At 66.6% G+C, this 227,552-nt stretch carries 201 protein-coding genes, 4 tRNA genes, 13 pseudogenes and 1 riboswitch (2 of these 219 only partly in view); of the genes and pseudogenes, 130 read left to right on the top strand and 88 right to left on the bottom strand.

Going from position 1 to position 227,552, the window contains the following annotated elements:
• From ACFZ8E_RS18995 to ACFZ8E_RS19030, 8 genes are all read left to right on the top strand, one after another.
• Window positions 1–398, top strand: the 3' portion of a protein-coding gene (locus ACFZ8E_RS18995) for a response regulator transcription factor (RefSeq protein WP_147726003.1). 277 nt of this gene lie to the left of the window's left edge; 398 of the gene's 675 nt are visible here — the last part of the coding sequence; the start codon falls outside the window, past its left edge; its stop codon occupies window positions 396–398.
• Between the two features lie 47 nt (window positions 399–445).
• The gene (locus ACFZ8E_RS19000; protein WP_405043493.1) at window positions 446–1,126 is read left to right on the top strand and encodes a TenA family protein; all 681 of its coding nucleotides are present in this window, start codon (window positions 446–448) and stop codon (window positions 1,124–1,126) included.
• 307 nt (window positions 1,127–1,433) lie between these two features.
• The gene (locus ACFZ8E_RS19005; protein ID WP_405043494.1) at window positions 1,434–2,753 is read left to right on the top strand and encodes a tyrosine-type recombinase/integrase; all 1,320 of its coding nucleotides are present in this window, start codon (window positions 1,434–1,436) and stop codon (window positions 2,751–2,753) included.
• A complete protein-coding gene (locus ACFZ8E_RS19010) occupies window positions 2,750–3,130 on the top strand; it encodes a hypothetical protein (protein WP_405043495.1) in 381 nt (126 codons plus the stop codon). The genes ACFZ8E_RS19005 and ACFZ8E_RS19010 overlap by 4 nt, the downstream gene beginning before the upstream one ends.
• 281 nt (window positions 3,131–3,411) lie before the next feature.
• Window positions 3,412–3,615 (top strand): hypothetical protein, encoded by a 204-nt coding sequence (locus ACFZ8E_RS19015; RefSeq protein WP_405043496.1) that lies wholly within the window; start codon window positions 3,412–3,414, stop codon window positions 3,613–3,615.
• A 10-nt stretch (window positions 3,616–3,625) separates the two neighbouring features.
• Window positions 3,626–4,024, top strand: coding sequence for a hypothetical protein (locus tag ACFZ8E_RS19020; protein ID WP_405043497.1), 399 nt, complete (start codon window positions 3,626–3,628; stop codon window positions 4,022–4,024).
• The gene (locus ACFZ8E_RS19025) at window positions 4,012–8,028 is read left to right on the top strand and encodes a hypothetical protein (protein ID WP_405043498.1); all 4,017 of its coding nucleotides are present in this window, start codon (window positions 4,012–4,014) and stop codon (window positions 8,026–8,028) included. The genes ACFZ8E_RS19020 and ACFZ8E_RS19025 overlap by 13 nt, the downstream gene beginning before the upstream one ends.
• Before the next feature lie 65 nt (window positions 8,029–8,093).
• Window positions 8,094–8,546 (top strand): hypothetical protein, encoded by a 453-nt coding sequence (locus ACFZ8E_RS19030; RefSeq protein ID WP_405043499.1) that lies wholly within the window; start codon window positions 8,094–8,096, stop codon window positions 8,544–8,546.
• On the opposite strand, the gene ACFZ8E_RS19035 is transcribed toward ACFZ8E_RS19030, so the two are convergent.
• Both ACFZ8E_RS19035 and ACFZ8E_RS19040 read right to left on the bottom strand, forming a co-directional pair.
• On the bottom strand, window positions 8,543–9,220 hold the full coding sequence (locus ACFZ8E_RS19035) for a recombinase family protein (RefSeq protein ID WP_405043500.1): 678 nt from the start codon (window positions 9,218–9,220) through the stop codon (window positions 8,543–8,545). The genes ACFZ8E_RS19030 and ACFZ8E_RS19035 overlap by 4 nt on opposite strands.
• A 119-nt stretch (window positions 9,221–9,339) precedes the next feature.
• Window positions 9,340–9,591: a hypothetical protein gene (locus ACFZ8E_RS19040; RefSeq protein ID WP_405043501.1), complete on the bottom strand. Its 252-nt coding sequence runs from the start codon at window positions 9,589–9,591 to the stop codon at window positions 9,340–9,342.
• Between the two features lie 414 nt (window positions 9,592–10,005).
• Between ACFZ8E_RS19040 and ACFZ8E_RS19045 the strand changes: the two genes are divergently transcribed.
• The 10 genes from ACFZ8E_RS19045 (at window position 10,006) to ACFZ8E_RS19090 (ending at window position 19,303) form a co-directional block, all read left to right on the top strand.
• A complete protein-coding gene (locus tag ACFZ8E_RS19045; protein ID WP_405043502.1) occupies window positions 10,006–10,521 on the top strand; it encodes a hypothetical protein in 516 nt (171 codons plus the stop codon).
• The gene (locus tag ACFZ8E_RS19050; RefSeq protein ID WP_405043503.1) at window positions 10,518–10,976 is read left to right on the top strand and encodes a hypothetical protein; all 459 of its coding nucleotides are present in this window, start codon (window positions 10,518–10,520) and stop codon (window positions 10,974–10,976) included. The genes ACFZ8E_RS19045 and ACFZ8E_RS19050 overlap by 4 nt, the downstream gene beginning before the upstream one ends.
• Window positions 10,977–10,987: 11 nt before the next feature.
• Window positions 10,988–11,599, top strand: coding sequence for a hypothetical protein (locus ACFZ8E_RS19055; protein WP_405043504.1), 612 nt, complete (start codon window positions 10,988–10,990; stop codon window positions 11,597–11,599).
• A 10-nt stretch (window positions 11,600–11,609) separates the two neighbouring features.
• Window positions 11,610–12,113, top strand: coding sequence for a hypothetical protein (locus ACFZ8E_RS19060; protein WP_405043505.1), 504 nt, complete (start codon window positions 11,610–11,612; stop codon window positions 12,111–12,113).
• Window positions 12,079–13,653 carry a hypothetical protein gene (locus ACFZ8E_RS19065; RefSeq protein WP_405043507.1) on the top strand — a complete coding sequence of 525 codons (1,575 nt, stop codon included), beginning with the start codon at window positions 12,079–12,081 and terminating at the stop codon, window positions 13,651–13,653. The genes ACFZ8E_RS19060 and ACFZ8E_RS19065 overlap by 35 nt, the downstream gene beginning before the upstream one ends.
• Window positions 13,654–14,460, top strand: a complete 807-nt coding sequence (locus ACFZ8E_RS19070; RefSeq protein ID WP_405043508.1) for a hypothetical protein — start codon at window positions 13,654–13,656, stop codon at window positions 14,458–14,460.
• The gene (locus ACFZ8E_RS19075) at window positions 14,461–16,785 is read left to right on the top strand and encodes a hypothetical protein (RefSeq protein WP_405043510.1); all 2,325 of its coding nucleotides are present in this window, start codon (window positions 14,461–14,463) and stop codon (window positions 16,783–16,785) included.
• A complete protein-coding gene (locus tag ACFZ8E_RS19080; RefSeq protein WP_405043511.1) occupies window positions 16,782–17,999 on the top strand; it encodes a hypothetical protein in 1,218 nt (405 codons plus the stop codon). Before ACFZ8E_RS19075 ends, ACFZ8E_RS19080 begins: the two co-directional genes overlap by 4 nt.
• A complete protein-coding gene (locus ACFZ8E_RS19085; protein ID WP_405043512.1) occupies window positions 17,996–18,250 on the top strand; it encodes a hypothetical protein in 255 nt (84 codons plus the stop codon). Before ACFZ8E_RS19080 ends, ACFZ8E_RS19085 begins: the two co-directional genes overlap by 4 nt.
• Before the next feature lie 153 nt (window positions 18,251–18,403).
• Entirely contained in the window at window positions 18,404–19,303 is a 900-nt protein-coding gene (locus tag ACFZ8E_RS19090) for a hypothetical protein (RefSeq protein ID WP_405043513.1), read from the top strand.
• A gap of 127 nt (window positions 19,304–19,430) precedes the next feature.
• On the opposite strand, the gene ACFZ8E_RS19095 is transcribed toward ACFZ8E_RS19090, so the two are convergent.
• The 3 genes from ACFZ8E_RS19095 to ACFZ8E_RS19105 form a co-directional block, all read right to left on the bottom strand.
• Window positions 19,431–21,149 (bottom strand): porin, encoded by a 1,719-nt coding sequence (locus tag ACFZ8E_RS19095; protein ID WP_405043514.1) that lies wholly within the window; start codon window positions 21,147–21,149, stop codon window positions 19,431–19,433.
• Window positions 21,150–21,904: 755 nt separating this feature from the next.
• Window positions 21,905–22,348, bottom strand: coding sequence for a DMT family transporter (locus ACFZ8E_RS19100; RefSeq protein WP_405043515.1), 444 nt, complete (start codon window positions 22,346–22,348; stop codon window positions 21,905–21,907).
• A 311-nt stretch (window positions 22,349–22,659) separates the two neighbouring features.
• Window positions 22,660–22,733 (bottom strand) — tRNA-Gly (locus tag ACFZ8E_RS19105).
• Window positions 22,734–23,022: 289 nt separating this feature from the next.
• On the opposite strand from ACFZ8E_RS19105, the gene ACFZ8E_RS19110 reads away from it, so the two are divergent.
• The 5 genes from ACFZ8E_RS19110 to ACFZ8E_RS19130 all read left to right on the top strand — a co-directional run bounded on the left by ACFZ8E_RS19110 (window position 23,023) and on the right by ACFZ8E_RS19130 (window position 26,596).
• Window positions 23,023–23,676, top strand: a complete 654-nt coding sequence (locus ACFZ8E_RS19110; protein WP_147726001.1) for a Maf-like protein — start codon at window positions 23,023–23,025, stop codon at window positions 23,674–23,676.
• Complete coding sequence (gene yacG / locus ACFZ8E_RS19115) at window positions 23,673–23,867, top strand: DNA gyrase inhibitor YacG (protein ID WP_147726000.1); 195 nt, start codon at window positions 23,673–23,675, stop codon at window positions 23,865–23,867. Before ACFZ8E_RS19110 ends, yacG begins: the two co-directional genes overlap by 4 nt.
• A 99-nt stretch (window positions 23,868–23,966) precedes the next feature.
• Window positions 23,967–24,042, top strand: a tRNA-Phe gene (locus tag ACFZ8E_RS19120).
• A 154-nt stretch (window positions 24,043–24,196) separates the two neighbouring features.
• A complete protein-coding gene (locus ACFZ8E_RS19125; protein WP_405043516.1) occupies window positions 24,197–25,837 on the top strand; it encodes a tyrosine-type recombinase/integrase in 1,641 nt (546 codons plus the stop codon).
• 282 nt (window positions 25,838–26,119) lie between these two features.
• Window positions 26,120–26,596 carry a hypothetical protein gene (locus tag ACFZ8E_RS19130; protein WP_405043517.1) on the top strand — a complete coding sequence of 159 codons (477 nt, stop codon included), beginning with the start codon at window positions 26,120–26,122 and terminating at the stop codon, window positions 26,594–26,596.
• Here ACFZ8E_RS19130 and ACFZ8E_RS19135 read toward each other — a convergent pair.
• The 3 genes from ACFZ8E_RS19135 to ACFZ8E_RS19145 form a co-directional block, all read right to left on the bottom strand.
• Entirely contained in the window at window positions 26,593–27,087 is a 495-nt protein-coding gene (locus ACFZ8E_RS19135; RefSeq protein ID WP_405043518.1) for a hypothetical protein, read from the bottom strand. The genes ACFZ8E_RS19130 and ACFZ8E_RS19135 overlap by 4 nt on opposite strands.
• Complete coding sequence (locus ACFZ8E_RS19140; RefSeq protein WP_405043519.1) at window positions 27,080–27,316, bottom strand: hypothetical protein; 237 nt, start codon at window positions 27,314–27,316, stop codon at window positions 27,080–27,082. Before ACFZ8E_RS19140 ends, ACFZ8E_RS19135 begins: the two co-directional genes overlap by 8 nt.
• A gap of 210 nt (window positions 27,317–27,526) precedes the next feature.
• On the bottom strand, window positions 27,527–31,501 hold the full coding sequence (locus ACFZ8E_RS19145; RefSeq protein WP_405043521.1) for a hypothetical protein: 3,975 nt from the start codon (window positions 31,499–31,501) through the stop codon (window positions 27,527–27,529).
• Between the two features lie 370 nt (window positions 31,502–31,871).
• Here ACFZ8E_RS19145 and ACFZ8E_RS19150 point away from each other — a divergent pair, with 370 nt between their 5' ends.
• Both ACFZ8E_RS19150 and ACFZ8E_RS19155 read left to right on the top strand, forming a co-directional pair.
• Entirely contained in the window at window positions 31,872–32,060 is a 189-nt protein-coding gene (locus ACFZ8E_RS19150) for a hypothetical protein (RefSeq protein ID WP_405043523.1), read from the top strand.
• A 355-nt stretch (window positions 32,061–32,415) separates the two neighbouring features.
• Window positions 32,416–33,090 (top strand): recombinase family protein, encoded by a 675-nt coding sequence (locus tag ACFZ8E_RS19155; RefSeq protein ID WP_405043524.1) that lies wholly within the window; start codon window positions 32,416–32,418, stop codon window positions 33,088–33,090.
• A 4-nt stretch (window positions 33,091–33,094) separates the two neighbouring features.
• On the opposite strand, the gene ACFZ8E_RS19160 is transcribed toward ACFZ8E_RS19155, so the two are convergent.
• From ACFZ8E_RS19160 to ACFZ8E_RS19195, 8 genes are all read right to left on the bottom strand, one after another.
• Window positions 33,095–33,661, bottom strand: a complete 567-nt coding sequence (locus ACFZ8E_RS19160; protein WP_405043525.1) for a hypothetical protein — start codon at window positions 33,659–33,661, stop codon at window positions 33,095–33,097.
• Between the two features lie 107 nt (window positions 33,662–33,768).
• Window positions 33,769–34,263, bottom strand: a complete 495-nt coding sequence (locus ACFZ8E_RS19165; RefSeq protein ID WP_405043526.1) for a hypothetical protein — start codon at window positions 34,261–34,263, stop codon at window positions 33,769–33,771.
• A 1,375-nt stretch (window positions 34,264–35,638) separates the two neighbouring features.
• A complete protein-coding gene (locus ACFZ8E_RS19170; protein ID WP_405043527.1) occupies window positions 35,639–36,337 on the bottom strand; it encodes a hypothetical protein in 699 nt (232 codons plus the stop codon).
• Window positions 36,338–36,912: 575 nt separating this feature from the next.
• On the bottom strand, window positions 36,913–37,242 hold the full coding sequence (locus ACFZ8E_RS19175; protein WP_405043528.1) for a hypothetical protein: 330 nt from the start codon (window positions 37,240–37,242) through the stop codon (window positions 36,913–36,915).
• Between the two features lie 244 nt (window positions 37,243–37,486).
• Entirely contained in the window at window positions 37,487–37,735 is a 249-nt protein-coding gene (locus ACFZ8E_RS19180) for a hypothetical protein (protein WP_405043529.1), read from the bottom strand.
• Window positions 37,735–37,944: a helix-turn-helix transcriptional regulator gene (locus ACFZ8E_RS19185; RefSeq protein ID WP_405043530.1), complete on the bottom strand. Its 210-nt coding sequence runs from the start codon at window positions 37,942–37,944 to the stop codon at window positions 37,735–37,737. Before ACFZ8E_RS19185 ends, ACFZ8E_RS19180 begins: the two co-directional genes overlap by 1 nt.
• 254 nt (window positions 37,945–38,198) lie before the next feature.
• Window positions 38,199–38,825 carry a molybdenum cofactor guanylyltransferase MobA gene (mobA, locus tag ACFZ8E_RS19190; RefSeq protein ID WP_405043531.1) on the bottom strand — a complete coding sequence of 209 codons (627 nt, stop codon included), beginning with the start codon at window positions 38,823–38,825 and terminating at the stop codon, window positions 38,199–38,201.
• Between the two features lie 8 nt (window positions 38,826–38,833).
• Entirely contained in the window at window positions 38,834–39,973 is a 1,140-nt protein-coding gene (locus tag ACFZ8E_RS19195; RefSeq protein WP_405043532.1) for a P-loop NTPase, read from the bottom strand.
• A 224-nt stretch (window positions 39,974–40,197) separates the two neighbouring features.
• Here ACFZ8E_RS19195 and ACFZ8E_RS19200 point away from each other — a divergent pair, with 224 nt between their 5' ends.
• From ACFZ8E_RS19200 to ACFZ8E_RS19235, 8 genes are all read left to right on the top strand, one after another.
• The gene (locus tag ACFZ8E_RS19200; protein ID WP_147841060.1) at window positions 40,198–40,701 is read left to right on the top strand and encodes a pyridoxamine 5'-phosphate oxidase family protein; all 504 of its coding nucleotides are present in this window, start codon (window positions 40,198–40,200) and stop codon (window positions 40,699–40,701) included.
• A gap of 153 nt (window positions 40,702–40,854) precedes the next feature.
• The gene (locus ACFZ8E_RS19205) at window positions 40,855–42,150 is read left to right on the top strand and encodes a nicotinate phosphoribosyltransferase (RefSeq protein ID WP_147841061.1); all 1,296 of its coding nucleotides are present in this window, start codon (window positions 40,855–40,857) and stop codon (window positions 42,148–42,150) included.
• A 178-nt stretch (window positions 42,151–42,328) separates the two neighbouring features.
• On the top strand, window positions 42,329–43,786 hold the full coding sequence (locus ACFZ8E_RS19210) for an MmgE/PrpD family protein (protein ID WP_405043533.1): 1,458 nt from the start codon (window positions 42,329–42,331) through the stop codon (window positions 43,784–43,786).
• Between the two features lie 123 nt (window positions 43,787–43,909).
• Window positions 43,910–45,880, top strand: a complete 1,971-nt coding sequence (locus ACFZ8E_RS19215) for an AI-2E family transporter (protein ID WP_405043534.1) — start codon at window positions 43,910–43,912, stop codon at window positions 45,878–45,880.
• A gap of 58 nt (window positions 45,881–45,938) precedes the next feature.
• Window positions 45,939–46,727 carry a histidinol-phosphatase gene (hisN, locus tag ACFZ8E_RS19220; protein WP_147841064.1) on the top strand — a complete coding sequence of 263 codons (789 nt, stop codon included), beginning with the start codon at window positions 45,939–45,941 and terminating at the stop codon, window positions 46,725–46,727.
• 103 nt (window positions 46,728–46,830) lie between these two features.
• Complete coding sequence (locus ACFZ8E_RS19225; RefSeq protein WP_405043535.1) at window positions 46,831–47,952, top strand: hypothetical protein; 1,122 nt, start codon at window positions 46,831–46,833, stop codon at window positions 47,950–47,952.
• 104 nt (window positions 47,953–48,056) lie between these two features.
• Entirely contained in the window at window positions 48,057–49,496 is a 1,440-nt protein-coding gene (locus ACFZ8E_RS19230; RefSeq protein WP_405044417.1) for a YcjX family protein, read from the top strand.
• A gap of 34 nt (window positions 49,497–49,530) precedes the next feature.
• The gene (locus ACFZ8E_RS19235) at window positions 49,531–50,562 is read left to right on the top strand and encodes a YcjF family protein (protein ID WP_405043536.1); all 1,032 of its coding nucleotides are present in this window, start codon (window positions 49,531–49,533) and stop codon (window positions 50,560–50,562) included.
• A 3-nt stretch (window positions 50,563–50,565) separates the two neighbouring features.
• On the opposite strand, the gene ACFZ8E_RS19240 is transcribed toward ACFZ8E_RS19235, so the two are convergent.
• The 6 genes from ACFZ8E_RS19240 to ACFZ8E_RS19265 all read right to left on the bottom strand — a co-directional run bounded on the left by ACFZ8E_RS19240 (window position 50,566) and on the right by ACFZ8E_RS19265 (window position 53,681).
• A complete protein-coding gene (locus ACFZ8E_RS19240; RefSeq protein WP_244033559.1) occupies window positions 50,566–50,787 on the bottom strand; it encodes a hypothetical protein in 222 nt (73 codons plus the stop codon).
• Between the two features lie 121 nt (window positions 50,788–50,908).
• The gene (locus ACFZ8E_RS19245; RefSeq protein ID WP_405043537.1) at window positions 50,909–51,460 is read right to left on the bottom strand and encodes an RBBP9/YdeN family alpha/beta hydrolase; all 552 of its coding nucleotides are present in this window, start codon (window positions 51,458–51,460) and stop codon (window positions 50,909–50,911) included.
• 95 nt (window positions 51,461–51,555) lie between these two features.
• Window positions 51,556–52,326: a hypothetical protein gene (locus ACFZ8E_RS19250; protein WP_405043538.1), complete on the bottom strand. Its 771-nt coding sequence runs from the start codon at window positions 52,324–52,326 to the stop codon at window positions 51,556–51,558.
• A 55-nt stretch (window positions 52,327–52,381) separates the two neighbouring features.
• Window positions 52,382–52,762: a DUF3618 domain-containing protein gene (locus ACFZ8E_RS19255; RefSeq protein ID WP_405043539.1), complete on the bottom strand. Its 381-nt coding sequence runs from the start codon at window positions 52,760–52,762 to the stop codon at window positions 52,382–52,384.
• Complete coding sequence (locus ACFZ8E_RS19260) at window positions 52,759–53,190, bottom strand: phage holin family protein (RefSeq protein WP_147727465.1); 432 nt, start codon at window positions 53,188–53,190, stop codon at window positions 52,759–52,761. The genes ACFZ8E_RS19255 and ACFZ8E_RS19260 overlap by 4 nt, the downstream gene beginning before the upstream one ends.
• Window positions 53,191–53,201: 11 nt before the next feature.
• Window positions 53,202–53,681: a hypothetical protein gene (locus ACFZ8E_RS19265; RefSeq protein WP_147841071.1), complete on the bottom strand. Its 480-nt coding sequence runs from the start codon at window positions 53,679–53,681 to the stop codon at window positions 53,202–53,204.
• Between the two features lie 348 nt (window positions 53,682–54,029).
• On the opposite strand from ACFZ8E_RS19265, the gene ACFZ8E_RS19270 reads away from it, so the two are divergent.
• The 3 genes from ACFZ8E_RS19270 to ACFZ8E_RS19280 all read left to right on the top strand — a co-directional run bounded on the left by ACFZ8E_RS19270 (window position 54,030) and on the right by ACFZ8E_RS19280 (window position 58,108).
• The gene (locus ACFZ8E_RS19270) at window positions 54,030–55,451 is read left to right on the top strand and encodes a trehalose-6-phosphate synthase (RefSeq protein ID WP_147858801.1); all 1,422 of its coding nucleotides are present in this window, start codon (window positions 54,030–54,032) and stop codon (window positions 55,449–55,451) included.
• A 118-nt stretch (window positions 55,452–55,569) separates the two neighbouring features.
• The gene (gene glgX / locus ACFZ8E_RS19275; protein WP_405044418.1) at window positions 55,570–57,690 is read left to right on the top strand and encodes a glycogen debranching protein GlgX; all 2,121 of its coding nucleotides are present in this window, start codon (window positions 55,570–55,572) and stop codon (window positions 57,688–57,690) included.
• Window positions 57,691–57,763: 73 nt separating this feature from the next.
• Window positions 57,764–58,108, top strand: coding sequence for a glycosyltransferase (locus ACFZ8E_RS19280; RefSeq protein WP_405043540.1), 345 nt, complete (start codon window positions 57,764–57,766; stop codon window positions 58,106–58,108).
• Here the strand turns inward: ACFZ8E_RS19280 and ACFZ8E_RS19285 are convergent.
• From ACFZ8E_RS19285 to ACFZ8E_RS19295, 3 genes are all read right to left on the bottom strand, one after another.
• Window positions 58,075–58,701 (bottom strand): hypothetical protein, encoded by a 627-nt coding sequence (locus ACFZ8E_RS19285; RefSeq protein ID WP_405043541.1) that lies wholly within the window; start codon window positions 58,699–58,701, stop codon window positions 58,075–58,077. The two genes, ACFZ8E_RS19280 and ACFZ8E_RS19285, sit on opposite strands and share 34 nt — an antisense overlap.
• Window positions 58,702–58,773: 72 nt before the next feature.
• Complete coding sequence (locus tag ACFZ8E_RS19290; RefSeq protein ID WP_405043542.1) at window positions 58,774–59,241, bottom strand: hypothetical protein; 468 nt, start codon at window positions 59,239–59,241, stop codon at window positions 58,774–58,776.
• A 657-nt stretch (window positions 59,242–59,898) separates the two neighbouring features.
• Window positions 59,899–60,510, bottom strand: a complete 612-nt coding sequence (locus tag ACFZ8E_RS19295; RefSeq protein WP_405043543.1) for an urease accessory protein UreE — start codon at window positions 60,508–60,510, stop codon at window positions 59,899–59,901.
• A 315-nt stretch (window positions 60,511–60,825) separates the two neighbouring features.
• Between ACFZ8E_RS19295 and ACFZ8E_RS19300 the strand changes: the two genes are divergently transcribed.
• From ACFZ8E_RS19300 to ACFZ8E_RS19315, 4 genes are all read left to right on the top strand, one after another.
• Window positions 60,826–61,095: a hypothetical protein gene (locus ACFZ8E_RS19300; protein ID WP_147858798.1), complete on the top strand. Its 270-nt coding sequence runs from the start codon at window positions 60,826–60,828 to the stop codon at window positions 61,093–61,095.
• A 226-nt stretch (window positions 61,096–61,321) separates the two neighbouring features.
• On the top strand, window positions 61,322–62,065 hold the full coding sequence (locus ACFZ8E_RS19305) for a DnaJ family molecular chaperone (RefSeq protein ID WP_147858797.1): 744 nt from the start codon (window positions 61,322–61,324) through the stop codon (window positions 62,063–62,065).
• Window positions 62,062–62,808 carry an N-acetylmuramoyl-L-alanine amidase gene (locus ACFZ8E_RS19310; protein WP_405043544.1) on the top strand — a complete coding sequence of 249 codons (747 nt, stop codon included), beginning with the start codon at window positions 62,062–62,064 and terminating at the stop codon, window positions 62,806–62,808. Before ACFZ8E_RS19305 ends, ACFZ8E_RS19310 begins: the two co-directional genes overlap by 4 nt.
• Window positions 62,809–62,848: 40 nt before the next feature.
• Window positions 62,849–63,136, top strand: coding sequence for a hypothetical protein (locus ACFZ8E_RS19315; protein WP_405043545.1), 288 nt, complete (start codon window positions 62,849–62,851; stop codon window positions 63,134–63,136).
• A 9-nt stretch (window positions 63,137–63,145) separates the two neighbouring features.
• Here the strand turns inward: ACFZ8E_RS19315 and ACFZ8E_RS19320 are convergent, their stop codons facing one another.
• Window positions 63,146–64,162 carry a TerC family protein gene (locus ACFZ8E_RS19320; RefSeq protein WP_147843901.1) on the bottom strand — a complete coding sequence of 339 codons (1,017 nt, stop codon included), beginning with the start codon at window positions 64,160–64,162 and terminating at the stop codon, window positions 63,146–63,148.
• Between the two features lie 212 nt (window positions 64,163–64,374).
• On the opposite strand from ACFZ8E_RS19320, the gene ACFZ8E_RS19325 reads away from it, so the two are divergent.
• Together ACFZ8E_RS19325 and ACFZ8E_RS19330 are read left to right on the top strand one after the other, a co-directional pair.
• On the top strand, window positions 64,375–65,661 hold the full coding sequence (locus tag ACFZ8E_RS19325) for a TIGR03862 family flavoprotein (protein WP_405043546.1): 1,287 nt from the start codon (window positions 64,375–64,377) through the stop codon (window positions 65,659–65,661).
• Complete coding sequence (locus ACFZ8E_RS19330) at window positions 65,658–66,341, top strand: spermidine synthase (protein WP_243934583.1); 684 nt, start codon at window positions 65,658–65,660, stop codon at window positions 66,339–66,341. Before ACFZ8E_RS19325 ends, ACFZ8E_RS19330 begins: the two co-directional genes overlap by 4 nt.
• 189 nt (window positions 66,342–66,530) lie before the next feature.
• Here ACFZ8E_RS19330 and ACFZ8E_RS19335 read toward each other — a convergent pair whose 3' ends face one another.
• Window positions 66,531–67,385, bottom strand: a complete 855-nt coding sequence (locus ACFZ8E_RS19335) for a collagen-like protein (RefSeq protein ID WP_405043547.1) — start codon at window positions 67,383–67,385, stop codon at window positions 66,531–66,533.
• Here ACFZ8E_RS19335 and ACFZ8E_RS19340 point away from each other — a divergent pair.
• The 6 genes from ACFZ8E_RS19340 (at window position 67,384) to ACFZ8E_RS19365 (ending at window position 74,388) form a co-directional block, all read left to right on the top strand.
• Window positions 67,384–68,391: an ImuA family protein gene (locus ACFZ8E_RS19340; protein WP_243934580.1), complete on the top strand. Its 1,008-nt coding sequence runs from the start codon at window positions 67,384–67,386 to the stop codon at window positions 68,389–68,391. The two genes, ACFZ8E_RS19335 and ACFZ8E_RS19340, sit on opposite strands and share 2 nt — an antisense overlap.
• Window positions 68,315–69,886, top strand: coding sequence for a Y-family DNA polymerase (locus ACFZ8E_RS19345; RefSeq protein WP_405043548.1), 1,572 nt, complete (start codon window positions 68,315–68,317; stop codon window positions 69,884–69,886). Before ACFZ8E_RS19340 ends, ACFZ8E_RS19345 begins: the two co-directional genes overlap by 77 nt.
• Complete coding sequence (locus tag ACFZ8E_RS19350) at window positions 69,883–73,206, top strand: error-prone DNA polymerase (protein WP_243934578.1); 3,324 nt, start codon at window positions 69,883–69,885, stop codon at window positions 73,204–73,206. Before ACFZ8E_RS19345 ends, ACFZ8E_RS19350 begins: the two co-directional genes overlap by 4 nt.
• A 53-nt stretch (window positions 73,207–73,259) precedes the next feature.
• On the top strand, window positions 73,260–73,697 hold the full coding sequence (locus ACFZ8E_RS19355) for a hypothetical protein (protein WP_243934577.1): 438 nt from the start codon (window positions 73,260–73,262) through the stop codon (window positions 73,695–73,697).
• Between the two features lie 86 nt (window positions 73,698–73,783).
• Window positions 73,784–73,981: a hypothetical protein gene (locus ACFZ8E_RS19360; protein ID WP_405043550.1), complete on the top strand. Its 198-nt coding sequence runs from the start codon at window positions 73,784–73,786 to the stop codon at window positions 73,979–73,981.
• Window positions 73,982–74,193: 212 nt separating this feature from the next.
• The gene (locus ACFZ8E_RS19365; RefSeq protein WP_243934575.1) at window positions 74,194–74,388 is read left to right on the top strand and encodes a hypothetical protein; all 195 of its coding nucleotides are present in this window, start codon (window positions 74,194–74,196) and stop codon (window positions 74,386–74,388) included.
• 9 nt (window positions 74,389–74,397) lie between these two features.
• Here the strand turns inward: ACFZ8E_RS19365 and fae are convergent, their stop codons facing one another.
• Entirely contained in the window at window positions 74,398–74,937 is a 540-nt protein-coding gene (gene fae, locus ACFZ8E_RS19370; protein ID WP_147728265.1) for a formaldehyde-activating enzyme, read from the bottom strand.
• A 179-nt stretch (window positions 74,938–75,116) separates the two neighbouring features.
• On the opposite strand from fae, the gene ACFZ8E_RS19375 reads away from it, so the two are divergent.
• Window positions 75,117–75,350: a hypothetical protein gene (locus ACFZ8E_RS19375; protein WP_243934574.1), complete on the top strand. Its 234-nt coding sequence runs from the start codon at window positions 75,117–75,119 to the stop codon at window positions 75,348–75,350.
• 4 nt (window positions 75,351–75,354) lie between these two features.
• On the opposite strand, the gene ACFZ8E_RS19380 is transcribed toward ACFZ8E_RS19375, so the two are convergent.
• The 8 genes from ACFZ8E_RS19380 to ACFZ8E_RS19415 form a co-directional block, all read right to left on the bottom strand.
• Entirely contained in the window at window positions 75,355–75,801 is a 447-nt protein-coding gene (locus ACFZ8E_RS19380; RefSeq protein ID WP_147728159.1) for a hypothetical protein, read from the bottom strand.
• A 95-nt stretch (window positions 75,802–75,896) separates the two neighbouring features.
• Entirely contained in the window at window positions 75,897–76,295 is a 399-nt protein-coding gene (locus tag ACFZ8E_RS19385; RefSeq protein ID WP_405043551.1) for a type II toxin-antitoxin system VapC family toxin, read from the bottom strand.
• Complete coding sequence (locus ACFZ8E_RS19390) at window positions 76,295–76,549, bottom strand: antitoxin (protein WP_243948961.1); 255 nt, start codon at window positions 76,547–76,549, stop codon at window positions 76,295–76,297. Before ACFZ8E_RS19390 ends, ACFZ8E_RS19385 begins: the two co-directional genes overlap by 1 nt.
• A 64-nt stretch (window positions 76,550–76,613) precedes the next feature.
• Window positions 76,614–80,366, bottom strand: coding sequence for a methionine synthase (metH, locus tag ACFZ8E_RS19395; RefSeq protein ID WP_243948963.1), 3,753 nt, complete (start codon window positions 80,364–80,366; stop codon window positions 76,614–76,616).
• A 167-nt stretch (window positions 80,367–80,533) separates the two neighbouring features.
• Complete coding sequence (metF, locus tag ACFZ8E_RS19400) at window positions 80,534–81,454, bottom strand: methylenetetrahydrofolate reductase [NAD(P)H] (RefSeq protein WP_147728155.1); 921 nt, start codon at window positions 81,452–81,454, stop codon at window positions 80,534–80,536.
• A gap of 56 nt (window positions 81,455–81,510) precedes the next feature.
• Window positions 81,511–82,521 (bottom strand): metalloregulator ArsR/SmtB family transcription factor, encoded by a 1,011-nt coding sequence (locus tag ACFZ8E_RS19405; RefSeq protein WP_243934569.1) that lies wholly within the window; start codon window positions 82,519–82,521, stop codon window positions 81,511–81,513.
• A gap of 69 nt (window positions 82,522–82,590) precedes the next feature.
• Window positions 82,591–83,517 (bottom strand): ROK family protein, encoded by a 927-nt coding sequence (locus ACFZ8E_RS19410; protein ID WP_243934568.1) that lies wholly within the window; start codon window positions 83,515–83,517, stop codon window positions 82,591–82,593.
• Window positions 83,514–84,905, bottom strand: a complete 1,392-nt coding sequence (locus ACFZ8E_RS19415; RefSeq protein ID WP_147728924.1) for a dicarboxylate/amino acid:cation symporter — start codon at window positions 84,903–84,905, stop codon at window positions 83,514–83,516. Before ACFZ8E_RS19415 ends, ACFZ8E_RS19410 begins: the two co-directional genes overlap by 4 nt.
• A 258-nt stretch (window positions 84,906–85,163) precedes the next feature.
• On the opposite strand from ACFZ8E_RS19415, the gene ACFZ8E_RS19420 reads away from it, so the two are divergent.
• On the top strand, window positions 85,164–85,589 hold the full coding sequence (locus ACFZ8E_RS19420; RefSeq protein ID WP_405043552.1) for a L,D-transpeptidase: 426 nt from the start codon (window positions 85,164–85,166) through the stop codon (window positions 85,587–85,589).
• 89 nt (window positions 85,590–85,678) lie between these two features.
• Here ACFZ8E_RS19420 and ACFZ8E_RS19425 read toward each other — a convergent pair whose 3' ends face one another.
• From ACFZ8E_RS19425 to ACFZ8E_RS19445, 5 genes are all read right to left on the bottom strand, one after another.
• The gene (locus ACFZ8E_RS19425) at window positions 85,679–86,599 is read right to left on the bottom strand and encodes a hypothetical protein (RefSeq protein ID WP_243934566.1); all 921 of its coding nucleotides are present in this window, start codon (window positions 86,597–86,599) and stop codon (window positions 85,679–85,681) included.
• 265 nt (window positions 86,600–86,864) lie between these two features.
• A complete protein-coding gene (gene msrB, locus ACFZ8E_RS19430; protein WP_147729550.1) occupies window positions 86,865–87,296 on the bottom strand; it encodes a peptide-methionine (R)-S-oxide reductase MsrB in 432 nt (143 codons plus the stop codon).
• A 61-nt stretch (window positions 87,297–87,357) separates the two neighbouring features.
• Window positions 87,358–88,542 (bottom strand): YihY/virulence factor BrkB family protein, encoded by a 1,185-nt coding sequence (locus ACFZ8E_RS19435; protein WP_243934565.1) that lies wholly within the window; start codon window positions 88,540–88,542, stop codon window positions 87,358–87,360.
• 277 nt (window positions 88,543–88,819) lie between these two features.
• Window positions 88,820–89,095 (bottom strand): hypothetical protein, encoded by a 276-nt coding sequence (locus tag ACFZ8E_RS19440; protein ID WP_147724692.1) that lies wholly within the window; start codon window positions 89,093–89,095, stop codon window positions 88,820–88,822.
• A gap of 162 nt (window positions 89,096–89,257) precedes the next feature.
• Entirely contained in the window at window positions 89,258–89,764 is a 507-nt protein-coding gene (locus tag ACFZ8E_RS19445; protein WP_405043553.1) for a GAF domain-containing protein, read from the bottom strand.
• A gap of 173 nt (window positions 89,765–89,937) precedes the next feature.
• On the opposite strand from ACFZ8E_RS19445, the gene ACFZ8E_RS19450 reads away from it, so the two are divergent.
• A complete protein-coding gene (locus ACFZ8E_RS19450) occupies window positions 89,938–90,180 on the top strand; it encodes a DUF6894 family protein (RefSeq protein ID WP_147724688.1) in 243 nt (80 codons plus the stop codon).
• A gap of 10 nt (window positions 90,181–90,190) precedes the next feature.
• Here ACFZ8E_RS19450 and ACFZ8E_RS19455 read toward each other — a convergent pair whose 3' ends face one another.
• Entirely contained in the window at window positions 90,191–90,430 is a 240-nt protein-coding gene (locus ACFZ8E_RS19455) for a hypothetical protein (protein WP_147724686.1), read from the bottom strand.
• Window positions 90,431–90,623: 193 nt separating this feature from the next.
• Here ACFZ8E_RS19455 and ACFZ8E_RS19460 point away from each other — a divergent pair, with 193 nt between their 5' ends.
• Together ACFZ8E_RS19460 and ACFZ8E_RS19465 are read left to right on the top strand one after the other, a co-directional pair.
• Window positions 90,624–90,947: a hypothetical protein gene (locus ACFZ8E_RS19460; RefSeq protein ID WP_243934561.1), complete on the top strand. Its 324-nt coding sequence runs from the start codon at window positions 90,624–90,626 to the stop codon at window positions 90,945–90,947.
• Between the two features lie 96 nt (window positions 90,948–91,043).
• Window positions 91,044–91,478 (top strand): hypothetical protein, encoded by a 435-nt coding sequence (locus tag ACFZ8E_RS19465; RefSeq protein WP_405043554.1) that lies wholly within the window; start codon window positions 91,044–91,046, stop codon window positions 91,476–91,478.
• Window positions 91,479–91,503: 25 nt separating this feature from the next.
• On the opposite strand, the gene ACFZ8E_RS19470 is transcribed toward ACFZ8E_RS19465, so the two are convergent.
• From ACFZ8E_RS19470 to ACFZ8E_RS19480, 3 genes are all read right to left on the bottom strand, one after another.
• Entirely contained in the window at window positions 91,504–91,806 is a 303-nt protein-coding gene (locus tag ACFZ8E_RS19470) for a hypothetical protein (RefSeq protein WP_147859572.1), read from the bottom strand.
• Window positions 91,807–92,102: 296 nt separating this feature from the next.
• Window positions 92,103–92,179 (bottom strand) — tRNA-Arg (locus tag ACFZ8E_RS19475).
• A 148-nt stretch (window positions 92,180–92,327) separates the two neighbouring features.
• A complete protein-coding gene (locus ACFZ8E_RS19480) occupies window positions 92,328–92,753 on the bottom strand; it encodes a flagellar assembly protein FliX (RefSeq protein ID WP_405043555.1) in 426 nt (141 codons plus the stop codon).
• Window positions 92,754–92,991: 238 nt separating this feature from the next.
• Here ACFZ8E_RS19480 and ACFZ8E_RS19485 point away from each other — a divergent pair, with 238 nt between their 5' ends.
• Genes ACFZ8E_RS19485 through ACFZ8E_RS19495 form a run of 3 tightly spaced genes read left to right on the top strand, consistent with a single transcriptional unit; the run spans window position 92,992 to window position 95,001 of the window.
• The gene (locus tag ACFZ8E_RS19485) at window positions 92,992–94,122 is read left to right on the top strand and encodes a flagellar basal body P-ring protein FlgI (RefSeq protein WP_147725074.1); all 1,131 of its coding nucleotides are present in this window, start codon (window positions 92,992–92,994) and stop codon (window positions 94,120–94,122) included.
• Window positions 94,123–94,157: 35 nt separating this feature from the next.
• Window positions 94,158–94,538, top strand: a complete 381-nt coding sequence (locus ACFZ8E_RS19490; RefSeq protein ID WP_243984410.1) for a rod-binding protein — start codon at window positions 94,158–94,160, stop codon at window positions 94,536–94,538.
• Complete coding sequence (locus tag ACFZ8E_RS19495) at window positions 94,528–95,001, top strand: hypothetical protein (RefSeq protein ID WP_405043557.1); 474 nt, start codon at window positions 94,528–94,530, stop codon at window positions 94,999–95,001. Before ACFZ8E_RS19490 ends, ACFZ8E_RS19495 begins: the two co-directional genes overlap by 11 nt.
• A 5-nt stretch (window positions 95,002–95,006) precedes the next feature.
• On the opposite strand, the gene ACFZ8E_RS19500 is transcribed toward ACFZ8E_RS19495, so the two are convergent.
• The 4 genes from ACFZ8E_RS19500 to ACFZ8E_RS19515 all read right to left on the bottom strand — a co-directional run bounded on the left by ACFZ8E_RS19500 (window position 95,007) and on the right by ACFZ8E_RS19515 (window position 100,689).
• The gene (locus ACFZ8E_RS19500; RefSeq protein WP_405043558.1) at window positions 95,007–95,369 is read right to left on the bottom strand and encodes a porin; all 363 of its coding nucleotides are present in this window, start codon (window positions 95,367–95,369) and stop codon (window positions 95,007–95,009) included.
• Window positions 95,370–95,534: 165 nt separating this feature from the next.
• A complete protein-coding gene (locus ACFZ8E_RS19505; RefSeq protein WP_405043559.1) occupies window positions 95,535–97,352 on the bottom strand; it encodes a hypothetical protein in 1,818 nt (605 codons plus the stop codon).
• Window positions 97,353–97,362: 10 nt separating this feature from the next.
• On the bottom strand, window positions 97,363–99,210 hold the full coding sequence (flgK, locus tag ACFZ8E_RS19510) for a flagellar hook-associated protein FlgK (protein ID WP_147725064.1): 1,848 nt from the start codon (window positions 99,208–99,210) through the stop codon (window positions 97,363–97,365).
• Between the two features lie 45 nt (window positions 99,211–99,255).
• Window positions 99,256–100,689: a flagellar hook protein FlgE gene (locus tag ACFZ8E_RS19515; RefSeq protein WP_147725062.1), complete on the bottom strand. Its 1,434-nt coding sequence runs from the start codon at window positions 100,687–100,689 to the stop codon at window positions 99,256–99,258.
• A 240-nt stretch (window positions 100,690–100,929) separates the two neighbouring features.
• On the opposite strand from ACFZ8E_RS19515, the gene ACFZ8E_RS19520 reads away from it, so the two are divergent.
• Both ACFZ8E_RS19520 and ACFZ8E_RS19525 read left to right on the top strand, forming a co-directional pair.
• Window positions 100,930–101,397: a BLUF domain-containing protein gene (locus ACFZ8E_RS19520; RefSeq protein ID WP_147725060.1), complete on the top strand. Its 468-nt coding sequence runs from the start codon at window positions 100,930–100,932 to the stop codon at window positions 101,395–101,397.
• Window positions 101,398–101,518: 121 nt separating this feature from the next.
• Complete coding sequence (locus ACFZ8E_RS19525; protein WP_147725058.1) at window positions 101,519–101,971, top strand: response regulator; 453 nt, start codon at window positions 101,519–101,521, stop codon at window positions 101,969–101,971.
• A 31-nt stretch (window positions 101,972–102,002) separates the two neighbouring features.
• On the opposite strand, the gene ACFZ8E_RS19530 is transcribed toward ACFZ8E_RS19525, so the two are convergent.
• Entirely contained in the window at window positions 102,003–103,619 is a 1,617-nt protein-coding gene (locus tag ACFZ8E_RS19530; RefSeq protein WP_405044419.1) for a peptide chain release factor 3, read from the bottom strand.
• A 157-nt stretch (window positions 103,620–103,776) separates the two neighbouring features.
• Window positions 103,777–104,517: an SDR family oxidoreductase gene (locus tag ACFZ8E_RS19535; RefSeq protein ID WP_405043560.1), complete on the bottom strand. Its 741-nt coding sequence runs from the start codon at window positions 104,515–104,517 to the stop codon at window positions 103,777–103,779.
• Between the two features lie 75 nt (window positions 104,518–104,592).
• Here ACFZ8E_RS19535 and ACFZ8E_RS19540 point away from each other — a divergent pair.
• The 3 genes and pseudogenes from ACFZ8E_RS19540 (at window position 104,593) to tnpC (ACFZ8E_RS19550) (ending at window position 108,633) form a co-directional block, all read left to right on the top strand.
• Window positions 104,593–104,667 (top strand) — tRNA-Gln (locus ACFZ8E_RS19540).
• Between the two features lie 99 nt (window positions 104,668–104,766).
• On the top strand, window positions 104,767–106,821 hold the full coding sequence (locus ACFZ8E_RS19545; protein WP_405043561.1) for a DUF6538 domain-containing protein: 2,055 nt from the start codon (window positions 104,767–104,769) through the stop codon (window positions 106,819–106,821).
• Between the two features lie 535 nt (window positions 106,822–107,356).
• Window positions 107,357–108,633 (top strand): annotated as a pseudogene (gene tnpC, locus ACFZ8E_RS19550) (IS66 family transposase).
• A gap of 153 nt (window positions 108,634–108,786) precedes the next feature.
• On the opposite strand, the gene ACFZ8E_RS19555 reads toward tnpC (ACFZ8E_RS19550), so the two are convergent.
• A complete protein-coding gene (locus ACFZ8E_RS19555; RefSeq protein WP_405043562.1) occupies window positions 108,787–110,043 on the bottom strand; it encodes a hypothetical protein in 1,257 nt (418 codons plus the stop codon).
• 532 nt (window positions 110,044–110,575) lie between these two features.
• On the opposite strand from ACFZ8E_RS19555, the gene ACFZ8E_RS19560 reads away from it, so the two are divergent.
• Window positions 110,576–110,800 carry a transposase gene (locus tag ACFZ8E_RS19560; RefSeq protein ID WP_405044420.1) on the top strand — a complete coding sequence of 75 codons (225 nt, stop codon included), beginning with the start codon at window positions 110,576–110,578 and terminating at the stop codon, window positions 110,798–110,800.
• A 30-nt stretch (window positions 110,801–110,830) separates the two neighbouring features.
• On the opposite strand, the gene ACFZ8E_RS19565 is transcribed toward ACFZ8E_RS19560, so the two are convergent.
• Both ACFZ8E_RS19565 and ACFZ8E_RS19570 read right to left on the bottom strand, forming a co-directional pair.
• A protein-coding gene (locus ACFZ8E_RS19565; RefSeq protein ID WP_405042273.1) for an IS3 family transposase occupies window positions 110,831–111,972 on the bottom strand; the annotation gives its coding sequence in 2 pieces (ribosomal slippage) (window positions 110,831–111,705 and window positions 111,705–111,972; 1,143 coding nt in all).
• A gap of 901 nt (window positions 111,973–112,873) precedes the next feature.
• Window positions 112,874–113,692: a transposase gene (locus ACFZ8E_RS19570; protein WP_405043563.1), complete on the bottom strand. Its 819-nt coding sequence runs from the start codon at window positions 113,690–113,692 to the stop codon at window positions 112,874–112,876.
• 120 nt (window positions 113,693–113,812) lie between these two features.
• Between ACFZ8E_RS19570 and ACFZ8E_RS19575 the strand changes: the two are divergent.
• Window positions 113,813–114,106, top strand: a pseudogene (locus ACFZ8E_RS19575) (transposase domain-containing protein); the annotation flags it as partial.
• Between the two features lie 261 nt (window positions 114,107–114,367).
• Here ACFZ8E_RS19575 and ACFZ8E_RS19580 read toward each other — a convergent pair.
• Complete coding sequence (locus tag ACFZ8E_RS19580; protein ID WP_405043564.1) at window positions 114,368–115,663, bottom strand: glycosyl hydrolase family 28-related protein; 1,296 nt, start codon at window positions 115,661–115,663, stop codon at window positions 114,368–114,370.
• A gap of 431 nt (window positions 115,664–116,094) precedes the next feature.
• Here ACFZ8E_RS19580 and gmd (ACFZ8E_RS19585) point away from each other — a divergent pair, with 431 nt between their 5' ends.
• From gmd (ACFZ8E_RS19585) to tnpB, 9 genes and pseudogenes are all read left to right on the top strand, one after another.
• Entirely contained in the window at window positions 116,095–117,078 is a 984-nt protein-coding gene (gene gmd, locus ACFZ8E_RS19585; RefSeq protein WP_405043565.1) for a GDP-mannose 4,6-dehydratase, read from the top strand.
• Window positions 117,079–117,133: 55 nt separating this feature from the next.
• A complete protein-coding gene (locus ACFZ8E_RS19590; RefSeq protein WP_405043566.1) occupies window positions 117,134–118,120 on the top strand; it encodes a GDP-mannose 4,6-dehydratase in 987 nt (328 codons plus the stop codon).
• The gene (locus ACFZ8E_RS19595) at window positions 118,117–119,577 is read left to right on the top strand and encodes a mannose-1-phosphate guanylyltransferase/mannose-6-phosphate isomerase (RefSeq protein WP_405043567.1); all 1,461 of its coding nucleotides are present in this window, start codon (window positions 118,117–118,119) and stop codon (window positions 119,575–119,577) included. Before ACFZ8E_RS19590 ends, ACFZ8E_RS19595 begins: the two co-directional genes overlap by 4 nt.
• Window positions 119,578–119,830: 253 nt before the next feature.
• Window positions 119,831–121,051 carry a hypothetical protein gene (locus ACFZ8E_RS19600; protein ID WP_405043568.1) on the top strand — a complete coding sequence of 407 codons (1,221 nt, stop codon included), beginning with the start codon at window positions 119,831–119,833 and terminating at the stop codon, window positions 121,049–121,051.
• Window positions 121,052–121,443: 392 nt separating this feature from the next.
• Entirely contained in the window at window positions 121,444–123,165 is a 1,722-nt protein-coding gene (locus ACFZ8E_RS19605) for a tetratricopeptide repeat protein (protein ID WP_405043569.1), read from the top strand.
• Complete coding sequence (locus tag ACFZ8E_RS19610; RefSeq protein ID WP_405043570.1) at window positions 123,162–123,830, top strand: ABC transporter ATP-binding protein; 669 nt, start codon at window positions 123,162–123,164, stop codon at window positions 123,828–123,830. Before ACFZ8E_RS19605 ends, ACFZ8E_RS19610 begins: the two co-directional genes overlap by 4 nt.
• Window positions 123,823–125,052 (top strand): hypothetical protein, encoded by a 1,230-nt coding sequence (locus ACFZ8E_RS19615; protein WP_405043571.1) that lies wholly within the window; start codon window positions 123,823–123,825, stop codon window positions 125,050–125,052. Before ACFZ8E_RS19610 ends, ACFZ8E_RS19615 begins: the two co-directional genes overlap by 8 nt.
• A 201-nt stretch (window positions 125,053–125,253) precedes the next feature.
• A pseudogene (locus ACFZ8E_RS19620) lies at window positions 125,254–125,668 on the top strand (IS66 family transposase zinc-finger binding domain-containing protein); the annotation flags it as partial.
• 84 nt (window positions 125,669–125,752) lie between these two features.
• Window positions 125,753–126,079: pseudogene (gene tnpB, locus ACFZ8E_RS19625) on the top strand (IS66 family insertion sequence element accessory protein TnpB).
• A gap of 84 nt (window positions 126,080–126,163) precedes the next feature.
• Here the strand turns inward: tnpB and ACFZ8E_RS19630 are convergent.
• Window positions 126,164–126,409 carry a hypothetical protein gene (locus ACFZ8E_RS19630; protein ID WP_405044463.1) on the bottom strand — a complete coding sequence of 82 codons (246 nt, stop codon included), beginning with the start codon at window positions 126,407–126,409 and terminating at the stop codon, window positions 126,164–126,166.
• Between the two features lie 154 nt (window positions 126,410–126,563).
• On the opposite strand from ACFZ8E_RS19630, the pseudogene ACFZ8E_RS19635 reads away from it, so the two are divergent.
• A pseudogene (locus ACFZ8E_RS19635) lies at window positions 126,564–126,888 on the top strand (IS5 family transposase); the annotation flags it as partial.
• A gap of 68 nt (window positions 126,889–126,956) precedes the next feature.
• Window positions 126,957–128,098, top strand: a protein-coding gene (locus tag ACFZ8E_RS19640; protein WP_405042273.1) for an IS3 family transposase whose coding sequence is annotated in 2 segments (ribosomal slippage) — window positions 126,957–127,224 and window positions 127,224–128,098 — 1,143 coding nt in all. Because the reading frame shifts where the segments join, the coding sequence is not laid out codon by codon here.
• 66 nt (window positions 128,099–128,164) lie between these two features.
• Here the strand turns inward: ACFZ8E_RS19640 and ACFZ8E_RS19645 are convergent.
• On the bottom strand, window positions 128,165–128,848 hold the full coding sequence (locus ACFZ8E_RS19645) for a zinc metallopeptidase (protein WP_405043572.1): 684 nt from the start codon (window positions 128,846–128,848) through the stop codon (window positions 128,165–128,167).
• A 161-nt stretch (window positions 128,849–129,009) separates the two neighbouring features.
• Between ACFZ8E_RS19645 and ACFZ8E_RS19650 the strand changes: the two genes are divergently transcribed.
• Window positions 129,010–129,630: a tyrosine-type recombinase/integrase gene (locus ACFZ8E_RS19650; RefSeq protein ID WP_405043573.1), complete on the top strand. Its 621-nt coding sequence runs from the start codon at window positions 129,010–129,012 to the stop codon at window positions 129,628–129,630.
• A 238-nt stretch (window positions 129,631–129,868) separates the two neighbouring features.
• Here the strand turns inward: ACFZ8E_RS19650 and ACFZ8E_RS19655 are convergent, their stop codons facing one another.
• On the bottom strand, window positions 129,869–130,609 hold the full coding sequence (locus ACFZ8E_RS19655; protein WP_405043575.1) for an SDR family NAD(P)-dependent oxidoreductase: 741 nt from the start codon (window positions 130,607–130,609) through the stop codon (window positions 129,869–129,871).
• A gap of 81 nt (window positions 130,610–130,690) precedes the next feature.
• Between ACFZ8E_RS19655 and ACFZ8E_RS19660 the strand changes: the two genes are divergently transcribed.
• On the top strand, window positions 130,691–131,362 hold the full coding sequence (locus ACFZ8E_RS19660; RefSeq protein WP_405043576.1) for a TetR/AcrR family transcriptional regulator: 672 nt from the start codon (window positions 130,691–130,693) through the stop codon (window positions 131,360–131,362).
• A 135-nt stretch (window positions 131,363–131,497) separates the two neighbouring features.
• On the opposite strand, the gene ACFZ8E_RS19665 is transcribed toward ACFZ8E_RS19660, so the two are convergent.
• Window positions 131,498–131,974 carry a MarR family winged helix-turn-helix transcriptional regulator gene (locus ACFZ8E_RS19665; RefSeq protein ID WP_405043577.1) on the bottom strand — a complete coding sequence of 159 codons (477 nt, stop codon included), beginning with the start codon at window positions 131,972–131,974 and terminating at the stop codon, window positions 131,498–131,500.
• An 87-nt stretch (window positions 131,975–132,061) separates the two neighbouring features.
• On the opposite strand from ACFZ8E_RS19665, the gene ACFZ8E_RS19670 reads away from it, so the two are divergent.
• Both ACFZ8E_RS19670 and ACFZ8E_RS19675 read left to right on the top strand, forming a co-directional pair.
• Window positions 132,062–132,433 (top strand): antibiotic biosynthesis monooxygenase family protein, encoded by a 372-nt coding sequence (locus ACFZ8E_RS19670; RefSeq protein WP_405043578.1) that lies wholly within the window; start codon window positions 132,062–132,064, stop codon window positions 132,431–132,433.
• 43 nt (window positions 132,434–132,476) lie between these two features.
• A complete protein-coding gene (locus ACFZ8E_RS19675) occupies window positions 132,477–132,857 on the top strand; it encodes a DUF4267 domain-containing protein (RefSeq protein WP_405044421.1) in 381 nt (126 codons plus the stop codon).
• A gap of 359 nt (window positions 132,858–133,216) precedes the next feature.
• On the opposite strand, the gene ACFZ8E_RS19680 is transcribed toward ACFZ8E_RS19675, so the two are convergent.
• From ACFZ8E_RS19680 to ACFZ8E_RS19690, 3 genes are all read right to left on the bottom strand, one after another.
• Complete coding sequence (locus ACFZ8E_RS19680) at window positions 133,217–133,726, bottom strand: hypothetical protein (RefSeq protein ID WP_405043579.1); 510 nt, start codon at window positions 133,724–133,726, stop codon at window positions 133,217–133,219.
• Window positions 133,727–134,067: 341 nt separating this feature from the next.
• Complete coding sequence (locus ACFZ8E_RS19685; RefSeq protein ID WP_405043580.1) at window positions 134,068–134,754, bottom strand: SDR family oxidoreductase; 687 nt, start codon at window positions 134,752–134,754, stop codon at window positions 134,068–134,070.
• 394 nt (window positions 134,755–135,148) lie between these two features.
• Window positions 135,149–136,290, bottom strand: a protein-coding gene (locus ACFZ8E_RS19690) for an IS3 family transposase (protein ID WP_405042273.1) whose coding sequence is annotated in 2 segments (ribosomal slippage) — window positions 135,149–136,023 and window positions 136,023–136,290 — 1,143 coding nt in all. Because the reading frame shifts where the segments join, the coding sequence is not laid out codon by codon here.
• A 77-nt stretch (window positions 136,291–136,367) separates the two neighbouring features.
• Between ACFZ8E_RS19690 and ACFZ8E_RS19695 the strand changes: the two genes are divergently transcribed.
• Window positions 136,368–137,447, top strand: coding sequence for a serine hydrolase domain-containing protein (locus tag ACFZ8E_RS19695; protein ID WP_405043581.1), 1,080 nt, complete (start codon window positions 136,368–136,370; stop codon window positions 137,445–137,447).
• Window positions 137,448–138,007: 560 nt separating this feature from the next.
• On the top strand, window positions 138,008–139,237 hold the full coding sequence (locus ACFZ8E_RS19700; protein WP_405043582.1) for a PGN_0703 family putative restriction endonuclease: 1,230 nt from the start codon (window positions 138,008–138,010) through the stop codon (window positions 139,235–139,237).
• A gap of 558 nt (window positions 139,238–139,795) precedes the next feature.
• On the opposite strand, the gene ACFZ8E_RS19705 is transcribed toward ACFZ8E_RS19700, so the two are convergent.
• Window positions 139,796–143,131 (bottom strand): PAS domain S-box protein, encoded by a 3,336-nt coding sequence (locus ACFZ8E_RS19705; protein WP_405043583.1) that lies wholly within the window; start codon window positions 143,129–143,131, stop codon window positions 139,796–139,798.
• A 1,080-nt stretch (window positions 143,132–144,211) separates the two neighbouring features.
• Between ACFZ8E_RS19705 and katG the strand changes: the two genes are divergently transcribed.
• The 3 genes and pseudogenes from katG to selB all read left to right on the top strand — a co-directional run bounded on the left by katG (window position 144,212) and on the right by selB (window position 150,431).
• A complete protein-coding gene (gene katG, locus ACFZ8E_RS19710) occupies window positions 144,212–146,533 on the top strand; it encodes a catalase/peroxidase HPI (RefSeq protein ID WP_405043584.1) in 2,322 nt (773 codons plus the stop codon).
• 543 nt (window positions 146,534–147,076) lie between these two features.
• A pseudogene (locus tag ACFZ8E_RS19715) lies at window positions 147,077–148,453 on the top strand (ABC transporter substrate-binding protein).
• A 70-nt stretch (window positions 148,454–148,523) separates the two neighbouring features.
• Window positions 148,524–150,431 (top strand): selenocysteine-specific translation elongation factor, encoded by a 1,908-nt coding sequence (gene selB, locus ACFZ8E_RS19720; protein WP_405043585.1) that lies wholly within the window; start codon window positions 148,524–148,526, stop codon window positions 150,429–150,431.
• A gap of 150 nt (window positions 150,432–150,581) precedes the next feature.
• Here the strand turns inward: selB and ACFZ8E_RS19725 are convergent.
• A pseudogene (locus tag ACFZ8E_RS19725) lies at window positions 150,582–151,740 on the bottom strand (IS3 family transposase).
• An 84-nt stretch (window positions 151,741–151,824) separates the two neighbouring features.
• Here ACFZ8E_RS19725 and ACFZ8E_RS19730 point away from each other — a divergent pair.
• From ACFZ8E_RS19730 to ACFZ8E_RS19745, 4 genes are all read left to right on the top strand, one after another.
• Window positions 151,825–152,076 carry a hypothetical protein gene (locus ACFZ8E_RS19730; protein ID WP_405043586.1) on the top strand — a complete coding sequence of 84 codons (252 nt, stop codon included), beginning with the start codon at window positions 151,825–151,827 and terminating at the stop codon, window positions 152,074–152,076.
• A gap of 993 nt (window positions 152,077–153,069) precedes the next feature.
• Window positions 153,070–154,005, top strand: coding sequence for an ArdC family protein (locus ACFZ8E_RS19735; protein ID WP_405043587.1), 936 nt, complete (start codon window positions 153,070–153,072; stop codon window positions 154,003–154,005).
• Window positions 154,006–154,760: 755 nt separating this feature from the next.
• Complete coding sequence (locus ACFZ8E_RS19740) at window positions 154,761–155,675, top strand: hypothetical protein (protein ID WP_405043588.1); 915 nt, start codon at window positions 154,761–154,763, stop codon at window positions 155,673–155,675.
• 27 nt (window positions 155,676–155,702) lie between these two features.
• Window positions 155,703–156,380 carry a tyrosine-type recombinase/integrase gene (locus tag ACFZ8E_RS19745; protein WP_405043589.1) on the top strand — a complete coding sequence of 226 codons (678 nt, stop codon included), beginning with the start codon at window positions 155,703–155,705 and terminating at the stop codon, window positions 156,378–156,380.
• 487 nt (window positions 156,381–156,867) lie between these two features.
• On the opposite strand, the gene ACFZ8E_RS19750 is transcribed toward ACFZ8E_RS19745, so the two are convergent.
• Together ACFZ8E_RS19750 and ACFZ8E_RS19755 are read right to left on the bottom strand one after the other, a co-directional pair.
• Complete coding sequence (locus ACFZ8E_RS19750) at window positions 156,868–161,115, bottom strand: diguanylate cyclase domain-containing protein (protein ID WP_405043590.1); 4,248 nt, start codon at window positions 161,113–161,115, stop codon at window positions 156,868–156,870.
• Between the two features lie 496 nt (window positions 161,116–161,611).
• Window positions 161,612–162,070 (bottom strand): MucR family transcriptional regulator, encoded by a 459-nt coding sequence (locus ACFZ8E_RS19755; protein ID WP_405043591.1) that lies wholly within the window; start codon window positions 162,068–162,070, stop codon window positions 161,612–161,614.
• A gap of 452 nt (window positions 162,071–162,522) precedes the next feature.
• Between ACFZ8E_RS19755 and ACFZ8E_RS19760 the strand changes: the two genes are divergently transcribed.
• Both ACFZ8E_RS19760 and ACFZ8E_RS19765 read left to right on the top strand, forming a co-directional pair.
• Window positions 162,523–163,179, top strand: coding sequence for a hypothetical protein (locus ACFZ8E_RS19760; RefSeq protein ID WP_405043592.1), 657 nt, complete (start codon window positions 162,523–162,525; stop codon window positions 163,177–163,179).
• A gap of 16 nt (window positions 163,180–163,195) precedes the next feature.
• Window positions 163,196–164,547, top strand: a protein-coding gene (locus ACFZ8E_RS19765; protein ID WP_405041759.1) for an IS3-like element ISMex16 family transposase whose coding sequence is annotated in 2 segments (ribosomal slippage) — window positions 163,196–163,532 and window positions 163,532–164,547 — 1,353 coding nt in all. Because the reading frame shifts where the segments join, the coding sequence is not laid out codon by codon here.
• Between the two features lie 302 nt (window positions 164,548–164,849).
• Here ACFZ8E_RS19765 and ACFZ8E_RS19770 read toward each other — a convergent pair.
• The 4 genes from ACFZ8E_RS19770 to ACFZ8E_RS19785 form a co-directional block, all read right to left on the bottom strand.
• A complete protein-coding gene (locus ACFZ8E_RS19770) occupies window positions 164,850–165,041 on the bottom strand; it encodes a hypothetical protein (protein WP_405043593.1) in 192 nt (63 codons plus the stop codon).
• A 22-nt stretch (window positions 165,042–165,063) separates the two neighbouring features.
• On the bottom strand, window positions 165,064–165,426 hold the full coding sequence (locus ACFZ8E_RS19775; protein WP_405043594.1) for a hypothetical protein: 363 nt from the start codon (window positions 165,424–165,426) through the stop codon (window positions 165,064–165,066).
• Window positions 165,427–165,471: 45 nt separating this feature from the next.
• Window positions 165,472–165,939: an exodeoxyribonuclease VII large subunit gene (locus tag ACFZ8E_RS19780; RefSeq protein ID WP_405043595.1), complete on the bottom strand. Its 468-nt coding sequence runs from the start codon at window positions 165,937–165,939 to the stop codon at window positions 165,472–165,474.
• Window positions 165,940–166,593: 654 nt separating this feature from the next.
• Window positions 166,594–167,391 carry an ABC transporter permease gene (locus ACFZ8E_RS19785; RefSeq protein ID WP_405044422.1) on the bottom strand — a complete coding sequence of 266 codons (798 nt, stop codon included), beginning with the start codon at window positions 167,389–167,391 and terminating at the stop codon, window positions 166,594–166,596.
• Window positions 167,392–167,562: 171 nt separating this feature from the next.
• Here ACFZ8E_RS19785 and ACFZ8E_RS19790 point away from each other — a divergent pair, with 171 nt between their 5' ends.
• The 3 genes from ACFZ8E_RS19790 to ACFZ8E_RS19800 all read left to right on the top strand — a co-directional run bounded on the left by ACFZ8E_RS19790 (window position 167,563) and on the right by ACFZ8E_RS19800 (window position 168,360).
• Complete coding sequence (locus ACFZ8E_RS19790; RefSeq protein ID WP_405043597.1) at window positions 167,563–167,727, top strand: hypothetical protein; 165 nt, start codon at window positions 167,563–167,565, stop codon at window positions 167,725–167,727.
• 17 nt (window positions 167,728–167,744) lie between these two features.
• The gene (locus tag ACFZ8E_RS19795) at window positions 167,745–167,999 is read left to right on the top strand and encodes a hypothetical protein (protein WP_405043598.1); all 255 of its coding nucleotides are present in this window, start codon (window positions 167,745–167,747) and stop codon (window positions 167,997–167,999) included.
• Window positions 168,000–168,150: 151 nt separating this feature from the next.
• Entirely contained in the window at window positions 168,151–168,360 is a 210-nt protein-coding gene (locus tag ACFZ8E_RS19800; RefSeq protein WP_405043599.1) for a hypothetical protein, read from the top strand.
• Here the strand turns inward: ACFZ8E_RS19800 and ACFZ8E_RS19805 are convergent.
• The 4 genes and pseudogenes from ACFZ8E_RS19805 to ACFZ8E_RS19820 all read right to left on the bottom strand — a co-directional run.
• Window positions 168,356–168,684: pseudogene (locus ACFZ8E_RS19805) on the bottom strand (septal ring lytic transglycosylase RlpA family protein); the annotation flags it as partial. The gene ACFZ8E_RS19800 and the pseudogene ACFZ8E_RS19805 overlap by 5 nt on opposite strands.
• Window positions 168,685–168,855: 171 nt before the next feature.
• A protein-coding gene (locus tag ACFZ8E_RS19810) for an IS5 family transposase (protein WP_405043600.1) occupies window positions 168,856–169,610 on the bottom strand; the annotation gives its coding sequence in 2 pieces (ribosomal slippage) (window positions 168,856–169,280 and window positions 169,280–169,610; 756 coding nt in all).
• Between the two features lie 66 nt (window positions 169,611–169,676).
• A complete protein-coding gene (locus tag ACFZ8E_RS19815) occupies window positions 169,677–171,476 on the bottom strand; it encodes a hypothetical protein (protein WP_405043601.1) in 1,800 nt (599 codons plus the stop codon).
• A gap of 213 nt (window positions 171,477–171,689) precedes the next feature.
• A pseudogene (locus ACFZ8E_RS19820) lies at window positions 171,690–172,458 on the bottom strand (IS6 family transposase).
• A 396-nt stretch (window positions 172,459–172,854) separates the two neighbouring features.
• On the opposite strand from ACFZ8E_RS19820, the gene ACFZ8E_RS19825 reads away from it, so the two are divergent.
• The 13 genes and pseudogenes from ACFZ8E_RS19825 to ACFZ8E_RS19885 all read left to right on the top strand — a co-directional run bounded on the left by ACFZ8E_RS19825 (window position 172,855) and on the right by ACFZ8E_RS19885 (window position 190,789).
• The gene (locus ACFZ8E_RS19825) at window positions 172,855–175,377 is read left to right on the top strand and encodes a glycosyltransferase (RefSeq protein WP_405043602.1); all 2,523 of its coding nucleotides are present in this window, start codon (window positions 172,855–172,857) and stop codon (window positions 175,375–175,377) included.
• 239 nt (window positions 175,378–175,616) lie between these two features.
• A complete protein-coding gene (gmd, locus tag ACFZ8E_RS19830; protein ID WP_405043603.1) occupies window positions 175,617–176,600 on the top strand; it encodes a GDP-mannose 4,6-dehydratase in 984 nt (327 codons plus the stop codon).
• A 55-nt stretch (window positions 176,601–176,655) separates the two neighbouring features.
• Entirely contained in the window at window positions 176,656–177,627 is a 972-nt protein-coding gene (locus ACFZ8E_RS19835; RefSeq protein WP_405043604.1) for a GDP-mannose 4,6-dehydratase, read from the top strand.
• 43 nt (window positions 177,628–177,670) lie between these two features.
• On the top strand, window positions 177,671–179,101 hold the full coding sequence (locus ACFZ8E_RS19840) for a phosphomannomutase (protein ID WP_405043605.1): 1,431 nt from the start codon (window positions 177,671–177,673) through the stop codon (window positions 179,099–179,101).
• A 40-nt stretch (window positions 179,102–179,141) separates the two neighbouring features.
• A pseudogene (locus tag ACFZ8E_RS19845) lies at window positions 179,142–179,462 on the top strand (GDP-mannose 4,6-dehydratase); the annotation flags it as partial.
• Between the two features lie 83 nt (window positions 179,463–179,545).
• Window positions 179,546–180,785 (top strand): annotated as a pseudogene (tnpC, locus tag ACFZ8E_RS19850) (IS66 family transposase).
• A gap of 31 nt (window positions 180,786–180,816) precedes the next feature.
• A pseudogene (locus tag ACFZ8E_RS19855) lies at window positions 180,817–181,234 on the top strand (GDP-mannose 4,6-dehydratase); the annotation flags it as partial.
• Window positions 181,235–181,438: 204 nt separating this feature from the next.
• A complete protein-coding gene (locus tag ACFZ8E_RS19860; RefSeq protein ID WP_405043606.1) occupies window positions 181,439–182,887 on the top strand; it encodes a mannose-1-phosphate guanylyltransferase/mannose-6-phosphate isomerase in 1,449 nt (482 codons plus the stop codon).
• 466 nt (window positions 182,888–183,353) lie between these two features.
• Window positions 183,354–183,828 (top strand): annotated as a pseudogene (locus ACFZ8E_RS19865) (transposase); the annotation flags it as partial.
• A 67-nt stretch (window positions 183,829–183,895) separates the two neighbouring features.
• Window positions 183,896–185,037 (top strand): IS3 family transposase gene (locus ACFZ8E_RS19870; RefSeq protein ID WP_405043607.1). Its coding sequence is split into 2 segments (ribosomal slippage): window positions 183,896–184,163 and window positions 184,163–185,037, totalling 1,143 coding nucleotides; the frame shifts between segments, so codons are not numbered across the junction.
• A 737-nt stretch (window positions 185,038–185,774) separates the two neighbouring features.
• Window positions 185,775–186,860 (top strand): efflux RND transporter periplasmic adaptor subunit, encoded by a 1,086-nt coding sequence (locus ACFZ8E_RS19875; RefSeq protein WP_405043609.1) that lies wholly within the window; start codon window positions 185,775–185,777, stop codon window positions 186,858–186,860.
• Entirely contained in the window at window positions 186,857–189,982 is a 3,126-nt protein-coding gene (locus ACFZ8E_RS19880; protein ID WP_405043610.1) for an efflux RND transporter permease subunit, read from the top strand. Before ACFZ8E_RS19875 ends, ACFZ8E_RS19880 begins: the two co-directional genes overlap by 4 nt.
• Window positions 189,983–190,246: 264 nt before the next feature.
• Window positions 190,247–190,789, top strand: a complete 543-nt coding sequence (locus tag ACFZ8E_RS19885) for a TetR family transcriptional regulator (protein WP_147726425.1) — start codon at window positions 190,247–190,249, stop codon at window positions 190,787–190,789.
• Window positions 190,790–190,799: 10 nt separating this feature from the next.
• Here the strand turns inward: ACFZ8E_RS19885 and ACFZ8E_RS19890 are convergent, their stop codons facing one another.
• From ACFZ8E_RS19890 to ACFZ8E_RS19900, 3 genes are all read right to left on the bottom strand, one after another.
• Window positions 190,800–192,335 carry a malonate--CoA ligase gene (locus ACFZ8E_RS19890; protein WP_405043612.1) on the bottom strand — a complete coding sequence of 512 codons (1,536 nt, stop codon included), beginning with the start codon at window positions 192,333–192,335 and terminating at the stop codon, window positions 190,800–190,802.
• 46 nt (window positions 192,336–192,381) lie between these two features.
• Window positions 192,382–193,785: a malonyl-CoA decarboxylase gene (locus tag ACFZ8E_RS19895; protein ID WP_405043613.1), complete on the bottom strand. Its 1,404-nt coding sequence runs from the start codon at window positions 193,783–193,785 to the stop codon at window positions 192,382–192,384.
• Between the two features lie 182 nt (window positions 193,786–193,967).
• Window positions 193,968–194,198, bottom strand: coding sequence for a hypothetical protein (locus ACFZ8E_RS19900; RefSeq protein WP_405043614.1), 231 nt, complete (start codon window positions 194,196–194,198; stop codon window positions 193,968–193,970).
• Window positions 194,199–194,497: 299 nt separating this feature from the next.
• Between ACFZ8E_RS19900 and ACFZ8E_RS19905 the strand changes: the two genes are divergently transcribed.
• Complete coding sequence (locus ACFZ8E_RS19905) at window positions 194,498–195,679, top strand: MFS transporter (RefSeq protein WP_405043616.1); 1,182 nt, start codon at window positions 194,498–194,500, stop codon at window positions 195,677–195,679.
• On the opposite strand, the gene cobD is transcribed toward ACFZ8E_RS19905, so the two are convergent.
• The gene (gene cobD, locus ACFZ8E_RS19910) at window positions 195,672–196,700 is read right to left on the bottom strand and encodes a threonine-phosphate decarboxylase CobD (RefSeq protein ID WP_405043617.1); all 1,029 of its coding nucleotides are present in this window, start codon (window positions 196,698–196,700) and stop codon (window positions 195,672–195,674) included. The two genes, ACFZ8E_RS19905 and cobD, sit on opposite strands and share 8 nt — an antisense overlap.
• Between cobD and cbiB the strand changes: the two genes are divergently transcribed.
• Complete coding sequence (cbiB, locus tag ACFZ8E_RS19915; RefSeq protein ID WP_405043618.1) at window positions 196,680–197,669, top strand: adenosylcobinamide-phosphate synthase CbiB; 990 nt, start codon at window positions 196,680–196,682, stop codon at window positions 197,667–197,669. The two genes, cobD and cbiB, sit on opposite strands and share 21 nt — an antisense overlap.
• Here cbiB and ACFZ8E_RS19920 read toward each other — a convergent pair.
• From ACFZ8E_RS19920 to cobU, 4 genes are all read right to left on the bottom strand, one after another.
• A complete protein-coding gene (locus ACFZ8E_RS19920; RefSeq protein ID WP_405043619.1) occupies window positions 197,603–198,982 on the bottom strand; it encodes an MFS transporter in 1,380 nt (459 codons plus the stop codon). The two genes, cbiB and ACFZ8E_RS19920, sit on opposite strands and share 67 nt — an antisense overlap.
• Before the next feature lie 176 nt (window positions 198,983–199,158).
• Complete coding sequence (locus tag ACFZ8E_RS19925) at window positions 199,159–200,595, bottom strand: cobyric acid synthase (protein ID WP_243936869.1); 1,437 nt, start codon at window positions 200,593–200,595, stop codon at window positions 199,159–199,161.
• A gap of 34 nt (window positions 200,596–200,629) precedes the next feature.
• Window positions 200,630–201,232 (bottom strand): cob(I)yrinic acid a,c-diamide adenosyltransferase, encoded by a 603-nt coding sequence (cobO, locus tag ACFZ8E_RS19930; protein WP_147728672.1) that lies wholly within the window; start codon window positions 201,230–201,232, stop codon window positions 200,630–200,632.
• Window positions 201,229–201,756 (bottom strand): bifunctional adenosylcobinamide kinase/adenosylcobinamide-phosphate guanylyltransferase, encoded by a 528-nt coding sequence (gene cobU, locus ACFZ8E_RS19935; protein ID WP_405043620.1) that lies wholly within the window; start codon window positions 201,754–201,756, stop codon window positions 201,229–201,231. Before cobU ends, cobO begins: the two co-directional genes overlap by 4 nt.
• Before the next feature lie 67 nt (window positions 201,757–201,823).
• Window positions 201,824–202,105: riboswitch (cobalamin riboswitch) on the top strand.
• 36 nt (window positions 202,106–202,141) lie between these two features.
• On the opposite strand from cobU, the gene ACFZ8E_RS19940 reads away from it, so the two are divergent.
• The 10 genes from ACFZ8E_RS19940 to cobJ are packed head-to-tail and all read left to right on the top strand — an operon-like array spanning window position 202,142 to window position 212,091.
• Entirely contained in the window at window positions 202,142–202,318 is a 177-nt protein-coding gene (locus ACFZ8E_RS19940; RefSeq protein WP_147728670.1) for a CbtB-domain containing protein, read from the top strand.
• A gap of 22 nt (window positions 202,319–202,340) precedes the next feature.
• Window positions 202,341–203,090 (top strand): CbtA family protein, encoded by a 750-nt coding sequence (locus ACFZ8E_RS19945; protein ID WP_243931939.1) that lies wholly within the window; start codon window positions 202,341–202,343, stop codon window positions 203,088–203,090.
• Complete coding sequence (locus ACFZ8E_RS19950) at window positions 203,083–203,451, top strand: DUF1636 domain-containing protein (protein ID WP_147844509.1); 369 nt, start codon at window positions 203,083–203,085, stop codon at window positions 203,449–203,451. The genes ACFZ8E_RS19945 and ACFZ8E_RS19950 overlap by 8 nt, the downstream gene beginning before the upstream one ends.
• 18 nt (window positions 203,452–203,469) lie before the next feature.
• Entirely contained in the window at window positions 203,470–204,504 is a 1,035-nt protein-coding gene (gene cobW, locus ACFZ8E_RS19955) for a cobalamin biosynthesis protein CobW (protein ID WP_405043621.1), read from the top strand.
• A 3-nt stretch (window positions 204,505–204,507) separates the two neighbouring features.
• Window positions 204,508–205,170, top strand: coding sequence for a Uma2 family endonuclease (locus ACFZ8E_RS19960; RefSeq protein WP_405043622.1), 663 nt, complete (start codon window positions 204,508–204,510; stop codon window positions 205,168–205,170).
• Between the two features lie 7 nt (window positions 205,171–205,177).
• Window positions 205,178–208,558 carry a cobaltochelatase subunit CobN gene (cobN, locus tag ACFZ8E_RS19965; RefSeq protein ID WP_405043623.1) on the top strand — a complete coding sequence of 1,127 codons (3,381 nt, stop codon included), beginning with the start codon at window positions 205,178–205,180 and terminating at the stop codon, window positions 208,556–208,558.
• Window positions 208,555–209,916, top strand: a complete 1,362-nt coding sequence (gene cobG, locus ACFZ8E_RS19970) for a precorrin-3B synthase (RefSeq protein ID WP_405043624.1) — start codon at window positions 208,555–208,557, stop codon at window positions 209,914–209,916. Before cobN ends, cobG begins: the two co-directional genes overlap by 4 nt.
• Entirely contained in the window at window positions 209,913–210,545 is a 633-nt protein-coding gene (locus ACFZ8E_RS19975) for a precorrin-8X methylmutase (RefSeq protein WP_243931934.1), read from the top strand. Before cobG ends, ACFZ8E_RS19975 begins: the two co-directional genes overlap by 4 nt.
• Complete coding sequence (locus ACFZ8E_RS19980; RefSeq protein WP_147728991.1) at window positions 210,545–211,339, top strand: precorrin-2 C(20)-methyltransferase; 795 nt, start codon at window positions 210,545–210,547, stop codon at window positions 211,337–211,339. Before ACFZ8E_RS19975 ends, ACFZ8E_RS19980 begins: the two co-directional genes overlap by 1 nt.
• The gene (gene cobJ / locus ACFZ8E_RS19985) at window positions 211,336–212,091 is read left to right on the top strand and encodes a precorrin-3B C(17)-methyltransferase (protein ID WP_243949082.1); all 756 of its coding nucleotides are present in this window, start codon (window positions 211,336–211,338) and stop codon (window positions 212,089–212,091) included. Before ACFZ8E_RS19980 ends, cobJ begins: the two co-directional genes overlap by 4 nt.
• Here cobJ and ACFZ8E_RS19990 read toward each other — a convergent pair.
• Window positions 212,067–212,831: a cobalt-precorrin-6A reductase gene (locus ACFZ8E_RS19990; RefSeq protein ID WP_147728989.1), complete on the bottom strand. Its 765-nt coding sequence runs from the start codon at window positions 212,829–212,831 to the stop codon at window positions 212,067–212,069. The two genes, cobJ and ACFZ8E_RS19990, sit on opposite strands and share 25 nt — an antisense overlap.
• On the opposite strand from ACFZ8E_RS19990, the gene cbiE reads away from it, so the two are divergent.
• From cbiE to ACFZ8E_RS20010, 4 genes are read left to right on the top strand one after another with little or no spacing between them, the layout of a single operon-like run.
• Window positions 212,830–214,074 (top strand): precorrin-6y C5,15-methyltransferase (decarboxylating) subunit CbiE, encoded by a 1,245-nt coding sequence (cbiE, locus tag ACFZ8E_RS19995; protein ID WP_405043626.1) that lies wholly within the window; start codon window positions 212,830–212,832, stop codon window positions 214,072–214,074. The two genes, ACFZ8E_RS19990 and cbiE, sit on opposite strands and share 2 nt — an antisense overlap.
• Complete coding sequence (locus ACFZ8E_RS20000; RefSeq protein ID WP_405043627.1) at window positions 214,071–214,607, top strand: cobalamin biosynthesis protein; 537 nt, start codon at window positions 214,071–214,073, stop codon at window positions 214,605–214,607. Before cbiE ends, ACFZ8E_RS20000 begins: the two co-directional genes overlap by 4 nt.
• Window positions 214,604–215,404 (top strand): precorrin-4 C(11)-methyltransferase, encoded by an 801-nt coding sequence (gene cobM, locus ACFZ8E_RS20005; RefSeq protein WP_244032991.1) that lies wholly within the window; start codon window positions 214,604–214,606, stop codon window positions 215,402–215,404. The genes ACFZ8E_RS20000 and cobM overlap by 4 nt, the downstream gene beginning before the upstream one ends.
• Window positions 215,401–216,717, top strand: a complete 1,317-nt coding sequence (locus tag ACFZ8E_RS20010; protein WP_244032990.1) for a cobyrinate a,c-diamide synthase — start codon at window positions 215,401–215,403, stop codon at window positions 216,715–216,717. Before cobM ends, ACFZ8E_RS20010 begins: the two co-directional genes overlap by 4 nt.
• A gap of 77 nt (window positions 216,718–216,794) precedes the next feature.
• On the opposite strand, the gene ACFZ8E_RS20015 is transcribed toward ACFZ8E_RS20010, so the two are convergent.
• Entirely contained in the window at window positions 216,795–217,208 is a 414-nt protein-coding gene (locus ACFZ8E_RS20015; RefSeq protein WP_147727032.1) for a helix-turn-helix domain-containing protein, read from the bottom strand.
• A 407-nt stretch (window positions 217,209–217,615) separates the two neighbouring features.
• Here ACFZ8E_RS20015 and ACFZ8E_RS20020 point away from each other — a divergent pair, with 407 nt between their 5' ends.
• Together ACFZ8E_RS20020 and ACFZ8E_RS20025 are read left to right on the top strand one after the other, a co-directional pair.
• Window positions 217,616–217,954, top strand: coding sequence for an antibiotic biosynthesis monooxygenase (locus ACFZ8E_RS20020; RefSeq protein WP_147842240.1), 339 nt, complete (start codon window positions 217,616–217,618; stop codon window positions 217,952–217,954).
• A 544-nt stretch (window positions 217,955–218,498) separates the two neighbouring features.
• Complete coding sequence (locus ACFZ8E_RS20025) at window positions 218,499–220,004, top strand: undecaprenyl-phosphate glucose phosphotransferase (protein WP_405043628.1); 1,506 nt, start codon at window positions 218,499–218,501, stop codon at window positions 220,002–220,004.
• Between the two features lie 29 nt (window positions 220,005–220,033).
• Here the strand turns inward: ACFZ8E_RS20025 and ACFZ8E_RS20030 are convergent, their stop codons facing one another.
• Window positions 220,034–220,534: a Fur family transcriptional regulator gene (locus tag ACFZ8E_RS20030; RefSeq protein WP_405043629.1), complete on the bottom strand. Its 501-nt coding sequence runs from the start codon at window positions 220,532–220,534 to the stop codon at window positions 220,034–220,036.
• A 138-nt stretch (window positions 220,535–220,672) separates the two neighbouring features.
• On the opposite strand from ACFZ8E_RS20030, the gene ACFZ8E_RS20035 reads away from it, so the two are divergent.
• The 3 genes from ACFZ8E_RS20035 to ACFZ8E_RS20045 are packed head-to-tail and all read left to right on the top strand — an operon-like array spanning window position 220,673 to window position 222,527.
• Window positions 220,673–220,807, top strand: a complete 135-nt coding sequence (locus tag ACFZ8E_RS20035; protein WP_405043630.1) for a hypothetical protein — start codon at window positions 220,673–220,675, stop codon at window positions 220,805–220,807.
• Window positions 220,804–221,667 carry a metal ABC transporter ATP-binding protein gene (locus tag ACFZ8E_RS20040; RefSeq protein WP_405043631.1) on the top strand — a complete coding sequence of 288 codons (864 nt, stop codon included), beginning with the start codon at window positions 220,804–220,806 and terminating at the stop codon, window positions 221,665–221,667. Before ACFZ8E_RS20035 ends, ACFZ8E_RS20040 begins: the two co-directional genes overlap by 4 nt.
• 35 nt (window positions 221,668–221,702) lie before the next feature.
• Window positions 221,703–222,527, top strand: a complete 825-nt coding sequence (locus ACFZ8E_RS20045; protein WP_405044423.1) for a metal ABC transporter permease — start codon at window positions 221,703–221,705, stop codon at window positions 222,525–222,527.
• Between the two features lie 22 nt (window positions 222,528–222,549).
• Here the strand turns inward: ACFZ8E_RS20045 and ACFZ8E_RS20050 are convergent, their stop codons facing one another.
• The gene (locus ACFZ8E_RS20050) at window positions 222,550–223,152 is read right to left on the bottom strand and encodes an exopolysaccharide biosynthesis protein (RefSeq protein WP_243936881.1); all 603 of its coding nucleotides are present in this window, start codon (window positions 223,150–223,152) and stop codon (window positions 222,550–222,552) included.
• A gap of 331 nt (window positions 223,153–223,483) precedes the next feature.
• On the opposite strand from ACFZ8E_RS20050, the gene bcsS reads away from it, so the two are divergent.
• From bcsS to ACFZ8E_RS20065, 3 genes are all read left to right on the top strand, one after another.
• Window positions 223,484–224,227: a cellulose biosynthesis protein BcsS gene (bcsS, locus tag ACFZ8E_RS20055; protein ID WP_405043633.1), complete on the top strand. Its 744-nt coding sequence runs from the start codon at window positions 223,484–223,486 to the stop codon at window positions 224,225–224,227.
• Window positions 224,228–224,320: 93 nt separating this feature from the next.
• Window positions 224,321–224,569, top strand: a complete 249-nt coding sequence (locus ACFZ8E_RS20060) for a type II toxin-antitoxin system Phd/YefM family antitoxin (RefSeq protein ID WP_187275457.1) — start codon at window positions 224,321–224,323, stop codon at window positions 224,567–224,569.
• The gene (locus ACFZ8E_RS20065; RefSeq protein ID WP_405043634.1) at window positions 224,566–224,973 is read left to right on the top strand and encodes a type II toxin-antitoxin system VapC family toxin; all 408 of its coding nucleotides are present in this window, start codon (window positions 224,566–224,568) and stop codon (window positions 224,971–224,973) included. The genes ACFZ8E_RS20060 and ACFZ8E_RS20065 overlap by 4 nt, the downstream gene beginning before the upstream one ends.
• On the opposite strand, the gene ACFZ8E_RS20070 is transcribed toward ACFZ8E_RS20065, so the two are convergent.
• Together ACFZ8E_RS20070 and ACFZ8E_RS20075 are read right to left on the bottom strand one after the other, a co-directional pair.
• Window positions 224,963–226,537, bottom strand: coding sequence for a cryptochrome/photolyase family protein (locus tag ACFZ8E_RS20070; protein ID WP_244032986.1), 1,575 nt, complete (start codon window positions 226,535–226,537; stop codon window positions 224,963–224,965). The genes ACFZ8E_RS20065 and ACFZ8E_RS20070 overlap by 11 nt on opposite strands.
• A gap of 5 nt (window positions 226,538–226,542) precedes the next feature.
• Entirely contained in the window at window positions 226,543–227,277 is a 735-nt protein-coding gene (locus ACFZ8E_RS20075) for an SDR family NAD(P)-dependent oxidoreductase (RefSeq protein WP_243931921.1), read from the bottom strand.
• 153 nt (window positions 227,278–227,430) lie between these two features.
• Here ACFZ8E_RS20075 and ACFZ8E_RS20080 point away from each other — a divergent pair, with 153 nt between their 5' ends.
• On the top strand, window positions 227,431–227,552 hold the beginning of the coding sequence (locus ACFZ8E_RS20080) for a formyltransferase family protein (protein ID WP_147859014.1). 745 nt of this gene lie beyond the right edge of the window; the window shows 122 of its 867 coding nt (coding positions 1–122); it begins with the start codon at window positions 227,431–227,433; the stop codon falls past the right edge of the window.

Genomic DNA, 227,552 nt, shown 5'->3' on the forward strand with positions numbered 1-227,552 from the left:
TCGTGTTCAGCATGCACAACGATCCGGTGATCGTGGCACGCGCGCTCGAGGCCGGCGCGCTCGGCTACGTGCTCAAGGACCACGCCTCGGCCGAGCTGTTCGAGGCCTTCGAGAAGGTCCGGGCGGGGCAGGTCTACCTCGACCGGCGCCTCGCCACCGAGGTCGCGATGCTGCGCACCGACGCCCGCCGCACCCCCGAATCCCAGCTGACGCCGCGCGAGCAGCAGATCCTCGCGCGCCTCGCGCAGGGCAAATCCTACGGCGCGATCGCGACCGACCTGTCGGTGAGCTACAAGACCGTGACCAACGCCTGCTCGCAGATGCGGCAGAAGCTCGGCGTGCGGACGCTGGCCGAGCTGATCCACGTCGCCGTCACCGAAGCCCAGCGTCAGGGCTGACCGATCCGGCGGCGGTCGCGCCGCGCGACACGACGAGAGGCCGAACCATGGGCGATGCGGAAACCGGCACGTTCTCGCAAGCCGCGTGGGCGCGCAACGCCGCGCTCTACGAGACCATCCGTACGATGCCGTTCAACGCCGAGCTTGCGGCCGGCACGCTCGGCCGGTCGCGCTTCACGCATTACATCGTCCAGGACGCTCATTACCTCATCGGCTTCGGCCGCGCCCTGAGTCTCGCCGCCGCCAAGGCGCCGGAGCCCGACGGCATCGTCCTGTTCGCCAAGGCGGCGGAAGAGGCGATCGTCGTCGAGCGCGCGCTCCACGGCGGCTTCTTCCGCGACTACGGCATCAGCACGGAGGCCTTCGCGGCGACGCCGCTGACGCCGGCCTGCGATCACTACGTCGCGTATCTCATGGCGACGGCCTACGCCGAGCCGTTCGAGGTGCTGCTCGGGGCGCTGCTGCCGTGCTTCTGGATCTACGCCGAGGTCGGGCGGGACATCCTGGCGCGCGAGAGCGCCGGCAATCCCTATCGCGCCTGGATCGACACCTATTCCGGAACGGACTTCCAGGACGCCGTCGCCCGGATGATCGCGGCGACGGACGAAGCCGCCCGCGGGGCATCGTCCACCGTTCGCGAGCGCATGCACAAGGCCTTCACCCACGCGACTAGGCTCGAATGGATGTTCTGGGACAGCGCCTACCGCGAAGCCGCCTGGCCGGTGTGACGGCAGGTCTCGTGCGGCCGATCCAGCGCTCTAAGCACCGACATCGGTAAGGACCGTTTCGACCCGACCTGCGTGCGTCGCGCCTCCTCGAAGGGAGAGGGGGACACACCACCGATTCGAAAGGGGCAGAACGATCGGATTGGAGCGGGCGACGGGAATCGAACCCGTATATTCAGCTTGGGAAGCTGATGAGCTGAAATCCATGAAGCTTGTGAAGAAGCCAATCCGCTCTGCACACTGGCTTTTTTGATGCACCCGCCTCATACTCTTCTCACACTGCAGTGTGAGCCGGATTGTGAGACGCTCCATGGCGACGCCCCTCCTCATCGACACCATCGCGAAGCGGGCAAAGCTCGCCGACGCGAAGAACCCCTACTGGCACGGTGTGGCCGGTGGACGTGGCGGCGTGTCCCTTGGGTACCGGAAGCCGAAACGCGGACCGGGCGCTTGGGTCGTAAAGATCGTCCTCGACGGTCACAGGATTGAGGAGCGCCTGGCGCCTGCCGATGATGCTGATTCGGCTGCCGGCGCCCTGTCCTATCCGAACGCCGTGAAGGCGGCGCTGGAATGGGCGAAGGTCCAGCATCGGATCATCGAAAGCCGTGGGGACATCGACGCCGACGGGGCCGGCGAACGGCCGACCGTCGCCTCGGCGATGGCGGCCTACGCGATCGTGCACGCGCAAAAGACCGGCAAGCCGGTCAGCTACATGGCCGGCACATTCAAGAACCGCGTGCTCTCCGATCCGGTGTTCGCCGGCACGGCCCTGGACAAGCTCACGGCCGCCAAGATCCAAAAATGGCGGCAGGGTTTCCCGGCCGACACAACGCCACGAACCGTGAACTGGACGCTCACGCAGGTCCGTGCTGCCCTGAATCATGCAGCGAACACGCACCGGCTGACGATGCCGGCAGGGCTGCTTCTGGAAATCAAGGAAGGCACGAAGGCGCTGCCGGAGCCCGACAACGCGCGCCGACAGATCTTCCCCGAAGCGGATATCCGTAGGCTGGTCGACAGCGCATTCGCGGTCGACGAGACCGGTGACTTCGGGGTGCTCGCCATGCTGCTGGCCGCCACGGGGGCGCGCTTCAGTCAGGTGGCCCGGATCACCGTCGGCGACGTCCAGTCCGCGCGCCGGCGGATCATGGTGCTACCGGCGAAAAAGGGCCGGGTCCCGAAGCCGCAGATACCAATCGCGGTGCCCGTGGGCGACGATGTGATCGAACGCCTGAAGCCTCTGCTGGCAGGCCGACGCGGCGACGCTCCCCTCCTCCTTCGGTGGCACCACGAGAAAACGGGCGGTGCTTCGACCTGGAAGCCGGTCGATCGCCGGCCCTGGCTCACGTCATCGAACGCCCGGGACGAATGGGAGGCGACTTGGCAACACGCCGGGATGCCCGATGACACGGTCATGATGTGCTTCCGGCACAGCTCGATCGTGCGCTGCCTGAATGCCGGCCTCCCCGTCCGCCTCGTGGCCGCGCTCCACGACACGAGCATCAGCATGATCGAGAAGCACTACTCGGCGTTCATCGTGGACGCGACGGAGGAGCTCATTCGCCGCTCGCTCACTCCGCTGGCGCCTTCGGCTCCGGCTCGCCTTTCCGTCGTGGCGACATCGGCATGAACGGCGACGACAAGCCCGAAGCTCCATTCTTCCGCGTCAGGGCCGGGCGGAACGGCAGCCGCGAATATTTCGCGCCGGACTGGAAGCCGGGAGACCCTCCGTCCTACGTGATCCTACGAGAACAACCGCGCGATCGACGCGTGGCCGCCAAGGCGAACGGGCGGCCGCGGGCGCTATCGGACAACGAGGCACTGCAGGTCATCGTCGCAGCTCACAAGGTCGAACTGCGAGCTCCTTTCGTCGACGAAGAGACCGCTCACGTGAACGTGAGCGGGTTGGCGCAAGAAATAGCCATGCGGATCTTCGGGAAGGCCTCGCCGATCGAGCGAAACGAGCATGTTCGGCAGCTCATCCGACGGTTGGGACTCGCAAAATGAGTTGTCGGCGTCCGATTCGGAGCTACCTCAGGTTTGACGGAAGTTCTACCAGACCCGTTGATAGACTTCATGGTCTTCGTGCTTAGTGTGCCTGTTCATCAGCGACATTTCGTTGGGGACAAATCATGCCGAGCGGATCACAGCAGCCGCGCCCGAGCACCTCGGGCGCGAACGGGAGAGGTACGCCGCCGACGGCAGCGAAAGCTTCGTCGGGCAATCGGTCTTTCGACCAAATACCTTGGCAGCAGCGGGATCGCCTTCCAGTAAAGCTGGCGGCGGCTGTGAGCAGCCTGTCGGTCGGCAGCCTCTACAAGGCCGCGCATGAGGGGCGTCTGACCTTCAGCCGCAGCGAAGGCCGGGTGCTCGTGCTGACGACGAGCCTGATCGCGCTCATGGCTGAAGCCGAGCCCTGGACCCCGCAATCGAACCGCGGCGCGGCAGCTCGGGCGAAGCGCGCCGAGGTTGCCCGCACCGTGTTCCGGTGAGGGCCGGACCATGCAGAACCTCGTACCGTTCATCGCGCGCGCCGCGCAGGGTGACGACTTCGCGATCCAGTGGGTCGCGACCCCGAACTTCGCCGCCGGCAACGCGCAGTTCCTCGATCCTGACCCGCGCTGCCTGATACAGGTCCGCCCGCTGACGCAATCGGATCTCGGCGACAACGGTGCCGGGCGGAAGGCCAACGCTCTCTTGTGGATCAGGGGAGAACGCGGCGGCAGCGACCTAGCCTATTACGTCCGGGTCCCGCCGCACCTGCGGAAGAACAACCGGGCCGGCGTGATGTGCGGGATCAAGTGCATCCGCCGCTTCGACCCCGAGCTCGCGCGTGACGCACTCGCCGTGGCCGCCCGCACCCGCTGGCCGAAGCCGGAGGCGCAGTCGTGGAAACTTTGACCGAGCTGCAGAACCTCGACGGCAAGCTGATGGTGAAGCGGATCGCCCGCGACGCCGTCACTGGCGAACTCGTGACATTTCCCTTTGAGCGCGGCGCGAAGTTTTTCCGGGCGGTCTCGCATCCGGTCGGCTCGATCCGAGACATCGCAACAGCTCTGAACCACATCGCCTCGTCGCCGACTTCCTGCGTGATCCGGGGTGAACCAGCGCGCCCCGGGCAGGACCGCGTGCAACGGCGATGCAAAACCGGCGACGAATTCTTCGAGAAGCCTCGACGGTGGGTGCTGTACGATATCGACGGCGTAGAGATGCCTCCTGGAATGGACTGGCGTGTCGAACCGGAGGCGGCCGTGCGTTACGCCGTCGGTCTCATGCCGAAAGCATTCCAGGGCGTGACATGCTGGTGGGCGTTCTCCGCCGGCCAAGGGTTCAAGCCGAACCTGCACCTGCGGCTAGCGTTCTGGCTCGACGTCGCGGTGTCGGGCGCCGACCTGACGGTGTGGCTCGCCGAGAAGATCCCAGATGCGGGGCCGCGCAAGAGCTGGCGTCGGGTCTCCCCCGGCGATCCGGCCGTCTACCGCACCGTGCAGGCGATCTACATCGGGCGGCCGGTGTTCGAGGACGGCATCGTCGATCCTGTTCCGCGCCGCTCCGGGCTGCTGCAGGACCGTCGAGATGTCGTCTCCGTGCCCCTGCCGATCGTCCCACGGCTCTCCGGCGCTGTGGCCCGCTCGCGGGCGGCGAAAGGCGCTAGGGTGGAAGTGCCGATCCGCGAACCCGTGACAGATCCCTATAAGGTCGAGGGCAGCGGCTTCGCATTCCACGTCGCGTGCATCGGCGACGGCTCTGGCGGCGACGGCTTCCACGGGCCGATGACGGCGGCGGTCGCCGCCTGGATCGGACAGCATGGGCCGGAAGCAGACGCTGCGCCGATGATCGCGGCCATCGCGGCGGCGGCGCGGGCCGCGCATCGGGACCCGGACCGCCACTCCTCGGGCTACGTCGAGGACAAGATTTCCGGCCTCCCCGCGCTCGTCGAATGGGTGCGGGCCGAGGAACGGAAGAAGGCCGCGCTGTTGCCCGCATTTGGACCGGTCTGCGACGCCGGCCGCGCCCCGCCGACGATGTCGGTCGACGAGGCGTCGTCGGTCCTGACGGCGGCCGTCGACGGCGCGTTCGCCGCGATGCTCGCGGTGATCGCCGACCAGCGCGCAAGCGCCGCCTCGATGACGACGGACGATCACCGGGACGCTCGCGACGCGCAGCGGTTCTTCGAGGGGCCCGCGATGCCCCGTATCGCCATCGGCGCCGGCATTGGCCTCGGCAAGACCGAGGCGGCCGTGCGCGCCATCGTCCGCGCAGTCGACGCCGATCGGACGCTGGTGGTGGCCTACGCCGCGCCGAACCACACCACGGCCGGCGACATCGCCACGCGCGTCAACGGGACTGCGGGCCGCCGAATTGCTGCTGTCTGGCGCGGTACGGGCCAGGCCGACCCGGCGCGACCGCAGCGGCAGGTCTGCCCGATGCACAAGCTCGTCGCCGAGGTTCGCAGCATCGGCGGCAAGGTCGGGGACGTCTGTGGGACCGCGGATTCCGGCTGGTGCGACTACAACCCAGGGCGACCGGACCAGACCGTCGACAACGCTTGCGCCTACCGGCAGCAGTTCGATCCGACCATTCAAGTCTGGATCGTGCCGCACGCCATGCTGACCAGCGCTGCACCGAAACCATTCCTGACCGCCGCGCGCGCTCGGCTCGGTGGCCCGTTCGACATGCTCATCCTGGACGAGGCGCCGTGGCTCTCGTTCTTCGGCGGCTGCGGGCCGCGGCCGGTGCAGGTGCTCGTCGAGGATCTCGTGCGGCTGGCGTCATGGCCCGGTGGCGGAGACTGGCGCGCCGAGTACCTCGCGATAGGACGGCGTCTCGCGGACGCCCTGGACGGTCAGGACGGCTATCTGAAGCGCCACAGGCTCATCGAGGCCGGCTTGTCGGCGACCATGGCGGACCACGCGGCCGGGTTGAGCTGGCGGCTTGTGCGCAAGCTGCCGATCCGTCGCGACCTGCCTCCCGAGGCCGCCAGCTTCGCGCTGCACGAGCATGGCGAAGGCAACGGCGCTGCGGCCCTCCTGCGCCGGTTCTGGACCATCCTGGCGGCCTTCCTGCGATCCGGCGCCACGGTTGCGCCGCAGACGCTACAGGTTGGGCTCGATGCGGACGGACGATCGGTCGTTCGGTTGCGCTGGAAGGAGGAGATGCACCGGGATTGGACGCGGGGCCCGATCCTCTATCTCGACGCGACGCTCGTGCCGGAGGTGGCGGCGTGCTGGCTTTCGGGGCTGCGCGTCGAGGCTGTTGTGCAGGCCGCTGAGACGGACGTGTACCGCGTCGCCCTCCTTGATCGTCAGAATGGCAAGACCAGTCTCGTGGCCGCGAAGACGGAGGCAGAGGAGAAGCGGCAAGCGCGGACGGTCGCGAAGATCGTCCACCTCATCGAGAAGCTGGCGTTCCGGTATCGGGGCCGGGGTCGGGCCGCCGCGGACGGACGTCCGGGCCCGGACGTCGCTGTCGTCGGTTACGATGCCTTCGAACGCCGCGTCCGCCCCTTGCTACCCGCGAACGTCGCGGTCGGTCACTTCAACAACCTGCGCGGCTTCGATGGCTGGCGCGGGGTCCGCGCGATCGTCGTCGTCGGTAGGCCCGAACCATCTCCCCGCGATGTCGAACAGTACGCCTCAATCGCGTCCGGCGAACTCGTCGCGCCCTGTCCCGGCAAGTGGTACCCGGCGGTGCCGGCGTCTCATCTCATGCGCGACGGGACGGGCCGGAGCATCCGGGGATCTGCGCACCCACATCCGCTCGTCGAAGCATTCCGACGTCAGGTGCAGACCGAACTCCCGCAGGTGGAGGGCCGCGCTCGGCCGGTGCGACGTGGCCCGCGCGATCCCCTCGCCTCCTACGTCCTCACGAGCACGCCGACGGATCTCCCGCTAGACGAGGTCACAACGGAAGGCGACCTGCTCGGGAGTACGGGGATGCTGGCGCTTCTCGCTGCCCGCGGGATCGTGCCCGACACGGCGGCCGACGCCGCGCAGGTACTCTCCGATCTGTTCGATGGCAGCGCCGGCGCCGCGGATGCCTTCCGGCAACGCCTGCTGCGAGAGGGGCGCACCGACGGGCTGGCGGCCCTATTCGATGCGGGTGAAGGCGCCCGAAATGATGCCGGCGGCGAAGTCGTGACGTTTCCCTATCAATCTCTATTAGGGATCTGTCACGACTTCGCGGCGAAGCCCGGATCTCAATCTCGGCCCGATGCCCTGCCGGACGCGATTCTCGGTTTCCGGTGCTTCCGATACAGGCCGCGCGACCGCCGCACCGGGGGGTCGGTCCTCATCGACACGGGCCTGCACTCCGATCCAGAAGCCGCGCTTCAGGCCGTCGTCGGGCCGCTGGCGAGTTTCGTCCCGGCTCCCGCGCCCTCGTGGCTCGCCGCCATCCAGGCCCCGTACGTTCAAGCGGGCCGAACGCCGATCCCAGCAGCTGCCGACGTCGCGATCTCGCTGCCGCGCGCGCCGTCGCCGTTCCAGATCCTGCTGGCGACGAGATCGCACGCGGCGAGCTCGATGCTGCCTCTCGCGGGGGAGATCTACACCGTCGGCGCGAAGCGGCTGTCGGTGCACATCTACCCGCAGCCGGACGGCAACGACTTGAAGCTCTACCGCCGGCCGGGTGCTGCTTGGCCGCCTGTGCGGCACGCTCAGAAGCAGATCGTCGTCGAACGCCAGAAGCGGCCCGCCGCGGCGGAACCGACGGTCACGGCCAACGAGATTGCCGCCGCTCTCGATCTGCGGCTGGTGTCCTTGGCCAACCGTCCCGGGTTCGCTCGTCTCGAACGTGCCCTGGGTCGAGAGAAGGCGCTGATCTACAAAATGGTCGAGAAGGTCGGCTTCGAGGCGGTGCAGGCCGCAAGTGTCCGCTGCCTCGAAAAGGCCGCCCGCAACTAAGCCGATTGTTGAATGTATAGCCTGTGCTATAATGTTGCGGAGACAAGTTGTCTGGGAATAGCGCGATGCCGTTGAAATCGGGGGCGTTCACACGCCAGGAGCGAGCGTTCGTGGAGCACATGGTGCACGTCAACGATCCAACGGCGGCGGCCCGCAGCGCCGGGTACGCGCAACCTGCGTCCCGTGGCGGCGAGCTGATGCGCCGACAAGATGTCGTCGCTAGGGTCCAGGCCGCGGTTGCGCACCGGCTGAAGACGGAGGGGGCAGAGATCGGCGTCGGCACGCTCATCGAGATCGCCAAGGACGTGCGGCATCCGGCGGCGAGCCGGGTGATGGCGGCGAAGGCTCTGGTGCAACTCTCCGGCGTCGGGTCCGGCGAGAACGAAGACGACAGACCCTTATCGTCCCTCTCCCGGTCCGAGCTGACCGCGCGGGCGAACCAGGCGCGGGAGATCCTCGCCGAGCTCGACGCCCCTGTGATCGAGCACGATCCGCCTGCGGGTAGCGTTTTCGACTAGGCAGCCGCGTACTGCATCGCCGGCCTAGTGAGGATGTCGTTCACGCGGTTGTGGCTCATGTTGAAGCCGCGCGCCTTCATGGCCTCGGCGATGGCCCTGAGCGACTTGCCGGCGGCTCGCAGGGCGCTCATCTCGCGGATCGCGGCTTGCTCGGTCTCGATGGCAGTGAGGCTGCCGTCTGGCGCGACGGCGAAGCCGAAGGGAATGGTCCCGCCCAAGTACCGGCCGCGCCCCTTCTGATCCTCCTTCACGACGGCAATGCGCTCGCGGATGCGATCGCGCTCGGCCTCGGCGACCGCGCTGAGGATGGTGAAGACCAGCTTCGAGATCCCGTTCCCCGTGACGTCGCCGCCGAGGTCGATCATGTGCAGGCTGATGCTGCGAGCCTTGAGCTGCGCAAGCACGTCCAGGGCGTTCAGCGACGACCGGAACATGCGATCGAGCTTCGCGGTGATGACGGTGTCGCCGGGCTTCAGAACCGACAGCAGAGCGGCGCCTTCCGGGCGGTCGCCGAGTGGCTTCGAGCCCGAGACCCCCCGCTCGACGAACATGGCGTCGAGCTTGAGGCCAATCATCATCGCGTAGCCCTCGATCTGGCGCTGCTGCACGTCGAGGCTCTCGCCCTCCGATGCCTGGCGACCGGTCGAAACCCGTGCGTACCCGTAGACCGCCATCGCCGACCCCGTGTTAGCCTGTTAGCCTGCGATTGATAAGACGCTTGGTTTGTAGGGTTGTCAACCCGCAGTAGCAGGCTGACAAAAAGGCGGAGGATCGGGGTCTCTTGGCTGCCGGATCACTCGTCCTCGTCGGTCGCCAATCGGCTGGTCGGGTCGGGATGCGTGCGCGGAGTGATGGTGACGACCGTGGGGTCAAGCTCGTCGGAAAGCCGGATCGCCTCGGCACGAGCGAGCGAGAGCATCCCCGTCAAACGGTCGCCCAGGCCGGCCGGAATGTCGTCGGACGTCAGGATCGTCTCGATGGCTGCGCCGAGGACATTGCTGATCGCGTAGAGGCGCACGTCGGGAAGCATGTAGATGTCGAGCATGGGGGTATCTTTCTTTCGATGGATAACACCCAAAGTATCCAAAGTTTAAAAGTGTCTGTCATCTTCTCAAACCATCTAACTATTCGTCTGATGTTCGTCTGACGATAGGCTTTGTAAGTATCTGCAATTGCTTGCACTGCCCGTGGTAAGTCCGTCTGATGCCTGCCGGCCGGCATCAGACACGCCCAACCACCGGCCGGAGGGTGGGTGCACCCCCGGGGTATGCCCCCAACAGATTTGCGGCAGCCGGTCCGGCCCGGCGCAGAAAAATCCTGGCGCCGAAACGAATTGGACACCCTGTCCGCTCGCGCGCCTATAGGGGAACGTCACAACTTCGAAAATGCAGAAAATGCAATACTTTCAACGACTTGCCGTGATACGCTGTGGCAACTGGAATGCTTTTCGGGAAGGCTTATGGCCCCCAACAGGTTCGCCCTCCTCGCCGCCGGCGACGACTTCACGATCACTCAGTCGTGGATCGTAGGCGCCGCCGCGCGCGAGACGCGCGATGGGCTCGTCGGCGATCTCGACATGGCGCTGCACACGCTCGCGACGCGCTTCCCCCGGTGCACCCTGACCGCCGACCAAGTGCGGCGGCTCCGGGCCCATCTCGGCGCGGTGTTAGCGCGGGCACTGCGACTGCTACCGCCGGCGATTGACAACCACGACCTCGTGACCGGCTTCCGAGCTGCGGCCGATCTCGTCGGCATGTGGTCCTACCCCTTGGAATGCCGCGCCACGTCGCTCCTGACCGCCGAGGCCATGGCGGCGGTGCGGGCCTTCCAGGAGAAGCTAAGCGCCATGCGCCGGCGGTCCGCGGCGGCACAACTCCCTCAGGGGCCGTCACGCCCGCCGACGTTGCGGATGCACCCGGCGAAGGACTGCAAGGTCATTCCTTTTCCCAAGCCGTACTTGGAGCCTGCACGATGACGGTCGAACCGGTCGCCGCGGCCGTGATCCTCGGGCATCTCCGCGAAGGGGCCTCCGCGCTCGATGATGAAGGCATCGTCACCGGCCTTGCGCTGGCGTTCTCTGCCGTGGTGCGCAGCCACGAGCAGGGGCAGCTGTCGGGACCGATGCGGCAGCGGCTCATCGAGGCGCTGTTCCGCGCCGAGGACGCCGCGCGGGCCGTCCTGCCGGCCTGGTTCTACGACCAGCGGGTGCGCCACGGTTGCCTTTCCGTCTTCGGTCTCATCAGCGCATGGGCCGAACCGCCTGGGTCGACGGAACGGCGGATCGCTGTGCCGCTCGGCACGGTTCAGATCGCCCGCATCGTATCGAACGACCTGAACTCCCTGTGCGAGAGCCTCGACCTGCAGCGTCTCGATCCTACGGCACCTGTGACATCTCCGGTTCTCGCGGCTCCCGCCGCGACGATGCACTGAGGGGCCGCACCATGGCAAAAAAGGGCGCCTCCAACCGGAATGCCAACATCGCGACCCGCGACGAGGCCGTGCGACAGCAAGCCGTCCGAGACGGTACGCAGCAGATCAACAACACCTTCGGGCAATTCGACGATGCCTTCTTCGACAAGCAGCGGCAAAGCTACCTGAACTTCGCTCTGCCGCAGCTCGACGATCAGTACGGCAAGGCGCAGCGCGACCTGACCTTCTCGCTCGCCCGCGACGGCAACCTGAACAGCTCGGCGCAGGCGTATCAGAACGGCCAGCTGCAGAAGGCCTACGACACCAATCGGACGACGATCGCCGATCAGGGCCAGAGCTACGCCAATCAGGCACGTAGCAGCGTCGAGGACGCCCGCTCCGGCCTCATCACGACGCTGAACGCGACGGGCGACGCCACCGGCGCAGCGAACTCTGCCCTCGCCCGCTCGTCGGCGCTGGCGCAGTCGCCGGCCTACAGCGCCATTGGCGACGCCTTCGGAGCGATCACCGGCGGGCTGGCGACGCAGGCACAGTTGGACCGCGCGCAGGCCATCGCCTCCGGACGCACGCTGAATGGCGCGGGCCTATTCAGCACGGCCGGCGCCGTGCGGAACACCGGTTGAGGATGCCCCCATGAGCACGGTTTTGGAGCACATCGACCGAGCTGCCGTCGGCTTTCTGGCGGCAGCGAACTCTCACGATCCGGGGCCGGCATTCGCATACGCCATGCGGGCCGCCTGTCGCGGCTTCGTCAGCGATGTCCTGCCGGCGGCGGACTATCAGCGTCTCGTGCCGCTTATCGATGCTGCGGAACGCTCGCTGGCCAGGGCCGATCCATCGCTGGTGCCGGGGCCCGACGAGCAGGCGGCGAACTCTGATACCTTGGATGACCTGATGCGGTTCTGGGCCGAGACGGCGGAGCGCCGGCAGGAATGGCACCCCGATTTCGTACCCGGCCTGATCGCGCTCGTCCTTCAGGTCGCCAACCGCGTCGAGGACGGGTCGCTGAACGCCATCGCCGTGCGCGGCGTCCGCCACCGCCCGACCTGCAGCGTGGAACGGGCGCCCGGCCGCACCTTCCTAGACTTTCCGGAGAAGACCGATGCCGATGTACCGCACGCGCCCGTCCGGCATTAACACCGACGGCTTTAACGAGGGCCTGAGCGCCCTGGCCAAGGCGTACGCTCCGGCGACGCCGCAGGAGATGTACCTGTCGGCCAAGATGGCGACGGAGCGGGACGAGCTCGCGCGCAAGCAGGCCGGCATCGCCGCGATCCGCGGTGGGTCCAGGAGCATCGCCGACTACATCGGTGCGGGTGTGTCCGACCCGGTGAAGGCGTCGTCGATCGCCGACATGTACGCTCGCGCCGCGCTGCCCGGGGCCCGGCCGCAGGATCTCGATGCGTCGAGCTACGCCCTCAATGGCAACGCCGGGAACACCTTCGCCGGCATTGACGTGAACAACCGCGCGCAGATGGCGCGCTCGCAGGTCGAACAGCGCGGTCAGACCGATCGGACCATGCTGGCGCCGGTCTCGGAGGGGGCGACGCGCTTCGTGCCGCCGAGCATCGCCAGCGCCTACGGGACGGGACCGATGCAGGTCGGCGCGCAGGCGCTGAAGCCGGACCAGAAGACGGTGCTGCCGGATGGCCGCGAGCTGCAGGGCAACGAAAGCCCGCAGACGCTTGAGCAGGCAAAGGCCGCGGACTACGCTGGCATGTCGCCGGAACTGCGCCGCGCCATCGTGTTCGGCAGCACGCCGACGCCGAGCGTCCAGGGCGCGAACGGTCCCGTCATTACCACGGCGCCGCAGAGCATCGGGCAATCACCTGCGCCTGCGGCCGTCGCGCCCTCGAACGTCTCCCGGCTGCAGGCCGAGCGCGCGGCGCTGCCGGCAGGCGATCCGCGCATCGGCGAGCTCAATTCCGCGATCGCCGCGGAAGGGCGCGGTGCTGTCGCGGACCCGTATCGGAACGCGACGGATCAGGCGCTCGCGGCCCGGCATGACGAAATCGCCAAGGCCGGCGCCGCGGCCGGGGCTATGAACGGCAACCTCGACCGCCTTGAAGCCCTGCTTGCGGACGTGCCGACCGGCGCCTTGGCGGAGCGGAAGCTGCAGGTCGCCCGGTACGCGCAGGATCTCGGGCTCGGCGACGTCGCCTCGTCCCTGACCGGCGGCAAGCTCGACGAGGCGACCGCTGCCAACGCGATCGTGCAGCGCCTCGCGCCGGGCCTGCGCGTGCCGGGTTCCGGCGCGCAGTCGGATCGCGAGCTCAAGAACTTCATCGACAGCCTGCCGTCCCTCGGCAACACGCCCGGCGGCAACAGGATTATCGTCGAGACGCTGCGGGGCGCCGCACGTCAGCAACAGCAGGCGGCGGAGATCGCCCGGCAGTCGCAGGCCGGCACGCTCGACAAGTACGAGGCCGACCGGCGCATCGCGGCGCTGTCGTCGCCCTTCGCCCGCTTCGCCGGCGGCACCGCCGAAGCCGCCCCGACGCAGACGGGCGCGTTAGCCGGAAGCCTCGCTCCGGTACCATCCACCGCAGCAGCGCCGGTCGCGATCGCGCCGAGCGCCGCGGCCGTGGCGCACCTGAAAGCCAACCGCGCGCTGGCCCCCGACTTCGACGCGAAGTTCGGGGCTGGCGCCGCGGCGGCCGTGCTCGGAGGACAGTAGATGGCCAATCCGTTCGACCAGTTCGACGCGCCGCGTGCAGCCAACCCGTTCGACCGCTTCGACGCGCCGGCTGCCACGCCTGTAGCTGCCGACAAGCCAGCCGCGGCGCCGCGCTACGATGCAGCCGGGGACGTCGGCGGCGGCATCGTCACGGGCCTCGTGAACGGCGTGACCGGGTTCCTCGGCATCCCGGGTCTGATCCAGCAGGCCGACGGATACCTCGGCGGCAGGGTGCTCGATGCGCTCGGCTTCCCGAACGCGGCGGAGAAGGTGCGCAACGTGCCGTTCCTGCCGACGCCCGAGAGCTTGACCGGCCATGTCGAGAAGGTGACGGGGCCGCTCTACCAGCCCGAGACCGTGCCGGGCCAGTACGCTCGGACGGCCGCAGAGTTCGCCCCCGGCGCGCTCATCGGTCCAGGCGGTGTGGTCCGCAAGGCCGCCGAGACCGTCGTCCCGGCGGTTCTCTCGGAGACGGCCGGACAGGCGACGAAGGGAACGCAGGCCGAACCTTATGCGCGGCTGATGGCGGCGATCGCGGGCAACGTCGGGACGGCGGCCGTGGCGGCACGCGCTGATGCGCCGGCTCGGGCGCTCGGCACGGCCGCGGGGCGCGTGACGCCCGCGCAGTTCGACCAGGCGGAGGCGCTCGCCGAGACCGGCCAACGGATCGGTGTGCCGCTCACGGGGCCGGAGGCTCTACAGCAGGTCACGAATAACGGGACGAAGCTCGCCGACGTGCAGCGCTTCGTCGAGGGCTCACCGCAGAGCGCCGTCCTCTCCGAGATGATGGCGGCGCGGCCGGGGTAGATGCAGGCGGCGACCGGCCGGACGCTGGATACGATTGCGCCGCAGAGTGCCGAGCCTTCGACGCTCGGGCCGCTGGCCGCCGACGCCGCGCGCCGCTCCATCGCAAACTCGCCCGAGGGGCAGGCGCTGGCCGAGCGGGTGTGGCAGGTCGGCCCGCGCACGACCCCGGCGCAGGCCGGGCCGGCGATCCAGGACGGTCTGCACGACGTCTACCAGGGCCGCGAGGGGATGCGCGCCGCGCTGGCTGACCAGGACTACGGCGCGGCGACTAGGGCGCCGGAGGGCATCGGCATCGAGCGGATGATTGAGGTGGAGCGGCCGGGCGAACCGATCGTCACCCATCCGGCCTACTCGCGTCCGCAGTTCACCGACGCCGCGCCACGTCCGCTCGAAGGGATCACGAAGGCCGACCCGGCGAACGCCGCGGCCGGGCCGGAGAGCCTTGCGCGCTACATCGCCCGCAATGGCGGCCTCGACCTCACGGGCGATCTGCGCAGCCAGGACTTTCACCGCTTCAACATCCCGGGCGCCGGCAACGTGGCGCGCGAAGGCGGCAAGCCGCTGGACAGCTTCTGGCGCCCGAAGCTGATCGAGGCGGGCTACCTGCGGCCCGACGCCGACGGCGGCATGCAGCGGGATATCCGGGCTGAGCTGATGCGAAAGCTCGGGAACGAGCGCCGCGGCGTGCCGTCCTACCCGATCGGCGCCGAGCCTGTGCCGGCGTGGCGTGCCGTGAACGGGCGGCAGGCCGACGAGTACGCGACCGCCGTCTCTCTCGCCGATAGCCGCTTCCGTGAGGATCTCGGCCGGGCGGGCATCGACTACGACACGGTGCACCCGGACATCCGCTCGCGCGTCCTCGGCGCTCTCGTCCGCGGCGAGCACGTCGACCCGCTCGACGCCTACGAGCGCACGGTCGGCGCGATGCAGGGGCCGCTGCAGCCCTACGTGAAGTCGACGACGGTGCGGGAGGAGATCCCGGACGTCCGTTTCGGCCAGGCGAACCCGTCCGCGGTCGTGGAGCACATCGACGACGCCCTGCGCACGGCGAAGGCCTCGGTGGCCAAGGCGCTGAACGCCGCGCGCGGTACGCTGTGGACCCGCTCGGGTCCGGGGCAGCCGCGGGAGCTCGACCTGTCCGTGGAAGGGCTCCAAGGGGCTCGCGCCGCGATCGGCGACCTGATCTCGGGCGCCGAGCCGACGGCGCAGCGGGCGCTGATCGCCGTGCGCGACCGCCTCGACCAGGCGCTCGCCTCGGTGCCGGAGCATGCCGAGGCCACGCGCAACTTCGCGGCGGCGAGTGTGCCTCTGCGTCCCTTCGAGAACCCGGCGCTGGCCAAGGTGATCGAGCGTGACGAGTTCGGCCGGCAGTTCACCCTGCCGCCGGAGCGCTCGGCGCCGACGATCGAGGCGGGCGGCCCGACGGCGGTGCGCACCTTTAACGCCGTGGCGCCGGCGGAGGCGCGGGCCGGATTCGAAAACTACCTCGGCACGACGTTCTTGGACGCGGCGACGGATGCTCGCGGCACGGTCTCCGGCGATGCGCTGGCGCTCGGCATCCGGGACCGATCCGACGTGCTCGACACGGTGCCGGGACTGCGGCGGCGTCTGCAGGGTGTCCGCGAAGCCGACGAGGCGCTCGCGCCGCAACGGCAGGGTGCGATCGGCGAGCTGTCGCGCGCTGGGTCGACGGAGGCCGCCGGCGGCATGGTGCTGCCGGCCAAGCCCCGGGTCGGCGGCGAACGCGAGCTCGTCGACCTCATCATGCGGACGGCGCGTGAGGAGCCGCAGGGGACGGCGCAGCTCGTCCGGCAGCGCCTCGCCGACCAGGCCGACACCAGCATGGGCCGGCTCGTCGGCGGCGAGGCGCAGGGCGGCGGGGCGAAATTCGCCAAGGACATCGCCGGTACAGAGCAACAGGCAAGGAACCTCGATGCGGTGCTGCGGGCCCTGCCGGACAGCCCGGCCGCGCCGGCGGCGGTCGACGATCTGATGCAGATCCTGCGGGCAACTGGCACCCGGAAGCCGCAGGGCAGCCCGACGGACTTCAACGCGCAATACCGCGCGGAGATCGGCGGGGAGACGCTGCTGCAGCAGGGGCTCTCGGCACTGAAGACGCAGGGGCGGACGCTGCTGACGAACGCCGGCGACGCTTCGCGCCGCGCCTACCTCGGGCGGAACAACGCGGCGTTGGCGGACATCCTGTCGGCGCCGGACAGCGTGCAGCAGATCCGCGCCATCGCCGCGCGGCGGGCCGAGACGCCGTTCGCCGATGCGTTCATGCGGATGGCAGTCCAGGCCCCGGCTGAGGGGCGCGCCCGGTGAGCGGCAGCCTGACGATCGCCGACGCCTTCTCCAGCCTGCGCCGGAGCGTCGTCGACCCAGTCACGGGCCGCGCGGTCGTCACGTCGGCGCCGACGGGCGATGTGATCCAGCGATCGAGCGTCCTGCCGGTCGGCCGGGATGACGCTGGCCGGCTGACACCGGCGGTGCCCGGTATGATCGCCGACGCCTTCTCGGCGGCGCAGATGCCCGGGCAGGTCTTCCGCGGCGAGCAGCGGGTGATGGACCCGACGACCGGGCATGTAGACGAGAGCGCGATCGGGCGGGCGTTCGACCTCGCCGGCACAGCAATGACGGGCTCGATGCCATTCTCGGCGCCGCGGGGCGCACTGCGCATGTTCGGCGGCGCCGCGACGCACGAGGCCGATCCGTTCGCCGCCCTTGAAGCAGGTCTCGCCGCCGGCATGAAGGAGGCCGAGCCGATCGCCCGGCCGATGACGCGCGTCGACCCGGCGGCGAAGTCGTGGGATCTGTATCACGGCACGGCGGCGCCGGAAGATTTCACCCGGTTCGACCCGCACCTCGCCAAGGGCTCGCGGCCGCACACCCCCGATGGCGAGACAGGCGCGGTATTCCTGTCGCCGGCCCCGGGCGAGGCGAATCACTACGCCTCGCCGCGCGCGTCGTCCGGCCTCGATGCGGCCGGTCCGCGGGTCATCCGCACGACCGTTGATCCTGGAAAGACCGCGGTCCTCGACCTGCCAGCGCTGTTCGAGAACGATCCGGCGTTCGTCGCCCGCGCCCGCGAGGCGTTCATTCAGGATGCGAGGACCAACGGCGCCGATCCCGACGTGGTCGCGCGGGCCGGTTCGGTCTTCGACGAGCGACACGCGCGGATGCTCGACGAGTTCCAGGGCACCCGCGATCTCAACGAGCAGCTCGCCGAGCTCGGCTACCACGCGACCGAGGTCCCGCAGGTCCAATGGGGCTACGGCGCCACCTCGGCGGCGGTCCAGCACGCTCGCGAACAAGGCCTCGACACCGCGATCCTGCGCGGGCTGAGCGAGAGCAACGGCGGCGACCAGGTCGTCGCCCTGACACCGGGGCGCGTGCGCAGCCACTACGCGCCGGATCAGCTCCTCTACAACGGCGGGCCCGGTGGTGCGCTGGCCGGCGCTATGGCGCTCGGTGCGGGTGACGGCCGGGAGCGGCGGGCGCCGCGATCGATAGGCGACGAGTTCGGAGGCGTTCGTTGACCTACACGCTGCACCGCCTCGCCGCCGGCAGCTACGACCTCGTCCTCGACGGCGTGATCGTCGGCAGTGTGGTCCGGGAGGTATCGGTCGATGGCGGGCATCGCGCTTGGCACGCCGAACTGCTCGAAGACCTGCCGCCAAGTCGGCGCCCGAGCCCTTTCATCGAAATCGAGTACGCCTTTCCCACGTTGGATGCAGCGACGGCGTGGCTATGCGGGGCGTTGGTCAAGAGCGCGCTTAAAGCTGCGTAGATCGAATTGACACGCTGGCCTCGTCGCTTCGCTAGAGCGACGCGCCGACTGCCGATGGATTTCCAACCTCGGCAGCACGCTCGCGCGGCCCTGGCGGCGACTTGATATAGAACCCCTATCAGTAAGAAATCTGTCAAATCGAGGGAAGCTCGTATGATTCCGGTAGAGGTGCTTACCAACGCACGTTCGAAAGAAGTGCCTTGGCCCCTCATTGTGGAAGCTCTTCGCGAACTCATGTCAGCGGGCAGCGTCGACGACCAAGGTAGGCCATGGGTCGAAGTGGCTGCAAATCTAACCGGCTACACAACCAGTCAATTGTGGATTGGCATCAGAACATATGCGTCCATCAAAAAATTTATCAGTTCGCATGAGTTGCCAATCCATGCGCTCGAATGGCCCATGTCGAATCTTGAAGTAGTAACTCGTATTGCAAAGGCAAATGTAGAAGAAGCCAAAAAGATAATCCGCAGCACGGACCAATTGACATTGCGGCAGCTACGTAATCGCTATAATCAACTTAGAAAAGAACCTGGCAGCAACATTTCTGCAATGAGCGCCGGGTTGCAATCGTCTAAGGCTTTTACAGACAAGTTATTTAACAACTTGTCTGGCGAAAATACCCTCCGACAGATCCTAGGTTTGGAGCTAAATTCACCGGTGGGTGCGCTCAAAATTTGGCCTGGGCGCTATCCCTATTGTCATCCGAACTTTTACGTCGATTTTGTAATCGACGGCAAACTTCAAATTGCGGCATTTGAGGGAATGAGATTTTTTGGAGATGTCAATTCACAGGTTGCAACGAAAGCGGCCCTAAAAGCCGCCGTTGAAGGTACATTTTTCGCACAGTACCATTTGTGTGCGCCAAGTTGGGTGTCTACCGACGAGCTTGTAGTGCTAAGAGAAAAACTTGAACTTTTTAATGTCGGAATTATCGCTATTAGCGGGGAAGGAGTGGATGCAATAACGCGCCCTCTTGGGCCCTCCGTACATGACCGGCAAGCCATTCTTCTTAACGACCACGCTATCCGGACCCGATTGGGGATCCACCTATAGCGACACACGAAAAAGGCCCGGCGTCGCCGCCGGGCCTCGTAGGATCGATCTCTGGTCTGCAGATGCCCGTCCGCGCGGGTCTCGTCGAAACCCGCGCGGAGCAAGACGCCCGATCCAGCGCTTCGCCTCAGAAGTCGCGCTGGACGCGGAAGACCACGCGCTGGACGGAGTCGGCAGTCGTGGTACGCACGAGGCCGCCGGCGTTGATAGCCGCGATGCGAGCACCGGTGTAGGCGGTCGGATCCTTGTCGGTGTCGATCACGCGGCCGTTCTTGACGCCGATCTGGGTGTAGAAGCCTTCCACACCGATATCGAGGTCCTTCACCGGCGACCAGATCAGGCTCGCGCCGGCGACGAACTGGTAGGTGTCGCGAAGCGCCTGGCTGAGCTGGTAGAACCGGGTGCCGGGCTGACCGACCGCGTTCGATCCGAACACGTTCACGCCTGCGCCGTTGACCGACGAGTAGATGTTGCCCTGGCCGGCGCGTGCGCCGGCGCTGAAGTTCTGCTCGCCATACGAGCCGAACGCGGCCGACCGCCACTCCGGCGACCAATAGTGCAGGTAGGCCGCCGACACCGTGAAGCTGTCGGACAGGGACATCTGACCGGTGAACGGGTTGATCGTCGCATCCGAGAAGTACTGCGCGAACTTCTGACCCTGGATCGTGGTCGTGCTCTGGGTGTACGAGCCGGTGTACGAGGAGTAGCCGGTGTAGAGCTGAGCGCCGACGCCGTAGGCGCCCTGCAGGTAGAGGGTGTCGCCGGGGGAGATGAACGGCAGGTTGACCTTCGCGCCGCCCTGGAAGGCGTAGCCGTAGCTGCTGTCGGTGTGCGCGATGCTGACGTTGGTTGCACCGGCGGGGACGGCAGAAGCAGTTACCACGGCGGGCGTGCCGACCAGATTGAACTGGCCAGCGCCGGCCCCGTTCGCGACGTTGCCAACGTTCAACTCATGAACAGCACCGGAGACCTGCAATGAGCCCCAAGCAGCGTCGTATCGCAGAGCACCGACGAAATCGGGCATCCGATTGCGCTCGATCGCGTCGATCGAACCGATGCGGGTTCCGGTAGCGCCATTGTAACCGATGTACACCGGAACAGGCGAGTTGGTCAGGAACACGCCAGCATTGGAAATGGCAGAGTTCGTCGTGACGTTTGATGCGTTGACGGTCGGCGAGAAGATCGGGGTGCGGCGGAAGCTCGGATCTTCGGCCGAGATCGTCGCCGAGAAGCCGTTGCCGAGCGTCGCGGTGTAGGCGATCAGGTTCGTGGATGCGAGATCGGAGCCGGCGGTGGCGCCAGTGAACTCGAAGTCGTGCGCGTAGAAGTCGAAGAACGACGAGGCGCGACCGGCGGTGAAGCCCGCGAACTGGATGAAGGCCTTGTCGACGTTCGAGAACTGCTGGACGCGGCCGAAGCCGTCGACGCCGGTGGCGAAGTAGGCGTTACCGATGCGCTGCTGCGTGCCGGAGGTACCAGGGCCCGACTGGCCAGTGCGCGAACCTGCATCGAGGCGGACGAACGCGCGAAGGGTGCCGTAGGCGGTCTGGGTGCGGGCATCGACGTTGATGCGCAGGCGGCCGGCGTAACCAGTGCTGTCGCCGTTGTTCGAGCCATTCTGTCGGCTGTAGGCAGTCTGATAGCCGGCCTCTAAGCGGGCGCGACCCGAAAGGCGGAGGCAGGTGTCGGTGCCGGGAATGTAGAAGAAGCCGGCGCCGTAGGCGGAGCAGACGCGGACGTACTCGATGGGGGCGGCCTTCTTGACCGGCAAATCGGCAGCCTGGGCGCCGGCGACGGCGGCGAAGCCGGCGGCCGAAGCGAGCAGGGTGCTCTTCAAGAGCGTCATAGATATCTCCAAAAGCTTCGAGACCCGAGGATCGTGTGGTCGCGGGGCCGGGGCCGATCGCGTCACACCTTGTTTTGCGGCCCGCTTTTTGGTGCGGGCTCATCGGGCCCGCTTTTGCGATGCCCCCAGTGCCAAAACACTGTGTGCCAGCCGATCATCTCGATCAACGTCGAATCTTCGAGTGCGCCGTGGTGCTGTGGGAATGTTGCATCCGCGCAACGCTTTGGTTAGCTGGCGAGCAATCAGGCCAAAAAGGCCTCAAGAAGCACGTATACGAGACAGTACATCGACCGCGAATAATCTCCCCATTCTCTGAGCGCGCGCTGAACCTCTTTCAGCAGACCCGGCGAACAAGCGCGGATTGAATGAATTAATTCAGAATTGATGGAGCTTAGGGGCCAGAATTTCCGTCGCTATCGCGAGGTTTGCAGCGCCAACCTGCGAAACATGCGGGTACATCTATCGTTGGCTCGAAGGCCGGTGCACTCTTCGTATCCTGCTGGCACACCCCGCCATCGCGATGGACCACCTCATAAGCAGTTGCGCTCGTTGCAAGCAGGATATTCCCAGTTCGATCGACGATGGCCTTCAGCGTCGCGCATGAGACGAATCTTGTATCAATCCGATTTTGCGCATGAGCACTGATTGGCGCACTCAAGAAAACAATCAGGAATAACATTTTCAAATCGCGTTGCACGTTTGTGGTCCTGCTAAATGAATAGTGGTGGACTGCACGCGCTCACGCGTCCGAACGGTCAGAAGACCGCCACGAGGACGACGCCTCCTATCATTAGGATGCCGCCAACGATCCGCCATAGCGTGGCAGGATGCACGGCGAAGCCGACCCAGCCGAAGTGATCGAGTAGGATCGAGGTGACGACGCCGGCGGTCACGAGCAGGCCGAGAAAGGCTCCAGCGCCAATTTGGCGGGCGATTAGAAGCTGGGTGACGACAACAACGCCCCCAAGCAAGCCGCCGAACCATGCCCACCACGGAATTGACGTCACCTCCTGCTGCGTCGGCCATGCCATCCGCCCTGACACCAATCCAAGCACAAGGATCGTGACGGCCGCACCGATCCCAACGACAAGCCCAGCGATAAGGGGTTGCGAGAAGCCTTTGGCGAGCGTGGCATTCTGGCCGGGTTGCACAGCGTTCGCGATGCCGGCGAGAAAAACGATACCGTAAAGGTACCACATTCGAAAATCCTGAGCTGACAAACCTACAGAGGTAGGGCGCTTCGCTCCGTACCGCCGTGCTTGCGGGAAGGTGCCGCAGGTCGGCGAGCTTAACGTCCTTGCGCGGCAATCAGCTATATCGCCGACGTAGCTGCGCTTACGGTTCCGAGCTACGGCAGTTGACGGCCGGCCAGCAGATGGCCCTAGTGCCAAGCCGTGTTCACAATCGAGGGCTGATGCGAAAACCGTTGTGTGAGACCGGTCTGTGAGACTGGTCGTCAACCAGGCGGTCAGCAGGGACGAAAATGTCGATTTGCAGAGGGAAAAACGCTTGGAGCGGGCGACGGGAATCGAACCCGTATATTCAGCTTGGGAAGCTGACGTTCTACCACTGAACTACGCCCGCGCCGGGCCGCGTTTCGGCAGCGCGGCTGGACCATAGCAGAGCCGCCGACGTTGTCCACGGGGTCGATGGTCCTGCGGTCATGGACGGGCACCGCGAAACATCTTCTTCGGGCGGCAGCCCGGCACGCGATGCTCCGGCAGCGGCCACACGATCGCCGCGCGCAGGCCATCGCCGCCGTATCCGTTCCCATGGCGACGCCGTTCCACTATCACCCGTCGGACCTGCACCCACGATGCGTGCGGCGTCCGCCTCCGGTGGGCGGCGCCGGCCGAGGACCGATCCGAGATCCATGGACGCCCCTTCCCCCCTGGCCGCGCCCGCGGACAATCCCGCGCGGCTGATCCTCGCTTCGGCCTCGCCGCGCCGGCTCGCGCTCCTGCAGCAGATCGGCATCGAGCCGGACGCCCTGCTTCCCGCCGACGTCGACGAGACGCCGCTGAAGTCCGAATCGCCACGCGAGCTCGCCCGGCGGCTCGCGCGGCTGAAGCTCTCCGCGGCGCAAGGGGCGCTCCACCTCCACGAGCACGGCGGGAAGAGCTGGGTGCTGGCGGCCGACACCGTGGTCGCGGTCGGCCGCCGCGTGCTGCCCAAGGCCGAGGTGCCCGACGAGGCCGCCGACTGCCTGCGCCTGCTTTCCGGGCGGCAGCACCGCGTGTTCACGGCGATCTGCCTGCTCTCGCCGAAGGGCGCGCGGCGCGAGCGCATCGTCGAGAGCCGGGTGCGGTTCAAGCGCCTGTCCCAGCGCGAGATGAGCAGCTACCTCGCCTCGGGCGAATGGCGCGGCAAGGCCGGCGGCTACGCGATCCAGGGGCTGGCCGGCGCCTTCGTCGTCAAGCTCGTCGGCTCGCACTCGGCCGTCGTCGGCCTGCCGCTCTACGAGACGATGGCGCTCCTCGACGGCGAGGGGTTCCCGGTGCGGGCCGGCTGGGGCGCGATGGCATGACGACGGTCGCGAAGCTGCCCCCCTGCCCGATCTGCGGCAAGCCGGCCGATCCGAAGCTGAAGCCGTTCTGCTCGGAGCGCTGCTCGGACATCGACCTCGGCCGCTGGCTCAGCGACCGCTACGTGATCCCGGCCGCCGATGACGAGGACGAGGACGCGTTGCCGGCCGCCCGGAAACCCGAGCACGAATAGCGGGAAAATCATCCAGCCGATGCGCCCGATCAGGCTGGACAGGCCCGGAGGCACTGACTATACCCCCGCCCTGTCGAGCCGCCACGCGGATCGGCGAAGGCCCAGGTAGCTCAGTTGGTAGAGCATGCGACTGAAAATCGCAGTGTCGGCGGTTCGACTCCGTCCCTGGGCACCACTCGACTCTAAGTCGTTGAATCGCATCATTCCCTAGCGCGATCGGCTGAAACCGAGGTACAAAACCTAGGTACGGCCTGATGCCACGGATCATGTCGAATTCTCGTAGCTGCGTCACTCCGCCACGGGTATCTCCACGTCGCTACGATGCGCGCGTGCCTGCGGATGTCGTCTCGCTCGTTCGCGGCAAGGAGGTCTTTCTAGAGCTTCCCGCCGCACCTGGCGATAATCCTGTGCCTGTCAGCTTCACGCTGGGCCAACACGCCCGCGTATCCCTCCACACGAGAGAAAATGGCCTTGGCGATGCTCGTTGGTCGGCGGTCGCTGCCCACCTGAAGCGGCTCTACGAGGCAGAGAAAAACGGGTCTCAGACGCTTACACCGATGCGGGCCGAATACCTCGCCGGCTTGGTGTACCAGCATATCAAATCCCGCTTCCTTCAGAGTCCCGGCTCTCCGGCGGGATGGGCAGCAGTCAAATCCTTCTGTCGAGCGAGCGTTCAAGGGCGCATTGCGGCTGTTCCGCGTCTACGCCCTGACTTCGACCCCGAGGACGAGATCCGACTAGCTCAGGAGGCGTTCGGAGAGAATCTGACGCTCGGGATCGATGCCCTTTCCGAGGGGCATCACGACACGCTGGATCAGCGGTTCGGGATCTATGTAGATTGGATCTTGAGCACCAACGCGCTCAGGATCGATGACGCTTCTCGACGCCTGCTGCTCGATCGAGTCGGTCATGCGGCGATAGCGGCGGGTTGGCGGATGCGTCGAGCAGCCGAGCGCGACTGGTCTGACGATCCGGCTGAGAACCGCTTCCCCAAGGCTGATCCAGGCCCATCCTCGGTCCAATCATCTGATCGGCCGGTGGCACAAGGCGTCACCCTCACGGATGTTTTCGACCGATGGAAAACCGAGACGAAGCCGGCGCCATCCACCATCCAAACATGGGGCGGGGTGATTCGTCAGTTCGTCGCCCATCTCGGGCATGAGGACATCGCGCGGGTGAAGGCGGAGCACGTCATCGCTTGGAAGGACGCCCTGGTCGCTCAGGGACGGAGACCTTCCACGATCAATGACGGTCACCTCTCCGGGCTCAAGACCCTCCTGGCCTACGCCAAGCGCAACCGCCTCGTGCCCGAGAACGTGGCGATCGGTGTGCGGGTTCAGGATCGGCGGCAGGCCGGCGCCGGCATGTTGGCGTACGGCGACGCCGAGGTTGCCCGTCTGCTTGCTATCGCGGCTCAGGAGACCACCCCGGCAAAGCGGTGGCTCCCTTGGCTCGCGGTGTATACCGGCGCCCGGATTGGGGAACTCGCGCAGGCGTGGGGGTCGCAGGTTCGGGAGATCGATGGCATCCCCGTCTTGGTCATCCAGCCCTCCCCTGACGGCGGAACGCTCAAGAACGCTGGCAGCGAGCGAACGGTGCCGCTCCACCCCGCGCTGGTCGAAGCGGGTTTTCTGGAATTCGCACGGGCGTGTGGCGATCGGCCGATGTTTTACAAGCGCCCTGCCCGGCTTGGCTCAGAGGGGCGGCACCCGTCGAAGGGGGCGACGAACCACCTTGCGACTTGGATACGGGAGCAAGGGTTCAAAGATCCAAGGAAAGCACCGTCGCACGCCTGCCGGCATTGGTGGAAGACAACCGCCTCGCGCGTCGGCATGTCCGACTCGATGGCTGACGCGATTCAGGGCCACTCAGACAGTTCGAGCGCGGGTAATTATCGCCACTTCGCGTTGGCCGACATGGCGACCGCCGTTCAGCGGATGCCAGTGGTCGGGGGCTGTGCAGGGCAATAAACCACGATGCCCTCGAAACTCTTCCGCGGCAAAGCTTGCGCGTATTGCGGCTTGCCGGGCATCGCTACCGTTGGGGAGCACGTCCTCGCACGCGCATTTGTGCCAAAGGGCCCCGACCGGGACAATTTGCCGAAGGTCCCAGCGTGTGTCGCATGCAACAGTGCCAAGGAACGCCTTGAGGAATACGCCCAGGTTGTTGCAATCCTGGGTGGCCGACATCCTGCCGCCGTTGCGAATGCTGCCACGAACCTCGATCGTAAGGCCCGATTGAAGCCGCGAATCATGGCCGCGCTGCTGAAGACTGTAAGACAGGGCCTTGAGCGAACGCCCGGCGGCCTCGTGCTTCCAACCGGGCTCTTGACGGTCGATCCGCTTCGTATGCGTGAATTCACGCATATGCTCGTCAGGGGGCTGTACTACCACCACAGCGGCGAGCCGCTGCCGCAAGGAACGGTCCTGCATTCCCATATGTCCGAACGAGACACGGAATCCATCCTTGTGGACGGGACGGTGCGTGCATTTGGACCGGACGTACAGCGAGTGAAGGCTGACCTAGGCGCCGGGGTGCTCAGATACGAAGCTATCTTGAGCACGGTCGCGCGGGGTGCTTCTGCATGGCAGATCGAGTTCGGACAGATGCAGTGGCTAATCGGGAAAAATACGCCTCGTTCGGTCGTTGGCAGACGTTTCGTGGCAACGATGCCTCCCGCGCCTACCGACGAGGGTACCGTACCAATTCAAGAAACGGTTTCAGGTTAGAACTCGGGTGGCGTCGAATGTTCTGACGCTACCGGTGGTTTGGGCGGCTGTTTCGAACCTGGAATCACGCGTGCTGTCCAAGACAGATCTTGAACTTTCCCAGTGAAAATCGCCGCAACGACCGCTGCTGCAGCGACACAAGCCAGGAAGAATCCAATTCCCGCCCAAAAACCAGCATTGACCGCCACGACCGCTGCACAGATGAGCAAGATGCCGCAAATTACGGTCGCGCAGATAGCACCTGTGCTGTAACGGTCGCGTTCGTACCGCGCAGCATTCCCGGTCGTACGGATAATCTCCGATGCGATCGCAGGATTTAGTTGCACAATACGCTCCAACGCGGCCAGATTGGACGGGTTGATATGTAGACTTTGGGTGTTGACTTGAACGTTGACATTGGGAGGAGGAGGAGGACCGAAACGAGCCGTGGCATCCCCGGTCGTAGCGGGTAGCGGGTGTTTTTCGCCGTCTAACCCGCCACCTTCAGTCACCTTCAATCGCCTTCGCGATGCTGCCATTGGTGTTGAGGATGCGCACGAACGCGTCGTCAAACGCGGTTGGACGATCACCCTTCCTCAGGACACTGACCGCACGCGCGAGTCCACGCAACGAAACAACGTCGACAACGCCCGCACGCGCCGGATCCGGCATGTGAGCGGTGATGGTCACGGTGTCCGCTTCCTCTGAGGGGGCGGTGTGGTTCTTCTCGTCGTTCAGCACTGATCGCGCTCCGTTAGGCCGCCTGCAAACTGTAAGCTCGTTGGGCCGCGTACGCTCACATGCCATCATATTTCCCCTGCTGCGTGGTTAACAAGGGGTTAAGGACATCGTAGCGCATACGGATCATCGCGGTTTCGACAGAGCTAACGGAGGAATCCGCTTTCCGCATGACGGTGAGCCGAGGGCGATTTCGAGGCCGCCCTTGGTCGCTCAGATGCTTTCGTACGAGCGGTCTTGGGTATGGTACCCCGAGACGTCTTGAATCCGGCGCTGCACCGCGTTGGCCGTCCCCTGCGGATCGCTGAGGCTGTGGATGTGGATGGGGGCGGACACCTTAGCACCGCCCCCGCCAGCGCCGCCGGCCTGCGGAAGCTTCGGAGCGGAGCGTGCCAACTTCTCCGCCGGGGATTGCTCAGCCAAGGCGTTCGCATCAGCCTTGCGCCAACCCGTGGATGTCAGGCCGTCGCCGATGTCCTGTCTCCCGTAGGTGTCCGGCTTCCCAGCAAGAGCTCGCTCCGCCCGGCGGACCATGAGCTTGCTCGCATCGACCCACGTCTTCTTGACGGAGTCGCTCTCGTTGCCTGCGATCCTCTCAACCATCAGCCGGCCCGTGCGAGGATCGATCTGCGTGCGCCCGGTCGCTAAACCGACGTGGCCGCCCGTCTGGTTGTAGCCCTTGCCGTGGGGGTCGAGAAGAACGTCGCCCTTAGTGACATCCTTCGCGTCGACGCCAACGCCCCATCGCTGGAATGAGTTGGCAACCGCGCTACCCGATCCCTTGATGCCGACGCTCGCTAGTGACGAGTTGACCATGCGAGCGCACCACGCATTCACGCTGCCGGCGACATCGTGACCAACGAAGCGAGATAGCTCCCCACGGTCCTGATACTCGTTCTTTCCGAGGAAGCGAGACATCGTGTCGACGGCATTGCCTGCGGCCCCCGCCGTAACAGGATTTCCGCCGATGACGGTTCCGGCTTTCCAACCCTCGTGACGCTGCATCGCGTCGAGAAGCTTGGCTCGCTGTTCCGGGCTGTACTCCGACATCCGCTTGGAGCCGTCGCCACCCATCGCAGCGATGTAGGCTGGGACGTTGTTCTCGGACGCCGGAGCCCAGCGACGGATCGCTTGGCCAACCGTCAGATCCTTGTATCCCTTCGACTCGAACAGGAGCTTTTCCTGAGCCTTGCGTCCCGCCTCGTAGGACGGGAACTTGGCAAAGCGACCATCCGACCCGATCGCACCCATCGAACGGGCGAATGCGCCGAACTCAATGTTGCCGGGGTTGTTGTTTCGCCAGGACCGGGAGCCGCCGGACTTCTGGTCCGGGGAAGCGGTGTCCGAACTTCCGCCCCCACCAATGATACCACGCCGGCCAAAGCCGGTGCTGGGTAGGGCTTCGCCGGGGATTGCGCCGAGCATCGCGGCAGATCCACCAGACTCGCGGATGGTGCCAAGGTTCTCAGCGTCTTCGCCGGCCGTACCAGCCGCACGAGCAGCCGCCTCAGATTTTGGGAAAGACATTTTCTGGAACGATGCTAGCTGAAGTCTAGCGCCTATCGACTCCAGGTTGGTGCTGAGCTTGCCAACGTTCCGTGCCAAATCCTCCTGAGCATGCTTGGAACTCTCAACGGTTCCGCCTTCCTCGGTTTTGGCCTTACCCTCGCGGATACGTTGTTTCACAATCTCCTTGATCTCGCGCTGCGTGAGACCCTGGCCCGGCTTGCGCTGCTCAAGTGCACCATCCTTTGCCCCTTCCGTAGCAGACGTCTTGCTTCGGTTGCCCCCTACGCGGTCGGCCAAGCCCGGATCGAGGAACCTAAGGATCGCATCGAAAAAGCCTTTGCTCATGTCAGGAGCCTTTAGGGCACCCTGCTCGCGGGCCATGTCCGCAAGGCCGACGACGCCGAGGATGCCGCCAAGCTTGCCGAGCATACTGGCCTTGCCCGCTGCGCCGGCTGCACCTGCGGCGGCTCCCGCACCAGCCCCGGCGACACCTGCGGCACTACCGGCGGCTTTGACGGCAGCATCGCCAGTTGCGAGTTCAAGAACACCCCGTCCGAACCGGAGAGCCGCCGCAACCGCCAGCACACCGGACGCTAAGGCCCCCATCACTGTGATGACGGGAGAGAGCACCAGGAGAGCCGCCGACAAGCCAATAATCCGACCCGTGAGTCGACCGATGACTTCGGGATCGGTTGAGCCCCCCGTAAACGCCGTCAGGAGACCGCGCACCGCATCGAAAATGGACTTCAACCCGGTTGCGAGCCCCCGCCCGAAAGCCTTCCACTGTTCGATCATGGAAGCGCTTTGGTCGCCGGGCTTGCCGAAGACGGACTCGAGTAGGCCCGTCACGTTGTCGAAGCCGAGACCGCGCACGAAGCCTTCGAGAAAGCCTTTCACGTTTGCGGAAATGCGGCCAAAGTCATAGCGCTTCGCACTGTCGTAAAAGTATCGATTCACCTCCTGAAAGATACCATCAAATCCAGTGCCGATGGCCTCCCAAAACCGGCCAAATATAGCCTTGGACCGCGCCCACTGTTTCTCCCAACTCTGCATCCGCTCGTTGGATGCATCGTCAAGGAAGTTAGCGTTCTTCTTGTCATCGATCTCAGCCAGAGTCTTTTTCAGACCACCGAGACCCTGAATCAGCTGCAAATTCTCGTCCGACCACTGGGTCTGCGAGAGCCGGTTCGTCACCTTGGAGCGTTGAAGCTCCGGCATCCGCTCTAGGCGCTCTAGAACCCTGAGGATGGTGGCGGTCGAGTCGGTCGAGGCTGATCGCGCCATCCCCTTCGCAGAGCCGAACCCAAGTGCTCTAGCCGCTTCGTTTAGGTCTTTGCCGCGCTGGCCCTTGGCATAGGAACCGCTCGTCAGATCTTTCATCAATGTTGCGATGAACGTTCCGGCTTTGCCAGGCTGAACGCCAACAGACTGAGCACCTGATACCAGACCGGCCAGGTGTTCCGGGCTCATATTACCCAAAGAGATCGCGCCGAAACCTCGCCGCATACCTTCAACAATTTCAGGAGCGTTCGTAGGATCCTCTCGTGCGGCCACTCCGATCGCGTTGAGCACTGATTTCATACGAGCAGGAGTCGATGCGGCACCCAAATTGCGGTCGACAAGTCCCATGAGCTTCGAGGTAGCTGCGGTATCGAGTTCGAGACCGGCTTGAGCTTTAAGCAACAGTTCCGTATTGCCCTTCGGATCTTTGACGCCCGACTTGTTCAGCTCCGTGAACGCTTTGATCGCATCGGCGGATGTATTGGCTGTATCCAGCGCGGCGCTATCCAACCATTCACGCCGGATCTCGGCAATACGCTTGCTCGTGAATTTCTTTCCGCCGTCGTCGCCAAAGATCTTGAGCGAGGTCTCGGCCGCGTCGACCGCCATTCGTCCGGCGATGCCCCGGATACCGGCCGCGACCGCTGCTCCGGTCCCAACCAGCACCTGCCGTCCAATCTGAGCGGCGCCGCTGTAGGTTTCCCGCCCCCGCGTGAGAGCAGTCTGGCCTCCCCGCCGTACATCTCCCCAGGCGGAGGCCCGGCGGCGGGTCTCAGCGGCACGAGCCCGTTCCCGATCTGCGAGCGTGCGGGCTTCGACTCGTGCGGTCTCACGAGCAGCGGATGCCTCTTCGCGGGTCCGCTGGCGGCGCATGCGGTCCTCGAACGCAAACCGCTTCACAAGGGCGCTCTCAGCACGCTTGGCAGCATCCTCGCTGGCCTTGGACTCCGCCAGCGCTGCCAGCTTCACGCCCAACACCTTCGCCCGGAGAGCACGGGCTCCATCAGCAAATCGTGCGTCCTCGTCTCGACGCATGGCACGGTCGAGGATCTTGGCGTCCTTGGCCTTGGCGGCTGCAACACGTCCCGAAGCGGAAATCTGAGCCTTTGCGGCCTGTTCGGTCTCGCGGGCTGATTGAGCCCAGATTCGCTTTTCCGCTCCAAGGCGACGACGAAGGTTAGCAGCAGACTCCGCTTCGTGACGGCCCAGTACGTTGCCAAGTTCGCGTGCTTTTTTCACCGAGGCGTTAAGGCTCTCGGTTAGGCCGGTCGTCGGTGTTTTGGTCATTTTTGCGACCGTCGCCTGAAGCGCCTTTATTCTGGCGAGCATACGGTCGACGCCAGAAGTATCGGAAACGCTGTCTACGTGGACAACGGTTTTCATATTATCGTCAGACATCGTTTTCCTACAGCTCTACCGCAGTGCGGGAGCGTTATTAGTATTTTGTTTTTCTTGGAACTATGGGCGGATTTGAAGTGCCGGCCATGTCTTATTTGCCTGCAGACTTTGTAAATCGGCTTAGGCGAGGCGCGATTACTAGGGACGTTAAGCGAGACCGGGGGCCATATCCAAAAAAAGAAATGACCCCCCCCATGAGCTTGTATTCAAGCAACGTCAGATTGCCGCCTCTTGTTGAGCACGGCTAAGCCCTTGTCACGTCGAGGCTATAACATGAGCATGAGCTTGAATTATTCTGAGCTTAACTTCACGCTCGACGTGCGGCAGGTGCGCTGATCTATTCGAACGTCGTTCATAGGGGAGGTGACACATGGTCGAAGCGCTGATCGCCAGGGTCGAACAGGTCGAGGCGTTGCTTCGTGAGCTTCCGATGATTGCTGCAGCGGTAGACGAAGAGCGGGTCGACGGCGCCACCGACGCTGCCAGCATGGCGCTACGTGATCTGCTCGACAGGATCGCGGACGTGGCGGTGGAGCGTTATCGCCGGGACCACGGCTAGCCACGCCAACGAGGACAAGCCAGCGAACCGTAGCTGGAGATCACTCGGCGCCGGTCGAGAGGCGCCAGGAGGTCCAGTTCGACCAGGGCCGCCGACAACTGCCAGGGCTCAGCCTCGCACGCCTGTAGCTCAGCACAGAGACCGTCGCCTCGTGCGCCGCACAGGAGGGATGTCACGGCCCGGAGAACCCTAAGCCTGGATATGAATTCAACCGGGTCGAGGTCGAGCGCGAACGGGCCCCATAAATCTGCAGGGGGGATGGAACGAGGCATCAGATTTCAGTTGCAAGGGTCGGATCGAACCTGTTACGTCTCAGTCATCGAACGTCGTTTGAGTCGTAACAGGCGAGGCGGTCATGGCCCAGGGCAAGTTCGTTACCTACCTCCGGGTCTCCACGAAGCGTCAGGGCGACTCCGGTCTCGGCCTGGAGGCTCAGCGGGCGGCGGTCGAGACCTACTTGAACGGCGGCTCCTGGACCGTGTGCGGCGAGTTCGTGGAGGTCGAGTCCGGCAAGAGCGACACGAACCGTCCGCAGTTGCAGCGGGCGATCCAGGCGTGCCGCGTGTACGGGGCGAAGCTCCTGATCGCGAAGTTCGACCGGCTCAGCCGCGATGCACACTTCCTGCTTGGCCTGGAAAAGGCTGGTATCGAGTTCGTCGCCACCGACAACCCGCACGCCAACCGCCTCACGGTCGGGATCATGGCTCTCGTAGCCGACGAAGAGCGCCGGGCGATCTCTTCCCGTACCAAAGCCGCCCTTGCCGCTGCCAAGGCCCGTGGCGTGAAGCTGGGCGGGGATCGCGGCGCCGTCCTGTCGACGGAGGCGAAGGCCAAGGGGACCGCCGTGCGGGTTGCCAAGGCCGTCGACCGTGCGGGGGATCTCGCCCCCATCCTCGCGGAGATCCAGGCCAGCGGCGCCAAGAGCCTGCGGGAGATCGCGGCGGCTCTCAATGAGAGGGGCGTTCCGACCGCGAAGGGTGGCTCCTGGCAGGCCGTTCAGGTCTCGCGGGTGCTGGCGCGGGTCGGCTAGACGTTCAGTCGACCGGAAGGTCGGAGATATCCACGAACGCCCCCTTGCGAGGACGACCGCGACGGCGCGGGGCATCCTCGACGGCGGCGATCACCGACTCCTGCTCAGCCAGCGCCTTGTTGACTTGATCCAGCGACGGCACCGGAACCGGAGCCTCGACGGGCGCCTCGTCTACAAGCTCGACAACCGGACGGGCGTGCATCGCGTCGACTTCCTCAAGAGCCTTCTGTGCTGCTTCAAGCCGGTCGAGAGCTTCCTTCCGCTCGACGCGAACCAGTTCCGCCCGTGCTTCCTCAAGATCGGCCTGCAGACGCGCAACGTGCCGGGCTTCGATGTCCTCGACGCGCTCGTGATCCTGCAGGGGTGCGAGCAGATCGGCGTTGCCGAGACCGGACGCTACCAGGAAGCGCGCGAGGATGTCCGCCACGTCGCGGTGGATCATCGCCGGGATCGGAGACGGCACCGGGGCGTGCGTCTCGGCATACTCCTGTTCCGCGAGCTTGCGGGCCTCGCCAAGGTCTCGCGACCGATGGCGGAACGTCGCGACGGCAAGTCGAACCGGGTCTTTCATTGCGGCAATTTTAGCCGCTGCGGCATCGCTCTTGTCTTTCCATCCAGACGAGAAATAATCAGGAGAAGTGCCTGCGGGGTGAACTCTGGGAAACATATTCGGTTTTCTTAGCGGTTCGGGTTGAGATATTTCGCGGTGATGGCCGCAATTGCGGAGTGATCGCCAGCCTTGGCCTTCGCCATGAGCGCCGTCATCGTGTCGCCTGCGAAGGTGGGTGCATCAGGAATGCCCGGTGCCGGTCGGGTCTCGGCGGGCCGGGCAACCAGCATCCGGCGCGTGGCCTCGTCGGCGGTCATGCTCCCGGTGCGGACTGCGGCCATCAGGTCGGCGGCGGTCGAGGTCGAGGTCACGGACGGGACGGCTGGTGCGGTCTCGGATGCAGGCTTGTCGACACCCCAGACATCGGGACGATGCTTGAGCGTCCACATGGCCGCCGTACGGGCATCGGCGTACGGGAAGCCGGGGCGGGCGGTGTCGAGGATCGGGCGGCCCGCATCGTCAGCAAACCACGCGCTGCCATCAGGCTCCACGCGACGACGATCGGCTAGGTCACGTAGGACGCCCGGCGGCGGGCTGGCGAGGGGATCGTTGGTTTCAGTCATGGGTCTGGGCGGAGCAGGTACGAGGGGAAGCGCGTCGGCTCGATGGTCGAGACGGACGGTTGCGGGGTTCGGCGGGCTCGCGGGCGGCACGGCTGATCCCGAGCGCGACGACTAGCTGATCCTCTAGGAAGGTCGCCGGGGACTGCCCCGCACGTCCTGCGGCGGTTTCTAGAGCGAGGAACGTGCGCTCATCGAGGACGAGAGCGAGCGGGCGGCTCACGCGGCCGGCTCAGCGGTGGCGGCGAGATCCCGAAGCTTCTGACGGAGCACCTTCCGAGCCCAGGTGGCACGAGAGATTTCCTCGCGAGCGGCGATGCGATCGATGGCGGCGATGTCTGCGGGCTTCATGACGAGGCCCAGGCGCGAAGGCCGAGGCGGATATGTGTTCATGGTTTGTTCTGTAAGTGCGTGAGGAGTGAAAATGGAGCGAACCGAGAGCGGCCGGATAAGGGTTGTCCGACCGCACGTCGATCCTAGATCACGCCATGTATGGGTAGGGTGGAGATCGGTCTTGTCTCGTTACCCCCGGATCGGTTTACCGGGACTGCACAGTGCAGCAGAAAGCGTTCGTTGCTCCAATGAAGTTAGGGCAGTTGAGGCCCCTATGTTGTGCGGCCCCGGCTAGGGCCTGCGGTGCACCGGGGTCACTTCCACCCCCACCGGTTTGGGTTTCCCCAAACAAACGCCCGAAACCGGACGCCCCATTATCAGTATGATACCACAAATTACAGCGTGATGCAAATCGTCACAGTTTGCACTATGCAACGGATGCGAACCTAGACTCGATCTGATCAGAAGAAAGGTTCGTCGGCAGGGTGTTTAAGCGGTCGACGGTGCGGGCCATCCTTCGAGGTCGAGTAGCGGCCTAGTACGTGAACCTACTCGCGGGAGGGTCGAGGATGGCGGCAACGGTCGTGCTGATCCTGATCGTGGGTCGGGCGGCTGATCCGCTAACAGGAGGTCCGCCACACCCTGATCCAAGCTCCCCCGCGCCGGTCTCAGCTAGGTCGACGGCCAGCGCCACGTTCGAGGATAGGCCCCATCCTTAGCCCCAACCCCCTCCCGATCGGGAAGCCCCGTTGCGGTCTCGCGACACGGCCCAGGATGGGCGCTAACGCCGAACCACCCTCTCCCCCTGCCGGCGATGGCCGAAGGCCTCTTGACCCGTTTTGAGTGGATCACGCGGTCCAGCCATGGTGCGCTGTCTCGGGAGTGAGCTTCTGGTGTCGACGGTGGAAGCCATCGGTGCTCCGGGGGATGCAGATCGTCTAACGACGCCCTGCTCTGATCCCCGTGCGCCCGAACGGAATGCGGGTGTCCTATACTCCGTATTGTCCAGGACGAATTTGCGTCACCGGACGAATTTGCGTCACGCCTAGGAGACCAGACGGAGAACGGGGTTCCACTTGGCTCTGGCCTTGTCCATGCGCTTGAGCGACACCGGGTCGGCCGGGATCTCTCCACGCTCGACACGGCGCTCGTAGGTGCGCTTGCTGATCCCGTAGCTCTCCCAGGGCTTGCGGGCAGTGAGGCTCTGTTCACGGGGTGTGGCACCAGCCTTGGAACGGGCCTCAGCCTTGCGGCGAGCGTCGTATACCTTCGCCTCGCTCTTGCGGATGTCGCGCGGTCGCTCAACGGCACACAGATGGAGCACGCCGCACTTCTGGCGCCGCTCTACCGTGAGGTCCAAAGCCTTCGAGACGCTATCCATCGCCGGGATCGACGGCTTGCCGCCGTAGTTGTCGAAGCCGGCGAGGATGGCCTGCTCCGCAGCTTCGAACCACTCGCGCGGGTTGTTAGCGGCGATCCCAGGAGTGTACTTCGTAGCCCATTGCATGGTGTTCAACTCATCCTCCGGGTAGCCATAGGCGATGTGACGGGCAACGAGGAATGGAACGGCCTGCTCGTAGAACATTTCACCGTCGTCCGTGTAGCACGCCCCGTCGAATTCCTTTTCGATGATCCGCTGAATATCTTTCACGACATTGTTGGCGTTGACCGTGATCTTGTAGGGGGACCACGACTTGGGCCGCTTGCGGAGCTTTCCCAGTCGGCGCGGTCCGGTCTCGGCCATAACGAAGGTCGGCTGCCCGGTTGCCCCCGGCGCTCGCACAACCCTTCGATCATCACCGTCTTGCGTCGCCTTATAGCAGCGGCTATACTTCATTCTCAGGTTCGACACTTAGCTTCGGAACCCCATCGCCCTGGCCCTGGACAAGCGAGGCGATGGGGTATTCCCCCTGTTAGTTGTGGACGGATGTCCGATGGCCCTGAATTTTTGGCTTGCTTGGCTTCATCGGACGGCTTAGGGTTGCTTTTGTGGTCTTCTCATGTGTGGATCACATCCGCGTGATCTACCACGTGATCTGAAACCTCGCAAATTCAGCGGGGCATTTTCACGTGGGAATTATGCCCACATTTAAATAGATTATCAGCGCAATAAATCGGATTTATTCGAACCTGCTTCCCCCTAGGGAAAGCGGGTTTTTTCGTGCTCGAAATACACCGTGCAAACCTTTTATCCTGGCCGGTGACGAGGGGTCACAGATCCTAGGCCCCCATCAGATCCTCACGAGCAGATCCGCACGTCCCCGTCCGATCCGAATTTGCGTGGTCGGGCGCTAAACGCCGACGCTAGCCTCAGACGTCTTACGCCCCGAGCAGATCAGCCTTGGTTCTCTCCAGGTTCGCCTTCTGACGGAGGGATCGGACGTGCTTCTCAAGCTCATCGGCGTTCATAGCTCCGATGCAGTCGTCTCCCCCATCGATCCAAAGCGCCGTCAGCCCCGAGAGGGTGTTACGCGCCTTCAGGAAGCCGTCCCGTCGACGGAGCAGGAGAGCGGCGGCTTCCACGAGGTTCGCTTCCAGGTCGAGCCAGTCGGCCGGGTCGAGATCGAACCCGTCGAGCGGGAAGGCTCTGGAGGTCGCCATTGCGAGCCCGTGCCGAAGCATGCGGGTTTGGGTGCTGATCGAGGGCATGGTGTTATCCGTGTTTGCGTTGCTGGATAGCCCTTCCAGCCGCGTGGAGCTCCGTAGGCGGCAGGGAGAGGTTTTCGGGTGCGATGACTCCCGGAAGGCGCTGTTGCCCGCTCTGAACCACGCTGTGAGTTTGAGGCAGGACAAAAGGCGTAGGGCAGCAGCGGGCAAAGAGGCGGCGGCGATGCCTAAGGGCTATTCGGGAGCGTCCAAGGTCATGCCTGCCACGTACGCAGGGCTGTGCGGCTTAGAACGGAGCCTTGTAACGGGGGAGGCCGCTGATGCGCGGCTTGGGCGGCTCGATGCCGGCGCGGCGCTCGGAGAGCCAAGCCCGCAGGTGGCCCATGTCGATCATGCCGCCCCGGAGGTCGTAACCGAGGCTGCGTGCTTCCTGGACATCGGCCATGTCCTGCACTGGGTTCGGCGGCGGCAGGTTATTCAGACCACCCAAGGGCTTTGCGTTGGCGCTGAGGGGGATGATCTTCCTGCGAGACATCAGGCGGCGCTCTCGGTGCGAGCATCGAGCCAGGTCATGACATCGGCCATGCGGTAGCCACGGCGCCGGGGCGACAAGCGGATGCTGGGCGGGGTCTCGCCCCTAGCCCGCAAGCGGCGGAACGTGGTCGGAGTGATGCCAGCGAGGCGTGCGAATTCGTGCTCCGGGAGGACGCGGTTCGCGCCCAACCCGGTCTGGTCGGTCTGCATTTGTGAGTTCCTGTCGTCAGGACGCCATGGGCGCCACGGACGACAGATTGCGCTACAGCCTCAATCTCGCAAGCTTGCACCTTGGTACGAAACCTAGGTACATTGCGATGTTCGGTGGTCGGTCTGCACTAGGAATTTCAATAGCTTAGATGGATGCCCGTCGATTCCGTCCCTGGGCACCATCCCTCCCCAGCGTCTGAACTAGATTCGCAGCCGCGGCTGCTGAACGCGTTCGTGCCTGCGCGGACGCCCTCTCAGGTGGTGCCCGATCCCTCGACGATCGCGGCCAGCCTCTCCGCCGTTTCAAGATCCTCCGGCGTGTTGACGTTGAGGAACGGGTCGATCGGCTCGATCGGCCAGCGCACCACCGCGGCGCCGTGACGGCCGATGAAGCCGCCGACGCGGCGCTCGTTGCGCTCGACGAGCGCGGCACGCAACTCTGCCCGCAGATGGATCGGCCAGAGCGCCACGGTGTAGTGCTCGCGATCGCCCGAGGCGGCGACCGGGATCGCAGCCGCCTCCCGGGCTGCGGCGAGGCGGGCGACGAGGTCGAGCGGCAGGAACGGCGCGTCGCAGGAGACGCTGACGACGGCGTCCACGTCGGCGTGGAACGCGGCCGCATGGTCCAGCCCGGCCAGGATGCCGGCGAGCGGGCCGGGATGGCCGGCGACGCCGTCGGGAAGGACCGGCCCCAGAAAGCCGGAGAACCGCGTCGGGTCGCCGTTGGCGCTGAGCATCAGCCCAGCCGGGCATTGCGGCGCTAGGCGCCCGGTCACCCGCTCCAGCAGCGTCCGGCCGCCGAGGGTGCGCAGCACCTTGTCGCCGCCGCCCATGCGGCGGGCGAGACCGCCGGCCAGGATCAGGCCCAGGACCGGCGGCATCGTCGCGCCTATTCGAAGACGATCTTGGGCGCCGCCCGGCCGGCCGGTGCCGCGGTCAGGTTGTCCCAGAGCTTGCGCGCGATCTCGCGGTAGACCTGGGCCTGCGGTCCGTCGGGGGCGACGGCGACGACCGGCTGGCCGGCATCGGACGATTCCCGGATCGTCATGTTCAGCGGCACCTCGCCGAGGAACGACACGCCGAGGCGCTGCGCCTCGATCCGCGCGCCGCCATGGCCGAAGATGTGCGATTCGTGGTTGCAGTTCGGGCAGATGAAGGTCGCCATGTTCTCGATCACGCCGAGGATCGGCACCGCGACCTTCTTGAACATCGTCACGCCGCGCCGCGCGTCGATCAGCGCGAGGTCCTGCGGGGTCGAGACGATCACGGCGCCCGAGAGCGGCGTCGCCTGGGCCATGGTGAGCTGCGCGTCGCCGGTGCCCGGCGGCATGTCGACGATCAGCACGTCGAGCTCGCCCCAGAGCACGTCGCGCAGCATCTGCGTCAGCGCCGACTGCACCATCGGGCCGCGCCAGATCATCGCCGTCTCGGGCTCGATCAGGAAGCCGATCGACATCACCTTGAGGCCGTAGCCTTCCATCGGCTCCATGCTGCGGTTGTCGACCACCTTCGGCTTGCCGGAGAGGCCGAACAGCTTCGGCACCGAGGGACCGTAGATGTCGGCATCGAGCAGGCCGACCTTCAGGCCCTGCGCCTTCAGGGCGAGGGCGAGGTTGCAGGCGGTGGTCGACTTGCCGACGCCGCCCTTGCCCGAGGCCACCGCCACGATGTGGCGGACTCCCGGCAGGGCCGGCCCCTGGCCGGGAGGCGCGCCGGGACGCGGCGGCGCGGCATTCACCGGAACCGGGGCGGCCTTGCTCTGCTCCGGCATGCCGGGGCCGCGCTCGGAGGTGAGGCTCGCGAACACGCCCGAGACGCCGGGCATCGACAGCACCTTGCCCTCTGCCGACCGGCGGATCGGCTCGAAGCGCGCCGCCTCGCTGGCGTCGATCAGGATCGAGAACATCACGCGGTTGGTTGGGTCGACGACCACCTGCGACAGGCGGCCGGACGCCGGCAGGGTGGTGCCGGCGGTATCGATGGTCACGCTTTGCAGCGCGCGCAGCACGTCGTCTCGGGTGATCGCCACGGTCGGCCTCCTTCGCCGCGTCCGGCGTCTCTGGATCTCGAAAGGGATGGTTCCGGCCCATGTAAACAGCCGTGCCGGAAACGCCAGCCGAAGCGGGCCTACCACCATGCGGCGCCTGTGCGCAGGCGATCGAACCAACCGATGCGTCATCCGTTGTGACACGACCGCCGGCGCGGGCGGCAGGGAGAGCCGGTGCGCCGTCACCATCTGGAGAGACCTACGCGATGCATCAGGGCAATCACCGCGACCACGAGGGCGCGAAGAAGCTGTTCGAGCTGGTCAAGGACGTCAAAGTGGCGATGATGACCACCGCCGACGCCGACGGCACGCTCAACAGCCGTCCGATGTGGAACAACGACATCGACGAGAACGGCGACCTGTGGTTCTTCACCAAGCTGCACTCGCCCAAGACCGCCGAGATCGGCCGGGACAACCAGATCAACCTGTCGTACTCCGACCCGTCGAGCCAGACCTACGTCTCCATCGCCGGCAAGGCGGAGATTGTCAGCGACCAGGCGATCATCGACGCCAAGTGGACCGAGAGCCTGAAGACCTGGTTCCCGAACGGCAAGGACGACCCCGAGGTGGCGCTGCTCCGCATCCACCCCGAGCAGGGCGAGTACTGGGACAGCCCGAACAGCAAGATGCTGCACCTGTTCGGCTACGTGAAGGCCTCGCTCACCGGCGAGAGCCCGAAGACGGAGACCAAGAAGGTCGACCTCGCCTGATCGCGGCGGCCTGAGCCGCCTTCGCGACGACAGGCGGCGTGCCCGGTGCGGCGCGCCGCCTTTTTCGTGCCCGCGCCGCCGCCTCCGTTGACACAGGGCTGCCGGTCATGCGCCCTCGGGGCTCCGTGACGCCCGCCCCGAGGTTCCAAAGACATGCTCGATCTCGCGCGGCGGGTGCACGACCACAATTTCGGCATCGACCCGATCGTGCGGTCGCTGCTCGACACCGACTTCTACAAGCTGCTGATGGCGCAGACGATCCTGCGCCGACACCGCGACGTGGCGGTGACCTTCGGCATCAACAACCGCACGACCCGCATCCGCATCGCCGACGAGGTCGACGCCGGCGCGCTGCGCGAGCAGCTCGATCACGCCCGCTCCCTGCGCCTGTCGCGTGGCGAGGCGACCTGGCTGCGCGGCAACGCCTTCTACGGGCGCCGCCGCATCCTGTCGGCCGACTTCATCGCCTGGTTCGAGGGGTTTCGGCTGCCCGAATACCAGCTCGAGGCGCGGGACGGGCAGTACGAGCTCACCTTCCACGGACCGTGGGTCGAGACCACGATGTGGGAGGTGCCGGCGCTTGCCATCCTGAACGAGCTGCGCTCGCGCGCCGTCCTGCGCGACCTCGGCAAGCTCGACCTGCAGGTGCTGTACGCGCGGGCGATGACGCGGGTCTGGGAGAAGATCGAGCGCCTGCGCAAGCTGCCCGACCTGTCGATCGCCGATTTCGGCACCCGTCGCCGGCACGGCTTCCTGTGGCAGGACTGGTGCGTGCAGGCGATGGACGAGGGCTTGGGCTCCAAGCGCTTCCTCGGGACCTCGAACTGCCTGATCGCGCTCCGCCGCGAGGTCGAGGCGGTCGGCACCAACGCGCACGAGCTGCCGATGGTCTACGCGGCCCTGGCCGAGGACGATGCGGCGCTCGCCCGCGCGCCCTACGACGTGCTGCGCGACTGGCAGGAGGATTACGAGGGCAACCTTCTCGTCGTGCTGCCTGACACCTACGGCACCACCGGATTCCTCGCCGGCGCGCCCGACTGGCTCGGCGACTGGACCGGCATCCGCATCGATTCGAAGGACCCGATCGAGGGCGGCGAGGAGGCGATCGCGTTCTGGCGCTCCCGCGGCGCCGACCCGCGCGAAAAGCTCGCGATCTTCTCCGACGGGCTCGACATCGACACGATCGAGCGGATCCACGCGCATTTCTACGGGCGACTGCGGATCGGTTACGGCTGGGGCACCCTCCTCACCAACGATTTTCGCGGGCTGGTGCCGGAGGGCCGGCTCGATCCGATCTCGATCGTCTGCAAGGTGACCCATGCCAACGGGCGCCCGACGGTGAAGATCTCCGACAACCCGACCAAGGCGCAGGGGCCGGCGGACGCCGTCGCGCGCTACAAGCGGGTGTTCGGCGTCGGCGCTCAGGATGCGATGGCGGTGGTGGTGTGAGCCGGCCGATCGCGCCGGCCCCCGGCGCAGCTTCTATCAAGGCTGTGTCACAGACCCAAGATTGAAATCACGTGGTCTCCGTTCGCGGTCGGCGTGCGCTATGTCTCGCCCCGACACCGGCGTGTCGCCTCCCGAGGAGGCGCGCGAACCAAGCCGGAACAGCAGGGACGCGGACGCCATGTCACGGATCGATCGACGCGCGCTGATTGGAGCAGCGGGTCTGGCGCTCGCAGGCCCCACACTCGGGGGTTCGGCACATGCCGCGGATGCTCCTGCACCGAAGCCAGCCGAGGCGAAGGACGTCACCCGCACGCTGGCGCGCTGGATCGTGAACGCCCGGTTCGAGGATCTGCCCGAGGCGGTGCGCCGGGAGGCGACGCGAACCTTCCTGAACTGGGTCGGTGTCGCCATCGGCGGCTCGCATCACGAGACGCTGGACGTGGCGGTCTCCGCGCTCGCGCCGTTCTCGGGGCCGCCCCAGGCCGGCCTGTTCGGCCGCACCGAGCGCTTCGACATCATGAACGCGGCGTTCCTCAACGGCGTGTCGAGCCACATCTTCGATTACGACGACACCCACCTGAAGACCGTCATCCACCCGGCCGGCCCGGTCGCCTCGGCGATCCTCGCCTATGCCGAGATGCACCCGGTCTCGGGGCGCGATCTCCTCGACGCGCTGGTGCTCGGGATCGAGACCGAGTGCCGGATCGGCAACGCGGTCTATCCCAACCACTACGACGTCGGCTGGCACATCACCGGCACCGCCGGCGTGTTCGGGGCGGCGGCCGCCGCCGGCAAGCTGATGGGCCTCACCGAGCAGCAGATGGTGTTCGCCCTGGGGCTGGCCGCCTCGCAGCCGGTGGGCTTACGCGAATCGTTCGGCTCGATGAACAAGAGCTTCAACCCCGGCCGCGCCGCGGCCAACGGCCTGTTCGCCGCGATCCTCGCGGCCAAGGGCTTCACCTCGTCGGACGGCATGATCGAGGCCAAGCGTGGCTGGGCCAACACCGTCTCGACCAAGCAGGATTATCGCGAGATCACCGAGGGGCTCGGCACGCGGTACGAGAGCCTGCTCAACACCTACAAGCCGTTCGCCTGCGGCATCGTCATGCATCCGGCAATCGATGCCGCGATCCAGCTTCGCGACGAGGAGCACCTGAAGCCCGAGCAGATCGCGCGCGTCGACCTGAAGGTGCATCCCCTCGTGCTCGAGCTTACCGGCAAGACCGCCCCGCAGGCGGGATTGGAAGGCAAGTTCAGCATCTACCACGCGGGCGCCGTCGCGCTGGTCGAAGGCGCGGCCGGCGAGAAGCAGTTCAGCGACCGCGCCGTTCGCGATCCCGTCGTCGTCGCGTTGCGCGACAAGGTCGTGCCGGTTGTCACGCCGGGGATCGCGGCGGCACAGGTCGACATGACCGTCACGCTCGCCGACGGGCGCACGCTGCACCGCCGCATCGAGCACGCGATCGGCAGCGTCGAGCGTCCAATGAGCGACGCCGCCCTGGAGCGCAAGTTCACCGATCTCGCCGACGGCGTGCTGCCCGCGGCGCAGGCCCGCCGGGTGATGAGCCTGTGCTGGTCGCTCGATACGCTCAAGGATGTCGGCGACGTGATTCGCGCAGGGGTTGCGCAAGCCTGACGATCACGAGCCCGTGAAAACCCGCCGCAACGGGAGGGATCGTTTCGCGGCGCCGTGCCGTTCCCCGTTCGCACCGGCGAGAGCACGGGCGTTGCGGGCGTGAGCGTACGGTTCGGTGGCGGCATGGCGACGAAGACAGACGACCCTCCCATCCCGGTGCCGTCTCCCACCCGGATCGCCGCCGCCGAGACGCCGAAATCGGCGCTGGTCTCACCGGTCCTCGTCAGCGCGATCATCATCGCGGCGCTCTATGTCGGGCGCGAGATCTTCATCCCGATCGTCATCGCGGTTCTGTTGTCCTTCGTGCTCGGGCCGCTGGTCGCGCTCCTGCGCCGCTGGCACCTGCCCCGCGTCGTCGCGGTCGGCTCCGCGGTGGTGTTCACCCTCGGCATCGTCGCCGCCCTGGCGACGCTGATCGGCGTCCAGGTCGCGGGCCTCGTCGGCGACGCGCCGCGCTACCGCTCGACGATCGAGCGCAAGATCGAGGGCCTGCGCGACAGCCCGGTCGCGCATCTCACCGATTACGTCGCCAATATCGGCCGGGCGATCCACGATGCCGGCAACACCGAGAAGGCGCCGAAGCCCGAGGCGGAGGCAAAGCCCGGCCCCGAAACCAAGCCGGCGCGGCCGGCCTCGGAACCGGCCCCCGTCCTCGTCGAGATGCGCCAGACGCCGCCCGGCCCGCTGGAGACGGCGAGCACCCTGCTCTCCCCGGTGATGCAGCCGCTGGCCACCACCGGCATCGTCTTCGTCGTGCTGCTGTTCGTCCTGATGCAGCGCGAGGATCTGCGCGACCGGATGATCCGCCTCGCCGGATCGAGCGACCTGCACCGCACCACCGTCGCGATGGACGACGCCGCGCGGCGGCTCAGCCGCTACTTCGTGGTGCAGCTGGCGCTCAACACCGCCTTCGGGCTGGTGGTCGGCATCGGCCTCTACGTCATCGGCGTGCCCAACCCGGTGCTGTGGGGCATCGTCTCGGCGATGATGCGGTTCGTGCCGTATATCGGCGCCTTCCTCTCGGCCCTGCTGCCGCTCCTGCTGGCGGCGGCCGTCGATCCGGGCTGGGACATGGTGATCGCCACCGCGATCCTGTTCCTCGTGCTGGAACCGCTGACGGGCCAGATCGTCGAGCCGATGCTCTACGGCCATTCCACCGGCCTCTCGCCATTCGCGGTGCTGATCTCGGCTCTCTTCTGGACCTGGCTGTGGGGGCCCGTCGGGCTTCTGCTCTCGACGCCGCTGACGGTCTGCCTCGTCGTGCTGGGGCGGCACATCGACAAGCTCGAGTTCCTCGACGTGCTGTTCGGCAACCGGGCGGCCCTCACGCCGGTCGAGAACTTCTACCAGCGCATCCTCGCCGACGACCCGGAAGAGGCGCAGGAGCATGCCGAGCTGATCCTGCAGACCTGCTCGCTGTCGGCCTATTACGACGACGTGGTTCTGAAGGGCCTCGAGCTCGCCGCCCGCGACGCCGCCCGCGGCGTGCTGACCCTCGAGCAGAAGACCGACATCCGCGCCTCCGTCAGCGAGCTCGTCGACGCGCTCGCCGAGCGCGACGACCGGGTTCCCGCCGCGCCTGCGGCCGATGCCGACGACGGTGCCGAGGGGGATGCGAAGGCCGATCCCGAAGTGGCGCAGCCAAGCCGGGAGGCGATCCCGCCGGCGTGGTCCCGCGAGGGCGCGGTGCTGTGCGTCGCGGGGCGGGGCTTCATCGACACGCCGGCGGCCGCGATCCTCGCACAGCTCCTTGCCAAGCGCGGGCTCGGGACGCGGATCGTACCGTTCGGCGACGTGTCGCGCGCGAAGATCGCCGATTTCGACCCCGGCGAGGCGCAGATGACCTGCATCGTCTCCCTGGCGATCAGCGGAGAGCCGGGGCATCTGCGACGGCTCGTCGATCGCCTTCGGCGCCGGATGCCCGACGTCCCGATCGTCGTCGGGCTGTGGCAGGCGGACGACGATGCCGCCGGCCGCGGCAGCATCCCGGCGGCCGAGCACGTCTCGTCGCTCGGCAGCGCCGTCGACACGGTGCTGGCCCATGTGCACGCCGAGTCGGAGCCGTCCCCCATGCCGGTGGCTGCGCAGGCTTGACGGAAACGACCGAAACCCGCCTTCCTGCCGCGATGCAGGATCGAACGGGGAAAAGCCGATGAGCGTCGTCGAACTCGGCCGGTTCATGGACGATCTCGCCGACGCGTCGGGCCAGGCGATCCTGCCGTTCTTCCGGGCCCAGTATGCGCTGACCGACAAGGCGGCGGGCACGGCCGCCTTCGATCCCGTTACCGAGGCCGACCGCGCCGCCGAGCTAGTCCTGCGCAACATGATCCGCGGGCGGTTTCCCGCCCACGGCATCCTCGGCGAGGAGTTCGGCTCGGAGCGGCTCGACGCGGAATGCGTCTGGGTGCTCGATCCGATCGACGGCACCCGCGCCTTCATCACCGGCATCCCGACCTGGGGAACCCTGATCGGTCTGACCCGGAACGGGAGCGCCGTGCGCGGCCTGATGCACCAGCCCTATCTCGGCGAGCGCTTCACCGGCGATGGACGCACCGCACGCCTGCGAAGCTCGCGCGGCGAGCGCACGCTCCATACCCGCCGCTGCTCCGACCTGTCGGCGGCGATGCTCGCCACCACCGATCCGCGGTTGTTCACGGACGGCGCGGAAGCCGATCGGTTCCGGGCCATCGAGGGTCGCGTGCGCATGTCGCGCTACGGCACCGACTGCTACGCCTATTGCATGCTGGCTTCGGGCCAGATCGACCTCGTCGTCGAGGCCGGCTTGAAGCCCTACGACATCGTCGCGCTGATCCCGATCGTCGAGGGTGCGGGCGGCGTCATCAGCGCCTGGGACGGCGGTCCCGCGACCGGCGGCGGCCGGATCGTCGCCGCCGGCGATCCGCGCATGCACGCGGCGGCGCTGGCGATTCTGAACCCGTAACCGGTCGGCGCCCGAAACCGCATTGCGACCCGTCTCGACGAACTGAACCGTCCATGCGCCCCGGCCGTTCCTGGTCGTCCGCAACGCTTCCTCCCGGCCGCCCGTGCTCCTCGCCGCACTCCTTCTCCTGACGACGCTGCCGCCGCTGGCCGAAGGGTCTGTCGACGCGCTCCGGGCGCACGCGGTCGGCCTGCAGACGCCGTCGGTCGAGGCGGCACCGTATTATCAGCACGTCGCGCGGGCGGTCTCGAACTGGCGGCCCCAGGCCGGTACCGAGCTTCGGCCGGTCTCGCTCGCCCTGGTCGCGCAGGTGGCACCCACCGAGCCGGCCTACGTCGCGCGCTGCGCCAAGCTCAACAATTACTGGTGCATCAAGAGCGCGCGCTGGTCGGGCGAGATCGGTGCCGACGCTGAGGGGCATACCGGCTTCGCCACCGCGGCGGACGGCGCCGACGCCGCGGCCGGGCTGCTCCGGCGATACTACCGGGATTATGGACGCCGCACGGCCCTGGCGATCGTGCGCCGCTGGGCGCCGGCCTCCTGCGGCGTCTCCACCGCTCCGCTTGCGGCCAGGGCCAAGCCGACCGCCCTCGCGCCGCGCGGGATCGGCGGCACGCTTCGTGCCCGCTTCCTGGCGCGCCACCTTCCCGGCGGCGCCCGGCGCGGCGTCTCGCGGGCGCCGCGCACCGCCCTGCGGGTGCAGCCTTGGTCGCCGCTCGCCCGGATGAGCGGCCATCCGGCCCGGCGCCCTTCGATCCAGGCCAGGGCGATGCAGAAACCCGTCGCGGATATCGCGACCGGCCTCGCCGACGGGCCGACGCCGACCGTACGGTTTCCGGCCCCGCGCGGGGCGGACGATCCCGCCGCGCTCCTCGACCGCAAGGTGCCGTCGCCGGATCGCCTCGTGGCCGATTCGGCCCTGTTGCCGATGATGGTCTCCGGCCTGACGATGGGGGATCTGCGTGCACCGGCCCCGCTCTGCGGCAACGACGAGGTCCGGATCGGCAACTACGCGGCCGCCATCGCCAGGAGCGTGGGCCTGCGCGCCACGGACGACCTCGCGCTGTTCTCGCCCGACGGCAGCCCGCTGCCGAACCTCGCCCCCGTCATGCGCGCGATGTCGGGGGTCGAGCTCGGCGCGTTGCACGCGGGTCCGCCCCTCGTGGAGGCGGCGATCGCCCGGCTCGGTCCGACCCCCGCGGCGACGGCCGATGCGGCCAAGTAGCCTTCACCGAGCCTTGTCGCGGCCCCCTCCCCGCGCCACCTGAGCGGCGACGGCCGACCGGCTGGCCCTTCGCGTTTCCCGAGCCCCCGAGCCCGCCCTTGCCCATCCAGAGTTTCGCCGCGCGTGCCGGCTCCGCGGTCAAGGCCTTCGCGGAAGCTTCGAGCGACTTCCTGATCCAGCCGACTCTGCGGCTCGGCGTCACCGGGCTCGCCCGCTCGGGCAAGACCGTGTTCACAACCGCCCTCATCCACCATCTCGTCGAGAGCCATGCGCTCCCCGCCTTCGCCCCGGCGCAGGAGGGACGCCTGCGCCGCGCCCGCCTCGTGCCGCAGCCGGACGACGACGTTCCGCGCTTTCCCTTCGAGGAGCATTTCTCGGCGCTGACGGAGTCCCGCCTCTGGCCGCGTTCCACCGATCGGATCAGCCAGTTCCGGCTTGCGATCGAGTACGAGCGCGCCGGCGGCTGGCGCTCCGGCCCGGGCACGCTGATGCTCGACGTCGTCGACTATCCCGGCGAATGGCTGCTCGATCTCGCGCTCCTGGAGCAGAGCTACACAGCGTGGTCGCGGGCGACCATCGCCGGGACCCGGCGCGCCGGCCGCGGCGGGATGGCCGCGCCGTGGCTCGCGATGCTGAGGGGGCTCGATCCGGCGGGGCCTCTGGACGAGGTGGTGGCCGAGCGGGCGAGCGCCGCCTTCACCGCCTATCTCGCGGCTCTCCGCGCCGGCCCGGAAATGGTGGCGACGACGCCGCCGGGCCGGTTCCTGATGCCGGGCGACCTCGCCGGCTCGCCGGCCCTGACCTTCGCCCCGCTCGACGAACTGCCCGAGACGATCGCGCCGGGCACGCTCGCCGGGCTGATGGAGCGGCGCTTCGAGGCCTACAAGGCCAAGGTCGTCGTGCCGTTCTTCCGCGATCACTTCCAGCGCGTCGACCGACAGATCGTGCTGGTCGACGTGCTGGCCGCCGTCGATGCCGGGCCGGCGGCGCTGGCGGAGCTGGAGGAGGCGCTGGATTCCGTCCTGCTCAGCCTGAACATCGGCCGCAACACGCTGCTCTCGCGGCTGTTCGCACCGCGGGCCGACCGGATCATGTTCGCCGCGACGAAGGCCGACCACCTGCACCAGACCAGCCACGATCGGCTCGAAGCGCTGCTGCGCCTGCTCGTGTCGCGCGCCATGCGCCGGACCGAGGCCGCCGGCGCCCGTGTCGGCACCGTGGCCCTGGCGTCGGTCCGCGCCACCCGCGAGACCACGATCCACGACGGCGACGCCGTGCTGCGCGCCGTCGCCGGGACGCCGGAGGCCGGCGAGACGGTCGGCGACGAGGTGTTCGACGGGACGGCCGAGGCCGCCGTGTTCCCGGGCCATCTCCCCGCCCGCCCGGAGGCGGTGCTCGAGGGCGCGGTCGAGCCCGGCTCGCTGCGGTTCCCGCGATTCCGCCCGCCATCGATCAAGCCCGACGCGCTGGGGCGTCCTGGCCACCTGCCGCAGATCCGCCTCGACCGGGCCATGCAGTTCTTGATCGGCGACAGGCTGACGTGATGGCGGCCCAGACGAGAACCCCGAGGACGATGCCGTGAGCTCGACCCAGCGCCCGCGCGCCTTCCGCATCCCCAGCGCCGATGCGCCCCCGGCCGTCGAGGGAATCCCTTCGATGCCGGCCGCCCCGACCGGCGTCCGCATCGTCGAGGATCCGGTCGAGATCCTCGACGCCGCCGACGGCACGCCCGTGCCGGTGGCGAAGTCGCGCGGCGTTCCGTGGGGCGGCCTGCTGCTGTCGGCCGCGGGCGGCCTCGTCTCCCTCGGGGTCGGCTTGTCGGTCGAGCGGCTGATCGCCGATCTGTTCCAGGCGGCGCCCTGGCTCGGCGGCGTCGCGCTCGCGCTCCTGGCGCTCGCCGGCCTCGCTCTCCTGGCGATCGTCGTGCGCGAGGTGCGCGGGCTGTGGCGGGAGCGCAAGATCGAGCACCTGCGCCAGGCCGCCGTCGCGGCGATCGCGACCCGCGATCACAGTGCTGCGCAGGGGGTGGTTCGGGATCTCGCCGCCTTCTATGCGGATCGAACGGCGTTGGCGGCGGGCCGGCAGCGGCTCGAGGCTTCCGCCGACGCGATCCTCGACGTCGACGATCGCATCGGCCTCGCCGAGCACGAGCTGTTGAGCCCGCTGGACCGGCAGGCGCGCAATGCCATCGCCACCGCCGCCAAGCAGGTCTCGGGCGTGACCGCGCTCAGCCCGCGGGCGAGCGTGGACGTGGCGTTCGTGATCTATTCCGCCGTGCGGCTGCTGCGCCGGATCGCGGCGATCTACGGCGGACGCCCGGGCTTCCTCGGCTTCCTGCGCCTGGCCAGAGCCGCCTTCGCCCACCTGACCGTCACCGGCGGAATGGCGGTCGGCGAGAGCATGATTCAGCAGGTGCTCGGCCTCGGCATCGCGGCGCGGGTCTCGGCCAAGCTCGGCGAGGGCGTGCTCAACGGCCTGATGACCGCGCGCTTCGGCCTCGCGGCCCTCGCGGTCTGCCGCCCGCTGCCGTTCGTGCGCGAGGCTCCGCCGCGCCTGTCGGACGTCGCCGGCGAGCTTCTCCGCCCGGCCGAGCCGGAGCCGAAGCCGTGATGCTCAGGACTGCGCGCGCTTCTGCACCGCCTCGACGTTGCGGCGGTTGGCGATGCGGGTGAACATGTTGCCGGTGTAGTCGGCGACCTTCGGCTTCTCGACGGCCACGAGCTGGGCCTCGAACGCCTCGATGCGCTTGAGCAGCGCGGCGTCGCCGAAGATCGAGCTGTTGAAGGAGGTGTGGGCGCGCTCGCCCAGCGCCGTCTGCACGGCGTCCAGTCGCACCAGAAGCTCTTTTCGCGTCACGTCGATCTCCCGCGGGCCGGATCGCCCGTGATCCGGCATCCATCAGCGCGGGCTTGGGTAAACGAGAGGTTAACCGCCGGGCGCGATCGAGCCGACGGGCTCAAAGATCCTTCATGAACCCGGCGAGCCGCATCAGCCCCTCGGGCCACGGCCCATGGCCGCTCGCGACGTTGACGTGGCCGGATTCGCCGGCGTCGACCAGGGCCGATCCCCACGCCGCGGCGAAATCCTCCGCGCGCTCGTAGCGGCAGTACGGATCGGTTCGGCTCGCCACCAAGAGCGACGGGAACGGCAGCGGCGCGCGCGGCAGCGGCGCGAAGGCACGCACGCTGTCGGGCAGGTTCGGCGTCTCCTCGACGTCCGGCAGCGCCACGAACAGCGCCCCGACGACGCGGCCCTCGGGAAGCTTCGGCACCGCCTCGACGCAGGCGACGACGCCGAGGCTGTGGGCGATGAGGACGACGGGCCGAGTCGCGGCCGCGACCGCCTCGACGACGCGACCGCACCAGGCCTCGGGCTCGGGCGCATGCCAGGACTGCTGCTCGACCACGCGGGCGGTAGACATGCGGCCGGCCCAGCGCGCCTGCCAGTGGCCCTCTTCCGAGCCGCCCAGGCCCGGAACGATCAGGATGTCGCAATCGGCGGTCTTCATGTTCGCGTGCCTACCGTCTCTCGGCGCGAGGGTCGAGAACGAAGAAAGGCGGCACCTCGCGGTGCCGCCTCTCGGATCGGGTCGATCGCGCCGGCTCAGAGCCGGTGCGCGGTACGGTCTTCGCCCTCATACGCGGGCTCGGTCTTGAGGCCGGCCTTTTGCGCCGCGGTCTGGATGTTGTCCGGGTCGAGGGCGGTCTCGACGAACTCGCGGCCACGGCTGGTGAACTCGCGGGCGTAGCGCAGGCCCTGGTCGCGGACCTCGTCGGCATAGGGACCGATGTTGCGGTCCTCCTGGCGCGTACGCGGGAGCAACGCGCCGATAAGCAGGCCCGCGGCGACGCCGACGACGCCGACCAGCAGCGGGTTCTCGGTCACGAACTGCTCGACGGCGGTGCGACCGCGATCGAGCCGGTCGCTGCCGCGCACCACCGCGTCGTCGATCCGGCGCATGTGGTCGCGATGGACGCCGGAGACCCAGTTGCGGGCCTCGTCGGCCGCACCGCCGAGGCGATCGCGGACGTCGTCGGCCAAGTCGGCGGCACGATCGCGCGTGCGATCGGCGAAGTCCGCGGCCCGATCCGCCGCATCGCCCGCCGCCGCGCGAGCCTGACCGGCGACGCTGCCGACATCGGGTCCGGGACCGGCCTGGTGGTCGTGCGGCGACGCGTCGGGCCGTCCGATCGGATCGCGGAGGCCCGTGGGGTCCGCCCGCAGGGTGTGGTCGGCCGCCTTCGCATGCGGGTCGAGGTGGACCGGGTCCAGGCCGGCGGCGTGCAGGCCCTGGTCGACCTTCGCGGCGGCGGCCCGGGCGAGGTCGTCCGGCAGGTGGTTGTCGGTCGTGGCCGACTTGCTCGTATCGCTCATGGCGTGATCCTTCAGAACTCGTACGCGGCTGGCAATGTCCGCAGGTGGCGGCCCGTCAGGCGCGGGTTTCGTCCATCAGCGAGGGTTTCGGCTGGCGGGTGGGCAGATCCGGATCGTAGACCCGGGCCGCCCCGTCGTTGAGCACCGGGACGCGCTCGGCCGAAGCCTGCGTCCGGCGGCGCGTCGCGTCCTGGGACATCCGATGCAGCAGCCAGCCGACGCCGGCGGCGATCAGCAGGACGGGAACCGGATTGCGGCGGACCGCCTCGAGCGCTCCGTCGTAGGCACCGCTGACGGCGGGTGCGCGGCGGGCGTTGCCGAGCATCTCGTCGACGAGGCTGGACACCGAGAGGCGGCCCTGGATGCGGTCGATGGTCTCGTCGAGGCGCGCGCGGCTCTCCTCGATGTCCCGCTCCATCTCGTTCATCGAACTCATCCGGACACTCTCTCGGAAAGGGCGCGGGCGTCCTGGCGGACCTGCCGGCCGGTACGGGTGGGCGTGAGCGTCGAGAACGAAAGGGCGCTGCGTCCCCACAGCGCCATCCCAATCGCGACAACCAGGAGGACGCCGCCGACGATGAGGGCCGAGAGCCATTCCGAGCCGACGATCGTCGCCAGCCACTTCACGAAGGCACCGATCAGCACGAGCAGGGCGACGACGGAGAAGACCGCCGAAGCCATGAGGCAGACGATGCCGATGATCAGCGAGCGGACGTTCCGCGCCATCTCGGCGCGGAACAGGGCGATCTCCTTGCGGGCGAGGTCGTTCGTCTCGCGCAGCGCGTCGCCGATGAGGCTCTGGATGCTGCCGGCGGGCGACGCACCAGAGGAGCCGGGGGGTGGGGTCTGCGATCCGGTCGACATGGCCGGGCCGCTCACGCGCGGAAGCTGTCGCGGGCGTCGCCTTCCGGCGGCAGGCTCGACGACTTGATGAAGCGCGCGGCGATGAAGCCGGCGACGAACGTTCCGACCGCGACCGCGACCGGTGCACGGCGGGCGAAGGCCTCGGCCTCGCCGTAGAAGTCGGCGAAGCTGCGCGACTCGATCGAGCCGCCGAGCTGGCTCAGGCCGTCGGCAGCGCTGTCGAAGAACGCCTTGATGTTCGGGCGATCCTCGAAGTCCTTGCTCGAATCGCGCAGGGTCTTGGCGAGATCGTGGACGGACTGCGCCGCGTCGTTCTTGCGGCCCTCGACGAAGGTCTGCGCCTGAACCCGAGCTGCATCCATCAGGCCGCGCCCGCGCTCGGCCGCGACGTCGGCCAACCCCTCGACGTCGCCCTTCAGGCCGCGCCACTCGGCCTGCTCGCTGGCTGCGGCCTTGGCCGGATCGGGGTGGGGGATCTCGGACGCGGCCATGAGGGGACTCCTTCGAACACGGGGTCTTAGCGGGGCGATGTTCGCCTGAGTAACATCGTCCACGTCCGGGGGTTCCGGAGACGACGGCACATCCGCGGCTCAGCCTCCGTTCAGGGGCGATCGGCCAAGGTTCGCTCCTGCCTCCGCCGCCCCGCGCGGCGGGAACGGATGCGGGGACAGGCCCCGGATTTCGTCGTGACGGCCGCAAACGATCGCTTGACCCGCGGCAGTCATTCGCGCTTGGCTAACGCTACGGATCGCGCCGACCTCTCGCGCGTTCACGATGGCAAGAAACGTTGACGTTGCGCGTTCCACGCCGGCGCGCTTGAGGATCCGGAGCCCACCTGAGTGGCACGCCTTGTGATCGTATCGAACCGCGTCGCGGTTCCGGAAGAAGGCGGCAAGGCGGTCGCCGCCGGCGGCCTCGCCGTCGCCGTGAAGGAGGCCTTCACCGCCTACGAAGGTCTCTGGTTCGGGTGGAGCGGCAACATCAGCGAGGAGCCCTCCGAGGAACCGACGCTGATCGATCGGGACCGCGTCCAGTACGCCGTGGTCGACCTCTCGCCGCAGGATCACAAGGAATACTACGCCGGCTTCGCCAACCGGGCGCTGTGGCCGATCATGCATTACCGGCTCGGTCTCGGGGCGTTCTCGCGCTCGGACTATGCCGGCTATTGCCGCGTCAACCGCATCTTTGCGCGGGCGCTCGCCAAGCTCGTCGAGCCCGACGACATCATCTGGGTCCACGACTACCACCTGCTGCCGATGGCCGCCGAGCTTCGCGGCCTCGGCCTCGCCAACCCGATCGGCTACTTCCACCACATTCCGTGGCCGGCCGCCGACGTGTTCAACACGCTGCCGGCGAGCAACGACCTGCTCCGCGCCATCGCCGACTACGACCTGATCGGGCTGCAGACCGACCCGGACGTGCAGAACCTGTCCCGCAACCTGATCGACACCCTGCGGGCGATCCCGCTCGGCGGCGGCTCGCTGATGGTCGACGGGCGCCGGACCCGGATCCGCAGCTTCCCGATCGGCATCGACGTCGCCGGCTTCAAGGACGCGGCGGAGAAGGCGGGCTCGAACAAGGTGGTGCGCGAGACGATGGCGGGCCTGCGCACCCGCAAGCTGCTGATCGGCGTCGACCGGCTCGACTATTCCAAGGGCGTGCCAGAGCGGATGGAGGCGGTGGAGCGCTTCTTCGCCTCGAACCCCGACCAGCGCGGCAACGTCACCTACATCCAGATCACGCCGAAATCCCGCAGCGAGGTGCCGGAATACGAGCAGCTCTCGCGCACCGTCAACGAGACGGTCGGCGAGATCAACGGCGCGCTCGGCGACCCGGCCTGGACGCCGATCCAGTACGTCACCAAGGCCTATCCGCGGCCGGTTCTGGCCGGGCTGTATCGCGCCGCCCGCGTTGGCCTCGTGACGCCGATGCGCGACGGCATGAACCTCGTGGCGAAGGAATACGTCGTCGCCCAGAGCGAGGACGATCCCGGCGTGCTCGTGCTCTCGAAATTCGCCGGTGCGGCACGGCAGTTGCCCGAAGCGCTGATGGTGAACCCCTACGACCGCTTCGAGGTCGCGGAGGCGATCCGGACGGCCCTGTACATGCCGCGCAGCGAGCGCCTGGAGCGCTGGAAGCCGATGGTCGAGCGCATGACCCGCGAGGATGTCGATTGGTGGGCGCGCAATTTCCTCTCCGAGCTCGAGAACTTCCGCACCGTCGAGCGCGAGCCGCCGACGACGGCCGCCGCGGCGGAGTGATCTCGGGGCGGACGTCGTCGTTCTCCACGGCCCATGCGGCCCGGTGGCTTGATCCGGGATCGCGGATGCGTCCACACCGGCTCCGGGCCGGGGGGACCATTCCGTGTCACAGTCACGCATGATCGCCGTCGACGACGGCGTGCCGGCGCCTCTGGGCGCCCATTTCGACGGGCGCGGCGTCAACTTCGCGCTCTTCTCCGAGCACGCGACGGCGGTCGATCTCTGCCTGTTCGAGCCGGGCGAGCGCCACGAGAGCCGCACGATCCGCCTGCCCTGCCGCAGCGACGACATCTGGCACGGCTACCTCCGCGGCGTCCTGCCGGGCCAGCTCTACGGCTACCGGGTGCACGGGCCCTGGGAGCCGGCGCGCGGCCACCGCTTCAATCCGTCGAAGCTCGTCCTCGACCCTTATGCCCGCGAGATCCGTGGACGGATCCGCTGGCACGACGCCCTGTACGGCCACCGCCGCGGGCTGCAGCGCGAGGATCAGATCGACCGGCGCGACAGCGCGGTCTACATGCCGAAATCGGTCGTCACCGCGCCGGAGGTTCCGAACCTCGCGCTGCAGCCGATCCGCCGCCCGCTCTCCGAGACGGTGATCTACGAGGCGCACGTCAAGGCGCTGACGATGACCCATCCGGCCGTGCCGGAAGCCGAGCGCGGCACCTACGCGGCGCTGGCCCATCCGGCGATCGTCGAGCACCTGTGGAAGCTCGGCGTCACCGCGCTCGAGCTGCTGCCGATCCAGGCCTTCGCCGACGACCGCTTCCTGGTCGACAAGGGGCTGGTGAACTTCTGGGGCTACTCGCCGCTCGGCTACTTCGCGCCCGATCCGCGCTATCTCGGCGACGGCGGCCTCGGCGGCCTGAAGGCGGCGATCCGCGAGCTGAACGCCGCCGGCATCGAGACGATCCTCGACGTGGTCTACAACCACACCGCCGAAGCCGGCCATGCCGGGCCGACCTTGTCGTTCCGTGGCATCGACAACGCCAGCTACTACAAGCTCGACCCCGACAATCCCCGCCGCGACGTCGATTGCACCGGCTGCGGCAACACCCTGGACGTCGCTCACCCGCGGGTGATGCAGATGGTGCTAGATTCGTTGCGCCACTGGGCGACCGCCTACGGCATCGCCGGCTTCCGCTTCGACCTCGCCACCAGCCTCGGCCGGGCGCCCTCCGCATTCTCGGCCGAGGCCGCGTTCTTCCAGGCGGTGGCGCAGGACCCGGTGCTGGCGCGGGTGAAGATGATCGCCGAACCCTGGGACCTCGGCGAGAACGGCTATCGCCTCGGCGGCTATCCGCGCGGCTGGAGCGAGTGGAACGACCAGTTCCGCGACGCCGCCCGCGGCTTCTGGCGCGGCGATGCCGGCCAGCTGGCCAAGCTGACCCAGGGGCTGACCGGCTCGCGCGAGGTGTTCGCGCCGTCGGGCCGCTCGCCGCTCGCCAGCATCAACTTCGCCGCGACCCATGACGGCTACACGCTCGCCGACGTGGTCGCCTACGAGGAGAAGCACAACGCCGAGAACGGCGAGGACAACCGCGACGGCCACGGCCACAACGTCTCGCGCAACTACGGCGTCGAGGGGCCGACCGACGACCCGGCGATCCTCGCCATCCGCGCCCGCCAGAAGCGCAACCTGCTCGCCACCGTGATGCTGGCGCAGGGCGTGCCGATGCTGCTGATGGGCGACGAGCGCTCGCGCACGCAGCGCGGCAACAACAACGCCTATTGCCAGGACAACCCGACGAGCTGGATGGACTGGTCGACCGATCCCGACCCGGATCTCGGCGCCTTCGTCTCGAACCTCACGCGCCTGCGTCGCGAGAGGCCGGCCCTTCGCCGTCGGCAGTTCTTCGACGGTACGCCGATCGCCCCCGGGAGCACCCTGCGCGACGTGCATTGGCTCTCGCCCTGCGGCGCGGAGATGAATTCCGACGCCTGGGCCGACGAGAGCCGTCGCGCCTTCGGGATGCAGATCGGCAACGACCTCGATCACGGCCGCATCCTGATCCTGATCAATGCCGATCCCGAGCCCTGCGACTTCCGCCTCGCCGCGGTGATCGGCGGCCCGTGGCAGCCGGTCCTCGACACCACCGTCGCCACCGGCGCGGTCGCACCGGACGCCGCCGCGCACGCGGCGGACGCGATCGTGCCGCTGCCCGGCCGCGCGATCCTGGTGCTGGCCGAGGCCGATGCCCGACCCGCGCGAGCGTCGGGCCGCTTCGTCAGTGCCTGAGCGGCCGCCGAAACCGAATCGCAACGCTTTGCAAACCATCCTGCCGCCCGAGCGAGACGCGGGTGGAAGCGGCATGGGCGGGCAGGACCGGGGCGGGCAGGACCGGGAGATCGCCGCCGACGCGGCGGCAGGCACGATCGACGTCTCGATCGTGATGCCGTGCCTCGACGAGGTGCGTGCCCTGCCGACCGCGATCGCCAGCGCGCGCGCCGCCCTCGAGACCCTCGCCGCCAAAGGCTTGGCCGGGGAGATCGTCATCGCCGACAACGGCAGCACCGACGGCAGCCAGGCTTTGGCCGAAAGCCTCGGCGCGCGGGTGGTGCCGGTCGCAGAGCGCGGCTACGGCGCGGCCCTCGCCGGCGGCTTTCAGGCGGCGCGCGGGCGCTACCTGGTGAAGGGCGACGCCGACGGCTCATAGGACTTCCGTATATCGCAAGTCTTTCCGATCGGACCTAAAAGTCGGCATGCACTAGACAACAACCGTCTTGCTGGCATCGAGAGGCGTCTGCTCGAGAGCGAGCGATAGTTTGCGAGCAGCATCGCGATGAGGGAAACCAGCCGGACAACGCGTGCCTGATAGCGCGCAAAATGGCCTGGGATCGCTCCGCAGACAAAGGCGTTCAGGATCACGCCCAGGGTGATGATCAGCCCCGCCGTAAGGAGGCACTGGAGATCCTCGCCGCCGGCGCGTCTCTCCTCGGCCACAGCGCCGGACCGGAAGATCTGCACGAGGGTGTAACACGCAAAACAAACCGAGCCGAGGACCGTAACGATGTGGAGCACGGCGAGCAGCACGCCGTCCATTCTGGGACCGCAGGCATCGGCATCCCGCTCGCAAACGTCCATATGCGGTACGACGCGCTCGATGGCAGTGCGACCCCACCGGCCGATGTTGAGGAACGTGGCCGGGTTGCGCATCGGTTCCAGGACGTAGAAGTCTCCCAGTTGAAGGATACCGTTGCCGATGGCATCGCGCAGCGCAGCCAGTGAAGAATATGCGACGACCGCCAAGACGAACGCAAGTTCCTCATCCTTCAGTCGTGTCCTGGTTTCGTAATCGGGTATGTTGAAGACACCACGTGCTTAGTTTTCGGACCAGAGAATCTCATCCTCGCCGGCCATCGGACGTTCCTTGAACCGGCACAATGTTGGGCTTGCCCCGCCTGGGCAGGCAGCATCGAGATAATCACGTCCAGGCCCATCTGCGATCAGGCGTGCCATCAGGAAGGGCGGGCTGCGTTGGGCTATATCGGCATCGGAGCGATAGACCGCTCCGAACGCCCATTCCGATATGACCGCCATGGCAATGGCGGCAGCCGACCCGGCCGCACGACCTGCAATCGCACGCGTTAGAATGCCAAGAGCTGCGAGTATCGGTATCGAGGCAATCAACAAAATCGATGATATCACTGTATTCGCAGCGTGAAAGGACACGCTGACGGTCAGCAGAAACCATACGAGGATGCGGCTCTGAAACTGACTGCGATCAGCGTAGACCATCTGCATCGAAATACAGACGACAACAAAGACGGAAAATACATCCGACATCATAAGTGAGTCAACGAATGGAAGGTTTGCAAGAAGACTCGGTAATACGTTTGATAATCAGAAGTGTCTCGGTTTCAACGGCGGGAACGATGTGCGCATCGACATGGCAATGAGCCAAGTGGCAACGAAAGCTTGGATCGCGGCGAGTAACCAGAGCGTTCCGATCTCGACCGTGGCCACGAGTGCGATGCCATAGTAGGGCGAGCGCCCTCCGGCGACGGTTGCAGGAATCCGTTTCCGCATCGCTTACGAACGCGGCATCATCGGAGTCGGATCAGCTTCGCGGTCCTCGCTGGCACGCTGTGTTTCGATGCCGAGGCGCGATGCGAAGTACTCGCCTTGAGAATAATGCCAAGCCGTATCCGGAAACACCGAAGGACGGCCGTTCGCTGCGCCCACGCGAAGATGATCAAAGCTGCGAGCAAGGCATGTATCAACCAGGGCAGGCTTGTCTTCGCAAGGGGTATTGCTGGACGTGCCGGCTATAGGAATTTCTGACGCAACGCTTTCATTCTCATTTCTCGCCCTGCATCCCGGCCGAAACGATGCACATGCGAGTCTGCTATCCAGTCTGGTGCACTCGTGCCGCATCAGGATCGCAGGCGAGGCTTGCGATCCCGTGAAGCGGCGTCGGCCGGCGCGGTCGGCGGCGGGAGCATGTCAGTGATCGTGGCTGCAGCCGGGGCCGTGCACGTGGGGCGCGTGATCGTGCGCGTGGTGATCGTGCGCGTTGTGATCGTGGCCGTGATCGTCCGCGTGCGTGTGGTCGTGGCCATGGTCGTGATCGGCGTGCGCCGCGTGCGCGTGATGATCGTGGGAATGGTCGTGGCCGCAGGTGCTGTGGTCGTGCGCCATGCGCTCGGGCCGGAAGGCGCGGTCGACCGGGCTCGCGGTGCAGCCCTGGCCGCGGACGAGCTCGGCCGTGGCCGGCGAGGCCGGGACGTGGAGCACGTCGGCGCCGATCTCGGCCGGGACGTGATTGCCGCCGAGCTGCCAGGCGAGGCGGATCAGGCGGGCCGGATTCTCGGCGCGGATCTCCAGCAGCGCCTCCGGGGCGGCCTTAACCGCGACCAGGCGGCCGTCGTCGAGGCGCAGGGCGTCGCCGTCCTCCAGCCCGGCGGCCTTGGTCAGGGCGAGATCGATGTGCAGGCCGCCGGCGCTGTGGAGGTGCCCCTGCTGCGCCTGGCGCCCGGCGTGATCGAGGCTGATCGTGTCGACGACCGCGTCGGGGCGGACAGCGGCCTTGCGGACGATCGTGGTGGCTCTCGGCATGGCACCCTCTCTCAGGCGGTGATCGGAACGTAGGAGGCTCGGGCCTCGCGGAACCCGCATCCGCAAGCTCTTACCCCGCACGATGCGCCGTGCCGAGGCCCATTCGCGCGCGGCCGGCCACGGGAACCGCGGCGCGGCGGGTCATCGCGGTCGTCGGCGCGAGGCCGGGCCGAGCCCGGCTTTCCGGCGCCCGTCGCCGATCTCGACGGAACCTTGGCCGTGGCAAGTGCATTTCATGGCCGATAAGGCTAAGCTCGGACCGCACCATCACCACGGCGAAATGCCGGACCGGATGCACAAGGGAGTCACGGACTCATGAAGAAGCTCATCGCCGTCGCCCTCGCAGGCACCCTCGCCCTCTCGGTCGGCGCCTGCAACACGCCGCAGGACCGCGCCCTCGGCGGCGCCGGTCTCGGCGCCCTCGCCGGTGCCGCGATCGGCGGAGCCGCCACCGGCCGCGCCGGCGGCGCCCTCGCCGGTGCCGCGATCGGCGGCGCGAGCGGCGCCATCGTCGGCGCCTCCACCGCGCCGCGCTGCCCCTACGGCACCTACCGCGACGCCTACGGCGACGTGTACTGCCGCTGAGGCCTCGCCGCCGACCGAACGTCGAAGGGCCGGAGCCGAGCGCTCCGGCCCTTTCTTCGTTCCAGGCCTGGGCCGGAGCCGAGCGCTCCGGCCCTTCCGCGTTTCCGGTCGAGCCTGTATCCCCGGCGGCTTGTCGTCGCCGGATCCCGTCAGGGTCCCCGGCGGCACCGCATAGAGGCCTGCCGGTGACCGTTCCGCATCTCCGAAACATCCCCGCCGGGTCCCGATGAGCTCGGGGATCTGGGGCAAGATCGGCGGCGCCGGGATCGGCCTCGCCATCGGCGGCCCGCTCGGCGGGCTCGTCGGCGGCCTCGCGGGCCATTACCTCGTCGACCGCGAGGGTGCGCTGTTCGGGCCGATGCCGCGCGACGTGGTCTTCACCACCGGCCTCGTCGCGCTCGCCGCCAAGATGGCGAAGTCCGACGGGGTGGTGACCCCGTCCGAGGTCGAGGCCTTCGGCAAGGTCGTGCAGGTCGGCGAGGCGGAGCGCGCCCGCGTCACCCGGCTGTTCGACCTCGCGAAGCGGACGACCAACGGCTACGAGGCCTATGCGCGGCAGCTCGCCAACGCCTTCCACGACGAGCCGTCGCTGCTCGAGGACGTCCTCGACGGCCTGTTCCACATCGCCACCGCCGACGGCGCGATCCATCAGGCGGAGGAGGCCTATCTCCGCGCGGTGGCCGAGATCTTCGGGTTCGACGACGCCGCGTTCCGCCGCATCGCCGCCCGGCACGTGCGGCTGGCCGACGACCCCTACCTCGTCCTCGGGCTCGAGCACGGCGCCGACCCGGCTGCGGTGAAGGCGCGCCACCGCCAGCTCGTCGCCGAGAACCACCCCGACCGCGCCATCGCCCGCGGCCTGCCGCCCGAGGCGGTGGCGATCGCCACCAAGCGCCTCGCCGCGATCAACGCGGCCCACGACCGGATCCTCGCGGACGGCGCCGCCGCGGTGGAGGGCGGTTCGCCATGACACCGGACAGCCCGCTCGCCACCCGCATCCAGCCCTCGCCGAACCACGGCGAGCGCCTCGGCCCGCGGCCGGATATGCTGATCCTGCACTACACCGGCATGACGAGCGCGGCCGCCGCTATGCAGCGGCTCGCCGACCCGATCGCCGAGGTCTCGGCCCATTACGTCGTGCTGGAGGACGGCGCGATCTGGCAGATGGTGCCGGAGAGCCGCCGGGCCTGGCATGCGGGGCGGGCGTCCTGGCGCGGCGAGCGCGACGTGAACTCCCGCTCGCTCGGCATCGAGATCGTCCATCCCGGCCATGCCGGCGGCCTGCCGCCCTACCCGGAGGCGCAGATCGCCGCCGTGACAGCGCTCGCGCGCGACATCGTCTCGCGCTGGGCGATCCCGGCCGACCGGGTGCTGGCGCATTCCGACATCGCGCCCGGTCGCAAGGAGGATCCGGGCGAGACTTTCCCTTGGGGCCGGCTCGCGGCGGACGGCGTCGGCCATCACGTGCCGGAAGTGCCGATGCACGACGGGCGCTTCTTCGCCGAGGGCGATGCCGGGCAGCCGATCGAGGCGCTGCAGGCGATGCTCGCGCTTTACGGCTACGAGCAGCCGGTGACGGGCACATTCGATCGCCACATGCGGGACGTCGTCACCGCGTTCCAGCGCCATTTCCGTCAGGCGCGGGTCGACGGCATCGCCGACGCCTCCACCATCACCACCCTGCGCGACCTGATCGCGTCGCGGCCAAGCTGAAGCGGCCGTCAGGGCGCGATCGCCGGATCGCCTCCCTCCCATGTCGGCCGGACTCGCGTTGCTGGCCGCCCTCGCCGCCCCGGCCTCGGCCCAGAATGCGGGCGGGAGGGCGTCGATGAATTCGGCTGCGCCCGCCGCGACCCGTCCGGACGTGCCGGATCTCGGCCGGCCGCGCCAGGTCGCACGGGTCGTGGCGGAGGGGCGCGTGCCATTCTTCGAGTCGGCGGATGCCGACCCCACCTGCTCGAGCCTCGCGCCCGCCTGCAGCGACAGGGCTTGCGGCGGCATGAACATCAGCTTTAGCGGCGTCTACCGCCGGGGCGGCTGACCCTCGGGCTCAGGCCCGACCGTGCAGCTCGGCTTCGCGCGCATCCGCATGCGCCTCGCCCCGGGTGCGCCACAGGCTGTAGAGGATGCCGATCGTCAGCAGCACCACGGTCACCGCCAGCGACACCCACGGCGGCACGTGGACGAGGCCGAAGGTGTCGGCGACGACGATCTTCGTGCCGATGAAGATCAGGATGAAGGCGAGCGCCGTCTTGAGGTAGGCGAAGCGATCGACCATTGCTGCCAGCGCGAAGTAGAGCGCGCGAAGCCCGAGGATCGCGAAGATGTTGGAGGTGTAGACCACGAAGGTGTCGGTCGTTATCGCGAAGATCGCCGGCACGCTGTCGACCGCGAAGATCACGTCGGCGCCGTTCACAAGCACCAGGGCGAGCGCCAACGGAGTGAGCCACAGGGCGGTCTTGCCGGTCCTGGCATCGGTCTTCCGCACCAGGAAATGCTGGCCGTGAAGCTCGGGCGTGATCCGCAGCTTCGCCCTGAGCCACCGCACGGCGGCGTGATCCTGGAAGTCGCCGGCGTCCTCCTCCTTGGAGAACAGCATCTTCAGGCCGGCATAGATCAGGAAGGCGGCAAACAACGACAGCACCCAGGCGGCCTGATGCACCAGGGCGGCGCCGAGCCCGATCATCAGTCCGCGCAGCAGCACCGCGGCGAGGATGCCCCAGACCAGCACCCTGTGCTGGGCGGCGAGCGGGATGCCGAGCGCCGACAGGATGACCGCGATGACGAAGACGTTGTCCATCGACAGCGACTTCTCGACCACGAGCCCGGTGACGTATTCCTGGGCGGGCTGCGCGCCGAGGTACCACCAGATCCAGCCGCCGAAGGCGAGGCCGAGGCTGAAGTAGAAGGCGGTGAGGAGAAGGCTCTCCTTGACGCCGATCTCGTGCTCCTTGTCGCGATGGAGCAGGCCGAGATCGAAGGCGAGCAGGGCGGCGACAAGGGCGTGGAACCCGAGCCACATCCAGATCGGCTTGCCGAGCCACTCGACGTACAGGAAATCGACCATGAGCGGGACCGTGATGCTTCTTTTGCAAGGAAAGCATCGGCTCCGACATCACGGAAGCATCTTGAGAGAGCATCCCGCCAGAGGGGCCCGCAGCCGATGAGCGGCAGTTAAAGACCCGAACGCGGCGAATCAAGGGCGGGCTCGAGCGATGCCGGGCCATGCAGGCATGCCTTGACAGCGGGGACGATCGGACGCCTTCCGCTGCGATGGACATGCGAGACGACGACGTGGCGCAGGACGACGCCTCCCGGAACGAGGTCGCGGTCGTCGGCGGCGGCCCAGCCGGGCTGGCTGCGGCCGAGGTGCTGGCCGCGGCCGGGCACCGGGTCGCGATCTACGATCGGATGCCGTCGGTCGGCCGGAAATTCCTGCTCGCCGGCCGCGGCGGCCTGAACCTGACCCACAGCGAGCCCGTCCCGGACTTCCTGCGGCGCTACCACCCGTCCGGCAGCCTGGCCGGGGCGATCGCGGCGTTCCCGCCGGATGCGTTGCGGGCCTGGTGCGATGGCTTGGGGGAGCCGACCTTCGTCGGATCGAGCGGGCGGGTGTTCCCGAAAGCGTTCAAGGCCTCGCCCCTTCTGCGGGCTTGGCTGCGCCGCCTCGAGGGCGCAGGCGTCGGTATCCGCACCCGGCACCGGCTCGTGGCCGTCGAGGACGGCACCCTGGTGTTCGAGACGCCGGAGGGGAAGAGCTGGACGAGGCCGAAGGCGGTGCTGCTGGCGCTCGGCGGCGCGAGCTGGCCCCGCCTCGGCTCTGACGGAGCCTGGGTGACGATGCTGGCGAATCTCGGCGTCGCCGTCGCGCCCCTGCGCCCGGCCAATGCGGGCTTCGCGGTGGCGTGGTCGGACCATTTCCGCGAGCGCTTCGCCGGGCAGCCCCTGAAGCGGATCGGGTTGACCGCCGACGGCGTGATCGTGCGGGGGGAGGCGCTGATCACCGCCGACGGCATCGAGGGCGGTGCGATCTACGCGGTGTCGCGGGCCCTGCGCGCGATGATCGAGCGCCAGGACAGGAGCGGGAAGGACGCGGGAGGCAAGGGCGCCGCCCGCCTCGTGCTCGACCTGCGTCCCGACCTCAGCAGGAGCGCCCTCGCCGAAAGGCTGTCCGACCCGCGGCCCGGCGAATCGATGGCGACCCGCCTGCGCAAGGGGGCCGGTCTGTCGCCGGTGGCGGCAGGGGTGCTGCGCGAGGCTGCGGGCGTCGCGCTGCCGGCCGACCCGGATGCGCTCGCCGGGCTGATCAAGGCCGCACCGTTGCGCCTGCACGCGATGGCTCCGATCGAGCGTGCGATCTCAACCGCCGGCGGTGTCGGCTTCGACGGGCTCGACGCGGGCTTCATGGTTCGGAAGCGGCCGGGCCTGTTCGTGGCCGGCGAGATGCTCGACTGGGAGGCGCCCACCGGCGGCTACCTGCTCCAGGGCGCGATCAGCAGCGGTCGGGCGGCGGCGGCCGGAATGGCGGCGTGGCTTGCCGGACGAGAGGACGTGAGCGCCGCATGATCCCCTGGGAGAACCTCGACACCGCTTCGATCCCCGGCGACGGCGGCACCCTGCGGCTGCGGCGGCGGGGCACCGAGTACGCGATCATGCTCGGCCAGAACGAGCTGATGAACAGCCGGCTCAGCGGCTCGGAGGAGGCGCTGGCGACCCTGGCCTGCGGCAGGATCGCATCGCGCAGGGCGCCGCACGTGCTGATCGGCGGGCTCGGCATGGGCTTCACCCTGCGCGCCGCGCTCGGTGCGCTGCCTCCTGGAGCGGCGGTGACGGTGGCCGAGCTCGTGCCCGCTGTGGCCGCCTGGGCGCGCGGACCCCTCGCCGGCGTGTTCGACGGCATCCTCGTCGATCCCCGCGTAACCTTGCGCGAGGTGGACGTGGCGCGCGCGATCGGCGAGCGTCCGGCCGCCTGGGACGCGATCCTGCTCGACGTCGACAACGGGCCGGACGGCCTGACGCGGGCCTCCAACGACCGGCTCTACGATCCGGCCGGCCTCGGCGCCGCTTATGCCGCCCTGCGTCCGGGCGGGGTCCTAGCGGTCTGGTCCGCGGGGCCGGACCGCAGCTTCGGCCGCCGCCTGCACGATGCGGGCTTGAGCGTCGAGGAGGTCCCCACCCGCGCCAACGGCCGAAAGGGTGGCGCCCGCCACGTGATCTGGCTCGCGGTACGTTCCGGCCGCGGCTGAGGCCTGGAATTACCTCATCCCCTGCGCGACCGACCGGCCGGTTCGAAGCGCGGGTCCCATCTCCCATAAGGAGATGGACAGGTTGAGGGGCGTGAGCTTTGCGGAGAAGTCACGCTCCTCACCCCGACCCTTCCCCTCTGGAAGAGGGAGCGTGCCGTGCCTCGCGCGATCGATCCGGTGACGCGACCGTCACATCCGCGCGCAGAACCCGACCATGCCGGCGGCTTCCGACGGGCAGGAGGCGGTTGCCGTCCCGTCGGTGCCTTGCGAGAAGACCGGGGCGCCGGCCTTGAGGCAGTAGGCCGAGACGAAGACCTCGCCGCCCGCGCAGGCGATCTCGCAGCCGGTGGCCGGGCAGGTCTCGCTCCGTACCGCCCGAAACGGCGTCGCGGGGGCTGCGGCAGGGAGCGCGGCGGCGGCAGGTCCCGCCGGGCCGGCTTCCCCCTTCTGTCCCGCATCTCCCTGGGGGCCCGCCGCGCCTCTGGGGCCCGCCTCTCCTTTCGGACCCGTCTCGCCCTTAGGACCCGTCTCGCCTCTGGGACCCGTCTCGCCCTTCGGGCCGGCCTCGCCCGCCGGTCCGGCCGGGCCGGGAAGCCCCGCCACGCCCTGCGGGCCGGGCTCGCCGCGCACACCGGTCTCGCCCTTGGCGCCGGCCTGTCCCTCGGGGGCGCAGTTGGCGATCACCGCCTCGCGCTCGTCCTCGTTGCTCTTCAGCGACACGACGCAGCTGCCCGGCCGGTAGGCCAGACGGAACAGGAAGCGGCCGCGGGAATCGGCCATCACCGACACGTCCTCGTCCATCACCACGACGGCGCCGCCCTTGCGCACCGAACCTGAGATCCGCAGGTCGCCGGCCTCAATGCGGGCGTCGTAGACCATGATCGGCTGGGAGGGCGCTTGAGGCCGACGCGCACGCTGGCGGGCCGGTGCGGACGCGGCGGGCGCATCGAGTCCCGGCGCTGCCGGCTGCTGGGCCTGCGCGCCGCCGGCGAGGACCAGGCATCCGGCGATCAGCGTGGCGAAGCGCGCGCGATGAAGGATCATGTCGGACATTCCCCGCCGCCGGATCGCGCGGCGGCGGGACATTGCCGCCCGGCTGCCACCGGGGTCAACCCTGGCCATGGCCGCCTCCAAATGGAGCCGATCCACACCCTTCCACACCCGTCCACAGGCCAAGCTGCTGCCCCGGCGGGACTATTTTCGGGCGGTGCGAAACCGTTTGAAAGTGTTCTTGTTTTGTTCTTATCTGACGTCATGTCGGAGCTGGGACGGGATGGAGCGGTCGCGTGACGAGCCGGATGAGCAGGGACCGTCCACGGCGGAACGGCTCGCGGAATTGCGGGCCCGCCTCGACGCGGAGCGGCGCCCCGGCGCGGGCGGCGTGCTGCCGTTGGGCGTCGCCGACCTCGACGCCCGGCTTCCCGGCGGAGGCCTCGGCCTCGGCCTCCTGCACGAGGTCGCCCCCGAGGGCGCAGGCGACGAAGCCTCGGCCCTCGGCTTCGTGCTGGCCCTGGTCGCCCGCCATCTCGCGCGGGCGGCGGGCGACGCCCTCCTCGTCGTCGCCCCCGGCCATCCAATCCCCTACGGCCACGGCCTCACCGGGCTCGGGCTCGATCCGGGGCGCCTGCTGCTGCTGGAGGCCGAGGCCGACGCTTCCGTGTTCGGAGCCCTCGAGGAGACGCTGCGCGCCGGGCACCTCGCGGCGGTGGCCGGGCTCGTCGCGGATGGGCTTCCGCTGAAGCCAGGCCGGCGCCTGCAGCTGGCCGCCGGATCCTTCGGCACCGCGCCGCCCCTTCTCCTCATCCTGCGGCCCGGCCGGGCCGACTTGCCGAACGGCGCGGCGACGCGCTGGCGGATCGCAGCCGGCGGCGCGGCGCGCGACCGGTTCGGCTGCACCCTGCGTCCCCGTTGGCGCGCACGGCTCGACCGCTGCCGCAACGGCCGGCCGGGCGACTGGCTCCTGGAGTGGGATCATGCCGCGCATCGTTTCGATCTGCCTGACGGACTGGCCCGTCGCGCGCCTGATGCGCGCGGGAGCCGCGCCGGATGATGGCGTCCCCCTGGTGATCGCCGCCGCCGGGGCCGGCGGCCTACGGCTCACCGCCGTGAACCCCGCCGCAGCCGCCCTCGGCCTGCGACGCGGCGAGCCGCTGGGCCGCGTGCGGGCGCGGATCTCGACCCCGCTCCACGTCCACCCAGCCGATCCGGCCGCCGACGCAGCGGCGTTCGCCAGGCTCTGCCTCTGGGCGCAGCGCTACACGCCGTGCGTCGTCCCCTTCGGCCCGGCCGAGGCCTGCCACGGCCTGTACCTCGACGTCACGGGGGCGGCCCACCTCCTGGGCGGCGAAGCCGATCTGGTCGCGGACCTCGCCGCGCGCCTCGCGCGATCTGGGATCCCGGCACGGATCGCGCTCGCCGACACGCCCGGCGCGGCCTTCGCCCTCGCGCGATACGGGCGCGGCGAGACCATTTGCGTCCCATCGGAGAGGACCGAGCAGGCCCTGAGGCCCCTCCCCGTCGAGGCCCTGCGCTGCGAACCAGCCGTCGCCGTCGCCCTGAAGCGGCTCGGCCTGCGCAGGATCGGCGCCGTCCTCGACGCGCCGCGCCCGCCGCTGGCCCGCCGCTTCGGCACGGCACTCCTCGTTCGCCTCGACCAGGCGGCCGGGCGGCGGCCAGAGCCGCTCGTCCCGGTCACGGAACCCGTGCGCTACGGCGCCGCCCGCGGCTTCCTCGATCCGATCGGCAGCCAGGAGATCATCGTCGCCACGGTGCGGCGGCTGATGGCCGAGATCGCGCCGCGCCTCGAGGCGGACGGGCTCGGCGCCCGCGGCTTTCGCCTGTCGCTGCACCGGGTCGACGACGTGGTGCGCGCCCTCGACCTCGGCCTGTCCGAGCCGAGCCGCAGCCCCGACCATGTCGCGCGCCTGCTGCAGCTTCGGCTCGAACGGCTCGGCTCTGGCCTGGATGCCGGCTTCGGCTTCGAGACGGTCCGCCTGGACGTGTCCGCCACCGGCCCGATGCCCGGCCGCCAGGCTACCCTCGCCACCGGCCCCGCCCCTCAGGACGACCGGACCGCCGGCCTCGCCGACGCCCTGCGCCAGCGCTTCGGCCGACCCGTGATCCGCCTGAGCCCCCGTGCGAGCCACGTGCCCGAGCGCGCCGACCGCATCGCCCCCTGGCACACCGAACCTTGGCGCACCGAACCTTGGCGCATCGAGCGCGTCGTCCTGCACTGGCCCGATCCCGATGCCGGCATCGGTCCCCGGCCGCTGGTGCTGTTCGACCGCGGCGAGGCGGCCGAGGACGTGATCGCCCTGGTGCCGGAGGGGCCGCCGCGCCGCTTCCGCTGGCGCTCCCGCCTCCATCGGATCGCGCATTCGGAAGGGCCGGAACGGATCGAGCCCGAATGGTGGCGCGAGTCCGGCGTCCCGCGTGACTACTACGTCGTCGAGTGTGAATCCGGCCGCCGGCTCTGGCTCTACCGCGACGGCCCGAACCTGGCCGACCGGCCGGCCGCCTGGTTCGTGCACGGGCTGTTCGCGTGACGGCGGCGGCTTACGCGGAACTGGCCGTCTCGACCAACTTCTCGTTCCTGCGCGGCGCCTCGCATCCGCAGGAATACGTCGAGCAGGCGATCGCCTACGGGCTCCGCGCCATCGGCATCGCCGACCGCAACACCCTCGCCGGGGTGGTCCGCGCCTATGCGGCGGCGCGGGTGAAGCCGGAGCGACCGGGCGCGAAGGACATCTGGAACATCCCGTTCCTGCCGGGGGTGCGGCTCGTCACCGAGGACGGGTTCGAGGCGGTGACCTACCCGATGGATCGGGCGGGCTACGGCCGCCTGTGCCGGCTGCTGTCCTCGGGCAACCGGCGGGCGCGTAAGGGCGAATGCCGCTTCTCCTTCGCGGAGATGCTGGAGGCGGCCGAGGGACAGGTCTTCATCGCGATGCCCCCCGGGCGGCGGCTGGTGCCGCCCGCGGCCTTCTCCGCCCGGGTCGAGGCGCTGGCAGCCGCCGCCCCCGGAAGGGTCTGGCTCGGTGCCAGCCACCGCCACCGCGGCGACGAGCGCCGGCGTCTCGGGCTCCTCGCCGAGCTCGGGCATCGCCTCGGCGCGCCGATGGTCGCGGTGTCCGACGCGCTCTACCACCATCCCGACCGGCGTCCGCTGCAGGACGTGATCGCCTGCATCCGCGAGGGCTGCACCCTCGCGGAGGCCGGCTACCGCCTGGAAGCCAACGCCGAGCGCCATCTCAAGCCGCCTTCGGAGATGGCGCGGCTGTTCGCCGACCATCCGGAGGCGCTCGCCCGCACGGTCGAGATCGCGGAGGCCTGCGGCTTCTCCCTCGGGATGCTGAGCTACGAGTACCCCGAGGAGCCGGTGCCGCCGAACCGGACGCCTCAGGACTACCTGGAGGAACGGGTCTGGGACTGCGCGCGCTGGCGCTTCCCCGACGGCGTCCCCGAGGACATCGAGAGGACCCTTCATGGGGAGCTCGCCCTCATCGCGAAGATGCACTACGCGCAGTACTTCCTCACCATCCGCGACATCGTGGAGTTCGCGCGCGGCCGGGGCATCCTGTGCCAGGGCCGCGGCTCGGCCGCCAACTCCGCCGTGTGCTTCTGCCTCGGCATCACCGCGGTCGACCCGACCCAGATCCGCCTGCTGTTCGCCCGCTTCATCTCCGAGAACCGCGACGAGCCGCCCGACATCGACGTCGACTTCGAGCACGAGCGCCGCGAGGAGGTGATCCAGTACCTCTACGGCAAGTACGGCCGCGAGCGCGCGGCGATCTGCTCGACGGTGATCCACTACCGCCCGCGCTCGGCCATCCGCGAGGTCGGCAAGGTGCTGGGGCTGACCGAGGACATCACCGCCTCGCTCGCCGAGACCGTGTGGGGGTCGTGGGGCAAGGACCTGCCGGACAAGCACGTGGCCCAGGCCGGCCTCGATCCCGGAAACCCGGCGATCCGGCAGGCGGTGGACCTCGCGGTCTCGCTGATCGGCTTCCCACGGCACTTGTCGCAGCACGTCGGCGGGTTCGTTCTGACCCGCGGGCGGCTCGACGAGACCGTGCCGGTCGGCAACGCCGCGATGCCCGACCGCACCTTCATCGAATGGGACAAGGACGACATCGACGTGGTCGGCCTGATGAAGGTCGACGTGCTGGCGCTCGGCATGCTCACCTGCATCCGCCGCGGGCTCGATTTCCTGGCCCGCGACTACGGCCTCGACTACCCGACCCTCGCCGACCTGCCGCCGGAGGAGCCGGAGGTCTACGCGATGCTGTCGAAGGCCGATTCCGTCGGCGTGTTCCAGGTCGAAAGCCGGGCGCAGATGTCGATGCTGCCGCGGCTGAAGCCGAACGCATTCTACGACCTCGTGGTGCAGGTCGCGATCGTCCGCCCCGGCCCGATCCAGGGGGACATGGTGCACCCCTACCTGCGGCGGCGGTCGGGTGCCGAACCGGTGGAATACCCGGCCCCCCACCCCGATCACGGGCCGGCTAACGAGTTGGAGAAGGTCCTCGAAAAGACCTTCGGCGTGCCGCTGTTCCAGGAGCACGCCATGCAGATCGCGATCACCGCGGCCGGCTTCACCCCGGCCGAGGCCGACGGCCTGCGCCGGGCGATGGCGACCTTCCGGCACGTCGGCACGATCGGCGGCTTCGAGCAGAAGTTCATCGGCGGGATGACCGGACGGGGCTACCCGAGGGACTTCGCCGAGCGCTGCTTCGCGCAGATCCGCGGGTTCTCCACCTACGGCTTCCCGGAGAGCCATGCGGCGAGCTTCGCGCTGCTGGTCTACGCCTCGGCCTGGCTGAAATGCCGGCACCCGGACGTGTTCCTGGCCGCGATCCTCAATTCGCAGCCGATGGGCTTCTACCAGCCGGCGCAGCTGGTGCGCGACGCCCGCGCCCACGGCGTCGAGGTGCGCGGGCCCGACGTCAATGCCAGCGACTGGGACTGCACCCTGGAGCCGGCCGCGGAGGTTCCCCCGCCCGGGGTGCCGAAGCGGCTCGCGGTGCGGATCGGCCTGCGGCAGATCACCGGGCTGCCGCAGGCTGCGATGCGCCGGCTCGTGGCGTTGCGGGCCAACGGCTACGCCAGCATCGAGGGCCTGCAGGCGGCCTTGGCGCTGTCCCGCAACGCCCTGGAGCGGCTGGCCGAGGCCGACGCGTTCCGGTCCCTCGACCTCGACCGGCGGGCGGCCCTGTGGATGGTGCGGACGCTGGAGGGCGGTCGCATCGCCAAGCCCGTGCCGGACGAAGCCCTCGGCCGGCGCGCGCACCTGCTGGAGGCGCCGTTGCCGCTCTTCGCCTTCCATGCCGACGACGGGCTCTTCCGCGACGAGCCGACCGTGGCGCTGCCGCCGATGCCGGCTTCCGAGCAGGTGGCCGAGGATTATTCCGCCACCGGGCTCTCGCTGAAGGGCCACCCGGTCGCGTTCTTCCGCGCCCGGCTCGCCCGGATCGGCGCCGTCCCGGCCCGCGAGCATCACGATCCCGGCTTTCCCCAGAACGGTCGCGTCACCGTGGCCGGGCTGGTGCTGACGCGGCAGCGGCCCGGCACCGCCAAGGGCGTGGTGTTCCTGACCCTCGAGGACGAGACCGGCATCGCCAACGTCATCGTCTGGAAGAAGGTGTTCGAGGCCAACCGCCGCGCCGCGATGAACGCCCGCTTCCTCGCGGTGCAGGGCCGGGTGCAGCGGGCCGAGGGCGTGGTCCACCTCGTCGCCGAGCGGTTCCGCGACCTGACGGAGGAGTTGCTCGAGCTTCGCGCCGGCGGCGTGCGCCTGCCACCCGAGACCAACGATTTCGGGGCTCCCACCGACCGGCGGACCTATCGCAGCCGGGATTTCCATTGAGGGCGCCGCGCGCCGAGCCTCGACAGCCGACCGGCTGCGCGTATGGTGCGGCCATGCTTCGCTTCGCCCTCGCCTGCCTCCTGCTGATCCCCGCCGCTGCCCGCGCCGACGAATGCGACGGCCTCGCCCAGAGGGTCGCCGCCGCCACAGGCGGCAAGGTCGGGCGCCGCGCCGGCCCCAGCATCGACATCCGGGTGCCCGGCGCGATCAAGCTCGACCTGACCTGCCGGGCCGAGCCGATCGTCCAGGCGAGCTCCGGCGAGACGACGCCGTCGGCCGCCTTCTTCCGCGACCTGTCGATCGCCTCCGAGCTGCTCGTCGGCGAGTCGGCCGGCGCGGTCCAGGGCATCATCGCCACGGCGCATGCCACCGCGCTCTCGGAGCGGCGCAAGTCGTTCGTCCAGCAGAACGGCTGGTCGGCGAGCTGCTACACCGACAGCACCGGCTCGATCCGTACCCTCTGCTCGGTCGGCCGCATCCCGCCGGGCTGACATGCTCTTGACCGGTCGCGCGGTCGGGCCGATCTCTCTCGCAGACGTTCTCGGCACGGAGCCCATCATGCCCGCCTTGCTGACGGATGCTTCCCGCCTCGACGCGCATCGAAGCTTCTGGGACTTCGTCGCGCCCCATCGACGAGGAGAAATGGGAACTCATCGAAGGGCGTTTCGTCATGCAGGCGCAGCCGAGCATCAATCATCAGATCATCGCCGGAAACCTCGACCGGCGGCTGAGTGAGGGCCTCGAACGGATCGGCTCCGACCGTGTGGTCCTGTAGAACCCGGCGATCGACCTTCGGCCGGTGATCGAGGGGAACGCCTACGTTCCCGACGCCGCCGTGATCGATCGATCCGACTTCGAGCCCGGCCGAAGCGTTTCCGGGACCTGCTACCTCGCGCCGAGATCATCTCCACCAGCGACCGCCGGAAGCCCTCGGGCTCGAACCGCGGGAAGATCGCGATCAAGCTGGCAGGCTACCAGGCCCTGCCGATGTGCGAGGTCGTCCTGCTGATCGAACAGCCGGTCGTCGCGGTGACGCTCGCCATCCGCGACCCGGGCGGCTGGATCACGCGACGCCTGACCGATCCCGGCGAGCGCCTGATCCTGTCCGCCGCCGGCCTGGATTGCCGGGTCGTCGACCTCTACGCGCGCACCTCCCTGGCACGCGCGCGGAGGACGGCCTGAGCGTTCGCCTCAGTACTCGACCACGTCCTCGAGGGCGTAGTGCTTCACCGTCTTGCGATTGGCGATGAGCTCCTCGATCGTCGGCTCGCCCCGCATGGCCCGGCCGATGGCGAGCTTCGTCGCCTCGTAGTTGGTGCGGTAGAGGTCCTTGCGGTCCACGTTCGGATCGGCGCCGCAGCGCTCGTCGAGCCAGATCATGATGATCATGCACAGCTCGTCCAAGCCGTCCTTGGGCAGGATGCCCTCGATCACGCAATCGACGATCGCGTCGCCGGTCGCGGCCTGAACCACGCCGCCGAGAAGCTCGGCGTATTCCGCGGTGTGGATCGTGACCTTCGTGGTCATCATCGTCGCCGGGCGCACGAGCTGGTTGAGGTCGCGCACCACGAACATCCGGGTGTGGCCCTGCACCTGGCCCATCATGCCGGCGAAGGCCTGGCCGACCGGGCCCCGCGTCGAGCCGATCAGCACCTCGGGCATCGCGTCAGTGTATTGCCCCTCGGCGGCGAGCACCGTCGCCTCGCCCGTGCGGAACCAGATCTCGGACATGTCTCTCGGCCTTGGAAGCGGCGCCCCGGCGAGGCGCGGTCGGCCGCGCAGACATCATCCCCGGAGAGCTTCGTCAACCGCCGGACCGGGCGGCCGCCTCGATAAAGCCCGGCGCCGGCTCTGGCCTCCGCGGGCGCGATCGGTCATGCAGGACGGCGACCGAACGGGAATGCACGACGATGAGCGATCCGGAGCAGGAACCGGGCCCCGCGGGCGAACGCGGCTGGAGCCTGTCCGCGGCGGCGGCGGGCGACGGCGTGCGCCTCGAGCTCGGGCTGCCCGACCTCGACGGAAAGCCGGTCACCGCCATCCTTAGCCTGAGCCGGGCGGAGGCGCGCGCCTTCGCCCGCACGTTGCTCGCCGCCTCGGGCGACGCCGCCGAGCGCAGCTTCCCGCAGCCCGCCAAGCGATAGCGGCTCAGCGCAGCCCGATGCCGGGATTGGTGCGCCCGGGCAGGCGCGGAACCTTCGCGGTGCGCGGCTCGATCGGGGCGCCGCAGGCGTAGACGAACTCGGTCTGCAGGTCGGTGAACACCGTCTCGCCGGTGATCCTGCAATCCTCGCGCACCGTCTCGTCGAGGTAGGTCCGCGCCGCCAGGCGGAAGCGCGCCGCCCGCGTCTCGCCGGGGTCGCGGTCGGCATAGCGGTCGCCGATGCCGCAGCCGGTGAACTCGCGCACCGCGTTCGAGACGATCAGCATCCGCCGTTGCTGGCGCTGGTCGTAGACCTCGTACGGGTCGTTGCAGGAAATCGTCACGACCTGGGGCGTCAGGCTGACATAGGTCTTGGAGATGTGGGAAAACCCGGTGCATCCGGTGACCGCGAGGCCCGTCGCGACGGCGATGACAAACGCCAGCCGCTTCATACCCGTCTCCACGCAACCGACCCGCGGACGACCCGCACGGGCATTGAAGCCGCGAGGGCCGCCCGGTCAAGCTCCGCCGGGACACAGGCGCCGGCTTATGCGCCGCCTTCCCAATCCACGACCCGCAGGCCGGGGACGCGCGAGAATTCGCGGACGTTGCGGGTGACGAGCGTCACGTCGCGCGCGAGCGCCTGCCCGGCGATCAGGACGTCGTAGGGGCCGATCGGCGTTCCGGCCGCGGCGAGGCCCGCACGGATCTCGCCGGCCTGGCGGGCGTCGGCGACGGTGAAATCGATCACGGGGAAGCGCAGGGCATCGATCCCGGCGAGCGTTTCGTCTTGGCGATCACCATGATAGGCGCCGAAGAACAACTCGTGCGAAACAATCGCCGAAACGCCGAAATCGCGCCGCCGATGTGCTCGCAACCGCTCCCAAACCCGTTGTCGTTGCTTCAGCAAAGCCACTACGACATTGGTATCAAGCAGATAGAGCATCAGAGTTCGTCGAGCGCCGGGCGGTCTTGCTGCGGCACATCTTCATCCGTGGCTTTCAGGATGGCATCGAGGACGTCAGGGTCGAGCTTGACGGCGATGGCTTCGAGCCAAGCCCACTCATCCACGATCGGTTCGAGGATGACCGCCTCGCCGTCGCGTCGGATCCGCACCGTGTCGCCCTCGAACTGGAAACCGGGCGGCAATTGTACCGCCTCCTCCCCGTCCGATCGGATGATCTTCGCGATGTTCGACATGCCGACCTCCCGATGTCCGTCACGAGGATAGATCGGGAGGCCGGAGCCGCAAAGTCGAGGCGGCCTACTCCGCCGCCACCGCCAGGTAGCGCGCCGGATCGTAGTTGAGGATCGGTCCGAGCCAGCGCTCCACGGCGTGCAGGTCCATGCCCTTGCGCATCGCGTAGTCCTCGACCTGGTCGCGCTCCACCTTGGCGACGCCGAAGTAGTGCGCCTTCGGGTGGGCGAGGTAGAGGCCGGAGACCGACGAGCCCGGCCACATCGCGTAGGATTCGGTGAGCTTCACGCCGATGCGGCGCTCGGCCTGGAGCAGGTCGAACAGCGTGACCTTCTCGGTGTGATCGGGCTGCGACGGGTAGCCCGGGGCCGGGCGGATGCCGTCGTATTCCTCGCGCACCAGTTCTTCCGGCGTGTAGGTCTCGTCCGCCGCGTAGCCCCAGAACTCGCGCCGCACGCGCTCGTGCATGCGCTCGGCAAACGCCTCGGCGATGCGGTCGGCGAGCGCCTTGACCAGGATCGAGCGGTAGTCGTCGTTGGCGCGCTCGAACTTCTCCGCGATCCGCACCTCTTCCAGGCCCGCCGTGACGACGAAGCCGCCGACGTAGTCGGCGATCCCGGTCTCGGCAGGCGCCACGAAGTCCGACAGGCAGGTGTTCGGCCGCCCGTCGCGCTTCGACAGCTGCTGGCGCAGGCCGTGGAAGGTCGCCAACGTCTCCGAGCGGCTCTCGCCGGTGTAGAGGCGGATGTCGTCGCCGACCGCGTTGGCCGGCCAGAAGCCGAGGATCGCCTTCGGGTTGAACCAGCGCTCGGCGACGATCTGCTTGAGCATCGCCTGCGCGTCCTCGAACAGGGCCTTGGCCGCCGGGCCCTGGTTCGGGTCCTCGAAGATCGCGGGGTAGCGGCCCTTGAACTCGTAGGTCTGCAGGAACGGCGTCCAGTCGATGTAGGGCACGAGGTCGGCCACCTCGTACGAGCCGTAGACGCGCGTCCCGGTGAAGCTCGGCTTCTTCGGCGCGTAATCGGTCCAGTCGATCTTGAACGCGTTGGCGCGGGCCTTGGCCAGCGGCAGGCGCTGCTTGTCGAGCTCCGAGCGAGCGTGGGCGTCGGCGACCTTGGCGTATTCCGCCTGCACCTTCTCGATCACCCCGCCGCGGGTCTCCTTCGAGATCAGGCTCGAGACCACGCCGACCGCGCGGCTGGCATCGGTGACGTAGATCGCCTGCCCGCGCTGGTAGGACGGGTGGATCTTCACCGCGGTGTGGACGCGGCTGGTGGTGGCGCCGCCGATCAGCAGCGGCACGTCGAAGCCCTCGCGCTCCATCTCGGCGGCGACGTGCACCATCTCGTCCAGCGACGGCGTGATCAGCCCGGAGAGGCCGACGATGTCGACGTTCTCGCGCTTGGCGACCTCGAGGATCTTGGTCGCCGGCACCATCACGCCGAGGTCGATGATCTCGTAGTTGTTGCAGGCCAGGACCACGCCGACGATGTTCTTGCCGATGTCGTGGACGTCGCCCTTCACGGTGGCCATCAGCACCTTGCCGGCGGCGCGGCGCTGCCCGTCGCCGCCGTTGGCGAGCTTTTCCGCCTCCATGTACGGCTCGAGGTAGGCCACCGCCTGCTTCATCACGCGGGCGGACTTCACCACCTGCGGCAGGAACATCTTGCCCGAGCCGAACAGGTCGCCGACTACGTTCATGCCGGCCATGAGCGGGCCCTCGATGACGTGGAGCGGCCGCGCCACGCCCTGGCGGGCCTCCTCGGTGTCGGCGAGGATGTACTCGGTGATGCCGTTGACCAGCGCGTGCTCGATGCGCTTCTCGACGGTGCCCTCGCGCCAGGTCAGGTCGGCGGTCTTGGCCTGGGCCGAGGCGCCGCTCTTGAAGCGCTCGGCCGCCTCCAGAAGGCGATCGGTGGCGTCGTCGCGCCGGTTCAGGACCACGTCCTCGCACAGCTCGCGCAGCTCCGCCGGCAGCTGGTCGTAGACCGCGAGCTGGCCCGCGTTGACGATGCCCATGTCCATGCCGACCTTGATCGCGTGGTACAGGAACACCGCGTGCATCGCCTCGCGCACCGGCTCGTTGCCGCGGAAAGCGAAGCTCAGGTTCGAGATGCCGCCCGAGATGTGGGCGTGGGGCAGCGTCTCGCGGATGATGCGGGTCGCCTCGATGAAGGCGACGCCGTAGCCGTTGTGCTCCTCGATGCCGGTCGCGACCGCGAACACGTTCGGATCGAAGATGATGTCCTCGGGCGGGAAGCCGACCTCCTCGGTCAGCACCTTGTAGGCCCGGGTGCAGATCTCGACCTTGCGCTCGAGCGTGTCGGCCTGGCCGTCCTCGTCGAAGGCCATCACCACCACGGCCGCGCCGTAGGAGCGGCACACCTTCGCGTCGTGAACGAACTTCTCGATGCCCTCCTTCATCGAGATCGAGTTCACGATCGCCTTGCCCTGGATGCACTTCAGGCCGGCTTCGATGACGTGGAACTTCGAGGAATCGACCATCACCGGCACGCGGGCGATGTCGGGCTCGGCGGCGACCAGGTTGAGGAACTCGACCATCGCCTTCTCGGAATCGAGCAGGCCCTCGTCCATGTTGACGTCGATGATGCTGGCCCCGGCCGCGACCTGGTCGCGGGCGACGTCGAGGGCGGCGGCGTAGTCGCCGGCGGTGACGAGCTTCCTGAACTTGGCCGAGCCGGTGACGTTGGTGCGCTCGCCGACGTTCACGAAGGGGATCTCCTTCGTCAGCGTGAACGGCTCCAGGCCGGATAGGCGCATCAGCGGCGCGATCTCAGGAATTACCCGCGGCGTCTTGCCGGCGACGGCCTCGGAGATGGCGCGGATGTGGTCCGGCGTGGTGCCGCAGCAGCCGCCGACCATGTTGACGATGCCGCCCTCGGCGAACTCGGCGACGAGCTTGGCCATCGCCTCCGGGCTCTCGTCGTAGAGGCCGAACTCGTTGGGCAGGCCGGCATTCGGGTAGGCGCAGACCAGCGTGTCGCAGACGCGGGACAGCTCCGAAATGTGGCCGCGCATCTCGCGGGCGCCCAGCGCGCAGTTGAGGCCGAAGGTCAGCGGCCGGCAATGGCGCAGCGCGTTCCAGAACGCCTCGGGGGTCTGGCCCGACAGGGTGCGCCCGGACAGGTCGGTGATCGTGCCGGAGATCTGGATCGGCAGGGTGACGCCGCGCTCGTCGAACACCTGCCAGGTGGCGGCGATCGCCGCCTTGGCGTTCAGCGTGTCGAAGATCGTCTCGATCAGGATCAGCTCGGCGCCGCCGTCCATCAGGCCGCGGACCTGCTCGGCATAGGCCTGCTTGACCTGATCGAAGGTCACGGCGCGGTAGCCGGGGTTGTTCACGTCCGGCGAGATCGAGAGCGTGCGGTTGGTCGGGCCGACGGCGCCGGCGACGAACCGGCGGCGGCCGTCCTGCTCCTCAGCGAGCTTGGCGGCCTCGCGGGCGAGGCGCGCGCCCTGCGCGTTCAGCTCGTGGATCACCGATTCCATGCCGTAATCGGCTTGCGCGATCGTGGTGCCGGAGAAGGTGTTGGTCTCGCAGACGTCGGCGCCGGCGAGGAAGTAGTCGAGGTGGATCTGCCGGATCGCATCGGGCTGCGTCAGGATCAGCAGGTCGTTGTTGCCCTTCTGGTCGTGGGCGTGGTCCTTGAAGCGCTCGCCGCGGAAGTCGGCCTCGCCGTAGCCGAGGCGCTGGATCACGGTGCCCATCGCCCCGTCGAGGACGAGGATCTTCTCCCGCGCGCGCTGGCGCAGGGCGGCTTCGATCTCGGTGCCGTCGACGGGACGAAGGTCGGTCATGGATGTCTCACTCGTCATTCCGGGGCCGCGCAGCGGAGCCCGGAATCCAGAACCGCGACGGGTCCGGAAGGCCGGTTTCGGCTGCCGTCAAAGACTTGTCGGCAAGGTTCGCGCGTCTGGATCCCGGGCGCGCCCGCGGCGCCCCGGGATGACGGGAGGTCGATCGATCAGGCCGCCTTCGCCGTCGCCACCTTCGGTGCCTGGGCGCGCAGGCCAAGCAGGTGGCAGATCGCGTAGACGAGGTCGGAGCGGTTCATCGAGTAGAAGTGGAAGTCGTTGACGCCCTCGTCGACGAGGTCGAGCACCTGCTCGGCCGCCACCGCCGCCGCCACCAGCCGCCGGGTCTCGACGTCGCCATCGAGCCCGTCGAAGCGCGCCGCCAGCCAATACGGCACCGAAGCGCCGGTGCGGCGGGCGAAGTTGGCGGCCTGCTTGAAGTTCTGCACCGGCAGGATGCCGGGGATGATCGGGATGTCGATGCCGGCGGCGCGCACCTTGTCGACGTAGCGCAGGTAGACGTCGTTCTCGAAGAAGAACTGCGTGATCGCCTGGTCTGCGCCGGCGTCGACCTTGGCCTTCAGCGCGTCGATGTCGGCGTCGAGCGAGGCGGCCTCGGGGTGCTTCTCGGGATAGGCCGAGACCGAGACCTTGAAGTCGCCGATGCGCTTGATGCCGGCGACGAGGTCCGAGGTCTGCGCGTAGCCACCGGGATGCGGGCGATAGGCGTGGCCGACGCCCTCGGCGGGATCGCCGCGCAGCGCCACGATGTGGCGCACGCCGGCATCCCAGTAGGACTGCACCACCGCGTCGATCTCGTCGCGGGTCGCGTCCACGCAGGTCAGGTGGGCAGCCGGCTTGAGGCCGCTCTCGGTCACCATCCGGGCCACGGTGTTGTGAGTGCGCTCGCGGGTCGAGCCGCCGGCCCCGTAGGTCACCGAGACGAATTTCGGCCCGAGCGGCGCCAGCCGCTCGATCGAGGACCACAGGATCTTCTCCATCTCCTCGGTCTTCGGCGGGAAGAACTCGATCGAGACGCGGATCGGGTGGTAGCCGTCGCGGCTGGCGCGGTGGCGGTTGGCGTTCGGCATGGGCTTCGTCCTCAATGTCGTTCGGTTCAGACGATCGTGGAAGGGCGTCGGCCGCCTCAGGCGACGGCGCGTTCGGGCTGGATGGCTTCGGGGGCGACACGGCCGTCCGCCGCGAGCCAGAGGGTGACGGTGAGCTGGGCCTGCTCGGTCGGCGCGAGGTCGCGGGTCACCACGGTGTCGAGCCCGGCCTCGGACAGCCAGCCCGAGACCTGATCGGCGGCGAAGCCGAGACGGCGGTGGGCCTGCGACTCGCGCAGGAACTCGAGGTCGTGCGGGGCGAAGTCGACCACCAGCAGGCGGCCGCCCGGCGCCACGAGGCGGGCGGCCTCGCGCAGCGCCCGCGCCGGCTCGTCGAGGTAATGCAGCACCTGATGCACCACCACGAGGTCGAAGCTGCCGCGGGCGAAGGGCGGGGCGTGGATGTCGCCCTGGCGCAGGTCGACCCGCGCCAACCCCATCCGTTCCAGGTTGGCGCGCGCGACCGAGAGCATGGCGTGGCTCGAATCGAGCCCGGTCGCCCGGCCGGCGAGCGGCGCCAGCAGCCCGAGCATCCGCCCGGTGCCGGTCCCGAGATCGATCAGGCTGCGGACCGGACGATTGCCCAAAGCCGCGAGCACCGCCGCCTCGACGGTGGCCTCGGGCACGTGGAGCGAGCGCAGCTCGTCCCATTTCGGTGCCAGCCGCGCGAAGAAGGTCTTTGCGGTCTCCGCCCGCTGGCTGCGGACCGCGTCGAGGCGGGCACGATCCTCGGACAACGGCGCGCCGTCGCGCGACAGGCCGGCGATCAGCGGGTCGACCAGGCCGGCGCGGGTCTCCGCGAGCCGGAAGAACGCCCATGCCCCCTCGCGATGGCGCTCGATCAGCCCGGCTTCGACCAGGAGCTTGAGATGACGCGAGATCCGCGGCTGGGACTGGCCGAGGATGTCGGTGAGGTCGGAGACCGAGAGCTCGCCCTCGGACAGCAGCGCCAGGATGCGCAGGCGCGTCTCCTCCGCCGCCGCCCGCAACACGCCCAGCGCGTCGGGGAAGGAGACCGGTGCCGTCGGGCTGGCGCGATCGTTAGACATAAAGATATCTTTATGTCCGATCGCGGCCGGTGACAAGTACCTTTTCGCGCGTCGCGGGCGAGCGCCGGGCTATCCGGCGTTCCACAGCCAGGCCGCACCGCGCACGCCCGAGGCGTCGCCATGCAGGCTCTCGCGGATCGGCGTGTCGAAGCGGTCCGAGAAGACGTGCGGTGCGGTCGCCGCCGGCAGGCCGGCGATCAGTTCCGGGACCCGCGAGAGCCCGCCGCCGATCACGACGACATCGGGATCGAGGATGTTGACCACGTGCGCGACGCTGCGGCCGAGCCGGTCGAGATAGGCGGCGAAGGTCGCTGTCGCGACGACGTCGCCCTCGCGCATCGCCCCGACCACGGCCTCGCCCGAGATTGCGACCCCGGTGCGGCGGGCGTGGTCGGCCGCGAGGCCTGGCCCCGACACCCAGGTTTCGATGCAGCCGCGACGTCCGCAATAGCAGGCCGGCCCGGGCCGCTCGTCGTCGCCGGGCCGCGGCAGCGGGTTGTGGCCCCATTCCCCGGCGATGCGGCCGCGGCCGGCGAGCGGGCGCCGATCCCAGGCGATGCCCGATCCGACGCCGGTCCCGAGGATCACCGCCCAGACCAGGCTCGCCCCGGCGCCTGCGCCGTCGACCGCCTCGGACACGGCGAGGCAGTTCGCGTCGTTCTCGATGCGGACGGACCGCCCGAGCGCGACCTCGAGGTCGGCACCGAACCGTTGCCCGTTGAGCCAGTGCGAGTTCGCGTTCTTCACGAGGCCGGTGGCCGGCGAGATCGCGCCCGGCATCCCGACGCCGACCGTGCAGGTGCCGCCCGCCTTCGCCTCCAGTCGGGCGACGAGGTCCGCGATCGTCCGCACCGTGCCGGCGTAATCGTTCCGGGGTGTCGGAACGCGGGCCTCGGCCAGAACGCGACCGCCGGCATCGAGGACGATGCCGGCGGTCTTGGTGCCTCCGAGATCGATGCCGAGGCGGTGGGCCGCCCCGGTATGCGATGCGATCACTCCGCGGCGGCGACCTTCGGCGCGCGCGGATTGCTCTCGACCGTCATCGGCTCGGGCGTCTCGTCGGAGATGTGCGTGCCGATCGAGACGGGGTGCGCCATCACCTGGTTGAGCTTGGCCTTGTCGAGCTCGCCCTCCCAGCGGGAGACGACCACGGTCGCGACGCCGTTGCCGATCAGGTTGGTCAGCGCGCGGCACTCGGACATGAACTTGTCGACGCCGAGCACCAGCGTCATCGCCGCTACCGGCACCGGGGTGCCCGGGATCGCGGCCAGCGTCGCCGCCAGGGTGATGAAGCCCGCGCCGGTGACGCCCGAGGCGCCCTTCGAGGTCAGCATCGCGACGAGGAAGATCGTCGCGTACTGCCCGAAGGTCAGGTCCGCGCCCACCGCCTGCGCCAGGAACAGCGTCGTGAGCGTCATGTAGATGTTGGTGCCGTCGAGATTGAACGAGTAGCCCGTCGGGATCACGAGGCCGACGACCGAATCCGAGGCGCCGAGGCGCTTCATCTTGGTCATCATGTGCGGCAGCACCGTCTCCGACGAGGAGGTGCCGAGGACGATCAGGAGCTCGTCCTTGATGTAGGCGAGGAACTTGAAGATCGAGAAGCCGCAGAAGGCCGCGATCCCGCCGAGTACCACGAAGATGAACAGCAGCGAGGTGGTGTAGAAGGTGCCGACCAGCCAGGCGAGGTCGATGACCTTGCCGATGCCGTACTGGCCCACCGTGAAGGCCATCGCGCCGAACGCGCCGATGGGAGCGAGCTTCACGATCAGGCCGATGATGCGGAAGAACACCTGGCCGGCCGCGTCGATGCCGTGGGTGATCGCCTCGCCCTTGGCGCCCATCCCGGTCAGCACGCAGCCGGTGAGGATCGAGATCAGCAGCACCTGCAGCAGGTCGCCGGTCGCCATCGCGTCGAAGAAGCTCTTCGGGATCAGGCCGAGGATGTGCGCGACGGTGGAGTCGGCGGCCGCCTTGCTGGCGTAGCCCTCGACCGCCTTGGCATCGAGCTTGGACAGGTCGGCGCCGAAGCCTGCGCCCGGCCGGACCACCTCGCCGACGATGATGCCGATCAGCAGCGCGAAGCTCGAGACGACCTCGAAATAGATCAGCGCCTTGAGGCCGACGCGGCCGACCTTCTTCAGGTCGCCGATCGAGGCGATGCCGTGCACGATGGTGCAGAAGATGATCGGCGCGATCATCATCTTGATCAGGGCGATGAAGCCGTCGCCGAGCCACTTCATCGACTTGCCCCAATCTGGGCTGAGGTAGCCGAGCAGGATGCCGAGCGCGATCGCGATCAGCACCTGGATGTAGAGCACCTTGTACCAGGGATCCGGGCGTATCGCCTTCTCGGTCACCGCTACGTTCGTCGAACCGTGCATCGCCTGCGCCATGATCTCGCCCGTGCACGCTTGCCGTGCACCCTCCCATTTGGCCGGAGGCTAGCGAAGTTGGCTTCGGGCCTCAACGGCGGCTGAGTATTTCGACACGCCGAAGGTGTGACAAAAACCTGTTCCTACAGGAAAAATGGTCTTTTCGCGGCAGAGTACAGTGGGCACTGAAGTCATCGCGGTCGCGTCGAAGTCGACGCCGGACGTCCGCGTCCGTCGGCCGATTTTTCCGATCACCGGAGCTTCGTCGTGCCCCTCGTCCGTGCCGTCCTCACCGCCGCGAGCGGTTTCCTGAGCCTGGCCCTCGTCGTTCCCGCGAGCGCAGGCATCGTCGCCCAGATCGACCAGTCGCGCCAACGCATGCGCGTCTACGTCGACGGGGCGCTCTCGCACGATTGGCCGGTCTCGACCGCACGGAACGGCTACGTCACCCCGAACGGCAACTTCCGGGTCGGGCTGATGGCACCGATGTGGCGCTCGCACAAGTATCACGGCTCGCCGATGCCGCACGCAATGTTCTTCCGGGGCGGCTACGCGATCCACGGCACCTACGCGGTGGGCCATCTCGGACGGCGCGCCAGCCACGGCTGCATCCGCCTCGCGCCTGGCCATGCCAGCCGGCTGTTCGGCCTCGCCCGCAGCCATGGCGGCGCCAGCGTGATCATCCGCAACTGAGGTCGCCCGCCAAACGCGAAGGACCGCCGCTGCGGGGGCAACGGCGGTCCTCGAAGGTCGGTGACGTCGGGGTCCGAAGCGGCAGACGCTCAAGTCTGCTGCGTGCGCCGGGGGCGGACGGTCCAGCGTTCGAAGGTCGAGGCCGGATCGTCGGAGGCGGGCTCCTGCGGCTGCTGGATCGCGGCGCCGAGGGCCTGGGACAGGCTCTCGATCACGTCGTCGATCCGCGCATCTTGAGGCGCCGTCTCGGCGGCGGCTTCCGGCTCCGGTGGGTGGATGGCTGCGGGCTCCGGCGCCGGCTCGGCTGCGGCCGGTTCCGGCGCGGGCGGCGGCGCCTCGACGACGGGAGCCGCGGCGACGGCGGCGGCCACCGGAGCGGCGGCCGGCGCACCGGTGCCCGCGATCCGGCGCAGCGCGTCGACGACGCCGTCCTTCTCGGCGGGCTTCTCGCCCGAGCGCGCGTTGGCGCCGTAGCGGCCGAAGCCGAAGCGCGGCTCGATCAGGTCGAGGACGGCATCGAGGGCGGCGTTGCTCAGGCCGATCTCGCCGGTGGAGGGAATGCCCTGGAGCGCCAGCGCCTGGCGGTCATAGGCGGCATCCTCGGTCACGTCGCGACCGAACCAGGTCGGCGCGGTGAAGGCCGACGCCTCGCCGGCCTCGTCGAAGGTGACGGTGACGAGATCCAGGCTGCCCGGGCTGACGTAGCGGTCGATCACCGCCTCCTTCGTCCCGAGCGACACCGCCGTACGGTCGTAGGCGGCCTTGCCGGAGCAGACGTCGAGCAGCGCGTCGCCGTGTGCGCGGGGCACGTCCGTGCGCTCCTCGGCGGAGGCGCCCTCCGCATCCTTGGTGATCAGGACGAGATGGCATTGCTGCCCGTCGACCCGGACGAACGAGGTCCGCCCGCCCTGCGGCGCGAAGTAGCCTTCGGTGATACGGGCGCCGCCGCGCTCCTTGCGGATCAGACGCACCAGGGCCGGTGCCACGAGAAACCGCCGGACGACGCTCATACTCAACCTCCGCTCAAGGACGCTCCGGCGGTCGGTGACCGCCGGCCGTTCGGCCCGTTCTGCTCCGTGCGACGAAGACCGCTGGAAAGGCCGCGCCACACGCAGAGCGCGAGGCCGTCCCGCGGGTCGATCCTGGCGGCGCACGCGTCACGTCCGCTTCGGACAGGGCCTTCGCTGCCCATCGATCACTCAGGGACTAAGCAAAAAGCCGCCGAAATCAAGACCGCGGCGGCGCAGGACCTTGGATAGCGTTTACTATCCTGCCTCAAACCGAGTCCGGCCCGGGCTCCTTCGGCGTGAACGCCAGGGATGCTCCGTTCATGCAGTATCGAAGGCCGGTCGGCGCCGGGCCGTCGTCGAAGACGTGGCCGAGATGCCCCTTGCAGCGCGCGCAATGCGCCTCGGTGCGTACCATCCAGTGGCTGCGGTCGACCTGGGTCTCCACCGCGCCGGGCAGCGGCTCGAAGAAGCTCGGCCAGCCGGTGCCGGACTCGAACTTGGTCTCGTTGACGAAGAGCGGCGTGCCGCAGCCGGCGCAGGTGAAGGTGCCGGGACGCTTCTCGGCCAGCAGGCAGCTCGTTCCGGCGCGCTCGGTGCCGTGCTCGCGCAGCACCCGGTACTGCTCGGGCGAGAGCACCGCCCGCCACTCGGCCTCGGTCCGGGTCTCCGGCGCCGACATCGTATCCGATCCGCTCATCGCGTCCTCCGCATGCATGATCCGCGCGATATGGGGCCGGAGGGCTGACGCTGCGAGCCCGTCACGCCGCCGCGCCGACGGTGTCCGCCATGCGCGCCTCGCGCTCGCCGAGCGGGAGCGCCGCGCCCGTCGTGGTGTCCTGCCCGGTCTGATGCTCGATCTCGGCGTTGATCTCGCCGCCGAGCAGCACGATCGTCGAGGAGATCCAGATCCAGGTCATGAAGCCGATCACCGCGCCGAGCGACCCGTAGGTCTCGTTGTAGTTGCCGAAGCTCGCCACGTACCAGGAGAACAGCAGCGAGGCGACGAGCCAGAGCAGGCCGGCGACCACGCTGCCGACGCCGACCCAGCGCCAGCGCGCGCGCTCGCGGCTCGGGCCGTAGCGGTAGAGCAGCGACAGGCCACCGAGCAGCACGAGGACCAGGGCCGGCCAGCGCAGGGCCGCGACGTACCAGGCGCCGGCGCTGATGCCGATGAAGTTGAACACCACCGGCAGCACCACGATCGAGGCGAGTGCGAAGATCGTGAACACCAGGGCGCCGACGGTGAAGGTGAGCGAGCGCAGGTTCAGCATGACGAAGCTGCGCTTCTCCTCCTCCTCGTAGACGACGTTGAGCGCGTCGAACATCGCCTTCATCGCGGCGTTGGCGCTCCACAGCGACAGCACCAGGCTGGTGAAGAACGTCAGCCCGAGGGTGCCGCCGCCCTTGGCGGCGATGCGCTTGACCTGGTCGCCTATGATCTCGATCGCCCCGGACGGCAGCACGCCCTGGAGGCTGGCGAGGTGATCGTTGATCACGTTCACGTCGGCGAACAGGCCGTAGCAGGACACGAGCGCCGCAACCGCCGGAAACAGAGAGAGCAGGGTGTAGAAGGTGACGCCCGCCGCCACCGACAGGACCCGGTCCTTGTTGAACTCGAGGAAGGTGCGCACGGCGACGTCCTTCCAGCCGGCGGCGGTGATCTCGGTCGGGTTGGTCGCGGCGCGGCCGCGCTCGGGCTGGGTCTCGGCGATGCGCTGGGCCGCCCGGCCGGAATGCGAGCGCGCTCCCGCCTGCCCGCTCGGCGCCACCCGCTGCGCCGGTCGCCGCTCGACCGCCCGCTCGGCCGCGGGCTGGACCGCCGGCGTGCCTTTCCGGGTCTGCGCCGCCACGAGGGCGATCAGCGCCGATCCCAGCATCAGGATCCAGACGACCGAGCCGTCCTCCGACGACGGGCTCCTCGGACCGGGGTTGGGCGTAGACATTCTGAGAGGACCTGGGCGCGAACAGCCGCGCTTCCCGGCTAGAACGTCGGCTGCTGCAGTGCGTTCCCCGGCGCCCGCCGCGCCGGCCGGTCTTCCGCGCGGCGGATCGGGCTTTCGCGATCGCGCGCGGGGGTGACGAAGGTTCGACCGGCTCGGATGGATGCCTTCGCCGGCCGATCCCCGGTCCGACCGTTCGTCGAGTCCGCACGGGCGGCGCGTCTCATCGCAGGCGGATGCCGGGGCTTGAGCCCGGCACCCGATTCAGGTCGGCCGCGGCTCAGCGGGTCGGTGCGGCGGTGCCCTTCCCGGATGCGCCGGGCGTCGAACCGGCCCCGGCATCGTTGGCGCCGGTGCTGTTGGACGTTCCGGAGCGGCTCTTGTCGCCCGTTGTCGGGCCGCTTCCGGCCGCCCCCGGGGACGACCCGGCACCGGCGTCGTTCGGGCCGGTGCTGTTCATGGTCCCGGACTTGGTGGTACCCGAGCCGCCCTCCGCCGCGATGGCGGCGGACCCGAGCATCAGCGTGCCGGCGAGAGCCAGCGTGAGGATCTTCATGGCGTTTCTCCCTGGTTTCGGCGTGAACCACGCGTTTGCTAACCCAGGGTCGGGGTGCGACGTTCCGGCACAGCGCGGGCGTTCTTCGGGGATCGCCCCGGCAGCCCATGGCTTCGATCCTGCGCGACGCGTCGGTACGCCGATGCAGGTGGGCCGTCCTGCTCAGGCGCTGAGTGCTGGCTCCAGGAGGGCGCCGCATGCCACCGGCTGCATGCGCGCGAGCGCTGCCGTCGCCATGTCGGCGAGCGATTGCAGGCGCGAGACCGTGGCGTCGTCGGGCTCGACCCAGGCGCTCCAGTAGGCGCCGAGCGCCGCCACGGGCTCCGGCACGCCGATCGGGATCATCACCAGGCTGCACATCGCCGTCGCCAGATACGCCTCGACGGGCAGGCGGCGATCGCCTTCGATGTAGGGAACGACGGCCGGGTGCTTGTTCAGCATGACCCAGCCGGAGATGCAGTCCTGCAGCCGGAAGCGACGCCCCTTCCACAGCGGCCGGATCGCGTCCTCGGCGACGTAGTGGCAGAACTCGCCGTCCCGCAGCACCACCGAGATGCCGTCGGCGCCGGCGATCGTACGGGCGGTGTCCCGCAGGGCGGCCACCAGGTCGGGCAGCGACGAGGCCGTGAGGAGCCGGGCGCGAGCCTCTTCGAGGCGTGCATCATCCATGGCGCGCACCCTATCAGCCAAGCGGCTCCCGTGCACGCGATGCGAAGCATCCTGCGGAGGTTTCACCGCGGCCGACGACGCCACGGTCCGGGTGCGACCTGCGACCACGTATCCGTACCGGACGCCGCCCCCTGCGTAGTACGGAGCGGCCTTGCCGACGGCAGGTGCGCGCGATGCCGCTGTTCTACATCGACCTTCACGACGGAACGAACTTCGTCCGCGACACCCAGGGCTTCGACCTCCCCGACATCGCGGCCGCGCAGGCGCGGCTGGTGCAGGTGATGCGGCGGGTGGCCCAGCTGCTCGACGCCGTCTCGGACCGACAGGACTACCTCGCCATCGTCCGGGACCAGAACGGCAAGGTCGTCATGCGGGCCACCCTCACGCTCGATCTCGAGGAGGTGGACGCGGTGTGAAGGGCCGCCATCAGTTCCGCGCGCCGGGCGACCGGAACAGGTAGTAGCCGGCCGAAAGCATCGCCTCATGGGCCTCCAGCGACTGGAAGCCGGCCGGCGGCCGCTCGCCCACCACCGTGCCGCTGAACTCCCAGATCGCGCCGTCGATGAAGCGCGGGACCGGACGATCCTGCCGGACGGCGCAGCGCAGCTCGGGCCTCCGGCGGCGACGGAAGACGTTGAAGTCGGCGTAGGCGGCGGGCCAGTGCATCGGCATCCCTGCGGTGGCGGGCGGGTCTCTAAGCATCCGCCGGACCAGTTCGCCACCCGGTCGCCGCCCCGCCCTGCGGCCAAGCCCGGGACAGATCCCGGAGGCATGTCGGGAGCGAGCTTGACCGAACCAATGGTGGCATGCCTCGTTCCTTGTTCGTTCTCACCGTGGGTTGAGCCAGGGAGTCGATGCGGTGCCACCGAGACGGCCAGAGGTCCCATGCCTCGCGGCCTACCCCTTCATCGTCGTCCGGGTGGCCTGCACCCTGTGCCCGCACCGGAGCGGGAGCTACCGCCTCGCGCGCCTTGCGGCGAAGTTCGGCCCGGAGACCCCGCTGGCGGACGTGCTGAGGCGCATCGCCCTCGATTGCCCCTGGCGGGAACGACCGGGCGCGCGAAGGGGCAACCAGTACGTGCCAAGGTGCCAGGCCCACTTTCCGGACCTCGACCGGGCGGGTCCGCCCGACCTGCCGCCGGGCATGGGCGGTCTCCGGCTGATCCGAGGGGGAAAGCGGTGAGGCGCGCGGAACGCGACGGACGTGAAGCCCGAGCGGCCTTCGGCACGTTGACGCGGATGGCGCGAAGGGGCGCCTTTCCCACAGGAGCGCTCGCCGATGCGAAAGGTCCCCGCCCGTCTCTCCGCCGCCGCGGCGGTGCTCTGCGGCATCGCCGGGCCGGCCGGGGCGGAACCCGAAGCGCGAGCGCGAGCCAACAACTGGGCGGACATGCGGTCCGCCCTCGCGACGTGCTGGACGGTGCCGGCGGGCACGGACGGCTCGCTCCTCGCCTACCGCCTCGGCCTCGACAAGACGGGGGCGATCCGCGGCACGCCGCGCATCATCGCGCGCCAGCTCAAGGGCGATGCCGAGGCGCAGCGGCACTATCAGGAGGCGGCCGACGCGGCCCTCGCCAAGTGCTTTCCGATGCCGGTCACGCCGTCCTTCGGCGCGATCCTCGGCGAGAGCCCGATCTACCTGCGCTTCGTGAACACGCCGCCGACCGGAACGTATCAGCTCAATAGCAACATCACCGTGTTCGCCCCGCGATGAGCCCGCCATCCGGCTCACCGGGCACTCACGGCGCTTCGGGCCGCGAACGCTCTTGGCTGGCATAGAGCGCATCCTCGGGCGTCAGCAAGCCATCGATGGTGAAGGACGAGACTTCGCGGACCTCGCCGTGAGCGAGGCGCAGCTGTTCGACCTCGGCCCGAGACAGAAGACCGGCAATGCGATCCACCCGCCACCCGTCCGGCATCGCGCCGGACACGGTCCGCAAGGCCTCGCCATCGGTGTCGGCATAGGTGCCGAACACCATCACCTTATGGCTTCGGTCGTCGTCGGCGTTGGGTGCCAGCACGCTCACGCGATAAGGGATCATTGGTGCCTCCAAGTCGGAACTGAGTTGACGAGACCCAAGTAACGCAATCGCGGCGGACTTGTCTTAATTTTTGATGATTGTCGATTCTGCGATTGGGCGCGAAGTCCCGCGGGCTTTCCTCACGCGGAACCCTTCCAACGGTCCCGATCGTCCGAAGGAGGTATCGGAGATGCCCTGGTCGACGATGCGGTGCGGGGCAGAGGCGGCAGCAGACGCGATGCCGAATCGAAGAACCGGACGATGATTGGGTGCCGATGCCGACAGCGTCTCGCGCCGTCTGCGGCCGCACGGAGCGGTGGCGACCCCGGTTGGGCTCGAACCAACGACCTGCCGCTTAGAAGGCGGCTGCTCTATCCAGCTGAGCTACGGAGTCAGGGGTGCCGACGACGGTATGAGCCATGGGTCCATCCTGCGGTCAACCCTGGGCGTCACCGGTTCTCAGGTCGCGCCGGAGCGAACGCGCCGTGCTGCGCCGCGGTCGGGTCGCGTCTTGCGCTCGACGCGAGCCCCGATAGTTTGCGTCAGACGCCGCGCGCGGCTTCGACCTTGGCCAGCTCGACGGCGGCGCGCAGCTCGATGTCGGCGATCAGGCCGTCGAGGCGGGGATCGCCGCAGGTCTCGGCGCGCTCGGAGAGGCGCCCGGCGATGACCAGCAGCTCGTGGGTGGCGACGCGGCCGGACAGGAGGGAGGCCTTCAGCCGGTCGAGCCCGTCGAGCAGGTCGTGACCGCGCCGCGCCGAGCGGCGGCGGCGCTCGTGCGGGGTGTCCGGCTCGCCCTGCAGCATCAGCAACGCATCGAGGCCGGCGAGCGTGGTCGTCGCGCCCGTGCCGGCGGTGCGCTGGGCACCCGGCCCGGAGCCGACCTGGAAGCTCGGGCCGGACTCGGCCCTGCGCGTGCCTCCGACGGAGGTCGTCCCGAGAGGTCCCGGACGATTCTCGACACGCATCGCTTCGATCGCTCCCGACGGGCCGGAGGGGCCCGTGCCGAGTGTCGGTTCGACACGGTTAACGAGCGGTAAAAGCCCCGGCAGAAGCTGCCGGGTCGGCAGGGAACGCGCGCCTCACGATCGGTCCCGAAGGCGCCGCGTCCGAAGAGAGGCCAGCGTTTTCAGCGGGTTGCGCTTTTCGGCCGCCTGGCACGGGGCTGGCAGGAGAGTGCGGGTCCGCAACCCCGAAAAGCCCGGCATGCCCCAGCGCCACGCCCAGATCCGCGATCTCCTGCGCCTCGTCCTGGCGGCCGCCCTGCTCGTGCTCGGCGGCACGGCGGCGATGGCGCTGTCGCGGGTGAAGGACCTCGCGCAGATCGAGGGGGTCCGAGCCAACCAGCTCGTCGGCTACGGCATCGTCGTCGGCCTCAACGGCACCGGCGACACCCTGAACAACATCCCCTTCACCAAGCAGTCGCTGCAGGCGATGCTGGAGCGCCTCGGCGTCAACACCCGCGGCGCGACGATGCGCACGCAGAACCTCGCCGCGGTGATGGTGACGGCGAGCCTGCCGCCCTTCGCGGCGCAGGGCACCCGCATCGACGTCACCGTCTCGTCGCTCGGCGACGCGAAGTCGCTCCAGGGCGGCACCCTGCTGGTGACGCCGCTGCTCGGCGCCGACGGCGAGGTCTACGCGCTGGCGCAGGGCTCCGTCGCCATCGCCGGCTTCTCGGCGGAGGGCGATGCCGCCAAGATCACCCGCGGCGTGCCCACCAACGGGCGCATCGCCAACGGCGCCAACATCGAGCGCGAAATCGCGTTCAAGCTCACCGACGCCCGCTCGCTGCGGCTGTCGCTGCGCAACCCCGACTTCACCACCTCGAAGCGGATCGCCGCCGCGATCAACGACTTCATGGGCTCCGACACCGCCGAGCCGACCGACCCGGCCACGGTTACGATCCAGATCCCGGCCAAGTACAACGGCAACATGATCCGCCTGATCACCGAGATCGAGCAGCTCAAGGTCGAGCCGGACCAGACCGCCCGGGTGGTGGTCGACGAGCGCTCGGGGATCATCGTGATGGGCCGCGACGTGCGCGTCTCCACGGTGGCGATCGCCCAGGGCAACCTCACCGTCACGATCACTGAGCAGCCGCAGGTCAGCCAGCCGGCCCCGCTCTCGAACGGGCGCACCACGGTGGTGCCGCGCACCGGCGTGAAGGTCGACACCGGCGACGGCAACAAGCTCGCCCTGGTCAAGGAGGGCGTGACCCTGCGCGACCTCGTCGACGGCCTCAACGCCCTCGGCGTCGGCCCGCGCGACCTGATCTCGATCCTGCAGGCGATCAAGGCCGCGGGCGCGCTGCAGGCCGATATCGAGCTGATGTGATGCCCCCCTCCCCCAAGCTCCGGAGACACTAGACGATGCTACCGCTCGCAACCTTCGCGGTCTCCGCCGCCATCGGCGTCGGCAAGGCCATCACCGGCGCCGTGGCCGACACGACCTCGAAGACCGCCCAGGCCTCGACGGAGGCTGCCACGAAGAAGGCGCGCAAGACCGCGAACGACTTCGAGTCGATGTTCCTGGAATCGTCCCTCGACCGGCTGACCCAGTCGGAGGGGACCGACGGGCCCCTCGGCGAGAACGGCACCGGCGGCGGCGTCTACCGCTCGATGCTGACCAAGGAATATGCCGGCCAGATCATGAAGAGCGGCGGCGTCGGCATCGCCAACCAGGTGTTTTCCGAGATGATGAAGATGCAGGGGGGCGCCGCTGCCGGCGCGGGGGCGGCCCATGCCGCTTAATCCCGCCTTCCGCGTCTCCGACCGTGCCGGCGCCGACGCCCTCGTCGCCGAGGTGATGTCCACCATGCAGGCGCTGGAATCCGTGCTCGCCGCCGAGACCGGCCATGTCCGCGTCGGCCGCCTGCGCGAGGGTCTGGCCGAGTCGGAGGCTAAGGCGGCCCTGGCCGGCGCCTACCTTCAGGGGCTCGAGGTGGCCAAGGCCAACGCGGTCGCGCTGGCGCGCTTCGCGCCGGCCGGCGTCGAATTGCTGAAGGGCGCCCATCGTCGCTTCGCGCAGGCCGTCGAGGCCAACCAGGCGGTGCTCGGCACGGCGCGGACGGTCTCCGAGGGGCTGATCAAGTCGCTCGCCGCCGACCTCGGCCGCGCCAACACCCCGAGCGTCTACGGCCAGCCGTCGCGGGCGCCCTCCCCCTACGGCCGCGGCAACGCCAGCGGGCCGCTCTCGTTCTCACGCACCCTATAGATCTCTCACGGCCGTCCGTTGCCGATCCGGACGAAGGTGCGGACCGGCCCGAGATCGGATTCGGTGCGGGTGTCGATCGCGAAGCGCCCCGCCGCCATCGGGGCGACGGCGACCTCGCGGCCGGCGCTCAGGTCGGCGCCGGCGCGGACGCGGCCCGACAGGCGCATGCAGGTCGCGCTGCCCGGTGCGCGCACGAAACCGCTGCCGTATCCCGGGCACGGCTGAGACGTCGCCTTGGGCGGCGCCTTCTCCCATTCGCGGGCCTCGCACGGCGACAGCCCGATCGCAGCGATCAGGATGACGCCGGCGATGCGATGCGATTGCCCGACGACGCCTTGCCCCGCCGCCGGCCTTCCCTGTTCACGCATCGCGGCCCCCGGCGGTTCGATCGGCCCGCACGTCCCCCTGCCCGGCGCGTCGGGCCATGCGGGGGGCGTGCGCGATCCGATGGCGAGCGGGCGGGTGCCCGCGCCATGCCGAAGCAGGATAGCCCGCCGGATCGACGACGATCAATCCGTCCCGCTGCGCCGGCGTCAGCTCATGTAGTTCACCAGCGACAGCTTCGAGAGCGACGAGGTGATCTGGTAGCTCGCCTGGAGCCGGTTCTGCATCTCGAGCAGCTTGGAGGCGACCTCCTCGATCGGCGCGCTCTCGACGCCGTCGACGGTGTTCTGCAGCGTCAGCCGCGTCGCCGCGTTCTGGGATTTCGCCGAGGTCAGGGTGCTGGCGGCCAGGCCGAAATCGACGGCGATCGATTCGAGGCTCGGATCGTCCGAGGCCTTGCCCAGGAGGGTGGAGGTCCGGCTCGTCAGGGCCGCGTACCGGCCTGTGACGGTGCTGCCGCTCGGATCGGCCATGCCGTCGACGGCGAGCGCGGCGAAGCCCGCGAGCGCCTTCTGGATCGGCACCTCGTTGGCGCGCGCGCCGACCGGGACGTCGAGATTGGCGCCGGCACGGACCGAGGCGGTGGCGCGCGGATCGGTGCTCGCGGCGTCGCCCTGGTACCAGATCACGGTGTCGGTCGAGGCGGCGTCCTTGTAGGTCGGCGTCGCGCCGGACGTATCGATGCGCTTCGGCGTCTGGCCGGAGGCGGTCGAGGCGGAGAAGAAGTCCTCCGCGGCGCGGGTGGTCGAGCTGGCCGAGAGCGGGCCGGCGGCGGCCGCACCCAAAGCGGTGGTCAGCGCCGCCTTCATGTTGGCCGCGGTGGTTGCCGCGTCCGCGCCGATGGCGAAGGTGCCGGTCGTGGCCGTGGTGCCGCTCGCCGCCGCGGTGAGCGTCACGCTGGTCTTGGTGCCGTCGTGCAGCGCCAGCTCGATCGTGATGCTGTCGCCGACCTTGGGCTGGCCCGACAGGCCGATGTCGTAGGCCGCATAGGCGCCGCCGCCGAAGGTCGCGTTCAGGGCCGGCGTGTTGCCGCTCTGGACGCTGGCGACGATGCCGCCCTGCGTTGCGGCGAAAGCGTTCAGCCCGGCGGCGGCGGCCGCAGGCGATCCGAACAGGCCGAACGCGGTGGTCGAACCCGCCGGGACGGATGCGGACGCCGTGAGGTCGAAGGATTTCTGGCTGCCGTCGGCGAGATTGACCGTGACGCGGAAGCTCTCTCCGGCGACCGGCGCATGATCGAGCCCGGTCACCGTCGCGGGCGTCGCGGTGTTCGTCGCGGCGGCCGTGATCGCGCCGGTGGCGGTCGCCGAAACGAGGCGGAACCCGAAATTCGCGCGCGTCTCGCCGGTGGTGTCGGCTTGGTCCTCCGACAGCTGGAACGTGTTGCCGGCGCTGGTCGCGCCGAGCTGGAGCCGGCCGAGGCCGTCGGCTCCCAGGTCGGCCGCCTTCTGTTGCGCGACTAGGGTCGCGAGCCCGTCCTGCTTCGGCGTCGTCGTGCTGTCGCCGTTGAGGATGATGTCGGTCGACTTCACCGGCCCGGTGTCGGTGGTCCGGCCGCCGAACAGGTACTGCCCGGCCGAGCTCTGGCTCAGGGCGTCGATGGCGCCGTCGAGGTCGGCCCGGCCGAGCTGGGCGGTGACAGTGGTCCCGACGCCCTGTGGGTTCGTGGCGATGCCGCGGCGCAGGTCGCTCGTCAGCGTCGTGATCTGCTGCAGGCTGGTGGAGGCCAGCTGGACCCGCGTCTGCGCGGCGTCGATCCCGGCATCGTAGCCGTCGAGTGCGCTCAGCGTGGCGCGCGCCGTGAGGCTGCTGCTCCGCCCGGCGCCGAGGCCGCCATAGGTCTCCGCCGTGCGGCCGGTGGAGAGCTGCGTCGTCAGGGCGTCGAGCTGGCTCTTCATCGCGAGGAGCTGCGAGGTCGACCGCGTCGTCAGGTAGCTGCCGGCGGCGAAGGGGCTGATCGTCGTCATGGGCTGTCCCTCAGATCCGCAGGAGGGTGTCGAGCATGTCGCGGGCGGCGGTGAGCACCCGGGCGTTCGCGGAATAGGCGGTCTGCAGGGCGATGAGGTTCGACATCTCCTCGTCCACGCTGACGCCGGCCGACTTCGCGAACCGGCCCTGAGCGGTCGAGAGCGCGACGCTCTGGCCCGAATCGAGGCTGGACGCGTTGGCCGCCGCCGCTCCCTGCGCGGCGATGATGTCCTGCGCGAAGCTCGTCACGCTGGTCGCATAGGGCGCGGCGACGCCGCCGATCCCGCTCGACGACGAGAAGGTCTGCTGCGCGGTGGTCAGCGCGTCGTAGGCGAATTGCGCCCGCGTGGCGCTCGACCCGGTGTTCGCCGGTCCCGGCGCCGTCAGCGCCGCGGTGTTGGCGCCGAGGGCCGGGTTGACGGTGATGCGCTGCGCGAAGCCGGTGAGCTGCGAGCCGGCATCGAACGACCCGGTGAACAGGCCCTTGCCCGATCCGTCGACGAACAGCGCGATCTGCGGGTAGGCGGTGGAGAAGTCGGTCGCGCTCGTCGGCGCGGTCTTCGTCGCCGTGGCGGCCACCACGCTGAGGCCGCCGCTGCCCGACACCGTGACCGTCGCGCCGCTGGCGGTCGCGGACAGCGCCGAGCCATAGCCGCCGCCGAGCTTGCCCAGCGCAAGCTGGACGCCGGTGAGGCCTTTTGTGATGTCGAAGGTCTGCGCTTGCGCAGTCCCGTCGTCGGTCAGGCTCGGGTCGACCGACGTCGAGTCGCCCTTCGACGCGATCAGGATGACGTTGCGCATCGACCCGTTCGCGGCCTTCACCGTGAGGGTCAGCGTGTTGCCGGGCTGCATCCCGGTGAGGTCGATCGCCGTGCCCGCCCCGCTGGCGGTGCCGGTCGTGCTGGTGTCGGTGAGCGCGCTCGCCATCCCGGCGGCGAGGTCGTCGAGCTGGCGCTGCACCTGCGGCAGCGTCGTGTCGCGCAGCTCGAGGTTGGCGGCGATCGATCCGGAGCGCAGCACGCCCGGCTCGCCGAGGTCGATCTTGCCGCCGCCGGGCGTCGTCGCCGTGATGGTGCCGACGCTGCGCTTCGATGGATCGGTCGAATAGGCCGAGTTGGGCCCGAGGGTGGTGCGGCCGTCGAAGCTGAGCGTCGCTGCCGTGCCGCCGGCGACGAGGTTCACGCCGGAGCTGGTCGAGATCGAGACGGTGCCGTCGCGCTGGTCGGCGGTCTGGATGTCCAGGTAGCCGGACAGCTCGGTGATTTTCTGGTCGCGCTGGTCCTGCAGGTCGGCCAGGGTGGAATCGTCCGTGGTCGATTGGATCTTCACGTTGAGGGCGGCGATGCCGCTCAGCAGCGTGCTGGCGCTGGCGGTCTGGGTGCCGAGGCTCGCCTCGATGCCGCTGCGCAGGGCCTGGACGCTCGTCGCGATGCCGTTGATGCTGCCGGCGAGGCCCGAGGCGGCGTTGAGCACCGTCGTGCGGGCGGCGGCCGAGGTCGGGTTCGCGGCCAAGGTCTGAAGCGAGCCGGTGAAGGTGTTGACCAAACCGTCGAGCGCGGTCGCGCTGCCCGGCGTGCCGAACAGCGTGTCGACCTGCCCCGCGATGTCGGCCCTGGTGCTGGTATAGGCGGAGCCAGCGGTCTCGAGGCGGAGCTGCTTCAGGGCGGCGGCGTCGAAGCTGCGCGTGATCGTCCCGGTCGATACGCCGGAATTGCCGACGCCGGACGAGACCGTGGTGATCGTCCGCTTGACGTAGCCGGCGGTGCTCGCGTTGGCGACGTTCTGCGAGACCAGACCGATGGCGGTCTGCGTCGCCTTGAGGCCGGCGGTGGCCGTCTGGAGGGCGTTCAGAGCCATGGCGCCGGAGGTCCTCTCTCACTGCCGCGTGCGGATGACATGACCTCAGCGGATGATGTTGAGCAGGTCCGACATCATCGTCTGCGCGGTCGACATCACCTTCGTGTTGGCCGAGTACGCCTGTTGGGTAACGATCATCTTTGAAAATTCGCTTGCAATGTCCGTGTTCGACGATTCGACGCTGGCGCCCACGATCGTGGACCCGTCGAGGCCGGCCAGCGGCACGCCCGAATCGAGCGTCTGCGCGTAGGTCCCGTTCGACAGCGGCTTGAGCCCGTCCGGATTGATGAAGCGCGCGATGCCGACCGAGGCGAGCTTCACCGAGGAGCCGTTCGAGAAGGCGCCCATGATGCTGCCGTCGGTCCCGACCGAGACGGAGTTCAGGGTTCCGGCTGCGTAGCCGTCCTGCGTCAGGGCGTTCGTGGTCACCGCGCCGGACGCGGCGGCGTACTGGGTCAGCGTGGTCTTGTCGAAGGCGATGTTGATGCTGCCGAGATTAGTCCCGTTCACCGTCATGTCGGTGATCGTCGCGTCGCCGCCGGAGGGCTGGATCAGCTGTCCGCTGCTGTCGAAGGTGAAGCCGCTGCCCGCGTTGGTCCAGGCGCTCTTGGTTTGGTCGGCCGAGCTGTCGGCGGCGTAGAACAGATTCCAGATCGCCGGCTGGGCCGCGGTCGCCGGCGTCGTGGTCGCATCCGCGAGTTTGGCGTCCTGGATCTTCGCCCAGCGGGTGGTGACCTGAACCGGTGCGCCGGTCGTGGTGTAGGCGGTCAGCGACGGGCCGGCGATGCTGCTGTTGACGAACGCGGGAGCGTTTCCGGCGCTGACCTGCTTGTTCGCCGTGGCGGTGCCGTCGGTCGCGGTGACGAGCGCGCTGGTGTCCGGGAGCCCGTTGGCGTCCTCCGGCGTGTAGAGCGCGGATCCACCGGCCTTGGACGCGTTGGTCGTGGCCGGCGTCGCCGGCAGGTTCGCGCCGTAGGTGATCGTGGTGGTCGGCTTCGCCGCCAGCGTCTGGTTGGCGATCTTGATCGGGCCGGAACTCGAGACCTGACCCGTCACCGCATCGTAGTTCTGGCCCTGCAGGTAGCTCCCGGCGCCGTTGACGAGGAAGCCGTCCTTGTCCGGGGCGAAGTCGCCGCGCCGGGTATAGACCGGCGTGCCGGAGAAGGCGGCCTGCCCGTTGGCGTCCCCGGTCTTGGCCTGGACGGTGAAGAACCCGTCGCCGTTGACCGCCATGTTGGTCGCGACGGTCGACGAGGCGATGTTGCCCTGGAGGCTGTTCGTCAGCTGCGACTGGGCCAGCACCGTGCCGGCGACCTCATGCTTCGGCGTCTGCTCGGCGAGCAGGTCGACGAAGCTCGTGTCGATGCGCTTGTACCCGGTGGTCTGCGAGTTCGCGATGTTCCCGGAGATGTTGTCGATGGCGTAGGACTGGGCCTTCAGGCCCGAGACCGCCGTCTGCAACGCGGTGAAAATGTCCATGGCGCGCCGTCTTTCCCGGGTCGGCGACGCGCATGTGGCGGTCGCCTGATCGGGGATCGGCGCGCAACCGCCGTGCCAGGGCCAAGCCCTTGATATCGTTGAGCCGCCGTCGCCGAACCCGGCAGAAACCCACCGTTCCGGTCCGCCGACCCGGCAGCTTCTGCCGGCTGCGGCAGCGTTTACCGGCCCTTATCGTTGGCGCGGTAGAACCCGACGTCGTCCGCGGGACTCGGGACCCACATGCGTGCCAAGCGAACGAGCCTCGTCCACCTGATCTACTTCTCGCGCCTGACCCTGTCGTCGGACGTGCAGGTCCGCACCGGCCAGGTCGGCGAGATCACCCGGCACGCGCAGAAAAAGAACGAGTTCTCGGTGATCACCAGCTTCCTGCTGGTCGAGCAGAACTTCGCCGCGCAGGTGATCGAGGGCGAGCGCACCTCGGTGCACGAGACCTTCAACCGCATCTTCGCCGACGACCGCCACCGCGACGTGCAGATCTGCGAATGGCGCGAGATCACCAAGCGCGAGTTCGTCAATTCCTGCCGCAGCAGCATCCGCTCGTCGACGACCGACCCGCACTTCGCCAAGGCGAACCTGCTGCCGATGTTCCAGCGCGGCACGCCCAAGGCGAGCTCGATCCACGCGCTGGCGCTCGCGCTTCAGGCCGAGGAGATGTCCAAGCAGGGCATCGACCACCTCTTCATCTAAGGCGGGTCATTTCATTCCGGTGCAATCTCCGGGATGGAAGAGAGCAGTTTTTTCATCCCTTTCACCCAATCTCGCGATCGGACCTTGAACCCACGGCCCGCTCCATGCCGCAGACGATGTCATGACCGAGACGCCACCGATCCTCATCATTGACGACCAGGAAAAGCTCCTGCGCCTCATCGTGATGCTGATGAATCGCATCGGCTTCCCGGATGTCGAGGGCGTGACCGACGGCGTCGTGGCGCTGGAGCGGCTGCGCGAGCGGAAATACGCCCTCGTCATCTCCGACCTCGACATGGAGCCGATGGACGGCATCAGCCTGCTGCGCGAGATCCGCGCCGACGACGCGCTGATGAACACACCCTTCATCCTGACCGAGACGTCGTTCAACTTCGAGGACATCAACGTCGCCCACCAGGCCGGGGCCGACGCCTTCATCCTCAAGCCGTTCGACATGGCGGTGCTGAAGACCAAGCTGAAGCAGGTCCTCAACCGCAAGCCGCGCAAGCGCGAGGCGCCGATGGCCTCGGAATCGACACTCAGCGTCGATTTCCCGATGCTGGGCAAGTACTGATCCCGCGCCGGCGGCCGATCCGCGCCGGCGCTCAGGCCTGGCGCTTCTGGTAGTCCTTGATGTCGGTGAAGCGCACCGCCGGGTAGCGCTCCTCCTCGTAGCGCAGCGAGAAGGCGGTGGTCGCCATGAACACCGGGGCGCCGTCGAGGTCCTTCGCCATGGCCGAGCCGTGCGAATCGATGAACTTGTCGAGCTCAACCTCCGAATCCGACGCCACCCAGCGGCAGACCGAGAAGCGCGTCGCGTCGTAGTCGATCGGCAGGCCGTACTCGCCCTGGAGCCGCTCCTTCAGCACGTCGAGCTGCAGCGCGCCGACCACGCCGACGATCGCGCCCGAGCCGTCCTGCGGCACGAAGACCTGGACGACGCCCTCCTCGCCCATCTGCTGCAACGCCTCGCGCAGCTTCTTCGCCTTCATCGCGTCGGTGAGCTTGATCCGGCGCAGCAATTCGGGAGCGAAGCTCGGCACGCCGCGGAAGACGATGTCCTCGCCCTCGGTCAGCGTGTCGCCGATGCGCAACGTGCCGTGGTTCGGGATGCCGACCACATCGCCGGCGAAGGCCTCGTCGGCGATGGCGCGGTCCTGCGCGAAGAAGAATTGCGGGGCCGAGAGCGACATCGGCTTGCCGGTGCGCACGAGCTTCGCCTTCATCCCGCGCCGGAGCTGGCCGGAGCAGACCCGCATGAAGGCGATGCGGTCGCGGTGGTTCGGATCCATGTTCGCCTGGATCTTGAAGACGAAGCCGGTCATCTTCGGCTCGGTCGGGGCGACGGTGCGCTTGTCGCAATCCTGCCCGCGCGGCGGCGGCGCGAAGCGGGCGAGCCCGTCGATGAGGTCGCGCACGCCGAAATTGCGCAGGGCCGAGCCGAAGAAGACGGGCGAGAGATGGCCCTCGCGGAACGCGTCGAGATCGAAGGCCTTCAGCCCGCCCTCGGCGAGCTCGACCTCCTCGCGCCAGGCATCGGCCTCGCCGTTCTCGGTGAGCAGCCGGTCGAACAGCGGATCGGCGAAGCCGGCGACCGCTTCCGTCCCGGCGTCGTCGGCCGCGTCGAAGCGGCGGACCCGGTTGCCGCCGAGCTCGTAGGTGCCGGCGAAGTTGCGGCCGCGGCCGATCGGCCAGGTGATCGGCGCGACGTCGAGCGCCAGCGTCTTCTCGATCTCGTCGAGCAGCTCGAAGGGCTCGCGCGCCTCGCGGTCGAGCTTGTTCACGAAAGTGACGATCGGGATGTCCCGCAGCCGGCACACTTCGAACAGTTTTCGCGTCCGCGCCTCGATGCCTTTTGCGGCGTCGATGACCATCACCGCGGAATCGACCGCCGTGAGGGTGCGATAGGTGTCCTCGGAAAAATCCTCGTGGCCCGGCGTGTCGAGCAAGTTGAAGACGCAGTCGCCGTACTCGAAGGTCATCACCGAGGTGACGACCGAGATGCCGCGCTCCTTCTCGATGCCCATCCAGTCCGAGCGGGTCGAGACGCGGTTGCGCTTGGCCTTGACCTCGCCCGCGAGCTGGATCGCGCCGCCGAACAGCAGCAGCTTCTCCGTCAACGTGGTCTTGCCGGCATCCGGGTGCGAGATGATCGCGAAGGTGCGCCGCCGCGCCACCGGATCGGCGGGCGGCCTCGCCTCGGTCTTGGTCTGCGGCTGCATCAGCATCGTCAAAACGGCTCTCGGACCCGCATCCGGGGTCGGTGTCGTGGAGTTTCGGGCGGGCCTGCACACCCTTCGAACGGGGCGACCGACCTTTGCGCCCTCCTCTAGGCGCCCGGCCGCCGCTTGGCAAAGACGCGCGAGCGAAGCGACCGGCTCAGCCGCGGCCGATGAACGGCATCGCCGTGGCGGTCAGCGTCATGAACTGGACGTTGGCCGAGAGAGGCAACCCGGCCATGTAGAGAACGGCCTCGGCGACGTGCCGCGCATCCATCACCGGCTCCTGCCGGATCGACCCGTCGGCCTGCCGGACGCCGGCGGCGAACCCGTCGGTCATCGCGGTGGCGGCGTTGCCGATGTCGATCTGGCCGCAGGCGATGTCGTAGGGCCGCCCGTCGAGCGAGGTCGCGCGCGTCAGCCCGGTAATCGCGTGCTTGGTGGCCGCATAGGGCGCCGAGTGCGGCCGCGGCACGTGGGCCGAGACGGAGCCGTTGTTGATGATCCGGCCGCCGCGGGGATCCTGTTGCTTCATCATCCGGAACGCCCCCTGCGTGCATAGGAACGCGCCGGTGAGGTTGGTGTCGACGCTGGTGCGCCAATCCTCGAGCGAAACCGCGTCGATGGCGGCGGCCGGCGTGAAGATGCCGGCATTGTTGAACAGGAGGTCGAGCCGGCCATGCGCCGCCGCCACGCGGGAAAACAGCCGATCCACCGAGGCCGGATCGGTGACGTCGGCCTCGACGACGAGCGCCGCGCCGATCTTGCCCGCCACCGCGTCCAGAGCCGCACGCCGCCGCCCGGCCAGCACGACGGCATAGCTGGCCCGCCCGAGCGCCATCGCCACGACCCGCCCGAGGCCGGACCCCGCCCCCGTCACCAAAGCCACCCTGCCGCCCATCGCGCGCCTCACCACCGCCCCCGTCAAACCAGTTGCCTGTCCACGCATCCGCGTCTAGACAGCGCCGTCCTCTGGTGGGGCGTCGCCAAGTGGTAAGGCAGCGGTTTTTGGTACCGCCATTCCCAGGTTCGAATCCTGGCGCCCCAGCCAATTTCCGCGCATGTCGTTGAATTAGCTCCGTTTTCGCCCTGCGTATTCGAAGCCGGCACACATCCCTGTCGCACATGCCTGTAGCACAGGATGTGCCCCATGCCCGCCATCGCCCATGCCTACCGTCGCGGCGCAACCTACTCCTGGCGCCGCCGAATCCCGCAGCCGCTGTGCCAATTTTGTAAGGGCGAATCACTTATCGTCAGCCTTGGCACGCGCGATCCGCGCCGGGCCCGCTTCCTCGCCGGTCAGCTCACGGCCCATTCCGACGATCTGTTCCAGCACGCCATGGCCAACGCCGATCCCGACATCGTCATGACCTGCCGCCAGCTCGACGGCGTTTTCCGCGAGAGCTTGCTTGCTCATCTCGACAAGCTCGACCGCGTTGCAGCCGCCGAGCGGGTCGAGCCGAACTTTGACCCCGACGACAGCCGACGTTGCGACCAACGCATGGGCTGGGTCTTTCGCCTGCTGGCCGGCCGGGGTGCTGCCTCTGTCGTCGACGACGCCACCGCCGCGAAGATGGCCCAGCAGGGCCTTAGCCAAGAGGACGTCGCCGAGGTCAGTGCCACGCTTGCCATCATGATCGCGCAGGGCGCGCATCGAATGCCTCAAACACGCCTCGAAGCCCTCCTGAGCAACCAGGACGCTCCGGCGACGTCCGTGAACTTGGCGCTGGCGCAGGAGGCAACGTTTCGTGCGATGGCGACAGCCGCCTTCGCAACCGAGCGCCGCTATGACGGCGCGCGAATCGAGGACAACGCGAAGTTGGACGCTATCGTCCTCAGCGAGGTCGACACGATCTCAAGGCCTGCCGAAGCGTCCAGCGATGCCGCGGCCTCGCGGTCATCGGAGACACCCCCTCAACGCGTGACCGAGACCGCACGCGAGAGCACAGAACAGACGACGGATAGACCGTTGGCGAAAGGACCATTCGGCCCACGGATCGGGTCGCTCGACAACCATCCGGTCATCGTGTTCGGCGAAGCGATGATGGCGGCACGGGCCAGGGACGAGGACTGGGATATCAAAACGCAGGTCCAGGCCCGCCAGATCTTCGCCCTCTTTGCCAAGCTCCTGTTCGAGACGGGCATACTCGATGTCGCGGACCTGCGTCAGAGTCACCTCGCCGATCTGGTCGGCCTCTTACGCGCTGTATCGCCAAGCTATGGCAAGAGTCCGAAGGATCAGCACCGAACCACGGTAGAACTGAGAACTATCGGCGCCAGGCTCGCGCCGGAAAAGCGCGGGATTTCGGGCGCGACCCTGAATCGCCACCTGACCTTCATCGGCCAGTTGCTGACCTATCTGAAGGCACAGGGATTACTCATCGACTCAAATATCAGCGTCGCTCTTCTGCGAGCTAAGACCAAAAATCGTGCTCGTAACAAGCGCGCTGCACTGACCACCGAGGATGTCGGGGCCATCTTCCGACTGGCGTGCTTTACCGGCTGCAAATCCTGGCGGCAACCGTTCGAACCCGGCCCCGATACGATCCACAGGGCACTGTATTTCGCGATCATCCTGCTTTACTATACTGGCGCACGGCGAGAAGAAATTTGCGGCCTCCATGTCGACGATGTCTGCGAGGTCGACGGCGTTGCCTATATCGACATCCGACGAAATCAGACGCGGCGCATCAAAAACGACCAATCGGTTCGGTACATCGCCTTGCATCCAGAAATCCTGCGCCTTGGATTTATGGACTACGTCCGTGCGATTAAAAATCTCGGATACCAACTCGTATTCCCGGATCTGAAATCACCAAACTCCAAGGCTCCACTTGGCGACCGTCTCTACGACGAGTTCTTAGAGGGCATGAAGATCGCAGTTCCCGACGCTGCCGCCAGGAAGAAAGTTATCCACTCTTTCCGACATGCCTTGGGCAATAATCTGAAGCAGGCGCGCGTCCATACGGAAATCCGCGCCGATATCCTCGGGCATGGCGGCAAGGGCGAGACCGATGAGCGGTACTGCGATCCCATCGCCCTGCGTTCCATGCTGGCCGATCTGATCAAGCTGCCAGTTGTGACCGCGCATCTCGATGCGCGGTCCATTCGACTGCTGGAATGGGTTTCCGACAAAAGACCTGCGCCTTTTGCCCGTCAGTCGAAGCGTGCCATGAAAAGACCCTCGCCGCAGTTAAGGGGCTGACGCAGATTGGCGGTCCTTTTGTATCGCCGCTCGCATGTCCGAATTTGTCCGTACGTTGTAGCGCAAGGGTGTCGCTGGCAGGACTCGATTTCATGCTGGTTAACCGCTGCAAAAGCAACTACTTAGCTGTTCGTCGACTGTGGCTTGTTATGCACTTTTTACCGCATATTCAAGTAACTTCACATGCACTATGTGTGCGTCCGAATAGCTCGATCTTCACCAGCGGATCGCCGTTCTCCGACTGACGCTTATAGCTCTCATCCAGATCGAAGAACCCTGGCTGACCCATCCGAGCCTCTCAAACGCCAACGGCATCAGAGAAACACGACACCGCTCCCCACGGAAAGGGTATTTCCAGGTGTCCGCCCATGCAAATTGAAGTATCCTGGCTGAACCGTTTTAGCGTTTCCTAGGTTAACAGCGATAGGAAACCTTAATACCGCTCCAAGCGGCATAGATATTTCAAAGTAATAGTTCACTGTAAGTAATTACCCAGGCCCTTGCGCGGATCGGGTTTCGCTGCTTCTCTCGTGGGATGGGTCGCATCGATCTTGAGCGGTTGAGCCGCGAGGAGCTGATCGAGCTGGTGCTGCGACTGCAGCGTCCGGACAAGACCTCGCGCACCTCCTCGAAGCCGCCGGCGACTGACCGCAAGGAGCGGCGGGAGCAATCCAATCCGGCGGGGCCAAGCCCGGCCACGAGGGCCATAGCCGTGTGATGAGCGAGGATCCCGATGCGGTCGTCGAGCATCGTCCCGACCGCTGCTCGTGCTGCGGTGGCGCCCTGCACGGGGATCTTTCCGCCGAGGTCGTCAGCCTCTCCGAACGGATCGAGCTGCCGGAGGTGGCGCCGGTCGTCACTCAACATCGGCGGCTGGTCGTGCACTGCCCGACCTGCGGGACGCGGGTGGTCGCGCCGGTGCCGGAGGCGGCGCGGGGCACGCCGTTCGGCCCGTGGCTGCATGCGGTGGCGACGTATCTGAAGACCTTCCAGGCGCTGTCCTACGAGCGGTTGCAGGCGGCGCTGTCGGACCTGTTCGGTCTAACGCTCAACCCGGGCGGGCTGATGAACCTACTCCAGCGCGCGCAGAGGCACTTCCGCTCCGGTCGCGAGGAGGCCGTCTCGACGCTACGCCGGGCCGCCGTTGTCGCCTCGGACGAGACCGGCGTCCGGATCGAGGGCAGTAACGCTTATCACTGGGTGTTCCACGCGGCCGACGCCGTGGTGCACACGGCCTCGCCGACGCGGGGCGCCATCGTGGTGCGGGAGATGATGGACAGGCACTGGCCCGCGGTGTGGATCTCGGACCGCTACACCGCCCAGCAGGGTCATGCCGCCGCGCACCAGACCTGCCTCGCCCATCTCGCCCGCGACGTCGCCTACGTCGTCGAGACCAGCGAGGACCCCGTGCCCTGGCGGCTGCAACTCTGGTGGCGATCCGTATTCGCCCTGGCCGAGCGCGTCACCGAGCTAGCCGCCTCGACCCTGGCAGCCAAGCGCCGGACCTTGGATCGACAGCTCGGCGCCATCCTCGCCACGTCGAGCCGCTGCGACCTGACCCGCGACCTGCAGGCCAAGATCGGACGGGCGCGCCGTCAGCTTCTGGTGTTCCTCGCCCATCCCGGCGCGGTCGGACCGACCAAAAACGGTAGCGAGCGGCTGCTGCGCCCGGCGGTCGTCCAGCGGAAGGTGACCAACGGCTAACGTGCGATGTGGGCCGCCGAGGGCGAGGCCGATATCCGCACCGTCGTCGATACCGCACGCCTCACAGGCAGCACCTTCAGCACCATCCTCAAGACCGTCGGTCCCTGATTCCAGCCGTCACAGGCCTGAGTAATTACTGCTGTAAAGGTATACCTGACGCCCACCGACGTCCCGTAAGTTAATCAGCCTGATAACCCGTTTGGGCAATCGAACAAAAGCGTTATAGTTATTAAATCAGTAATCGAATTGAAAATTGGCGATTCATAAAGTATATTGCCATCCATAGCAATCGAAGTTAAACCCTCTTTCTCTAATATCTTGCAATGGAAGCGCAGGATTTCCTGCTATAGTACAACCGAAATCAAAGGTGATATTTATAATTTCTCGCGATGGTGTTGCTTCAAATACAATAGCGTCTCGATAACCATTCCTATCCTCAAAGTAATAAGATTGAATTACCCCATCTACGCGTATTTGAAGCCGATTTCGTTGGGATTCATCCGCGTAACCACGAACAAGGATTTGAAACTTCAAGAGGTAGTGCGCCGGTACTGGTATATATAATACCGCAACTCGAGTGGGACCTGTCCACACTGCACACTGATCAGTTCCAACACCATCGCGGCCGTGAAACCCAGTACCAACAAGCACGTCACGGACTGTGAAAGTCACCCAGCCGTCCTGCATGGTAGGGCGCAACCGTTTTACCGCAGCGACCGCGCCTTCAGGAAAAATAGGTGAAGAGGCATCACTAGCTAAACTTGCATGTCGAGATGCCCACAAGCGACTAGCTGCTTTGTAGATCACTTGATCATAAAAAGTTAAATCTTGGATTAACTGCTCCGCTGGCTCATATTCGTTCTCAAGTATTTCAAATGAACGTGTTTCATTTCGTCTTTCTCTTTTTCCTGGAGGAGCGAAACCAAGTATTTTTGATACTACAATTTGCATGCCCATGAGATTTTCAGTAAGACCAACGACATCAAAGTCTTCGAGCGCCCTCAAAGCTGGATCTAATAGTCTCTGAGCATCAATAGTGTCTCTTGCGAGATTTCCAACACGGCATGCCGCCATGGCGCGAACTAAGTAGTTGTCTAATAATACCTTGTTTGCGGCTCGACCATATTCAACCAGAAATTCTTTCAAAGGCAAGCGAACCACATCAACACCCATCTGCTGCAGTGTCTTGTTACTTTTAGACCAATCTTGTGCACTCAAACGCCGCCAGTCAGCAACTTGAGATAAGAGCCTGGACGATGGCTCGCGGAGAACTGTGAAAGCGAATGTCCCTGATGGGGCATAAGAAAGTAGCGGCGCATGAGTATGTATTCCATCGGAACAATAAAATATTTCACGAGAATCACGGGCTTCTGCATTTGCAGTTAGCCAATCTCCAATCCACCCTGAACGGCATCGCCGTTCTTCTGTTACCTGCATATCCAGCCATTCATTAAAACTGGTACCACCACACTTTTTCAGATGATAATGATAAAAGCGATTGTATCCATTTGAAAACATATTTTCTCCTGCGCATCAAGTTGGGTATTGCAAATATTTAATAAATCTAATAATATCCTGTATTAATTAAGTCGAGATATTTTTACTTTGAGTTTATAATATTCTTAATCATAAATTATAATTTCTATCCTTGGGATATTGCAATGGCAACCTCATCATATTTTATTTAATTGTCTTCTGTTGCTCAGTTTTTCCGGGTGAAGCTGTTCCGCTTATGTTCGTCAAGGCATTTTTTACTTTCGGAAACATCGACGAATAGCTTGATAGCGGGGTTTGACCGTTTGTTTGAGGCCGCCCGCTTCGGTGGAAAAGCCTCGAAAACGATTAGGACCGCGCGCTTCACCAGCGGACCGCCGTTCTCCGACAGCGGCTTACAGAGCTCATCCAAATCGAAGAACCCTGGCTTACCCATCCGAGCTTTCCCAACACCGAGGGAGTCAGAGAATCACGCTGCCGCCCGGAGCGGAAGGGGTATTCTGAGGTGTCGGCACGATTTCGCTTCTGGCCGCCTTCGAAGGCGTGCTGCTGGTTGATGGCTGTGCGGTGTACGAGGTCGTGCCCGAAGGGCGGCGCGATCCGGCTGGCATATTGCTGGAGCCACGCACGGCGGCTGTTTTTCGAACTCGCTGCCGCCTCACCGGCCGCTGTGGAGGCGCTGGCTCACATCGCTGTGCTCTACCGGATGGAAGCGGAGCTGGGTGGTCGCTCGGCAAACGAGCGACATGCCGTGCGTCATGAGCGAAGCCAACTGACCTGACCGGTATTTTGGACCGAGCCAATTGAGAGGCTACTGCATGGTGGCGGCCATGGGTAGCCGGAAGGCCAGACCCGGGTAGCTGACGGGCGCGGGCGGCCGATAGCCCAGCGACGAATGCGGTCGAACGCGGTTGTAGGTGGTTTGCCAGAGACCGATCACGATCTGCGCCTCCTTCAGCGAGTAGAAGATCTCCTGGCGTAGGCACTCGTCGCGCAGCTTGCCGTTAAAGCTCTCGCAGTAGCCATTCTCCCACGGGGATCCTGGCGCGATGTACTGGATCTGTGAGCCAGCTTTGGCGACCCATTTGCGCAACGCCTTGGAGATCATCTCTGGGCCATTGTCGCAGCGAATGTGCTCCGGGATGCCGTGCAGGCACATCGCGTCGGCCAGCGCCTCGATCACGCCGACGCTGTTGATGCGCCGCGCCACCTTCAGCGCGAGGCAGGCACGGCTGTGCTCGTCAATCAGCGTTAGGATGCGCAGAGAGCGCCCATCGTGCGTCTGGGCTTGCACGAAGTCGAAGCTCCAGACGTGATTGCGATGAAGCGGTCGTAGCCGCACGCAGGAGCCGTCGTTCAGCCACAAGCGGCTGCGGGGTCTATGTCGGCTGGGGACCTTCAGCCCCTCGCGACGCCAGATGCGCTGAACCCGGTCTTTGCCTACCTGCCAGCCGGCTGCCTGTAGCAGCGCGGTGACTCGGCGGTAGCCGTAGCGTCCGTACTCGGACGCCAGGGCGATCATGGCCTGGGTCAGTGCATCCTCGTCGGCCAGCACGGTAGGCACGTAGCGTTGCGTGCCGCGGTGCTGACCGACGATCCGGCAGGCGTGACGTTCCGAGAGGCCGTACTTCTCGCGGATGCCGTTCACCGCCTGCCTGCGTCGCTCGGGGGCTACAAGTTTCCCGAGGCGACGTCCGCCAGCACCTGCTTCTCTAGAGAAAGGTCGGCGACGAGCCGGCGCAGACGAGCGTTCTCGCGCTCCAGATCCTTCATCTTCCTGGCTTGATCGACCTGAAGGCCGCCGTACTCCTTGCGCCAGCGGTAGTAACTCTGCTCGGAGATCTCCGCCTCCCTGCATGCAAGGGCCAAACTCTTGCCCTGGGCCGTCTGCACCTCAATCTGACGCAGCTTGAGCACGACCTGCTCCGCGTTCGTCTTCTGGCCTCGCCGCATGTCCAACTCCTTTGGTCCTGGCTGATCCTCTCAATCAGCCCGGTCCAAAGCCAGCCGGTCAGGCCACAACCAGTAATCGAGGTGCTGGAACCGTGGCTAAGCGAGAAGCTTGGCCTCATCAGCCGCGATAGCAAACTCGCCAAGGCGATCCGCTAAGCTCGACTTTGGCCATTTCGACCGGTCGTGGAACGCGCTGGGTGACGAAGCGGGCGTGATGGATAGGCTGATGGTGTCCCTCGCCAGAGACGCCTCATGCCGCACCTGTTTGCCGCTTCACCGGTATCATCCTGTCGTTCGCTCCGCTGTTCGTCCACCAGTCGTGGCGGCACGCTCAGCTCGACTTTGGCCATTTAAGTTGCCTGGCACAGGGCGTAGGCCCAGGCAGGTAGAAGACGGAACCGACGTTTCCTGCGGTCGCGCCTGTGGTCTGACAGCGAAGAAGCTTCCTCGCGCCAGATGGTTCGACGGACGGCTGCGAGAGCATCGGGGAAGGTTGGCTGCGATTTGGGGTACCACGCAGTCACGGCAATCTGCCGCCGCACACGTGCCGGGAGCCGCGTGGCGAGCAAAGTGACGATGGAAAACAGGGCGAGCAAGCAGGGGGTCGTACGAGCGATGTCAGACCATTGCCGCTGTGTCTCGAGGCCGAGATGGGCACGCGCTTCCTGGAAGGTGACTTCGACCTGCCAACGCCGGACGATCCTTCGACTAGCTCAGGATGAGGCACGTGACGATCTGGGTCCAATCTCGTGGGGGGGGCGGTGCAGAGCAGCGATTGGGGCTCGAAGCGGTTCTCGGGATCGCGGATCAGAACCCATCAGATCGGCACCCCTGGTAGACCGGAATGATGCCGGACGGCGGTGGCCGAGGTGATCTCGATCTTGCGCTCGCCCATGCCGTATCAGCTCGGCACGCTCACCTGCTGCCAGATGGTACCCGGGTCGGTCAGGATCTTGGACAAGGTTGGCCGCCGCACACCCTTCTTGCGTGGGCGCCCGATCGTACCCGGAGGCCTTAGGGGCGCTGGATCGTAGAGCGCCGCGTCCAGGCGTAGGCGGGTGATGGCAGTGACGGCGCCGCGGCGCAGGGCGTCGAGAAACAGCAAGGTCGAGAAGGCGCTGTCGCCCACCAGTACGAGGTCGCGCCCCGGCAACCAGCGGCGCGCCGGCAGGGTCATCTGCCGTCCGACATCGAGCAGGGTCTTGTGCCGATGGCCTCGTTCCCGATAGGCGCGCTCCGAGGGGACGAGGGCGGTCAGAAACGGCAATGCCCAGACCCGACCCGCCCAGGGGATGGGTGCGAGTAGCATCAGGCTCATCCAGCGCAGGCCGCTCGTCTTGACGAAATGGGCGCCGGACGAACGCACTGGATCACGGTAGATCCCGCGGGCCTGGATACGCCGTCCCCAGCGCCGCTCGATCGTGTCGTCGAGCGCCAGCACCACGGGGCCATGTGGGACGAAGGCCTCGACGAGCAGCCGAAGCAGGATGCGGGCGGCTGAGCGGGGAGACCATTCCGCGCGGCTGAGCACCCGGTGGGTGTTCACGAAATGGCGGTCTCGCGCCCGGCCCGTGATCCGCAGAACGCTCGCTACCGTGCGCCGGCCCGGACACAGGATCGCACCGATCAGCAGGGCCTGAGCGTGCCGCCACGACCGGTGGACGAACAGCGGAGCGAACGACAGGATGATCCCGGCGAAGCGGGCGGGCAGGTGCAGCATGAGGCGTCTCTGGCGAGGGACATCATCAGCCTATCCATCAAGCCCACTTCGTCACCCAGCGCGTTCCACGACCGGTCGAAATGGCCAAAGTCGAGCTTAGCCCTGTCACGTTAGGCCAGCTTGAGCCTGTTCCTCGACGAAGGCCGGGTCGAGATCGATTCCGAAATCGTCGAGCGTGTGATCCGGATACTGGCGCCAAACCGGAAGAACGCGCTCTTTGCCGGCTCAGACGGCGGTGGTCAGCATCAAGCGGTAACCGCCTCACTGATCGAAACCTGCAAGCTCGCTGGCGTGGAGCCCCACACCTACCTCACCGATACCATCACCCGCATCGTCGAGTAGAATCCCCAACGCCATCTCGACGACCTGCTGCAGTGGACCTACCCGACCATGCCAGCCCTCAAAGCCTTAGCCCGACAAAAGTGTAAGCAATGCCTTCGGACTAAAGCCAAGCGCTACGGGAAGACTAATAATAAATTTCTAGCCAGCATCCAGCCCGTGCACTTCAATTACAATCACAAATCCAATCATTTTATCAAACATAGCTTGCTTGACCATGCCGGATTGCTCGACGGATCGTTTCGGATATCGTAGCACTGCCGTGAAAAACCTTATCCGTAGCAGATTATCCCGGCTGAGATGAAAATTGAACGACCAAGGTCTGGAATTGAGCATTTAGTCCGGACGCCATGTCCAGCTTGGGGCGGTCCGGTATGATATTGCAATGCTTTCACCTACACGTAGCTTTATCGTCGCTGCACTTGACATCGCAACTACTGCATTATTTACTGCTACAGAAGATACATCCCCCCCAAAAATATAAATCATTGCGTCTTGACCAGATTTATTTATGACACTTGGTGTATAAAAGCCGTCCACCAAAATTGCGGATGCTGGAATGCTTGGAGTTCTTTGAGTTCCATAATTTCCGCCGAGCAATCTTACTCCCGTACTATTTTGTCCATCACCCGCAAAAATTGTATTTAAAGGAGCAAAATTTCCGTTTATAAAGAGGTTATTATTTCCAGCAGTTGCATCGATAACGTGCACCACGTCGGCAGAGTGGCCACCAATCCATGTATTGCGAGTCGCCTTTGATGACTTTATTGCAATACCAATCGTAGAAACTTCAAAGTCCATCGCCAAAAAGACATTACCCATTGAATATCCATTTGTAATATCATCAGTAAGCAGCATAGCTGTTCTGCAATTCCCAATAGATCCAAAGAACTTCGAAAACTGAACTGTATTGAGCCTGATACCGGCCGTCCCGGTCCCAGGTGCGGCACAGTTTAAAGTGAAATTATCAAAGTTGCTGTTTGCTACCGCCATAAGATCAAGCCCAATTGCATTCGCGCCAGTACTGAAGTTACTGATATACAAATAATCGAATACAGCTTCATTAAACACGTCATGATTATCAATCGATCCTACCTGTACGCAAGCTGCATTTGTGTTACACTGAACTGAGAAGCCGGAAAATTTGTTATAAAACTGCGAAGTTGTGCCCGTTATTTTTAATGCTGGGCCAGCAACGTAATCCGTTTGAAAATCAAGTACTGTATTACGAGGAGATGCGCCAAAAATTACAATGCCCTGATTATCAGGCGCACCGTTGAAATGCCATGCTAATGGCGAAGATAAACGATAATAAGCAGCGCTTTCTGGAATATAGAGGGATTTCCGCTGATTTATGGCAGCAGTGAAGGCAGCATTGAATGCTGTTGTATCATCGGTTTTTCCGTCACCCTTTGCGCCATAATCTCTAACGTTTAAAAAATGTTCACCGTGTATTTGGTGCGACTGATCCGGAAATGGCCGCTTCTCTTTCGTAAGTAAGTCAGCAGTATACTCTATCGGAGCATAAATATAGCTCAGATGTATCTTCTCCAGAAACCTCTCGGTCCGTGATTTTTGAAAATTGTATGATAATAATATAATCATTCCGATTAAAATAATATTTGATAACATTGTGTTTCCTTCCTAGATTAGAATTGATCATCCTCTATTAAAATTTTAAATACCATACCTTTCAAATAGCAAATTTTTTGAGATGGAGGATAAATATACTACGCTTGTAAAAAGATAGGATTATAGTGGTGTCTCTTTGCGTATGGCTCTTGGTGAACAGGTTAAGATGTCTGCCGATACCTACATTAACAAGCTGCTTAAGATATCAGCGTCACCGTCTAACCTCCATCATGCCGCAGGAGAAATTTCGCGTTTTGCCGAAATAAGAGGCAAGGAAGGCATCGTCAGATCGAATTGCATCCAAAAATATCGGTGCAGTCGGTTGGCTTGCATCGTTAGGTTTTGTAAGGCGTCCGCTTGACTCTGATGACGCGATCTCAACGTGCATCGCCTGAGCATGGCAATCTAGCGTTCGGTTCTAAGGAGCTCACATGAGTGCCAAACGGGCATTGATCACCGGCATCACGGGGCAGGACGGGGCGTATCTGGCGCAGTTTCTGCTGTCGAAGGGCTACGCGGTGCACGGGGTGGTGCGGCGCTCGAGCCATGCCGGGGTGTTCGACCACCGGCTGAAGTGGCTCGGGATCGAGAACGACGTGGAGCTGCACGACGGCAACCTGCTCGACCTGTCGAGCCTGGCCCGCATCGTTCAAGCCGTGCAGCCGGACGAGGTCTACAACCTGGCGGCGCAGTCGTTCGTCACCGCCTCGTGGCAGCAGCCGCTGCTGACCGGGCAGATCACGGGCTTGGGCGCGGTCAACCTGCTCGAATGCGTGCGCACCCTCAAGCCCGACGCGCGCTACTACCAGGCCTCGTCGTCGGAGATGTTCGGCCTGATCCAGGAGCAGGTGCAGAGCGAGGCGACGCCGTTCTACCCGCGCTCGCCCTACGGCGTCGCCAAGCTCTACGCGCACTGGATGACGATCAACTACCGCGAGAGCTTCGCCCTGCACGCCTCGAACGGGATCCTGTTCAACCACGAGAGCCCGCTGCGCGGGGTCGAGTTCGTCACCCGCAAGGTCACCGACGGGGTCGCGCGGATCAAGCTCGGGTTGGCGAAGGAACTGCGGCTGGGCAACATCGACGCCAAGCGCGACTGGGGCCACGCCAAGGACTACACCCGGGCGATGTGGATGATGCTGCAGCAGGACAAGCCCGACGACTTCGTGATCGCCACCGGCCGCACCACCACGGTGCGCGACATGTGCGCGCTCGCCTTCGCGCATGTGAATCTCGCCATGGACGACCACCTCGTCATCGACGAGAAGCTGTACCGGCCGGCCGAGGTCGAGGTGCTGCTGGGCAACCCGGCCAAGGCCGAGGCCGCCTTCGGCTGGAAGGCCGAGATCTCGCTCGAGGCGATGATCCAGGAAATGGTCGAGGCCGACCTCAAGCGCCTGGGCGGGCGCGCGTGACCGGCCTGCGCCGCAGCGCGACGGCCCCGGCCCGCGTGCGGAGCCGCGTGCGGGCGTGAAGCGCATCCTGGTCACGGGGGCGGCGGGCTTCGTCGGGCGGCACGCGCTGGCGGCGCTGTCGGCCGGCACCGGGGCCGCGGACCGGATCCTCGGCATCGGCCGCGGCCGCCCGGCCGTCCTGCCGGAGCGGGTCGCCTACGAGACGGTCGACCTGCTGGACGAGGCGGCGCTGCACGCCAGCGTCGCCGCGTTCCGCCCGACCGACGTGCTGCACCTGGCCGCGATGGCCTCGGTGCAGCAATCGGCGGATGCGCCGGGGGAGACCTGGCGGGTCAACCTCGTCGGGCTGCTGAACCTCGCCGAGGCGGTGGCGCGATCCGCCCCCGGCGCGGGCTTCCTGTTCGTCAGCTCGGGCGAGGTCTACGGCCGGGCGTTCCTGGCCGGCCGGCCGCTGACCGAGGCGGCGGTGCCCGATCCGCAGGGGCCGTATGCCCGCTCGAAGTGGTTCGGCGAGGCGATCCTGCGCGACCTGCTGGCCAAGGCGGAGGTGCGGCTGGTGATCCTGCGGCCGTTCAACCAGATCGGGGCCGGCCAGGACGAGCGCTTCGTGGTGCCGTCCTTCGCCGGCCAGATCGCGCGGATCGAGGCCGGCCTGGTGCCGCCGGTGCTTGCGGTCGGCAACCTCGCGGCCGAGCGCGACTTCCTGCCGGTCGGCGACGTGGTGCGGGCCTATGTCGACCTGATCGGGCGCGGCGCGACGATCAGGGACGGATCGGTGTTCAACATCGCTTCGGGGCAGCCGCGCAGCATCGCCAGCGTGCTCGCCGATCTGCGCCGGCATGCGCGCGTGCGCTTCGAAGTCGAGGTCGCCGCCGACCGGATGCGGCCGTCGGAGATACCGACGGCGTCAGGCGATGTGTTCCAGTTAAGAATGGCGACCGGCTGGGTGCCGCGCATGGACTGGGACGAAGCATTAGTCGAAGTGCTGGTACACGCACGGAAAACAATCGAACACGCAACTGCGGGACAATCGAGCGTATGAGCGATCTCGGCGAAACCGACGAGCGTCGTAACCCAACTTTGGCAAATATTCTGCCGGTAATTTTATGCGGCGGCTCGGGCACGCGGCTGTGGCCGGTATCGCGCGAGAGCATGCCGAAGCAGTTCGCGCGGCTGGTGGACGCGTCGGAATCGACGTTCCAGGCCACCGCGCGGCGGGTGGGCGACGCGGCGGTCTTCGCCCGGCCGGCGGTGATCGCGGCGGCCGAGTCGCGCTTCATCGTCGCCGAGCAGCTGGCCCAGGCCGGGATGTCCGCCGACATCATCCTGGAGCCGGAGGGGCGCGACTCGGCCGCCGCCGTGGCGGTGGCGGCCTTGCACGCGGCCAAGGCCGACCCGGAGGCGGTGGTGCTGATCATGGCCGCCGACCACGTGATCGGCGACGTGCCGGCCTTCGCCGCCGCCGTGCGCACGGCGGCGGTCGGCGCGCGGGCCGGCTACACCATGACGCTCGGCATCGAGCCGACGCGCCCGGCGACCGATTACGGCTACATCCGCCGCGGGGGGGCGCTGCCGGAGGCCGAGGGCGCCTTCGCGGTAGAGCGCTTCGTCGAGAAGCCGGATGCGGAGGGCGCCGCCGCGCTGATCGCGGAGGGCGCCCTGTGGAACTCGGGCTACTTCCTGTTCCGGGCCGACCTGATGCTGGCCGAGCTCGAGGCGCACGCGCCCGCGGTGCTCTCCGCCGCCCGGGCGGCGCTGGAGCGGGCCGGCGTCGACCTCGACTTCGTCCGCCTGGACGCGGCGGCGTTCGGGCAGGCGCCGAAGATCTCGATCGACTACGCGGTGATGGAGCGCACGACGCGCGCCGGTGTGCTGCCGGTGTCGTTCCCGTGGTCGGACGTCGGCACCTGGGACGCGGTCTGGCAGGTGCTGCCGCAGGACGCCGCCGGCAACGCGGTGCGCGGCCGGGTCGAGCTCCTGGGCACGCGCAACAGCCTGGTGCACAGCGAGGGCGAGGGGCTGACCACGGTGGTCGGCCTCGACGACGTGGTGGTGGTGGCCACCCCCGACGCGGTGCTGGTCGCCTCGAAGGCCCAGTCGGGCCGGGTCAAGGAGCTGGTCGGGGTGCTGCGGGCCCGGGCCCATCCGGAGGCCGACGCGCACCGGCGGATGTACCGGCCCTGGGGCTGGTACCAGCGCGTCGACATCGGCGAGCGCTTCCAGGTCAAGCGCATCATGGTGACGCCGGGCGGGCGCCTGTCGCTGCAGAAGCATTTCCACCGCGCCGAGCACTGGGTGGTGGTGAAGGGCACGGCGGAGGTGACGCTGGGCGAGCGCCTGGTCCTCGTGCACGAGAACGAGGCGGTGTACCTGCCGATCGGCTCGCTGCACCGCCTGACCAACCCCGGCAAGATCCCGCTCGAGCTGATCGAGGTCCAGGTCGGCTCCTATACCGGCGAGGACGACATCATCCGCGTCGAGGATATCTACGGTAGATGAATCATACTTCAAAGCTTAATCTATAAAAAAATCAAATAAGATAAAAAATACTTTCATTAGGAATGGCAATATAACAGTATTTATTAGGAATAATACATAAGAAAATACATGATATTCATGCCACTTTTCTTCCATTTTGTATCATGGCTCTAAAATTAGGTGAATGCTCCAGATGGCCAATAGAAAACCTCGCTTAGCAATCGTCAGTACTTTCGATGATCTTTGCGGAATAGCTGGATACACAAGATTTCTGATGACGCAACTGAAAGATGATTTTACCGTTGAAGTATTTGATCTCGATCAATTTTTTATGCGCTCGACTGACACAAGAGTTAGTAAAATTGCAGATAAGTCAATTAAGGACTTTTGCGAAAAAGCAGAAACATTCGATTTTATCAATATCCAACTTGAGCACGGAACACTTGGAGTAAAGAGACATGACATCGTTCGTCGCTTTACAATGATCGCGAAAGCTGCTCCAGCTCTCTCTGTAACATTTCACACAATACTTCCATCAGAGTCGTTTGATAGAAAAGAGTTTTTTCGACGTGTGAAATCATTTCGATTCCAGGCGGCTCTAAATCTACGAAAGGAATATACCAAAGCTCATTTTATGAATGTTAAAATTTATGGATTATTGCGCCGGCTATCAGCAACAAAACCTGTTAATGTGATTGTCCATACACGCCGTGATGCGCGTCAAATGAAGTATATTCACAGAATACCAAATGTTTACGACCATCCTTTGTCTTATATCGATCAAGACACTTCGAACCGTATTCGTAGGGAAGCACATCTTTCAGAATTTATTGACACTAAAATAATATCCGAAGGCGCCAAAATCATTGGCGTTTTTGGATTTTTGAGCGAGTACAAGGGGTTCGACACTGTAGTACGCGCAATGCATTTGCTTCCAAAAAACTACCACCTTTTATTTTTTGGTGGCTTGCATCCACAAACAATTAAAAAAGGCGAAAAAATAAACGCGTACATCCGTCAACTCTTGAACGAAGCAAACGTCGACACTTCAATATTTGATCGTCTCAAGGTTGGCCAAATTTCGATAAATCTCACGAATGAAATGATTCCGTCTCTTTTAGATCATCCCAACAACTTGGTCGAACGTATCCATTTCCTTGGCGCACAAACTGACGAGGATTTCTTACGAGGTATGGCTGTTTGCGATCAAATCGTGTTGCCTTATTTAGAAGTTGGACAGTCAGCCTCAGGTCCAATGAGTATGGCAATCGAAATGGGAGCGCGAATAATTGCTGCGCGTAATTTATCCTTCATGCAGTTTGCAAAATATCATCCGAAATCTATTGAAATGTTCGAAATTGGAAACCACGTGGAACTGGCGGAGCGAATCAAAAGTCAAAGTCGCTACCCACACGACAAACGCCCAATGGCTTACAACTCAAGTTCAAATATTAAGACATATATCGACGCAAATACAAGGGTAGCTAAAATGTGACATTAAAGATTATCTTATCTACTCTCTTATAACAGCAAAGTCTTGATATTATAAGGCTCAAAAATATATTCGTTATAAAAATTCTATCATTTATGAAGACAAGAGCATATACAACTCTCAATCTTTGTCAATTAAAGTCGTCAAATTCCATCCATCTTTAAATTAATAAATATGTCAAATCTTTTATAAGTTATTTATTAATTGATCAAAATTTTGCATAATCAAATAAAAGTGCTGGGTTATTCCTCTCTGAAAGCCATCAAAAAGTCGCGTTCAAGAATTATGCTCAGAATTACACACAAGGTTCGCTTTAGTAGGTGCATCTCTTTTTAGTATTAACGCCAAACGGACGGACTAAAAAAGAGTTTTGCCTTGTTTCTTGGTAAAAATAAATGGATAACCTTGAAAATAAGCTTAATGAAGCGATTTTGAGCTGTGACTGGTTTTTGGCGGCATCTTTAGCGTCCGCCATAGCCGATAGCTCAAGTGGATCAGGCGATGCATATCTGAATGCTAGCAGCTATTTGGCTCGCAGTGGACAAGCAAAGCGAGCTTTGCCTTACGCGGAACAGGCAGTAAAGATAAAACCTTATTGTCCGCTAGCCCTTCTTCATCTCGGAAGTATCTATAACATCTGTGGTTTTCATGAGCTAGCTATAGAGGTACTTCTACAGAGCCAACGTCATGACTCGTCTTCAGCAGAAGTTTATCATCAACTATCTGTAGCCGCAAAAGCGCTTGGGTCCAAAGATTTAGCATCTAATTTTGCGATGAAGGCTTTTCAGGTCGACACGAATTCATTTCAGCGCGGTATGACAGCGGCTTATTCTATTGCAGAAGATGGGGACTGGGACAAAGCTGCTGCGCTGTTAAAACTTGTGGCCAGCGCTCATCCTACAAATCCGTCAGTATATCGCGACTTAAGTTCATTCCTTATCCAAGCGGGGAAAACTGAAGAGGCGCTTGAGAAAATAACTACTGCGATCCTCCTCAATCCAGTCAACTCAGAATATTACATACATCAATACAGTATATTAATGGATCTATGCGAATACGAAAAAGCCGAGATTTCCATACGTCAGGCAATTAACCTCGACCCGCTTAATGCTTCAGTCCGGCGCCATGCTGTTTCTGTTAATATCAAGCTTGGCAAATTCGAATCCGCCCTTAAGGAAAATGCTGAGTTACTTGCGGCTTCTCCTAGCGATAACGAATATGCAGAATGCATGCGGTTCCTGCTTGATCTTCGCGGCGAGAACGTAGAAAATAAGGTCTCTAGACTGGTCGACGCAAAAGGTAAAGCGCACTTCGGTATAAGTTCGACAAGTAATACTTTTCTTAATAAAATTAGAATTCAGCTTACTGTTATCTCGGCGCTTATTTTACGCGATGTTCGAACTCGATATGCGGAAAGCAAGTTTGGTTTTTTTTGGGCTATTGTTGAGCCCATGATACATGTAGGCATTTTAGCCATCGTGTTCCAATTCACAATGCACGGACATCCTCCAATTGGAGATAATTATTTCCTGTTTTACTATACCGGCGTTATGCCATACCTACTTTTGTCTCACATCATTTCTCATGGAGGTCATTCGGTAAAGTCGCACAAAAACTTGTTGTATATATCACGAATTACACCATTTGATCTAGTAATTTCAAGTTCTGTTGTTGAGACAGCGGTTACATCGTTTGTTTTTATTTCATTTATTGTCTTATTTTCAATTTTTAATGTTGATGCAATACCTTTTCGGCCAGACATAATGTTAGGCTCCTTCGCTATAAGTTGGATTCTTGCAACCGGCGGAGGCATGCTCAGCGCGGTAGGCTCTCAAATAAGCATTCTGTTCGAGCATATATTTTCAATTACTCTGAGAATCTTGTATTTCACATCTGGCATATTTTATGTTCCTTCTATGATGCCCCCATGGGTCCGTGATATCATGCTTTGGAATCCGTTTCTTCACGTGATCGACTTGATGCGTACTGCATTTTTTCCACAATATCATCCGGCTTGGTTAGATGTTGGTTATGCATTTCAATTCTCAATTTATTTTATTGCCACGGGTATCGCTGCTCTGCTCATTTCCAACCGGCGGCTGAGATCATTTGCATGATTATATTTGATCATGTTACAAAAATATATAAGACAAGACAGGGAGTAATAAAAACTGTTTTAGAAAACTCGTCATTTAGTTTTGAGCCTGGAAACAATTATGGTATTTTAGCTGCCAACGGGTCTGGCAAATCGACTTTACTACGCCTTATTGCAGGAGCAGAACTTCCAAATAGAGGCAGGATTATAAGGCGCGCTCGCGTATCTTTTCCTCTTGGTTTTTCCGGAACCTTTCATGGCCATGCCACTGGGAGGCAAAACGCTATGTTTTTAGCCCGTGTCTATGGCCAGAACGTTAGAGATATTTTAGAGTTTGTATCTGAATTCTCCGAGCTTGGTGATTATTTTGATATGGCAGTTCAAACATATTCATCCGGCATGCAAGCGAAACTTGCGTTTGCAATTTGTTTGGCCATCGATTTCGATATTTACCTTGTTGATGAGGTCACTGAGGTAGGCGATGAAAGGTTCCGTAGAAAATGCTCAGAGGCTTTTGAAAAAAGAATGGGACACAGTGATATTATTTTGGTGTCTCATAATGAATCTACGATAAGGTCGTATTGCAATCGTGGTGCTGTCTTAGTGAATGGTGGGTTAGTTCTTTTTGATAGTATAAATGATGCTCTTAGAGCCTATCGTAAGATATCGAGCGCTCATCATGAATAAAGTTACCTCAATTGCGACAAAATCCGATACAAATATTGTGCAAAGCAAAGTCGGCCCATTAGCAGAAAATACTTTAAGCGGTGCGAATATTATATGGAAACCAGATGGGCGGACTAAGAAACGTCGTTTGGGTTTTGCTTTGATATCATTTGTTTCTTTGGTAATTATTCCAACCTTGATCGTATTTGTATACACATCGTTTTTTGCTTCTCCACGTTATATGGCAGAATTTAGGTTTGGCGTCCGAACAGCTGACACAATGAAATCTGGTGGATTTGCAGATTTATTTGGTATTGCAGGTAATGCGCAGTCAGGAAACGACGCAAATGCTGTGGTGCAATATCTGCAAAGTTGGCAATCAATAAATGAAGCAGAAGAGTCTTTACCTCTTCGCCAAATGTTTTCGCGTGACGATATCGATTATTTCTCCCGGTTGGATGCTAATGCATCTACTGAGGATTTTGTAAAATATTGGAACAAACTCGTTGAGCCCTTCTATGAAACATCGACGGGTACAGTCACTGTAAAGGTGTCAGCGTATGCTCCAGCTGATGCACGTGCGTTAGCGAAAGCGCTTCTTCGGCTGTCAGAAAAATTAGTCAACAATTTATCTGAACGTGTCAGGGAAGATTCTGTTCGATTCGCCTTAGGTGAGGTTTCAAAGGCGGAAACGCGACTTTCAGATGTTCGAGATCGATTGCGCGTTGTTCAAGATCGGGAAGCTATTCTTGATCCCCAGAAAAGTACTGAGCAGGTACTGGGTTTGTCAGCAAAATTGAAAGAAGAAATTTCTCGGCGTTCGGCAGATTTGTCTTCCCTTAGTCAAAAACTCAATGAAGGCGCCCCTTCTATAGTGAATTTGAGGGACCAGATTAATGGCCTGAAACATGAGCTTCAACGAATAGAGTCACAGACGACGGCTGTTGGGACTACTGGAGCCCAGAATAGACCACTCTCTTCTGTGATAGGAGGTTTTCAGAAATTAGCTGATGAGAAAATGTTTGCGGAAAAGGCGTTGCAAAGCGCACTTGTAACTCTTGAAACCTCTCGCATGAATGCTATAAAACAACAGATATATTTATCAACCATAGTTCAGCCCGGACTTCCTCAGGATCCTGTTTTTCCGCGTCCCATAAAAAATACGCTAATGTCGTTTTGTCTTTGTTTCGCGATTTGGGCTATTGTAGTTATGATAGTTGCTTCCATACGAGAGCATATCTAAGGAAAAGCGTCTTCAATTGATATCATATTCGATATTATTGGAAGACTCCTTATTTTTTCTAACAAGAGTTGGGTCTTTACTTTTCCACCATCTACTTGTTTACAGTTTTATAATCTAGACTTACCGTTTTTGATTAGCACGCATCTCGTGATCATCCACCTCCTTGAACAGTGCGGATTCCGCTGATTCCTTCGTGGTGGGATGGGCAGAAGCGATCTTGAGCGGCCGAGCCGCATGGAGTGATCGAGCGGCTGCTGAGTCTGCAGCGCCCCGCGAAGACCGCACGCACGTCTTCGTAGCTACCGGCGACGGATCGCAAGGGGCGATGCGAGCAGGCCAAACCCGGTGGAGCGAAGCCTAGTCATGTGGGCCACAGCCGCGTGATGAGCGACGATCCCGGTGCGGTCGTCGAGCAACGCCCGTAACGCTGCACGTGCTGCAGAGGCACTCTGCACAAAAGTCTTCCCGTCGAGACCGTTAGCGTGTCCGGGTGGATTAAGCTGCCGGAAGTGGCGCCGGCCGTCGCCCAGCATCGGCGGCCGGCCGTGCACTGCCCGACGTGCGCGGGCGGGTCGTTGCGCCGGTGCCGGAGGTGGCGTGCGGGAGGCCCTTCGGCCTACTGACCCTAGCCCGGTTCCACGGACCTTTTGATACGCTCGTTACGAGCGCAGAAGGTGTTCGACACGGTGCGGTGCGCGTGATGATGGCGACGCGGCCAGTGGACTTCCGCAAGGGCATGGACGGGTTGGCCGCGCTGGTGCGGGATGCGATGGGCGCGGATCCGTTCTCTGGCACGGTCTGAGTGTTCCGCTTGAAGCGCGCCGACAGGGCCAAGCTCTTGTTCTGGGACGGGAGTGGGGTGGTCCTGGCGACCTAGCGCCTGGAGGCCGGTCAGTTCTGCTGGCCGAAGATCGAGGATGGCGTCGTACGACTCACGGCGGCGCAACTCGCGGCCTTGCTCGAAGGGTTCGACTGGAAGCGGATTCACGCGGCACGCACGGTCATTGCCCCAGCGCTGGCAGGGTGAACAAAAAGGTCGAGCGCAAGCGGCCTGTTACGATGGTAAGCTTCTGACGAATATGCTTTAATCTACTCCGTGGCCAAGCCTTATTCACGCCTGTCCGACGATCCTGAGACGCTCAAGGCGCAGCTCGTCGAGGCGCAGGCCGACAACGAGCGGCTGCGCCAGATCATCCTGGCGATGCAGCGCCACCGCTCCGGACGCCGGGCCAAGAGTCCGGCAGGACGGGCACCGGGCGTGATTATGCCGAGCCTGGGCAATAATAGTAAGGGCGGCGCGGCCGTCGTGAGCGACACGGATGAGGCGGCAGCCAGGCAGAGAGTAGAGCAAGGTCATGCCCCGATCTGCATCTCGGACACCGACCTTCACCACCGGCCAGCTGTCAAGCTAATCCCTCCACCAAACTCGGCTATGAGACACTCTAGGGCCTGTCGTCGTCTGAACGGATTGGCTTGGCTAGCGTTTTCGTTTCTCTGATGCAGGAGGAACGATGCTGAGCGACGCCCAGTGGTCTGAACTGGAGCCTTTGGTCGAGGCCTGCCGGCCCAAGGCCAAGACGCCCCCACAGGATCTCAGACGCACACTCTCAGCCAATCCTCTGGCGGCATCAGAACGGGGCCAAGTGGCGGGCCATTCCAGAGGATCTGGGGCCGTGGTGGCGCGCGGCGCAGGTCTTCATCCGCTGGTCGCGTGCTGGCGTCTGGGAGCGGCTGCTCGGCCTCGTGCAAGAGCAGGGCGTCCAGCTTGGTATGGTGTTCCTCGATGGCACCAACGTGCGGGCGCACCAAAAGGCGGCAGGCGCCGCCAAAAGGGGGGATGGCCTGACCGGCTGGCTTTGGACCGGGCTGATTGAGAGGATCAGCCAGGACCAAAGGAGTTGGACATGCGGCGAGGCCAGAAGACGAACGCGGAGCAGGTCGTGCTCAAGCTGCGTCAGATTGAGGTGCAGACGGCCCAGGGCAAGAGTTTGGCCCTTGCATGCAGGGAGGCGGAGATCTCCGAGCAGAGTTACTACCGCTGGCGCAAGGAGTACGGCGGCCTTCAGGTCGATCAAGCCAGGAAGATGAAGGATCTGGAGCGCGAGAACGCTCGTCTGCGCCGGCTCGTCGCCGACCTTTCTCTAGAGAAGCAGGTGCTGGCGGACGTCGCCTCGGGAAACTTGTAGCCCCCGAGCGACGCAGGCAGGCGGTGAACGGCATCCGCGAGAAGTACGGCCTCTCGGAACGTCACGCCTGCCGGATCGTCGGTCAGCACCGCGGCACGCAACGCTACGTGCCTACCGTGCTGGCCGACGAGGATGCACTGACCCAGGCCATGATCGCCCTGGCGTCCGAGTACGGACGCTACGGCTACCGCCGAGTCACCGCGCTGCTACAGGCAGCCGGCTGGCAGGTAGGCAAAGACCGGGTTCAGCGCATCTGGCGTCGCGAGGGGCTGAAGGTCCCCAGCCGACATAGACCCCGCAGCCGCTTGTGGCTGAACGACGGCTCCTGCGTGCGGCTACGACCGCTTCATCGCAATCACGTCTGGAGCTTCGACTTCGTGCAAGCCCAGACGCACGATGGGCGCTCTCTGCGCATCCTAACGCTGATTGACGAGCACAGCCGTGCCTGCCTCGCGCTGAAGGTGGCGCGGCGCATCAACAGCGTCGGCGTGATCGAGGCGCTGGCCGACGCGATGTGCCTGCACGGCATCCCGGAGCACATTCGCTGCGACAATGGCCCAGAGATGATCTCCAAGGCGTTGCGCAAATGGGTCGCCAAAGCTGGCTCACAGATCCAGTACATCGCGCCAGGATCCCCGTGGGAGAATGGCTACTGCGAGAGCTTTAACGGCAAGCTGCGCGACGAGTGCCTACGCCAGGAGATCTTCTACTCGCTGAAGGAGGCGCAGATCGTGATCGGTCTCTGGCAAACCACCTACAACCGCGTTCGACCGCATTCGTCGCTGGGCTATCGGCCGCCCGCGCCCGTCAGCTACCCGGGTCTGGCCTTCCGGCTACCCATGGCCGCCACCATGCAGTAGCCTCTCAATTGGCTCGGTCCAAAATACCGGTCAGGTCAGGGGCATCGGCCCCTCGCCTCGGAGGTTTTAGAACGGGAGGAGCCGCCGAAAGCGGGCAATGTTCACGAGCGCCATGAGGGACGAGGCCACGTAAGTGAGGGCTGCGGCGCGCAGTACGGTGCGGGCGCCGGGCATGTCGCCTGCGTCGAGGAAGTGACCCGTCTCCAGGATGGGCAGGGCCCGGCGGAAGCTCGCGTCGAGTTCGACGGGCAGTGTCAGGACGTGGAACACGAGGCGAACGCCGAGGAGTGCGATGCCGACACCGACCTGTAGGGCGAGCAGCACCGGCGAATGGACGAGAGCGAGCACCACGGGCGCAGTCATCATCACCATTGCCGCAGCAAACTCGAAGCCCTGCACGACCGGGGCAAAACTCACCCGCGCCGCGAAAAGCCGGTCCCCCGCCGCGTGCTGGAGCGCGTGGGAGACCTCGTGTGCCGCGACCGCGACCGCCGTGATCGAGCGGCCGTCATGGTTCCCCGGCGACAGCCGCACGACGTTCGCGACCGGGTCGTAGTGGTCGGCTGGCGCTATCTCGACGGAAACGTGCGTCAGCCCCGCCAAGTCGAGCAGATGACGGGCGAGTTCACCTCCGGTCCCGGGCAGATCCGGCCGCTCGGTCGCGTGTTGCCGCATCGCCCGGCGCACCCACCACTGGGGGCCGAACACAAGGCCGAACAGGAGGGCGCCGAGCGCTAGGAGGATGGGCACGTCAGATATGTAGCGGTGCCGCCGTATCCGTGAAAGCGCGGTGCATGCCTCCGCCTCCGGCACGTCTCGGGCTACCCGCCGCCGTCGGGGTCGGGCAACGGGGGCGCGGGCTGATCGCGGGCTGGGTGGGATGCTGATGGCTCCACAGATGGAGCTTCATCATGCACTCGACGAACGGAACCACCCGCCGCCCCTGGAACCTGGGCCGCCTCATCGGGCCCAAGCCGCCGTTCAAGCCCAAGCACATCTGGGCGATCCGTACCCGCCTACAGCACGAAGGCCGTACCCGCGATCTTGCCCTGTTCAACACGGCTATCGATAGCAAGCTGCGGGGCTGTGACCTCGTCCGCTTGCGTGTGGCCGACGTCTACCTCGGCGATGGCATTCGCCTGCGTACCACCATCATCCAGCAAAAGACCGGCCGGCCCGTCCCATTCGAGCTGACCGAGACGACCCGCGAGACGCTGGCGGCTTGGCTGAAGCTGCGGGGACTGCGAGCAAGTGACTGGCTGTTTCCCAGCCGCAGCCGTCCCGGCGAACATCTGACGACGCGACAGTACGGGCAGCTCGTCGACGAGTGGGTGACCCTGATCGGCCTCGACCCAGCGGGCTACGGCACGCACAGCCTGCGCCGGACGAAGGTCGCGCTGATCAACCGGCGCACCGGCAACCTGCGCGCCTGCCAGCTGCTGCTCGGGCACACGAAGCTAGAGAGCATGGTGCGTTACCTCGGCATCGAAGCGGACGACGCGCTGGTGATGTCCGAGCAAACCGACATCTGACGCTTATCGCGGCGGCCCTCATGGGCTGCCGCACCAAACTCCTCGCCGTCCGAGAAGGGTGGGAAGCGGGCTTTAGCCCTCCGCCCGGAAGCAGACGTTCCGCCTCCGACCCATACCAGCCACGCAGAGAATTGCCGGGACATTCCGAAGGCGGCCGTTGGTGGCAGGCTGGTGATCGATGAGGTGGAGCGATCGACACCTACGACATCCCACCTCCTCGACTACCGAAATCCCGCTTTTAAGTCGTCTGTCCACCGTCCACATTCAGGATGGCCCCGGTGACATGCCTGGCTGAAGGACTCGCCAGGAAGGTGACGGCGGCGGCGACGTCCTCTGGCGTTCCATACCGGCCGAGCGGACTGAGGCTACGCTGAAAGTCGGAGAACTCGCCTTTTGCCGGGTTCATGTCGGTATCGGTGGACCCAGGTTGGACCAGATTGACCGTGATGTCGCGCGATCCAAGTTCGCGCGCGAGGCCGCGCGTGAAGGAGTGCAGGGCAGATTTCGTCATGAAGTAGATCGCACCCGTGTCGCCGACGATGCGTTCGGCACCCGCTGAGCCGATCGTCACGATGCGCCCGCCTGCAGGAAGATGAGGAATGGCGGCCTGCGCCGCGAGCAGCGGCCCCCGCACGTTCACGTCGAACAAGGCATCGATCGTCTCGACGCTGACATCCGCGAACGTCGAGTAGAGCGCGATCCCGGCATTGTTGACGAGAATGTCCAAGCCCCCGAGTGCCTGGACAGCTTCGGCCACCGCCCGTCTAACCGCCGACGGATCTGCAGAGTCTGCCTGGATGGCAGCCGCCCTCCGGCCCTTGCTTTCGATCGATTTGACGACCTCCGCGGCACGGTCTGCCGAACGCTCGTAGGTGATCGCCACGTCAGCGCCCTTCTCGGCGAGCGCGATTGCGATAGCTGCACCTATCCCACGCGAAGCACCCGTGACGAGGGCGCGCTTCCCAACCAATTCCTGCATCGCTCAACCTTTCTGTATCGTTCGACACAGAAATGGCTAAGCATATAGGCGATCCCGGTCAAGAGATTTATATATCGAACGATGCAGAAACCGGATCAGAGACCAGGCCCCCCCGGAGCGCGTCAGGTTCGAGGTCGAGGACGCCCTCGTGCGTTCGACCGTGAGGCGGCGCTCTCTCAGGCGATGCGTCTGTTCTGGTGCAAAGGCTACGAAGCAACCTCCATCGCCGATCTCACGGAAGCGATGGGGATTGGATCGCCGAGCCTCTATGCCGCCTTCGGTTCGAAGGAGGCGCTCTATGCCGAGGCGCTACGCCATTACGTCCACACCTACGAGGCTCTTGTCTGGGGTCGGTTCCGGGCGGCGGGGACGGCGCGCGAGGCTGTTGAGGCTTTTCTCAAGGACTCCGCCGCCGCCTTGACGGGCTCGGTCACCGACATTCCGCGCGGCTGCATGGTGACGCTGTCCTCGGTCGGGAATGAGGGCCACGCCGAGCTCGGGGATCTCGTGCGCTCGGCACGCGCAGGTACGCTTGAGAGCCTGCAGGCGTGCCTGGAGAGGGCTATGGGTGCGGGCGAGCTCCCAGCGTCCACCAACGTTCGCGCTCTTTCCCGCTTCGTGCAGACCGTTCAGAACGGCATGTCGATCCTGGCCCGTGATGGCGCGAGCCGGGAAGAGTTGGACGCGGTCGCCGATATCGCGATGGCTGGCTGGGACGCCCGAATTGCCGAGTCTATAGTCGACGACGTCTGATGGACTGGTCTTTTCCCGAAAGCGGACCGGCGACAACTCACCCATCCTGGCCATAGAACGGTTAGGCCGGTGTCGACCCAGCCTGGCCAACGCGGGTGCTTCGCCTCGTTCCGGAAAGCAGACGCTCAGCGTGCGTCATGTATCGGCTTCGCCCTCGCCTGCGTTGTTTGCCGTCAGTCGGGTGCGCAATACGCTCAAGACGCGAAGGGTGGTCGCCAGTTCGTCCGAAGACAGACCCCTCGACAATTCGTCGGCAGCCGGGTCCCAGGATCGGATCGCGTTGTCGTAGGCACGCTTGCCTGCCTCGGTCAGCACGACCAGTTGCGCCCGCTTGTGATGCGGATTGTCCTGGAACTGGATCAAGCCTTCCCTCGCAAGCTCGTTGACTATGCGCTGGACGTTTTGCCGGTTCGCCCCGAGGTCGCGGGCGAGCCATGCCACCGGCTGCGGTCGGTCGGCGTAGGCGATGGCCCCCATGATCTGCCAGCGGGCGCTCGTCAGGCCGAAGGGTCGAACCAACCGGTCGCCCCAGACGAGAGTGGCGTTGTTCACGCGGAAGAGGGCGAGGATGAGATCGGTCAGCGTTTCAGCCGAGGGCGTTCTACGAGGCATACGGGAACCCTATTGACACCATGATGTCGATCTGCGAGCTTTGACATCACGATGCCATTTTGGCTTCGTTGTGACAAGGAGAGCGGCATGCCTAGGTTTGTGGAGATGGACGCGACCGTCACGCTCGCAGACCAGTTACGTGACGACACGAACGGTCCGGTGGTGCTGATCAACACGCTCGTCGTCCCACCCGAGGATGCCGACGCCTTGCTGAAAGCTTGGAGCCGCGATGCCGCGATCATGAAGCGTCAGCCAGGCTTCATCTCGACCCAGCTTCATCGAGGCACAGCCGGCAGCGGCACGTTCTTGAACTATGCGGTCTGGCAATCCGTGGCGCACTTCCGGGAAGCCTTCGCAAACCCCGAGTTCAGAGCGGAGATAGGAGCCTATCCAGACAAGGTGACAGCAAGCCCGCACCTGTTCCGCAAGGTAGAGGTTCCCGGCATCTGTACGGCATGAACTGCCAAGATACCCTGTTGTCTCGCCAAGATGGGAGATGCTGATGTACTGGTTCTCAATAGGCATCGCGGTGTTGGCCGCGCTCGGGATCATCGTCATCGGTCTTATGTACTTGGCGTGCCCAAGGGCAGCGACGGCCAGCTTTGGCCTGCCGCTGCCTGAAGCCGGGACGAATGTCGCATGGTGGCTGCGCCTCAAAGGCGTGCGCGACATCGTCTCGGGGCTGGTGGTGCTGGCCTTGATGGTCTCGGGTGGACCGCGTCTTCTCGGTATCGTCCTCCTGATTGAGGCGATGATCCCAGCGGGCGATATGGCGCTGATCCTGGCCGCGCACGGCTCGACTAGCCGCGCACTGGGCATTCACGGGGCGACGGCAGTGCTGATGATCGCAGGTGCCATCCCCCTGATCGCCGGCATAGTTTGACGATCCCCCTACCGCTTCGACCGCACCTGAACCTGCGCTCGCCTGTTCGCTTCTCAATACTCTCGTCACAAAGCCGACTGTCGCCTTTCCACCCCGAGCGGTCATTCCGCTGGCGACCCAACACAGCCGCTGGAAGCGTCGTCGGCGTTCCCCCGAAGCGGACGTTCGTCGACCATCCGGCAACTTCAGCTTGGGGTGGGTAGCAGAAGTCAGCCTCTAGCCTCGAAGCGGACGTTCCGCATCCGACCCAACTCGGCCGCCTGGATCGCTATGTGCAGTTCCCTTGAGCAACCCTTCGTCGGCCGTTCGGCCACTTCGGGTTAGAGTGTGAAAGTGGTTAGGGCGATTTCCGTTATCGTCTAATTGCGAACGATCCCGCATCGTTTGATCCATTGCTGCGGTAAGACGTTCACCGCGATGTTCGGCGGCAACACGTAGAACGCAATCTTTCGATAGCTCCAGGCATAGGGGGTGCAGCCCTTCAAGGCCGCTGTGTGAAGGAAAAATTGAAAGTCGGCAGGAGCTTCGCGAATTGATCTGAAAAAAGAATGTTCTTCGACCTCGTCTGGCTTGAACGCGAGGACTTCACGATGCCTGATCCCATCGGCGTAAAGACCTACTGTCATTGTTGGAAGAAGCACAGCGAGAATTAGGGAGATAGCTGGACGCAGGAGCGCAGGTATTGCGTCCCGAGCGGGTCGCATGAAGATCAAACCAGCGGCCGCAAAGCTGATGATGGCGATCCCCTGCCAATAAGGAGCGCCGAGGCGACCGGACCAGAACGTTGCAAGAGCGATCGGCTGAAACAGATCACCGAACAGCACCACCGTCACCACGACATAAGCAAGTGCGGTCAGCAGGAGCTTCACAAATAGCATCTCAGCTTGGCCTCACTGTCCTAGGCGCTCGTGCGCAACGCGCTGTAGCAACTACCTAGGCACTTCTTACGTGTCGTTGCGGATCCCCACGGCTATGTGTGCTTCGATGCATCCACCGTCCAGGAGCGGACCGGCAGGAACCCACCCCTCTCAGACGCCCCGGAAACTCTCGGCACCGGCAAGACATGGCCGAAAGCGGCTGGTCAGCTTCGGAGAAGGCCCAGAGGAAAAGCGGACAGTCCTCAAGCGACCCGACCCAGCCGCCCGGACCGCAGTCGGTGTTTCTCCAATGCAGCCATTCGTCAGCCGTACAGGAACTTCGGCTTGGGGGCCTACCAGGGCAGAGTCTTACCTCGGTAGTCGAGATACTGGGCGCCGGGCTCGCCGAGCCGCGCCGCGATCACGTCGGCGAGGCCCGTGACGCTGGTGGCCACGTCGATATCGGCTCCATCCCCACCCATCTCGGTGCGGACCCAACCCGGATGCAGGACCAGCACGGAGACGGCCTCCGCCCGGTGGCGGATCTCGAAGCTGCGCGCCAAGGTGTTCAGCGCCGCCTTGCTGGCCCGGTAGGTCTCCCAGCCGCCCGCCTCGTTCAGGCTGACGCTGCCGAGGATCGAGCTCATCAAGGCGAGGCTGCCGCCCGGCGCGAGACGATCCAGGAAGGTCTCGGCGAAGCGGATCGGGCTGATCGCGTTGGTTAGATAGACCTGCGCGGCGACTGCCCGAGGCACCGCGTGCAGCGGATCGTGCGCTTGCGTGGCGACGCCCGCCACCACGAAGATCAGGTCGAAGCGCTCGGAGGCCAACCGGTCATGCTGGGCGGCGACGCTGGCATCGTCGTCGATCTCGGCGGTCTCGACGCGCAGGGTGTCTGCCTTCAGGCGGGCGAGATCGGGGGACGGTTTGCGCTGGGTGGCGGTGACGCGCCAGTTGCGTTTCAGGAAGGTCTCGACGAGGCCGAGCCCGAGGCCGCGGGACGCCCCGACGATCAGAGCGCTCTTTTCGGATTGGGTCATGGTGGGTCTCTGGGATCGGTTGGCCGGATAAAGCTTCAGCGGGCCCGGCGGTTTCATGACCGGGTGGGGGGCCGAGTTGGGTGGCAACCGGGTCTTGACCTTTCGTCTCGAAACGGACTTTCAAGTTCCGACCCAACCCGGACGCTCGGACGCCCGCCGAGATTTCCCCGAAGCAGCCGTTCGTGGCCGCTCGTCTGCGGCGATGCGGCGTTCGCATACTCTCGATCAGTTTACTTGCATTCGTGTAGGCAGCTTTTTCTAGATGTCCCCTGATAGGGAGTTCGTCTTTTGGCCCATGGTTTGAGCCGTCGTCAGACGCTCTTGGGGGCGGGAGCGTTGTTGATGGGGCAGCAGGTTGACCTGACCGGTATTTTGGACCGAGCCAATTGAGAGGCTACTGCATGGTGGCGGCCATGGGTAGCCGGAAGGCCAGACCCGGGTAGCTGACGGGCGCGGGCGGCCGATAGCCCAGCGACGAATGCGGTCGAACGCGGTTGTAGGTGGTTTGCCAGAGACCGATCACGATCTGCGCCTCCTTCAGCGAGTAGAAGATCTCCTGGCGTAGGCACTCGTCGCGCAGCTTGCCGTTAAAGCTCTCGCAGTAGCCATTCTCCCACGGGGATCCTGGCGCGATGTACTGGATCTGTGAGCCAGCTTTGGCGACCCATTTGCGCAACGCCTTGGAGATCATCTCTGGGCCATTGTCGCAGCGAATGTGCTCCGGGATGCCGTGCAGGCACATCGCGTCGGCCAGCGCCTCGATCACGCCGACGCTGTTGATGCGCCGCGCCACCTTCAGCGCGAGGCAGGCACGGCTGTGCTCGTCAATCAGCGTTAGGATGCGCAGAGAGCGCCCATCGTGCGTCTGGGCTTGCACGAAGTCGAAGCTCCAGACGTGATTGCGATGAAGCGGTCGTAGCCGCACGCAGGAGCCGTCGTTCAGCCACAAGCGGCTGCGGGGTCTATGTCGGCTGGGGACCTTCAGCCCCTCGCGACGCCAGATGCGCTGAACCCGGTCTTTGCCTACCTGCCAGCCGGCTGCCTGTAGCAGCGCGGTGACTCGGCGGTAGCCGTAGCGTCCGTACTCGGACGCCAGGGCGATCATGGCCTGGGTCAGTGCATCCTCGTCGGCCAGCACGGTAGGCACGTAGCGTTGCGTGCCGCGGTGCTGACCGACGATCCGGCAGGCGTGACGTTCCGAGAGGCCGTACTTCTCGCGGATGCCGTTCACCGCCTGCCTGCGTCGCTCGGGGGCTACAAGTTTCCCGAGGCGACGTCCGCCAGCACCTGCTTCTCTAGAGAAAGGTCGGCGACGAGCCGGCGCAGACGAGCGTTCTCGCGCTCCAGATCCTTCATCTTCCTGGCTTGATCGACCTGAAGGCCGCCGTACTCCTTGCGCCAGCGGTAGTAACTCTGCTCGGAGATCTCCGCCTCCCTGCATGCAAGGGCCAAACTCTTGCCCTGGGCCGTCTGCACCTCAATCTGACGCAGCTTGAGCACGACCTGCTCCGCGTTCGTCTTCTGGCCTCGCCGCATGTCCAACTCCTTTGGTCCTGGCTGATCCTCTCAATCAGCCCGGTCCAAAGCCAGCCGGTCAGGCCAAGGTCCCGGCCTTGGAAGCAGCCGAAGTTGGTCAACTGCCAATTTCCTCGCCGCAGGACGAAGGTTTTGCGGCCGACATCGGCGTGGTGCTCGACCAAGCCATCGTCGCGAAGCGGATATGGAACGTCCACGGCCTCGTTGTGGTCCGAAACGGCAAGGTCGTCCTTGAGCGCTATTTCGAGGGTGAGGATCGCGAGCGCGGTCGCGGCCCCGTAGGACGAGTGGCCTTCACCGCACAGACACTTCACGACCTGCGATCATGTTCGAAAAGCATCGTCGGCCTGCTGTATGGCATCGCTTTGCATCAGGGAAAGGTGCCGCCTCCGGAGGCCCCGCTTTTCTCTGCCTTTCCCGAATATGCCGACATCGCGGACAAGAACGGCCGGGATCGCCTCACAATCTACCACGCGCTGACAATGACGATGGGGAGCGACTGGGACGAGACCAGTTTCGACTACCCGGACCCACGTAACAGCGAAAATGCGATGGATGCCGCGCCGGACCGATACCGCTACGTGCTTGAACGCCCCATGATCCAGACGTCGGGCACGTACTGGACCTACTGCGGCGGGGCAACGGCGCTACTCGCGCGCATCATTACCAAGGGTACTAGCAAGACATTGCATGAATATGCCCGCGAGGCTTTGTTCGATCCCTTGGGAATGGGGCCGACAAAGTGGATCGCTGGCATGAATGGCGAACCATTGGCTTCCTCCGGGGCACGCATGACGCCACGTGATCTCGCACGGATCGGAATGCTGATGCTCGATGGTGGGAGAATGGGCGGGCGCGAGGTCGTACCCGCCGCTTGGTTGACGCGCTGCGTTACGCCCGCCGTCAGTGTCGATGAGACACGCCGCTACGGCTACCAGTGGTTCCTCCGTGATGTTGCCTTTGGCCGACCGAAGGGGTGGGCCCCAGGTCGGCTGGAGCGCATGTGGGTGGCACAGGGCTATGGAGGGCAGCGACTGTTCATCATCCCGGCTCTGCAACTTGTCATTGCGGTCACATCAGGAAACTACGGACAAGAAGAACAGTGGAAGCCGCCAACACGTATTCTGAATGATGTTGTGTTGGCGAACCTGCAATAGTCGCGTCCAAAAGCACCAGCAAAGAGCCGACCATACAATCGTTCATACGAAGTCGTGACCGGTTAGCTGGCGAGGTCTGCTTTTGCTCCGTCCCTGCCAGAATTCAGACCATCCGAAATCCACCCATCCCGGTCGCAGGCGACAGTCCGCCGAGTTGCCCGTGAGCGGACATTCTCAGGGTCAGCGAAGGGTCGACACCGGACGGACGGTCACCTGAAACTGAATGTCCGCTACCGGGCGGTCAGCTGATATCCGCTCATGGCGCGTTTCGGACCCGGGCGACGGGACGGCGCTTTGACGCACGACTGCGCGTGCTGAACGCGTGTCCTGGCGGCTACATTTCGCCTACCTCCTTCTACCTGCGCCAGCCGCAGACAAACCCACCGTCCCACCGCCGAGCTTCCCCTGCCGCCGCCGGCCGTACGACCGCCGCCACTTCCCACCCACCGACCTATCCTGCCTCCGCGGCGCGCCGTACGCCGGCCCCGTTCATCCCTCCGCCCGTTCCGGCAACCCCGTCCCGGCCGCACCCCTGCGGTCGCCACGAGGCAAACCCCACCATGGACGCCACCATCCCTCTGCCGCCGCTCGCCGATGCCAGCGGCCTTCATGATACCCACGGCATCCTCGCCGACACCGCCCGCGCGATCCTAGACCCCTCCGGCCTCGGCGCACCGCCGCCCCACCTGCCGCTGATCCCCGAGGTCGCCCGCCGCCGACGGCATGTATTCGTCCCCACCGACCACCGCTTCAAAGCCGCCGCTCGCTTCCTCCAGGCCCTCTGGCGCGAGGACCGCGGCCTGCCGATCGGCACGCACATGGACCGCGCCAACCCCCACCGGCTCCGCCGTCTCGGCTCGCGCATCTCGATCGCCGCCGGCCGCACCGGGGCCAACTTCATGACGCCCGACATCGCCGCCGTAGCCGCCAGGGCGCTGACCTACCGCGAGGCCGGCGCCGCCTACGACATCGGCCGCCTGCGCACGAACCTGCTGTCCTCGCAGCCGCTCGCCTTCAACCTGTTCGGCCCACTCGCCGCCGACACGGCGCTGGCCACCCGCTTCATGGCGGAGCTATTCCCCGGCACGCTGGCCGAGGTCACCGACATTCTGTTCGAGCACAGCCCTGGCCGTGGCGACCCGCGCTTCACGGCCGACCGCACTGCCTTAGACGTCGTCATTCGTGGCCGCAGTCCGACCGGCGCCCGCGCGTTGATCTGCATCGAGATGAAGTATAGCGAAGCCGGCCACGAGCCCGCGCCACCGCCCCATCCGCGGCACGCCGAGATTGCGCGCGCGACGCCCGGCCTCTTCATCGCGCCCAGTGACCCCGCACTGACCGGCTCAGCCTGCCAGCAGCTCTATCGGCAGCACTGCCTGGCATCCGCGATGCTCACCGCCGGTGTCGCGGACACGGCCACGCTCACGTTCATTGCGCCCGCCCACAATCAACTCGCACACGCCGCGGCCGCAACTTACAACTGCCAGCTCACGGACCCGCAGGCCGGCCCGATCCCGTTCATCCCGCTAACCCTGGAGCACACCTTCGCCGCCCTGGCAAAGGCCGGCCAACCGGAGCATGCCCGCGCGCTTCATCGCCGCTACACGGACTGGTGGCTCCTTGACGGCGAACTCGAACTCGCGATGGCGGCTACAATGGCAGACGCTCCGATGCCGGACATCGCACCGGTGTCGCCCGCGCCTACCGACGCCCCCTTCGTCGCAAACCCCGCCCCGCGCAAACGACCGCAGCGCGCCCGGCCGACGTCTCGCACCCGCGCTGCCGCCTGACGCACCTCGGGACGTCCCGACATGAGACGGCCCGGGCCTGCGGCAATCCCATGCCGCTGGCTCGAGTCCATTCTGATGCACATCCACACGGTTGCGAACGCAGCCGCGGCACCGACCCACCAGCAACCGCTCATCCCGCGGTTCTACCCGGTTCGCACCCCGCGCAAGTGTTTGAAACTATAGCGCCCTCGCCCCCACGGTTCCACGCACAAACGGGCTCCGCCGCGACCGGCGAGCTGTAGCTCGCCCCCGGCACGACAGCCGCCCTACACGGTGGCGCCATCACTGCCAGCGGTACGCAGAGCGCTCGTTCGTCCTGGCCGCTTTGAGCATTCCAAGATCGCGACGAATGACCGGGTCTGGCCGAAAGCCGCCGGTCCGCTTCGAAGGACGTCTGCTGAGAAAGCGGACAGGCCTCGCTTGAATGTCTCGTATCATCACTCTTAAGACAGTTGTCGGCCCTCACGAACAAGGGATAACTGGTGAGTCCGGCGTAAAGGCTCGACACCGATTTAGCCACTAGAACATCGAATTCATTTGCGGCCGGAGTCCGCGCCTTTATGCTGATCCTGAGCGCATGACCGTGATCTCGCTGATAGTTTCGGACGAGCGGGCTTGCAAGACTTTGAAGAGCATTGTGTAATCCTCATTCGAACGACATGCAGATTCGACCTTTCGGCATAGAGTAGCCAGCGATTCAAAACCGACCATGCTCGTTGCCGAGACCATCGCGTGCGCATCCTCAGCGATCTGCTTCCGATCGTGGGAGTTGGAAGACGGTCCGAACCGATGGGTAAGTTCGTCTGCCAACATCGCAAGCAAGCCGACCATGCGCTCGTGGCCGACCAAAACTTGGATCTCCTCGTAAACTGCGTGGTCCAGGCTGGAAGCCGGGGTGCTTTCAGTCCCACCCGACGACCATCGATCTATCGCCGATAGCAGTGCTTCTTGCCGGAACGGTTTGCCGACGTGATCATCCATGCCTGCGGCACGAAACTCCGTAAGCTGCTCCGGCAAGACGTTAGCGGTCATAGCCACGATCGGCACGCGAGCGGCAACGCCGTCCAAGGCTCGGATGCGCCGTGTTGCGCTCATACCGTCCATACCCGGCATCTGAATGTCCATCAGCACGAGGTCGTAGGTCTTAGCCTGCACCGCGGTTACCGCCGCGGCACCGTCGCCGACCACGTCGACGCTGTGCCCGGCGCGCTCGAGGATTGCGCGGGCGAGATCCTGGTTAAGCGGCACATCCTCAGCCAACAGTAGTCGCCGGCCTAAGCGGACGCCCGCGCTTGATGAAGGCTCGAAGGCAATAGCTGGTTCGGCCGCGATAGGCAGGTTGAGTGCGAACCAGAAGATCGAGCCCTGCCCGATCTCGCTCTCCGCATCGATCGCACCGCCCATACGCTCGACGAGCGCCTTCGAGATCGCCAGCCCCAGCCCGCTGCCGCCGTAGTCGCGTCCGATTGAGCCGTCGACCTGGCTAAAACGCTGGAACAGCCTGTCACGCTTGTCCGCCGGTATGCCGATGCCGGTATCTTGCACCGAGCAGAGTAGACGGACAGCGTCTTCAGACATGGCATCCACGGCCACGTTCAGATCGATCCGGCCTCGTGCGGTGAACTTCACGGCGTTGTTGAGCAGGTTCAGCAACACCTGCCGCAGTCGATCCTCGTCGCCCAACAGCCACGCAGGAACCATAGGATCGAAGCTGACGCCAAGCGTCAGTCCCTTCGCCTCAGCCGAGCCGCGAACGATCGACACCGTGTTGTCGATCAGTGTGACGGGTGCGAACGGCTGCGGGACGATCTCGACCTGTCCGGCCTCCAGCTTCGAGAAATCGAGCACGTCGTTGACCACGGTCAGGAGTGCCGCACCGGCCGTGCGGATGCGTTCGGCGTGCTGACGTGCGCGCAAACTGAGGTTTGGTTCCTCGCATAGGAGATCGGCGTAGCCGATCACCCCGTTCAGGGGGGTCCGGATCTCGTGACTCATCGATGCCAGGAACTCAGACTTTGCATGGCTCGCGGCTTCGGCCAGAGCCCGGGCCGTCTCCGCTTCGTGCGTCCGCTCAGCTACGCGCTGGGCCAACGTTGCGTTCAGATCGCGTAGGGCCGTCTCGGCTGCATCTCGCGCGGTGTCGTCGCGCACCGTGAGCACGGCGCCGATTTGTGCGCCATCTTGCCCAAGGAGCGGCTGAGCGTTGCCGATAGCAACGACCTCGGTGCCATCCGTCCGTCGAACTCGCCAACGCGCGTCCCGCACTATCTGTCCCGCTACAGCGCGGGCAAGCGGCAGATCGCGCGGCGGGTGAGGTCGGCCATCCTCGGTGAATAGGTGATAGGTGTCGCTGTAGGCATCCGGCTCTATGTCGAGCCGAGCCACGCCGTGGATCTCGGCTGCCGCCTTGTTGACAAGCGTGATCCTCCCTGCGGCGTCAGTGACGATAACGCCCTCGGCAAGCTGCGCCAGAATTGCCGCGCTCGTGGCCGTGGTAAAGTCGGCGCGTGCTCGTGCCTCCTGCAACTGCGCCTCGGTCACGGAGCGGTAACGCGCGTCACTCTCGCGAAGCGCATCCTCCATGGCCTTGCGCTGAGTGATGTCACGCAACGTCGCGACGTACCCGTCCGCCCGGCCCGTCGCCGCGTCATGGGTCAGATTGATCGAGATCTCCAGCCAGACCCAGTGCCCCTGCTGGTGACGATAGCGATGGCAGGTCGTGGTGCGCCCGACGCGCCCGGTCGTCAGTTCGACGAGGGTTTCCGCATAGCCGGTCGCTTCATCGGGATGAACCAAGTCGAGGGTGTGGGTGCCGATTAATTGCTCGGGGGCGTAGCCGAGCACGGCGGTGACGGCGGGCGAGACGTACTGCCGGGTCGTATCCAGGTCGCACCAGATGATGATGTCGGTGGCATTCTCCGCCAGTAGCCGGTGACGCGCTTCACTCTCTCGGATGAGGGCATCCGCCGCCTCGCGCCGTTCGATCTCGCGGCCGAGCAGAAGCAGGGCGCCAACGAGCACGAGCGTCAGCCCTCCGGCCACCGCCCCTTGTACGAGCGCAGACCGACGCCAATCGGCCAACATATCGTCCCGCGCGAACGCGGCGCCGACGTACAAGGGATACTCGTCGAGGAAGCTCAGGGCGACGACGCGCTCGACTCCATCCGTCATGGTGGCCGACCAGTACGGCTTCGTGTCCCGAGCCGGGACGTGTTGCCGATAGTTCTCGCCCTCGGCGAAATTCTTGCCGATGACGGAGGGGAGCGGTGGCGAGCGTACGAGTAGGGTGCCGTCTGATCGCCAAAGGGTAAGCCCCGCGCCCGGCCCGTTATGAATGGCCCCGTACACGCTTTCGAAGGTCTGCGGGTCGACGGTCGCCTGCAGGACGCCGAGAAACGTTCCGTCCGGCCCCTCGATGCGCCGAGCAACGGGGATCAGCACCTTACCGGTCAGGCGCCCGGTGATCGGATTGCCGATCACCACACCAGAATTCGGTCGATCACGCAGTGCCTGAAAGTAGTCGCGATCATGGACATCGAGCGGACGCGCAGGGAAGGCATCCGCTTCGACGGTCGCCCGGCCGTTCCGGTCGATGACGATGATGTTGTTCAGTCGCGAGTGCTGCATCTGATCGCGCAACGCGGTGTGGATTGCTTCCGATGGCAAGTCGACCCCCCGAGGCCCGACCAGGGGCGCTACGGCTCGCAGATAGGTGTCGATGGTCTCGAAGGTGCGAGCGGCATGCTGTTCGAGAGCGTGGGCGGTATTGGCCGCGCGAATCTCGGCGTCGGCGATCTCCTGCGCACGCTGATTGAAAACGGCAAAGCCGACGAGTGCGGGCACGCCGAGGCCGACCGCGAGCGCGGCAGTACGCGCGAGTGTCCCGAGCCTCATCTTCATCGTCGTACAGGCCGCTGCTCAGATCACGTCGGCCACGTCGCCTTCAAGGCCGCCGACCTGAGGAGGCTAGACCACAGGCTGGTGAACAGGCTGTGAGCATACTGGGGGTGTCACGACAGCGTGACTTCGCTGGTGGGTCTCTGCCGTTTCCTCAACCGATGCGATGGACTAGGTAACGAGAGGCGATCAGGATCATGGTCGTGTGCTCGATCGTCGTTATATGGCTCAACGAGCTCTTTGTGACGGCGTGCGGCGCGGGCTGCAGCTTTGCAGGCGGTCTTCCTTGGTCGCCGGGAATTCCAGATAATCCAGCGTCGACGAGATCATCTATAAGTTGCATCGCGCTGCCCCTGATTTGGCTTCCCTGTCTACCGCAGTGAAGGCAGCAACGGGCTTTTACGAGCTCGCAAGGGTGAGTTCAGTCAACCGACAGTAGCTAAACGGGGGTAACAGGCCTGCGTCGGAGCAGATGGAACTGCGAGGCGGACATTCGGATCCCGTGCGAGGCTGATGAGTGCGAACAGCCCAGGCACCACACCACCATCATAACAAATCGAGGCCCCCAGCTCCGAAACAGAGGGGCCAGTTCGCCGCGGAGTCCGCACGCTCTCCTGCGCAACGGCGCAACGGCGCGATCGGGTGCTGAGCCACGGCTGCGCCGTGCCGCGTCGCACTGGGTAGCCTCCGTCACGGCTGCGCGCTGTGAAGAGCTTGTCCCAGAGCGCATCATTCACAGTGCGGTGACCGACCGTATGACCCACCGACAGATCCAGCATCGAGACCCGCGAGTGATGTTGTTTGACGTCAAACTTTCCGTTTCCTTTCCAGTTCGCGCTCTAGGGACTCGCGCAAATGTGAGGCGGTTCGCCATTCGCGTGGTCGGCTGCGGCCTGGCCTTCAAGAGAGGCGACAACATCTTGATTTTAGAGATGGGCGCCTGATTTCGCGCTCAGGGTCAGATCACCCATCGCGCTACTCTGGCAAAGACGTGACGCACACAACGCGCCACCGTCGGCGACAGCTTAGTGGCACAATCTGCTTGATGATACCGGTCCTACGCCCAAGGGGATGCTGATGAACGAGATGACGATCGACAAGACCAATACAAGATCATACCCCATGGAAGGGAAATGCCCGTTCGGAGGCGACCGTATCGGCGGAGCTCTGGGGAGCCGCCCGGCGCTGGAGAACTGGTATCCCCACCGCCTGAGGGTCGAGCTCTTGCACCAGAACGGGGTCGCTGCCGATCCGCTGGGGCCTGATTTCGACTATGCCGCCGCATTTAATACGATCGACCTCGACGCGCTGAAGAGCGACATCAAGCAGTTCCTGACCTCGTCCGTGGCTTGGTGGCCGTCGGACTACAAGAATTATGGCCCGCAGATGATCCGGATGGCCTGGCACTCGGCCGGCACGTACCGCATCGCGGATGGGCGGGGCGGCGCCGGCACGGGCATGCAGCGGTTCGCACCGATCTCGAGTTGGTGGGACAACGGCAACACCGACAAGTCGCGCCGCCTCCTGCAGCCGATCAAGCACAAATACGGCAACGCCCTCTCCTGGGCTGACCTGATGGTGCTGACCGGCAACTGCGCCCTCGAGATCATGGGGCTGCCGACCTACGGCTTCGCCGGCGGGCGCCTCGACGCCTGGGAGGCGGACAACGCCACCTACTGGGGTCCCGAAGTCGTCGAGATGGGTTCGGTGTCGAGCTTCGACGACATGGTGAATCGCGACAAGCGCTGGCGGGGCAAGAACGGCGACACCGATTACGACCTGGAGAACCCGCTCGCGGCCTCCCACCAGGCGCTGATCTACGTGAACCCCGAGGGGCCCTACGCGAATGGTGATCCGCAGGGCTCGGCCAACGACATTCGCGTGACGTTCACCCGCATGGCCATGAACGACGAGGAGACGGTGGCGCTAATCGCCGGCGGCCACGCCTTCGGCAAGAGCCACGGCATGACGCCCGCCAAGGAGATCGGACCGCCGCCGGAAATGGCGCCCATGGAGGCGATGGGGCTCGGCTGGCACAACCCGAAGGGCACCGGTTCGGGCAAGGACACGATGACCAACGGCATCGAGGGGAGCTGGACCCCCGATCCGACCAAGTGGGACAACGCCTACCTGGAGAACCTCTTCAAGTTCGAGTGGGAGCAGACCAAGAGCCCCGCCGGCGCCCTGCAGTGGACGCCGAAGGACCCGAACGCGCCCAAGACCCCGGACGCCCATGTCGCGGGTCAGATGCATCCGCTCATGATGATGACCTCCGACATCGCCCTGAAGGTCGACCCGGAGTACCGCAAGGTCTGCGAGAAGTTCCTCAGCGACTTCGACGCCTTCACCCAGGCCTTCTCCAAGGCGTGGTACAAGCTCACCCACCGCGACATGGGCCCCAAGCACCGCTACCTCGGCCCGGAGGTCACGATCGAGGACGGCCTGCTGTGGCAGGACCCGATCCCGGACGCCACCTACGCCCCGGTGGGCGAGGCGGAGGTTGCCGCCCTCAAGCAGGCCATCATGGCGAAGGGCATCTCGGTCTCGGACCTCGCCTTCACCGCCTTCTCGGCGGCCGCGACCTACCGCGACAGTGACAAGCGCGGGGGGGCCAATGGTGGCCGTCTCGCCCTCGCTCCGCAGAAGGATTGGGCCGTCAATCGTCGGGCCGCCCCCGTGATCGAGGCGCTCCGGGCAGTGATGGCCGCGTTCAACGGCGGGCGCAGCGACGGCAAGCAGGTCTCGCTCGCCGACCTCATCGTGCTCGGTGGTTGTGCCGCCGTGGAGAAGGCCGCCCTGGACGCGGGCATCGAGACGCGCGTGCCCTTCACGCCTGGCCGGGTCGACACCACGCAGGAACTGACGGACATCGAGATGTTCGAGTGGCTGAAGCCCGTTGTGGACGGCTTCCGCAACTACGTCGATGACGGGTTCGGAGCGATCGCGCCCAGCCTGTCGCCGGAGGAGATGTTCCTCGACAAGGCCAACCTGCTGACGCTGACCGCACCGGAATGGGTGGTGCTGACCGGTGGCCTACGCGCCCTCAACGCCAACCACGACGGGTCGAACACGGGTATCTTCACCGACCGGGTGGGCGTGCTGACGACCGACTTCTTCCGCAACCTGACCGACACGGATCTCGTCTGGGAGAAGGCCGACACGGCCGGGACGACCTTCACGCTCAAGGACCGCAACAGTGGGCAGGCGAAATTCGACGCCACCCGCAACGATCTCGTCTTCGGGTCGAACGCGCAGCTGCGCAACATCGCCGATGCATATGCCGGCAGCGATGGACAGACTCGGTTTGTGGCCGATTTCGTGCGGGTCTGGGACAAGGTGATGATGCTCGACCGTTACGACGTGAAGGGGCACCGGCGCTCCGGGCCCATGGCGGCCTGATCCGCCGCCGTCGCGTCAGCCGACCCCCCCCCCGTCCCACCGCTCGGCGGGACGGGGGCAAACAGGGAGAGTCTTCACGGGTCTGGAATCGCGTATCGCCAACGCGTTTTCCTCTCCGTCGCTTTGTTTGTGTGAGCACAGGCCGCTGATGACACGACGTGATCTGCGCGATCACAGACCGAAATTCCGGAAATCGAGCGCGCATCGACGGCATCAGCTTCTCACGCCGCCACAGGCGCTGCGGCCTCGCGGCAAGCGTCCTTTCGGTTCGGGCGCGGCCGGCGATCCGGCCCGGCAGCGGCATGGTCGCTAGATCGTCACCGGGGATCGATTGAGAGCAAAGCGCTTGTGCACTAGCTTCTTTCTGCCGGCCCCTATCCGAGATGGCCGCTCCTGCACGCCATGCAGGTTGAAACAGGAGGACAGCGCATGACCGCACATGCGACCGGGGATCCGGGGCAAGCGCAGCCCTGGGGGCACCACAATACGGTGACGGTGGTCGATCCGTCGCCGGTGAATTGGCTCTCCATCACCTGGAATACGATGGAGGAGGCCAACCGCGTCGACCACGACGGGATCGGCCAGCCGAGCCTCGCTCAAGCTTGGCGCTGGCTCGACGGCGAAACCCTTGAACTGACGATGCGCGACGCGGTCTATCAGGACGGCGAGCCGTTCAACGCCGCGATGTTCAAGCTCGGCTTCGACAAGGTGCAGGAATGGACCAACCCGCATCCGCCGGGCGCCTTCCTGAACTTCGCCCGGGACGTCACCTGCGAGGCGGTGGATGACCGCACGATCCGGATGCGCTTCCCCGGCGGCGATTCCGCGGCGCTGATGAAGCTGCGCGGCATGCACCTGCCCTCGACGCGCTTCTGGAACGAGTGGGGATTCGTCGACCCGAAGACGGGGTCGGCCGAAGGCCATTGGTGAGTGATTGACGCGCCTGGTCCGTGGGGGACTGGCCCGTTCGTGCTCACTGAAGGCGTTTCGCTGATCGATTCGCGCTCCGACCGCGTGGTCATGGAGCCCAACGAGACCTATTGGAATCCCGACCGCAAGCCGACGGTCCGAATCATCTACGACAACGTGATCGGCAAGACCGAGGGCATCAAGTCGGTGGCGGCCGGTGACGGCCGGGTCGACGTGGTCTTCGACCTAACACCGGACGAGGCCAAGGCCTTCCCGGCGAGCGAGCATGGCAAAATCCAGACGCAGAAGGCGAAGACGATCCTCACGGGGGTCTTCAACGAGAACCGTCCGGACTTGCCCTGGCGCAACCCGGAGGCTCGCCGAGCGCTGAACCTCGCCATCGACCGGCAGGCCGTGCTCGATCAGGGCGCATACGGCTACGGCACGGTGATCCCGGCCTTCATCCAGCCCGGTCGCTACGGCGCCGACCCTGGCATGAAGCCGTTCTCCTACGACCCCGAGGCCGCCAAACGGGCGCTCGCGGCGGCGGGGATCGGCGGGCGGGACTTGGTGTTCGTCGCCTCACCCGCCTGGAAGGGCGTCGTCGAGGCGATCGGGCACTGCCTCTCGAAGGTCGGCCTTGGCTGCCGCTTCGTCAGTGCCAAGGAGGAGCCCCCGGAGGATTTCGACGTCAAGCTCGAATGGTACTTCGACTGGACGCCGCAATATCCGGTGGCCTGCGTGCATCGGGAGTTCTTCGGGAAGGACGCGACCCTTCGCCAGGGACCGGAGGATCCGGAGTTCGACGCCCTCTACGATAAGCTCCTGCACACGTCGAAGGAGCCGGACACGGAGGCGGTCGTGCGTGAGGTCGAACGCTACCTCCAGGACAAGGCCAAGGCCCTGTTCCTGTATTCGCCCTACACGCTGTTCGCCGTGTCGGACCGCGTGGCGTTCACGCCCTACGACACCTGCATGTCGGAACTGGCCGAGACCCGGATCAAGGGTTGAGGCGGCAGGCGGCGCGGGGGCTCCCCGTGCCGCCTGTCGTAGGTTCACGGCCGACCGGAGCGAGGACATCATGATCGTCGCCACCGCCGGCCATATCGATCACGGCAAGACGACCCTGGTGAAGGTGCTCACCGGGATCGATGCCGACCGGCTGCCGGAGGAGAAGGCCCGCGGCATCACCATCGATTTAGGCTTCGCCTATACGGCCCTCGGCGGCCGCACGATCGGCTTCGTGGATGTCCCCGGCCACGAGCGCCTGGTCCGCACGATGGTCGCCGGCGCCACCGGGGTGGATTTCGCCCTCATCGTCGTGGCGGCCGACGACGGTGTGATGCCCCAGACCCGCGAACACATCGCGATCCTCGACGTGCTCGGTCTCCGCCGCGGCCTCGTGGCCATCACCAAGAGCGATGCGGTCGATGCGCGACGCCTGTCCGAGGTCGAGGCGCAGACTCGGTCCGTGCTCTCCGAGACCGCGCTTGTGCAGGCACCCGTCATCGCCTGCTCGGCTTTGAACGGCGCCGGGATCCCGGACCTGGCCCGGCGTCTCGAAGCGGCCGCAGCCGACCCATCCCCCGCAGCGGCCGAAGGCGATTTTCGCCTCGCCGTCGATCGCTGCTTCACCGTCGTCGGCGCTGGCCTCGTCGTTACGGGGGCCGTCCATTCCGGCAGCGTCCGACCGGGCGACACGCTCCTCGTATCCCCGAGCGGTGTCGAAGCACGGGTGCGAGGCCTGCGCGTCGGTCACGACGCCTGCGCCGTGGCCGTAGCCGGACAGCGATGCGCCCTCAACCTGACGGGTCCCCGACTCTCGCGGGCCGGCATCCACCGGGGCGATTGGATCCTGGCGCCGCATCTCCACGGGCCGGCACGCCGCCTCGACGTGTCCCTGCGGATGCTGCAGAGCGAAACCCGTCCTCTGCGCCATCGAACGCCCGTCCACCTTCATCACGGCGCCGCTTCCGCGACCGGCCGGGTTCTGCTGCCGCAAGGATCCAGCGTCGAACCCGGTGCGGCGGCCATCGCGCAGATCGTCCTCGATGCCAGCCTGGGTGCGCTGCATGGCGACCGTTTCGTGTTGCGCGACGTCTCAGCCGTGCGCACCCTGGGCGGCGGGCGGATCATCGATATCGAGGGACCCCGCCGGGGAGCATGGTCGCCGGGGCGGCGCAGGGTCGTCGAGGCTCTCGACACGCCGGACCACGGGGCAGCGCTCACCCACCTCCTCGCCCACAGCGAGGCGGGTCTCGATCTCGATCACTTCGCGCGCTCGCGCAACGTCCCGGCCGCGAGGATGAAAGCCCTGTCGCGCGAGGTCGATCTCATAGCGGTCGACACGCCGCGCGAGCGCTTGGGCTTTGCAAAAGAGCGGATGACAGCGCTCGGAGAGTCGGTCGCCGCGATCCTCGACGACGCACACAGGTCCGAGCCGGACAATCCGGGCCTGACGGTCGAGGATTTGAGCGAACGCGTGGCCAGTGCCGACCGCCCCGCCTTGCGGGCGGCCCTCGACCCGCTTCTCGGCGCGGGCCGCATCGAACGGCGGGGGGCGCTCTACCACTTGGCTGGCCACGCGGTCCGGCTCGCTGCACCGGAGGCTGCACTCTATGAAGCCGTCCGCGCTGTTCTTGAGGAGGCGGGGCTCAACCAACCGCGCCTCGCAGATCTCGCCGCACGGGTCGACCGAGAGCCCGAGAACCTGCGCCCTCACCTCGATAAGTTCGGACGCCTCGGATGGCTGAAGCGCGTATCAGGACACTACTACGTCTTGCCCGATGTCTTGGAGGAGTTGGCTGACAGGGCGCGCGCTGTCGCGGCCGAGCATCCCCAGGCACTCCTCACGGTCGGCCGTTTTCGCGAGACCACCGGCATCAGCCGGAACCTGACCATGCCGCTGCTGGCCTACTTCGACGCGCGGGGCCTCACCACGCGTATCAATGATGGTCGCGTGTTTCATCCAGACAATCGCGACTTGTGACATTGATTTGCCCCGCACGGATGGACGAGATTTTTTTCACCTGGATCATGATTTGAGGCGAACTGGACGGATGAAGACTTGGCCATTCAAGACGTTCACGCAGGCTATCAGGTGACCTGACCGGTATTTTGGACCGAGCCGATTGAGAGGCTACTGCATGGTGGCGGCCATGGGTAGCCGGAAGGCCAGATCCGGGTAGCTGACGGGCGCGGGCGGGCGATAGCCCAGCGACGAATGCGGTCGAACGCGGTTGTAGGTGGTTTGCCATAGACCGATCACGATCTGCGCCTCCTTCAGCGAGTAGAAGATTTCTTGGCGTAGGCACTCGTCGCGCAGCTTGCCGTTGAAGCTCTCGCAGTAGCCATTCTCCCACGGGGATCCTGGCGCGATGTACTGGATCTGTGAGCCAGCTTTGGCGACCCACTTGCGCAGCGCCTTTGAGATCATCTCTGGGCCATTGTCGCAGCGAATGTGCTCCGGGATGCCGTGCAAGCACATCGCGTCGGCCAGCGCCTCGATCACGCCGACGCTGTTGATGCGCCGCGCCACCTTCAGCGCGAGGCAGGCCCGGCTGTGCTCGTCGATCAGCGTCAGGATGCGCAGAGAGCGCCCATCGTGCGTCTGGGCTTGCACGAAGTCGAAGCTCCAGACGTGATTGCGGTGAAGCGGTCGTAGCCGCACGCAGGAGCCGTCGTTCAGCCACAGGCGGCTGCGGGGTCTCTGTCGGCTGGGGACCTTCAGCCCCTCGCGACGCCAGATGCGCTGAACCCGGTCTTTGCCTACCTGCCAGCCGGCTGCCTGTAGCAGCGCGGTGACTCGGCGGTAGCCGTAGCGTCCGTACTCGGACGCCAGGGCGATCATGGCCTGGGTCAGTGCATCCTCGTCGGCCAGCACGGTAGGCACGTAGCGTTGCGTGCCGCGGTGCTGACCGACGATCCGGCAGGCGTGACGTTCCGAGAGGCCGTACTTCTCACGGATGCCGTCCACCGCCTGCCTGCGTCGCTCGGGGGCTACAAGTTTCCCGAGGCGACGTCTTTCCCGAGGCGACGTCCGCCAGCACCTGCTTCTCTAGAGAAAGGTCGGCGACGAGCCGGCGCAGACGAGCGTTCTCGCGCTCCAGATCCTTCATCTTCCTGGCTTGATCGACCTGAAGGCCGCCGTACTCCTTGCGCCAGCGGTAGTAACTCTGCTCGGAGATCTCCGCCTCCCTGCATGCAAGGGCCAAACTCTTGCCCTGGGCAGTCTGCACCTCAATCTGGCGCAGCTTGAGCACGACCTGCTCCGCGTTCGTCTTCTGGCCTCGCCGCATGTCCAACTCCTTTGGTCCTGGCTGATCCTCTCAATCAGCCCGGTCCAAAGCCAGCCGGTCAGGTCAGTCCTGCTCGACCTGACCATGCCCGTGATGGACGGATTCTCGTTGCTCGACAGCCTCCGAATTCTGCCCGACTGCGCCGAGGTTCCGGTGGTGGTGCTGAGCGCTCGGAACATCACGGCAGCGGAGCGCGCCCGCCTGTCCGAGGCAGACCGCATTCTGCGCAAGGGCGACGCCAGCTTGCAGGACATCGCTATGGAGCTGCGTAAGCTCGACAATCGCCAGGCGCATGCCGAAGAGACAGCATCCGTCGATGCGTCCTCCCAAGATTGAGGGCCCCGCACTTATGTCGGAGGTACTGAGGCAGCGTGGGACGGGCAGGCCGCCGGCTGCTTCCTTCAAGGGATTGAGTGAACAATGGGTGCGTGGAGACATCGGCCTCGCCTATGAGGCTGACCTTGCCAGCAACCGTGCCAAAACACTGGAGGCGGAGTAGTTTCGTGACCGATACCCTATGCAAATAGCTGCGGCCGAAGACGTCATGCGAATGTCTGCAATGGAGCAACATTCAGAGCGCTTGGAACGGCCGCCATGGGCGCAAAGCGGAAAGGCAGCTTCAAGCTCCTATCGATCGTTTCGCCACGCACTCCTCGGTCTAAGATGATCCCCGTCGAGGTGGGGCATGGAATTCTCCCTGGAGCCTGCTCATCCCTCATCTCGGATGCCGAAACGCTTCGCCACCTGAGCCGCGTGGCCGCGAGCTTCTGTCCGCCAAAAGGAAAGAGCCACGCTCCCTGTGAGCTCCGAGCCTCCACCGCCAGCCATGCGGGACGGGGACTGCCGGGTCACAAAGATCGAAGGGCATCGACGGACAAGCGGACCCGCACATGCGGGACCGCGGGATGGAGGGAACGGGTAGCCCCAGACCTCCACGACGACCCTGACGCCCCGCGGATCGAGCGGACGGGTCCGTCGGCGCTGGCCGTCCAAGCTGACGGGAAGCGGTGCGTAAAGGCCGACAGCACAGCCCCGGCCTGCCTGTCGCAAGGTTGCACCTCGATCCGCCGATCGACCGACGGCGTGGCTCCGAGATCCGGACCTCCTCGGTAGAGCGTGGCTTTGCCGCCCACCGGCAAAGCCTTGCCTTGAGCAAGCCGATCTCCCTCAAACGTTCACCAAGATCCGGGGCATGACAGGGAGCACGGAGCCGGCACCACCGCCTCGGCCCGGCTGTCGCTCCACAAGGCTTCTGTGAAAAGCCGCCGCACCTGAGGGAACCCCGCGCCGAGGCCGCCAACGCCGCGGCGGCACCGGAGCCCGGCCTTCTTGCCCACAAACGATCTGCACGCCCGCCTCGCCGCGACAATCCTAGCGCGGCTTGAGACCGCTAACCCGACTTCATGGTCCCCACCCTGGCATGGCACCGACCCGATGCCGCGCAACGCCCGCACCGGCCGGCGCTACCGCGGCCTTAACGTGCTCGCCCTATGGTGCGCGGCGCAGACACACGGCTACGCCGATGCGCGCTGGGCGACCTATCGGCAATGGGCGGCGCTCGGGGCGCAAGTCCGCAAGGCCCAGCGCGGAACCCTCGTGCTGTTCTACAAAAAGCTGCCCCGCGGGACCGATGAAGACGCGACCGACGGCGCCCCCTTCGTCGCCCGAGCCGCCTTTGTCTTCAACGCCGCCCAGGTTGATGTCGTATCGCCGCCTGCTGACGCACCAGCGCCCAGCATCACCTCAGACCCGTTACCCGCCTTCGACGCGTTCGTCGCGGCCACCGGCGCCACTATCCAGCATGGCGGCAACCGCGCCTGCTACGTGCCGGCAACCGACACGATCCACCTGCCGCCCCGAACCGACTTCCGCTCGCCGACTGGCTACGCCGGCACTCTCGCGCACGAGCTCGTACACTGGACCGGCGCCGCGCACCGCCTCGCCCGCGACCTCACCGGCCGGTTCGGCGCCCGGGCTTATGCCGCGGAGGAACTCGTGGCTGAACTCGGCGCCGCCTTCGTACTGGCGGATCTGGGCATCGCACGCACACCCCACCCGAACCACGCCGCCTACTGCGCTTCCTGGGCGCCACTCCTGCGCGTCGACCCGCGCGCGCTCAGCCACGCCGCTGCGCAGGCCTCGCGCGCTGCCGACTACCTCGCCGCGCTGCGACCCAGCAGACCGTTGAGCGATCGCGAGGAAGGTTGCCGCCCACACCACTATTCTGCTACACATCCCCAGGCGTCTAGCGAGACAAACGTCTGAGAAGACTAGCTCTTTTGGAAGCCGGCGGCGGGCTTAGTGTCCTGGCGCCCCAGCCAAGCCTCCGCTAAGTCATTGATCTGATTGCATTCGGCTCTCAGCCGCTTCGGCGGCCTCACCGATTGTACGCAGAGCTGTTGCACGCGCTTGTCCACAGGGGCAGGCCGTTGACGATTTGTTCCAACGTGTTCCGCCGCGGGGCGGTATACTGGTGGCGAGGGCGATTCCGTTGCGATGAGCGGACGCGACCCTCTGGTGCCCCGGTTAGGGGGAAGTCCATCACGGTCGCTCTGAGCCTGCGCACCTCCCACCCAGCAAGTGCGCGCACACTCGGCTGGGGGCTCAACGCGGAAAGCCTCCGCGTTCGGGATGACCCCGCCATGCAAACAGCGGCTCAAATCCGCGACCACTTCCGCGCGTTCGTCGATCGGGAGCGAAGCGCGCGGATCGCGCGCTAGCAGCGTGACCTCAATTCACCGCGCGCCCCTCTCATCGGCGACTGGTCCACACTCATGGAGAAACGGGAGCGGGAGTACCGGATCTTCGGAGGCCTTTAGGCGCTGGCGGCGGAGGAAGGCTTCGACGCAGGGTACGACAGTGAACTCGATGCGCGCCTGAAGCGGGAAGGCCTCAGCCTGACGGAGCGTGGAGGCATTCGACGGCGGATCGAGAACGGTTACCTGCGCGATCTCAGTCGCCCGGACGAGACTGGTCGGCTCACGCCACCGCGCGCTTATCTTCAGACGATGCTGACCAGCATGAGCGAGCCTTTGACGGAGGCTAGCCTCAATCGCTGCCTCCGTGGCCTCGCGGCGCTCTTCAGCCATGTTTCACGAGAGTTCGCCTCAACCTATGCCCAGGTGCGTGCGGATCCACGGGAGGCCTGGGCCAACCTCTCGGCGATGCGTGCCAGGGGTGAGATGCCGCGTGACACGCTGGGCTGGGCCACATCCGACTTCGACGGCGCTGACAGTTTCGGGTGGGGCGACTTCAAGGTTCAGGCCCCCACAACCCCGCCGCAGTCAGAAAGCAGTTATACAGATCTGGCTGCTCTCAAATCCGAGCCGGTCGGCCAGCCGGCACCCGAGCAAGACCCCATAGCCGACCGGAACCACCCACCCGCGGCGCCACCTCCTGCGTCGTACCCTCCAAAAACGGAGGCCGCCGCGCCGGAAGAGGCGTCAAGGCCATCGTCTGGATCTTCGGAGCTTGACGGAGAGGATCGCGGTCCAGCCGTCACCGATTGCGCTCCAGCCCTCGACCAGCGAGGTCTGGACGATGCGCATGAGGACAGCGAAGCCGGTTCTGGTCCGGTCATGGACTCGCTGACCGATATGGTCGGAGAACTCAGCACGCACAAGGGCGCCACCTGGGACGAGAAGACCCAACGGCAGCATCGGGCGGTCGCGGCAATGCTGGGCGACATCGCCGGCACCGATGACCTGCGGCAGATCCGGCATGCCCATCTCGCTGCCTATATCCAGAACCTCTCGAACCTGCCGAAGGCCTACGGCAAGAGTTCACGTGATGCGGCACTGTCGATTGCGGACCTGGTCGAGCGCGGCCGAACGATGCGGACCGCGGGGCAGACAGAGAAAGTCGGGCTCAGCCCCGCGACCGTGAACCGGCATATCCCGCAGCTCTCGACGATCGCGAAGTACTGTCGGGCCTAGCAGCGTCCGATTGGGCAGGTCGAGCTCTTGGGCGACTTCCGCCTGATCGACCTGGAGCGGGACGGCGAGAAGCGACCGGCCTTCGAGGTCGACGAGGTGAAGGCCCTGTTCGCGCACCCCGTCTGGACGTCGACGGCCCCGGAAGCGGAGATGCTGCGGGTCGCACGGGGGCAGCAGATTTTCGCAGCCCTCTACTGGCTGCCGCTCCTGGGCTACTACACCTGCGCGCGCCTGTCCGAGTTGGTCTACCTAGAGCTCGGTGACATCGACTTGGAGCAGGCCACGCTCAAGATCCGGCCGACACGCAGACGGCGCCTTAAGAACGCGGTGTCGCGTCGGACGCTGCCGCTCCATCCAGAGCTGATCCGCCTCGGCTTCCTAGATTACGTGCGGGGCAGATCCGGTGCGCGAAGCGATCTGATCTTCGCGGAGGTCACGCAGTTTGGCGAGAACACGCCCTTGTCGAACCTGTTCGATAAGCGCTGGACGGTCGTTCTGGACGAAGCCGTGCCCTCGGCCCGTGAGGAGCGCAAGACGTTCCATTCCTTCCGGCATTTCGGCAATACGGAGATGATCCGGCGGCTGGTGCTCGATCCGATCCGCGAGTCGATGATGGGCCATGAGGGCGCCACCGTGAACTCACGGAACTACAAGAAGACGCTCAAGACTGAAGATCTACGAACGGCCATTGCCGCCATTCCCTAAGTCACGCGTGGACTTCGGGCGTGTGACTGACGCTCATTAAGTCATCGCTCACGCTCGGCTCTCTGGGACGCCGAGTATCGGCAGAGGGAAGTTGGTCGCGCCGCCGATGCCTCCCGTCATCGTCTCCTCACTCCGCGCGCAAAAACGCTGCGAAGGGACCTTGACGGTCCATCCCGCATACAGAACCTTGTCCGCGTCGAAACCAGAAGCCGTTTAACGTGCCTTGAAGACTCATGCGGCACGTCAGCTTCGGCAACCAAGTCGCTGAAGCTGACGTGCCGCTTTGGGTGGTTTCCTGCCTGTCCGCTTTCAAAAACTGACGACGCAAAACCGTACGTGTACACATATTGTGCTGGTTGGCGGTTCCGCGCCCTGTGCTGCCGTAACAGGCAGTCCATCCCGCCCCGAATAACGGACAGGCCGGGATTCACCCTCAGCGATCCTTCGCATTGCGATGCGGAGAAATTTCGGCAGCGGGGATGAGCTCTCAGGCTGAGCATGCCGGGACCTTCCGACCGACGAAAGCGTCGGGGTCCCAGGTCTTCAGCAACCACGGCACGCGCGAGCCCGCTATCGGCTTGGCATAGAGGTAGCCCTGAGCGTAGTCGCACCCCATCGCCGCAAGGTGCTGTGCCTGCTCCACCGTCTCCACGCCTTCCGCCGTGACTTTCATCGCAAGGTTCCGGCCGAGGCCGATCACGGCAGCGACGATCGCTGCGTTGTCCGGATCCTGTTCCATATCGCGCACGAAGCTCCGGTCCACCTTGATATGGTCGACAGGGAACTGCTTCAGGTGCGTGAGCGAGGCGAAACCTGTCCCGAAATCATCGAGCGCGATGCTCATGCCGCTGGCGTGAAGGTGGGCAAGCGTCGCGGGCACGGTTTCCGCCCCCTTACCGAGGAACACCGTTTCAGTGACCTCGACCTCCAACTGCGTCGCGGGAATCCCGAAGCGGCTCAGGACACCGAGGATCATCCCGGCCAGGTCGGGCTTGCGGAACTCGGCCGCGGCGAAGTTCACCGCCACGCGTCCGAAATTGATGCCACGCTCGTTCCACGCCTGCATGTCGGCCGCCGCTGCTTCAAGGATCCTGTCGCCAATCGCGGTGGACAGCTCCGGGTCCTCGAAGACCGAACCGAAATAGCCCGGCGTCAGCAGTCCCCTCTCGGGGTGCCGCCAGCGTGCCAGCGCCTCGAAGCCGACGATCCGGCCCTCCGTGAGGCAGACCTTCGGCTGGTAATACGGCACCATCTGCCCCGCCGCGAGGGCGGCGCGCACTTCTGCGGCGATCCTCAGGCGGCGCAGGGCGTCCACGCGCATCGCGGCCGAGAACACGACGATCCGGTTCCGGCCCCGCACCTTGGCCTGGGACAGGGCAATGTCGGCATCCTTGAGAAGCTCGCGCAGATCCGTGTGGTGCTCCGGGTAAGCGGCCACACCGATGCTGGCCTTGCAGGTCAGCGCATGGTCCCGGATTCGCACCGGCTGACGCAGGCGCTCGATCAGCGCTTCCGCATGTCGAACGGCGTCGGGCATCCGCAGCGGGTCGACGAGAATGAGGGCGAACTCGTCGCCCGTGAGCCTTGCGAGCGTATCGCAGGGCCGCAGGCCGTCCCGCAGGCGATCGGCGACCTCGCAGATCACGGCATCGCCGATGTCGTGGCCGAGGGTGTCATTCACGTCCCTGAGATGGTCGAGGTCGATCAGCAGCAGACTCACGCATGTCCCATCGCGCTCTGCCGCTGAGAGGGCCGCCTCCGCACGTCCGCGGAACAGCTGCCGATTCGGCAGTCCCGTGAGCGCATCGAGGTTGGCTGTCTGCCACAGCTTCTCCTCGGCGAGCTTGCGTTCCGTGATGTCGAAGGTGATCCCCACGATCCGATCCGGGTCGACCCGCTCGACTGACGAACACAGCCACTGCATGCGTCCGGTGGGCGAGACGTACCGGAACTCGCGCTCGTCGCGTGCGCCTCCGGTTCGAATGAAGTCCGCCATCTGAGCCCGATCGTCCGGGTGCACGCCAACGAGGAACTCCGATCGCGAGTCCGCCGCCAGACCAAGGACGTCCGGGGCGTTCTCGGATCGGGAGGTCCGCCCCGTAATCAGGTTGCGCTCCCACGCCACCATTCGGCCGGCGCGCAAGGCGAGACGCAGGCGCTCCTCGCTGGTGCGCAGCGCGGCGATCGCCCGCCGCTGCTCGGTCACGTCGCGCACCGCACCGACCATGCGGACGGGCCGCCCCCGCTCGCCGCGGACGATGAAGGCTTGGTCGATCACCTCCTTGTAGCCCCCGGCGCCACCGCGGTAGCGGTACTCGGCCTGCCACCGATCGTCCGTGCCGCCGACGGAAGCGGCGAAGCTGGAGGTTACGCGCGCGCGATCGTCGGGGTGTATCCGAGCGGCCCAACGCGACCAGGAAGGTTTGCTCTCGTCATCCGTATAGGTGCGCACCTCGCCGGTTGCCTCGATCCAGGCGACATCGTCCGACGCCATGTCCCAGTCCCAGATGCCGTCCTGCGTGGCGCGCACGGCCAAGCGGTACCGCTCCTCCTGAACCCGGATGGTCTCGGCTGCCTCGTGGCGCTCGTGGATGTCGGTGATCGTACCGACCCACTCCAGGACCCGACCCGCCTCGTTCTTCAGCGGGACGGTCCGGGCCAAAACCCAGCGGTACTGGTCCCCCCCATAACGGACCCGGCAAGTGGCGCTGCCCGCCTGCTCGGTGGCCATGGTCGCATGCCAGATCGCGCGAAACGCTTTCCGGTCCTCAGGATGCACGGCCTCCAGCCAGCCCTGGTCGAGATAGGCGTCCGTGGCCTGCCCCGTGTAGGCCGCCCAGCCGCAGATCTCGATGATGCTGCCGGTCGCGTCCGCGCGCCAGACCATGGTGCCGGTGGCTTCGACCAAGGCCTGATAACGCTGCACCGACGTTCGCAGATCGGCGTCCAGCGCGACCTGAGCGGTGATGTCGCGGGATACAGCAAGAATGCGCCCTCGGCCGGGTTGGTCGCCCGCGAGCGGGCTCAGGTTGACCGCCCACCATTTCGGCTGCCCCGAAGGCGTCGGGCAGAAACCGCGGAAGCTGGCGCTGTGCCCGGCCCTTGCGTTCGCGAGCGCGGTCAGAGCCGCGTCACGATCCGCCCCATGCCAGAACTCGAGCCAGGATCGGCCGAGGAGCGGCTGGATGTCGTCGATCTCCATCACCGTCTGACCGCCGGGGCTCATGAAGAGGAGCTGGCCCTCCAGGTCGACGAGCGTCACACAATCCGCGCTGATCTGGAGCAGGCCGCTGAAGAGCGCGTCGAACAGCCCATGCTGAGGCTGATCCGGGCACATGCGGGACGTCGTCAGGTCGCGTGTTTGCGCGTCCGGAATACGGGCAGGCCCGACCTCCTCGGAGCGGTACAGGTGATAGCCGCCCCGACCGGCAGCCTTGGCGCGGAAGAGCGCCTGATCCGCGTGCAAGAACAGGCGGTCGGCGTCGAGCTCGTCGTCCGGCGCGCGCGCAATTCCGATGCTCAAGCCGATCCGCGCCGGATAGCCGCCGAGATCGAAAGGTGTCGCGACCGCGACCAGCAGCCGCTCGGCCAAAGCGACCGCTTCCTCGATGCGGCCCGTCCCGGTCTGGATGATGACGAACTCATCGCCTCCCAGGCGCGCCACTATATCCTCAGCGCGCACGAGGCCATTCAGCCGCTGCGCCACCGCGCACAGCAAGCTGTCGCCGGCCGGATGACCGAGGGTGTCGTTGACCAGCTTGAACTGATCCAGATCGAGGCAAAATAGCGCGAAGCCGCCGCCGCCGCGCTGGGCCCGCACGATCTCCCGCGCAAGCTGCTCGCGGAAGAGGAGCCGGTTCGGGAGACCCGTAAGCGGATCGTGACGGGCCATATGCGCCATCTGCCGCTCAGCCTCCTTGCGCTGAGCGATATCTCGGATCACGGCGACATAACCGTTCGACTCCCCCGTCGCCGGGCTGCTGATGAGATTGAACGAGACCTCGACCCAGACCCATGAGCCGTCCTTGCGGCGGTATCGTTGCTGGCTGACTGTATGCTTGAGCTTGCCTCGTCCCACTTGCTTGAGAAGGCGGGCGAAGGCCCCGGCGTCCTGCGGATGGGCGAAGTCGATCGTCTTCGTGCCGAGAAGCTCCTCGGGCTCGAATCCGAGCAGCCGTTTCGCCGCGGGCGAGACGTAGCGGTGCCTACCGTCGAGGTCGCAACGGACGATCACATCGGTGGCGTTGTCCGCCAGCAGCCGGTACAAGGCTGCGCTCTCATGAGCCTCGCGTTGTGCCCTGTTCATGCGCAGCAACGTGACCGCGATCTGCGCCAAGCTTCGAAGCTGGCCCTGCTGCTCGGCCGAGAACGTGCGCGGCACTCGGTCGATAACGCACAAGGCGCCGAGGTGAATGCCGGGAGCAAGCACGAGCGGCGCGCCGGCATAAAAGCGGATGTGCGGTTCGCCCGTGACCAGCCGATTGGCAGCAAATCGCTCATCACGCGTGGCGTCCTCAACCACCATCATCGCGTCGGACAGGATGGTATAGGTACACAGGGAAACGTCACGCGAGGTCCCGTCCACGTCCAGGCCGCATCGGCCTTTGAACCGCTGCTCGTTTTCGCCGATAAGGCTGACGAGGGCGATCGGAACTCCGAACAGCGCCTGCGCAGTCTGGCAGAGCGCGTCGAATTGCGGCTCGGCGGGAGAGCCGAACACGTCGAGATCGCGCATAGCCTCTAGACGCCCGACTTCGTTTGGATGAACCGGATACATATGTGATCCACTGCGGTCCGCCGGAACCTCGGGTACCCCGCCTGGCTCAACCCGAGGACAGAGTCATTAAAGCATAATTTGGAATATATCGTTTGTTTGGTGTCGCAAGATGAGTATCATCAGGACACGTCTCGTTATTTTTTGACAAACATCCGAACTATATTCGAACTAGCGCGCCAATCTATTGCTATAATATGAATTAATATTATATCAAGCATGTCATACGGCGAAGATATGGAAAATATCAGTATAGTTTTCCTCGCCGCCTCATAGTAAGCTCGCTTGAACTCACGATACGGTTCGGATAATATTGGCGACACTCGCGACGGCAATCAACGCGCCTCTCGCACCCGCTGAAATCTGGACGGTCCGGGCCGGGTGCCGAAATTACCAGCCTCGCCCAAAGACGCGGAGACGCCAGTATACACCGCCAGCGGCTTCAAGGTGCTCATCGTCACCGGCTACCGCGCGTTTCCGCTCTGCGTTGATCGCCGTGCGCACGCGGCTGACCGAGGCCAATCGCCTTCGCGATTTCGGAGCGCTGCTTTCTGTAGCCCGAGGCGGCCATCGGGTAGTCGGCCGGCAATCCATAGCGCTCGCGGTAGCTGCGCGGATCGAGCCCGTGGCCCGTCAGATGCCGCTTCAGCGTCCTATAAGCTTTGCCGTTGATAAAACTGATCAGCGCATCCGGCGTGACCGACTCGTGGATTTGAGCGGGGGTCGGTTTGCGGTCGATCTCGATTGGTGTGTCCGTTGCGGTTCCGTCCACAAGGCCAATGACCGTGGCGTGGATACGGCCGATCAAACTTGGAAGCTCAGACATGGGAACAGAATTGTTCGAGACATAGGCTGAGACGATGGTGCCGGCCAACCCGATCGAACTGAGGGAACGCCGCCCATTGATCTCTATCATACACTTTATCTCCTGGACCAAGCAGAGGGTGATATTTCGACTTCGAGAACGACAGCGCGATTGTGGTCCGCCTAACCCGTGCAAATCGCGGATCTGGTTGCGACCGCAGCCGCAGCCACTCGATACGCCCCGGCGTCCACGAACGCGTTTCTGGTGAGAGGCTCCGAAATCACGACCGTGTTCGCGTGCGATGCCCTGTGGCAACCATGTCGCCGATCACACACGGCCACTCGGCTCGGGAACGGTTGAGGTCGACGAGTCCTGTCACGCCTGACCCTGGAGGACAGGACCTACGCATCAGGAGAAAAAAGATCGGCGCATGCTATTTTTTAACCCTGATCTGGCGGAGCGATGTATCTTCAGTCTACTGACAGACACTAAATCACGACGGTGGGGCTTCGAATCGGCCGAGTCAGCGCTCATCGTCGGCTATTCGGGCAGGCGAGGGCTGGGTGAAAACCGTTTTTTCGACAAAGCACGTCCACCCGCGTGATCGGTTCGATTTTTGGCACGACGTTGCCCGGAAGGACGTCGTCGATCACGCCTCCACACCGCGATGCCGGAACACGTTTCGCGCTCAGCTTCGTTCGGGGTCGGTCGGTGCCATTGGGCTTGTCTCGTTCCAGAATTCGGAGATGTCGGTCACGCACACACGCCATCACATCGCGCACGCGAACACCGACGAACTGTTCGTCTGCCGGCAATTCGGTGGTCGGATCGCTCTGGAGCAAGACGGCCGCCAGGTCGTACTCGAGCCAGGCGACATCACGCTGATTGACCCAAGCTTACAATACCAGGGACGGTTTTCCGAAGCTTCAGAGGTGCTGGTGTTGAAGGTTCCACGGCAGCTCATGAACGCCCGGCTCGGGCAGACTCAGGAGATGACAGCGCGCGCGATCAAGCCCTGCACGGCCGAGACCGGTCTGCTCTCGGCAAGCCTTGCGATGCTGCCGTTCCACATGCCGGAGGTGGGCTCGACCGCGGAAGCGCTCCTCGAGCCGCACCTGCTCGATCTGATCAGCCTGGCGGTCGGTCAGACGTGTCCGACGTCAGCACCTGTGGGACAGAATGAGGGTCTTCACGAACGGAGGATGGCTGGTTCATCGTAGCCCCTGAGGAGCGAAGATGAAGCAGACATCCGGACCGGCCAAGAAGCCGGCAGAAGCGGTGATCAAGGACATCCGTCGGGCCACACGTCGGCAGTTCTCGTCCGAGGAGAAGATCCGTGTGGTGCTGGAAGGCTTGCGTGGCGAGGACAGCATCGCGGAGTTGTGCCGACGTGAGGGGATTGCCGCCTCGATGTACTACGGCTGGTCCAAGGAGTTCCTGGAGGCTGGCAAGAAGCGCCTGTCCGGTGACACGTCTCGTGCGGCCACCACGGATGAGGTGCGGGATCTCCGTCGCGAAGCGGGGGCGCTGAAGGAGGTCGTAGCTGATCTCGTCCTGGAGAACCGTTTGCTTAAAAAAAGCATGAGCGGGGCTGGGGGCGACGAGGCATGAGGTACCCGGCCCCCGAGAAGCTGGAGATCATCCGGCTGGTCGAGCAATCCCACCTGCCGGTGCGTGCCACCCTGGACAAGCTCGGCATCACGCGCTCGACGTTCTACCGCTGGTACGACGCCTACCAGCGCGGCGGCCCCGAGGCGTTGAATGACCATCCTTCGCAGCCGAGCCGGGTCTGGAACCGTCTACCTGCAGAGATCCGCGAGCAGATCGTTGCCTTGGCTCTGGAGCAGCCTGAACTCAGTCCGCGTGAGCTGGCGGTGCGCTTCACCGACGAGCGGCGCTACTTCGTCTCGGAAGCGACCGTCTACCGGTTGCTCAAGTCTCAGAACCTGATCACCAGCCCGGCCTATATCGTCATCAAGGCCGCCGACGAGTTCCGCGATAAAACCACCGCGCCCAACCAGCTTTGGCAGACGGACTTCACCTACTTGAAGGTCGTTGGCTGGGGCTGGTACTACCTGTCGACGGTCCTGGACGACTTCTCACGCTACATCGTCGCCTGGAAGCTGTGCACGACGATGCAGGCCAGCGACGTCACCGCCACGCTCGACCTGGCGCTGGGTGCGGCTGGGCTCGATCAGGCGCGGGTGATGCCGCGGCCACGCCTGCTCTCCGACAACGGTCCAAGCTACGTCGCCAGCGACCTGGCTGACTGGCTCGGCATTCGGGGCATGACCCACATCCGCGGTGCGCCATGCCATCCGCAAACGCAGGGCAAGATCGAGCGTTGGCATCAGACACTCAAGAACCGCATCCTGCTCGAACACGCGTACTTGCCCGGCGAGTTGGAGACGCAGGTTGCCGACTTCGTCGAACACTACAACCATGCCCGAGCCCATGAGAGCCTGAGCAACCTCACGCCCGCCGACGTCTACTTCGGACGCGGCGAAGGGATCCTGGCCGAGCGGGAACGCATCAAGCGCCAGACCCTGATGGATCGCCGCTTGCGCCACCACGCGCAGGCTGCCTAACCTCTTACCCCAGATGAACCAGAGCCTCCGCTCCTGAACACCGCTGAATGTCCCAAATCATCTGACGACGGACAGGCGGCCTTCGATCGTGATTCGCCTTGGAAAGGGTACGTGCGGGATGGCGCCTTCAGACGACCGCTCCGAGGACAGCCGCACGCTTTGTCGACGGTCGTCGACCCTTCCGAGGTTTGGATCGGTACCCGTGCCTCTGCCGAGGCGGCTTCCGCGACGAGCCTCACGGATGCATTCTCGTGGTGATCACCGCCGATGCGATGGCATCGGCGGTGAAGCGGATCGTTGCGCTATGCCGCCCGGCGGCGTAGGTCCGCGATCCGGGCGTTCAGTACGGCGCGCAGTTCCTGTACCTCGACATAGGCGGCCTCGGCCTTCTCGAAGGCGGCCAAGCCATCCTTCTGGATCTCTTGGGTCAGCGCCTCGATGCGCCGGACCGCGGTGAGGAAGCTCGGCGTCTCAGGTAAGCGGGTCTTGGTCATGGTCTATCTTCTCTCCGTTTAATCAGCTGTAGGCAACGAAGGTCAGCACGACCCGGACGAAGATTGTCCCATCGCGGAAGTGCAGGAACAGCGGCTTGTTGGACTTGAGTTCGCGATAGCGCTCGATGACGAGGCCGGTATCGGCCGCGGTCGCCAGTGCCCACCCGGGTTCCCAGGCCGGGTCGTCGTCGTCATCCCCGTCGCTGAAGTCGAGCGCCTCGACGGGAGCGGCGTACGGCTTGATCTCGGCGGTCACGCCGGTCGCCATGCCCGTCGCTGCCGCGAGGTTGGCCAGCAGGCTGCGCTCGACACTCCAATTAAGCTGTCGCAGCCGCCGATCGGCGAGCTCTGCGAGATCGCCCAGGCTCGCGGCGAAGCGCTGCAAGGCCCCCGCTAAAGCGATGTGCCCGGCCGCCTCCAGATCCTCCGCCTAGGCGGTATCGTACGCATTAAGCGCGCGCTCGACCCGAACGCCGGTGGCCTCGACGAGGTGGCGTACCAGCATCGCCGCGGCCGTTGGGGTCGGCTCCGATCGCGCCGCGACCGCGTCCAGGGCGGTGAGCTGCGTACCGGCGTGGCCAAGCCCGGCGACGAGATTCGGAACCGTGATAGCTGCGCGCACCGTCGTGTAGGCGTTTAGGGCCTGGAACCCCTCAATTGGACCACCGCCGCGGCAGATCAGGGTCGCCGACAAGCCGTGCTCCCGGTGCAGCTCGCCCGCTCGCGCGAACGTCGCGTCCAACGAGCGCTCCGCCGAAGGTCCCTCGAATATTGCGTAGATCCGGTGGAGCCGCATCAGGCCGCTGTCCTCGAACTGGCGCAGGACGTGCTCCACGTCGCGAAGGGCATCGCCGAACTCGGCGGCGATCAGCGCGATATTGCGCGGATCCTCCGGCACCACCCAAGTCCCGGGGCCGAAGCCGTACCCCTCCCGCCACTGCGCTGCAGCATCCGCTCGCGCTCGAGTTCGCCGTCGATCGAAACCGCGTCGACCCAGAGCACGGCGGTGATCCGAGCCTGCACCTCGGCCCCGCGCCCGTAGCGTTGGCGTAGGCTGGTTTGTCCGGCCCACTGTGTGTAGGCTACAATTTTGGTCGGATCTTGACTTTGGTAAATACTGAACTGGGTCATAGGACGCACTGAAAACAGTCGCATCTTGCGTTCATCACTGAATTATTAATTTATACTTTCCATCTGCAAAAACGAACAGTTGGCTTGTGACACATTAGGTTAAGGCGCGGGCCGCCTTCGGATGTAGGACCTTGCTGGTTCGAGCTTGGTTGTGGCGACACGGATCGATCTCTGCGGGCGGCCTGATGATCAACGCTCGCCGCGTCGAGGCGAACGGCATCACCTAGATCCCGTACGGGAACCAGACTTTCCTGCGGGACCGTCCGAAGCGACCCGTCGTAGTGCCTGTGTGGCAGGCCGCGCGGTAAGCTGCGCGCACGGAAAAGCCCGCCGCGGCGGGTGCCGGGCGGGCCTAGGAGTCAGTGAAGAATTATCAATCCACCGTACCTATCCAGAAAATGTGGAAAAACAATTCTCGCTGTTAGCTAATTTTTCTTACAACTTCGTGTTCAAGCACCAAACCTATGAGTAGGGTTGTCAGTCCGAAAAATATGACATATGTATAATCGACAGTAACTGGCATGCCTGGATAGTATCCCAGCCTCACCCATTCTATAATTTGAACTGCAGGATTATATTTCAAAACATCATAAATCTTATCGGGAAAATAGTTTGGTAAAAACATCACGCCGCTAGTTGTATAAACTATTATAGTGAACAAGATGAAGCCAAAGTGCCAAGCTGGGAAATAGGCGGCAATACAAACATTGACGGTGCCAACGCCGATCCCCAGCAGAATGGCGGCAAGGTAGCCGCACATCGAGGTGAACGGATCTAGAGGCATGGGGTTGATGCCAGCCGCAAATAAGATTGAAAAGACTGTAAGAAGACCTAGAAATCCAGTTACTATCTCAACCAAAATGCGAGATATAATTACATCGAACAATTTGACCTGTGGATAGTAAGTCAGCGGACGGTTCGAGGCGACTGCTTTCATAACCTCGCGCGCAATGTACTGAAATGCCAGTACCGGCACTGCACCAGTCGCAAAGAACAACGGTCGGCTGTTTCCAATCGGAGAAGGTACTCCACGTAAAGTAAAGATAAGCACCAGCATAAAAACGTGGGCTACTGGCCATAGCACCACAACAGCGTAACCCCAATGCGAGCCGCCGAAGCGTGTACGCATATCGCGCAATATGAGCGCGTGCAAAACATGGAGATAGGACTCCATTTGGCTGCGCTCCGAATTTCGAGGCAGTTGATCGCTTGGGGTCATCATGCGGGCTCCGAAGGCTCGGAGACGTCTCTCCGGCAAAAAAGAGCCCAAAGTGTGAGGGGCGCAGCACTACCGGCGTGCCCTAGCAGACGCCGAAGGCAGGGAGCGTAAGCTCTACAAGACTGCCCGCGATCGTGAGTTGGAACATCCTTTATAGGGCTTCGAAGCCCCTTGTCAGCCTGGATCCACGCTGACCAGGTTGCCCGGTCGGTGATGTCGAGCTGCTGCGGCCGCCTCGATTGGACGGGCTGGATCGTCGACGTTCACGATCAGGCAGGATGCCACGTGTGCAGCCTGGACTCCACCGATGTCCGGATGGAACGGCGGGCGGCATAGGCCAAGAAGACGGCTCGATGGGGATGAAGACGACGTTCGTGGTCCAGACCTTCGTGGTCAAGCGCAAGCGCCTGGTGCCCGGCGACCGCGAGGTGGCGCCAACCGAGAGCGGAGCGCTGAAGAAGGCGGAAGCCATGTCCGGGCGGATGCCCGGCACCGCGGCGCTGAAGGTGGTGGCCGACGACGAGACCGGCGAGCTGGAAAGCGCGACGATCCTGGCGAGCTTCGGCGAGGTGCCCGAGGACTTCGCAGGGAGCTTACAGGGCGGCTGAAACGTAAAATCGCCCCGCCACCCTTCCGGGCAGCGGGGCGCAGGCGCATCGAGTCGGTAGTCGGTCTTACGACACCGGCCGGAACATGCCGACGATGCGCATCGGGTCAGGGGCGTGCTCGAGACGGTAGCGCCTCGAGGGCATCCAGACGGTGCTGCTGACGCTCGTTGAAGGCTCGGACGTGTTCGTCGAGTTCGCTCCGAAGTGTGCCAGCGATACGCTCCTGCGCATTGACGCGGCCTTCCATTTCGGCGCGGGAAACGAACCGATCTTCGATCCGCTGCTGGTCGGCCTGCATTTGACGAGGCGCTTCTCCGAGCGCGCTTCGACCCGACCGATGCGATCGCGCATGGAATCGTAATGCCGAGCGCCCGGGCGGCGCCGAGCGAGAGGTCGATGGCGCGGAGCAGGCGCGGTGCAGGCGCGGATGCGGGCCGCGATCGTTGATCCGGACGACGACGCTCCGGCCGGTGGCCATGTCGGTTACGCGCGCACGGGTGCCGAAGGGCAGGGTCCAGTGGGCGGCCGTCATCCCGAGCGGGTCGAACCGCTCGCCGTTGGCGGTGACCCGGCCGGACTCGTAACCGTAGAACCTGGCCCGACCGATGATCTGGGCGCGAGCAGGCGTCGACGCGGCCAACAGGCACGCGACGGCGGCCCGCAGCGCGAGGCGCTGCAGGAGCATGACGGGCCTCCAGATCGGATCAGGTCAGGGTGATGGTCGACAGGCCGTTCGGCCTGACCCAAACGGCGCCGTTCGACCAGGTCAGCGTCATGCCGACGAGGGGCGCGTCACCGACGATGAAGGCTCGTCCGTTGGACTTGGCCGGCTCGCTGCAACGTCTAGCGTCCGGACTCATAACCAGTAGCTGACGGTCGCGGCGAGGCGGACGGCGGCGAGGTCGTTGACCGCCGAGCGGTCGTAGCGCGTAGCGATGCGGCGGAAATCTTTCAGGCGACCGAACATCCGCTCGATGGCGTTGCGTCCTCGATAAAGCACAGGCGAGAAGCACGGCTTACAGCGTCGGTTGACCTTGGGCGGGATGTCGGGCGCGGCTCCGGTCGCCTCGATCTGCCGGCGGATGGCATCGCTGTCGTAGCCCTTGTCGGCCAGCACGATGCGGCAAATAGGTAGGCGTTCGAGCAGCAGCGCGCCGGCCTTGCAGTCGGCGACCTGGCCACCGGTTAGCAGGAAGGCGAGCGGGCGGCAGGCGCGGTCGGTCAGGGCGTGGATCTTGGTCGTGCGCCCGCCGCGCGAGCGGCCGATGGCCTGGCTCTGCTCCCCCCTTTACCCCCGGCGGCGCAGCGGTGAGCCTTCACGGCGGTGGAGTCGATCAGCACCTGCGAGGGCGGCCCGCCGGCCTGGGCCAGGGTCTCGAACAGCCCGACCCAGACCCCCTTGGCCGCCCAGCGCACGAAGCGGTTGTAGAGCGTCTTCTTCGGCCCGTAGACGTCCCGCGGCGCAGCCGTCCAGCGCCCGCCGGACTTCAACATGTGGATGATCCCGCTGATCACGCGTCGGTCGTCGACACGCTCCTTGCCCCGGGTGTCTGTGGGCAGGTGCGGTGCGATTCGCGCAAACTGCTCGTCCGTCAGCCAGAACTGATCCATCGACCCCTCCCGTGGAAGCCGTGAATCACACCTACGCCGTCCGCGCCACCGTTATGGGTCCGGATGCTAGTGCAGGATTTGGTTGACGGTCGGCGCGGCGGTGTAGGTCATGGTCGCGAGTTGGCCGGCCGGGATCGTGAAGCTGCACGGACTGCCGGGGCAGACCGTCAGGTTGCCGCCACCATTGGCTGCGCCGACGGTGACGGAGACGGAAGAGCCTCCGTAAACAACGTAGCTCGACATCGTCGGCAGCGGGCCGAGTTGCATTGGGCTGGCCGACAGCGTGAGGGTGGCGCTACCGGCCGGGTTGTAGCCGACATTGTCGTGGAACCGGTTGTTGGCGCCGGTCGACGCATTCCGCAGCGAAGCGACGGTGTTGCCCAGCAGGTTGTTGTCGTGCGCGATGACTGCGTCGCTGCCGGCCTCGATGTCGATGCCGACCTTGTTCGTGGCGTTCGGGGAAGGGGCGGCAGCGCTGTCGAACGGCGAGAACTTGCCGATCTTGTTGTCGGCCGCCGTCACCTGCTGGCAGCCGGAGCCAACCGAAAGGCCCTTCTCCCAGCCTGATAAGGAGACACTCGTCAGCGTCACGTTGTAGACCGGCCCCTGGCAGCGGACGCCACGCCCGCGCTGGCCCTTCGTTGAAGTGATCTGGCCGCCGCCGGTGATCGAGACCATGTTGATCGGGTAGGGATGCAGCGCCGTCGGCATGGCGAGGGTCGCGTCGAGGAAGATACCGTCCGAGATTCCGGCGGCGTCCACTGCGGCGACGTTCGTTTCCGACGGGTCCGCGACCTGCTGCGAGTTGGTGATCCAGGGGGTCGGGATCGACAGATCCATGACGTACCCCGTCCCCCTCGGCTGGACGACGATGTTCCCGGCCTGCGCGCTGTCGCTGGTCCCGATCGCCAGGGTGACCTTCTCAACCCGCTGACCGTTGCCAGGAATGATCTTGTAGCTGGTCCTGTTGCTGATCCAGTCGTTGGCGAAGGAGTACAGTTCGCCGGTCTGGATCACGATGACCGCAGCGTCGGGGTAGCGGTGCTTGGCCGGGTTCGGATCAAAGAAGTTCGACAGGCCGAGATTGCCCGAGATGATGTTGTTCGGGCCCACCCCGCTGTTGTCGACGAGGATGTAGCCCGAGCCGGGGTAGGCGGCGCCGTCTGCGCTATACTCGAAGGTGTTGTCCTGGACCCACTGCGCGCCGCCGGCCGCCCCCATGCGGACGCACATGAAGCATCCGCGCATCGTGGTGCGCCGAACCCAGCCGTAGCCGTTGTCGAGGTCGACCGTATAGCCGGAGGTCCGGAACGCCCCGCTGTCGAAGCCGACATGCACGAAGGCCATGTCCTCGATGCCGGAATAGACGCCGGTGGCATGGATCGAGGTGCCGGTAGCCGCGCTCGCCAGCGTGGTCATCTCGGTGCAGCGCATGCTGGCGCTGGACAGCACGGTGCGCGGGTTCGGGAACTGGAACGCGCTGTAGAGAACCTGCCCGCACGGGAAGCGCAGGCGCCCGCCGGAGCCCGGCACCTTGGACAGCGCGAGCACGATGCGCGCGGTCTGATCAACTCCGGTGTCCGCCTGGACCCCGCCGAGCACCGCGGCCGAGAAGTCCGGCAAGTGCGCCAGCGCGAAGTCGCGGATGATGTCGTCGAGCTTGCGCCCGTCGTTCCACCCCGGGATACGCACCGTGAACTTCGACACGTCGCCGCCCGAGCCTTGGTCAGTTGGCGGTAGGATGATCCGTCGCGCCGGGACGGTCGGGCCGCGCAGCGGACCAGGCGTGCCGGGATCGAGAGCGAGCGCGCCCCCGGCCTGCTTCAGCATGGCGGTAAACGCGAGCATCAGGGCGACGAGGCGCATCGGCGAAGCCTTCGGTGGTGCGGAGCGATGGAGGCGGATCGCGGCGGTCACGGCGACCAGTTCGCCGTCAAGCCGTCGGTCGCGTGGGTGCCGGTCGTCGCTATAGCGCCGTGCACGATCTAAGTGAGGTAGACCGCGAACACCACTCGCTTCGAGATGTTCACGGAGCTATTGGGGGCGTATCGCAAACTCGGATCTAAGACGCGGAATGGCCTATGCGATCCTACTTTCACCCTTTGTTCCCCTGGGGAAGCCGAAGCAGATTGCGAGCAGCTGGTTTTGCTCTCGCACTGTCGATGAGCCGGCAAAGACGAAGCCTTTGTACAGCCAAAGCATGGCCTCGAAACCCTGGATGGTTCGCCGCGCCGTGTTGAACGAGCGGAAGCCGCGCACCTGCGGCATCGATCGCTTTACCCGGAAGTGGTCGCTTTCGATGCTCCGCTGCCGGTGCTTGGTGACGTAGTGGATCGGCGCGCGAGGCAGCAACTCTGCCTCACGGCTCTCGGCGATGGCCGGCGGGTACGGGCCGGCACCATCCGTGCCGATGCGGTCAGGGGCGAGCAATGGTTGATTCTGCAGCATCGTGCGGAAGAACGGCTTGGCCACGTCGAGATCCCGGTCGGCTGTGCGGTGGAAATCGACAGGCTTGCCGTGCTTGTCGACGGCCCGGTAGAGGTAGCGCGACTCCTCCCGCACCTTGAGGTAGGTCTCGTCGATGCGGACCGATCCACAGTGTGGCTGGCGGAACTGCCGCACCCGCTTCTCGATCAGAGGCGCGTAGGTCATAACCCAGCCGTTCAGGGTGCTGTGATCGACCTCCAGGCCACGCTTCAGGAACAGCTCATCGATGTCGCGGTAGCTGAGCGGATAGCTCAGGTACCAAGAGACGACCTGCACGAAGAGCGTCGCCTCGAAGTGCCGCCCCTTTGAAGTCGGCCTTGGCGCGCTGCTCCAGCTTCGCGGCGATAGCGGACGTGATCATGGGCCGGCTCCAAGGGTGAGGCGGCAAACTCGTCAAGGATGGGTAACGATTCATGGATGAAGGCACGTTTGCCCTCGCGACAGGCCCCGCGGTTGTGCACGAGCGGAGAGATGGCAGGAACGACAAATGATCGTTACAACGCCCCACGGCATCGTTCAAAGTCGCCAAGAGAAAGATCAAGCTCCAGCCAAGGCATCGGTCTGAGTCAGGAGGGCGGCAATGTAGATATCCGACAGAAAAAAAGATATATTGCTGATTTATAGACGAAATTAAACAGAAACTTGCTAAAATATAAATTTAAACATAAGGGCTTGATTATTTTGGTTCATTCGGTAAAAAATATTATCAAGTCTATTATCAATGAATTAAGTTCCGGTCAGGTCGAGGGTTCAGAAAATGACAAAGAATTTTGCGGAATCAAGTCTGAAATGGAAAGATATTTCTTTCAGCAATGCAAATCCTGATGAAATAAAAGAAATTGAAAAGCTGTTGAATACAAGTTTATTGATCATTCCATCAATAAATGGCGGTAAATTACTGTCAAATATGATTCCTACATTAAAAGTACCTGCGGAGCGGATAATTGTTTTGGATCAGGGAAGTACAGATTCGACATATGAAGTCTGTCAGCGCTATGGCGTAGAAATACAGCAGCTTAACACTCCGCATACGTACACGCAGTGCTGTAATATTGCGTTAGGCATCGCTCGGATGCGGCACGCCGATTTTGTTTATATCGCAAATAACGATATCATCTTCGTTACGGACGTTGCCCGTGAATTACTTTACGAAATGTCAAATGACATAAGCTTAGGTGCTGTTTCATGTTCTCAAGTCATACCACTTGTTAATGATGAGATAGGAGTATTAAGTCACAGAGTTTACTGGAATCTTGATCGTACAGAGTTCGAACACGATAGAACTATACCTGAGGGAGACATATATAGACTCGAGTCCGACTTTTGTGAAGGAACTTGTGTCCTCATTCGAACTAAGGCTGCGACAGAAATTGGCGGCTTTGACGATAATTTTGGCTTTTATCACGAGGATGCTGATTTCGGAATTCGACTTAGAGAGGCCGGATATACAACTGCTTACCTTCCTCAGTCTCAAATAAAACACTTCGCAGGATCGACTTTCGCTCAAGGAAAATCGGAGTCCAGGCTTAATTATATTAATAATAGTCGAAAGTTATTTACCGATAAGCACCTTGGTTACGGCCTAAAATATATTGACCATGGATCTGATGTCGCCACGTCATGGAACATAATAAATCAGAATTTATTTCCATATATGAAAAGATATGGCCTTATCGACAATGAACGGCCTGAATTACTGTTTTCCCATCCCGGAATTCAACCTTACGACTGCCTTTATTCGGTTTGGGAAACATCGAATTTACCACAGAAATGGATCGAAAACAAAAATAATTATAAATCAACTTATCTACCGTCTATGTGGAATCTAAATGTATTTAAAAAATCCGGCTTCGAAAGAGTTCATTATGTGCCTCTCGGCGTAGAAACTGATATATTTCAGCCTTGGGGCAAGACCGAGCGCCAGTATGATGGCCCGACATTTTTGTGGTTCGCTCGCGTTCAATATAGGAAGGGCTATGACGTGATGCTAAAGGCGTGGCAAACCTTCAGCATCAAACATCCCGATGCTATGTTGATTGTTTGCGGACATGGTGTCCTTCCTTTGGGGAGTAAGATTCGATCACAAGCACGTCAATGGCGGAAATTTCTTCGATTTGATGATGATAAGGCCAGGATATCCTATCGTGAAACTATAACCCCATTGGCGAATGAGGAGCTTGCATCTTTCTATCGGAGTGTTGATTTTCTAGTTTTAACTTCGCGTTCTGAGGGATTCGGATTTTCAGTAGTTGAAGCAATGGCTTGTGGAGTCATAACTATTTTTACTTCATATGGTGCTACCACTGATATGATGTACGACGGTGCAATCACGTTTGGCGGCCGCGAGGTGGAGGCGGACTATTCTGATAAAGAATTTTCGCAGGTTGGTAACTGGTGGGAGCCGGATCCTGAAGATGTATCTACCGCCATGGCACGAGCTATGAATCTAACCTTGGACGAAAAGAAGGCTCATTTTAGAAAAGCTTTAACTTTAGTCAGAACAAAGTTTACTTGGAGAAATACTTGCCTGGCAATACGTGCCGATTTGAAAAAGTGGCAAGTCAAAAAATCTATAGATTATAAACGCGACGTTACTGCTGCAATTACTTTTACGAGTATTGTTGAATTCCTGAAACAAGTTGATTTATTGCAATCGTCCAGAAGAGATTCATCAATAAAAATCCCGGCTGAGATCAATCTGATTGAAGCCTTTGGTGAATTTGATCGAGAATTTTACTTAAAAAAGTACCCAGATGTAAAGCAATCCTTAATAGACCCGCTGAATCATTATATATTTTATGGCTGGCGGGAAGAAAGAAACCCATCAGAACTCTTTGATACTAAGAGTTTTTTTGCGGCAGATCCTATCGCGCTGAAGATCGTGGCTGGATTGAATGATTTGGGTTTCGGTTACAATAGGGATTATTTATTTGCTAAAATTACCGAATGGCAGATACGAGGACTTAGAGCAATTGCTGAAGATTATGAAACGACGGATGAGTATTTTATTGATCTACTTTACAAGATCGCGCTGAATAGAAAGGCGGATGCTGATGGATTGGATCATTATATGAAGGTGCTCGCTCGAAGTCCGAGAAAGAGAAAAATCCTCATTAGACAAATGTTTTCGTCATCTGAACGGGCAAAGATATTTCCTTTTATTCCAAAGTTTTCATTACCGTCTGAGAACGTAGGAAGCGTTGATTCTTATACAAGGGTAAGGTCACAGTTTAATCTTAGTGGCTCTCTTCGCGATTTATTTGCGATAACGAGACGATAATATATTTTCCTATGTAGGCATGGGAGAGGGAATAATTCCCTGAAGTATAGCCTAAACCTTGGAAATACGTAAAGATTGAGTCGCGCTTCGGTCCTACTGCTTCATTGGGGTGAGGCATTGAGGGGAAATTTGACCGTGGCGACTGTCATGATAGGCGGAGCGCGTCCGCGATGACGCCCATCCTGCCGAAGCGTGTTTCATTCATACGTAACAGGCACTAAAATTTAGGAATATGGTCCATGAGCATTAAGACGGCACTGATCACCGGCATCACCGGGCAGGACGGGGCGTATCTCGCGCAGCTGCTGCTGTCGAAGGGCTACGCGGTGCACGGGGTGGTGCGGCGCTCGAGCCATGCCGGGGTGTTCGACCACCGGCTGAAGTGGCTCGGGATCGAGAACGACGTGGAGCTCCACGACGGCAACCTGCTCGACCTGTCGAGCCTGGCCCGCATCGTTCAAGCCGTGCAGCCGGACGAGGTCTACAATCTGGCCGCACAGTCGTTCGTCACCGCCTCGTGGCAGCAGCCGCTGCTGACCGGGCAGATCACGGGCTTGGGCGCGGTCAACCTGCTCGAATGCGTGCGCACCCTCAAGCCCGACGCGCGCTACTACCAGGCCTCGTCGTCGGAGATGTTCGGCCTGATCCAGGAGCAGGTGCAGAGCGAGGCGACGCCGTTCTACCCGCGCTCGCCCTACGGCGTCGCCAAGCTCTACGCGCACTGGATGACGATCAACTACCGCGAGAGCTTCGCCCTGCACGCCTCGAACGGGATCCTGTTCAACCACGAGAGCCCGCTGCGCGGGGTCGAGTTCGTCACCCGCAAGGTCACCGACGGGGTCGCGCGGATCAAGCTCGGGTTGGCGAAGGAACTGCGGCTGGGCAACATCGACGCCAAGCGCGACTGGGGCCACGCCAAGGACTACACCCGGGCGATGTGGATGATGCTGCAGCAGGACAAGCCCGACGACTTCGTGATCGCCACCGGCCGCACCACCACGGTGCGCGACATGTGCGCGCTCGCCTTCGCGCATGTGAATCTCGCCATGGACGACCACCTCGTCATCGACGAGAAGCTGTACCGGCCGGCCGAGGTCGAGGTGCTGCTGGGCAACCCGGCCAAGGCCGAGGCCGCCTTCGGCTGGAAGGCCGAGATCTCGCTCGAGGCGATGATCCAGGAAATGGTCGAGGCCGACCTCAAGCGCCTGGGCGGGCGCGCGTGACCGGCCTGCGCCGCAGCGCGACGGCCCCGGCCCGCGTGCGGAGCCGCGTGCGGGCGTGAAGCGCATCCTGGTCACGGGGGCGGCGGGCTTCGTCGGGCGGCACGCGCTGGCGGCGCTGTCGGCCGGCACCGGGGCCGCGGACCGGATCCTCGGCATCGGCCGCGGCCGCCCGGCCGTCCTGCCGGAGCGGGTCGCCTACGAGACGGTCGACCTGCTGGACGAGGCGGCGCTGCACGCCAGCGTCGCCGCGTTCCGCCCGACCGACGTGCTGCACCTGGCCGCGATGGCCTCGGTGCAGCAATCGGCGGATGCGCCGGGGGAGACCTGGCGGGTCAACCTCGTCGGGCTGCTGAACCTCGCCGAGGCGGTGGCGCGATCCGCCCCCGGCGCGGGCTTCCTGTTCGTCAGCTCGGGCGAGGTCTACGGCCGGGCGTTCCTGGCCGGCCGGCCGCTGACCGAGGCGGCGGTGCCCGATCCGCAGGGGCCGTATGCCCGCTCGAAGTGGTTCGGCGAGGCGATCCTGCGCGACCTGCTGGCCAAGGCGAAGGTGCGGCTGGTGATCCTGCGGCCGTTCAACCAGATCGGGGCCGGCCAGGACGAGCGCTTCGTGGTGCCGTCCTTCGCCGGCCAGATCGCGCGGATCGAGGCCGGGCTGGTGGCGCCGGTGCTGGCGGTGGGCAACCTCGCGGCCGAGCGCGACTTCCTGCCGGTCGGCGACGTGGTGCGGGCCTATGTCGATCTGATCGGGCGCGGCCTGGACATCGCGGACGGGTCGGTGTTCAACGTCGCCTCGGGGCGGCCGCGCAGCATCGCCAGCGTGGTGGACGACCTGCGCCGGCACGCGCGGGTGCCGTTCGAGGTCCGGGTCGCAGCCGACCGGATGCGCCCGTCGGAGATCCCGGTGGCGGCCGGCGACGCGACGCGCCTGACGGAGGCCACCGGCTGGACGCCCAAGGCCGACTGGGACGCGGCGCTCGCCGACGTGCTCGAGCATGCCAGGGCGACGCTGGGCCGATCCGCGCGGTAAGAGAATTTCGTCGACGATCGGTGAGAGGCGTGGAGAGGCCGTCGTGAGCAGCCTGAAGTTCGGGACGAGCGGCCTGCGCGGCCTGGTAACGGACCTCGTCGGGTGGCCGAGCTACGCCTATGCCGGGGCGTTCTTCCGCTCCGTCGGCGCGGCGTGCTGCCCGGGCCGCACCGTGGTGATCGGGCGCGACCTGCGCGACAGCAGCGCCGGCATCGCCGCCACCGTCGCCACCGCAGCCGCCGCGGCGGGCTTCGCGGCGATCGATTGCGGCGCGCTTCCGACGCCGGCCCTGGCGCTCGAGGCGATGCGGCGCGGGGCCTGCGCCGTGATGGTCACCGGCAGCCACATCCCGCAGGACCGCAACGGCCTGAAGTTCTACCGGCCCGACGGCGAGATCACCAAGGCCGACGAGGTCGCGATCCTCGCCGCCCTCGGCGACGTCGCCACGGCCGGGACCATGGCGGCCCCCGTCGCCGCGACGCCGGCCCCGGACGTGATCGACCGCTACCGGCGCCGCTACGGCGACGTCTTCCCGCCCGACACCCTGAGCGGGATCCGCGTCGCCGCCTACCAGCAGAGCTCGGTCGCCCGCGACCTGCTCGCCGACCTGCTGGCGGCGTTCGGCGCCGAGGTCACGCCGATCGGCCGCTCGGAGACCTTCGTCCCGATCGACACCGAGGCCCACCGCCCGGAGGACGTCGCCTTCATCGCCGAGGTCATGGCCTCGGGCGACTTCGACGCCCTGGTCACCACCGACGGCGACGCCGACCGGCCGCTGGTCGCGGACGCCGCCGGCGGGATCGTGCGCGGCGACGTGCTCGGCCTGATCACCGCGCGCCATCTCGGCGTCGACGCGGTGGTGGTGCCCGTCACCGCCGGCTCGGCGATCGAGCAGGCCGGCGGGTTCGGGCAGGTGCTGCGCACCCGCGTCGGCTCGCCCTTCGTCATCGCCGGCATGGAGCAGGCGCGGCGGGCGGGGGCGAAGGCGGTCGCCGGCTTCGAGGCGAACGGCGGCTTCCTGCTCGGCTCCGACGTCGCGGTCGGCGACAAGGTTCTGCCCGCCCTGCCGACGCGCGACGCGATGCTGCCCATCCTGGCGACGCTGGCCGCATCCCGGCAGGCGGGGCTGGCGCTGGCCGACCTCGTGGCCTCGCTGAACGTCGGCGAGATGGCGAGCGACCGGCTGCCCGACACGCCGGCCGAGCGCAGCGGCGCCCTCCTGCAAAGCCTCGGCGACGCGTCGTTCCGCCGGACCTTCCTGCAGCCGGTCGGCACCCCGGAGGCGGTCGACGCGCAGGATGGGATCCGGATCGCGCTCGACGGCGGCCGCACGATCCACTTCCGCGCCTCGGGCAACGCCCCCGAGCTGCGGTGCTACACCGAGGCGCCGACCGCCGCGGAAGCCAAGGACCTCCTCGCCTGGGGGCTCGACGCGGCGGCGGCGGCGATGGCAGCCCAGGCCGAGCGCGCGTAGCGGCCGCGTCCCGTGCAAAGATCGAGTTTAACGGCGCGTCATCCATAGCGGACCGTCGCTGCAACGCGCGGCCGAAAACTTGGTTAATATCACGGGCTTGGGCGCGGTCAACCTGCTCGAATGCGTGCGCACCCTCAAGCCCGACGCGCGCTACTACCAGGCCTCGTCGTCGGAGATGTTCGGCCTGATCCAGGAGCAGGTGCAGAGCGAGGCGACGCCGTTCTACCCGCGCTCGCCCTACGGCGTCGCCAAGCTCTACGCGCACTGGATGACGATCAACTACCGCGAGAGCTTCGCCCTGCACGCCTCGAACGGGATCCTGTTCAACCACGAGAGGCTGCTGCGCGGGGTCGAGCTAATTATCCACCCGCTTGAGCGGGTCAGATTACATTGATTTCTTCGGGGGATGGCCCGAGTGATCTTGAGTGGCTAAGGCGCGAGGAAATGTTCGATTTGGTGCTGAGTATGCAGTGCCCGGCCAAGACCTCATGCACGTCTTCGAGGCCGTCAGCGACGGATCGCAAGGAGCGGCGCGAGAAGGCCAAATTCAGTGGGGCGAAGGCTGGCCATGAGGGCTACAGCCGCGTGATGAGCGAGGACCCCGATGCGGTCGCCGAGCATCTCTCGGAACGCTGCACGTGCTGGGGCGGCTCTCTGCACGAGGGGCTTCCCGCGGAGATCGTCAGCGTGTCCGAGCGGATCGAGCTGCCGGAGGTGGCAACGGCCGTCAACCAGCATCGGCAGCTGGCCGTGCACTTCCCGACGTGCGGGGTGCGGGTCGTCGCGCTGGTGCCGGAGGCGGCGCGCGGGACGCCCTTCGGCCCACGACGGCTCTATGCGGTGGCGACGTATCTGTAGACCTTCCAGGTGCTCTCCTACGAACGGTTGCAGGCAGCGCTGTCGGACCTGTTCGGCTTGACGCTCAGCCAAGGCGGGCTGATGAACCTGCTCCGTCGGGTGCAAGCGTGCTTCCGGCCCGGGCGCGAAGAGGCCGTCTCGACATTGCGTCGGGCCACCGTCGTCGCCTCGGACCAGACCGGCGTGTGCATCCAGGGCAGCAACGCCTACCACTGAGTGTTCCATTCGGCCCAAGGCCGCGGTGCACACGACATCGCCGACGCGGGGCGCCGTCGTGGTGAGGGAGATGATGGACGGGCATCGGCCAGCGGTGTGGATCTCGGACCGCTACATCGCCCAGCAGAGCCACGCCGCCGCCCACCAGACCTGCCTTGCCCATCTCGCCCGCGACGTTGCCTACGTCGTCGAAGCGAGCGACGATCCCCTGGCGCCTACAACTTTAGCTGCAATCCGTGTTCGCCCTGGCCGAGCGCGTCACCGATCTGGCCGCCTCGACGCTGGCCGCCAAACGTCGAAGTCTGGATCGACAACTTAGCGCCATCTCGCCACGCCGAGCCGCTGCGACCTGACCCGCGACCTCCAGGCAAAGATCGGCCGGGATCGGCATAATCTCCTCGTCTTCCTCGTCCACCCCGGCGCAGTCGAACTGACCAACAACGGTTCAAAGAGGCTGCTGCGTCCGTCCATCGTCCAGCGGAAGGTCACCAACCGCTACCGCGCGACGTGGGCCGCCGAGGGCGAAACCGCCATCCGCGCCGTCGTCGATACCGCACGCCTCAACGGCGGCAGCCCCTTCGGTACCACCCTCAAAACCATCGGCGCCTGAACCCGGCCGTCACAGGGGTAGATAGTTACGCGTCGAGTTCGTAACCCGCAAGATCACGGATGGCGTCGGACGGATCAAGCTGGGACTGGACAAGGAATTGCGGCTCAGGAACATCGACGCCAAGCGTGACTGGGGCCACGCCAAGGACTACACACCGGGTGATGTGGATGATGCTGCAGCGGGACAAGCCCGACGACTTCGTGATCGCCACCGGGCGGACGACGACACTGCGCGACAAAAGCGCGCTCGCCTCCCGGCATGTCGGCCTCGCCATGGAGGACCACTTGGTCATCGACGAGAAGCTGTACCGGCCGGCCGAGGTCGAGGTGCTGCTGGACAACTTGGCCAAAGCCGAGGCCGCCTTCGGCTGGAAGGCCGAGATCTCCTTCGAGGCGATGATCCAGGAGATGGTTGAGGCCGACCTGAAGCGCCTCGGCGGCCGCGCTTGATCCGCAAACGCCGCGTCGTGTCCGCCCCGAGCCCCGTGCACCCATGAAACGGATCCTGATCACGGGGGCGGCGGGCGACACGACGTGGCTCCGCGCCGCGATCGGCAGATCGCTCTGCGGTGACTGTGACGCAGCGCTCGCCGGAGTGCTCGATCACTTCCAAGGAAGACTAAAGCTAACAAAACAATGAGCTGGCTGGAAGACATGAACAGAATCTTGCAATCCCCCACAGTGTCGTTGGCTATCCTGCCCGTGATCCTGTGCGGCGGCTCGGGCACGCGGCTGTGGCCGGTATCGCGCGAGAGCATGCCGAAGCAGTTCGCGCGGCTGGTGGACGCGTCGGAATCGACGTTCCAGGCCACCGCGCGGCGGGTGGGCGACGCGGCGGTCTTCGCCCGGCCGGCGGTGATCGCGGCGGCCGAGTCGCGCTTCATCGTCGCCGAGCAGCTGGCCCAGGCCGGGATGTCCGCCGACATCATCCTGGAGCCGGAGGGGCGCGACTCGGCCGCCGCCGTGGCGGTGGCGGCCTTGCACGCGGCCAAGGCCGACCCGGAGGCGGTGGTGCTGATCATGGCCGCCGACCACGTGATCGGCGACGTGCCGGCCTTCGCCGCCGCCGTGCGCACGGCGGCGGTCGGCGCGCGGGCCGGCTACACCATGACGCTCGGCATCGAGCCGACGCGCCCGGCGACCGATTACGGCTACATCCGCCGCGGGGGGGCGCTGCCGGAGGCCGAGGGCGCCTTCGCGGTAGAGCGCTTCGTCGAGAAGCCGGATGCGGAGGGCGCCGCCGCGCTGATCGCGGAGGGCGCCCTGTGGAACTCGGGCTACTTCCTGTTCCGGGCCGACCTGATGCTGGCCGAGCTCGAGGCGCACGCGCCCGCGGTGCTCTCCGCCGCCCGGGCGGCGCTGGAGCGGGCCGGCGTCGACCTCGACTTCGTCCGCCTGGACGCGGCGGCGTTCGGGCAGGCGCCCAAGATCTCGATCGACTACGCGGTGATGGAGCGCACGACGCGCGCCGGCGTGCTGCCGGTGTCGTTCCCGTGGTCGGACGTCGGCACCTGGGACGCGGTCTGGCAGGTGCTGCCGCAGGACGCCGCCGGCAACGCGGTGCGCGGCCGGGTCGAGCTCCTGGGCACGCGCAACAGCCTGGTGCACAGCGAGGGCGAGGGGCTGACCACGGTGGTCGGCCTCGACGACGTGGTGGTGGTGGCCACCCCCGACGCGGTGCTGGTCGCCTCGAAGGCCCAGTCGGGCCGGGTCAAGGAGCTGGTCGGGGTGCTGCGGGCCCGGGCCCATCCGGAGGCCGACGCGCATCGGCGGATGTACCGGCCCTGGGGCTGGTACCAGCGCGTCGACATCGGCGAGCGCTTCCAGGTCAAGCGCATCATGGTGACGCCGGGCGGGCGCCTGTCGCTGCAGAAGCATTTCCACCGCGCCGAGCACTGGGTGGTGGTGAAGGGCACGGCGGAGGTGACGCTGGGCGAGCGCCTGGTCCTCGTGCACGAGAACGAGGCGGTGTACCTGCCGATCGGCTCGCTGCACCGCCTGACCAACCCCGGCAAGATCCCGCTCGAACTGATCGAGGTCCAGGTCGGCTCCTATACCGGCGAGGACGACATCATCCGCGTCCAGGACGTCTACGGGCGGTGAAAATGACGACGAGTTATGCGGGCGGTGTAAAGCACCAAACTCTTTAAAATCATGATATCCGTCAGGCATAATTCGAGCGAAAGCGCGTTCAGCCTATAAATTAAAGTAGTTTCTCCCGAATCATCAGGGCCTAAGAATTATGGTTAGTTTCCGATAAAAGCACTACATGAGTATACGTATATGAATTAAACTCATTTGAACATTATAGGCAAGGTAGAAAAATTGAAAAACGATCCTAAAATTTTTTACTGCTTTGAGTATGAAGCGCAATGTACAATAATGTTTTATGTATATGAAAGAAACAATCAACCGCTCAAAGCTTTTCAATCCAAAGTAGTATTGATCCCCCCATTGCAGTGGTCCGCGCTTTGGTATGGCTTTCAAGCCTGTGACCCTGACCCAGCAAACTGGTCCGCGCTGAGCGCAAGGTTTTCGGGCATCCTCAACCCTGAAGAGGGTGGATGCCATGCCTCGCAAACGCTTCACAAATGAACAGACCGCCTTCGCCCTGCGGCAGCCGGAGAACGGCGCCTCGGTGGACGAAGTCTGCCGGAAGATGGGCGTGTCCAAGGCGAATTCTACCGCTGGAAGAAGCAGTTCGTCGGCATGGGCGTGCCGGAGATCCGGCGGCTGAAGCAGCTAGAGGACGAGAACAGCAAGCTTGAACGATTGGTGGCCGACCTGACGCTGGACCGCTCGATGTTGCAGGATGTCCTGAAGCGAAAGTGGTAAGGCCCGGCGCTCGCCGTGAAGTCGCCGGCCACCTGCAGGTGGCCTACGGCATCAGCGAGCGTCGGGCCTGCCAGGCCACCGGTTTTGGCCGCTTGTCCCAGCGCTACAGGAAGCGCTCTGACCCGCAGGTTGCGCTGCGGATGCGGCTGAAGGAACTCGCTGCGGCGCGGGTGCGCTACGGCTACAGACGGCTGCATATTCTACTGCGACTGGCCTGACCGGCTGGCTTTGGACCGGGCTGATTGAGAGGATCAGCCAGGACCAAAGGAGTTGGACATGCGGCGAGGCCAGAAGACGAACGCGGAGCAGGTCGTGCTCAAGCTGCGTCAGATTGAGGTGCAGACGGCCCAGGGCAAGAGTTTGGCCCTTGCATGCAGGGAGGCGGAGATCTCCGAGCAGAGTTACTACCGCTGGCGCAAGGAGTACGGCGGCCTTCAGGTCGATCAAGCCAGGAAGATGAAGGATCTGGAGCGCGAGAACGCTCGTCTGCGCCGGCTCGTCGCCGACCTTTCTCTAGAGAAGCAGGTGCTGGCGGACGTCGCCTCGGGAAACTTGTAGCCCCCGAGCGACGCAGGCAGGCGGTGAACGGCATCCGCGAGAAGTACGGCCTCTCGGAACGTCACGCCTGCCGGATCGTCGGTCAGCACCGCGGCACGCAACGCTACGTGCCTACCGTGCTGGCCGACGAGGATGCACTGACCCAGGCCATGATCGCCCTGGCGTCCGAGTACGGACGCTACGGCTACCGCCGAGTCACCGCGCTGCTACAGGCAGCCGGCTGGCAGGTAGGCAAAGACCGGGTTCAGCGCATCTGGCGTCGCGAGGGGCTGAAGGTCCCCAGCCGACATAGACCCCGCAGCCGCTTGTGGCTGAACGACGGCTCCTGCGTGCGGCTACGACCGCTTCATCGCAATCACGTCTGGAGCTTCGACTTCGTGCAAGCCCAGACGCACGATGGGCGCTCTCTGCGCATCCTAACGCTGATTGACGAGCACAGCCGTGCCTGCCTCGCGCTGAAGGTGGCGCGGCGCATCAACAGCGTCGGCGTGATCGAGGCGCTGGCCGACGCGATGTGCCTGCACGGCATCCCGGAGCACATTCGCTGCGACAATGGCCCAGAGATGATCTCCAAGGCGTTGCGCAAATGGGTCGCCAAAGCTGGCTCACAGATCCAGTACATCGCGCCAGGATCCCCGTGGGAGAATGGCTACTGCGAGAGCTTTAACGGCAAGCTGCGCGACGAGTGCCTACGCCAGGAGATCTTCTACTCGCTGAAGGAGGCGCAGATCGTGATCGGTCTCTGGCAAACCACCTACAGCCGCGTTCGACCGCATTCGTCGCTGGGCTATCGGCCGCCCGCGCCCGTCAGCTACCCGGGTCTGGCCTTCCGGCTACCCATGGCCGCCACCATGCAGTAGCCTCTCAATTGGCTCGGTCCAAAATACCGGTCAGGTCACAGCTGCGCTCGCCCGACCAGCTCCGCCGGCCAAGCTACCCGTGGCGGAGCGGCCCACCGTGCACTCACTTTACCCTCGGTCTACCTCGTGAGGGCCAGTCAGTTCCAGACTGGCAAAGCTTGCTACTTCCATCGAAATCTTATGTCGTGCCGGTCGGTGTAAGCACCGGGCCCGAACCGCCCGCACCAAGGCCACCGCAATCATCAAACCTGTTCGGATCTACACAGCCTAACTCTATACCGTCATTGCTCGACGGGATACCGCCGACAAGATCGTAGCGCACGTAGGTCATAAACCCATCCGCACGACCTCGATCGAGGTAGCCAGGATCTTGCAGCGACCGAGCATCTGCGGCGTCGATGATGAAAATCGCGCGATGCCGAGATCATGCCGTTTCCGTCAATGTGTCGGATGATGCTGCCCTCGGCGAAGACCTATGCTGCGTTCGATATGCCTGACTGGCCGTGCGGCTGGGAGGGGCAACATGGCATATGCAGCCGCCGAGATGCTGACGTGGTAGATCCGTCCGGGGCAGAAGACCGGGGTGTCCTAATTGAACCGTGGCGAACGGTGAGCCGATAATTTTCAATCCGAGCTCACCGGATCGAGCCGCCCTCGCCATTGACGAGATCACCGCTCCGTAATAAATGATGATCATAATAATAATGGTGAGTTCGATCGGGGTCGGGGAAGCGGCGATGAATGTCGGTATGGTGATGTTGCTGACGAGCCTCGCTTTGGCGGCGTGCTCGCCGGCCGAGACGGCGGTGCCTGAGAAACCACCGCTCGTTCAGACCGTCGCGGTCGCCCCGGCCGAGGGGGCGGTCTCGCGCTACACCGGGGTCGTTCGGGCGCGGACGGAGAGCAATCTCGGCTTCCGCGTCGGCGGCAAGATCTTCGAGCGGCTGGTCGATCCGGGGGACCGCGTCCGCCTCGGACAGCCGCTGATGCGGCTCGATCGGACCGATTTCGGGCTCGCGCTGAACGCCGCCAAGGCGTCCGTCGAGGCGGCCCGCGCGCAGATGATCAAGGCCAAGGCCGACGAGGCGCGCAGCCGCAAGCTCGTGGCCGACGGCTGGACTTCGATCCAGGCCTACGACCAGAACAAGGGCGCGGCCGATGCCGCCATCGCGCAGTTCGCCAATGCGGAGGCACAGGCGAGCCAGATCGCCAACCAGGCGGGCTACGCCGAGCTCCAGGCCGATGCCGACGGCGTGGTGATGGAGGTGCCGACCGAGCCGGGACAGGTCGTCGCCGCCGGCCAGACCGTGGTGAAGCTCGCCCGCGACGGATCGCGGGAGGCGGAGGTGTTCCTGCCCGAGGGCAGCCGGCGCGCGGCGCAGGGGAACGCTTCGGCCACCCTCTACGCCGAGGGCGAGGCGACCTATCCGGCGCGCCTGCGCGAGCTGTCGGCGACGGCCGACCCCGTGACCCGCACCTACCGTGCGCGCTACATCCTGTCGGGCGGCGGCGAGGCTGCGCCGCTCGGGGCGACGGTCACCCTTCGGCTCGCCGACCACGACGTCCGGCGCGAGCCCGCGGTGGAGGTGCCGCTCGCGGCCCTGTTCGACCGGGGCGACGGCACCGCGGTCTGGCGCTACGACGCCGAGACCGAAACGGTGTGGGAGCAGGCCGTGCGGGTCGCGCGCATGGGCGAGGAGCGGGCCGAGGTCGTCGCGGGCCTGAGCTCGGGCGATCGCATCGTGGCGCTCGGCGCCCACCTGCTCAAGCCCGGCGAGAAGGTGCGCCAGGCGGACGCGAACCTGACGGGGGCGAAGCGATGAGCGGCTTCAACCTCTCCGCGCTCGCCGTCCGCGAGCGGGCGGTCACGCTGTTCCTGCTGATCGCCGTGACGGTCGCCGGCATCTTCGCCTTCCAGAAGCTCGGCCGCGGCGAGGACCCGGCCTTCACCGTCAAGACCATGACGGTCTCGGCGGCGTGGCCGGGCGCCACCGCCGAGGAGATGCAGCGTCAGGTCGCCGACCCGCTCGAGAAGCGGCTGCAGGAGCTCGTCTACTACGACCGCGCCGAGACCACCGTGCGCCCGGGCCTGATGGTGACGAAGGTCTACCTCAAGGACAACATGCCCCCGGGGAAGGTGCAGTCGGAGTTCTACCAGGCGCGCAAGAAATTGTCCGATCAGGCCTCCAGCCTGCCCCGCGGGGTGATGGGACCGCTGTTCAACGACGAGTTCTCGGACGTCTACTTCGCGCTCTACGCGCTCCAGGCCAAGGGGCTGCCGCACCGCCAGCTCGTGCTCCAGGCCGAGGCCCTGCGCCAGCGCCTGCTGCGGCTGCCCGGCGTCGAGAAGATCAACATCCTCGGCGAGCAGGCGCAGAAGATTTTCGTCGAGATCTCGTACCAGCGCCTGGCCACGCTCGGGATCACCGGCCAGCAGCTGCTGGCGTCGCTCGCCAACCAGAACGACGTGACGCCGGCCGGCTTCGTCGAGACAGCCGGGCCGCGGGTCTACCTTCGCCTGGACGGCGCCATCGACGGGCTCGACGCGATCCGCGGCCTGCCGGTGGCGGCGGGCGACCGCAGCCTCAAGCTCGGCGACATCGCGGAGGTGAAGCGCGGCTACGAGGACCCCAAGAGCTTCGCGATCCACAACGACGGCGAGCCGGCCCTGATGCTCGGCCTGGTGATGAAGCCCGGCTTCAACGGCCTCAAGCTCGGCGAGGCGCTCAATGCCGAGGAGGTCGCGATCCATCACGACCTCGCCCTCGGAATCGGCTTCACCAAGATCACCGATCAGGCCAAGGTCATCGACGCGGCGATCCACGAGTTCATGGTCAAGTTCTTCACCGCGCTGTCTGTGGTGATCTTCGTGTCCCTGGTGGCGCTCGGCTTCCGCGTCGGCATCGTCGTGGCGCTCGCCGTGCCGTTGACCCTGTCGGCGGTGTTCGTGGTGATGATGCTGACGGGGCGCGACTTCGATCGCATCACGCTGGGCGCGCTGATCATCTCGCTCGGGCTGCTCGTCGACGACGCGATCATCGCCATCGAGATGATGGTGGTGCGCATGGAGGAAGGCGCCGACCGGATCGAGGCCGCGACCCATGCCTGGAGCGCCACCGCCGCGCCGATGCTCACCGGCACGCTGGTGACCATCGCCGGGTTCCTGCCGGTGGGCTTCGCCGCCTCAACGGCCGGCGAATATGCCGGCAACATCTTCTGGGTGGTGGCGTTTTCTCTCGTCGTCTCGTGGATCGTGGCCGTGACCTTCACGCCCTATCTCGGCGTCAAGCTGCTGCCGAACATCGAGCCGGTCGCGGGCGGCCACGTGGCGATCTACGCCACGAAGAACTACCAGCGCCTGCGCCGGATCGTGCGCACCTCGGTCGATCACAAATGGGCGGCAGCCGGCATCACCGTGGCGCTGTTCGTGGTCGCGGTCATCGGGATGGGCCGTGTCGAGAAGCAGTTCTTCCCGAACTCCGAGCGGCCCGAATTGATCGTCGAGGTCACGCTGCCGACCGGGTCGGCCTTCGCCACCACCGAGGCCACCGTGCAGCGCGTCGAGGCGGCGGTGCGCGACCTGCCGGAGGCCAAGGAGATCACGAGCTATATCGGCCAGGGCATGCCGCGCTTCGTGCTGTCGTTCGATCCCGAGCTGCCGGACCCGGCCTTCGCGCAGATCGTGGTGCAGACCGCGGACGCTGAGGCCCGCGACGCCCTCCGGGCGAAGGTGCGCAAGCTCGTCGAGGACGGCCGCTTCCCCGAGGCGCGCGTGCGGGTGCTGCAGATCGTGTTCGGGCCGCCGATCCGATTCCCGGTCGCGTTCCGGGTGGTCGGCCCCGACCTCGACGTCATCCGCCGCATCGCGGCCGAGGTCGCCGAGGTCATGGCGGGCAATCCCGACATGCGGCTCGTCCATCTCGACTGGGGCGACCGGACGCCGGGCCTTCACCTCGTCCTCGACCAGGAACGCCTGCGCCTGATCGGCCTGACGCCGAAGGAGGCCGGACAGCAGCTGCAGAGCTACCTCAACGGCACGCCCGCCACCCAGGTCCGCGAGAACCTGCGCTCGGTCGACGTGCTGCTGCGCAGCCCCGGCCCGGAGCGACGCTCGCTCGGCGAGATCGGCGACCTGACGCTCGCGACGAAGGACGGCCGGCAGGTGCCGGTCTCGCAGGTCGCGCACCTGGAAAGCCGGAACGAGGATGCGGTGCTCAAGCGCTACAATCGCGAGAGCTACATCCGGGTGCAGGGCGACGTGCTCGACGGCAAGCAGCCGCCGGACGTCCATGCGCAGATCTTCCCGCTGCTGGATCCGATCCGGGCGAGGCTGCCGCCGGGCTACCGCATCGACACGGCCGGCGCCGTCGAGGAGAGCGCCAAGGCGATGTCGGCTTTGATCGCCGTGTTCCCGATCATGCTGATCGTCACGCTGACGGTGATCATGATCCAGGTGCGCTCGTTCACCACCATGTTCATGGTGTTCGCGACCGCGCCGCTCGGCCTCGTCGGCGCGGTGCCGACCCTGCTGATCTTCCACCAGCCCTTCGGCTTCAACGCGATCCTCGGATTGATCGCGCTGTCGGGCATCCTGATGCGCAACACGCTGATCCTGGTGGATCAGATCCATCACGATCGCGCCTCGGGCCTGTCGGATTACGAGGCCGTGGTGGAATCGACCGTGCGCCGCGCGCGGCCCGTGATCCTGACGGCGGCCGCAGCGATGCTCGCCTTCATCCCGCTCACCCACTCGGTGTTCTGGGGGGCGCTGGCCTACGTCCTGATCGGTGGCGTCGGCGTCGGAACGTTGCTGACGCTGCTGTTTCTGCCGGCCCTCTACGCCTTGTGGTTCCGCGTCGCCCGAACACCTGCGGATGCACGGAGCCCCGCGGTCGTTTCCGGGCGAGACGGCGCGACTGCGACGACGGGCGCTGTTCCATCCTGAGGGCTGGTGCGGAAGGGCGCTCGCCGCCGCGCATGCGACGCGGCAAGTGCCCGATCGATCGATCGACCAGCCCGAGCCCATGCCCCGAACGGTCGAACGGGCGGCGCTTCGTGCTGGCGGCAAGGGCCGAGGCGGGGAAAGCGACTGGCGACAGCGCGACCGTGGACTGATTTAGATGACAGGTCGCATCCACATCGGATGCGATGCGTTAGCGCATCGTCCGCCGGACCGCGCGGCGGCCGCTCGTGAGACGAGGAGACGAAGATGCCGAGGGTGTCTCAGGAGCAGGCGCGGCTGAACCGGCAGCGCGTCGTCGAGGTGGCGTCGGCGCTGTTCCGCCAGCGCGGCCTTCACGGCGTCGGGGTCGCCGACATCATGGGGGCGGCCGGCCTGACGCATGGCGGGTTCTATGGCCAGTTCGCCAACAAGGACGCCCTGGCCGCTGAAGCCTTCGAGTGCGCGATCAAGGAGGAATACCGCGGCAACCTCGACAGCCTGGTCGGGAACTACCTGTCGCTCGGGCACGTCCAGGCGCCCGAGAAGGGGTGCCCGCTCGCGGCCCTGGCCAACGACGTCGCGCGGGAGCCCTCGGGTAGCCCGGTGCGCGCGCGGTTCACCCACGGGGTCGAACGCCTCGCCGCCATCCTTGCCGACCTCACGCCGAAGGCCTCGCGCGAGCGCCGCCGGCAGCGTTCGCTGGCGACGCTGTCGACCCTCGTCGGCGCCGTCGTCTTGGCTCGGGCCGTGGACGACGAGGCGCTGGCGAACGACCTGATCGAGGCCGCGCGCGCCTCGGTGGCCGGCTGAGGCCCGCTGGTCAGGACGTCTTCGACGCGTCGCGATACAAATCGGCGTGGCGATCCCGCAGGGCGTTCTTCTGGACCTTGCCCATGGCGTTGCGCGGCAGGTCGTCGGCGAAGAGAACCCGCTTCGGGCATTTGAACCGGGCGAGTCGCCCTTCGAGATGGGCGAGCACCGCCGCCTCGTCCGGAGCGTCCTTCGAACCCACCACGATGGCGGTGACGCCCTCGCCGAAATCGGCGTGCGGCAGGCCGATCACCGCCGATTCGACGACTCCCGGCATCGCGTCGATCTCGGCCTCGACCTCCTTCGGGTAGACGTTGAAGCCGCCGGTGATGATCAGGTCCTTGCCGCGGCCGACGATGTGGACGTAGCCGCGGGCGTCGACCTTGCCGAGATCGCCGGTGACGAAGAAGCCGTCGACCTTGAACTCGGCCGCGGTCTTCTCGGGCATGCGCCAGTAGCCCTTGAACACGTTCGGGCCCTTCACCTCGATCATCCCGACCTGCTCGGAGCCGAGCGGCGCGCCGGTGTCCGGGTCGACGACGCGCAGGGCCACGCCGGGCAGCGGGAACCCGACGGTGCCGGCGATGCGCTCGCCCTCATAGGGGTTCGAGGTGCTCATGTTGGTCTCGGTCATGCCGTAGCGCTCGAGGATGGCGTGACCGGTGCGGGCCCGCCACGCGGCATGCGTCTCGGCCAGCAATGGGGCCGAGCCGGAGGTGAACAGCCGCATGTGCGCGGTCGCCGCCTGCGTCAGCCCCGGATCCTTGAGCAGGCGGGTGTAGAAGGTCGGGACGCCCATCATGCTGGTCGCCCGCGGCATCAGCTTGAGGATCAGCCCGGCGTCGAGGCGCGGCAGGAACAGCATGCTGCCCCCCGACGCCAGCACGGTGTTGATCGCGACGAACAGGCCATGGGTGTGGAACACCGGCAGGGCGTGGATCAGCACGTCGTCGGCGGTGAAGCGCCAGGCCTCGACCAGCGTGCGCGCGTTCGAGGCGAGGTTGTCGTGGCTGAGCATGGCGCCCTTCGAGCGCCCGGTGGTGCCGGAGGTGTAGAGGATCGCGGCGAGATCCTCCGGATCCCGCGGCACGTCGGAGCACTCCGAGCCCTGCGCGTCCGCGGCCTCGGCGGCGCTGCCCCGGCCGGCGGCATCGAGGGTGAGCACGCGGGTGGTCCCGGCGTCCCCGGCGACCGGCACCAGCGCCTCGCGCTTGGCCGGGTCGCAGACGAACAGGGCGGGCTCGGCGTCGCCGAGGAAGTAGGCGATCTCCGGGGCGGTGTAGGCGGTGTTGAGCGGCAGGAACACCGCGCCGGCGCGCACCGCGCCGAGATAGAGGAACACCACCTCGGCGCTCTTCTCCACCTGCACCGCGACCCGGTCGCCGGGGCGGACGCCCGCGGACACCAGCGCGTTCGCGTAGGCCCCGCTGCGCGCGAGCATGTCGGCGTAGCTGTAGCGGCGCCCGTCGGGCGTCTCGATGAAGCTGCTGGCCGCCGGATCCGCCGGCAGGGCCTCGCGGATCAACGCGAAGAGATGATTCGTCATGACACAACGCTCAGCGAAACGGATGATCGGCTGCGGTCCACCCGCCTCAGGCCTCGGCGAGCGCGACGGAACGCGGCGGAGGCAGGTTGGCGCGCAACTCGCGTGAGACCGCGCCGGACGCCGAGACCGTGCCGAGGTTGGCATAGGTCTCGTGGTTCTTCTCGATCGCCGACAGGTCGTAGAGGTAGTTGACCATCAGGCCATGGGATTGCCGCAACCCCTTGCCGGAGACGTCGCCGAGGAAGTTGATCCGCTCGAGGCGCGCGCCGTTGCCGAGATGGAAGCGCGCCACCGGGTCGAGCGGGCGGCCCCGCTCGTTCTTCGCGCGGAGGAAGTAGGCGGCCGCCGCCGGCAGCAGCGCCTTGCGCACGGCATCGGACTTCGCCTTGTCGATCGCCCAATCGGGCTCGTCGAGCAGGCGAAGCGCCTCGACATCGTCGCGGGTCAGGCCCTGCGGCGCTTCCGCCCGGCGCTCGCGATCGAGCCAGCGCGCGAAACCCGGAACTGGCGAGAGCGTGACGAAGGTCTTCAGGGTCGGGATCTCGCGGGCGAGGTCCTCGACCACCTGCTTGATCAGGAAGTTGCCGAAGGTGACGCCGGCCAGGCCCTTCTGGCAGTTCGAGATCGAGTAGAAGATCGCGGTCGTGGCGGATTTCAGCGGAAGCGGATCGCGCGCCTGCGACAGGATCGGCGCGATCGCCGGCGCGATCGCGCTGGTCAACGCGACCTCGACGAAGATCAGCGGCTCGTCGACGAGTGCCGGGTGGAAGAACGCGAAGCAGCGCCGGTCCGCCGGCTCGATCCGGCGGCGAAGGTCGTCCCAGCCGGCGATCTCGTGGACCGCCTCGTAGCGGATGATCTTCTCGAGGATGTGAGCCGGCGTCGTCCAGTCGATGTGGCGCAGCACCAGGAAGCCGCGGTTGAACCACGAGGCGAACAGGTGCTCGAAGTCCGAATCGAGGCTGTCGGCGGCGTCGATCAGGTTGGGCTCGCCCTCGTCGCGCAGGATGCGGCGCAGGTCGAACAGGTCCTCGCGCATCCGGACCAGGCTCAGCGTGCCGTCGCGGGCAAGGTTGAGGCGGCGGATCAGTTCCTGGGAGCGCGGCTCAGCCGCCTCGTGCAGGTGCCCGAGGCGTGCCCGCGTCGGGTCCGAGCGATAGGCCTGGATCGCGGCGTCGACCGCGTCGTGGTCGGCATCGAACTCGACGGCGATCAGGCGCAGGAAGGCGTGGCGCTCGTCGGTGCCGAGCGTCGCATAGCGGTCGAGGATCAGCCGCGCGAGGGCGACGCCCGATGCCTCGCCGCGGCGCGAGATCAGGTCGTCGCAGAGCTTGACCAGCTCGGCGGCGTTGGCCCGTGCGGCGAGATCGCCGCGGCCGAAGCTGATGAGGTCGCGACCGCGATCGCTGATGGTCTGAAGGAGATCGCCGAAGAAAGAGATCGCCGCCATGGATCGCCGTCCGCGTCTCGCCTCGAAACCGGCCGCCGCGGAGGCTCCGGTCGTCCCGCACGGCGATGCCGGCGGCCCCATCGTTTACGGTGTGACCGCGCGCAGGGCCAGACCCCCCGTGAGGCCGCGAAGGCCGAAGCGGAACTCCGGGACGTCGTGGCCGGCTCCGCCGTGAAGGGCGCTCAGCGGCGCTCGTCGCCGGCCTGGGCCACGACGGCGCTGTCGGCGCGCTCGCGCCAATCGCCAAGGCCGTATTGCCGGGCGAACTTAAGCTCGGCCGCCCGCCGCGCGCGATCGGGGTCGCGGGCACGCTGGATCTCGACGGATCCGATCGTGAACGGAAGGCCGAAGATCTGCTTCTCGAAATCCACCCGATAATTCGGCATGCAACCCTCTCTCGTCGTGTCGGTCACGCTCCGCCGCACGAATCGGTGCCACCAATCCTATGAACGGCATCAGAACCTGAATCGCCGCGATCGCCAAATCGATTGCCAGCAATCGACCCGCGCGTGGAACATCGTCCGTGGACGAAACATATGCAGGCGAAGCGGAATCGAAACCGGGTGCGCCACTCCTACGCGGCCGTGCCCTGCGCGCGCCGCCGTTGTCACCCGCCCGGTCGGCGCCTAGGCCGACCGCGATCCCTCGCAACCAGAGATACGAGTCTCATGCTCACAGAGCCGAACCGCTCGCGCGCCACGGAGCCCCGCTCGTGAGCGACATCCCGGTGCCGCATCCCGACCTGAGCACGAAGGCGCGGCTCGGGCTGACGCTGATCGCGGGCGGGGCGGTGGCCAACATCTACTACAACCAGCCGCTGCTCGGGCTGCTGGTGGCCGATTTCGGGCCGCGCGCCGCCTTGTGGGTGCCGACCGGCTGCCTCGTCGGCTACGGCCTCGGCATCGTCGGGCTGGTGCCGCTGGGGGATGCCTGGCCGCGGCGCCAGCTGATCATCGCGCAGCTTCTCGCGCTGAGCGTGGTGCTCGTCGTCGCCGCGCTCAGCCCGAACCTGCCGATCCTGGCGCTCGCCAGCCTCCTGATCGGCTTCCTGTCGTCGGCGGCGCAGCAGGCGGTGCCGTTCGCGGCCGAGCTCGCGCCGGACGCCACCCGCGGCCGCATCGTCGGGCAGGTGATGACCGGCTTGCTCTCCGGCATCCTGCTCGCGCGGACGGTCAGCGGCTTCGTCGGCGCGCATCTCGGATGGCGGGCGGTGTTCTTCGCCGCCGCCGTGGTCTCGCTCGCGATGGCGGCGGTCGCGGCCGCGACCCTGCCCCGGACCGCGGCGAAGCGCCTGCGCTACCGGGCGCTGATGCTGTCGATCCTGCACCTCGCCAAGACCCAGCCCGTGCTGCGCAACGCCAGCCTGTCGCAGGCGCTGCTGTTTGCCGCGTTCAACGCGTTCTGGGTCACCCTCGCCCTGCTGGTGGAGGCCGAGCCGTTCAACCTGACCGCGGCCGGCGCCGGGCTGTTCGGCGTGATCGGCGTCTGCGGCGCCCTCGTCGCGCCGGTCTCGGGCCGCTTCACCGATCTGCGCGGCGCGCGACCGGTGGTCGTGGGCGGAAGCCTGCTCGTCGTGGCGGCGTTCGCGGTGCTCTGGGCCGGCGGCACGTGGTCGCTCGCCGCCGTCGCCGTCGGCGTGCTGCTGATCGACATCGGCATGAACGGCGCGCTGATCGCCAACCAGACGCGCGCCTACGCCCTCGTCCCGGGCGCGCGCGGACGGATCAACACCGTGCTGTTCACGGCGATGTTCGTCTTCGGAGCGATCGGCGCCTATGCCGGATCGCAGGCCTTCCTGCTCGCCGGCTGGGGCGGGGTCTGCGCGGTCGGCATCGCCTTCGCCTTCGCCGCCCTGCTCGTCGCCGTGCTCGACCGGCGCCCGACGATCATTTGAGGATCCGCGACAGGCGGCACCAGGCGTTCCTGTCGGCGGGCAGCCCGAAGCGCAGGCGCGCCGGCGCCTCGGCGAAGCGCCGGACGTGGATTCCGGCCGTCCCGAGCTGCCGGAACAGGCCCGGCGCATCGGCAAAATCGGCCGTGCGGAACAGGACGGTTCCGCCGACCGGCGTCCCGCCCGCCCGGGCGATCATGCGGTCGAGGCGCCCCGCATCGGCGGCGCGGGCGGCTGCGGCGTCGCGGCGCCACGCGGCATCGTCGAGGGCGACGCGGCCGATCGCGAGCGCCGGCCCGGCGACGGCCCAGGGCCCGAGCGCCCCCGCGATCCGGCGCACGATCCCGGCTTCCGCCACGGCGAAACCGAGCCTGAGGCCGGCGAGCCCGTAGGTCTTGCCGAACGAGCGCAGGATCACGAGCCCCGGCCGCAGCCGCGGGCACAGGCTCTCGACGGCTTCGAGATCGGCGAAGGCCTCGTCCACGACGAGCAGGCCGTTGCGGGCGGAGAGGACTTCGGCGAGGGCGAGCAGCGTGGACGCCGGCCACGTCCGCCCGTCGGGGTTGTTGGGATTGACCACGACCACGACCTGCGCGGTGCCGACCGCTTCGAGGCATGGCACCGCCGAGACGGCGTGCCCGGCCCGACGCCACGCCGCCGCGTGCTCGGCATAGGTCGGCCCGACGACGCAGACCGCGCGCGGCGAAACCAGGCGGGGGATCGTCTCGATCAGGATCTGCGTACCCGGCGCCGGCACGATGCGGTCGGGCGCCGCCCCGTAGGCGCGGGACGCCGCCTCGCGGAGCGCGGCATGGTCCGCGGCGGAGGGCAGCCGGTGGAACAGGCTGGCGTCGATCGCCGGGCAGGGATAGGGGACCGGATTGATCCCGGTCGAGAGGTCGATCCAAGGCTCCGGCGCATCGGGAAACATCCGCCGCGCCGCATCGAGGTCGCCGCCATGGGCGATCGGCTCCGCCTCGGGCCTCCCCGGACCCCAGACGCCATGTCCACCGCGCTCGCTCATCCGCCCGATACGCTCGCCATCCTCGCCCTCGCCCTCGCGATCGAGGCGGCCTTCGGCTATCCGGACGCGCTCTACAGGGCGCTCGGCCACCCTGTCACCTGGATCGGCCGGGTGATCGCCGCCCTCGACCGCGGCCTCAACCGCGGCGGCCGCACCGCGCGGCGGCTCGGCGGGATTCTTGCGCTCGCCGTGCTCCTCGCCGGCGTCGGCGCGACCGCCCTCGGTCTCACCCTCGCGGCGGGGCTGGCCGGCCCGCTCCCGGCGATCGCGCTCATCGCCCTCCTCTGCGCCAGCCTGCCGGCCCAGCGCAGCCTGTACCAGCACGTCGCCCGGGTCGCGGAGGGGCTGCGCGGCGAGGGCCTGCCGGGCGGCCGGCGCGCGGTGTCGATGATCGTCGGGCGCGATCCCGAGACGCTGGACGAAGCCGGGATCTGCCGCGCGGCGATCGAGAGCCTGGCGGAGAACTTCTCCGACGGCATCGTCGCGCCGGGCTTCTGGATCGGGCTCGGCGGCCTGCCGGGCGGCGCGCTCTACAAGGCGATCAACACCGCCGACAGCATGATCGGCCACCGCACCCCGCGCCACGAGGCCTTCGGCTGGGCTTCGGCCCGGCTCGACGACCTCGTGAACCTGCCCGCCTCGCGGCTCACCGCCCTGCTGATCGTCGCCGCCGCCGCGATCCATCACGGCGCCTCGCCGGGCGGCGCCTGGCGCGCGATCCGGCGCGACGCCGGCCGCCACCGCTCGCCGAATGCCGGCTGGCCCGAGGCCGCGATGGCCGGCGCGCTCGGCCTTCGGCTCGCCGGCCCGCGGGTCTATGCCGGCGTCGCGGTCGAGGATGCCTGGATGGGCGACGGCCGCGCGGCGGCGGCGGCCGACGACATCGAGCGGGCCCTGCGCCTCTATCGAACCGCCTGCGTGCTGCTGTGGGGGCTCGCCGCCGGCGCGACCGGGCTCGCCATGCTCTGATCGGCGGCGCGGCGGCCGGCATCGCGCCGCAGGGCGCCGAGCACGACGAAGACGAGGCACGAGCCGACCACGAGGCAGGCCGAGAGAAAGATCATCGGCACGAGGTCGCTGCCGCTTCGGTCGCGGATGATCGGCACGGCGTTCTGGGCGATGAAGCCGCCGAGATTGCCCACCGAATTGATGGCCGCGATTCCGGCCGCGGCCGACGCGCCCTTGAGGAAGGTCGGCGGCAGCGACCAGAACACCGGCTGGGCCGAGAAGATGCCGGCCGCCGCCACGCACAGGCAGGCGAACTTCGGGATCGAGCCCGGCACCACCACGCTCAGCGCCAGCGCCGACGCGGCGACGAGCCCCGGGCCGACGACGTGCCAGGTCTGCTCGCCCGTGCGCGCGGAATGCCGCGGCACCCACCACAGCGCCAGCCCGGTGACGACCCACGGGATGATGTTGATGAAGCCGTTGACGGTGTTGGTGACGCCGAAGCTGCGCACCACCGTCGGCAGCCAGTAGCTCAGGCCGTAGGCGGCCAGCGGAAACGCGACGTAGACGCTGGCGAGCATCCACACGCGCCGGTCGAGGAGCGCAGCGAACGGGTTGCCGTGCTCGACCTTGCCGCCGGTCTCGCGCTCCTCCCGCAGCGTCCGGCCGAGCCAGTCGCGACCGGCGCGATCGAGCCAGGGCGCCTTCTCCGGCCCGTCCGGCAGGACCACCAGCACGATCACGGCCAGCAGCAGCGCCGGCAAGCCGGTGCTGACGAACACCCACTGCCAGCCCTTGAGCCCGAGCGCGCCGTCGAGGTCGAGCAGCGCGCCGCCGATCGCCGCGCCGACGGCGTTGGCCACCGCGCTCGCGATCATGAACCAGCCGATCATCGCCGCGCGGTGCTTCTGCGGGAACCACAGGGTCAGCACGAACAGCACGCCGGGGAAGAACCCGGCCTCGGCGACGCCGAGAAGAAAGCGCAGCCCGTAAAACATCGCCGTGTTCCGGGTGAAGCCGAGCAGCACCGTGATCAGGCCCCAGGTCGCCATGATCCGGGCGAACCACAGGCGCGCGCCGACGCGTTCCAGGATGACGTTGGCCGGGACCTCGCACAGGAAATAGCCGAGGAAGAACAGCGACGCCCCGAGCCCGAAGACGCTCTCGCTCAGCCCGAGGTCGCCGACCATCTGCAACTTGGCATAGGAGATGTTCTGCCGGTCGATGTAGGCGATCAGGTACATCACCCCGAGCAGGGGCATCAGCCGCCAGGTCACCGTCGCGATCGTGCGTCGGGCGAGCGCGTCGTCGGCCGCGGTCTCGGTGGGCGTCATCGGGCGTTCCTCGCGTCCCGGCGGTCGATCGCGACCGGCCGCGCTTTCGCACGAGACTAGGCTCCGCGGCGGCGCGTGCCTATCGGCCCGCAGCGATCCCCGAGCGCCCGCGATGCCTGCTCGCGGACAGGACCCGCCCGGGTGTCATGCCCGATGCGCCTCATCCCCGGTGCGCCTCATCGCGCCAGGGCCAGCAGCCGGTCGCAGTCGACATGCTGCTCGAGATGCGCCGCCAGGGCATCGAGCACCCGCTCGATGCCGGCCTCGTAGGAGGCGCCGTCGGATCGTGCGCCGAGGCGGGCGAGCCATGCGGCACGCTGGCGGTCGTCGGCGAACAGGCCGTGGACGTAGGTGCCGGACACCAGGCCGTCGGCGGAGACCGCACCGTCGGCGCGCCCGTCGGCGAGGCGCAGCAGCGGCCGTTCCGCGTCGGCGCCGGTGGTGTCGCCGACATGCATCTCGTAGCCGGTGAACGGCATGCCGTCGGGCAGGCTGGTGCCGGAGACGGCTTCGAGCCGCTTCAACGGCGTCATCACCGTGTCGACGGCGAGCAGCCCGAGGCCGGGCACGGTCCGCGCCTCGCCCTCGATGCCGTCCGGATCGGACAGCGTCCGCCCGAGCATCTGGTATCCGCCGCACAGGCCGAGCACCCGGCCGCCGCGGCGTAGATGCGCATGCAGGTCCACGTCCCAGCCCTGCGCCCGGACGAATTCGAGATCGTCGATCGTCGTCTTCGAGCCCGGCAGCAGCACCAGGGCGGCATCGCCCGGGATCGCCTCGCCCGGGCGGACCAGCACCACCTCCACCGCGGGCTCGGTCCGCAGCGGATCGAGGTCGTCGAAGTTGGCGATCCGCGGAAACACCGGCACCGCGATGCGCGTCGCCGCCGGGCCGGCGGACCCGACGAGGCCGAGCACGTCCTCGGCCGGCAGGCGCGCCGCCTCGGGAAAGTGCGGGATCAGGCCGAGGCTGGCCCAGCCGGTGTGGCGCGCGATCAGGTCCATGCCGTCGGAGAACAGGCTCGGGTCGCCGCGGAAGCGGTTGACCAGGAAGCCGACGATCATCGCGGCGTCGTCGGGATCGATCACCGCCTTGGTGCCGACGAGGCTGGCGATGACCCCACCGCGGTCGATGTCGCCGAGCAGCACCACCGGCGTATCCGTCGCGCGGGCGAACCCCATGTTGGCGATGTCGCCGGCGCGCAGGTTAACCTCGGATGCCGAGCCCGCACCCTCGACGAGAATCAGGTCGGCCTGCGTCCTCAGGCGGTCGAAGCTGTCGAGCACCGCCTCCAGCAGGCGCGGTTTCCACGCCTGGTAGTCGCGCGCCTTCACCGTCGCGACCATGCGGCCCTGCACCACCACCTGGGCGCCGACCTCGGTCTGGGGCTTGAGCAGCACCGGGTTCATGTGGATCGACGGCGCGACGCCGGCCGCCCGCGCCTGCAGCGCCTGCGCCCGCCCGATCTCGCCGCCATCCGCTGTGACGGCGGCGTTGTTCGACATGTTCTGCGGCTTGAACGGGCGCACCCGAAGCCCGCGTCGGGTGAAGGCGCGCGCGAGCCCGGCGACGATCAGCGACTTGCCGACGTCCGAGCCGGTGCCCTGGATCATTAGGCTTCGGGTCACGGCTGAAGGGACCATTCCATCAAAACTCGATCCCCTCCTGCGCCTTCACGCCGGCCGCGAAGTGGTGCTTCACGCTGCCCATCTCGGTGACGAGGTCGGCGGCCTCGATCAGCGCCGGCTTGGCGTTGCGGCCGGTGACGACGACGTGCAGGTCCGGGCGACGGCTTTTCAGGGTCGCCACCACCGCGTCGAGATCGAGGTAGTCGTAGCGCAGCGCGATGTTGAGCTCGTCGAGGATCAGGAGACGGAGGCTCGGGTCGGCCATCAGGTCGGTCGCCCGGTTCCAGGCGTTGAGGCAGGCGGCGATGTCGCGGGCCTTGTCCTGCGTCTCCCAGGTGAAGCCTTCGCCCATCGCGTGCCACGCGACCCGGTCGCCGAAGGTCCTCAGCGCATGCGCCTCGCCGGTGTCCCACGCGCCCTTAATGAACTGCACCACGCCGACCCTGTGGCCGCGCCCCAGCATGCGGAGCGCCAGGCCCAGCGCCGCCGTGGTCTTGCCCTTGCCGGGTCCGGTGTTGACGATGAGCAGGCCCTTCTCGATCGTCTTGGCCGCGACCTCGGCGTCCTGCACCGCCTTGCGCTTCTCCATCTTCTCGCGATGGCGTTCGGCGTCGTCGGTCATGGCGTTCCATGCGGTTTGATGACGAGCGGCAGCCCGGCGACCGTCAGGACGACGCGGTCGCACTCGGCCGCGAGGCTCTGGTGGAGGCGTCCGGCCGCATCGCGGAAGCGGCGGGCGAGCGCATTGTCGGGCACGATCCCGAGGCCGACCTCGTTCGACACGAGGACGAGCGGCCCGTGCGCTTCCCGGCAGGCACTGCGGAGCGCCGCCGTCTCGGCGTCGAGGTCGGCATCGGCAAGCAGCAGGTTCGTCAGCCACAAGGTCAGGCAATCAACCAGCACCGGCCCCGGCGCCTCGGCGATCGCGGCGGCCAAAGCGTTCGGCACGTCCCGAGTGATCCAGTCGCCGGAGCGCCGCGCTCGGTGGAGGGCGATGCGCGCGCGCATCTCGTCGTCCCAGGCCTGTGCCGTGGCGAGGTAGAGCCACGGGCCCGGCACCGCCTCGATCAACCTCTCGGCGTAGGCGCTCTTGCCCGAGCGCGCACCGCCGAGCACGAGGGTCGTCCGAGGCGCGGCCTGCTGCATGGCTGGAACCCATGCCCCAACCCCTGTGCGCCCGTCAAAGCCTCCGTTGTGCGGGGAGACCGGACAGGCTATGGCTGGACGCGACGGTGCCCCGGAGACGGGGTGAAAAGGGAATGCGGTGAGGGGAAACCCGATGCCGCGGCTGCCCCCGCAACTGTAAGCGGCCAGGGTCCCCACGGCGATCCGAGCTTCGTTGAACCGACCTGTCCGAGATGGGACTGCGTTGCGGATCGAAGCCCGGAACGCCGTGGGAGCCCTCAGCTCCTGCCTTCGGCCACCGATGTTTCGGGAAGGCGGCAGGCGCTGCGATCCGCGAGCCAGGAGACCTGCCGTCCCCCGCGCTTTCTCGAACGCCGCCGGCGGGGCGGCCGGAGATGTTGTCGACATGACCACCCAGACCCTCACCCAGACCGGCACCCGCGCGAACGAGGGCTTCGTCGCCATCGTCGCCGCCGCCATGCTCGGCCTCGGGCTCGTGTTCCTCGCCGGCTTCTCGCCGGCCTCGGCGCTGCACAACGCGGCGCACGACTTCCGGCACACGCAGAACTTCCCCTGCCATTGACCGCCTGAACCCAGGCGTTCCCATGCTCATCCGGCTCCTGTCGGCGGCGCTCGCCGCCGGCTTCCTCGCGGCCGTCCTTGTGACGGGGCTCGAGCTCGCGCTCACCTCGCCGCTGATCATCGCCGCCGAGCGCTACGAGACCCAGGCCGCTCCCGGCGCCGCCGCCTCGGCGGCCCCGCTGGCCGGGCGCCTGCCGATCGTGCTCGCCCATGCCGGGCACGACCACGACACCAAGGCCGAGCCGGAATGGCAGCCGGCCGCCGGCCTGCCGCGCATGCTGTTCACCGGGCTCGCGACCCTCGTCGGCGGCATCGGCTACGCCCTGCTCCTCGGCGCGGTGATGCTGGCCACCGGCCGCGAGCCGTCGCCCGAGCGCGGGCTCGCCTTCGCGGTCGCCGGCTTCCTCGCCGTGGCGCTTGCGCCGGCTCTGGGCCTGCCGCCCGAGCTGCCCGGCAGCGAGGCGGCCCCGCTGGCCGCCCGCCAGGTCTGGTGGGTGATGACGGCGTCGGCCACCGCGATGGGGATCTATCTCATCGCGATCCGCCGGGTGCCGATCACCATCCTCGGCGGAATCGTGCTCATCGTCGCTCCGCATCTGGCCGGTGCGCCGGAGGTGGCGGCGACGCCGTCCGAGCTTCCCGCCGGCCTCGCCGCGCAGTTCGCCGCGCGCTCGCTCGCCATCGCCTTCGTGTTCTGGGCGGTGATCGGCTTAGCCTTCGGGCGCGCCTGGCAGACCTTCGGCCCGAAGGCCGCGGCAGGCGCCCGTGGCTGACACGATCCTCTACGTCTGCACCACCTGCCGGATGGAGAGCGATGCGCCGGACGGCCCGCGCGCGGGCGCCCGCCTCTTCGACGCGTTGCGTGCGCTTCCCGCCCCCGACGGCGTGACGATCGAAGCGGTCGAGTGCCTGTCGGTCTGCAAGCGGCCCTGCACCGTCGCCGTGGCGGCGGAGGATCGCTGGACCTACGTCTACGGCGACCTCGACCCGGCGGATTCCGCACGCATCATTCTCGACGGCGTCGGCCTCTACGCCGGCACGCCCGACGGGATCGTGCCGTGGAAGCAGAGGCCGCAGGAATTCCGCAAGGGCGTCGTCGCCCGCATCCCTCCGTTTCCGCCGCGCGCGGCCTGAGCCATCGGCGAGATCCCCATGAGCATCGTCCAGAAGATCCCCTGCACCATCGTCACCGGCTTCCTCGGGGCGGGCAAGACGACGCTGGTGCGCCACGTGGTCGAGAATGCCGGCGGGCGCCGGCTCGCGATACTCGTCAACGAGTTCGGCGACATCGGCTTCGACAAGTCGTTCCTCGCCGCCTGCGGCATCGAGGGCTGCACCGAGGATTCGATCGTCGAGCTTCCCAACGGCTGCATCTGCTGCACCGTCGCGGACGACTTCATGCCGGCGATGACGGCTCTTCTCGATCGCCCGAACCCGCCCGAGCACATCCTGATCGAGACGTCCGGCCTCGCCCTGCCCAAGCCCCTGGTCCAGGCGTTCCAGTGGCCGGCGATCCGCTCGCGGGTGACCGTCGACGGCGTCGTCGCGGTCGTGGACGGGCCGGCGGTCGCGTGGGGCGCCTTCGCCGAGGACCCCGAGGCTCTGGCCAACCAGCGCGCCGCCGATACGGCGGTGGACCACGACAACCCGCTCGAGGAGGTGTTCGAGGACCAGCTCCTCTGCGCCGACCTCGTCGTGCTCAACAAGGCGGATCTTCTCGACGCCGCCGGCCTCGCGCAGGTGCGGGCCGAGGTGGAGCGCCAGCTTCCCCGCGCGGTGAAGGTGGTCGAGACAGCCCACGGCAAGATCGACCCGCGGGTGCTGCTCGGCCTCCAGGCCGCCGCCGAGGACGACCTCGACGCGCGCCCCTCGCATCACGGCGCGGGCGAGGATCACGACCACGACGACTTCGAGACCGTGGCGCTCCCGGTCCGCACGGCGATCACCGCCGCCGACCTCGCCGCCCGCGTCGAGAGGGCGGCCGAGACCGAGGGCGTCCTGCGGATCAAGGGCTTCTGCGCCGTCGAGGGCAAGCCGATGCGCCTCGTGGTGCAGGGCGTCGGCCGCCGCATCACCCATCATTTCGACCGTCCCTGGACGGCGGCCGAGCCCCGCGACGGCACGCTGGTGGTGATCGGCCTGAAGGGCTTCGACCAGGGCGCGGTCGCCGAAGCGCTCGCCGGCTAGGGGTTGTCCGCCGCACAGGCTACACTGCGCGTTTTCACGACCACCGCAGATTCCGGGATGCTGGACCGCCGACTTGAGCCGATGAGCATCGATGCGTTCTTCGCCTGGCAGGAAGCCCAAGCGGAGCGGTACGAGCTCGTCGGCGGCGTGCCGGTGCGGATGATGGCCGGGGCGCGCAACGTTCACGACGACATCGTCGTGAACATCCTCGCATGGTTGCGCACGGCCCTACGCGGAAGCGGATGCCGTCCGTTCACCGGGGACGGCAGCGTCGAAACGCTGCCCGGCCAGATCCGCCGCCCCGATATCGGGGTCGATTGCGGATCCCGCGATCCGAACGCGCTGAAGGCGGCGCAGCCGCGGCTGGTCGTCGAGGTGCTGTCGCCGAGCACGCGCGACTTCGATGCGTTCGAGAAGCTCGGCGAGTACCGCACGATGGCCGACCTGGAGCATATCCTGCTGGTGGAACCCAATGCGGCGGAACTCCGCCTCTGGACGCGTGATCCGGACCGGCATTGGGCTGAGACCCGTCTTCTCGGGCTCGACGCGACGGTCCCGCTCTTGGCGTTCGGGATCGCCATGCCCGCGGCCGAGATCTACGACGGCGTCGCGTTTCCGAGCCGGCCCCGCCTCGTCCCCGGCGAGCCGGGCGGCTCCGCAGGCTGACCATCGCATGCACCTGATCCGCATCGATACGGTGAGCCTCGACGACGGCGAGGCGGCGGTCGATCTCGGGCAACAGCCCGGCGACGTCGTGTTCCTGTCGTTTACGGATTCCGACCTGCTCGGCGTCGCCAATGCCCACGCGGCCTGCGGCCCGGGCTTCCCGTCGCTGCGCCTGGCCAAGCTGTCGCGCCTGCGCCACCCGATGTCGGTCGATCTCTACGTCGAGACCGTGGTGGCGAAGGCGAGGATCGTCGTGATCCGCTGCCTCGGCGGCCTCGACTACTGGCGCTACGGCGTCGAGCGCTGCGCCGCCGTCGCACGGGCCGCCGGCATCCCGCTGGTGATCCTGCCCGGCTGCGACCGGCCCGACCCGCGGCTCGCCGAGCTCTCGACCGCGCCCGACCTCGCGCCGGTGCTCGACGGATATTTCCGCGCCGGAGGCCCCGAGAACCTGCGCCGCATGCTCGGGCGCCTCGCGGCCGAGATCGGCGTCCCGACCACCGTCGAGCCGCCCGAGACCTTGCCGCGCGGCTTCGCATGGTGCCCGGGCTGCGGACCGCTCGGCCTCGACGCGGCGCTCTCGCTCGGCGCCTCGCCGCTCGGCCTCGGCGCGCCCGGCGCGGCTGCGCCGCACGCGCTGATCCTGGTCTATCGCTCGGCGGCTCTCGGCGGCGACGGCGCACCCGCCAACGCGCTGGCGGCCGCCCTCCGTGAGCGGGGCATCGGAACGCTGACCCTGGCGGTGGCGAGCCTCAAGGATGCGGAGGCGGTCGACGCGGTGCGCGCGGCGATCCGCGCGCGGAAACCCGACCTGATCGTCGCCGCCACCGCCTTTTCGGCGCGCGAGGATGCCGGGTTCGTCCTCGACGCGGCCGATTGCCCGGTGCTGCAGGCCTTCACCGTCGGCAGCCCGCAGGAGGCCTGGGAGGCGTCGGCACGGGGCATGAACGCGGCGGACCTCGCCATGCAGGTGGCCCTGCCGGAATTCGACGGCCGCCTCTCGAGCTTCCCGATCTCGTTCAAGCAGGAAACGGACGCGGCCGACGGCTACGCCGAGCGCCGCGCGGTGCCCTACGCGGCCGGCATCGCGGCGCTCGCCGACCGTGCCGCCGCTTGGCTGCGCCTGGCCGCGACGCCGCGCGGGCATCGCCGGATCGCCTTGGTCCTTTCCGACTACCCGTCCCGCGGCGGCCGCGCCGGCTTCGCCGTCGGCCTCGACACGCCGGAGAGCGCGCGCGCGATCGTGTCGGACCTCGCGGCGGCCGGCTACGCGGGCCCATCGCTGCCGGAGGCCGCCGCCCTGATGCAGGCGTTGACGGACGGTGCGCCGGACTTCGCGATCCCGCTGCCCGATTACGCGGATTGGCTCGCGACGCTACCGGAAGATTCGCGCGAGGCGCTGATCGAACGCTGGGGCGAACCCGAAGCCGACCCGACGTGCCGCGACGGCGCGTTCCGCTTTCGGATGGTGGATGCCGGGGGCGACACGCCCCCTCCCCCCGCAGCGGGGGAAGGGGAAGACGACGCGTCAGGCCGTATCGCGATCTTCCTCCAGCCCGACCGCGGCCGGTCGGACGACCGCAAGGCCGGGTACCACGATCCCGACGAGCCGCCGACGCACGCCTACCTCGCGTTCCATCTCGGCCTGCGCCGGCATTTCGACGCCCTGGTCCATCTCGGCACCCACGGCACCACCGAATGGCTGCCCGGCAAGGCCGTCGCGCTCGCGCCCGCATGCTGGCCCGCGCGGGCGGTCGGCGCCCTGCCCGTGGTCTATCCGTTCATCGTCGACGATCCCGGCGAGGCGGCCCCGCTGAAGCGCCGCCTCGGCGGCGTCGCCCTGGGGCACCTGACGCCGGCGATCGAGGCCGGCGGCCTCGAGCCGGAGGCGGCGCGCCTGCGCGAGCTCGTCGAGGAGTACAGTGCCGCGAGCGTCCTCGACCCGCGCCGCGCGACGCTGATCGCGCGCGCCATCCTCGACGATGCCGAGGCGGCGGGGCTGCTGGCGGGCGCCGGAATCGACGCCGACACGCCGATGACGGACGCGCTCGCGGCGCTCGATGCGCACCTGTGCGACCTCGGCGAGACCGCGTTCCGCGACGGGCTCCATGTCTTCGGCCGCGCACCGGACGGCGCGCCGGACGCGGTCGTCGCGAGCGCGCAGGCCGAACGGGCGGGGCTGCTCGCCGCCCTCGACGGCCGATTCGTGCCGCCGGGCCCATCCGGATCGCCCTCGCGCGGGCGCACCGACGTGATGCCGACCGGCCGCAACCTGACGACGCTCGATCCGCGTTCGCTGCCGACCCGCGCGGCGACGCTGCTCGGCGAGAAGGCCGCGGCCGCCATCGTCCTGCGCCACCTCCAGGACGAGGGCGAGTATCCCGCCCGGATCGTCATGGACCTGTGGGCCTCGCCGACGCTGCGCACCGGCGGCGAGGACGTGGCGCATGCCCTCGCTCTCATGGGCGTCCGCCCGACCTGGGACCACGCGACCACCCGCGTCACCGGCTTCGAGGTGCTGCCGCTCGCCCTGCTCGACCGGCCGCGCATCGACGTGACCTGCCGCGTCTCGGGCGCGTTCCGCGACACCTTCCCGGACACCCTCGCCCTCCTCGACCGCGCCGCACGGGCCGTGGCGCAGCGCGAGGAGGAGGACGACGAGAACCCCCTTGCCGCAGCCCGCCGCCGTGGCGAGGGCCAGGCTCGCATCTTCGGCGCCGCCCCCGGCCGCTATGGCGCCGGCGCCGCCGAGACGGCGCTCGACGGCGCATGGGCCGAGCGCGGCGATCTCGGGCGCGCCTATCTCGCGGCGAGCACCCATGCCTACGGCGACGCGGAGGGTGCGGATGCCGGCTTCGCCCAGCGGGTGGCGCAGGCCGACGCCTATCTCCACGCCTTCGACGTGGCCGAACGGGACCTGTTCGACGGCGATGCCGCCGCCGATGCGATGGGCGGGTTCGCCGCCGCGGCCGCCTTGGGGGGCGGCACGCCGACCCTCTACAGCCTCGATGCCGCGAGGCCGGAGACGCCGAAGGTGCGCACCGCCCGCGAGGACGCCGCCCGCCTCGTCCGCGCCCGGCTCGCGAACCCGCGCTGGATCGCCGGACAGCTGCGGCACGGCTATCGCGGCGCCCAGGAACTCGCTCAAGGGCTTGATGCGGTGTTCGTGCTGGCCGCGACCACCGACGCGGTGACCGATGCCGACTTCGACCGGCTCTACGGCGCCTGGATCGCCGATGCCGAGACCTTCGACGCGTTGCGCACCGCGAATCCCGCGGCGACGCGGGCGATCCTGGAGCGGTTCGACGAGGCCCGCGCCCGCGGTCTCTGGACCAGCCGGCGCAATGCGATGCCGGCCGACGAATTGATGCCGCAGGCGGCGGAATGAGCGCGCCGCGTCGCGTCCTGCCGGATGCCGCGAACCGCCGCGGTTGGTGCCCCAGCCTCACGCGGCCGATGCCGACCGGGGACGGCCTGCTCGCCCGCATCCACCCGCCCCTCGGCATCCTGACGCGCGCGCAGATCCGTGCCGTGGCGGCGGCATCCCGTGCTTTCGGCAACGGCCACGTCGACGTCACGGCGCGCGCCAACCTACAGCTGCGCGGTGTCACCGAGGCGACCCGGCCGGCCCTCGTCGCGGCGCTGGGCGGGGCGGGCCTCGGCGACATGCGTGCCGACGGCGGCCCGCAGCGCCTCACCCTCACCAGCCCGCTCGCCGGCCTGACCGCGGAGGCCGTGGATGTCAGGGCCATGGCATCCGCGATCGAGGCGCACGGCCTCGCGATCGCCGGGCTTCCGCCGAAGACCCTGGTGCTGATCGAGGGCGGCGGCACCGACCTCTCGGGAATCGCGGCCGACATCCATGTGCGCGCGACCGGGCCGGGGATCGCGGCCGTCGGCCTCGCGGACGAAGCGGGCGTGACGTGGATCGCGACGTGCGACGAGGCGCGAACCGTCGAGGCGGTCGCGGGGCTGCTCCGGGCGTTCGCCACCAGCGGCCGACGCCGCATCCGCGACCTTGCCGATACGGAACGAGCGAGCCTCGTGCGGGCCTTGCCCGCCATCCTCGCCGACGAGCCCCCTCCCCCCTCCGTGGGGGAAAGTGGCCCACCCTCCCCCGCAGAGGGGGGCGGGAAACCCGCTTTGTCCGACCGAGCATCTTCGTGCCTTGAGATCGCGGCACCCTTCGGCCGCTGCACGGCGGCGATGCTGGATCGGCTGGCGGAGGTCGCGGACGGGCTCGGCATCGACGAGGTCCGCGTCTCGCCGACGCGCGGCTTCGTGCTGCCGATGCGTGGCGTGCCGTCACATCGCCGCGGCGAGGCCCTTGCCGACCTCGCCGCCGCCGGCTTCGTCACCGCACCGGACGATCCGCGCCGGGCGGTGGCGACCTGCCCCGGCGCGCCGGCCTGCGCCTCGGGCTCGACGCCGACGGGCGCGGATGCCGCACGGCTCGCCGAGGCGTTCCGGCCGTTCGCCGCGAGCGGGATGACCGCGCACGTCTCCGGCTGCACCAAGGGCTGCGCCCATCCGGCCCGCGCCGACCTGACGCTGGTCGCCCGCAACGGACGCTACGGCGTCGTCCTCGACGGCTCGCCCGGCGATGCGCCGGCTCTGGAACTGACTTTCGACGCGGCGCTGGAGCGCGTATGGAGGGCGAAATCCGGTACGCTGGCACAGGCGTTCGGCCCCTCCCCCTCCCCTCGGCAAGCCTTCGCCGAGCCAGCCATCGGGACCACGATATGAGCGCCCGCCACGAATACCTGCGCGACGGCGGCGCGATCTACGCCCGGTCCTTCGCGATGATCCGTGCCGAGGCCGACCTCGCGCGCTGGTCCGGTGCGGCCGAGCGCGTGGTCGTGCGGATGATCCACGCCTGCGGCATGACCGACCTGCCGGCCGACGTGGAGATGTCCGAGACTTTCGCCCAGGCCGGCGAGGCGGCTCTGCGCGCCGGCGCGCCGATCCTGTGCGACGTGCGGATGGTCGCCGACGGCTGCACCCGCGCCCGGCTCCCGGCCGAGAACCGCGTGATCTGCACGCTGACCGACCCGCGCGTGCCGGCGATGGCGGCCGAGATGGGCACCACGCGCTCGGCCGCCGCGATGGAGCTGTGGCGCGAGCACCTGCCCGGCAGCGTCGTGGCGGTGGGCAACGCGCCGACCTCGCTGTTCCGCCTGCTCGAATTGCTCGACGAGGGCGTCGCGCCGCCGGCGGCGGTGATCGGCATCCCGGTCGGCTTCATCGGCGCGGCCGAATCGAAGGAGGCGCTCGCGCGCGACGGGCGCGTGCCGTTCGTCGTCGTGCACGGGCGGCGCGGCGGCAGCGCCATGGCCGCGGCGGCCGTCAACGCGCTCGCCAACGAGATCGAGTGATGGACTCGGCCGAGAACCGCTTCGCGGAGGAGCCTGCCGAGCAGCCGGACAGGCCGATCGCGGTCGTCACCGGCACGCTGTTCGGCGTCGGCATGGGGCCGGGCGACCCGGACTACCTCACCGTTCGCGCGATGCGGGTGCTCGAGCGCGCGCCGGTGCTGGTCCACTTCTGCAAGAAGGGCCGGCGCGGCAACGCCCGCACCATCGCCGATGCCGTGCTCCCGCCGGACGCGACCCGCGAGTTCCCGCTGGCCTACCCCTACACCACAGAGCTCCACCCCGATCACCCGGACTACGTCGCGGCACTGGCCGCCTTCTACGACGACGCGGCCGGGCAGCTCGCCGACCACCTCGGCGCCGGTCGCGACGTGGCGATCCTGTCGGAAGGTGACCCGTTTTTCTACGGCTCGTTCATGCATCTGTGGCGGCGGCTCAAGGACCGCTTCCCGGTCGAGGTCGTGCCCGGCGTCACCGGCATGTCCGGCTGCTGGACCAAGGCCGGGACGCCGATCACCTGGGGCGACGACGTGCTCACGATCCTGCCCGCGACGCTGCCGGCCGCCGACCTCGCAGCCCGCCTCGCCACGACCGACGCCGCCGTGATCATGAAGCTCGGCCGGCACCTGCCGAAGGTCCGCGCCGCCCTGCACGAGGCCGGCCTTCTGGCACGTGCGGTCTACGTCGAGCGCGGGACCATGGCCGGCGAGCACGTCGTGCCGCTGGCCGACAAGCCGGACGACGCAGCCCCGTACTTCTCGATGGTGCTGGTGCCGGGCGAAGGCCGCCGGCCGTGAGCGGAAGCCTCGCGGTCATCGGCCTCGGGCCGGGCGATGCCGGGTTGCTCACCGCCTCGGCGCAGGCCGCGCTCGATGCGGCCGAGGACCTGATCGGCTACATTCCCTACGTCTCGCGCGTGCCGGATCGGCCCGGCCTGACGCGGCACGCCAGCGACAACCGCGTCGAGGTCGACCGCGCCCGCCATGCGCTGGAGCTCGCAGTCTCCGGCCGGCGGGTGGCCGTGGTCTCTGGCGGCGATCCCGGCGTGTTCGCGATGGCGGCGGCGGTCTTCGAGGCGGTGGAGCACGGCGATCCGGCCTGGCGCCACCTCGCGATCACCGTCGAGCCGGGCATCACCGCGATGCTGGCGGCCGCCGCGCGCCTCGGCGCGCCGCTCGGCGGCGATTTCTGCGCGCTCTCGCTCTCGGACAATCTCAAACCGTGGGAGGTGATCACGGCGCGGCTCGACGCGGTGCTGCGCGCCGACTTCGTGGTCTCGCTCTACAACCCGATCTCGTCGGCGCGGCCCTGGCAGCTCGGCAAGGCCCTCGGGATCGCCGCCGAGATCCGCAACCCCGACACGCCGGTGATCTTCGCCCGGGCCGTCACCCGGCCCGACGAGGCGATCCGCGTGATGACGCTGGCCGAGGCCCGCGACGCGACCGCCGACATGGCGACGATGGTCATCATCGGTGCCTCGACCACCCGGCTGATCGAGCGCGGGCCGGGCGAGCGGCCGTTCGTCTACACGCCGCGCAGCGTCGCATGATCGCGGCCCGCGCCGACGAGCCGCTCGACGGCCGCGGCGGCATCGGCGACCGCGTCGACCATCGGCTTCCACGGCTGGCGGACGATCACCACCGGCAAGCCGAGTGTCCGCGCAGCGGCGATCTTTCCGTAGGTCGCCGCCCCCCCGGCATTCTTCGTGACGAGCACGTCGACCGACGCGTCGCGCATCAGCACGATCTCGGCGGCGGCGTCGAACGGTCCGCGCGCGCGGATCGCCGTGAGGCGCGGGACCGGCAGCGCATCCCCGAGCGGCTCGATCGTGCGCACGACGTAGTCGTGCTGCGGCGCGGCCGCGAAGGCCGCGACTTCCATGCGGCCGACCGTGAGGAAGACGCGGCGCGGAACGTCCCCCAGCGCCGCGACGCAACCGGCCACGGTGTCGACCTCGGTCCAGGCGTCTCCAGGCTTCCGCGTCCAGGCCGGGCGGCGGATCGCCAGGAGCGGGACGCCGGCAGCTTCCGCGGCCCCATAAGCGTTCCTACCGATGCGTGCGGCGAAGGGGTGGGTGGCATCGACAAGCCGGTCGATCGCCTGCTCGCGCAGGTAGCAAGCCAAGCCCTCCGGGCCGCCGAATCCGCCGATGCGGGTTGGAACCACGTCGACGACCGGCGCCGCGGTGCGCCCGGCCAGCGACAACGTGACGGAGAGGCCGGAATGGGGGAGAAGGCCGCGGACGAGGGCGCTGGCCTCCGTCGTGCCCCCGAGGATGAGGATCCGCATGGCCGCCTTGTCCGATAGGCCCGAACCGGTGTCGAGGCCCGATCCCTGGCTCGCGATCGTCGGCATCGGCGAGGACGGCCGCGACGGGCTCTCCCCCGCCGCCGGCGCGGCGCTCGACGGCGCCCGCGTGGTCTATGGCGGCCGTCGTCACCTCGCGCTCGCCGGCCCGCTCGACGCGGAGCTGCGCATCTGGCCGAGCCCGATCTCCGACGCCTACCCTGAAATCCTGGCGCGGCGCGGGACGCCGACCTGCCTGCTCGCGACCGGCGACCCGTTCCACTACGGCATCGGCGCCGAGATCGCCCGGATCGTGCCGGCCGCCGAGATTCGGGCGTTTCCGCAGCCCTCGGCCTTCAGCCTCGCCTGCGCCCGCCTCGGCTGGCCGCTCGCCGAGTGCGCCTGCCTGACGCTGCACGGGCGGGCGCTCGCGCAGATCGTCCGCCACCTGCAGCCGAACGCCCGCCTGCTGGTGCTGTCCTGGGACGGCACGACGCCGGCGGCGGTCGCCGCGCTGATGACCGAGCGCGGTTTCGGCGCATCGCCGATCACCGTATGCGAGGCGATGGACGGCCCGCGCGAGACCGTTCGGACCCGATGCGCGCGCGATTTCGACCTCGGCGACGTCGACGCCCTGAACACCCTGGCGATCGAGGTGGTGGGCGAGCCCGGCTGCCGGCCGGTCGGCCTCGCCCCGGGGCTCGACGATGCGTGGTTCGAGAACGACGGCCAGCTGACCAAGGCCGAGATCCGCGCGGTGACGCTGGCGGCGCTCCGCCCGCTCGCCGGCCAGCTGCTGTGGGACGTCGGCGCCGGCGCCGGCTCGATCGGCATCGAGTGGATGCTGCGCCATCCCGCGATGCGGGCGACCGCGATCGAAGCCCATCCCTCTCGCGTCGAGCGGATCGCCCGCAACGCGCAGACCCTCGGCGCCCCCGGGCTGACCATCGTCCACGGGGTGGCGCCGGATGCGCTGACCGGGTTGCCGGCGCCGGATGCGATCTTCATCGGCGGCGGCGTCTCCGCGCCGGGCGTTCTGCCGGCGGCGCTCGGCGGCCTGCGGTCGGGCGGCCGGATCGTCGCCAACGCGGTGACGCTGGAGGCCGAGGCAGTGCTGCTCGCCGCCTTCTCGACCCGGGGCGGAACGCTGCGGCGCCTGTCGATCGCCCGCGCCGATCCGGTCGGCGGGCTGCACGGCTGGCGTGCGGCGATGCCGGTGACGCAATGGGCCTGGACCAAGCCGTGACCGGGACCCGCCTCGTCGCCGGCATCGGCTTCCGCCACGGCGTGCCCCCCGACGCGATCGTCGCGCTGATCCGGCGGGCGATCGCGCAGGCGGCGTGCGAGGGGGCGCTCGTCGCGATCGCCACCGCCGCCGACCGAGCCGATGAGCCGGCGATCCGGGACGCCGCCGGCGCGTTCGGCCTGACGCCCGTCGCCGTCGATGCCGAAGCGCTTCGCACGGTCGACCCGCGCGTGCCGACGCGCTCGGCCCGGATCGAGCGATCGCGCGGCGTCGGCTCGCTCGCCGAGGCGGCGGCGCTCGCCGTCGCCGGCGAAACCGGACGCCTGATCCTCGTCCGCATCGACGACGGACGCGCCACCTGCGCGCTCGCGGCGCTGGGCCTAGCGAGCGACGAGGCGATGCGCGAGGCCGATGAGGCCCGCGCCCTCTACCGTCCCCCCTCTGCGGGGGTAGGGAAGGAAGCGGGCGCCGTTAGCCGATCGAAGACTCCCATATCCCACCGCGCCCGAGCGGCGCAGATCGTGACCGCATGACCGTCCATTTCATCGGCGCCGGGCCGGGCGCTCCCGACCTCATCACCGTGCGCGGGCGCGACCGGATCGCGGCCTGTCCGGTCTGCCTCTATGCCGGCTCCCTGGTCGCGCCGGATATCCTCGGCTGGTGCCCCCCGGGCGCGCGGATCGTCGACACCGCGCCGCTCGACCTCGACGCGATCGTCGCGGAGATCGAGGCGGCGCATGCCCGCGGCGAGGACGTGGCCCGGCTGCATTCCGGCGACCTGTCGATCTGGAGCGCGCTCGCCGAGCAGATGCGGCGGCTCGACCGGATCGGGATCGCCTACACCGTCACGCCGGGCGTCCCGGCCTTCTCCGCGGCGGCGGCCCTGCTGAAGCGCGAGCTGACCGTGCCGGGCGTGGCGCAGTCGGTCGTCCTCACCCGCACCTCCGGGCGGGCGAGCGCGATGCCGGAGCGCGAGACGCTGGCCGGCTTCGCCGCCACCGGCGCGACGCTGGCGCTGCACCTCTCGATCCACATCCTGGACAAGGTCGTCGCCGAGCTCGTGCCGTTCTACGGCGCGCCCTGCCCGGCCGCCGTGGTGTTCCGCGCCTCCTGGCCGGACGAGCGGGTGATCACCGGAACGCTGGCGACGATCGCGGGGCAGGTCGCCGGATCCGGGATCGAGCGCACGGCGCTGATCCTGGTCGGGCCGGCGCTCGGCGCCGAGGATTTTCGCGAGAGCGCGCTCTACGCGGCCGACTACGACCGCCGGTTCCGGCCCGGCGGGGCGGTCGGCAGCACGGGCATCGACAACGAGGACGCGAACGCATGAGCGTTCCCGGCATCCTCGTCGCCGCGCCGCGGTCGAGTTCCGGCAAGACCACGGTGACGCTCGCGCTCATGCGCGCGCTCGCCCGTCGCGGCTTGCGCGTCCGCGGGGTCAAGTGCGGGCCCGATTACATCGACCCGGCCTTCCACGAGGCGGCGACCGGCTTTCCGAGCGTCAACCTCGACAGCTTCGCGATGGGCCCTGCCCTCCTCGACGCGGTCGCCGGGTTCGCCGTGCGGGACGCCGACATCGTCGTGGCGGAAGGATCGATGGGCCTGTTCGACGGCATTCGCGCCGGCGAGGGCCGCACCGGCGCGAATGCCGACATCGCCGCCCGCTACGGCTGGCCCGTGCTGCTGGTGCTCGACGTGTCGGGGGCGGCGCAGTCCGCGGCGGCGATCGCACTCGGCTGCTCGCTCTACGATGCGCGCGTCAGAATCGCGGGCGTGGTGCTGAACAAGGTCGCCAGCGCCCGCCATCGCCGCCTCGTCGAAGCCGGGCTCGCCCGCGTCGGGATCCCGGTCCTCGGCGCGCTGATGCGGGATGCGTCGCTGGTCCTGCCGGAGCGCCATCTCGGCCTCGTGCAGGCGCGGGAGACCTCCGACCTCGACGCCCGTCTGGACCGCCTCGGCGACCTCGCCGTCGAAGGTCTCGATTGCGATGCGATCCTGGCTGCGGCCGGCGGCGCGGTTCCCGCCGGCGCGGGCGCCCTCCCCCGCCCGCCGGGGCAGCGCATCGCGGTGGCGGCCGATGCCGCGTTCAGCTTCCTCTATCCGCACCAGGCGGCAGGCTGGCGGGCGGCGGGCGCGGAGATCGTATCGTTCTCGCCGCTCGCCGACGAGGCACCGAGCCAGGGGTGCGACGTGTGCTGGCTGCCCGGCGGCTATCCCGAGCTCCATGCCGGCCGGATCGCCGCGGCGACGACCTTCCTCGGCGGCCTGCGCAGCTTTGCCGAGACACGGCCGGTGCACGGCGAGTGCGGCGGCTACATGGTTCTGGGCGAGAGCCTCGAGGATGCGGCCGGCATGCAGCATCCGATGGCCGGGCTTTTGCCGGTCGCGACCTCGTACAAGTCGCGCAAGTTGCATCTCGGGTATCGCGTCGCACACCCCATCGCCGATGGGCTTCTGGGGCGGGCGGGGCTGCGCCTTGTCGGCCACGAGTTCCACTACGCGAGCGAGTCGACCCCGCCGCCCTCCGAGGACGAAGCGTTCTGTCGGGTCGCCGACGCGGAAGGGACGGATCTCGGGTTTGCCGGGCATCGGCGCGGCCGCGTCACCGGCACGTTCTTCCACCTGATCGCGCTCGACGACTGACGGACGACGACGGTGGGCCGGCAGCGCTCAGCGATCGGAGACGAGCGCCGCCCCGATCGGGGGCGGACCGTCCCGGCTCACTCGGCGGCTTCGGCCTCGGCCGTGTCCGCCTGGCCATGGCCGAGCTTGGCCACCGTCCGCACGATCGCGAGCACGTCGCGGCGCATCTGGTCGTTCTCGATCAGCGCGTAGGCCCGCAGCAGCTCGATCGCGCCGTGGGCGCTGAGGAAGCCGAACACGTCCTCCTTCGGCGCCGCGCCCTCCTCCTTCTCCTCGAAGAAGGCTGAGACCGGAACCTCGAGCAGGCGCGCGATCTCGCGCAGGCGCCCCGCGCCGACGCGGTTCTGCCCCTTCTCGTACTTCTGGACCTGCTGGAAGGTGACGCCCACCGCCGTCCCAAGGGCCGTCTGGCTCAGCCCTCGCGCCTTGCGGAGCGCGGTGATGCGGAGACCGACGAGGCGGTCGACGTCGGTGGTCTGTTTGGGCATCATCGTCAGACACAATCCCATTTCGCGGTCGCGACCGGGTGGGTGACCGTCATCCTCGGACGGTCGACACGCCGACCGGGAGATTGACAGCCGGTTGCGGAGGCCGCCACCTACCTCGCGCCCGTCACGGTGCCGTGCCAACGTCTTGTCAGAGCGAAGGGATAGCCACCTGAGCGCCTCAACTGAAGACAACTAGGACACGAAATAAATCTGAATGCAAGCTTAGATCGATCAGATCGAGGCCTTGTCACGACGTTTGCGCTGCGACGCTACGAGCCTGCGCTAAAACTATAGTATGTTGGTTCGACAGGTGGCGTCGGCCTACCGAAGCGGTCCTCGGTACGAATTACGCAGATTCGGGCGTTGGAATCAGGGTGGTGGCGAGATGCCACCACATCATGGAGACATCGATGTTCATTGCGATGAATCGTTTCAAAGTGGTTAAGGAATCGACAACGGATTTCGAGCAGGTCTGGCTCGGCCGCGACTCTCATCTCGGCGAGATGCCGGGCTTCGTCGAGTTTCATCTTCTGCGCGGACCCGAGGCGGAAGATCACGTACTCTACGCCTCGCACACGATCTGGCGCTCGAAGGCCGATTTCGAGGCCTGGACCCGCTCCGAGCAGTTCCGCAAGGCGCACGGCCGCGTGCCGACGACGAAGCCGCTCTATCTCGGCCACCCGCAATTCGAGGGCTTCGAGACGATCCAGACCGTCGGCGGGGCGAGCGGCGACGTCGCAGCGGCTTGATCACACGGCCTCGGCGTCCCGAAGGCGGGACGGCCGAGGTTCCTCCATCCCGGCCGCCGGCTCGTCTCCCCCCGGCGTGATGCGAACGGAGCGCGATCGGCGCCCCCGCATCGAAAACGGTTCCGGCACGCTCGAAGCCGAAGCGTGGCGGGCCGCCGACGCGTGGACGCCAGAGCGCGTCTTCGGCACGCATCGCTGCATCCCACCGCGTCGGCACGAGGGGCGTGCCTCCGACCCGCACCGGAACCGCCATCACTCGAACGTGAAGCTTGACCGTGAAGCCGTCGGGCCCCCGACGGCGTAGGACGGCCGCTGCGATTCGATTGCGCGTGATCGACGCGATCCTGACGAAACCCTCTCTCAGTAGTTTGCTCGCGTTGCGAGGCGCTGGTCGGACCCTTAAGGCCGAGTCATCTCGCGCAAGGTGACGGGTGTCGTGATCGCGGCCCTACGCTTGCTCCATAGTCCAAGAGTGCTCTTCTCGACGCGCGATCCGTGTCGTTTCGGGACACCGTCCGGTTCAGTTCGGAACATGGCGCGCCAGATGTTTCAAGATCGCCTGCCTGAGACTTTCCAGCCGCTGCCGACTTCGGCGGAGCGGCGGCGCAATGTATGGACGGCGCTGCTCCCGCGTCGGAGCCGCGGCGCGTTCCGCATCGGCATCTCGGCCTCGGTGGCGATGACCGACATCCTGTCGATCGTCATCACGACGATGGTGGTCGAATACGGCTATTTCTTCCTTCTGAACGGCGAGATGATGCCGTTCTCGGCGAGCTGGGGCCTGCAGCTCTCCGGTCTGCTGGCGATCGTCATCGTCGCGACGTCCGCCCTGCGCGAGGAATACGCGATCGAGGCGATGCTGGCGCAGAAGGCGTCGCTGCAGAAGAGCGCGGCCCGGTGGGTCGTCGCCTGGGCTGCGGCGCTCGTGGTCGGCTTCATCACCAAGACGACGAACGAGGTCTCGCGCGTCGTCGCCCTCACCGTGTTCGTCTCGGGCCTGCCGGTCTTGATGCTGGCGCATGCGGCGATGATCGGGCTCGTGCGCCGCAGCGTGACGCCGGCGTCCGCCTCGGTGAGCCGCGTCCACCTCGTCGGCTTCGAGGACGACATCGCCCGCTTCTACGCCAGCAACGAGGCCGATTCGCTCGGCCTGCGCGTCGTCGGCACCAGCTATCTCCGCCGGGTCGACGTCCGCGCGGACGAGGCCACGCGCCATGCGCAGATGTCGGAGGATCTCGACCTCGCAGTCTCCGTGGTGCGGTTCCTGCGCCCCGACGACGTCTTCATCCTCGTGCCCTGGGCCGACACCGCCGAGGTGGAGCGCTGCATCGACGCGTTCCTTCGGGTGCCGGCGGCGCTGCACCTGCGCCCCGGTTCCGTGCTCGACCGCTTTCCCGACATGCAGGTGTCCCGGGTCGGCCGCCTCTCCGGCATCAACATCGGCCGCCGTCCGCTGAGCATGGCCGAGGTGCTGCTGAAGCGCCTCCTCGACGTGACGCTCGCCACGATCGCCCTCGTCGCGCTGAGCCCGCTGCTCGCGGCCATCGCCGTGGCGATCAAGCTCGACAGCCCCGGCCCGGTGTTCTTCCGGCAGAAGCGCTACGGCTTCAATCAGCAACCCTTCGGCGTGTTCAAGTTCCGCAGCATGAAGGCCGAGGCGGAGGCGGTGTTCAAGCAGGCCTCGCGCAACGATTCGCGCATCACGCGCATCGGTGCCTTCCTGCGCCGGTCCAACCTCGACGAGCTGCCGCAGATCCTGAACGTGCTGAAAGGCGAGATGTCGCTCGTCGGGCCGCGCCCGCACGCGCTCGCGCACGACCGCAGCTTCGAGCGACGCATCGCCCTCTACGCGCGCCGACACAACGTCCGCCCCGGCATCACCGGCTGGGCGCAGGTCAACGGCCTGCGCGGCGAGACCCTGACCGACCTCGACATGGAGCGCCGGGTCAACCACGACCTGCACTACATCGACAACTGGTCAATCTGGTTCGACATCCAGATCATGTTCCAGACGGTGTTCTCGCGCCGCGCCTACCGCAACGCGTTCTGAGCCGGAGATTCGCGAGCGGCGTCCCGGGATCAGTGGGCGCCGTCGGCCTGCCGCCCGTGGCAGGCGCCGCACTCGCCCTCGACCTCGAGGATCCGGCTCGCCGGGCGGAACCCCGCCCGCTCAAGGGTGCGCCCGAGCCCGGCCTCGATCTCGGGCGAGGTGGTCTCGTCGATGCCGCCGCAGCTCCGGCAGATCAGGAACACCAGCCCCTCCCCCGCGCCGTGCTCGTGCGCGCAGGACACGAACGCGTTGCGGCTGGCGATGCGGTGGACGAGGCCGTTCTCGGTCAGGAAGTCGAGCGCGCGGTAGACCGAGACGGCGGCCACCCGGCGATCCGGCCCGCTCAGGCGCTCGGCGATGTCGTAGGCACCCATCGGCTTGCCCGTCTCCGCGACGGCCTGCAGCACGTCGTGCCGCAGCTTGGTGAAGTGCAGGCTCCTGTCGCGGCAGAGCTTCTCGGCACGCGCCATCGTCGCGGCGGCGTGCTCCGCGCCGCACGCCTCCCCTTCTTGCCCGACGTGATCGTGCATCCCGATCCTTGCGGCCGGGGCGCCCCGATTGAACGCCGCCGGTGTTACAGTGTATCACCACGGATTATAGGCTGCGCCACCGGTCCGGGCAACGGATCGGCCTTCGGCGCTCGCGCACCCTCGACGAAGATCGTCCCCTTGAGACCCAGATCCCGCACGCCGGCTTCCTCGGCCGCATCGCTGTTCCAGAGCGGCCTGGCGTTCCGCCTCGGCCTCGCCGCCGCGCTTGCCGCGCCGCTCTGGCTGGCGATCGCCTGGACGCTGGGCGCGTGACCGCGCGCACGCCCTTGGCCGCCGGCGACATCCGCCTCGACGGACTGACGCTCGGCTACGACCGGCATCCGGCGGTGCACCACCTCGACGGCACCATCCGCCGCGGCGACCTGCTGGCGCTGGTCGGCCCGAACGGCGCCGGCAAGTCGACCCTGCTGAAAGGGCTGATCGGCGAGATCCCCAGCCTCGACGGGCAGATCCACCGCGGCATGCCGGCCCGCACGCTGGCCTACCTGCCGCAGGCCGACGAGATCGACCGCAGCTTCCCCCTGAGCGTCCTCGATCTCGCCAGCATGGGCCTGTGGTGCCGATCCGGCGCCTGGCGGAGCCTGCTCGGGCATCGAGGCGCCGTGCTGAAGGCGCTCGACGCCGTCGGGCTGTCCGGCTTCGAGGCGCGGCCGATCGGCACCCTCTCGGGCGGCCAGTTCCAGCGCGCGCTGTTCGCACGCCTGATCCTCCAGGACGCGCAGGTGCTCCTGCTCGACGAGCCGTTCACCGGAGTCGACGCGCGCACCACCGCCGACCTGATCGCGCTGATCCGCACGTGGCACGGCGAGGGCCGGACCATCGTCGCGGCGCTGCACGACCTGGCGCAGGTCCGTGCGTACTTCCCGAAGACGCTCCTGCTCGCGCGGGAGCCGGTCGCCTGGGGCGCGACGGCCTCGGTGCTGTCGCCGCAGAACCTCGCCCGCGCCACCCGCCTGTCCGAGGCCTGGGACGAGGACGCCGCCATCTGCGCCCACGACCATGCCCAAGTCGCCCCGGCACCCGACGGGTCCGGGCACGACGATGGGCACGATCACACGCACGGGCATCACCATCGCCCGGCCCCACCCAAGCAGCACGAGACCGCGGCGTGATCGATCCCTTCGCGCCGTTCGTCGAGTTCGGCTTCATGCGCCGGGCGTTGGTCGGCTGCCTCGCGCTGTCGATCTCGGCGCCGCCGGTCGGCGTGTTCCTGATGCTCCGACGCATGAGCCTGATGAGCGAGGCGATGAGCCATGCCATCCTGCCCGGCGCCGCCGTCGGCTTCCTGGTGGCGGGCCTGTCGCTGCCGGCGATGACGCTGGGCGGGCTCGTCGCGGGGCTCGCGGTCGCCCTGCTCGCCGGCCTCGTCACCCGCTCGACCGTGATCCGCGAGGATGCGAGCCTGGCCGCGTTCTACCTGATCTCGCTCGCCGCCGGCGTGCTGCTGGTGTCGATGCGCGGCTCGCAGATCGACCTGCTGCACATCCTGTTCGGCACGGTGCTGGCGCTCGACGACCCGGCGTTGCTGCTGCTCGGCGGCATCGCGACGGCGACCATGTTCGGCCTCGCGCTGATCTACCGTCCGCTGGTGATGGAATGCGTCGACCCGCTGTTCCTGCGCACGGTGAGCCGCAGCGGCGGCCCGGTGCACTACGCCTTCCTCGGCCTCGTGGTGATGAACCTCGTCGGCGGGTTCCAGGCGCTCGGCACCCTGCTCGCGGTCGGGCTGATGCTGCTTCCGGCGATCGCCGCCCGGTTCTGGGCGCGCGGGCTCGGCACGCTGATCCCGGCCTCGATGCTGATCGCGGTGGTGGCGAGCTTCTCGGGCCTGAGCCTGTCCTACCATCTCGACCTGCCGACCGGGCCGGCGATCGTGCTGGCGGCCGGCGCGCTCTATCTCGTGTCGATGCTGGCGGGCCCGCGCGGAGGGCTGCTCTACCGCTTGGTGAAGCCGCGGCATCTCGAGGCGTGAGCCGGAGCCGCACGATCGCGGTTCAGAGGTGGACCAGGCTCATGATCCCGGCAACGATCGCGTAGGCGAAGCCGGCATTGAGCAGCACGCCCAGGCTCCCGATCCCGAGACCGACCAGCACCAGGATGCCGTCGCGCTCGACCAGCCCGAGGCCGACGAGGCAGACGGCGAGCCCGAGCGGGATCTGGCCGATCACCGGCGCGGCGACGATCAGCGCCAGCGACAGCGTCAGCAGGGCGATGCCCATGCCGCGCATGCCGAGCGCCGTCTCGAACACGCTGAGCCGTGGCCGCGACCAGCGCTCCAGCCGCCGCAGCACCGGCACGGCGCGCTTGACGGCCCGCTCGACGTCCTTCCGGGCGACCGATCGTCCCAGCAGCGCCTTCGGCAGCCAGGGCGACGACTTGCCGATCGCGATCTGCACGGCCACGAGCAGCAGCAGCAGGCCGCAGACCAGGGGGATCGGCGGCGGCATCGGCAGGCAGTTCGGCAGGCCGAGCAGCACCACGAGCAGCGCGAAGGCACGGTCCCGCAGCACCGCGACGATGTCGCCGACGGTCAGGCGGTCTCCCTCTTGGCTGGCGAGAACCGTGAGGACGTCGGACGTTCGGGCACCGGAATACAAAACGTGGCCGCAGGTTGCTGTCCCGGCGCGGGCTCTAGCCGAGTTCGGCACCGCCGCCAAGCATGAGCCTCGCCCCCGCCCCGGCGGCGCACCGTCCGCGGGAAACCGACAAGCCTGGAAGCTTCAGAAAGGACATATTTCCTTCAGGTTGGCTAGACGATTCATGCGTAACTTGCAGTTACATACTCAGAGTTGCGGTTGATTGTTTCACGGCCGAATGGTGGAAAAATCGACGACCGTCTTTGAAACTGTCGCGACATCTCTCCTGAATCGCCCCATGTTGCGAGCCTTCGAGATATAAGATTTTCATCTCGTATTAGGAGTCATCGGCTTGGCACGGCTCGCGTCCCCGCACCGAAGGCGCCGTCTCGCGGCGGCGGTGGCGTGCCTGCTCTGCACCGTTCCAGCCGCATCCCCCACGGCTCGGGCCGGCGATCTCGACACCCTGCTGTTCGGCAGCCTGGATGCCGGCGCCGCGAATTTCCTGTCCATCGGCGCCAAGATCGCGCTGGACAAGCTCGCCCGGCCGGGTTTCGTCGCGCTCGCCAGCCTCGGCGGCGGGCGCCGCAACGAGATGGCGTGCGGCTGCGATTCGTGGGGCAGCGCTCGCCTGTCGCGCTACACCGTGCTCGGCGCGGCGCTGGCGGGCTATCAGTGGTTCCCGGATTGGGGCGTCGTCGCGCTCTATGCCGGGCCGGAGGGTGCGTACGAAGCCCTAACGGACGGGCGCAGCGTGGCGACGCTTCCGATGCGTTGGGGCCTTCGCCTGCACGGCGAGGTCTGGGCGCGCCCGACCGACGAGAGCCTGGTTCAGGCGACCCTGGTCCTGGGCTCGGCGCGCGATTCAGCCTGGTCCCGGATCGCCCTCGGCTATCGCGCCTGGGGCTTCTACCTCGGCCCCGAAGTCAGCCTCTACGCCGACCGGACCGGCTATACGAAGTGGAATTTCGGCGCCCACGCCACCGATTTCGCAGTCGGCAGCTACAGTTTTCGCGTGTCGGGCGGCGTACAGGTCGAGAGTACCGAAAGGCGGCCGAGCCCGTACCTCGCGTTGTCGGTGTGGACGCCGTGGTGAGCGATGCTCGACCCATCCGCGGCTGGCCGAACCATGCTACGATTGCCAGCAGCAGACGCAGCGGAAACGCGACGTCGTTCGGTTGGTGATCGTATGGACGCAATCAGCATCTTCGACGCAGAAAGTTCGCTCGGCTCACTTCTCGATGCGCTCGAGGCTGGCCAGGACGTGCTCGTCCTGCGCGACGGCAAACCCGTCGCACGGCTCGTCCCGCCGACCCGTGAGGATACCACGGCCCTGACGGTTGGCGGGCTGCGCGCGTTGCGCGATCGCATCGCCGCCCGCGGTGAAACGTTCAGCCCAGATGAGATAGAGATTTTTCGTAGCGAAGACCGCCGGTGAGCCTCTGCATCCTAGATGCGTCGATGGCCCTCGCTTGGGTCCTGCCGATCGAGAGCGATGCGAGCGATATTCTCGAACAGGTCGCGGCAAAAGGTGCGATCGTGCCTGGCCTCTGGGCTCTCGAGGTCGGGCACGTCCTTCTTACGGCTGAGCGGAAGCGCCGCATCGTAACGGCAGAGAGGACTCAGGCTCTCGAGCGTCTCGCAGCCCTACCGATCTCGATCGATACCGAGACCGCGCGACATGCCTGGTCGGCGACGATGACGCTCGCCGCCAAGCACGGGCTCTCGCTGTACGATGCGAGCTATCTCGAATTGGCGATTCGGTGTTCACGCCCCCTCGCCTCGCGCGATGCGAAGCTCCTTCGCGCCGCGTCCGCCTGCAGCGTTCCAGTTATCGTTTAATCTCGCCCGCCGGCGCATCGGCGCTCAGCCCATCGAGGAACGACGCCGCGTCCGCCGCGATCTCGGCCTTGCGCGCGGGCGGCATCGCGGCGAGCGTGCGATAGGGCATCGACAGGCGCGGGTTGCCTTCGAGGCGGCCGGCGTTGGCGATGAGGAAGTTCCAGTACAGGTAGTTGAACGGGCAGGCGTCCGGGCCGGCCTTCTTCGCGACGTCGTAGCGGCAGGCGGCGCAGTAATCGGACATCCGGTTGATGTAGGCACCGGAGGCCGCGTACGGCTTCGATCCCATCACGCCGCCGTCGGCCCACAGCACCATGCCGTGCACGTTCGGCAGCTCGACCCACTCGTAGGCGTCGGCGAAGACGATCAGGTACCATTCCTCGACCTGCGCCGGCGAAAGCCCCGCGAGCAGGGCGAAGTTGCCGGTGACCATCAGGCGCTGGATGTGGTGGGCATAGGCATGGGCCCGCGTCTCGGCGACGACCTGCGCGAGGCAGTTCATCTCCGTCTCGCCCGACCAGTAGAACCACGGCAGGTCGCGCTGCGCGTCGAGGGCGTTGGTCTCGGCATAGGCCGGCATCCGCGCCCAGTAGAGGCCGCGCACGTATTCGCGCCAGCCGAGGATCTGGCGGATGAAGCCCTCGACGCAGTGTAGCGGGGCCGCGCCCTCGCGATAGGCGCGCTCGGCGGCGCGGCAGACTTCCTCCGCGGTGAGCAGGCCGGCATTGAGCGGCGGCGAGATCAGCGCGTGGTAGAGGAACGGCGCGCCGGTCTTCATCGCGTCCTGGTAGTCGCCGAAGGTCGGCAGGCCGTCGGCGATGAAGTGCTTCAGGGCTTCGATCGCGTCGCGGCGGGTCACCGGCCAGCCGAAGCCGTCGAGGTCGCCGAAATGCCCGGCGAACGCCCGGGCGACGAGGTCGAGCACCGCGCGCGTCGTCGCGTCCGGCTCGAAGCGCAGGCGGCTCGGGACGGCATGGCCCCGCGGCAGCTTCTTGCGGTTGTCGGCGTCGAAGTTCCACTGGCCGCCGACGGGATCCTTGCCGTCCATCAGCAGGCCGGTGCGGCGGCGCATGCCGCGGTAGAACGTCTCCATGCGCAGCGCCCGGCGGTCCCCGGCCCAGTCGGCGAAATCGCGGCGCGGGCACAGGAAGCGGTTGTCGTCGCGGATCTCGACCGGGACGGCGAGGTCGTCGCGCCACGCCTGCATCATCGACCAGACCCGCCATTCGCCGGGTTCGGTCACGACGACACGGTCCGGCGCGTGCCGGGCTACCGCGCGCGCGAGCTCACCGGTGAAGCTGCCGCTATTGCCGGGATCGTCGAGGCGGACGTAATCCACCGTGACGCCCTCGGCTTCGAGCTCCGCCGCGAAGTGGCGCATGGCCGAGAACAGGAAGGCGATCTTCTGCTTGTGATGGCGGACGTAGGTCGCCTCCGCCATCACCTCGACGATGAGCACCACGTCGGGCGCATCGAGATCGACGAGGCTCGACACGCGCCGGTTGAGCTGGTCGCCCAGCACGAAGCGCAGGGTCTTCCGCCCCGCGGTGTTCCGCGTTGCCAAGCGCCTCAGCCCTTGGTGCGCAGCATCGAGCGGCCGCCGTCGGCGCCGATGATCTGCCCGGTGATCCAGCCGGCCTCGGCCGAGACGAGGAAGGCGGCGAGCCCCGCGATGTCCTCCGGCGTGCCGAGGCGCTGCAGGGCATGCATCGCGGCGATGCCCTGGGCCAGGGTGGCATTGCCGGTGATCGCGGCGGCGAGCGGCGTCCGGGTCAGCGAGGGCGCCACCACGTTGATGCGCACGTGCGGCGCGAGTTCGGCCGCCAGCGATAGGCCGAGGCCTTCGACCGCCCCCTTCGCCATGGCGACCGAGGCGTGGGCCGGAAACCCCTGTGCCACCGCGACGGTGGAGAACAGGACGACGCCCGCGCCCGCCTCGCCGGCACCGGCCTTCAGCGCGCCGGCCGCTGCCTGGATCGCCGAGAAGGCGCCGAGCGCGTTGATCCGGAAATCGGTCTCGGCGTCCGCCCGGGTCAGGCGGGCGAGCGGGCGCAGGTTGATGGTGCCGACCGCGTAGACGAGGCCGGCGAGGCGATCGCCTGCCTCCGCGGTAGCCTGAGCGAAGAAGTCGGGGTCGGCGACGTCGCCGGCCGTCACGGTGGTCTCGCCGAGCTCGGCCGCCGCGGCTTCGAGCCGGCCGCGGTCGCGGGCCGCGAGGTGGAGGCCGTAGCCGCGGTGGCGCAGCGCCTCCGCCGTCGCCCGGCCGATGCCGCCCGTGCCGCCGTAGATCAGAACCCGTTGCATGCTCGCCCCCGTCGCCGCCGAACGCCCCTTGCCGGCGGAGACGGTTCGACAAGATGAAGCTAAGGCGTCGTGGAGGACGGGGGAGTCGGTCGAGGCCGGCGCGGCCGTTCCACAAGGTCGCATCCCATCGAGACCGCCGGAGAATCCAGGTTCATGAAGTTCGCCTTCGCCGGCATCGATTTCCTCGGCGGCGTGTTCGAGGGCCTGATCGAGGCCGGCTGGACCCCGATCAAGCTGTTCACCCGCCCCTGCGACGGGCTCTACGATCACAACGA

Origin of the sequence: Methylobacterium sp. HMF5984, assembly GCF_045033435.1 — a bacterium.
Lineage (GTDB): Bacteria > Pseudomonadota > Alphaproteobacteria > Rhizobiales > Beijerinckiaceae > Methylobacterium.

Bases quoted from the DNA above. Each gene is read 5' to 3' on its own strand.
- ACFZ8E_RS19330 (WP_243934583.1), top strand. From the start codon at position 65,658: ATGATCCCCTGGGAGAACCTCGACACCGCTTCGATCCCCGGCGACGGC.
- ACFZ8E_RS19260 (WP_147727465.1), bottom strand. From the start codon at position 53,190: ATGTCGACCGGATCGCAGACCCCACCCCCCGGCTCCTCTGGTGCGTCG.
- ACFZ8E_RS20045 (WP_405044423.1), top strand. From the start codon at position 221,703: ATGCGCCGGGCGTTGGTCGGCTGCCTCGCGCTGTCGATCTCGGCGCCG.
- ACFZ8E_RS19215 (WP_405043534.1), top strand. From the start codon at position 43,910: ATGGCGACGAAGACAGACGACCCTCCCATCCCGGTGCCGTCTCCCACC.
- ACFZ8E_RS19380 (WP_147728159.1), bottom strand. From the start codon at position 75,801: ATGAAGCGGCTGGCGTTTGTCATCGCCGTCGCGACGGGCCTCGCGGTC.
- ACFZ8E_RS19785 (WP_405044422.1), bottom strand. From the start codon at position 167,391: ATGACCCCAAGCGATCAACTGCCTCGAAATTCGGAGCGCAGCCAAATG.
- ACFZ8E_RS19455 (WP_147724686.1), bottom strand. From the start codon at position 90,430: ATGCACTGGCCCGCCGCCTACGCCGACTTCAACGTCTTCCGTCGCCGC.
- ACFZ8E_RS19390 (WP_243948961.1), bottom strand. From the start codon at position 76,549: ATGTCGAACATCGCGAAGATCATCCGATCGGACGGGGAGGAGGCGGTA.
- ACFZ8E_RS19665 (WP_405043577.1), bottom strand. From the start codon at position 131,974: ATGCCTCGTAGAACGCCCTCGGCTGAAACGCTGACCGATCTCATCCTC.
- ACFZ8E_RS19180 (WP_405043529.1), bottom strand. From the start codon at position 37,735: ATGTCTCGCAGGAAGATCATCCCCCTCAGCGCCAACGCAAAGCCCTTG.
- msrB (WP_147729550.1), bottom strand. From the start codon at position 87,296: ATGAGCGGATCGGATACGATGTCGGCGCCGGAGACCCGGACCGAGGCC.
- ACFZ8E_RS19485 (WP_147725074.1), top strand. From the start codon at position 92,992: ATGCCCCAGCGCCACGCCCAGATCCGCGATCTCCTGCGCCTCGTCCTG.
- ACFZ8E_RS19615 (WP_405043571.1), top strand. From the start codon at position 123,823: ATGAATAAAGTTACCTCAATTGCGACAAAATCCGATACAAATATTGTG.
- ACFZ8E_RS19405 (WP_243934569.1), bottom strand. From the start codon at position 82,521: ATGTCTAACGATCGCGCCAGCCCGACGGCACCGGTCTCCTTCCCCGAC.
- ACFZ8E_RS19495 (WP_405043557.1), top strand. From the start codon at position 94,528: ATGCCGCTTAATCCCGCCTTCCGCGTCTCCGACCGTGCCGGCGCCGAC.
- ACFZ8E_RS19490 (WP_243984410.1), top strand. From the start codon at position 94,158: ATGCTACCGCTCGCAACCTTCGCGGTCTCCGCCGCCATCGGCGTCGGC.
- ACFZ8E_RS20025 (WP_405043628.1), top strand. From the start codon at position 218,499: ATGTTTCAAGATCGCCTGCCTGAGACTTTCCAGCCGCTGCCGACTTCG.
- cbiB (WP_405043618.1), top strand. From the start codon at position 196,680: ATGTCCACCGCGCTCGCTCATCCGCCCGATACGCTCGCCATCCTCGCC.
- ACFZ8E_RS19610 (WP_405043570.1), top strand. From the start codon at position 123,162: ATGATTATATTTGATCATGTTACAAAAATATATAAGACAAGACAGGGA.
- ACFZ8E_RS19040 (WP_405043501.1), bottom strand. From the start codon at position 9,591: ATGCTCGACATCTACATGCTTCCCGACGTGCGCCTCTACGCGATCAGC.
- ACFZ8E_RS19535 (WP_405043560.1), bottom strand. From the start codon at position 104,517: ATGGGCGGCAGGGTGGCTTTGGTGACGGGGGCGGGGTCCGGCCTCGGG.
- ACFZ8E_RS19660 (WP_405043576.1), top strand. From the start codon at position 130,691: ATGCAGAAACCGGATCAGAGACCAGGCCCCCCCGGAGCGCGTCAGGTT.
- ACFZ8E_RS19325 (WP_405043546.1), top strand. From the start codon at position 64,375: ATGCGAGACGACGACGTGGCGCAGGACGACGCCTCCCGGAACGAGGTC.
- ACFZ8E_RS19090 (WP_405043513.1), top strand. From the start codon at position 18,404: ATGATTCCGGTAGAGGTGCTTACCAACGCACGTTCGAAAGAAGTGCCT.
- cobD (WP_405043617.1), bottom strand. From the start codon at position 196,700: ATGAGCGAGCGCGGTGGACATGGCGTCTGGGGTCCGGGGAGGCCCGAG.
- ACFZ8E_RS19360 (WP_405043550.1), top strand. From the start codon at position 73,784: ATGCTTCCCGCCTCGACGCGCATCGAAGCTTCTGGGACTTCGTCGCGC.
- ACFZ8E_RS19205 (WP_147841061.1), top strand. From the start codon at position 40,855: ATGCTCGATCTCGCGCGGCGGGTGCACGACCACAATTTCGGCATCGAC.
- ACFZ8E_RS20060 (WP_187275457.1), top strand. From the start codon at position 224,321: ATGGACGCAATCAGCATCTTCGACGCAGAAAGTTCGCTCGGCTCACTT.
- gmd (WP_405043603.1), top strand. From the start codon at position 175,617: ATGAGCATTAAGACGGCACTGATCACCGGCATCACCGGGCAGGACGGG.
- ACFZ8E_RS19295 (WP_405043543.1), bottom strand. From the start codon at position 60,510: ATGCCGAGAGCCACCACGATCGTCCGCAAGGCCGCTGTCCGCCCCGAC.
- ACFZ8E_RS19070 (WP_405043508.1), top strand. From the start codon at position 13,654: ATGGCCAATCCGTTCGACCAGTTCGACGCGCCGCGTGCAGCCAACCCG.
- ACFZ8E_RS19305 (WP_147858797.1), top strand. From the start codon at position 61,322: ATGAGCTCGGGGATCTGGGGCAAGATCGGCGGCGCCGGGATCGGCCTC.
- katG (WP_405043584.1), top strand. From the start codon at position 144,212: ATGAACGAGATGACGATCGACAAGACCAATACAAGATCATACCCCATG.
- ACFZ8E_RS19445 (WP_405043553.1), bottom strand. From the start codon at position 89,764: ATGGATGATGCACGCCTCGAAGAGGCTCGCGCCCGGCTCCTCACGGCC.
- ACFZ8E_RS19600 (WP_405043568.1), top strand. From the start codon at position 119,831: ATGACGCAACTGAAAGATGATTTTACCGTTGAAGTATTTGATCTCGAT.
- ACFZ8E_RS19890 (WP_405043612.1), bottom strand. From the start codon at position 192,335: ATGACGAATCATCTCTTCGCGTTGATCCGCGAGGCCCTGCCGGCGGAT.
- ACFZ8E_RS19155 (WP_405043524.1), top strand. From the start codon at position 32,416: ATGGCCCAGGGCAAGTTCGTTACCTACCTCCGGGTCTCCACGAAGCGT.
- ACFZ8E_RS19500 (WP_405043558.1), bottom strand. From the start codon at position 95,369: ATGCGTGAACAGGGAAGGCCGGCGGCGGGGCAAGGCGTCGTCGGGCAA.
- ACFZ8E_RS19385 (WP_405043551.1), bottom strand. From the start codon at position 76,295: ATGCTCTATCTGCTTGATACCAATGTCGTAGTGGCTTTGCTGAAGCAA.
- ACFZ8E_RS19280 (WP_405043540.1), top strand. From the start codon at position 57,764: ATGGGCGGGCAGGACCGGGGCGGGCAGGACCGGGAGATCGCCGCCGAC.
- ACFZ8E_RS19200 (WP_147841060.1), top strand. From the start codon at position 40,198: ATGCATCAGGGCAATCACCGCGACCACGAGGGCGCGAAGAAGCTGTTC.
- ACFZ8E_RS20010 (WP_244032990.1), top strand. From the start codon at position 215,401: ATGAGCGTTCCCGGCATCCTCGTCGCCGCGCCGCGGTCGAGTTCCGGC.
- ACFZ8E_RS19345 (WP_405043548.1), top strand. From the start codon at position 68,315: ATGCCGCGCATCGTTTCGATCTGCCTGACGGACTGGCCCGTCGCGCGC.
- ACFZ8E_RS19470 (WP_147859572.1), bottom strand. From the start codon at position 91,806: ATGATCCCTTATCGCGTGAGCGTGCTGGCACCCAACGCCGACGACGAC.
- ACFZ8E_RS19300 (WP_147858798.1), top strand. From the start codon at position 60,826: ATGAAGAAGCTCATCGCCGTCGCCCTCGCAGGCACCCTCGCCCTCTCG.
- ACFZ8E_RS19975 (WP_243931934.1), top strand. From the start codon at position 209,913: ATGAGCGCCCGCCACGAATACCTGCGCGACGGCGGCGCGATCTACGCC.
- ACFZ8E_RS19375 (WP_243934574.1), top strand. From the start codon at position 75,117: ATGAGCGATCCGGAGCAGGAACCGGGCCCCGCGGGCGAACGCGGCTGG.
- ACFZ8E_RS19920 (WP_405043619.1), bottom strand. From the start codon at position 198,982: ATGACGCCCACCGAGACCGCGGCCGACGACGCGCTCGCCCGACGCACG.
- ACFZ8E_RS20020 (WP_147842240.1), top strand. From the start codon at position 217,616: ATGTTCATTGCGATGAATCGTTTCAAAGTGGTTAAGGAATCGACAACG.
- ACFZ8E_RS19560 (WP_405044420.1), top strand. From the start codon at position 110,576: ATGGCTGTGCGGTGTACGAGGTCGTGCCCGAAGGGCGGCGCGATCCGG.
- ACFZ8E_RS19060 (WP_405043505.1), top strand. From the start codon at position 11,610: ATGAGCACGGTTTTGGAGCACATCGACCGAGCTGCCGTCGGCTTTCTG.
- ACFZ8E_RS19580 (WP_405043564.1), bottom strand. From the start codon at position 115,663: ATGTTATCAAATATTATTTTAATCGGAATGATTATATTATTATCATAC.
- ACFZ8E_RS19075 (WP_405043510.1), top strand. From the start codon at position 14,461: ATGCAGGCGGCGACCGGCCGGACGCTGGATACGATTGCGCCGCAGAGT.
- gmd (WP_405043565.1), top strand. From the start codon at position 116,095: ATGAGTGCCAAACGGGCATTGATCACCGGCATCACGGGGCAGGACGGG.
- cobG (WP_405043624.1), top strand. From the start codon at position 208,555: ATGAGCGCGCCGCGTCGCGTCCTGCCGGATGCCGCGAACCGCCGCGGT.
- ACFZ8E_RS19605 (WP_405043569.1), top strand. From the start codon at position 121,444: ATGGATAACCTTGAAAATAAGCTTAATGAAGCGATTTTGAGCTGTGAC.
- ACFZ8E_RS19340 (WP_243934580.1), top strand. From the start codon at position 67,384: ATGTCGGACATTCCCCGCCGCCGGATCGCGCGGCGGCGGGACATTGCC.
- ACFZ8E_RS20075 (WP_243931921.1), bottom strand. From the start codon at position 227,277: ATGCAACGGGTTCTGATCTACGGCGGCACGGGCGGCATCGGCCGGGCG.
- ACFZ8E_RS19980 (WP_147728991.1), top strand. From the start codon at position 210,545: ATGGACTCGGCCGAGAACCGCTTCGCGGAGGAGCCTGCCGAGCAGCCG.
- ACFZ8E_RS19925 (WP_243936869.1), bottom strand. From the start codon at position 200,595: ATGATCCAGGGCACCGGCTCGGACGTCGGCAAGTCGCTGATCGTCGCC.
- ACFZ8E_RS19175 (WP_405043528.1), bottom strand. From the start codon at position 37,242: ATGCCCTCGATCAGCACCCAAACCCGCATGCTTCGGCACGGGCTCGCA.
- ACFZ8E_RS19505 (WP_405043559.1), bottom strand. From the start codon at position 97,352: ATGACGACGATCAGCCCCTTCGCCGCCGGCAGCTACCTGACGACGCGG.
- ACFZ8E_RS19005 (WP_405043494.1), top strand. From the start codon at position 1,434: ATGGCGACGCCCCTCCTCATCGACACCATCGCGAAGCGGGCAAAGCTC.
- ACFZ8E_RS19895 (WP_405043613.1), bottom strand. From the start codon at position 193,785: ATGGCGGCGATCTCTTTCTTCGGCGATCTCCTTCAGACCATCAGCGAT.
- cobW (WP_405043621.1), top strand. From the start codon at position 203,470: ATGAGCATCGTCCAGAAGATCCCCTGCACCATCGTCACCGGCTTCCTC.
- ACFZ8E_RS19655 (WP_405043575.1), bottom strand. From the start codon at position 130,609: ATGCAGGAATTGGTTGGGAAGCGCGCCCTCGTCACGGGTGCTTCGCGT.
- ACFZ8E_RS19170 (WP_405043527.1), bottom strand. From the start codon at position 36,337: ATGGCCGAGACCGGACCGCGCCGACTGGGAAAGCTCCGCAAGCGGCCC.
- ACFZ8E_RS19010 (WP_405043495.1), top strand. From the start codon at position 2,750: ATGAACGGCGACGACAAGCCCGAAGCTCCATTCTTCCGCGTCAGGGCC.
- ACFZ8E_RS19705 (WP_405043583.1), bottom strand. From the start codon at position 143,131: ATGAGGCTCGGGACACTCGCGCGTACTGCCGCGCTCGCGGTCGGCCTC.
- ACFZ8E_RS19055 (WP_405043504.1), top strand. From the start codon at position 10,988: ATGGCAAAAAAGGGCGCCTCCAACCGGAATGCCAACATCGCGACCCGC.
- ACFZ8E_RS19815 (WP_405043601.1), bottom strand. From the start codon at position 171,476: ATGCGCCTCGTCGCCCTGATGCTCGCGTTTACCGCCATGCTGAAGCAG.
- ACFZ8E_RS19185 (WP_405043530.1), bottom strand. From the start codon at position 37,944: ATGCAGACCGACCAGACCGGGTTGGGCGCGAACCGCGTCCTCCCGGAG.
- ACFZ8E_RS19250 (WP_405043538.1), bottom strand. From the start codon at position 52,326: ATGAGCGATACGAGCAAGTCGGCCACGACCGACAACCACCTGCCGGAC.
- ACFZ8E_RS19990 (WP_147728989.1), bottom strand. From the start codon at position 212,831: ATGCGGATCCTCATCCTCGGGGGCACGACGGAGGCCAGCGCCCTCGTC.
- ACFZ8E_RS19110 (WP_147726001.1), top strand. From the start codon at position 23,023: ATGGACGCCCCTTCCCCCCTGGCCGCGCCCGCGGACAATCCCGCGCGG.
- ACFZ8E_RS19630 (WP_405044463.1), bottom strand. From the start codon at position 126,409: ATGACCTTGCTCTACTCTCTGCCTGGCTGCCGCCTCATCCGTGTCGCT.
- cobU (WP_405043620.1), bottom strand. From the start codon at position 201,756: ATGCAGCAGGCCGCGCCTCGGACGACCCTCGTGCTCGGCGGTGCGCGC.
- ACFZ8E_RS19030 (WP_405043499.1), top strand. From the start codon at position 8,094: ATGCCGTTGAAATCGGGGGCGTTCACACGCCAGGAGCGAGCGTTCGTG.
- ACFZ8E_RS19165 (WP_405043526.1), bottom strand. From the start codon at position 34,263: ATGACTGAAACCAACGATCCCCTCGCCAGCCCGCCGCCGGGCGTCCTA.
- cobO (WP_147728672.1), bottom strand. From the start codon at position 201,232: ATGACCGACGACGCCGAACGCCATCGCGAGAAGATGGAGAAGCGCAAG.
- selB (WP_405043585.1), top strand. From the start codon at position 148,524: ATGATCGTCGCCACCGCCGGCCATATCGATCACGGCAAGACGACCCTG.
- cbiE (WP_405043626.1), top strand. From the start codon at position 212,830: ATGGCCGCCTTGTCCGATAGGCCCGAACCGGTGTCGAGGCCCGATCCC.
- ACFZ8E_RS19065 (WP_405043507.1), top strand. From the start codon at position 12,079: ATGCCGATGTACCGCACGCGCCCGTCCGGCATTAACACCGACGGCTTT.
- ACFZ8E_RS19435 (WP_243934565.1), bottom strand. From the start codon at position 88,542: ATGTCTACGCCCAACCCCGGTCCGAGGAGCCCGTCGTCGGAGGACGGC.
- ACFZ8E_RS19885 (WP_147726425.1), top strand. From the start codon at position 190,247: ATGCCGAGGGTGTCTCAGGAGCAGGCGCGGCTGAACCGGCAGCGCGTC.
- ACFZ8E_RS19425 (WP_243934566.1), bottom strand. From the start codon at position 86,599: ATGAGCGTCGTCCGGCGGTTTCTCGTGGCACCGGCCCTGGTGCGTCTG.
- cobN (WP_405043623.1), top strand. From the start codon at position 205,178: ATGCACCTGATCCGCATCGATACGGTGAGCCTCGACGACGGCGAGGCG.
- metF (WP_147728155.1), bottom strand. From the start codon at position 81,454: ATGCCGAACGCCAACCGCCACCGCGCCAGCCGCGACGGCTACCACCCG.
- ACFZ8E_RS19880 (WP_405043610.1), top strand. From the start codon at position 186,857: ATGAGCGGCTTCAACCTCTCCGCGCTCGCCGTCCGCGAGCGGGCGGTC.
- ACFZ8E_RS19255 (WP_405043539.1), bottom strand. From the start codon at position 52,762: ATGAGTTCGATGAACGAGATGGAGCGGGACATCGAGGAGAGCCGCGCG.
- ACFZ8E_RS19795 (WP_405043598.1), top strand. From the start codon at position 167,745: ATGGGGATGAAGACGACGTTCGTGGTCCAGACCTTCGTGGTCAAGCGC.
- ACFZ8E_RS19450 (WP_147724688.1), top strand. From the start codon at position 89,938: ATGCCGCTGTTCTACATCGACCTTCACGACGGAACGAACTTCGTCCGC.
- mobA (WP_405043531.1), bottom strand. From the start codon at position 38,825: ATGCCGCCGGTCCTGGGCCTGATCCTGGCCGGCGGTCTCGCCCGCCGC.
- metH (WP_243948963.1), bottom strand. From the start codon at position 80,366: ATGACCGACCTTCGTCCCGTCGACGGCACCGAGATCGAAGCCGCCCTG.
- ACFZ8E_RS19730 (WP_405043586.1), top strand. From the start codon at position 151,825: ATGCCCGTGATGGACGGATTCTCGTTGCTCGACAGCCTCCGAATTCTG.
- ACFZ8E_RS19480 (WP_405043555.1), bottom strand. From the start codon at position 92,753: ATGCGTGTCGAGAATCGTCCGGGACCTCTCGGGACGACCTCCGTCGGA.
- ACFZ8E_RS19000 (WP_405043493.1), top strand. From the start codon at position 446: ATGGGCGATGCGGAAACCGGCACGTTCTCGCAAGCCGCGTGGGCGCGC.
- ACFZ8E_RS19740 (WP_405043588.1), top strand. From the start codon at position 154,761: ATGAGCGAGCCTTTGACGGAGGCTAGCCTCAATCGCTGCCTCCGTGGC.
- ACFZ8E_RS20015 (WP_147727032.1), bottom strand. From the start codon at position 217,208: ATGATGCCCAAACAGACCACCGACGTCGACCGCCTCGTCGGTCTCCGC.
- ACFZ8E_RS19290 (WP_405043542.1), bottom strand. From the start codon at position 59,241: ATGATGTCGGATGTATTTTCCGTCTTTGTTGTCGTCTGTATTTCGATG.
- ACFZ8E_RS19440 (WP_147724692.1), bottom strand. From the start codon at position 89,095: ATGAAGATCCTCACGCTGGCTCTCGCCGGCACGCTGATGCTCGGGTCC.
- ACFZ8E_RS19150 (WP_405043523.1), top strand. From the start codon at position 31,872: ATGGTCGAAGCGCTGATCGCCAGGGTCGAACAGGTCGAGGCGTTGCTT.
- ACFZ8E_RS19770 (WP_405043593.1), bottom strand. From the start codon at position 165,041: ATGACCAAGACCCGCTTACCTGAGACGCCGAGCTTCCTCACCGCGGTC.
- ACFZ8E_RS19530 (WP_405044419.1), bottom strand. From the start codon at position 103,619: ATGCAGCCGCAGACCAAGACCGAGGCGAGGCCGCCCGCCGATCCGGTG.
- ACFZ8E_RS19545 (WP_405043561.1), top strand. From the start codon at position 104,767: ATGCCCGCCATCGCCCATGCCTACCGTCGCGGCGCAACCTACTCCTGG.
- ACFZ8E_RS19050 (WP_405043503.1), top strand. From the start codon at position 10,518: ATGACGGTCGAACCGGTCGCCGCGGCCGTGATCCTCGGGCATCTCCGC.
- yacG (WP_147726000.1), top strand. From the start codon at position 23,673: ATGACGACGGTCGCGAAGCTGCCCCCCTGCCCGATCTGCGGCAAGCCG.
- ACFZ8E_RS19245 (WP_405043537.1), bottom strand. From the start codon at position 51,460: ATGAAGACCGCCGATTGCGACATCCTGATCGTTCCGGGCCTGGGCGGC.
- ACFZ8E_RS19685 (WP_405043580.1), bottom strand. From the start codon at position 134,754: ATGACCCAATCCGAAAAGAGCGCTCTGATCGTCGGGGCGTCCCGCGGC.
- ACFZ8E_RS19355 (WP_243934577.1), top strand. From the start codon at position 73,260: ATGCTTCGCTTCGCCCTCGCCTGCCTCCTGCTGATCCCCGCCGCTGCC.
- ACFZ8E_RS19310 (WP_405043544.1), top strand. From the start codon at position 62,062: ATGACACCGGACAGCCCGCTCGCCACCCGCATCCAGCCCTCGCCGAAC.
- ACFZ8E_RS19265 (WP_147841071.1), bottom strand. From the start codon at position 53,681: ATGGCCGCGTCCGAGATCCCCCACCCCGATCCGGCCAAGGCCGCAGCC.
- ACFZ8E_RS19315 (WP_405043545.1), top strand. From the start codon at position 62,849: ATGTCGGCCGGACTCGCGTTGCTGGCCGCCCTCGCCGCCCCGGCCTCG.
- ACFZ8E_RS19335 (WP_405043547.1), bottom strand. From the start codon at position 67,385: ATGATCCTTCATCGCGCGCGCTTCGCCACGCTGATCGCCGGATGCCTG.
- ACFZ8E_RS19570 (WP_405043563.1), bottom strand. From the start codon at position 113,692: ATGCTGCACCTGCCCGCCCGCTTCGCCGGGATCATCCTGTCGTTCGCT.
- glgX (WP_405044418.1), top strand. From the start codon at position 55,570: ATGATCGCCGTCGACGACGGCGTGCCGGCGCCTCTGGGCGCCCATTTC.
- ACFZ8E_RS19020 (WP_405043497.1), top strand. From the start codon at position 3,626: ATGCAGAACCTCGTACCGTTCATCGCGCGCGCCGCGCAGGGTGACGAC.
- ACFZ8E_RS19650 (WP_405043573.1), top strand. From the start codon at position 129,010: ATGCACTCGACGAACGGAACCACCCGCCGCCCCTGGAACCTGGGCCGC.
- ACFZ8E_RS20030 (WP_405043629.1), bottom strand. From the start codon at position 220,534: ATGCACGATCACGTCGGGCAAGAAGGGGAGGCGTGCGGCGCGGAGCAC.
- ACFZ8E_RS19940 (WP_147728670.1), top strand. From the start codon at position 202,142: ATGACCACCCAGACCCTCACCCAGACCGGCACCCGCGCGAACGAGGGC.
- ACFZ8E_RS19130 (WP_405043517.1), top strand. From the start codon at position 26,120: ATGGCCGCGCTGCTGAAGACTGTAAGACAGGGCCTTGAGCGAACGCCC.
- ACFZ8E_RS19095 (WP_405043514.1), bottom strand. From the start codon at position 21,149: ATGACGCTCTTGAAGAGCACCCTGCTCGCTTCGGCCGCCGGCTTCGCC.
- ACFZ8E_RS19945 (WP_243931939.1), top strand. From the start codon at position 202,341: ATGCTCATCCGGCTCCTGTCGGCGGCGCTCGCCGCCGGCTTCCTCGCG.
- ACFZ8E_RS19210 (WP_405043533.1), top strand. From the start codon at position 42,329: ATGTCACGGATCGATCGACGCGCGCTGATTGGAGCAGCGGGTCTGGCG.
- ACFZ8E_RS19860 (WP_405043606.1), top strand. From the start codon at position 181,439: ATGAACAGAATCTTGCAATCCCCCACAGTGTCGTTGGCTATCCTGCCC.
- ACFZ8E_RS19045 (WP_405043502.1), top strand. From the start codon at position 10,006: ATGGCCCCCAACAGGTTCGCCCTCCTCGCCGCCGGCGACGACTTCACG.
- ACFZ8E_RS19755 (WP_405043591.1), bottom strand. From the start codon at position 162,070: ATGATAGAGATCAATGGGCGGCGTTCCCTCAGTTCGATCGGGTTGGCC.
- ACFZ8E_RS19875 (WP_405043609.1), top strand. From the start codon at position 185,775: ATGAATGTCGGTATGGTGATGTTGCTGACGAGCCTCGCTTTGGCGGCG.
- ACFZ8E_RS19320 (WP_147843901.1), bottom strand. From the start codon at position 64,162: ATGGTCGATTTCCTGTACGTCGAGTGGCTCGGCAAGCCGATCTGGATG.
- ACFZ8E_RS19825 (WP_405043602.1), top strand. From the start codon at position 172,855: ATGACAAAGAATTTTGCGGAATCAAGTCTGAAATGGAAAGATATTTCT.
- ACFZ8E_RS19520 (WP_147725060.1), top strand. From the start codon at position 100,930: ATGCGTGCCAAGCGAACGAGCCTCGTCCACCTGATCTACTTCTCGCGC.
- ACFZ8E_RS19675 (WP_405044421.1), top strand. From the start codon at position 132,477: ATGTACTGGTTCTCAATAGGCATCGCGGTGTTGGCCGCGCTCGGGATC.
- ACFZ8E_RS19465 (WP_405043554.1), top strand. From the start codon at position 91,044: ATGCGAAAGGTCCCCGCCCGTCTCTCCGCCGCCGCGGCGGTGCTCTGC.
- flgK (WP_147725064.1), bottom strand. From the start codon at position 99,210: ATGGCTCTGAACGCCCTCCAGACGGCCACCGCCGGCCTCAAGGCGACG.
- ACFZ8E_RS19515 (WP_147725062.1), bottom strand. From the start codon at position 100,689: ATGGACATTTTCACCGCGTTGCAGACGGCGGTCTCGGGCCTGAAGGCC.
- hisN (WP_147841064.1), top strand. From the start codon at position 45,939: ATGAGCGTCGTCGAACTCGGCCGGTTCATGGACGATCTCGCCGACGCG.
- ACFZ8E_RS19035 (WP_405043500.1), bottom strand. From the start codon at position 9,220: ATGGCGGTCTACGGGTACGCACGGGTTTCGACCGGTCGCCAGGCATCG.
- ACFZ8E_RS19555 (WP_405043562.1), bottom strand. From the start codon at position 110,043: ATGTTTTCAAATGGATACAATCGCTTTTATCATTATCATCTGAAAAAG.
- ACFZ8E_RS19365 (WP_243934575.1), top strand. From the start codon at position 74,194: ATGTGCGAGGTCGTCCTGCTGATCGAACAGCCGGTCGTCGCGGTGACG.
- ACFZ8E_RS19595 (WP_405043567.1), top strand. From the start codon at position 118,117: ATGAGCGATCTCGGCGAAACCGACGAGCGTCGTAACCCAACTTTGGCA.
- ACFZ8E_RS19700 (WP_405043582.1), top strand. From the start codon at position 138,008: ATGGACGCCACCATCCCTCTGCCGCCGCTCGCCGATGCCAGCGGCCTT.
- cobM (WP_244032991.1), top strand. From the start codon at position 214,604: ATGACCGTCCATTTCATCGGCGCCGGGCCGGGCGCTCCCGACCTCATC.
- fae (WP_147728265.1), bottom strand. From the start codon at position 74,937: ATGTCCGAGATCTGGTTCCGCACGGGCGAGGCGACGGTGCTCGCCGCC.
- ACFZ8E_RS19670 (WP_405043578.1), top strand. From the start codon at position 132,062: ATGCCTAGGTTTGTGGAGATGGACGCGACCGTCACGCTCGCAGACCAG.
- ACFZ8E_RS19415 (WP_147728924.1), bottom strand. From the start codon at position 84,905: ATGCACGGTTCGACGAACGTAGCGGTGACCGAGAAGGCGATACGCCCG.
- ACFZ8E_RS19160 (WP_405043525.1), bottom strand. From the start codon at position 33,661: ATGAAAGACCCGGTTCGACTTGCCGTCGCGACGTTCCGCCATCGGTCG.
- ACFZ8E_RS19100 (WP_405043515.1), bottom strand. From the start codon at position 22,348: ATGTGGTACCTTTACGGTATCGTTTTTCTCGCCGGCATCGCGAACGCT.
- ACFZ8E_RS19750 (WP_405043590.1), bottom strand. From the start codon at position 161,115: ATGCGCGATCTCGACGTGTTCGGCTCTCCCGCCGAGCCGCAATTCGAC.
- ACFZ8E_RS19525 (WP_147725058.1), top strand. From the start codon at position 101,519: ATGACCGAGACGCCACCGATCCTCATCATTGACGACCAGGAAAAGCTC.
- ACFZ8E_RS19145 (WP_405043521.1), bottom strand. From the start codon at position 31,501: ATGTCTGACGATAATATGAAAACCGTTGTCCACGTAGACAGCGTTTCC.